The sequence below is a fragment of the Aeromicrobium sp. Leaf245 genome, from assembly GCF_942548115.1.
GTDB lineage: Bacteria > Actinomycetota > Actinomycetes > Propionibacteriales > Nocardioidaceae > Aeromicrobium.
This window is the reverse complement of the sequence record NZ_OW824151.1, coordinates 2,652,286-2,874,019: the sequence shown is the minus strand read 5'-3', so window position 1 is coordinate 2,874,019 and position 221,734 is coordinate 2,652,286. Positions and strand designations below refer to the sequence as shown.

Annotated in this window: 227 protein-coding genes and 3 tRNA genes (2 of these 230 running past the window's edge); 127 read left to right on the top strand and 103 right to left on the bottom strand. The window is 72.0% G+C overall.

Going from position 1 to position 221,734, the window contains the following annotated elements; translation table 11 throughout:
* Positions 1-149 carry the 5' portion of a hypothetical protein gene (locus NBW76_RS14065; RefSeq protein WP_056579135.1) on the bottom strand. It extends 58 nt beyond the left edge of the window, so the window shows 149 of its 207 coding nt (coding positions 1-149); it begins with the start codon at positions 147-149; the stop codon falls past the left edge of the window.
* Positions 150-322: 173 nt separating this feature from the next.
* Here NBW76_RS14065 and NBW76_RS14060 point away from each other — a divergent pair, with 173 nt between their 5' ends.
* Complete coding sequence (locus NBW76_RS14060; RefSeq protein ID WP_250246801.1) at positions 323-685, top strand: DUF192 domain-containing protein; 363 nt, start codon at positions 323-325, stop codon at positions 683-685.
* A 134-nt stretch (positions 686-819) separates the two neighbouring features.
* Here the strand turns inward: NBW76_RS14060 and NBW76_RS14055 are convergent, their stop codons facing one another.
* From NBW76_RS14055 to NBW76_RS14000, 12 genes are all read right to left on the bottom strand, one after another.
* On the bottom strand, positions 820-1,026 hold the full coding sequence (locus tag NBW76_RS14055) for a hypothetical protein (protein WP_056579135.1): 207 nt from the start codon (positions 1,024-1,026) through the stop codon (positions 820-822).
* 165 nt (positions 1,027-1,191) lie between these two features.
* Positions 1,192-2,583, bottom strand: coding sequence for a hypothetical protein (locus tag NBW76_RS14050; RefSeq protein ID WP_156364735.1), 1,392 nt, complete (start codon positions 2,581-2,583; stop codon positions 1,192-1,194).
* Positions 2,584-2,588: 5 nt separating this feature from the next.
* Positions 2,589-3,404 (bottom strand): hypothetical protein, encoded by an 816-nt coding sequence (locus NBW76_RS14045; protein ID WP_156364736.1) that lies wholly within the window; start codon positions 3,402-3,404, stop codon positions 2,589-2,591.
* A 53-nt stretch (positions 3,405-3,457) separates the two neighbouring features.
* Complete coding sequence (locus NBW76_RS14040) at positions 3,458-4,111, bottom strand: response regulator transcription factor (protein ID WP_055966545.1); 654 nt, start codon at positions 4,109-4,111, stop codon at positions 3,458-3,460.
* A 76-nt stretch (positions 4,112-4,187) separates the two neighbouring features.
* Positions 4,188-5,327: a sensor histidine kinase gene (locus tag NBW76_RS14035; protein WP_156364737.1), complete on the bottom strand. Its 1,140-nt coding sequence runs from the start codon at positions 5,325-5,327 to the stop codon at positions 4,188-4,190.
* Between the two features lie 25 nt (positions 5,328-5,352).
* Positions 5,353-6,246 (bottom strand): DUF5936 domain-containing protein, encoded by an 894-nt coding sequence (locus NBW76_RS14030; RefSeq protein WP_055966552.1) that lies wholly within the window; start codon positions 6,244-6,246, stop codon positions 5,353-5,355.
* Positions 6,246-7,166 carry a type II secretion system F family protein gene (locus tag NBW76_RS14025; RefSeq protein ID WP_055966555.1) on the bottom strand — a complete coding sequence of 307 codons (921 nt, stop codon included), beginning with the start codon at positions 7,164-7,166 and terminating at the stop codon, positions 6,246-6,248. Before NBW76_RS14025 ends, NBW76_RS14030 begins: the two co-directional genes overlap by 1 nt.
* A 2-nt stretch (positions 7,167-7,168) precedes the next feature.
* Entirely contained in the window at positions 7,169-8,512 is a 1,344-nt protein-coding gene (locus NBW76_RS14020; protein ID WP_235492920.1) for a CpaF family protein, read from the bottom strand.
* On the bottom strand, positions 8,509-8,865 hold the full coding sequence (locus NBW76_RS14015; protein WP_056553692.1) for a TadE/TadG family type IV pilus assembly protein: 357 nt from the start codon (positions 8,863-8,865) through the stop codon (positions 8,509-8,511). Before NBW76_RS14015 ends, NBW76_RS14020 begins: the two co-directional genes overlap by 4 nt.
* Entirely contained in the window at positions 8,865-10,448 is a 1,584-nt protein-coding gene (locus tag NBW76_RS14010; RefSeq protein WP_056553695.1) for an AAA family ATPase, read from the bottom strand. The genes NBW76_RS14015 and NBW76_RS14010 overlap by 1 nt, the downstream gene beginning before the upstream one ends.
* Positions 10,448-11,170, bottom strand: coding sequence for a Flp pilus assembly protein CpaB (cpaB, locus tag NBW76_RS14005; RefSeq protein ID WP_055966565.1), 723 nt, complete (start codon positions 11,168-11,170; stop codon positions 10,448-10,450). Before cpaB ends, NBW76_RS14010 begins: the two co-directional genes overlap by 1 nt.
* Positions 11,167-12,069 (bottom strand): hypothetical protein, encoded by a 903-nt coding sequence (locus NBW76_RS14000; RefSeq protein ID WP_156364738.1) that lies wholly within the window; start codon positions 12,067-12,069, stop codon positions 11,167-11,169. Before NBW76_RS14000 ends, cpaB begins: the two co-directional genes overlap by 4 nt.
* A gap of 185 nt (positions 12,070-12,254) precedes the next feature.
* On the opposite strand from NBW76_RS14000, the gene NBW76_RS13995 reads away from it, so the two are divergent.
* The 12 genes from NBW76_RS13995 to NBW76_RS13940 all read left to right on the top strand — a co-directional run bounded on the left by NBW76_RS13995 (position 12,255) and on the right by NBW76_RS13940 (position 25,716).
* A complete protein-coding gene (locus NBW76_RS13995; RefSeq protein ID WP_056553698.1) occupies positions 12,255-14,126 on the top strand; it encodes a VWA domain-containing protein in 1,872 nt (623 codons plus the stop codon).
* An 18-nt stretch (positions 14,127-14,144) separates the two neighbouring features.
* On the top strand, positions 14,145-15,011 hold the full coding sequence (locus NBW76_RS13990) for a DMT family transporter (RefSeq protein WP_200931753.1): 867 nt from the start codon (positions 14,145-14,147) through the stop codon (positions 15,009-15,011).
* A 107-nt stretch (positions 15,012-15,118) separates the two neighbouring features.
* Positions 15,119-16,312 (top strand): acyl-CoA dehydrogenase family protein, encoded by a 1,194-nt coding sequence (locus NBW76_RS13985; protein WP_055966574.1) that lies wholly within the window; start codon positions 15,119-15,121, stop codon positions 16,310-16,312.
* Between the two features lie 16 nt (positions 16,313-16,328).
* Positions 16,329-17,219 carry an alpha/beta hydrolase gene (locus tag NBW76_RS13980; protein WP_055966577.1) on the top strand — a complete coding sequence of 297 codons (891 nt, stop codon included), beginning with the start codon at positions 16,329-16,331 and terminating at the stop codon, positions 17,217-17,219.
* A gap of 74 nt (positions 17,220-17,293) precedes the next feature.
* Positions 17,294-19,882 (top strand): DEAD/DEAH box helicase family protein, encoded by a 2,589-nt coding sequence (locus NBW76_RS13975; RefSeq protein ID WP_056553701.1) that lies wholly within the window; start codon positions 17,294-17,296, stop codon positions 19,880-19,882.
* 53 nt (positions 19,883-19,935) lie between these two features.
* The gene (locus NBW76_RS13970) at positions 19,936-20,430 is read left to right on the top strand and encodes a general stress protein (protein WP_055966582.1); all 495 of its coding nucleotides are present in this window, start codon (positions 19,936-19,938) and stop codon (positions 20,428-20,430) included.
* Between the two features lie 70 nt (positions 20,431-20,500).
* Positions 20,501-21,544 carry a MaoC family dehydratase gene (locus NBW76_RS13965; RefSeq protein WP_056553704.1) on the top strand — a complete coding sequence of 348 codons (1,044 nt, stop codon included), beginning with the start codon at positions 20,501-20,503 and terminating at the stop codon, positions 21,542-21,544.
* Positions 21,544-22,116 carry a histidine phosphatase family protein gene (locus tag NBW76_RS13960; RefSeq protein WP_055966587.1) on the top strand — a complete coding sequence of 191 codons (573 nt, stop codon included), beginning with the start codon at positions 21,544-21,546 and terminating at the stop codon, positions 22,114-22,116. The genes NBW76_RS13965 and NBW76_RS13960 overlap by 1 nt, the downstream gene beginning before the upstream one ends.
* 10 nt (positions 22,117-22,126) lie before the next feature.
* The gene (locus tag NBW76_RS13955; protein ID WP_056553707.1) at positions 22,127-22,954 is read left to right on the top strand and encodes a PHP domain-containing protein; all 828 of its coding nucleotides are present in this window, start codon (positions 22,127-22,129) and stop codon (positions 22,952-22,954) included.
* A 609-nt stretch (positions 22,955-23,563) separates the two neighbouring features.
* A complete protein-coding gene (locus tag NBW76_RS13950; RefSeq protein ID WP_156364739.1) occupies positions 23,564-24,259 on the top strand; it encodes a hypothetical protein in 696 nt (231 codons plus the stop codon).
* A complete protein-coding gene (locus NBW76_RS13945) occupies positions 24,256-25,014 on the top strand; it encodes a DUF4166 domain-containing protein (RefSeq protein WP_082481928.1) in 759 nt (252 codons plus the stop codon). Before NBW76_RS13950 ends, NBW76_RS13945 begins: the two co-directional genes overlap by 4 nt.
* A 63-nt stretch (positions 25,015-25,077) precedes the next feature.
* Complete coding sequence (locus tag NBW76_RS13940; protein WP_082481854.1) at positions 25,078-25,716, top strand: TetR/AcrR family transcriptional regulator; 639 nt, start codon at positions 25,078-25,080, stop codon at positions 25,714-25,716.
* A gap of 7 nt (positions 25,717-25,723) precedes the next feature.
* On the opposite strand, the gene NBW76_RS13935 is transcribed toward NBW76_RS13940, so the two are convergent.
* From NBW76_RS13935 to NBW76_RS13920, 4 genes are read right to left on the bottom strand one after another with little or no spacing between them, the layout of a single operon-like run.
* A complete protein-coding gene (locus tag NBW76_RS13935) occupies positions 25,724-26,440 on the bottom strand; it encodes an FAD-binding oxidoreductase (RefSeq protein ID WP_235492922.1) in 717 nt (238 codons plus the stop codon).
* Positions 26,437-27,057, bottom strand: coding sequence for a sulfite oxidase-like oxidoreductase (locus NBW76_RS13930; protein ID WP_056553713.1), 621 nt, complete (start codon positions 27,055-27,057; stop codon positions 26,437-26,439). Before NBW76_RS13930 ends, NBW76_RS13935 begins: the two co-directional genes overlap by 4 nt.
* Positions 27,054-27,899: an alpha/beta fold hydrolase gene (locus NBW76_RS13925; RefSeq protein WP_056553716.1), complete on the bottom strand. Its 846-nt coding sequence runs from the start codon at positions 27,897-27,899 to the stop codon at positions 27,054-27,056. Before NBW76_RS13925 ends, NBW76_RS13930 begins: the two co-directional genes overlap by 4 nt.
* Complete coding sequence (locus NBW76_RS13920; RefSeq protein WP_055966602.1) at positions 27,896-28,651, bottom strand: SDR family oxidoreductase; 756 nt, start codon at positions 28,649-28,651, stop codon at positions 27,896-27,898. Before NBW76_RS13920 ends, NBW76_RS13925 begins: the two co-directional genes overlap by 4 nt.
* Before the next feature lie 74 nt (positions 28,652-28,725).
* Here NBW76_RS13920 and NBW76_RS13915 point away from each other — a divergent pair, with 74 nt between their 5' ends.
* Positions 28,726-29,475: a ParA family protein gene (locus NBW76_RS13915; RefSeq protein ID WP_056553719.1), complete on the top strand. Its 750-nt coding sequence runs from the start codon at positions 28,726-28,728 to the stop codon at positions 29,473-29,475.
* A gap of 63 nt (positions 29,476-29,538) precedes the next feature.
* On the opposite strand, the gene NBW76_RS13910 is transcribed toward NBW76_RS13915, so the two are convergent.
* Positions 29,539-31,086, bottom strand: a complete 1,548-nt coding sequence (locus NBW76_RS13910; RefSeq protein WP_369814976.1) for a DEAD/DEAH box helicase — start codon at positions 31,084-31,086, stop codon at positions 29,539-29,541.
* A gap of 182 nt (positions 31,087-31,268) precedes the next feature.
* Between NBW76_RS13910 and NBW76_RS13905 the strand changes: the two genes are divergently transcribed.
* The gene (locus NBW76_RS13905; protein ID WP_055966608.1) at positions 31,269-31,997 is read left to right on the top strand and encodes a ferritin-like fold-containing protein; all 729 of its coding nucleotides are present in this window, start codon (positions 31,269-31,271) and stop codon (positions 31,995-31,997) included.
* An 87-nt stretch (positions 31,998-32,084) separates the two neighbouring features.
* Here the strand turns inward: NBW76_RS13905 and NBW76_RS13900 are convergent, their stop codons facing one another.
* From NBW76_RS13900 to NBW76_RS13890, 3 genes are all read right to left on the bottom strand, one after another.
* A complete protein-coding gene (locus tag NBW76_RS13900) occupies positions 32,085-32,729 on the bottom strand; it encodes a DUF2461 domain-containing protein (protein WP_056553722.1) in 645 nt (214 codons plus the stop codon).
* Between the two features lie 16 nt (positions 32,730-32,745).
* Positions 32,746-32,985: a DUF3107 domain-containing protein gene (locus NBW76_RS13895; RefSeq protein ID WP_055966615.1), complete on the bottom strand. Its 240-nt coding sequence runs from the start codon at positions 32,983-32,985 to the stop codon at positions 32,746-32,748.
* 77 nt (positions 32,986-33,062) lie between these two features.
* Positions 33,063-33,695 (bottom strand): TetR/AcrR family transcriptional regulator, encoded by a 633-nt coding sequence (locus NBW76_RS13890; RefSeq protein ID WP_056553726.1) that lies wholly within the window; start codon positions 33,693-33,695, stop codon positions 33,063-33,065.
* A 181-nt stretch (positions 33,696-33,876) separates the two neighbouring features.
* On the opposite strand from NBW76_RS13890, the gene moeZ reads away from it, so the two are divergent.
* The 5 genes from moeZ to nudC all read left to right on the top strand — a co-directional run bounded on the left by moeZ (position 33,877) and on the right by nudC (position 43,518).
* The gene (gene moeZ / locus NBW76_RS13885; protein ID WP_055966622.1) at positions 33,877-35,049 is read left to right on the top strand and encodes an adenylyltransferase/sulfurtransferase MoeZ; all 1,173 of its coding nucleotides are present in this window, start codon (positions 33,877-33,879) and stop codon (positions 35,047-35,049) included.
* An 808-nt stretch (positions 35,050-35,857) separates the two neighbouring features.
* Entirely contained in the window at positions 35,858-36,169 is a 312-nt protein-coding gene (locus NBW76_RS13880; protein ID WP_056553730.1) for an MGMT family protein, read from the top strand.
* A gap of 31 nt (positions 36,170-36,200) precedes the next feature.
* Positions 36,201-39,488 (top strand): ATP-dependent DNA helicase, encoded by a 3,288-nt coding sequence (locus NBW76_RS13875; RefSeq protein ID WP_056553733.1) that lies wholly within the window; start codon positions 36,201-36,203, stop codon positions 39,486-39,488.
* Positions 39,489-39,490: 2 nt separating this feature from the next.
* Positions 39,491-42,610: an ATP-dependent DNA helicase gene (locus NBW76_RS13870; protein ID WP_056554803.1), complete on the top strand. Its 3,120-nt coding sequence runs from the start codon at positions 39,491-39,493 to the stop codon at positions 42,608-42,610.
* 32 nt (positions 42,611-42,642) lie between these two features.
* A complete protein-coding gene (nudC, locus tag NBW76_RS13865; RefSeq protein ID WP_055966635.1) occupies positions 42,643-43,518 on the top strand; it encodes an NAD(+) diphosphatase in 876 nt (291 codons plus the stop codon).
* A gap of 179 nt (positions 43,519-43,697) precedes the next feature.
* Here nudC and NBW76_RS13860 read toward each other — a convergent pair whose 3' ends face one another.
* Positions 43,698-43,943 carry a mycoredoxin gene (locus NBW76_RS13860; protein ID WP_055966639.1) on the bottom strand — a complete coding sequence of 82 codons (246 nt, stop codon included), beginning with the start codon at positions 43,941-43,943 and terminating at the stop codon, positions 43,698-43,700.
* A 173-nt stretch (positions 43,944-44,116) separates the two neighbouring features.
* On the opposite strand from NBW76_RS13860, the gene NBW76_RS13855 reads away from it, so the two are divergent.
* A complete protein-coding gene (locus NBW76_RS13855) occupies positions 44,117-46,159 on the top strand; it encodes an ATP-dependent DNA helicase UvrD2 (protein ID WP_056553736.1) in 2,043 nt (680 codons plus the stop codon).
* Here NBW76_RS13855 and NBW76_RS13850 read toward each other — a convergent pair.
* Positions 46,156-47,034 (bottom strand): LysR family transcriptional regulator ArgP, encoded by an 879-nt coding sequence (locus NBW76_RS13850; protein ID WP_056553739.1) that lies wholly within the window; start codon positions 47,032-47,034, stop codon positions 46,156-46,158. The genes NBW76_RS13855 and NBW76_RS13850 overlap by 4 nt on opposite strands.
* Positions 47,035-47,104: 70 nt before the next feature.
* Between NBW76_RS13850 and NBW76_RS13845 the strand changes: the two genes are divergently transcribed.
* The gene (locus NBW76_RS13845) at positions 47,105-47,752 is read left to right on the top strand and encodes a LysE/ArgO family amino acid transporter (RefSeq protein WP_056554805.1); all 648 of its coding nucleotides are present in this window, start codon (positions 47,105-47,107) and stop codon (positions 47,750-47,752) included.
* A gap of 55 nt (positions 47,753-47,807) precedes the next feature.
* Here NBW76_RS13845 and NBW76_RS13840 read toward each other — a convergent pair whose 3' ends face one another.
* The 3 genes from NBW76_RS13840 to NBW76_RS13830 form a co-directional block, all read right to left on the bottom strand.
* Positions 47,808-49,196, bottom strand: a complete 1,389-nt coding sequence (locus NBW76_RS13840; protein ID WP_082480753.1) for an AarF/ABC1/UbiB kinase family protein — start codon at positions 49,194-49,196, stop codon at positions 47,808-47,810.
* Between the two features lie 24 nt (positions 49,197-49,220).
* Positions 49,221-50,021 carry a hypothetical protein gene (locus NBW76_RS13835; RefSeq protein WP_055966649.1) on the bottom strand — a complete coding sequence of 267 codons (801 nt, stop codon included), beginning with the start codon at positions 50,019-50,021 and terminating at the stop codon, positions 49,221-49,223.
* Between the two features lie 81 nt (positions 50,022-50,102).
* Positions 50,103-50,261: a DUF5679 domain-containing protein gene (locus NBW76_RS13830; protein WP_164468777.1), complete on the bottom strand. Its 159-nt coding sequence runs from the start codon at positions 50,259-50,261 to the stop codon at positions 50,103-50,105.
* Between the two features lie 484 nt (positions 50,262-50,745).
* Here NBW76_RS13830 and NBW76_RS13825 point away from each other — a divergent pair, with 484 nt between their 5' ends.
* Positions 50,746-51,237 carry a YgjP-like metallopeptidase domain-containing protein gene (locus tag NBW76_RS13825; protein ID WP_235492923.1) on the top strand — a complete coding sequence of 164 codons (492 nt, stop codon included), beginning with the start codon at positions 50,746-50,748 and terminating at the stop codon, positions 51,235-51,237.
* Here NBW76_RS13825 and NBW76_RS13820 read toward each other — a convergent pair.
* Together NBW76_RS13820 and NBW76_RS13815 are read right to left on the bottom strand one after the other, a co-directional pair.
* Positions 51,191-51,745 (bottom strand): NUDIX hydrolase, encoded by a 555-nt coding sequence (locus tag NBW76_RS13820; protein ID WP_055966662.1) that lies wholly within the window; start codon positions 51,743-51,745, stop codon positions 51,191-51,193. The two genes, NBW76_RS13825 and NBW76_RS13820, sit on opposite strands and share 47 nt — an antisense overlap.
* The gene (locus tag NBW76_RS13815) at positions 51,742-53,211 is read right to left on the bottom strand and encodes a zinc-dependent metalloprotease (RefSeq protein ID WP_056553745.1); all 1,470 of its coding nucleotides are present in this window, start codon (positions 53,209-53,211) and stop codon (positions 51,742-51,744) included. The genes NBW76_RS13820 and NBW76_RS13815 overlap by 4 nt, the downstream gene beginning before the upstream one ends.
* Positions 53,212-53,319: 108 nt before the next feature.
* Between NBW76_RS13815 and NBW76_RS13810 the strand changes: the two genes are divergently transcribed.
* From NBW76_RS13810 to NBW76_RS13785, 6 genes are all read left to right on the top strand, one after another.
* Positions 53,320-53,742, top strand: coding sequence for a molybdenum cofactor biosynthesis protein MoaE (locus NBW76_RS13810; RefSeq protein WP_055966669.1), 423 nt, complete (start codon positions 53,320-53,322; stop codon positions 53,740-53,742).
* Between the two features lie 55 nt (positions 53,743-53,797).
* Positions 53,798-54,919 carry a PDZ domain-containing protein gene (locus NBW76_RS13805; protein ID WP_055966672.1) on the top strand — a complete coding sequence of 374 codons (1,122 nt, stop codon included), beginning with the start codon at positions 53,798-53,800 and terminating at the stop codon, positions 54,917-54,919.
* Positions 54,910-55,473: a PPA1309 family protein gene (locus NBW76_RS13800; RefSeq protein ID WP_200914528.1), complete on the top strand. Its 564-nt coding sequence runs from the start codon at positions 54,910-54,912 to the stop codon at positions 55,471-55,473. Before NBW76_RS13805 ends, NBW76_RS13800 begins: the two co-directional genes overlap by 10 nt.
* A gap of 63 nt (positions 55,474-55,536) precedes the next feature.
* Complete coding sequence (locus NBW76_RS13795; protein WP_055966677.1) at positions 55,537-58,464, top strand: UPF0182 family protein; 2,928 nt, start codon at positions 55,537-55,539, stop codon at positions 58,462-58,464.
* A gap of 139 nt (positions 58,465-58,603) precedes the next feature.
* Complete coding sequence (locus tag NBW76_RS13790) at positions 58,604-59,359, top strand: cyclase family protein (RefSeq protein WP_055966680.1); 756 nt, start codon at positions 58,604-58,606, stop codon at positions 59,357-59,359.
* Positions 59,356-59,760, top strand: coding sequence for a hypothetical protein (locus NBW76_RS13785; protein WP_055966682.1), 405 nt, complete (start codon positions 59,356-59,358; stop codon positions 59,758-59,760). The genes NBW76_RS13790 and NBW76_RS13785 overlap by 4 nt, the downstream gene beginning before the upstream one ends.
* Positions 59,761-59,763: 3 nt before the next feature.
* Here NBW76_RS13785 and NBW76_RS13780 read toward each other — a convergent pair whose 3' ends face one another.
* Positions 59,764-63,159 carry a S8 family serine peptidase gene (locus NBW76_RS13780; RefSeq protein ID WP_082481856.1) on the bottom strand — a complete coding sequence of 1,132 codons (3,396 nt, stop codon included), beginning with the start codon at positions 63,157-63,159 and terminating at the stop codon, positions 59,764-59,766.
* A gap of 233 nt (positions 63,160-63,392) precedes the next feature.
* Positions 63,393-64,214 (bottom strand): alpha/beta fold hydrolase, encoded by an 822-nt coding sequence (locus tag NBW76_RS13775; protein ID WP_055966684.1) that lies wholly within the window; start codon positions 64,212-64,214, stop codon positions 63,393-63,395.
* Positions 64,215-64,462: 248 nt separating this feature from the next.
* Between NBW76_RS13775 and NBW76_RS13770 the strand changes: the two genes are divergently transcribed.
* Genes NBW76_RS13770 through NBW76_RS13760 form a run of 3 tightly spaced genes read left to right on the top strand, consistent with a single transcriptional unit; the run spans position 64,463 to position 67,159 of the window.
* The gene (locus NBW76_RS13770; RefSeq protein ID WP_156364740.1) at positions 64,463-65,548 is read left to right on the top strand and encodes a ferredoxin reductase; all 1,086 of its coding nucleotides are present in this window, start codon (positions 64,463-64,465) and stop codon (positions 65,546-65,548) included.
* Positions 65,549-65,558: 10 nt separating this feature from the next.
* A complete protein-coding gene (locus NBW76_RS13765; protein WP_056553748.1) occupies positions 65,559-66,746 on the top strand; it encodes a fatty acid desaturase in 1,188 nt (395 codons plus the stop codon).
* A 17-nt stretch (positions 66,747-66,763) separates the two neighbouring features.
* On the top strand, positions 66,764-67,159 hold the full coding sequence (locus NBW76_RS13760) for a hypothetical protein (protein ID WP_156364741.1): 396 nt from the start codon (positions 66,764-66,766) through the stop codon (positions 67,157-67,159).
* 16 nt (positions 67,160-67,175) lie between these two features.
* Here NBW76_RS13760 and NBW76_RS13755 read toward each other — a convergent pair whose 3' ends face one another.
* Entirely contained in the window at positions 67,176-68,672 is a 1,497-nt protein-coding gene (locus tag NBW76_RS13755) for a serine/threonine-protein kinase (protein ID WP_056553751.1), read from the bottom strand.
* A gap of 110 nt (positions 68,673-68,782) precedes the next feature.
* On the opposite strand from NBW76_RS13755, the gene NBW76_RS13750 reads away from it, so the two are divergent.
* Positions 68,783-68,859 (top strand) — tRNA-Met (locus tag NBW76_RS13750).
* Positions 68,860-69,029: 170 nt separating this feature from the next.
* Here the strand turns inward: NBW76_RS13750 and NBW76_RS13745 are convergent.
* Positions 69,030-70,076, bottom strand: a complete 1,047-nt coding sequence (locus NBW76_RS13745; RefSeq protein ID WP_056553754.1) for a helix-turn-helix domain-containing protein — start codon at positions 70,074-70,076, stop codon at positions 69,030-69,032.
* A gap of 28 nt (positions 70,077-70,104) precedes the next feature.
* Positions 70,105-71,001: an alpha/beta hydrolase gene (locus tag NBW76_RS13740; RefSeq protein WP_055968469.1), complete on the bottom strand. Its 897-nt coding sequence runs from the start codon at positions 70,999-71,001 to the stop codon at positions 70,105-70,107.
* On the opposite strand from NBW76_RS13740, the gene NBW76_RS13735 reads away from it, so the two are divergent.
* The gene (locus NBW76_RS13735) at positions 70,961-72,466 is read left to right on the top strand and encodes a serine hydrolase (protein ID WP_200914529.1); all 1,506 of its coding nucleotides are present in this window, start codon (positions 70,961-70,963) and stop codon (positions 72,464-72,466) included. The genes NBW76_RS13740 and NBW76_RS13735 overlap by 41 nt on opposite strands.
* Positions 72,467-72,823: 357 nt before the next feature.
* On the opposite strand, the gene NBW76_RS13730 is transcribed toward NBW76_RS13735, so the two are convergent.
* The 4 genes from NBW76_RS13730 to NBW76_RS13715 are packed head-to-tail and all read right to left on the bottom strand — an operon-like array spanning position 72,824 to position 75,726.
* Entirely contained in the window at positions 72,824-73,699 is an 876-nt protein-coding gene (locus tag NBW76_RS13730; RefSeq protein ID WP_056553757.1) for a helix-turn-helix transcriptional regulator, read from the bottom strand.
* Between the two features lie 44 nt (positions 73,700-73,743).
* Complete coding sequence (locus NBW76_RS13725; RefSeq protein ID WP_056553760.1) at positions 73,744-74,256, bottom strand: cyclophilin-like fold protein; 513 nt, start codon at positions 74,254-74,256, stop codon at positions 73,744-73,746.
* Positions 74,253-74,666, bottom strand: a complete 414-nt coding sequence (locus NBW76_RS13720; RefSeq protein WP_056553763.1) for a cupin domain-containing protein — start codon at positions 74,664-74,666, stop codon at positions 74,253-74,255. The genes NBW76_RS13725 and NBW76_RS13720 overlap by 4 nt, the downstream gene beginning before the upstream one ends.
* 22 nt (positions 74,667-74,688) lie before the next feature.
* Positions 74,689-75,726: a zinc-binding dehydrogenase gene (locus NBW76_RS13715; RefSeq protein WP_056553766.1), complete on the bottom strand. Its 1,038-nt coding sequence runs from the start codon at positions 75,724-75,726 to the stop codon at positions 74,689-74,691.
* 143 nt (positions 75,727-75,869) lie between these two features.
* Here NBW76_RS13715 and NBW76_RS13710 point away from each other — a divergent pair, with 143 nt between their 5' ends.
* The gene (locus NBW76_RS13710; protein ID WP_056553769.1) at positions 75,870-76,445 is read left to right on the top strand and encodes a DapH/DapD/GlmU-related protein; all 576 of its coding nucleotides are present in this window, start codon (positions 75,870-75,872) and stop codon (positions 76,443-76,445) included.
* A 122-nt stretch (positions 76,446-76,567) separates the two neighbouring features.
* Here NBW76_RS13710 and NBW76_RS13705 read toward each other — a convergent pair whose 3' ends face one another.
* The gene (locus NBW76_RS13705; RefSeq protein ID WP_056553772.1) at positions 76,568-77,560 is read right to left on the bottom strand and encodes a PQQ-binding-like beta-propeller repeat protein; all 993 of its coding nucleotides are present in this window, start codon (positions 77,558-77,560) and stop codon (positions 76,568-76,570) included.
* 137 nt (positions 77,561-77,697) lie between these two features.
* Here NBW76_RS13705 and NBW76_RS13700 point away from each other — a divergent pair, with 137 nt between their 5' ends.
* Entirely contained in the window at positions 77,698-78,843 is a 1,146-nt protein-coding gene (locus NBW76_RS13700; protein ID WP_056553776.1) for a sensor histidine kinase, read from the top strand.
* A complete protein-coding gene (locus NBW76_RS13695) occupies positions 78,840-79,496 on the top strand; it encodes a response regulator transcription factor (RefSeq protein WP_055968473.1) in 657 nt (218 codons plus the stop codon). Before NBW76_RS13700 ends, NBW76_RS13695 begins: the two co-directional genes overlap by 4 nt.
* An 89-nt stretch (positions 79,497-79,585) precedes the next feature.
* Here the strand turns inward: NBW76_RS13695 and NBW76_RS13690 are convergent, their stop codons facing one another.
* Both NBW76_RS13690 and NBW76_RS13685 read right to left on the bottom strand, forming a co-directional pair.
* Positions 79,586-80,389 (bottom strand): ABC transporter permease subunit, encoded by an 804-nt coding sequence (locus tag NBW76_RS13690; protein WP_056553778.1) that lies wholly within the window; start codon positions 80,387-80,389, stop codon positions 79,586-79,588.
* Positions 80,386-81,285 (bottom strand): ABC transporter ATP-binding protein, encoded by a 900-nt coding sequence (locus NBW76_RS13685; protein ID WP_056553781.1) that lies wholly within the window; start codon positions 81,283-81,285, stop codon positions 80,386-80,388. Before NBW76_RS13685 ends, NBW76_RS13690 begins: the two co-directional genes overlap by 4 nt.
* A gap of 167 nt (positions 81,286-81,452) precedes the next feature.
* Here NBW76_RS13685 and NBW76_RS13680 point away from each other — a divergent pair, with 167 nt between their 5' ends.
* A complete protein-coding gene (locus NBW76_RS13680; protein ID WP_056553784.1) occupies positions 81,453-82,298 on the top strand; it encodes an alpha/beta fold hydrolase in 846 nt (281 codons plus the stop codon).
* Between the two features lie 20 nt (positions 82,299-82,318).
* On the opposite strand, the gene NBW76_RS13675 is transcribed toward NBW76_RS13680, so the two are convergent.
* Together NBW76_RS13675 and NBW76_RS13670 are read right to left on the bottom strand one after the other, a co-directional pair.
* Positions 82,319-82,561, bottom strand: a complete 243-nt coding sequence (locus NBW76_RS13675) for a hypothetical protein (RefSeq protein ID WP_056553787.1) — start codon at positions 82,559-82,561, stop codon at positions 82,319-82,321.
* A 43-nt stretch (positions 82,562-82,604) separates the two neighbouring features.
* Positions 82,605-83,504, bottom strand: a complete 900-nt coding sequence (locus tag NBW76_RS13670) for a bestrophin family protein (protein ID WP_082481858.1) — start codon at positions 83,502-83,504, stop codon at positions 82,605-82,607.
* A 145-nt stretch (positions 83,505-83,649) separates the two neighbouring features.
* On the opposite strand from NBW76_RS13670, the gene NBW76_RS13665 reads away from it, so the two are divergent.
* The 5 genes from NBW76_RS13665 (at position 83,650) to NBW76_RS13645 (ending at position 89,296) form a co-directional block, all read left to right on the top strand.
* Positions 83,650-84,300: an NTP transferase domain-containing protein gene (locus tag NBW76_RS13665; protein WP_082481859.1), complete on the top strand. Its 651-nt coding sequence runs from the start codon at positions 83,650-83,652 to the stop codon at positions 84,298-84,300.
* A gap of 106 nt (positions 84,301-84,406) precedes the next feature.
* On the top strand, positions 84,407-86,806 hold the full coding sequence (locus NBW76_RS13660; protein ID WP_235492924.1) for a molybdopterin cofactor-binding domain-containing protein: 2,400 nt from the start codon (positions 84,407-84,409) through the stop codon (positions 86,804-86,806).
* A 10-nt stretch (positions 86,807-86,816) separates the two neighbouring features.
* The gene (locus NBW76_RS13655; RefSeq protein ID WP_056553790.1) at positions 86,817-87,299 is read left to right on the top strand and encodes a (2Fe-2S)-binding protein; all 483 of its coding nucleotides are present in this window, start codon (positions 86,817-86,819) and stop codon (positions 87,297-87,299) included.
* A gap of 2 nt (positions 87,300-87,301) precedes the next feature.
* Positions 87,302-88,468 carry an XdhC family protein gene (locus tag NBW76_RS13650; protein ID WP_235492925.1) on the top strand — a complete coding sequence of 389 codons (1,167 nt, stop codon included), beginning with the start codon at positions 87,302-87,304 and terminating at the stop codon, positions 88,466-88,468.
* 48 nt (positions 88,469-88,516) lie between these two features.
* On the top strand, positions 88,517-89,296 hold the full coding sequence (locus tag NBW76_RS13645; protein WP_056553793.1) for a hypothetical protein: 780 nt from the start codon (positions 88,517-88,519) through the stop codon (positions 89,294-89,296).
* A 10-nt stretch (positions 89,297-89,306) separates the two neighbouring features.
* Here NBW76_RS13645 and NBW76_RS13640 read toward each other — a convergent pair whose 3' ends face one another.
* A complete protein-coding gene (locus tag NBW76_RS13640; protein ID WP_200932658.1) occupies positions 89,307-90,203 on the bottom strand; it encodes a nuclease-related domain-containing protein in 897 nt (298 codons plus the stop codon).
* 158 nt (positions 90,204-90,361) lie between these two features.
* On the opposite strand from NBW76_RS13640, the gene NBW76_RS13635 reads away from it, so the two are divergent.
* Entirely contained in the window at positions 90,362-91,483 is a 1,122-nt protein-coding gene (locus tag NBW76_RS13635; RefSeq protein ID WP_082481861.1) for an LLM class flavin-dependent oxidoreductase, read from the top strand.
* The gene (locus NBW76_RS13630) at positions 91,480-92,151 is read left to right on the top strand and encodes an NADPH-dependent F420 reductase (protein WP_056553797.1); all 672 of its coding nucleotides are present in this window, start codon (positions 91,480-91,482) and stop codon (positions 92,149-92,151) included. The genes NBW76_RS13635 and NBW76_RS13630 overlap by 4 nt, the downstream gene beginning before the upstream one ends.
* 13 nt (positions 92,152-92,164) lie before the next feature.
* On the opposite strand, the gene NBW76_RS13625 is transcribed toward NBW76_RS13630, so the two are convergent.
* Complete coding sequence (locus tag NBW76_RS13625; RefSeq protein WP_055966737.1) at positions 92,165-92,407, bottom strand: hypothetical protein; 243 nt, start codon at positions 92,405-92,407, stop codon at positions 92,165-92,167.
* A 110-nt stretch (positions 92,408-92,517) separates the two neighbouring features.
* On the opposite strand from NBW76_RS13625, the gene NBW76_RS13620 reads away from it, so the two are divergent.
* Both NBW76_RS13620 and NBW76_RS13615 read left to right on the top strand, forming a co-directional pair.
* Positions 92,518-93,363, top strand: a complete 846-nt coding sequence (locus NBW76_RS13620) for a sigma factor (RefSeq protein ID WP_235492928.1) — start codon at positions 92,518-92,520, stop codon at positions 93,361-93,363.
* A gap of 87 nt (positions 93,364-93,450) precedes the next feature.
* Entirely contained in the window at positions 93,451-95,190 is a 1,740-nt protein-coding gene (locus NBW76_RS13615; protein ID WP_056553800.1) for a CocE/NonD family hydrolase, read from the top strand.
* Positions 95,191-95,360: 170 nt separating this feature from the next.
* Here the strand turns inward: NBW76_RS13615 and NBW76_RS13610 are convergent, their stop codons facing one another.
* From NBW76_RS13610 to NBW76_RS13600, 3 genes are all read right to left on the bottom strand, one after another.
* Positions 95,361-95,708 carry a DUF2200 domain-containing protein gene (locus tag NBW76_RS13610; protein WP_056553804.1) on the bottom strand — a complete coding sequence of 116 codons (348 nt, stop codon included), beginning with the start codon at positions 95,706-95,708 and terminating at the stop codon, positions 95,361-95,363.
* Between the two features lie 89 nt (positions 95,709-95,797).
* Positions 95,798-96,949, bottom strand: coding sequence for an acyl-CoA desaturase (locus NBW76_RS13605; protein WP_082481862.1), 1,152 nt, complete (start codon positions 96,947-96,949; stop codon positions 95,798-95,800).
* 41 nt (positions 96,950-96,990) lie between these two features.
* The gene (locus tag NBW76_RS13600; protein ID WP_056553808.1) at positions 96,991-98,103 is read right to left on the bottom strand and encodes a ferredoxin reductase; all 1,113 of its coding nucleotides are present in this window, start codon (positions 98,101-98,103) and stop codon (positions 96,991-96,993) included.
* Between the two features lie 157 nt (positions 98,104-98,260).
* Between NBW76_RS13600 and NBW76_RS13595 the strand changes: the two genes are divergently transcribed.
* A complete protein-coding gene (locus tag NBW76_RS13595; RefSeq protein ID WP_250246800.1) occupies positions 98,261-98,989 on the top strand; it encodes a TetR family transcriptional regulator in 729 nt (242 codons plus the stop codon).
* On the opposite strand, the gene NBW76_RS13590 is transcribed toward NBW76_RS13595, so the two are convergent.
* A complete protein-coding gene (locus tag NBW76_RS13590; RefSeq protein ID WP_056553810.1) occupies positions 98,947-100,914 on the bottom strand; it encodes a hypothetical protein in 1,968 nt (655 codons plus the stop codon). The genes NBW76_RS13595 and NBW76_RS13590 overlap by 43 nt on opposite strands.
* Before the next feature lie 213 nt (positions 100,915-101,127).
* Here NBW76_RS13590 and NBW76_RS13585 point away from each other — a divergent pair, with 213 nt between their 5' ends.
* Positions 101,128-103,065, top strand: a complete 1,938-nt coding sequence (locus NBW76_RS13585) for a primary-amine oxidase (protein ID WP_056553813.1) — start codon at positions 101,128-101,130, stop codon at positions 103,063-103,065.
* Positions 103,066-103,087: 22 nt separating this feature from the next.
* On the opposite strand, the gene NBW76_RS13580 is transcribed toward NBW76_RS13585, so the two are convergent.
* Entirely contained in the window at positions 103,088-103,774 is a 687-nt protein-coding gene (locus tag NBW76_RS13580; protein ID WP_056553816.1) for an SDR family oxidoreductase, read from the bottom strand.
* Between the two features lie 130 nt (positions 103,775-103,904).
* Here NBW76_RS13580 and NBW76_RS13575 point away from each other — a divergent pair, with 130 nt between their 5' ends.
* Positions 103,905-104,267 carry a VOC family protein gene (locus NBW76_RS13575; RefSeq protein WP_056553820.1) on the top strand — a complete coding sequence of 121 codons (363 nt, stop codon included), beginning with the start codon at positions 103,905-103,907 and terminating at the stop codon, positions 104,265-104,267.
* 4 nt (positions 104,268-104,271) lie between these two features.
* Here NBW76_RS13575 and NBW76_RS13570 read toward each other — a convergent pair whose 3' ends face one another.
* The 4 genes from NBW76_RS13570 to NBW76_RS13555 are packed head-to-tail and all read right to left on the bottom strand — an operon-like array spanning position 104,272 to position 107,280.
* The gene (locus NBW76_RS13570; RefSeq protein ID WP_156366926.1) at positions 104,272-105,087 is read right to left on the bottom strand and encodes an SDR family NAD(P)-dependent oxidoreductase; all 816 of its coding nucleotides are present in this window, start codon (positions 105,085-105,087) and stop codon (positions 104,272-104,274) included.
* Between the two features lie 12 nt (positions 105,088-105,099).
* Positions 105,100-105,906, bottom strand: a complete 807-nt coding sequence (locus tag NBW76_RS13565) for an SCO1664 family protein (protein WP_255353962.1) — start codon at positions 105,904-105,906, stop codon at positions 105,100-105,102.
* Complete coding sequence (locus NBW76_RS13560; RefSeq protein WP_055966760.1) at positions 105,903-106,463, bottom strand: DUF3090 domain-containing protein; 561 nt, start codon at positions 106,461-106,463, stop codon at positions 105,903-105,905. The genes NBW76_RS13565 and NBW76_RS13560 overlap by 4 nt, the downstream gene beginning before the upstream one ends.
* A gap of 49 nt (positions 106,464-106,512) precedes the next feature.
* Entirely contained in the window at positions 106,513-107,280 is a 768-nt protein-coding gene (locus NBW76_RS13555) for a histidine phosphatase family protein (RefSeq protein ID WP_055966762.1), read from the bottom strand.
* Between the two features lie 166 nt (positions 107,281-107,446).
* On the opposite strand from NBW76_RS13555, the gene NBW76_RS13550 reads away from it, so the two are divergent.
* From NBW76_RS13550 to NBW76_RS13535, 4 genes are all read left to right on the top strand, one after another.
* Positions 107,447-107,587: a hypothetical protein gene (locus NBW76_RS13550; protein WP_156364742.1), complete on the top strand. Its 141-nt coding sequence runs from the start codon at positions 107,447-107,449 to the stop codon at positions 107,585-107,587.
* A 161-nt stretch (positions 107,588-107,748) separates the two neighbouring features.
* Entirely contained in the window at positions 107,749-108,108 is a 360-nt protein-coding gene (locus NBW76_RS13545; RefSeq protein WP_056553823.1) for a WhiB family transcriptional regulator, read from the top strand.
* 38 nt (positions 108,109-108,146) lie between these two features.
* A tRNA-Arg gene (locus NBW76_RS13540) sits at positions 108,147-108,223 on the top strand.
* Between the two features lie 56 nt (positions 108,224-108,279).
* The gene (locus NBW76_RS13535; protein WP_082480761.1) at positions 108,280-109,542 is read left to right on the top strand and encodes an RtcB family protein; all 1,263 of its coding nucleotides are present in this window, start codon (positions 108,280-108,282) and stop codon (positions 109,540-109,542) included.
* A 94-nt stretch (positions 109,543-109,636) separates the two neighbouring features.
* Here NBW76_RS13535 and NBW76_RS13530 read toward each other — a convergent pair whose 3' ends face one another.
* The 4 genes from NBW76_RS13530 to NBW76_RS13515 are packed head-to-tail and all read right to left on the bottom strand — an operon-like array spanning position 109,637 to position 113,037.
* A complete protein-coding gene (locus NBW76_RS13530; RefSeq protein ID WP_200914531.1) occupies positions 109,637-111,172 on the bottom strand; it encodes an acyl-CoA carboxylase subunit beta in 1,536 nt (511 codons plus the stop codon).
* Between the two features lie 24 nt (positions 111,173-111,196).
* Positions 111,197-111,481 (bottom strand): DUF2470 domain-containing protein, encoded by a 285-nt coding sequence (locus NBW76_RS13525; RefSeq protein WP_056553826.1) that lies wholly within the window; start codon positions 111,479-111,481, stop codon positions 111,197-111,199.
* On the bottom strand, positions 111,478-112,425 hold the full coding sequence (locus tag NBW76_RS13520) for a hypothetical protein (protein WP_056553829.1): 948 nt from the start codon (positions 112,423-112,425) through the stop codon (positions 111,478-111,480). Before NBW76_RS13520 ends, NBW76_RS13525 begins: the two co-directional genes overlap by 4 nt.
* 21 nt (positions 112,426-112,446) lie before the next feature.
* Complete coding sequence (locus NBW76_RS13515) at positions 112,447-113,037, bottom strand: TetR/AcrR family transcriptional regulator (protein WP_055966776.1); 591 nt, start codon at positions 113,035-113,037, stop codon at positions 112,447-112,449.
* Positions 113,038-113,128: 91 nt separating this feature from the next.
* Between NBW76_RS13515 and NBW76_RS13510 the strand changes: the two genes are divergently transcribed.
* The gene (locus tag NBW76_RS13510) at positions 113,129-115,363 is read left to right on the top strand and encodes an MMPL family transporter (RefSeq protein WP_056553835.1); all 2,235 of its coding nucleotides are present in this window, start codon (positions 113,129-113,131) and stop codon (positions 115,361-115,363) included.
* Here NBW76_RS13510 and NBW76_RS13505 read toward each other — a convergent pair.
* Entirely contained in the window at positions 115,360-115,755 is a 396-nt protein-coding gene (locus tag NBW76_RS13505; protein ID WP_056553838.1) for a nuclear transport factor 2 family protein, read from the bottom strand. The genes NBW76_RS13510 and NBW76_RS13505 overlap by 4 nt on opposite strands.
* A 162-nt stretch (positions 115,756-115,917) precedes the next feature.
* Here NBW76_RS13505 and NBW76_RS13500 point away from each other — a divergent pair, with 162 nt between their 5' ends.
* Positions 115,918-116,922 (top strand): nitronate monooxygenase family protein, encoded by a 1,005-nt coding sequence (locus NBW76_RS13500; RefSeq protein WP_055966782.1) that lies wholly within the window; start codon positions 115,918-115,920, stop codon positions 116,920-116,922.
* Positions 116,923-116,960: 38 nt separating this feature from the next.
* On the opposite strand, the gene NBW76_RS13495 is transcribed toward NBW76_RS13500, so the two are convergent.
* Together NBW76_RS13495 and NBW76_RS13490 are read right to left on the bottom strand one after the other, a co-directional pair.
* Positions 116,961-117,455, bottom strand: a complete 495-nt coding sequence (locus tag NBW76_RS13495; RefSeq protein ID WP_056553841.1) for a DoxX family protein — start codon at positions 117,453-117,455, stop codon at positions 116,961-116,963.
* A 45-nt stretch (positions 117,456-117,500) separates the two neighbouring features.
* Positions 117,501-117,800, bottom strand: coding sequence for a hypothetical protein (locus tag NBW76_RS13490; RefSeq protein WP_055966787.1), 300 nt, complete (start codon positions 117,798-117,800; stop codon positions 117,501-117,503).
* A 158-nt stretch (positions 117,801-117,958) separates the two neighbouring features.
* On the opposite strand from NBW76_RS13490, the gene NBW76_RS13485 reads away from it, so the two are divergent.
* Positions 117,959-119,197: a Fic family protein gene (locus NBW76_RS13485; protein WP_235492929.1), complete on the top strand. Its 1,239-nt coding sequence runs from the start codon at positions 117,959-117,961 to the stop codon at positions 119,195-119,197.
* 115 nt (positions 119,198-119,312) lie between these two features.
* A complete protein-coding gene (locus NBW76_RS13480; RefSeq protein WP_055966789.1) occupies positions 119,313-119,600 on the top strand; it encodes a hypothetical protein in 288 nt (95 codons plus the stop codon).
* Between the two features lie 26 nt (positions 119,601-119,626).
* On the opposite strand, the gene arfB is transcribed toward NBW76_RS13480, so the two are convergent.
* The 4 genes from arfB to NBW76_RS13460 all read right to left on the bottom strand — a co-directional run bounded on the left by arfB (position 119,627) and on the right by NBW76_RS13460 (position 122,350).
* Positions 119,627-120,061, bottom strand: coding sequence for an alternative ribosome rescue aminoacyl-tRNA hydrolase ArfB (gene arfB / locus NBW76_RS13475; protein WP_056553844.1), 435 nt, complete (start codon positions 120,059-120,061; stop codon positions 119,627-119,629).
* Complete coding sequence (locus NBW76_RS13470) at positions 120,054-120,659, bottom strand: PadR family transcriptional regulator (RefSeq protein WP_056576641.1); 606 nt, start codon at positions 120,657-120,659, stop codon at positions 120,054-120,056. Before NBW76_RS13470 ends, arfB begins: the two co-directional genes overlap by 8 nt.
* Before the next feature lie 198 nt (positions 120,660-120,857).
* Complete coding sequence (locus NBW76_RS13465; protein ID WP_056553851.1) at positions 120,858-121,289, bottom strand: CBS domain-containing protein; 432 nt, start codon at positions 121,287-121,289, stop codon at positions 120,858-120,860.
* 119 nt (positions 121,290-121,408) lie between these two features.
* Complete coding sequence (locus NBW76_RS13460) at positions 121,409-122,350, bottom strand: inositol monophosphatase family protein (RefSeq protein ID WP_056553854.1); 942 nt, start codon at positions 122,348-122,350, stop codon at positions 121,409-121,411.
* 114 nt (positions 122,351-122,464) lie between these two features.
* Here NBW76_RS13460 and NBW76_RS13455 point away from each other — a divergent pair, with 114 nt between their 5' ends.
* Positions 122,465-122,791, top strand: coding sequence for a hypothetical protein (locus tag NBW76_RS13455; RefSeq protein WP_056553857.1), 327 nt, complete (start codon positions 122,465-122,467; stop codon positions 122,789-122,791).
* A gap of 6 nt (positions 122,792-122,797) precedes the next feature.
* On the opposite strand, the gene rsgA is transcribed toward NBW76_RS13455, so the two are convergent.
* The 4 genes from rsgA to NBW76_RS13435 all read right to left on the bottom strand — a co-directional run bounded on the left by rsgA (position 122,798) and on the right by NBW76_RS13435 (position 127,494).
* Positions 122,798-123,850: a ribosome small subunit-dependent GTPase A gene (rsgA, locus tag NBW76_RS13450; protein WP_055968499.1), complete on the bottom strand. Its 1,053-nt coding sequence runs from the start codon at positions 123,848-123,850 to the stop codon at positions 122,798-122,800.
* Positions 123,847-125,124: a 3-phosphoshikimate 1-carboxyvinyltransferase gene (gene aroA / locus NBW76_RS13445; protein WP_056554836.1), complete on the bottom strand. Its 1,278-nt coding sequence runs from the start codon at positions 125,122-125,124 to the stop codon at positions 123,847-123,849. The genes rsgA and aroA overlap by 4 nt, the downstream gene beginning before the upstream one ends.
* Positions 125,125-125,185: 61 nt before the next feature.
* Complete coding sequence (locus tag NBW76_RS13440; RefSeq protein ID WP_055966807.1) at positions 125,186-125,671, bottom strand: DoxX family protein; 486 nt, start codon at positions 125,669-125,671, stop codon at positions 125,186-125,188.
* Positions 125,672-125,757: 86 nt separating this feature from the next.
* Positions 125,758-127,494: a sigma-70 family RNA polymerase sigma factor gene (locus NBW76_RS13435; protein ID WP_056553860.1), complete on the bottom strand. Its 1,737-nt coding sequence runs from the start codon at positions 127,492-127,494 to the stop codon at positions 125,758-125,760.
* Positions 127,495-127,665: 171 nt separating this feature from the next.
* Between NBW76_RS13435 and NBW76_RS13430 the strand changes: the two genes are divergently transcribed.
* The 4 genes from NBW76_RS13430 to rsrA all read left to right on the top strand — a co-directional run bounded on the left by NBW76_RS13430 (position 127,666) and on the right by rsrA (position 130,439).
* Positions 127,666-128,316, top strand: coding sequence for a hypothetical protein (locus NBW76_RS13430; RefSeq protein WP_056553863.1), 651 nt, complete (start codon positions 127,666-127,668; stop codon positions 128,314-128,316).
* Positions 128,317-128,525: 209 nt separating this feature from the next.
* Positions 128,526-129,257 carry an SOS response-associated peptidase gene (locus tag NBW76_RS13425; protein ID WP_056553865.1) on the top strand — a complete coding sequence of 244 codons (732 nt, stop codon included), beginning with the start codon at positions 128,526-128,528 and terminating at the stop codon, positions 129,255-129,257.
* Between the two features lie 289 nt (positions 129,258-129,546).
* Positions 129,547-130,155, top strand: a complete 609-nt coding sequence (locus NBW76_RS13420) for a sigma-70 family RNA polymerase sigma factor (RefSeq protein WP_056554839.1) — start codon at positions 129,547-129,549, stop codon at positions 130,153-130,155.
* Positions 130,152-130,439 carry a mycothiol system anti-sigma-R factor gene (gene rsrA, locus NBW76_RS13415; RefSeq protein ID WP_055966818.1) on the top strand — a complete coding sequence of 96 codons (288 nt, stop codon included), beginning with the start codon at positions 130,152-130,154 and terminating at the stop codon, positions 130,437-130,439. Before NBW76_RS13420 ends, rsrA begins: the two co-directional genes overlap by 4 nt.
* A 102-nt stretch (positions 130,440-130,541) precedes the next feature.
* On the opposite strand, the gene NBW76_RS16940 is transcribed toward rsrA, so the two are convergent.
* From NBW76_RS16940 to NBW76_RS13390, 6 genes are all read right to left on the bottom strand, one after another.
* Complete coding sequence (locus tag NBW76_RS16940) at positions 130,542-130,616, bottom strand: 50S ribosomal protein bL37 (RefSeq protein WP_369797015.1); 75 nt, start codon at positions 130,614-130,616, stop codon at positions 130,542-130,544.
* A 102-nt stretch (positions 130,617-130,718) separates the two neighbouring features.
* On the bottom strand, positions 130,719-131,087 hold the full coding sequence (locus tag NBW76_RS13410) for a thioesterase family protein (protein ID WP_055966823.1): 369 nt from the start codon (positions 131,085-131,087) through the stop codon (positions 130,719-130,721).
* Positions 131,084-132,901 (bottom strand): ABC transporter ATP-binding protein, encoded by a 1,818-nt coding sequence (locus NBW76_RS13405; RefSeq protein WP_056553867.1) that lies wholly within the window; start codon positions 132,899-132,901, stop codon positions 131,084-131,086. The genes NBW76_RS13410 and NBW76_RS13405 overlap by 4 nt, the downstream gene beginning before the upstream one ends.
* Positions 132,898-134,634 carry an ABC transporter ATP-binding protein gene (locus NBW76_RS13400; RefSeq protein ID WP_055966830.1) on the bottom strand — a complete coding sequence of 579 codons (1,737 nt, stop codon included), beginning with the start codon at positions 134,632-134,634 and terminating at the stop codon, positions 132,898-132,900. The genes NBW76_RS13405 and NBW76_RS13400 overlap by 4 nt, the downstream gene beginning before the upstream one ends.
* 60 nt (positions 134,635-134,694) lie before the next feature.
* Entirely contained in the window at positions 134,695-136,410 is a 1,716-nt protein-coding gene (locus NBW76_RS13395; protein WP_082481931.1) for an acetolactate synthase, read from the bottom strand.
* A gap of 10 nt (positions 136,411-136,420) precedes the next feature.
* On the bottom strand, positions 136,421-137,374 hold the full coding sequence (locus NBW76_RS13390) for a DUF2785 domain-containing protein (RefSeq protein WP_235492933.1): 954 nt from the start codon (positions 137,372-137,374) through the stop codon (positions 136,421-136,423).
* A 68-nt stretch (positions 137,375-137,442) separates the two neighbouring features.
* On the opposite strand from NBW76_RS13390, the gene NBW76_RS13385 reads away from it, so the two are divergent.
* Entirely contained in the window at positions 137,443-138,876 is a 1,434-nt protein-coding gene (locus NBW76_RS13385) for a sensor histidine kinase (protein WP_056553870.1), read from the top strand.
* A gap of 142 nt (positions 138,877-139,018) precedes the next feature.
* Here the strand turns inward: NBW76_RS13385 and NBW76_RS13380 are convergent, their stop codons facing one another.
* Positions 139,019-139,270, bottom strand: a complete 252-nt coding sequence (locus NBW76_RS13380) for a WhiB family transcriptional regulator (protein ID WP_055966837.1) — start codon at positions 139,268-139,270, stop codon at positions 139,019-139,021.
* A gap of 197 nt (positions 139,271-139,467) precedes the next feature.
* On the opposite strand from NBW76_RS13380, the gene NBW76_RS13375 reads away from it, so the two are divergent.
* From NBW76_RS13375 to NBW76_RS13365, 3 genes are all read left to right on the top strand, one after another.
* Positions 139,468-139,917 (top strand): hypothetical protein, encoded by a 450-nt coding sequence (locus NBW76_RS13375; RefSeq protein WP_056553872.1) that lies wholly within the window; start codon positions 139,468-139,470, stop codon positions 139,915-139,917.
* 129 nt (positions 139,918-140,046) lie between these two features.
* Entirely contained in the window at positions 140,047-141,246 is a 1,200-nt protein-coding gene (locus tag NBW76_RS13370; protein ID WP_055966842.1) for an NADP-dependent malic enzyme, read from the top strand.
* 21 nt (positions 141,247-141,267) lie between these two features.
* The gene (locus NBW76_RS13365; RefSeq protein ID WP_056553875.1) at positions 141,268-142,236 is read left to right on the top strand and encodes a zinc-binding dehydrogenase; all 969 of its coding nucleotides are present in this window, start codon (positions 141,268-141,270) and stop codon (positions 142,234-142,236) included.
* An 18-nt stretch (positions 142,237-142,254) separates the two neighbouring features.
* Here the strand turns inward: NBW76_RS13365 and NBW76_RS13360 are convergent, their stop codons facing one another.
* The 6 genes from NBW76_RS13360 to NBW76_RS13335 all read right to left on the bottom strand — a co-directional run bounded on the left by NBW76_RS13360 (position 142,255) and on the right by NBW76_RS13335 (position 149,740).
* A complete protein-coding gene (locus NBW76_RS13360) occupies positions 142,255-143,388 on the bottom strand; it encodes an SLC13 family permease (RefSeq protein WP_056553878.1) in 1,134 nt (377 codons plus the stop codon).
* Entirely contained in the window at positions 143,381-144,109 is a 729-nt protein-coding gene (locus NBW76_RS13355; protein ID WP_056553881.1) for an AAA family ATPase, read from the bottom strand. Before NBW76_RS13355 ends, NBW76_RS13360 begins: the two co-directional genes overlap by 8 nt.
* Before the next feature lie 36 nt (positions 144,110-144,145).
* Positions 144,146-144,322 carry a DUF6104 family protein gene (locus NBW76_RS13350; protein WP_156364744.1) on the bottom strand — a complete coding sequence of 59 codons (177 nt, stop codon included), beginning with the start codon at positions 144,320-144,322 and terminating at the stop codon, positions 144,146-144,148.
* A gap of 3 nt (positions 144,323-144,325) precedes the next feature.
* Positions 144,326-148,108 (bottom strand): multifunctional oxoglutarate decarboxylase/oxoglutarate dehydrogenase thiamine pyrophosphate-binding subunit/dihydrolipoyllysine-residue succinyltransferase subunit, encoded by a 3,783-nt coding sequence (locus NBW76_RS13345; RefSeq protein WP_056553884.1) that lies wholly within the window; start codon positions 148,106-148,108, stop codon positions 144,326-144,328.
* Between the two features lie 181 nt (positions 148,109-148,289).
* Positions 148,290-149,351: a winged helix DNA-binding domain-containing protein gene (locus NBW76_RS13340; protein ID WP_162239208.1), complete on the bottom strand. Its 1,062-nt coding sequence runs from the start codon at positions 149,349-149,351 to the stop codon at positions 148,290-148,292.
* Positions 149,352-149,413: 62 nt separating this feature from the next.
* On the bottom strand, positions 149,414-149,740 hold the full coding sequence (locus NBW76_RS13335) for a hypothetical protein (protein ID WP_056553890.1): 327 nt from the start codon (positions 149,738-149,740) through the stop codon (positions 149,414-149,416).
* A 120-nt stretch (positions 149,741-149,860) separates the two neighbouring features.
* On the opposite strand from NBW76_RS13335, the gene NBW76_RS13330 reads away from it, so the two are divergent.
* Entirely contained in the window at positions 149,861-151,144 is a 1,284-nt protein-coding gene (locus NBW76_RS13330; protein ID WP_056553895.1) for a glutaminase, read from the top strand.
* A 10-nt stretch (positions 151,145-151,154) separates the two neighbouring features.
* Here the strand turns inward: NBW76_RS13330 and NBW76_RS13325 are convergent, their stop codons facing one another.
* The 4 genes from NBW76_RS13325 to NBW76_RS13310 all read right to left on the bottom strand — a co-directional run bounded on the left by NBW76_RS13325 (position 151,155) and on the right by NBW76_RS13310 (position 155,050).
* The gene (locus tag NBW76_RS13325) at positions 151,155-151,601 is read right to left on the bottom strand and encodes an OsmC family peroxiredoxin (RefSeq protein ID WP_056553898.1); all 447 of its coding nucleotides are present in this window, start codon (positions 151,599-151,601) and stop codon (positions 151,155-151,157) included.
* 91 nt (positions 151,602-151,692) lie between these two features.
* Positions 151,693-152,832 carry a N(5)-(carboxyethyl)ornithine synthase gene (locus NBW76_RS13320; RefSeq protein WP_056554845.1) on the bottom strand — a complete coding sequence of 380 codons (1,140 nt, stop codon included), beginning with the start codon at positions 152,830-152,832 and terminating at the stop codon, positions 151,693-151,695.
* Between the two features lie 73 nt (positions 152,833-152,905).
* Positions 152,906-153,952 (bottom strand): N-acetyltransferase, encoded by a 1,047-nt coding sequence (locus NBW76_RS13315; protein WP_056553899.1) that lies wholly within the window; start codon positions 153,950-153,952, stop codon positions 152,906-152,908.
* 81 nt (positions 153,953-154,033) lie between these two features.
* Entirely contained in the window at positions 154,034-155,050 is a 1,017-nt protein-coding gene (locus NBW76_RS13310; protein ID WP_055966875.1) for an LLM class flavin-dependent oxidoreductase, read from the bottom strand.
* Between the two features lie 67 nt (positions 155,051-155,117).
* Between NBW76_RS13310 and NBW76_RS13305 the strand changes: the two genes are divergently transcribed.
* Positions 155,118-155,555, top strand: coding sequence for a DUF952 domain-containing protein (locus NBW76_RS13305; protein WP_055966878.1), 438 nt, complete (start codon positions 155,118-155,120; stop codon positions 155,553-155,555).
* Complete coding sequence (locus NBW76_RS13300) at positions 155,552-156,679, top strand: EAL domain-containing protein (RefSeq protein ID WP_255353920.1); 1,128 nt, start codon at positions 155,552-155,554, stop codon at positions 156,677-156,679. The genes NBW76_RS13305 and NBW76_RS13300 overlap by 4 nt, the downstream gene beginning before the upstream one ends.
* Positions 156,680-156,944: 265 nt before the next feature.
* Here the strand turns inward: NBW76_RS13300 and NBW76_RS13295 are convergent, their stop codons facing one another.
* Positions 156,945-157,472 (bottom strand): MarR family winged helix-turn-helix transcriptional regulator, encoded by a 528-nt coding sequence (locus NBW76_RS13295; protein WP_056553902.1) that lies wholly within the window; start codon positions 157,470-157,472, stop codon positions 156,945-156,947.
* Between the two features lie 76 nt (positions 157,473-157,548).
* Here NBW76_RS13295 and NBW76_RS13290 point away from each other — a divergent pair, with 76 nt between their 5' ends.
* Positions 157,549-157,887, top strand: coding sequence for a hypothetical protein (locus tag NBW76_RS13290; protein WP_055966889.1), 339 nt, complete (start codon positions 157,549-157,551; stop codon positions 157,885-157,887).
* 90 nt (positions 157,888-157,977) lie between these two features.
* The gene (locus NBW76_RS13285; protein WP_056553904.1) at positions 157,978-159,300 is read left to right on the top strand and encodes a cytochrome P450; all 1,323 of its coding nucleotides are present in this window, start codon (positions 157,978-157,980) and stop codon (positions 159,298-159,300) included.
* Positions 159,301-159,331: 31 nt separating this feature from the next.
* On the opposite strand, the gene NBW76_RS13280 is transcribed toward NBW76_RS13285, so the two are convergent.
* Positions 159,332-159,403, bottom strand: a tRNA-Arg gene (locus NBW76_RS13280).
* Between the two features lie 81 nt (positions 159,404-159,484).
* Between NBW76_RS13280 and NBW76_RS13275 the strand changes: the two genes are divergently transcribed.
* The 3 genes from NBW76_RS13275 to lysA all read left to right on the top strand — a co-directional run bounded on the left by NBW76_RS13275 (position 159,485) and on the right by lysA (position 163,016).
* Positions 159,485-159,877: a response regulator transcription factor gene (locus NBW76_RS13275; protein ID WP_156364746.1), complete on the top strand. Its 393-nt coding sequence runs from the start codon at positions 159,485-159,487 to the stop codon at positions 159,875-159,877.
* Between the two features lie 65 nt (positions 159,878-159,942).
* Complete coding sequence (gene argS / locus NBW76_RS13270; RefSeq protein WP_056553909.1) at positions 159,943-161,607, top strand: arginine--tRNA ligase; 1,665 nt, start codon at positions 159,943-159,945, stop codon at positions 161,605-161,607.
* Positions 161,604-163,016, top strand: coding sequence for a diaminopimelate decarboxylase (gene lysA / locus NBW76_RS13265; protein ID WP_369814984.1), 1,413 nt, complete (start codon positions 161,604-161,606; stop codon positions 163,014-163,016). Before argS ends, lysA begins: the two co-directional genes overlap by 4 nt.
* A 4-nt stretch (positions 163,017-163,020) precedes the next feature.
* On the opposite strand, the gene NBW76_RS13260 is transcribed toward lysA, so the two are convergent.
* From NBW76_RS13260 to soxR, 4 genes are all read right to left on the bottom strand, one after another.
* Positions 163,021-163,335 carry an AzlD domain-containing protein gene (locus NBW76_RS13260; protein ID WP_055966904.1) on the bottom strand — a complete coding sequence of 105 codons (315 nt, stop codon included), beginning with the start codon at positions 163,333-163,335 and terminating at the stop codon, positions 163,021-163,023.
* The gene (locus tag NBW76_RS13255; protein WP_235492936.1) at positions 163,332-164,111 is read right to left on the bottom strand and encodes an AzlC family ABC transporter permease; all 780 of its coding nucleotides are present in this window, start codon (positions 164,109-164,111) and stop codon (positions 163,332-163,334) included. Before NBW76_RS13255 ends, NBW76_RS13260 begins: the two co-directional genes overlap by 4 nt.
* Before the next feature lie 33 nt (positions 164,112-164,144).
* Positions 164,145-164,612: a hypothetical protein gene (locus NBW76_RS13250; RefSeq protein ID WP_156364747.1), complete on the bottom strand. Its 468-nt coding sequence runs from the start codon at positions 164,610-164,612 to the stop codon at positions 164,145-164,147.
* Positions 164,613-164,800: 188 nt separating this feature from the next.
* Positions 164,801-165,241 (bottom strand): redox-sensitive transcriptional activator SoxR, encoded by a 441-nt coding sequence (gene soxR / locus NBW76_RS13245; protein WP_056553915.1) that lies wholly within the window; start codon positions 165,239-165,241, stop codon positions 164,801-164,803.
* 55 nt (positions 165,242-165,296) lie between these two features.
* Here soxR and NBW76_RS13240 point away from each other — a divergent pair, with 55 nt between their 5' ends.
* The 5 genes from NBW76_RS13240 (at position 165,297) to rho (ending at position 172,183) form a co-directional block, all read left to right on the top strand.
* Positions 165,297-166,697: an MFS transporter gene (locus NBW76_RS13240; protein WP_082481870.1), complete on the top strand. Its 1,401-nt coding sequence runs from the start codon at positions 165,297-165,299 to the stop codon at positions 166,695-166,697.
* An 81-nt stretch (positions 166,698-166,778) separates the two neighbouring features.
* On the top strand, positions 166,779-168,098 hold the full coding sequence (locus NBW76_RS13235; RefSeq protein WP_055966917.1) for a homoserine dehydrogenase: 1,320 nt from the start codon (positions 166,779-166,781) through the stop codon (positions 168,096-168,098).
* 13 nt (positions 168,099-168,111) lie between these two features.
* Positions 168,112-169,176, top strand: a complete 1,065-nt coding sequence (gene thrC, locus NBW76_RS13230) for a threonine synthase (RefSeq protein ID WP_056553921.1) — start codon at positions 168,112-168,114, stop codon at positions 169,174-169,176.
* Positions 169,177-169,183: 7 nt separating this feature from the next.
* A complete protein-coding gene (gene thrB / locus NBW76_RS13225) occupies positions 169,184-170,074 on the top strand; it encodes a homoserine kinase (protein WP_055966921.1) in 891 nt (296 codons plus the stop codon).
* Between the two features lie 186 nt (positions 170,075-170,260).
* Complete coding sequence (gene rho / locus NBW76_RS13220; RefSeq protein WP_056553924.1) at positions 170,261-172,183, top strand: transcription termination factor Rho; 1,923 nt, start codon at positions 170,261-170,263, stop codon at positions 172,181-172,183.
* A 48-nt stretch (positions 172,184-172,231) separates the two neighbouring features.
* Here the strand turns inward: rho and NBW76_RS13215 are convergent, their stop codons facing one another.
* On the bottom strand, positions 172,232-173,305 hold the full coding sequence (locus NBW76_RS13215; RefSeq protein ID WP_055966927.1) for an EAL domain-containing protein: 1,074 nt from the start codon (positions 173,303-173,305) through the stop codon (positions 172,232-172,234).
* Positions 173,305-173,490, bottom strand: coding sequence for a DUF1059 domain-containing protein (locus tag NBW76_RS13210; RefSeq protein ID WP_055966930.1), 186 nt, complete (start codon positions 173,488-173,490; stop codon positions 173,305-173,307). Before NBW76_RS13210 ends, NBW76_RS13215 begins: the two co-directional genes overlap by 1 nt.
* Positions 173,491-173,655: 165 nt before the next feature.
* On the opposite strand from NBW76_RS13210, the gene NBW76_RS13205 reads away from it, so the two are divergent.
* The 27 genes from NBW76_RS13205 to NBW76_RS13075 all read left to right on the top strand — a co-directional run bounded on the left by NBW76_RS13205 (position 173,656) and on the right by NBW76_RS13075 (position 196,235).
* Positions 173,656-174,138, top strand: coding sequence for a glutathione peroxidase (locus NBW76_RS13205; protein WP_055966935.1), 483 nt, complete (start codon positions 173,656-173,658; stop codon positions 174,136-174,138).
* A gap of 172 nt (positions 174,139-174,310) precedes the next feature.
* Complete coding sequence (gene rpmE / locus NBW76_RS13200) at positions 174,311-174,517, top strand: 50S ribosomal protein L31 (protein WP_055966938.1); 207 nt, start codon at positions 174,311-174,313, stop codon at positions 174,515-174,517.
* A gap of 115 nt (positions 174,518-174,632) precedes the next feature.
* Positions 174,633-175,700 carry a peptide chain release factor 1 gene (gene prfA, locus NBW76_RS13195; protein ID WP_055966941.1) on the top strand — a complete coding sequence of 356 codons (1,068 nt, stop codon included), beginning with the start codon at positions 174,633-174,635 and terminating at the stop codon, positions 175,698-175,700.
* The gene (gene prmC, locus NBW76_RS13190; protein WP_369797012.1) at positions 175,697-176,554 is read left to right on the top strand and encodes a peptide chain release factor N(5)-glutamine methyltransferase; all 858 of its coding nucleotides are present in this window, start codon (positions 175,697-175,699) and stop codon (positions 176,552-176,554) included. Before prfA ends, prmC begins: the two co-directional genes overlap by 4 nt.
* A gap of 198 nt (positions 176,555-176,752) precedes the next feature.
* A complete protein-coding gene (locus NBW76_RS13185) occupies positions 176,753-177,604 on the top strand; it encodes an ABC transporter permease (RefSeq protein WP_082481872.1) in 852 nt (283 codons plus the stop codon).
* Entirely contained in the window at positions 177,601-178,440 is an 840-nt protein-coding gene (locus NBW76_RS13180; protein ID WP_056553928.1) for an ABC transporter permease, read from the top strand. Before NBW76_RS13185 ends, NBW76_RS13180 begins: the two co-directional genes overlap by 4 nt.
* Positions 178,441-178,447: 7 nt before the next feature.
* On the top strand, positions 178,448-179,677 hold the full coding sequence (locus NBW76_RS13175; protein ID WP_056553931.1) for an MCE family protein: 1,230 nt from the start codon (positions 178,448-178,450) through the stop codon (positions 179,675-179,677).
* Positions 179,674-180,678 carry an MCE family protein gene (locus tag NBW76_RS13170; protein ID WP_056553934.1) on the top strand — a complete coding sequence of 335 codons (1,005 nt, stop codon included), beginning with the start codon at positions 179,674-179,676 and terminating at the stop codon, positions 180,676-180,678. The genes NBW76_RS13175 and NBW76_RS13170 overlap by 4 nt, the downstream gene beginning before the upstream one ends.
* Positions 180,675-181,649 carry an MCE family protein gene (locus NBW76_RS13165; RefSeq protein WP_056553936.1) on the top strand — a complete coding sequence of 325 codons (975 nt, stop codon included), beginning with the start codon at positions 180,675-180,677 and terminating at the stop codon, positions 181,647-181,649. Before NBW76_RS13170 ends, NBW76_RS13165 begins: the two co-directional genes overlap by 4 nt.
* A complete protein-coding gene (locus NBW76_RS13160; RefSeq protein ID WP_056553939.1) occupies positions 181,646-182,710 on the top strand; it encodes an MCE family protein in 1,065 nt (354 codons plus the stop codon). Before NBW76_RS13165 ends, NBW76_RS13160 begins: the two co-directional genes overlap by 4 nt.
* Positions 182,707-183,912 (top strand): MCE family protein, encoded by a 1,206-nt coding sequence (locus NBW76_RS13155; protein WP_056553942.1) that lies wholly within the window; start codon positions 182,707-182,709, stop codon positions 183,910-183,912. The genes NBW76_RS13160 and NBW76_RS13155 overlap by 4 nt, the downstream gene beginning before the upstream one ends.
* Positions 183,909-185,000: an MCE family protein gene (locus NBW76_RS13150; protein WP_082480768.1), complete on the top strand. Its 1,092-nt coding sequence runs from the start codon at positions 183,909-183,911 to the stop codon at positions 184,998-185,000. The genes NBW76_RS13155 and NBW76_RS13150 overlap by 4 nt, the downstream gene beginning before the upstream one ends.
* Positions 184,997-185,524, top strand: coding sequence for a hypothetical protein (locus tag NBW76_RS13145; RefSeq protein ID WP_055966969.1), 528 nt, complete (start codon positions 184,997-184,999; stop codon positions 185,522-185,524). The genes NBW76_RS13150 and NBW76_RS13145 overlap by 4 nt, the downstream gene beginning before the upstream one ends.
* A 72-nt stretch (positions 185,525-185,596) precedes the next feature.
* The gene (locus NBW76_RS13140) at positions 185,597-186,082 is read left to right on the top strand and encodes a VTT domain-containing protein (protein WP_055966973.1); all 486 of its coding nucleotides are present in this window, start codon (positions 185,597-185,599) and stop codon (positions 186,080-186,082) included.
* Positions 186,083-186,167: 85 nt separating this feature from the next.
* Positions 186,168-186,812, top strand: coding sequence for an L-threonylcarbamoyladenylate synthase (locus NBW76_RS13135; RefSeq protein WP_055966975.1), 645 nt, complete (start codon positions 186,168-186,170; stop codon positions 186,810-186,812).
* Positions 186,805-187,932 (top strand): glycosyltransferase family 4 protein, encoded by a 1,128-nt coding sequence (locus NBW76_RS13130; protein ID WP_056553945.1) that lies wholly within the window; start codon positions 186,805-186,807, stop codon positions 187,930-187,932. The genes NBW76_RS13135 and NBW76_RS13130 overlap by 8 nt, the downstream gene beginning before the upstream one ends.
* A gap of 38 nt (positions 187,933-187,970) precedes the next feature.
* A complete protein-coding gene (locus tag NBW76_RS13125; RefSeq protein ID WP_156364748.1) occupies positions 187,971-188,366 on the top strand; it encodes a hypothetical protein in 396 nt (131 codons plus the stop codon).
* A 137-nt stretch (positions 188,367-188,503) separates the two neighbouring features.
* On the top strand, positions 188,504-189,310 hold the full coding sequence (gene atpB / locus NBW76_RS13120) for a F0F1 ATP synthase subunit A (RefSeq protein WP_082481874.1): 807 nt from the start codon (positions 188,504-188,506) through the stop codon (positions 189,308-189,310).
* A 77-nt stretch (positions 189,311-189,387) separates the two neighbouring features.
* Positions 189,388-189,600 (top strand): ATP synthase F0 subunit C, encoded by a 213-nt coding sequence (locus tag NBW76_RS13115; RefSeq protein WP_055966982.1) that lies wholly within the window; start codon positions 189,388-189,390, stop codon positions 189,598-189,600.
* Between the two features lie 22 nt (positions 189,601-189,622).
* Positions 189,623-190,162 (top strand): F0F1 ATP synthase subunit B, encoded by a 540-nt coding sequence (locus tag NBW76_RS13110; protein ID WP_055966985.1) that lies wholly within the window; start codon positions 189,623-189,625, stop codon positions 190,160-190,162.
* Positions 190,162-190,962: a F0F1 ATP synthase subunit delta gene (locus NBW76_RS13105; RefSeq protein ID WP_055966988.1), complete on the top strand. Its 801-nt coding sequence runs from the start codon at positions 190,162-190,164 to the stop codon at positions 190,960-190,962. Before NBW76_RS13110 ends, NBW76_RS13105 begins: the two co-directional genes overlap by 1 nt.
* Before the next feature lie 59 nt (positions 190,963-191,021).
* Complete coding sequence (gene atpA / locus NBW76_RS13100; protein ID WP_055966991.1) at positions 191,022-192,662, top strand: F0F1 ATP synthase subunit alpha; 1,641 nt, start codon at positions 191,022-191,024, stop codon at positions 192,660-192,662.
* 5 nt (positions 192,663-192,667) lie between these two features.
* Entirely contained in the window at positions 192,668-193,600 is a 933-nt protein-coding gene (locus NBW76_RS13095; protein ID WP_056553950.1) for a F0F1 ATP synthase subunit gamma, read from the top strand.
* Between the two features lie 7 nt (positions 193,601-193,607).
* Positions 193,608-195,050 carry a F0F1 ATP synthase subunit beta gene (gene atpD, locus NBW76_RS13090; protein ID WP_055966996.1) on the top strand — a complete coding sequence of 481 codons (1,443 nt, stop codon included), beginning with the start codon at positions 193,608-193,610 and terminating at the stop codon, positions 195,048-195,050.
* On the top strand, positions 195,050-195,424 hold the full coding sequence (locus tag NBW76_RS13085; protein WP_055966999.1) for a F0F1 ATP synthase subunit epsilon: 375 nt from the start codon (positions 195,050-195,052) through the stop codon (positions 195,422-195,424). Before atpD ends, NBW76_RS13085 begins: the two co-directional genes overlap by 1 nt.
* Before the next feature lie 35 nt (positions 195,425-195,459).
* Positions 195,460-195,906: a DUF2550 domain-containing protein gene (locus tag NBW76_RS13080; protein ID WP_055967002.1), complete on the top strand. Its 447-nt coding sequence runs from the start codon at positions 195,460-195,462 to the stop codon at positions 195,904-195,906.
* A 164-nt stretch (positions 195,907-196,070) separates the two neighbouring features.
* Positions 196,071-196,235 (top strand): hypothetical protein, encoded by a 165-nt coding sequence (locus NBW76_RS13075; protein WP_156364749.1) that lies wholly within the window; start codon positions 196,071-196,073, stop codon positions 196,233-196,235.
* 207 nt (positions 196,236-196,442) lie between these two features.
* On the opposite strand, the gene NBW76_RS13070 is transcribed toward NBW76_RS13075, so the two are convergent.
* Positions 196,443-197,015 (bottom strand): cob(I)yrinic acid a,c-diamide adenosyltransferase, encoded by a 573-nt coding sequence (locus NBW76_RS13070; protein WP_055967005.1) that lies wholly within the window; start codon positions 197,013-197,015, stop codon positions 196,443-196,445.
* 106 nt (positions 197,016-197,121) lie between these two features.
* On the opposite strand from NBW76_RS13070, the gene NBW76_RS13065 reads away from it, so the two are divergent.
* Complete coding sequence (locus NBW76_RS13065; RefSeq protein ID WP_056553953.1) at positions 197,122-199,113, top strand: protein meaA; 1,992 nt, start codon at positions 197,122-197,124, stop codon at positions 199,111-199,113.
* 54 nt (positions 199,114-199,167) lie between these two features.
* Here the strand turns inward: NBW76_RS13065 and NBW76_RS13060 are convergent, their stop codons facing one another.
* Together NBW76_RS13060 and NBW76_RS13055 are read right to left on the bottom strand one after the other, a co-directional pair.
* The gene (locus NBW76_RS13060) at positions 199,168-199,941 is read right to left on the bottom strand and encodes an isocitrate lyase/phosphoenolpyruvate mutase family protein (RefSeq protein ID WP_056553954.1); all 774 of its coding nucleotides are present in this window, start codon (positions 199,939-199,941) and stop codon (positions 199,168-199,170) included.
* A 60-nt stretch (positions 199,942-200,001) separates the two neighbouring features.
* Positions 200,002-200,301, bottom strand: a complete 300-nt coding sequence (locus tag NBW76_RS13055; RefSeq protein ID WP_056553957.1) for a hypothetical protein — start codon at positions 200,299-200,301, stop codon at positions 200,002-200,004.
* A gap of 55 nt (positions 200,302-200,356) precedes the next feature.
* On the opposite strand from NBW76_RS13055, the gene NBW76_RS13050 reads away from it, so the two are divergent.
* Both NBW76_RS13050 and NBW76_RS13045 read left to right on the top strand, forming a co-directional pair.
* A complete protein-coding gene (locus tag NBW76_RS13050) occupies positions 200,357-200,881 on the top strand; it encodes a ferritin (RefSeq protein ID WP_055967017.1) in 525 nt (174 codons plus the stop codon).
* The gene (locus NBW76_RS13045) at positions 200,874-201,308 is read left to right on the top strand and encodes an SSI family serine proteinase inhibitor (RefSeq protein ID WP_200914533.1); all 435 of its coding nucleotides are present in this window, start codon (positions 200,874-200,876) and stop codon (positions 201,306-201,308) included. The genes NBW76_RS13050 and NBW76_RS13045 overlap by 8 nt, the downstream gene beginning before the upstream one ends.
* A 139-nt stretch (positions 201,309-201,447) precedes the next feature.
* Here NBW76_RS13045 and nucS read toward each other — a convergent pair whose 3' ends face one another.
* Entirely contained in the window at positions 201,448-202,125 is a 678-nt protein-coding gene (nucS, locus tag NBW76_RS13040; protein WP_055967019.1) for an endonuclease NucS, read from the bottom strand.
* Positions 202,125-202,520, bottom strand: a complete 396-nt coding sequence (locus NBW76_RS13035) for a lipocalin family protein (protein ID WP_056553962.1) — start codon at positions 202,518-202,520, stop codon at positions 202,125-202,127. Before NBW76_RS13035 ends, nucS begins: the two co-directional genes overlap by 1 nt.
* Positions 202,521-202,602: 82 nt before the next feature.
* On the opposite strand from NBW76_RS13035, the gene NBW76_RS13030 reads away from it, so the two are divergent.
* The 4 genes from NBW76_RS13030 (at position 202,603) to NBW76_RS13015 (ending at position 204,982) form a co-directional block, all read left to right on the top strand.
* The gene (locus NBW76_RS13030; protein WP_056553965.1) at positions 202,603-203,796 is read left to right on the top strand and encodes a 3-hydroxyacyl-CoA dehydrogenase NAD-binding domain-containing protein; all 1,194 of its coding nucleotides are present in this window, start codon (positions 202,603-202,605) and stop codon (positions 203,794-203,796) included.
* 84 nt (positions 203,797-203,880) lie between these two features.
* Positions 203,881-204,228, top strand: a complete 348-nt coding sequence (locus NBW76_RS13025; protein ID WP_056553968.1) for a hypothetical protein — start codon at positions 203,881-203,883, stop codon at positions 204,226-204,228.
* An 87-nt stretch (positions 204,229-204,315) separates the two neighbouring features.
* A complete protein-coding gene (locus NBW76_RS13020; RefSeq protein WP_055967032.1) occupies positions 204,316-204,699 on the top strand; it encodes a hypothetical protein in 384 nt (127 codons plus the stop codon).
* Positions 204,700-204,709: 10 nt separating this feature from the next.
* A complete protein-coding gene (locus NBW76_RS13015; RefSeq protein WP_082481876.1) occupies positions 204,710-204,982 on the top strand; it encodes a hypothetical protein in 273 nt (90 codons plus the stop codon).
* Between the two features lie 53 nt (positions 204,983-205,035).
* Here the strand turns inward: NBW76_RS13015 and NBW76_RS13010 are convergent, their stop codons facing one another.
* The 3 genes from NBW76_RS13010 to mce all read right to left on the bottom strand — a co-directional run bounded on the left by NBW76_RS13010 (position 205,036) and on the right by mce (position 208,426).
* Positions 205,036-206,199 (bottom strand): DivIVA domain-containing protein, encoded by a 1,164-nt coding sequence (locus NBW76_RS13010; protein ID WP_056553974.1) that lies wholly within the window; start codon positions 206,197-206,199, stop codon positions 205,036-205,038.
* A 273-nt stretch (positions 206,200-206,472) separates the two neighbouring features.
* Positions 206,473-207,813, bottom strand: coding sequence for a crotonyl-CoA carboxylase/reductase (gene ccrA, locus NBW76_RS13005; RefSeq protein WP_055967040.1), 1,341 nt, complete (start codon positions 207,811-207,813; stop codon positions 206,473-206,475).
* 136 nt (positions 207,814-207,949) lie between these two features.
* Positions 207,950-208,426, bottom strand: a complete 477-nt coding sequence (gene mce, locus NBW76_RS13000) for a methylmalonyl-CoA epimerase (RefSeq protein ID WP_055967042.1) — start codon at positions 208,424-208,426, stop codon at positions 207,950-207,952.
* Between the two features lie 90 nt (positions 208,427-208,516).
* On the opposite strand from mce, the gene NBW76_RS12995 reads away from it, so the two are divergent.
* The 11 genes from NBW76_RS12995 to NBW76_RS12945 all read left to right on the top strand — a co-directional run bounded on the left by NBW76_RS12995 (position 208,517) and on the right by NBW76_RS12945 (position 216,376).
* The gene (locus tag NBW76_RS12995; protein WP_055967045.1) at positions 208,517-208,855 is read left to right on the top strand and encodes a LysR family transcriptional regulator; all 339 of its coding nucleotides are present in this window, start codon (positions 208,517-208,519) and stop codon (positions 208,853-208,855) included.
* A gap of 107 nt (positions 208,856-208,962) precedes the next feature.
* Positions 208,963-209,271: a LysR family transcriptional regulator gene (locus tag NBW76_RS12990; RefSeq protein ID WP_055967048.1), complete on the top strand. Its 309-nt coding sequence runs from the start codon at positions 208,963-208,965 to the stop codon at positions 209,269-209,271.
* Between the two features lie 193 nt (positions 209,272-209,464).
* Complete coding sequence (locus NBW76_RS12985) at positions 209,465-210,106, top strand: hypothetical protein (RefSeq protein WP_082506350.1); 642 nt, start codon at positions 209,465-209,467, stop codon at positions 210,104-210,106.
* On the top strand, positions 210,103-210,282 hold the full coding sequence (locus tag NBW76_RS12980; RefSeq protein WP_055967052.1) for a hypothetical protein: 180 nt from the start codon (positions 210,103-210,105) through the stop codon (positions 210,280-210,282). Before NBW76_RS12985 ends, NBW76_RS12980 begins: the two co-directional genes overlap by 4 nt.
* Positions 210,283-210,365: 83 nt before the next feature.
* Positions 210,366-211,556: an acetyl-CoA C-acetyltransferase gene (locus NBW76_RS12975; protein WP_055967055.1), complete on the top strand. Its 1,191-nt coding sequence runs from the start codon at positions 210,366-210,368 to the stop codon at positions 211,554-211,556.
* A 31-nt stretch (positions 211,557-211,587) separates the two neighbouring features.
* Positions 211,588-212,547 (top strand): methylmalonyl Co-A mutase-associated GTPase MeaB, encoded by a 960-nt coding sequence (meaB, locus tag NBW76_RS12970; RefSeq protein WP_055967057.1) that lies wholly within the window; start codon positions 211,588-211,590, stop codon positions 212,545-212,547.
* A gap of 76 nt (positions 212,548-212,623) precedes the next feature.
* Positions 212,624-212,782 carry a hypothetical protein gene (locus NBW76_RS12965; protein WP_164468778.1) on the top strand — a complete coding sequence of 53 codons (159 nt, stop codon included), beginning with the start codon at positions 212,624-212,626 and terminating at the stop codon, positions 212,780-212,782.
* Positions 212,783-212,787: 5 nt separating this feature from the next.
* Positions 212,788-213,342 carry a PH domain-containing protein gene (locus NBW76_RS12960; protein ID WP_055967061.1) on the top strand — a complete coding sequence of 185 codons (555 nt, stop codon included), beginning with the start codon at positions 212,788-212,790 and terminating at the stop codon, positions 213,340-213,342.
* Positions 213,343-213,411: 69 nt separating this feature from the next.
* Positions 213,412-214,317, top strand: coding sequence for a tetratricopeptide repeat protein (locus tag NBW76_RS12955; protein WP_055967064.1), 906 nt, complete (start codon positions 213,412-213,414; stop codon positions 214,315-214,317).
* A 74-nt stretch (positions 214,318-214,391) separates the two neighbouring features.
* The gene (locus tag NBW76_RS12950; RefSeq protein ID WP_056553980.1) at positions 214,392-215,417 is read left to right on the top strand and encodes a hypothetical protein; all 1,026 of its coding nucleotides are present in this window, start codon (positions 214,392-214,394) and stop codon (positions 215,415-215,417) included.
* Positions 215,414-216,376 (top strand): hypothetical protein, encoded by a 963-nt coding sequence (locus NBW76_RS12945; protein WP_055967071.1) that lies wholly within the window; start codon positions 215,414-215,416, stop codon positions 216,374-216,376. Before NBW76_RS12950 ends, NBW76_RS12945 begins: the two co-directional genes overlap by 4 nt.
* A 4-nt stretch (positions 216,377-216,380) precedes the next feature.
* Here the strand turns inward: NBW76_RS12945 and NBW76_RS12940 are convergent, their stop codons facing one another.
* Positions 216,381-217,259 (bottom strand): NUDIX hydrolase, encoded by an 879-nt coding sequence (locus NBW76_RS12940; protein ID WP_056553983.1) that lies wholly within the window; start codon positions 217,257-217,259, stop codon positions 216,381-216,383.
* A 63-nt stretch (positions 217,260-217,322) separates the two neighbouring features.
* On the bottom strand, positions 217,323-219,002 hold the full coding sequence (locus NBW76_RS12935; protein WP_082481878.1) for a maltotransferase domain-containing protein: 1,680 nt from the start codon (positions 219,000-219,002) through the stop codon (positions 217,323-217,325).
* Between the two features lie 135 nt (positions 219,003-219,137).
* Between NBW76_RS12935 and NBW76_RS12930 the strand changes: the two genes are divergently transcribed.
* Positions 219,138-219,917 carry an enoyl-CoA hydratase/isomerase family protein gene (locus NBW76_RS12930; protein WP_082481880.1) on the top strand — a complete coding sequence of 260 codons (780 nt, stop codon included), beginning with the start codon at positions 219,138-219,140 and terminating at the stop codon, positions 219,915-219,917.
* A 119-nt stretch (positions 219,918-220,036) separates the two neighbouring features.
* Positions 220,037-221,734: the 5' portion of a hypothetical protein gene (locus NBW76_RS12925; protein WP_156364753.1), read on the top strand. The gene runs 1,182 nt beyond the window's last position; only the first 1,698 of its 2,880 coding nucleotides appear in the window; it begins with the start codon at positions 220,037-220,039; the stop codon falls past the right edge of the window.

Here is a 221,734-nt window from a genome sequence, read left to right as displayed (position 1 = left end):
GGGTTGATGGCGGCGACGATGGCGCCGACGAGCAGGGCGGCGATCACGACGATGCCGACGTACTCCAGGGTGCCCTGGCCCTTCTCCTCGCGGGGAGCGTGGACGGTGGCGAGGACGGTGCTGTAGAGAGCGAGGGCCTTGGTGTACATGGTGTCTCCTGAGGGATGAGGGGGAGTGGTGGTCGTGGTGTCGGCGGGTGCTGCGTCCTGCTGACACCAGAAACGTATGCCGCCCGACCGACCCGGTTCATGGGCCCGAAGACCCGGACCGGACCCAGATCCGCCCGAACCGCCACCCGTCCCGGGTGGCCTAGGGTCGTGGCATGACCAAAGGTGGAGAGAGCCCGCAGGTGCGCCTGCTCGTCGACGGCCGTGACGTGGCCCCGCTCGAGCGCGCCACGTCCACCCGGGCCCGCAGCAAGGGTTTGCTGGGTCGCGACGCGGTGGCGGGGGCGTTCTGGCTCGATCCCTGCCGGCACGTGCACACCATGCGGATGCGTTTCGCCATCGACGTGGCCCTCGTCGATCGCGACCGTCGGGTGCTCCACGTCCAGACGATGCCGCCCGGACGGTTCAGTGCGGTGCGGCTCCGGTGCCGCTCGGTGATCGAGGCCGAGGCCGGTGCGTTCGAGCAGTGGGGTCTCGTCGCAGGCAGCTCGGTCCAGGTCGGCTCGTCCGACGACTGAGATTCGTCCCGGGCCGGCGGGTCCCCCCTCGGTGCCGGCACCTGGAGCTCGGTGTCGCGGTCGCGAGAGGGTCCGGACATGCCGAACGGGGAGGAAGCGCGGTGCGCTTCCTCCCCGTTCGGGGGTGGCTGGACTCAGCCGGCGTTGAGGATCTCGGAGATCTTCTCCTGGATCTTGCCGGTGATCTCGCCGGGGTTGATGGCGGCGACGATGGCGCCGACGAGCAGGGCGGCGATCACGACGATGCCGACGTACTCCAGGGTGCCCTGGCCCTTCTCCTCGCGGGGAGCGTGGACGGTGGCGAGGACGGTGCTGTAGAGAGCGAGGGCCTTGGTGTACATGGTGTCTCCTGAGGGATGAGGGGGAGTGGTGGTCGTGGTGTCGGCGGGTGCTGCGTCCTGCTGACACCAGAAACGTATGCCGCCCGACAGACCCGGTTCATGGGCCCGAAGACCCGGACCGGACCCAGATCCGCCCGAACCGTGACCCGGGAGGTGACAGGTGCGTCAGCAGCCGCGGTCGACGAACCCGCTGCCGTCCCAGTAGCTGGAGGACACCATCGTGGAGTTCGTGAGGTCGCCGTTGACGCCCAGGCCACCCTCGGCGCCCGGGATGTCGATGGAGACGTTGGCGCCGTAGGTGTTCGGGTCGACCTCGTACTGGTCGAGGCTGACGGTGCCGGTCTCCATGGCGGACTGCAGGAACTGGGGCGCCTGGTACATGTTGGCGGCCGACAGGTAGATGCCCGCGTCGGTCGCGACGTCACCGGTGAAGGGGACGTAGGCCGTAGCGACGTAGCTGTCCTGGGTGTCGGTCGCAGGCCCGACGTCGCCGGACTGTGCGTTGGCGCCGCCGGTGAGGGTCATGGTGATGCCGAGTGGCGTGCCGTCGGGTCCGAGGTGGATCTCCCGCACGAGAGTGCCGCCGGCCATGGCCTGGGCCTCGCCGCCGAAGGCCGACGCCCACGCGGATCCGTTGGCCTCCACCACCGACGTGAGGACGTAGCCCTCCGGGGTCGTGCGGGCGCCGGCGAAGACGCCCATGTCGAGCTCGGCGCCCGTGCTGTAGACGATTCCGGCGAGCGCCGCGCTCGCGTCGCCTTCCAGTCCGAGCTGCACGTACTGCTCGTCGGGCTCCGGCGGCGGACCGGCCAGCTGGTCGACCGCCCACCGCACGGGGTTGTCGAGGGCCTCCAGCTCTCCGATCACGGGGATGTCCTGGACGAACGGGATGTCGGCCGGGCCCGGGATGCGCGGCGCGACCTGGTCGAGGGCCTGCTCGCCCGCGACGCGCACGAGGAGGTCCTGCAGCTCCTGCTCGCTGCCGGCGTAGTAGGTCTGGCTGGCGAGGCCGGCGAGCGCGATGTCGGCCCCGGCGTAGGCGGTGGAACCCTGCTGCACGCCGTCGACGACCACGTTGCCGTCGACCCCGATGCCGACGCCGTACCCGAGCGAGCCGGCGTCGTGCACCGAGACCCGGTAGGTGCCGTCGGACAGCGTCTCGATGGTCATGCCCTGCTCGCCGGTGGCCGAGACCACGAAGGAGCCGGTCGCCGAGATGGACCCGCTGGTCGAGGAGACGACGCACGGCTCGTCGGGCAGCCGTGACTCGTCCACCGCCGGCTTGCCGTCCGGGCGGGCGTTCTCGTTGCCCCAGGGGGAGTCGGGGTCGGCACCGTCCTCGCCGGGGATCTCGTCGCCCGGGTCCTCGCAGCCGCCTCCGCCCAGGGAGGTGATCTGGCACACGCGGTAGCCGACCTCGGACCGGAGCGCGGGGCTGGACTGAACGACGACGCCGGTCGTGGCGGCGACGAGGATGGAGGCCAGGACGACGACGCCGACCGTCTCCAGGGAGCCCTGCCCTCGTTCGGACCGCCGGTGCGTCGCGAGCAAGAACATCGGGATCACTCGATGAGGCGGGCGTTCGACCGGTCGATGAGGTCGATCAGCGGGTTGAGGCCGCCGGAGCCGAGGTCGCCGAGGTCGGTCACGTCCTTGAAGATCGTGACGCCGTCGCACTCGAGGGAGAAGCTCGGCTTCGGCTCCTCCTCCTCTTCTTCCTCGTCCTCGTCGTCACCGTCGTCGGCGCGCGCGACCGAGGGGGTCACCTCGTAGGACGAGAGCTCGATGTCGGGCAGGGACTCGGTGAGGTCGCAACCGGGGAGGTCGAGCTTGGCGCGAGCCTCGCTGTAGTTCTGCTCACCGTCGATGGAGCGGCCTCGGACCTTGGCGAAGGTCTCGAAGGAGAGCAGGCCCGACACCGCCGGCCGCGGGATGTAGGTGACCAGGGTGCCGTCGTTGCGCTGGGCGTACTCGATGGCGGCGCTCTGGCCACCTCCGAGGTCGACGCTCTGCACGACCGCGAGGAGACCACCGGCCGGGAAGGCCTGCAGGTTCCTGAGCGCCTCGACGAGGTCCTCCTTGAAGGCCTCGACCCCGGCCAGGGCAGCGGCATCGGCGGCGCTGCGGCTCTTGGCCTTCGCGTCGGAGGCGTTGGTGAGGGGAAGCGCCATCGCGGTGAAGATCGCCAGACCGAGCAGCATCGCCACCACGAGCAGGGACAGCGCGGCCGCACCACGCTCGTCGCGAGCACGGGCCGGACGTCGGCGGGCGTGGTCGAGCACGGTGACTCCTGCAGGGTCGTCAGGACGGAGGGGGGAGCTGTCGGCGCGGGGGCGCAGCGACTCGTCCAGCATAGGTGCGGCGGCGTCGTCGGACATGGGTCCCCGGACCCATCCTGGTCCCACCGGTGCAGGTCCCCTCGACTCCTGGTTCACACCGCGCCGCCCGGTCCGTCCGAGGCGCCGAGCCAGAGGCTGATCGCCTCGGCCCTGGTCGTCACCCCGAGCTTGGGGAAGATGTTGTTGAGGTGGTTCTTCACCGTCTTCTCGGCGAGGAAGCAGGACCGCGCGATCTCGCGGTTCGACAGGCCGCGTGCCACGTGCTCCATGATCTCGGTCTCGCGGCCGGTCAGGTGCCACTGGCTCGTGTCGCGCGGGGGCGGCGCCTGGCCGGCGGCGCTCAGCAGCGCCTCGGTGGCGGCTGGTCCGAGGACGGACGAGCCACGGGAGGCGCTGACCACGGCGGCCACGATCTCGTCGGGCTGGTGGGCGCCGTGGACCAGGTAGCCGCGGGCCCCGGCGGCCATCGCACTGCGGATCACGTCGAGGTCGTCGGCGTACGTGAGCATCACGACGTGGCTCGTCGGTGACATGGCGGCGGCGGCGCCGACGCCGTCGAGGCCCGGCATCCGGACGTCGCACAGCACGACGTCGGGGTCGAGTCGTTCGTTGAGCGTGACGCCCTCGTTGCCGTCGGCCGCCTCGCCCACGACCGCGATGCCGTCCTGGGCCTCCAGGACGTTGCGCAGACCCATCCGCACGACGGCGTTGTCGTCGACGATGAGGACCTTGATGTCGGTGCTCATGGAGCCACCCCCCTTGTAGGAGCACGGTAGGGCAGAGGTGCCCCGGCGTGCTCGGTGTTCACTCGCTGACGGTCGTTCATCCCGGTCCCTTCGCGGCACGTGGCGTGCGCACGGTGACCGTGGTGCCTCGCCCTGGTGCCGTGACGAGGTCGAGGGTGCCGCCGACGTGCTCGGCGCGCTCCCGCATGCCGACGAGGCCGTAGTGGCCGGTCGGCGTGAGGTCGGGGTCGAAGCCACGACCGTCGTCGCGGATGGAGATGACGATCGAGTCCGGATCGCCCGAGCAGGTGATCGCGACGTTCTCGGCCCCCGAGTGACGATGGATGTTCTCGACGGACTCGCCGGCGATCGCCACGAGCTCGCGCTTGACGCTGTGGTCGCAGTCGGCGACGCCACCCACGGTGAGGATGGTCTGCACGCCGCCCTGCGTGAGGCTGTCGGCCATGGTCCGCAGCTGCTGGGCGAGGGTGCGGTCGTCGGTCTCGGTGCGCAGGTCCACGAGGATCGAGCGCGCGTCCTGGGCGGCCGACTCCGCGGCCTGCTGCAGCTGGGTGGCCTTCTCCGTGAGCTGGTCCGGACCCTTGGCGGCCCACGCCGGGAGGGCGGCGGCCGCGAGGGCGATCCCGTGCAGGGCCTTGGCCACCGAGTCGTGCATGTCGCGGGCCAGGCGGGCGCGCTCCCGCTCGATCGCGGCGTCGGCCGACAGGCGGCGCGCGTTCACCTGCTCGCGCTCGGCCGACTGCAGCAGGAAGCGGGTCAGGATGCCCATCGCGCCCAGGGTGGCCGAGCAGATCGGGACGATCAGGATGCCGATGAACTCGGTCTGGGTGTCCTGCTCGATCGCGATCAGCACGATGGAGCTCACCTGGATGGCGAGCACGAGCGTGGCCATGCGCCGGGGGAGCAGGATGCCGATGAGCACCGACGTGGAGAACGTGTAGACCAGCAGAGGACTCTGCGCACCCAGCAGCAGGGCGAGCGCGGTGGCCACGAGGACGTCGAGGACGAGCAGGATCGGGTGCGCCATGACCTTGCGCGTGAGCAGGTCGGTCGCGTACAGGCCTGCGGTGCTGCTGAGGGTGATGAAGCCGATGGCCGTCAGGCCGACGGTGCTGGTCACTGCGTCGCCCGGGGTGATCACCACGATGAGCAGCGACGTCAGGCGGAGGAGGAAGGCGAACTGCACGACCTTGGCGACGAGGTGCGCCTCGGGCACCGACGCACGAGGGCGTCGGGGGCCGTCACCCACCGAGCACACCGCCGAGGTCGACGTCGGCACCCAGGTACATGCCGACCGCGATGATGACGATCGTCGGCGGCACCATCGCCATGGAGACGAGCAGCGTCACCCGCGGAACCGTCTTGGCGGCCTTCTGGCGGGACCGCTGGGCGGCGTCGCGGCGGCTGTCGCGCGCGATGCCGTTGAGCGACTCGGCCAGGGGCGCACCGAGCTCCTCGGCCTGCAGGAAAGCCGACACGAACGACGACATCGACTCGGAGTCGCAGCGGTCGCGCAGGTTGGAGAACGCCTGCCGACGCGGCACGCCGACGTCGAGCTGGTGGAGCGTGAAGGCCATCTCGTCGCGCAGGGGACCGGTGAACCGCGCACTGACCCGGTCGAGCGCCGAGCGGAAGGCGATGCCGGCGCCGACGGTGACCGCGAGGACGTCGAGGAAGTCGGGGAGACCGTCGTCGATCGCCTCTCGACGTTGACGCTGGTGGCGCGACAGCCGTCCGAAGGGGAGCAGCGGGATCGCGAAGAGCGCGATGATCGCCTGGACGAAGCTGCCCAGCATCACGAAGACGAGCGAGACCGCGCCGAGGAACATCGCGTACTTGGTGAGCAGCTGGAGGAACGTGTCGACGGTCATGCCGTCTGGTCGCCCCGCCAGGTCGATGCGACGGCGAATGGAGGCCACGGTGCGAGGTCCGAGCAGCAGGGCCAGCTGGGGCGCGAGCCGTCGGGCGAACCGGTCGAGGGGGCTCACCTGGCGCTTGCGACGGTTGGCGTCGCGCAGCAGGGCGATGTCCGCGACGTCCCACGCCTCGAGGGCGTCGGCGCGCGCCATGCGCCACCCGAGCGCGAAGACGACGAAGCAGCCGGTGATCAGCAGTCCGAACAGCAGCGGCGACATCAGAGATCCACCCTCGTCATCTTGCGGACCGCCCAGATGCAGCCGGAGTACACGGCCACGGCGAAGATGATCGCGCCCTGCCCGAGCGGGTTGGTGATCATCTCGTCGACGGTGCCGGGGTTGATGCCCTCGAGCAGGAAGACGGCGAGCCCGCTCACGCCGAGGACGGCGTAGGCCGTGGCGATCGTCTGGGTGTAGAGCGTCTTGATCTCGCGCCGGACCTCCTTGCGGGTGTCCAGCGTCTCGGCGATGTCGCGCAGGGCGGTCACCAGACCACCACCGGAGCGGGCGCCGACGACGAGCGAGCTCACGAGGATCCCCAGCTCACGGGAGGGCAGGCGGCCCTCCAGGTTCGACAGGGCGGTGTCGAGCGGGACGCCGAGCTGGATCTCGTCGGAGACCGTCTTGAGCTCGGAGTGCGCCGGCTCGGCGAGCTCGTCGGCGGCGAGGGCCACGGCGGTCCGGATGGAGAGCCCGGCCGAGGCGGCGTTGGAGAGGGTGCGGGCCAGCTCGGGCATCTGGGCGATGAAGTCCTCGGTGTGCTTCTCGCGCAGCTTGCGCACGCGTCCGCGCACCAGGAGCGCCCCGACGACCACCCCGACGGGGGCGAGCAGCCAGGACAGCGTGACGCCGAGGGCCACGACGATCGTGGCGCAGAGCGCGGCGATGATGAGCAGCAGGTGCCGAGGCTTGACGTTCCAGCCCAGCAGGTTGATGGCCTCCTGCGTCCAGGGCCCGATCCGCGTGCGCAGGATGAGCTTGTCGACCCTCGATCGCCGCGCCAGGGTCATGTCCTCCACGACCCGGGGGTTGACGGCGAGGGCCAGGCTCGCCTGGGCCCGGACGTCCAGCCAGAACTGGTAGAGGGCCCCGATGACGAGGCAGGTGGTCGCGAAGGCGAGCAGGATCGTCAGCGCCATGGTCAGTCCAGGGCGGGTGACGTCGCGCCGTCGGGCACTGCTTCGCCGGCGAGCTGGAGCCGACGCACGAACGCCAGCGGGAGGGGACGGAACACGTGCTCGCCGCGGGAGACCTTGCCGGCCTCGATCGGCTCGGGCACGTACTCGCTCAGGGTGTGGAGCTTGTACGGCTCGCGACCCTTCGAGGAGAGCAGGGCGACGCGGGTGATGCGACGGGTGCCGTCGGCGGCGCGGTCGAGCTGGATGATGAGGTCGAGCGCGTTGTTGACCTGCTCCTGGACGGCCTGGAACGGCAGGTCCAGGTCGCTCATGCTGGCGAGCGTCTCGGCGCGGCTCAGGGCCTCGTCCGGGCTGTTGGAGTGGATCGTGGTGAGCGAGCCCTCGTGGCCGGTGTTCATGGCCGAGAGCATGTCCATGGTCTCGCCGCCACGGACCTCGCCGACGATGATGCGGTCGGGCCGCATGCGCAGGGCGTTGCGCACCAGGTCGCGGATCGTGACCGAGCCCTTGCCCTCGACGTTGGCGGGGCGCGACTCCAGGCGGATGACGTGGGTCTGCTGGAGGGAGAGCTCGGCGGCGTCCTCGATCGTGACGATGCGCTCCCGCTCGGGGATGAACGACGACAGCGAGTTCAGCAGCGTCGTCTTGCCCGAGCCGGTGCCGCCCGAGACGAGCACGTTGAGCTTGGCCCGCACGCACGCGGCCAGGAGGTCGGCGGTGCGCTCGTCGAGCGTGCCGATGGAGACGAGCTGGTCCATCGAGAACGGCCGCGGGAACTTGCGGATCGTGACCACGGGACCGTCGAGGGCCAGCGGGGGCAGGATCACGTTGACGCGCTCGCCGGTGCGCAGACGCGCGTCGACCATCGGGCTCGACTCGTCGACGCGACGGTTGACCGTGGACACGATGCGGTCGATCGTCTGGAGCAGCTGCTCGTTGCTGACGAAGCGTTCCTTCGCGAGCTCGATCCGACCCAGGCGCTCGATGAAGATCTGGTCGGGGCCGTTGACCATGATCTCGGTGACGGCGTCGTCGGCCAGGAGGGGCTCCAGCACGCCGAGCCCGAGGGCCTCGGCGACGACGCGTCGGATGAGCGAGGTCCGCTCGCGGCTCGAGAGAAGGGGGCCGCGGGAGGCGACGAGGTGCGTCATGACCCGCTCGAGGCGGGCGCGTCGCTGGGGCAGGTCGAGCTTGGAGAGCTCGTTGAGGTCGATCTCGTCGAGCAGCTTCTCGCGGAAGTCGGCCACGAGCACGTCGTCGGCCTCGTCCGTCATCGCCGTGATGGTGCGGTCGACGTCCGCGCCGGACGACGCCACGGAGCTGGTGCCGAAGGTCTGACGCTTCACGGCATGACGCTCTCTCGGGTGAAGGAGAGGTCGAAGAAGGGCACGAGGTCGGGCACGTCGAAGCGGGCTCGGACGCCGTGGCCGGGGCCGAAGGTCTGCACGTCACCGGGGCCGACCTCGAGCCAGCCGGGCAGGGACTCGTTGAGGACCGTGGTCGCGGTGCCGGATCCCTGGGACTCGGCGCGCGCCGCCTGGCGGACGGCCGTCTGGGCCGTGGTGATGGCGTAGAGCGAGAGCGCCACCTGGGCCAGCAGCATGATGACGATGACGACGAGGGGCACGACGCCCACGACCTCGAGGGTCGAGGTGCCGCGCTCCGAGCGTCGCTGGGGGCGGTTGCGATGGCCGAACATCAGTTGTCCTCCCTGACCACGGGTGTCTCCGACGTGAAGACCAGCTTGTTCACGGTGACGCCGGGCAGCAGGAGCGGCATCTTCGATCGGACCTGCACCGCGCTGCTGCTGTCGAGGAGACGCACCGTCATGTTGTCGCGGAACCAACCCGGGACGTTGTCGAGGGCCTTGTCCTCGATCTGGCTGAGGCTCGCGCCGATGCCGGCCTCGCGCGCGGCCTCGTCCGAGGCGTGGCTCGTGTACGCCGCGGAGATGCCCCAGAGCCCGATCTGCCAGATGAGCAGCATGAGGAAGAGCACGATGAAGATCACGCCGGCGAACTCGACGGTGGCCTGACCCGCCTCGGCGGTGGGCGCCGGCGCGGCGTCCTCGCCCTTGCGCTTGAACAGCGTCCGGCGCTGGGTCGTGGCGGCGGAGGTGGTCGAGGAGGGCACCGTGCCGATGTCGTCGGCGAGGTCCTCGATGCGCTTCCACCACACCTTGGACTGGATCTCCGCCGGGTCCTGGTGGTTGAGGCCGCGCTGGAGGACGGTGAACGCCTCGGGCAGCGTGGTGGACAACGGGGGTGCGGGAAGCAGACGGGACGCCGCCTCGGGCTGGATGTCGCTGTCCTTGCTCGTCCGGTTGAGGACGATCTTGACACGGTCGACGTCGCGAGCGCCGACCCGGCTCCACTTCTCGACCGTGCGGTGGACGCCGCGCAGGGCCAGCAGGTCCGGGGTGGTGACCAGCAGGGCCGTGTCGGCGAGCTCGACGGCGGCGGCGCTGGCCGGGTTGACGGCGGCACCGCAGTCGACGACGACGAGGTCGAACTGGCGACGCAGGGCGGCCAGGATCAGCACCGTCTCGCGGTCGCCGACGAGTCCGATGTCCTCGATCTGGGCCGGACCGAGCACCGTGGCCAGACCCGACGGCTTGCGGTGGACCGCCGAGCCGATGGTCTGCGCCGAGAGGTCGTCGGCGACCTTCGCGAGGTCGGAGACGTCGAGCCGGTGCTCGATGCCGAGGAAGTCACCCACGTCGCCGGTGTCGAGGTTGAGGTCGACCAGGCAGACGCTGCGGCCGGGGACCCGGGTGACGGAGTCGTGGGCGAGGTGCACGGCGAGCGTGGTGGTGCCGACGCCGCCCTTGGAGCCGTGGACGGTCACGAGCCGACCGCGGGAGCCGAGGTCGGAGTCGTTGGAGTCGCTCACGAGGTGCCGGCGCATCTGCTGCACCCACTCGCCCGCCGACGTCAGCCGGCTCTCGAGCTCCTCGTGGGAGACCGGGTAGCGCAGCACGCCGCGTGCTCCGGCGTCCATGGCGGCCGAGAACACCTCGGGCGTGAACTCCTCGCTGAGCAGCAGGAGCGCGGTGCCGGGGCGACGCGCCGCGATCTCGCGGAACACCTGGAGGACCGGGACGGGACCGACCTGCTCGTGGATGAGGACGATCTCGGGGTCCCGCTGGGTGACCAGCTCCTGGAGCCGGACGGTCGACTCGGCCACGTCGACGATCGTGAACCCGTCGAGCTCCTCGACCTGGGCGCGCAGCTCGTACCCGGCCGTCTGGTCGGGTGCCGCGATGAGGACGGTGCGAGCCATCAGTTCTCTCCCTTGGGGATGTCGAGATCGTCGGCGTCGACCTTCTCGCGCTCGTCGGAGCGGTTGCTGGTGTTCGTGCCCGGTGGCAGACCCACCAGTCGCACGACCTGCGCGAAGGAGTCCGCGTACGTCACGGAGAGGGCGGCCGTCGGCTCCAGGGCCAGCGTGACCGGGATGACCTGCTGCTCGGTGAGCTCGTCACGGTCGGTGGTCTGGGTCCGCGTCTCCGCACCCCGCACGGACACGACCCGCACGTTGCGCACGAGCACGCGCGAGGTGCCGGTGCCGGCGTCCTCGCCGAACACGGCGTAGACGTCGACGAAGTCGCCGGCCCGGACGCGACCGGCGACGCCGGTCTTCGCGTCGACGGTGAGGGCGATCTCTCGCTCGTTCTCGTTGAGCGCCGACGTCGGCAGGATCATGTCGTCACCGATGTAGGTGCCCTGGGCGAGGTTGAACGCGACCCGGCGACCGACGACGTCCTCGGGGTTGCGGGTGGCCTGCTCGGAGACCCACTTCTCCGGCACCTCGACGGACTCGAGGTCGTCCTCCTCGATCACGGCGTAGGCGGACAGGTCGTCCGCCGCCCGGTAGACGGTGATCTTCGGCGCGACCTGCGAGTTCACGGAGCCGATGTACTGGATCGCCACGAAGAACAGCGCGACGGCGGCCAGTGCGGCGGCGAGCATGATCAGCACGCCACGGCGTTGACGGGGGTTCACTCACGGTCTCCTTCGGGGGCGGACGATCCGCTCGGGGCCGGGACGGGGGTCTCCGGGTCGAACTCGGGCAGGGGAGTGGGAGCCGGGTCGTTCAGCTCGGGGGCGTCGGTGCTCATCCCGCACACGGGACAGGTCGGTCGCGCGTGGCGCAGACCGCACCCGAGGCAGTCGACGACGTCGACGGGGCGGGAGTCGGAGTGGTAGGCGAGCGGGATCGCGACGAGCTCGACGGCGCGCTCGGTGCCGTGGGCGTCGACCTGGTCGCGGACCGAGCTCATCTCGCTCGTGCTCTGGGGCTGCAGAGCCTGGCGGACCGCGTCCACGACCCAGGTGTCCTGGGTGGCCCTGGAGTGCAGGAGTGCGGTCTCGGGGAGGGGGTCCAGCCCGGAGATCGGCGCCTTGGGGGCCCGCACGATCCTGGGTGTCGGGTGGTGCACGGTCAGGAAGCCCGAGCCGGGGAGCCAGGACATCGCGTGGTGCCACAGCGAGGGGTTGGGGTTGCGGCTCTTGGCCACCGACGGCAGCCAGGTGGCCGACCACGCCTGGGCACGCAGCAGGTCGATGGCGTTCAGCTGCCAGGCCAGACCGTCCTCGGCGTCGTCGATGTCGTCGACCAGCGAGGAGAGCACGCCCACCGCGAGCGGTCCGCCGGGGAGCGGCTCGATGCAGGTCCGCAGCCCCGGGTACCGCACCGAGGCGTAGGAGACGAGGGTCCGCACCTCCTCGTAGTCGGCGACGGCGCAGGTGACGATCGGCAGCTCGCCAGCTCGGTGGACTCCGGCGATGGTCGTCTCGACGGCATCGGGATGACGGATGTCGGCGACGGTCAGGCCGTCGTGCTCACCCGACAGACCCAGGGACGAACCCAGCCGGGTCACCAGCACGACGCGACTTCTCATTGGCTCCCCCACCATGGTCTTGTCGTCCCTCGGGCCACATGGCCTGAAGGACGAACGTACGGTATCCGGATACGTCCCCGTTGCGAAATCCAACGGTGCAGCGGGTCAAGTGTCACGCTTTTCCAAGAAGTCGTCACCTGTCTCACAGTGCGGCCGGTCCTGGACCTTGCTCTAGACTCCTGGCCATGCTGCGGGGGATCTCCACGACACTGTCCATCGGTGCGAGCGTCACGCTCGGTGCCACCTTCCTCCTGGGGGTCGCACCCACCGCCTCGGCGGCCGACGACGAGTCGGTGCTCGGCCAGGGCGGAGGCTCGCTGATCCTCGTCCTCGACGGCTCGGGATCCATGAAGGAGGCCGGCGGCAGCGGAAGCACCCGCATGGAGGAGGCCAAGAAGGGCCTCAACGGCGTGATCGACGACCTTCCCGACGACGCGAACGTCGGCCTTCGCGTCTACGGCTCGGAGATCAGCGACGGTCCCGGCTCCTGCGAGGACAGCGAGCTGCTCGTCCCCGTGGAGCCGGTCGACAAGGATGCCCTGCGCGCAGGCGTCGAGAAGCTCAAGCCGCTCGGCAACACCCCGATCGCGTACTCGCTCGAGAAGGCCTACGCCGACCTGCCGAAGGAGGGCCCGCGCAGCATCGTCCTCGTCTCGGACGGCGAGGAGAACTGCCAGGGTGATCCGTGCAAGGTGGCGGCCGACCTCAAGAAGAAGGGCGCCGACTTCTACGTCGACGTCGTGGGCCTGCAGGTCGACGCCAAGTCGCGCGAGCAGCTCACCTGCGTCGCGTCGGCCGGTGGAGGCACCTACTACGACGTGAAGGACCTGTCCGAGCTCCAGGAGACGCTGACGCGCACGTCCATCCGCGCGGCTCGCGGCTACGAGGCGGCCGGCCTCCCGGTCGAGGGTGGCACGTCCCCCGAGGACGCCGCCGAGATCGAGGACGGCCAGTGGCTCGACACGATCGGCGACTCCGGCGTCGAGAACTACGCCCTTCCCGACCCGGGCAAGGGGACGATCCACGTGAGTGCGGCCACCCTGCCGACCAAGGGCTTCTCCGGTGTCTCCCAGGTCGACCTCAAGATCGTGGGCGCCGATGGCCAGGCGTGCGGGCGAGGGGTGCGCGAGGCCTCGCAGGGCGCGGGCAACGGTGGCGCACCCATCGTGGCCGCCTACTCGCTGTCCGCCGCCGACCGGCAGGACTGCAGCGAGGGACCGTACGTCGCGCAGGTGGGCTCGAACAACGACGAGGTCCAGGGGCTGGAGATCCTGCTGCGCACCGAGCCCGGTGTCGAGGACCCCGACGCACTGCCGGCCCCGTTCGGCAAGGCGAGCGGATTCTCCGACGCCATCGAGGGTGACGCCCCGAGCGGCAGCCCGGTGTCCGTGATCGGCGGGCCGAACTTCTCGTCGGCGCCCCCGACCGCGCCTGGCACGTACGAGGACTCGGTCCTGGCCGGGGAGACGCTGTTCTACCGCGTCCCCGACGTGGGCTGGGGTCAGTCGGCGGTGTGCGACGCGACGCTCGGTACGTCCACCCAGGCGGCCGACGCCTTCGGACGTGGTGTCGGCGTGAACACCCAGGTGCGGGTGTACGGACCTCTCAAGACCGTCGCGGACGACTTCTCGTCGCAGACCGGTCGCAAGCAGTGGCGCGGCGACGAGGCCGTGGCCCTGCACGCGGCGTCGCCGCCCGTCGTGTACCGCAACCGCGAGTCGACGAGCGAGGCTCCCAAGGCGACGCAGGTCGACGGCGACTTCTACTGCTCGATCACCGTCCTGCCGATGTCCGCCGCCTCGACCGAGGAGATTGGCGAGATCGCGGTGACCCTCACGACGAGCGTCGTGGGTGAGGAGTCGGGCGAGCCGACCTACCTCGAGGACCCGAAGGAGACCGCCAACGACAAGGCGGCCGAGGAGTCGTCCGACGGCGGACCCGCGTGGTGGATCATCGCCGCCGGCGTCGCGGCCCTCGTCGTGGTCGCCCTCGCCCTGCTCGCCGCACTGCGTCGCCGCAGCGGCGCGGGCGACTCCGAGGTCCCTCCTGGCGAGTGACCGGTCACGGGTCCGCCCGTGACCTGGTTCCTCGCGGTCGTCGCCCTGCTGGGCGTCAGCGCCTCCGGACCGCTGATGGCAGCGACGGCTGCACCCGCCCTGGTCATCGCCTTCTGGCGCAACGCCGCGGCGACGGCCGTGCTCGCGCCGTTCGCGGTGCGTCGGCGCGCCGACCTGGCGGGCCTGCGGTGGCGTGACCTGCGCGGGACGGTCTTCGCCGGCCTGATGCTCGCGGTGCACTTCGCCGCCTGGGTGGGTGCGCTCAAGCTCACGACGGTGGCGGCCGCGACGGCGCTGACGTGCACCCAGCTGGTGTGGGTGGTGGCCATCGACCGGCTGCGGGGGGTGCGGCCCGGGCGCCGGGTCGTCGTCGGCTGCACGGTGGCCTCGGTCGGAGTGCTCGTCGTCTCGGGCGTCGACTTCACCGTGTCGTCGCGAGCCCTGCTGGGCGACCTGCTCGCGATCGTGGGCGGACTCGGTGCCGCGCTCTACCTCGTGGCGGGGGAGGGCGCCCGGCGGCGCCTGACCACGACCCACTACACGACGCTCTGCTACGGGGTGTGCGCACTCGTCCTGGCCGTCGGCTGCGTCGCCACCGGCGCCTCCTTCGTCGGCTACGACGCCCGCGTGTGGGTGCTGCTCGCCTCCGTCACCGTGTGCGCCCAGCTGCTGGGGCACTCGGTGCTGAACCACCTGCTCGTCGTCATGAGCCCGACCGTCATCTCCCTGCTCCTGCTGCTCGAGGTCCCCGCGGCGGCGCTCCTCGCCGCAGCCTTCCTCGGGCAGGCGCCTCCGGCCGGGGTGTACCTCGGGCTGGGGCTCGTCGTGGTGGGTCTGGTGGTCGTGGTGCGCTCCCGACGCACCCCCGTCGAACCGGTCGCCTGAGCGGGACTCGCAGCGGCGACGTGCCGTGGGTCACCCGAGGTCGGGCGGTGCGCGACGTTACCGATCGGTATGGTCAGGACGTCACCCCACCAGACTCAGGAGCACGCATGGGACGTCTTGCCAGCACCGAGGGCCTCACCGAGGAGCAGACCGCGATCCTCTCGACGATCCGCGAGTTCGTCGACGAGAAGATCATCCCCGTCGCCCAGGAGCTCGAGCACGCCGACGAGTACCCGACCGAGATCATCGAGGGACTCAAGGAGCTCGGCGTCTTCGGCCTGACGATCCCCGAGGAGTACGACGGGCTGGGGGAGTCGCTGCTGACGTACGCGCTCGTGGTCGAGGAGATCGCCCGCGGCTGGATGAGCGTCTCGGGCGTCATCAACACCCACTTCATCGTCGCCTACCTGCTGATCCAGCACGGCACGGAGGAGCAGAAGAAGAAGTACCTGCCGAAGATGGCCACCGGCGAGGTCCGCGGCGCGTTCAGCATGTCCGAGCCGGGCCTGGGGTCCGACGTCTCGGCGATCTCGACCAAGGCCACGAAGGCCGACGACGGCTCGTACTCGATCACCGGCCAGAAGATGTGGCTGACCAACGGCGGCACGTCCACGCTCGTGGCGACGTTGTGCAAGACCGACGAGGGTGCGGACTCGGTCTACAAGAACATGACCACGTTCCTGGTCGAGAAGGAGCCGGGCTTCGGCGAGACGGCCCAGGGCGTCACGGTGCCCGGCAAGATCGCGAAGATGGGCTACAAGGGCGTCGAGACGACCGAGCTGATCCTCGAGGACCACAAGATCTCGGCCGACCAGATCCTCGGCGGCGAGCCCGGCAAGGGCTTCTTCCAGATGATGGACGGTGTCGAGGTCGGGCGCGTCAACGTCGCCGCCCGCGCCTGCGGCCTCGCGATCCGGGGCTTCGAGCTCGCGATCGCCTACGCCCAGCAGCGCAAGACCTTCGGCAAGCAGATCGCCGACCACCAGGCCGTGCTGTTCCGCCTGGCCGAGATGGCCACCAAGGTCGAGACGATCCACGCCATGATGGTCCGCTCGGCCCGCCTGAAGGACACCGGCAAGCGCATGGACGTCGAGGCCGGCATGGCCAAGATGCTTGCCAGCGAGTACGCCAACGAGGTCGTCGAGGACTCCTTCCGCATCCACGGCGGCTACGGCTACTCCAAGGAGTACGAGATCGAGCGCCTCATGCGCGAGGTCAAGTTCATGCTGATCGGCGAGGGCACGTCCGACATCCAGAAGATGATCATCGGCCGGGCGCTCCTCAAGGACTACAAGCTCTGACCGGGGCGACGGACCGATGACGCAGCGCGAGGACGTCACGTTCACGTCGCACGGGACGTCCTGCGCGGCCTGGGTGTACCGACCCGCCGGCGACCCCGGCCGTCCGGTGGTCGTCATGGCCCACGGCCTGGGCGGCGTGCGGGAGATGCGGCTCGACGCGTTCGCCGAGCGCTTCGCCGAGGCGGGATACGTGTGCCTGGTGTTCGACTACCGGCACTTCGGTGCGAGCGGCGGCGAGCCGCGCCAGCTGCTCTCGGTCCGGCGTCAACGCCAGGACTGGGCGGCGGCGGTCGCGTTCGCGCGGACGCTGCCGGGCGTCGACCCCGACCGGGTCGTGCTGTGGGGGTCCTCGTTCTCCGGTGGGCACGTCATCGCCGTGGGCGCGCAGGATCCGCGCCTGGCTGCCGTGGTGTCGCAGTGCCCGTACACCGACGGCCTGGCGTCGAGCCTCGCCGTGCGCCCGCTGACGTCCCTGCGGGTCACGGCCAGGGCGCTTCGCGACCTGGTCGGCTCGTGGTTCCGTCGTCCCCCTCGGACCATCCCCCTCGCGGGGGAGCCGGGCACCGTCGCCCTCATGACCGCGCCGGACGCCGTTCCCGGCTACCTCGCGCTGGTCGAGGACGGCTCGACCTTCCGCAACGAGGTCGCGGCGCGCGTGGCCCTCTCGATCGCCACCGGGCGCCCCGGGGCCCGTGCCCGCCGTCTTGGCTGTCCGGCCCTCTTCGTGGTCTGCGAGCGCGACACGGTGGCGCCGGCGAGGGCCACGCTGCGGCACGTCGCACGCGCGCCGCACGGCGAGGTGGTGCGCCGCGACACCGGCCACTTCGACATCTACGTGGGCGAGGAGTTCGAGACGACGGTGCGCGACGAGCTGGCGTTCCTGGGTCGTCACGTGCCCGTGGCCTGAGCGGTCGGGCGAGGGGGCGGCCCGGCTCCTACGCTGGCAGATCGCGACCACCTTCCCGACCCGCAGAGGACGCCATGCCCGACCCCTTCGTCCTGCGGCGCTTCCAGGCCGAGGCCCTGGCCGCGGTGGAGCGGGCGCGGGCGGCCGGTCGACGTCGGTACTGGGTGTCGCTCCCGCCCGGGGCCGGCAAGACGGTCCTCGGCACCGAGCTGGTGGCCGCACGCCTCGCCGAGGAGGGCCGGCGCGCCGTCGTCCTCGTCCCCAACACCGCCATCCAGGCACAGTGGATCGCCACCTGGGAGCGGTACGGACGAGGGCCCGCGAGTGCCGAGCGGGACCTCACGGCCGACGTCACGGTGCTCACCTACCAGTCGCTCGCCTCGTTCTCGCCCGACGAGGGCGAGGACGGGGACGAGGGCAGTCTCGTCGACCGCCTGCACGACAACGGACGGGCGCTCGTCGCCGCGCTGCGGGACGCCGGACCCCTCGCGGTGCTGCTCGACGAGTGCCACCACCTGCTCGAGGTCTGGGGAGCCCTGCTCCGCGAGGTGCTCGACCCCCTGGAGGACGTGCTCGTGCTCGGCCTCACGGCCACCCCGCCCGGCGTCCTGAGCCGTCGCCAGGCCGAGCAGGTCGACGAGCTGTTCGGTGACGTGGTCTACCAGGCGTCGATCCCTGCGGCCGTTCGCGAGGGTGTCCTCGCACCGTTCGCGGAGCTGGCCTGGCTGACCCGCCCCTCGGACGAGGAGGAGGCGTGGCTCGCGTCCTCGGCGACGAGGTTCGCCGAGCTGACCACCGAGCTGCTGAGCCCCGGGTACGGGTCCGTGCCTCTGCTGGTCTGGTTCGACCGGAGGATCGGGGAGCTCCCCGTCCCGTGGGCCCTTCTCGAGCGCGACGAGCCCGAGCTGGCGACCTCGGTGCTGCGACTCGTCGCCGCCGGGCTGCTCGACCTGCCCGAGGGTGCGGTGCTGCGCGAGCAGCACCGCACCGACCTGACGGCCGACGACTGGGCGCGGCTCGTCGACGACTGGGTGCGTGGCTGCCTGGCCCGCAGCGAGCTCGACCAGGACCGCTCCGTCATCGAGGACCTGCGCAAGGCGATGCCGGGGATCGGGTTCCGGGTCACCCGCCGCGGGGTGAGCGGGGCCGGGTCCGCGGTGGACCGCGTGCTGTCGCGCAGTGCCAACAAGATGCGCGCCGCGGCCGAGGTGCTGCTGGCCGAGCGGTCCGCCCTCGGCGACCGGTTGCGGGCCGTGGTGGTGTGCGACCACGAGCGCGCCTCACCGACGTCGTCGCTCGTGCTGCGCGACGCGCCGGCCGAGCACGGTTCGGCGCTGGAGGTCATGGACGCCCTGCTCGACGCGGGCTTCGAGCCGGTGCTGCTCACCGGGCGCACCGTCGCGGCCGGCGCGGAGCACGCTGGCCGGCTGGTCGAGGTGCTCCGTGGGCTGGACCCGGGCCTCGACCTGGCCACGGAGCCGCTGCCCGGCCTCGAGGGCCGGTTCCACCGGCTGGTGGGCGCGTGGTCGAGCCGACGGTGGGTGCCGCTCGTGACCCGTGCCTTCCAGGCGGGGCACTGCGACGTGCTCGTGGGCACCCGAGCGTTGCTCGGCGAGGGGTGGGACGCACCCCGGGTCTCGACCCTCGTCGACCTGTCGACGGCGTCGACCACGTCGGCCGTGACGCAGACCCGGGGCCGCGCCCTGCGCGTCGACCCGACGTGGCCCGACAAGGTCGCCACGACGTGGAGCGTGGTCTGCGTGGCACCCGACCACCCCGGTGGTGACTCCGACTGGCGCCGCTTCGTCCGCAAGCACGACGGCTACTTCGGCGTGGACGACGACGGCCAGGTCGTCTCCGGGGTCGCCCACGTGGACGCACGGTTCTCGCCGTTCGCGCCGCCGGAGACCGACCTCTTCCCGGTGGTCACCTTGGACATGGCCCAGCGGACGGCCGAGCGCGACGTGATCCGCGCACGCTGGCGGGTGGGGGAGGCGTACCGCGACGAGGTGCGGCGAGCCATCCGGGTCCGGGAGGAGGGGCCGTCGAGGGAGACCGAGCCACCGCGGACCGTGGACGCCCCCACGCCGCCCTGGGCGCGGATGGGCGAGGCAGGTGTCGTCGGGACCGGTCGGTCAGCGCGGTGGTCGCCGTGGGACGCGGCGCGGGAGGCGTCGCGTGACCCCGGGCTCGCCGCGCATGCGTGGGTGGTGGCCGACGCCATGGCGTCCGCCGGGCTCGGCGGCCCCGGTGCGGTCGGGGTGCGGGCCGTGGTCGACGCCACGGGCACCTACCGGTTCGAGCTCGACGCGGACGCGTCGACGTCGTCGCTGTTCGTCGACCTGGTCGAGGAGCTCCTGGGTCCGGTCGTCGCCCCACGGTGGCTCATTGCGCGGCACCAGGCACCCTCGCCGACCGCCGGGGCCGGCTGGCGGGTGCTGCTCGGCCGCGCCCGTCCCGTCGCCCGGACCTGGTTCGGGGTCCCCGCCGAGCTCGGCCGCAACGCCGGACGTCGGCGAGCGTTCGAGCAGGCCTGGGCGCGGTGGTTCGGCCCGTCGACCGTGGTCGCGGCCGGCTCGGACGTCGGGACGGCCGCCCTGGTCTCGGCGTACGGCACCACGCCGCTCGACGTGGTGACGTTGCTGCGCTCGAGCTGGTCGTGACCACCAGACGGCGACCACGGGGCGCGCGGTGGGCCGCGGCCTAGACTGACCGCATGCCTCCCGTGAACCAGGGACTCTTCTCGCTCGAGTTCCCCCAGTCGCTCGGTGTCTACGACGACTACGCCACCGCCCAGAAGGTCGTCGACCACCTCTCCGACAAGGAGTTCCCGGTCCAGAACCTGCTCGTGGTCGGCACCGACCTCAAGCAGGTCGAGCGGGTGACCGGGCGGTTGACGACCAGCCGCGTCGCCGGCGCCGGAGCGGCCTCCGGCGGTTGGCTGGGTGTGCTCGTGGGCCTCCTGCTCGGCATCTTCAGCGAGGAGAGCACGTGGCTGCAGACGGTCGTCGGCGGTCTCGGCATCGGGATCGTCTTTGGCGTCGTGTGGGCCCTGCTCGGCTACGCGGCCACCCGGGGCCGGAGGGACTTCAGCTCGGTCAGCAGCGTCGTCGCCACCAAGTACGAGGTGATGGTCGAGCACAAGCACCGGGCCAAGGCGCAGGAGCTCATCGCCGACCTCCCGGGTGCCCGCCCCAACCCGTTCGTCTGACCCACCGCGGCACGAGCGCCGCGACGTCCCACGTCTCGTCGAGGCCGACGGGACGCGAACCAGGAGAGCCATGACCAAGACCAACCCCGGCAACTTCTTCGAGGACTTCAGCGTCGGGCAGGTGATCGAGCACGCCACCCCGCGGACGATCACCGACGGCGACCGCGCCCTCTACGGTGCGATCTACCCGACGCGGTTCGCGATCCCGTCGTCGGCGGAGTTCGCCGCCTCGGTCGGCCTGGCTCCGCACCCGGTCGAGGACCTCGTCGCCTTCCACGTGGCCTTCGGCAAGACGGTCCCCGACGTCTCGCTCAACGCCGTGGCGAACCTCGGGTACGCCGAGTGCCGGTTCCATCGGCCCGTGGTCACCGGCGACACGCTGCGGACCAGCTCGGAGGTCATCGGCCTCAAGCAGAACTCCAACGGTCGCACCGGTGTCGTCTACGTGCGGTCCACGGCCACCAACCAGCGGGGCGAGGTCGCGCTCGACTGGGTGCGCTGGGTCATGGTGCACAAGCGGGACGCTGACGCGCCGGCCCCCGAGACGGTCGTCCCGGCAGTGGCCGACGCCGTCGCCCCCGACGACCTGGTGCTCCCGGCCGGGCTCGACCTCACCCACTACGACACGTCGGCCGCCGGCGAGCCGCACCGCTTCGACGACTACACGGTGGGCGAGACGATCGACCACGTCGACGGCGTGACCCTGAGCGAGGCCGAGCACATGATGGCCACGCGCCTGTGGCAGAACACCGCCAAGGTCCACTTCAACACCGAGGCCCGCCCCGACGGCAAGCAGCTCGTCTACGGCGGGCACGTGATCTCGATGGCCCGTGCGCTCTCGTTCAACGGGCTCGCCAACGCGCAGCTGGTGGCGGCGATCAACGCCGGCTCCCACGTGGCCCCGGCGTTCGCGGGTGACACCGTGTACGCGTGGTCGGAGGTGCTCGACAAGGCCACGCCCGCCGCCTGGGAGGGGACGGGTGTCGGAGCCCTCCGCCTGCGCCTGGTGGCGACGAAGGGCCGCGACGAGAGCACCACCCTGCACGGCGAGGACGGGAAGTACGCCGACGGCGTGCTGCTCGACCTCGACCTGTGGGTCCTGGTCCCGCGCTGATGGGCGCCACGCTCTTCCTCGTCCGGCACGGGGAGACCGAGTGGAGCGCCGTCGGCAAGCACACGGGCACGACGGACCTGCCGCTCACTCCTGCAGGCGAGGCCACGGCACGAGCCCTGGCCCCGGTCCTGGCGGACGAGCACTTCGACCTCGTGCTCACGAGCCCTCGTCTGCGGGCGCGCCGCACGGCAGCGCTCGCCGGGTTCGGCGAGGCCACGGTCGAGGGTGACCTGGCGGAGTGGGACTACGGCGACTACGAGGGGCTGACCACGCCGCAGATCCGCGAGCAGGTGCCGGGCTGGACCATCTGGAGCCACCCCGTGCCGGGCGGGGAGAGCGCCGATGACGTGGCTGGACGTCTCGACCGCGTGGTGGCGCGGGTGCGGGCCACCGAGGGGCGTGCCCTGGTCTTCGCCCACGGGCACAGCCTGCGGGTGCTCGCCGCACGCTGGCTGGGCCTGCCGGTGCCGGACGGTCGGATCTTCGACCTCGACACCGCCACCTACTCCGTGCTGGGCGACGACCGGGGCCAGCCGGTGGTCCAGCGCTGGAACGTCACGGCCACGCCCTAGTCTGGCCATCGTGAGGATCGATCTCCACACCCACTCCCACCGCTCGGACGGCACGGACTCGCCCACGGAGCTGGTGCGGAACGCCGCGCAGGCCGGGCTCGACGTCGTCGCGCTGACCGACCACGACGCGACCACCGGATGGCAGGAGGCGCTCGCGGCCGCCGACGGTCTCGACGTCGTCGTGGTCCCCGGCATCGAGATCTCGACGACGTTCCAGGGCGAGAGCGTGCACCTGCTGGGCTACGGCTTCGACCCGGACCACCTCCCGCTGGTGGAGGAGCTGCACCGGGTGCTCGACGGCCGCGACCAGAGGCTCCCGCGGATCCTGGCCAGGCTGGCCGAGCACGGCATCGAGATCACCGAGGCCGACGTCGCGCTGCAGTCGGGGTCGGCTGCGGCCTCGGGGCGTCCCCACGTGGCCGACGCGATGGTCGCCAAGGGCTACATCGGCCACCGTGACGAGGCGTTCCAGGGGTGGCTGAACAGTCGCGGGAAGGCGTACGTCGGGCGCTACGCCGCGCCGCTGCTCGAGACGATCAGGCTGCTGAAGGCGGCCGGCGGCAGCGCCGTCGTGGCGCACCCGTGGTCGCGGGGGAGCGACCGCGTGCTCACGTCGGCCGCGTTCGAGGAGCTCGCAGCGGCGGGCCTGGACGGCATCGAGGCCGACCACGTCGACCACGACGAGTGGTCGCGTCGCGGTCTGCGCGACATCGCCAGGGGTCTGGACCTCGTGGTCACCGGCTCCAGCGACTACCACGGCACGGGCAAGAGCTCGGCCTTCCACCTCGGCGCCAACCTCACCGACCCCGCGGAGTACGAGCGCCTGCTGGGTCACTGACGTCCCGTGCCGGACGCCCGGCGCCCGTCTGGGCCGTCAGAGGTAGGTCTCGCACCTTCTTCGCCGTCCGGCGGTAGGTGTCGTACCTGATGGCGGCCGGATTCGGTGCGCTGCCTACCTCCGACCCATCGCCGGGGTGCGGCGCCCGCCTCGAGCACGTCGCGCCTCGCTGCTGCGTCGGCGCGGCAGGGTCTCGACCTGCGCTCCGAAAGGGCCTCGACCGGCGGGTGGGGCCAGGGTCGGTCGGGCACGCGGGGCCGGCCTGCCCGCCGGACGCAAGATTCTGCGTTCGTGTGCAGAAGTGCGAAGGATGCTGCGTTCGAGTCGGGAATCGGACACGAATGCAGCATCGTTCGGCCTTGCGCTCACGAAGGCAGAATCCTGCGTCACCCGCGGCCCGCGAGCTTGGCCGAGCCCGGCGGCCCGCTCCGGTCGAGGCCCTTTCGGGGGCCGGCTCCGCTCGGGGTCGCGGCAACGCAGCAGCGAGCACGCGCACCCGCCGCCGAGCCTGCACAGCGCACGGTCGGGCGCAGCATCACGGCCACTTGAGCATTTGCTCAAAATGTGTCATCGTTCCCTTGAGCGACTGTTCAAGACCCAGGAGGAACGATGACCCCACCCCGCACTCCACGCCACGGCATCCACGTGGCCGTGGTGACCCGCTCCGACGTCGATCGCCTGTGGGCGCTCACGCAGGACCCGGCGCAGCACTCGCGGTGGGACGTGCGCTTCGGCCGCATCGAGCCGACGGTGCCGGGGGAGTTCACCTATCGGCGGTTCGGGGTCCGTGGCACCGGGACGCACGCGGGGGAGCGACGCTCCGCCGACGGTGGCGCGACGTCGGCCCTCACCTTCGCGTGCCCGAACCCGCTGTCGCCGATCGTGGTCGGGTCCGGCTACTGGCGGTACCGCCCGCTGCTCGGGGACCACGGACCCGCCGGCACGTCGTTCGAGACCGGCTACGACTACCGGGCGCGCGGCGGCAGCGTCGACCGCGTCTTCCGCCCCCTCATGGCCTGGGGCACGGCATGGTCCTTCGACAGGCTGCAGCTCTGGGCCGATCGCGGGATCGCACCCGAGGTCTCGGCGGCCGTCGCGCTGCTCGACATCGGCGCCCGCCTCGCCCTGGTGACGCTCGTCGGCCTCCTGGGCCTGTCCTTGGGAGCCGTGCCCGCCCTCGTCGCCACCCTGGTCGGCGGTGCGCTCGCCTGGACCGCTCCGCCGCTGCCGTGGCGACCGTCCGCCCGCCGCACGACCTGGTCCTGGCACCCGGCCGCGACCCGGACCGAGGAGGTCCTCGCATGACCGTCACGCAGCTCCGGCCCGTCGCCGGCACCCCGGCGCCGGCGACCAGCCCGGACGTCTCGATCTTCGCCCGCGCCATGAGGTCGGACTTCCACCGGCTGCACCCGCGCATGCAGGAGCGGTTCGGCGTGAACGCGAGCGACCGACGGGCGTGCGTGGGGCGCGGCGTCATGGACGAGGTGTGGCGCGGACGGCCGGTCGTGGCCCCGTTCCTGCGCCTCGGAGCCCGCCGGAACCTGCTCTTCCCCGAGACCGGCCGCGGCATCCCCTTCGCGATCGAGAACTACCCCTACCTCGACGACCACGGTCGCGAGACGGTCACGTTCGTCCGCACGTTCGAGGTGGCACCGGGACGGCGTCGACGCTTCGACGCCACGATGGTGCTCGACTCCTCGCGGGGCCCAGGGCGCGACGTCGTCGTCGACTACCTCGGGACCCACCAGCACGTCGCGGCCGACCTCGCCCTCGCGGTGGACGACGCCGTGCCGGGTGGGGGCGGTCTGCGCATCGAGAGCTCGGTGATGCGGCTGCACGAGGGCCCGGTGAGCCTGCGGATGCACCCGCTCGTGTGCGGCCGCGCGGTGGTGCGTGAGCACTGGGACGAGAGCGAGCAGTGCTACCGCATCCGGGTGGAGGTGCACCACGACGTGGTCGGTCCGGTGTTCGGCTACCACGGCCGCTTCACGACCACGTTCGTCGACGCCTCGACCGTCCCGGCTGCCGTGCGCCCGTACCGCGAGCAGACCCGGGTGTGAACCGTCGTCGGGGGCGCGCGGCGCGGCGCCGACCCGGGCGTCGCTCGCCGATAGGCTCGTGACGTGAGCGACGACCCCCGCACGCTGCAGACGCGTCGACGCCTCGTCGACGCCACGATGCAGACGATCCGTGAGCAGGGGATCGCGAAGCTGTCGGCGCGCACGATCGCGACGACCGGCGGGGTCAACCAGGCGCTGGTGTTCTACCACTTCGGCACCGTCGACGGGCTCGTCGCCGAGGCGTGCCGGGTCACGACCGCCGAGCGGGTCGACCGCTACCGCGACGCGTTGGCCACCGTGACCAGCTTCGGCGCGCTCCTCGACGTCGCCGACCGGGTCCGGGCCGACGAGCGTGAGGCGGGCAACGTCGCGGTGCTGGCGCAGGTGCTCGCCGCCTCGCACGGGAACCCGGCGCTCGCGGCAGCGGCCGGCGAGGCCATCGGACTGTGGTCGGCTGCCGTTCGCCCCGCGCTGCAGCGCCTGCTGGAGACGTCGCCCGTCGGCGAGCTCTTCGACGCCGACGTGCTCACGGACCTCGCGTCGTCGGCGTTCGTCGGCATCGAGCTGATGGAGCCGACGCGGACCCACGACGCCGCGGCGGTCGAGGACCCCCTCGCGCGCCTGCGTCCCGTGGCCGAGCTGCTCGACGGGCTCGGACCGATCGCCCGACGCGCCGTCCGCAGCGTGCTGCGCGGTCGCTAGGGACGGTCTAGCCCGTCTCGCCGAACTGCTCGACGCGGATCGCGTCGGCGGGGAAGGCCTGCTCCTGCAGCAGGCGGGTCGCATAGCCGACGAAGCCGACGGACCCGCACACGTATGCCGCCTCGACGCCGTCGAGCAGCGGCGCCACCTCGTCCGGGTACGGGGGAGCAGCCACGCGCGACCCCAGGTTCTCGCGCGTGAGCGCCACGAACGCCCCCGAGGCGCGCAGCTCGTCGGCGTAGGGCAGCGCGGCGAGGGACTTCGCCACCACGACGACCCGCAGCGCCTCCGCAGCACCGGTGCCGATCGCGTGGCGCAGCATCGAGACCATCGGCACCACCCCGGAGCCGCCCGCGAACGCCAGGGCCGGCGTGGAGCCGTCCCACGTGAACCAGCGGCCGATCGGTCCCCGCACCTCGAACGTGTCGCCCACGCGCACGTCGTCGTGCAGGAAGCCCGAGACCTCGCCGTCGTCCATCCGCTCGACCATGAGCTCCACGAGCGGGTCACCCGGCGCCGAGGCCGTCGAGTAGCTCCGCTGCGCGGTGTAGCCGTCCTCGGCGCGCAGGCGCACGACGTAGTGCTGCCCGGCGCGATGAGAGGCCGGCTCCGGCAGCTCCAGGCGCAGCCGGACGAAGCCCTGGGTCGGATGGTCCACCGTGCGCACGGTCGCCAGCTGCCAGCCGGTCACGTCGCCCGACACCGAGGGTGTCTCGGCCGTCACGGATCGCCCTGGTAGCGCTGCTCGCGCCACGGGTCGCCACGGTCGTGGTAGCCGCCGCGCTCCCAGAAGCCCGGTTCGTCGTGGTCGAGCAGCTCGAGGCGGGTCAGCCACTTGGCGGACTTCCAGAAGTACAGGTGCGGGACGAGCAGCCGCACCGGTCCGCCGTGCTCCGGGGTGAGAGGAGAGCCGTCTGCGTCCCAGACCACCCAGGCGCGGTCCGCGCGCACGTCGTCGAGCGGGAGGTTCGTCGTGTAGCCGGTGCGCGAGTGCGCCACCACGTGCGTGGCGCCGGTGGCGACCCCGCACACGTCGAGGAGGGTCTCGACGCTCACCCCGGTGAACGGGGTGTCGAACCGCGACCAGGTCGTCACGCAGTGGATGTCGACCGTCGTCGTCGCGTGCGGCAGGGCCCGTAGTGCGGCCCAGTCCCACGTGTGCGACTCCAGCACGGCTCCGTCGACCGTGAGCTCCCAGCGGTCCCGGTCGACGGTGGGGGTCGGCTCGGCCGACAGCACCGGCCACAGCCGCCCGGTGTCGTACTGCCCGGGAGGGAGGCGGTCGGACTGCGCGGGGCGCCGGCGTCCCACGAATCCACGCGTGACGGGCTCGTCGGTCATGACGTCTCCTCCAGGAAGGGCAGCCACGCGGCCGCCAGGCCGACGGGGTTCTCGACGGCAGGGGAGTGGTCGGCACCGGCCACCACGTGGACGGTGGTGCCGAGCCGGGCTGCCATGTCGTCCTGCACAGCATGCGGCCACGCGTCGTCACCCGCACCACGACCCACCCACACCGGCAGGCCGGTGGCGGCCACGTCGGCGACGCGGTCCGGGGCGTCGACCAGGTGCTGGGTGAACGCCCGCAGGCCCGCTCGGGAGTTCCGCTCGAAGCGGTCGAGGAGGAACGCCTCGACGGCCGGCGGGTTCACGCCCAGCGCGGGGCCCTTCAGCGCACGGAACACCTCGGCCATCGTGGCCGAGCCGTCCAGCTCGGCCACGAGACGCTCGAGGGGACGTCCGGGCGTGGATCCCAGCGCGGCGGGTCCGGTGCACAGCAGGCTCAGGCTCGTCCAGGCGCGCACGTGGTCCGCCGCGGCGGTCTGCGCCACCAGGCCGCCGAAGGAGTGGCCCAGCAGGTGCGACGGGCCGGACGAGACCTCGGCAGCGAGCGCCGCTGCGTCGGCGGCCAGGCCCGCGAGGCTGAAGTCGTCCGCCTCGTCGGCCACGGACTCGTACTGGCCTCGCTGGTCGTACGCCGTCGCGTCGAACCCGGCGTCGGCCAGCAGCGGCAGCATCGGCGTGAAGTCCTCCTTGCTGCCGGTCCACCCCGGGACCATCAGCACGTGCCCCCGCGTGCCGCTGCCGTCGGCTCGGACCCGGTGCACGGCGACCTCCCCGCGTGCGGTGCGGACGACGGACGCCTCGACCCCCGGCGGGAGCTCCAGCGTGCGGGGCGTGCTCATCGACCGCGCTTGGCGATCCGGGCGACGATCGAGGTGGGGGCGTACCGCGAGATCGTGGCGAGCACCTTGTAGCGCAGGCTCGGGACCGACAGCGACTTGCCCTTGTCGAGGTCCGACAGCGCCGCCTTCACGAGCTTGTCGGCGTTGAGCCACATCCACCGCGGGACGCCCGAGACGTCCATGTCCGCCCGCTGGTGGAACTCGGTGCGCACGAAGCCCGGGCACAGGGCCATGACGCGGACCCCGGCGTCGGCGTACTGCCAGTCGGCCCAGCGCGACAGGTTGACCAGCCAGACCTTGTGGGCCGAGTAGGTTCCGCGTGGCGTGAACGCGGCCACGCTCGAGACGTTGACGATCCTGCCCTGCCCCCGCCCCGCCATGGCCTTGATGGCCACGTCCATGAGGTGCATGGGGGCGCGCACGAGCAGGTCGAGCTGACGGTCCTCGTCGGCGATGTCGGTGGTGCCGAACCAGCCGGGCAGCGAGGCGCCGGCGTTGTTGACCAGCAGGTCCACGGGCGAGGTGCTGCTGGCGAGCGCGTCCTCGGCCGCGGAGAGGCCCTCGGGCGTGGTCAGGTCGGCCACGACGACGTCGGCCCGGACCCCGTGCTTCGTGCGGACCTCGGCGGCCACCTGCTCGAGCCGGTCGCCGTCGCGGGCGAGCAGCACGACGTCGTGGCCGCGAGCGGCGAGGGCACGGGTGAAGGCGAGGCCGATGCCTGCGGTGGCACCGGTGACGAGGGCTCGGGTCATACCGTCAGCATGCCACGTGACCACGGGTCAGGACGCTGGGGTCGCAGGGCCCCGACGGGTGGCATGATGACCCCGTGACGACGACGATCTCCGTGGTGAACCAGAAGGGTGGCGTCGGCAAGACGACCACCGTGGCATCGCTGGGCGCGGCGTTCGCCGAGCTCGGCAAACGAGTCCTCCTCGTCGACCTCGACCCGCAGGGCGGACTCACGTTCTCCCTCGGCATCGACCCCGAGGACCTCGACGTGACCGTCGGCGAGGTGCTCCTGGGCAAGGCCAAGCCGGCCGACGCCATCGTGGTCACCGAGGACGGCATGCACCTGCTTCCCAGCAACGTCACGGTGACGCATGCCGAGGAGGCCCTGGTGAGCCGGACCGGCCGCGAGCAGCGGCTGCGGGTGGCGCTCGACAAGGTCGCCGACGACTACGACCTCGTCGTCATCGACTGCCCGCCCACTCTCGGCGTGCTCACGGTGGGCGCGCTGTCGGCGTCGCAGAAGGTCGTCATCCCGCTGCAGGCCGAGACCCTCTCGCACCGCGGCGTGCTGCAGCTGCTCGACACCGTCCACGACGTCAAGCAGTTCATCAACTCCGAGCTCGAGGTCGCCGGCGTGCTGCCCACGATGTTCGACGGCCGCACCAACCACGCCCGTGCCGTGCTCGCCTCCATCGAGGAGCAGTTCGAGCTGCCGGTGCTGAGCCCGCCGATCCCGAAGTCGATCCGGTTCGCCGAGGCTCCGGCCATCGGGCGGTCGATCCTCAGCGTGCACACGAACCACAAGGGGGCCGAGGCCTACCGCGAGGTGGCCAAGAGCCTGCTCTGACCGCTCGAGAACGCCGAAGGGGCCCCACGCCGTGCGTGGGGCCCCTTCGCGTCGGGTCGTGCGTCAGTCGGACGAGCGCGGCGCGGAGGCCGCCGCCTCGGTGCCGCCCTGGGCGCCGGAGCCCTGACCCTCGACGCGCTGGCCGCTGCGGGTGCGACGACGGCGACGGTTGCGGCTCGCGCCGCCCTCCTTGCCCTCGCCACCCTGGCCGGGGTCGCCGGACGCCGGGGCGTTCCGGCCCGGTCGGTCCTGGCCGGAACCGTTCTGCTGGCGATCGTCGGAGCGTCGGCGGTCCGAGCCGCGGCTGCGGTCCCCGCCCTGGCTGCGTCCACCCTGGCCCCGACCGCCCTGGCCGCCGCGACCACGGTCGCCGTCCTTGCGGGGCTCCTTGGGCGACGGCGGCTTGAGCCGGCCCTTGACCGAGCGGTCGATGCCCAGGTCGTGGAACAGGTGGTCCGACGTGGAGTACGTCTCCTGCGGCTCGGCGAACGGCAGGTCCAGCTCGGCGTTGATCAGCTTCCAGCGCGACAGGTCGGCCCAGTCGACGAAGGTGACGGCGATGCCCGAGGCGCCGGCGCGACCCGTGCGCCCGATGCGGTGCACGTACGTCTTGTGGTCCTCGGGGCAGTTGTAGTTGATGACGTGGCTGATGTTCGCCACGTCGATGCCGCGTGCGGCGACGTCGGTGGCCACGAGCACGTCGACCTTGTGGTCGCGGAAGCCCTGCAGCGCCTTCTCCCGGGCGCCCTGGGCCATGTCGCCGTGCAGGGGCGACGCCGGGAAGCCGCGATCGATGAGGTCGTCGGCCACACGCTGGGCGGTGCGCTTGGTGCGGGTGAAGATGATGACGCGCTGGACGTCCTCGGCCTGCAGGATCCGGGCGATGACCTCGGCCTTGTCGAGCTCGTGCGCCTGCCACACGAACTGCGCGGTGGCGGGAACGGTGTCGTTCTCCTCCGGGGACTCCGCCCTGATGTTCATGGGGTGGCGCATGTGCTTGCGCGCGAGCGACACGATGGCGCCCGGCATGGTCGCCGAGAACAGCATCGTCTGGCGGGTCTCGGGCGTCTTGGCCAGGATCGACTCGACGTCGGGCAGGAAGCCGAGGTCGAGCATCTCGTCGGCCTCGTCGAGCACGAGCGACTTGACGTGCGAGAGGTCGAGCGCGCCGCGGTTGGCGAGGTCGAGGATGCGGCCGGGCGTGCCGACGACGATGTCGACGCCCTTCTCGAGCGCGTCGAGCTGGCCCTCGTAGGGGACGCCACCGTAGATGGTGATGTTGCGGGTACCGCGCTTGGCCGACGCCGTCTTGAAGTCGTTGGCGACCTGGAGCGCGAGCTCTCGCGTCGGGGCCACGACCAGTGCCTGGGGCTTGCCGGGGGCTGCCAGCTGGTCGTAGTCGGCGTCGTGCGGCGCGACGGTGCGCTGGATGACCGGGATGGCGAACGCCAACGTCTTGCCGGTGCCGGTACGGGCCTGACCGATGAGGTCGGTGCCCATGAGGGCCACGGAGAGGGTCATCTCCTGGATGGGGAACGGGCTGCTGATGCCGACCGCGTCGAGCGCGTCGGCGATCTCGGGCATGACGCCCAGATCGGTGAACGTGGTCACAGGTACTCGTCTTCGTGAGGGAACAGAGAGGGATCTCGATACGTGTCGTGTGTCGGCGACGACGGTGCGTCCGAGACCTCACGACGGAGATACGGCCCCAAGGGCAAGGCCAGTCTACCCGTCTCGGCCCCTGCGGCGGCACACAGGCGGCGGCGGGTCCCCAGCGCGCTACGCTGCGGCGCATGGCGAAGAACGCGAAGTCAGGCCGCTCGGGCCCCCCTCCGGAGGCCCCCGCGCCCTCGGCCCTGGACGATCCGGACTACCGCCGCGGCGTCGTGGAGCTGCTCGGCGTGCTCGCCTTCGGCGAGCTGAGCGCGTGCGAGCGACTCGTCGCCGACGCCCAGATGGCGCCCGACCTGAGCAGCAAGGTCGAGGTGGCCACGATGGCCGCGGCGGAGTTCGACCACTTCGAGGTCCTGCGCGACCGCCTCGTCGAGATGGGCGAGGACCCGTTCGCCGCGATGGAGCCGTTCGAGGCCACGTTCGGTGACTTCCACCGCAAGACGCGTCCGGCCGACTTCGTCGAGGGCCTCGTGAAGGCCTACGTCGGCGACGGGCTCGCCGCCGACTTCTACCGCGAGATCGCTGCCTACCTCGACCCGGTGACGCGCGAGATCGTGGTCGACACGCTCAGCGGCACCGGGCACTCGGAGTTCGTCGTCGACCAGGTGCGCGCCGCGATCGAGGCCGACCCCCGGGTCGGCGGCCGCCTCGCGCTCTGGGGACGTCGGCTCATGGGGGAGGCCCTGCGCCAGGCCCAGACGCTCGTCGCCGAGCGCGACGCGCTGAGCGCCGTGCTCGTCGGCGGCATCGAGACGCCCGGGCTGGACCTCACCGCGATCTCGCGCATGTTCACCCGGATCACCGAGGCGCACACCGAACGCATGGCGCGCCTCGGCCTGGCCGCCTGAGCGGGTCCGGGTCGTCGGGGTTCGGGGTCGACCGAGCGCGCGGGACGCATGGCGCGCGTCGGCCTGGCCGCCTGAGCGGACGACCGCTCAGCCGCGGACGTGGGTGAGGATCCAGTCGAGGAACGTCCGTCCGGCGCACCAGTCCTCGCGCACGTGCTCGAGCAGCTCGGCGGTGTGCACGTACGGCTCGAAGCCGTGGTCGCGCCCGAGGGTGAGCGTGCGGTGGCGCAGCAGGTCGATGCGCGGGTGGTCGGCCGACCAGCCGCGCGGCGCGGTCTTGACGGCGTCGCCGCCGACCGTCCAGCCCCGGCCCTCCAGTCGCGCGACGATGTGCTGGAGCCCGGTCCCGAAGGTCTCGTGGTCGACGGCCTCGCGGAACGAGGCGAGCCGGGCGGGCGTGGCGTGGTAGAACCCGACTCCGGTGCGCACACCGGGCGCGCCGACCTGGACGTAGTACCCGGTCGCGGGCGCCACGGGCACGAACGCACCCTGGTGCGTCTTGTAGGGAGTCTTGTCGTTCGAGAACCGCACGTCGCGGAACGGGCGGAAGATCTTCGCGCTCTCGCCGTCAGGGACGAACTCGTCGGCCAGCTCGGCCATGAGCGCGGTCATGGGCTGCTTGACCGCCGCGTCGTAGACGTGGCGGTGCTCCTCCCAGAACGCCTTCGTGTTGTCGACCTCGAGGTCGTCGTAGAAGTCGAGCGCCGCGACGGGGAAGCCTTCGAAGCTCATGCGCGCCCCCGGTCCGTCAGGTGGTCTCCTGCGTGACCGCACCGAAGCCGACCTTGCGGCCGGTGTCGGCGGTGAAGTACAGGTAGGCGACCTTGTCGGCCGGGACCGCGACGGTGCGGTCCTTCTCGTCGGTGAGGCTGAAGACCGTCTCGTCCTTCAGGGCGGTGTCGAGCTTGGCGAGCACCGACTCGGGCGCCTCGTCGGTCTCGACGGACAGCTCGCGGGCGGCGTTCTGCACGCCGATCTTGACCTCCATGGTCGGTCCTCTCGTGATGTCTGGTGTGGTGCGGGTGTGGTGCCGGACGAGGTGGGGCCCGGTCGGGCCGTGCCGCGTCAGGCGGGGTCGTTGGTCTCGCGGGGGAAGCCGCCGATGCCGCGCCAGGCGAGCCCGGCGACGAGCCGCACGGCGTCATCCTGCGACAGCGCCGACGACTCCGAGAGCCAGTTGCGCGCGCCGACGTGGCCCATGCCCACGAGGCTGACGGCCAGCAGGTACGCGGCCTCCTGCGGCAGGCCGGTGTCCTCGCGGATCACCTCGGCGATCGCGACGGCCGACTCGCGCACGACCCGGTCGACCTGCTCCCGGACGTCGGGGTCGTTGGTGAGGTCGGACTCGAACACGAGGCGGAACGCGGCGCCCTGGTCGGCGACGTACTGGTACCAGAGCTCCATCGTGGCCTCGACGCGACGACGGTTGTCCTGCGTGGAGGCGAGCGCCTGCTTGACCTCGTCGACGACCTCGTCGCACGAGCTCTCGAGCAGGGCCAGGTAGAGGTCGAGCTTGCCGGGGAAGTGCTGGTACACGACCGGCTTGGACACTCCGGCACGCTCGGCGATCTCGTCCATCGACGCGGCGTGGTACCCCTGCTCGACGAAGACCTCGAGGGCGACCTCCAGGAGCTGGGCGCGTCGGGCGCGTCGCGGCAGTCGGCCGGCGCGCGGACGCAGGGTGGGGGTCTCGCTCACCCGGTCAGCCTAGTGCCCCGTGCCACGCGGGCCCTTCGGGGCGCTCCGCGCGTCGCCGCGACGACGGCGCGTCCCAGGGGGCGGACGGCACCCTGCGGTCGACGTCGGCGGGGGAACAATGGAGGACACGCCCGGCGTTGAGCCGGGAGTACCCCCATCACCGTCCCTGCGAGGAGCAGCCGTGGTCGCCCCCATCGTGGAACCCGCCGACGAACTCACCATCGACGAGGTCCGCCGCTACAGCCGGCACCTGATCATCCCCGACGTCGGGATGGACGGGCAGAAGCGGCTCAAGAACGCCAAGGTGCTGGTCATCGGAGCCGGCGGTCTCGGCAGCCCTGCCCTGCTCTACCTGGCCGCTGCCGGCGTCGGCACGCTCGGCATCATCGACGACGACGTGGTCGACGAGTCGAACCTGCAGCGTCAGGTGATCCACGGCCAGTCCGACATCGACCGGCCCAAGGCCGTGAGTGCCGCGGAGTCGGTGGCCGAGGTCAACCCGTACGTGAAGACCGTCGTGCACCAGGAGCGGCTCGACACCGACAACGTGCTCGACATCTTCGCCCAGTACGACCTGATCGTCGACGGCACCGACAACTTCGCCACGCGCTACCTGGTCAACGACGCCGCGGTCATCCTCGGCAAGCCCTACGTGTGGGGGTCGATCTACCGCTTCGAGGGCCAGGTGTCGGTGTTCTGGGCCCAGGAGGGTCCGCAGTACCGCGACCTCTACCCCGAGCCGCCGCCGCCGGGCATGGTCCCGTCGTGCGCCGAGGGCGGAGTGCTCGGAGTCCTGTGCGCGTCGATCGGCTCGATCATGGTCACCGAGGCCATCAAGCTGATCACCGGCATCGGCGACCCGCTCATCGGTCGCCTCATGGTCTACGACGCGCTCGAGATGCGGTACACGACGCTCAAGGTCCAGCGCGACCCGAACGGCGTGCTGCCCACCGAGCTGCTGAGCGACTACGAGGCGTTCTGCGGTGCGATCAGCGACGAGGCGGCCGATGCGGCAGCGGACTCGACGATCTCCGTGGGCACGCTCGACGGCTGGCTGAAGGAGCGCGCCGACGGTGGCCGCGACTTCGTGCTCGTCGACGTGCGCGAGCCGGTCGAGCGGGACATCAACCACATCCCGGGCTCGGTCCTCATCCCGAAGGGCGACTTCCTCAACGGCAAGGCGTTCTCCGAGCTGCCCGACGACAAGCAGGTCGTGCTCCACTGCAAGTCGGGCGTGCGGTCGGCCGAGGCGCTCGCCGTGCTGAAGGGTGCCGGCTACAAGGACGCGGTGCACGTCGGCGGCGGCGTCGTGGCCTGGGTCAACCAGATCGACCCGAGCCAGCCGACCTACTGACCTGCTGGACCCGTGGCGAAGCCGCGGGGCGGGCGCCTTCGGGTGCTCGCCTCGCGGCTTCGTCGCGTCGGGGGGCCCGACGCCGGCGTCGGGTAGGTGCGGGCGGCTTCGAGCGGGTCCGGTGCTGCGCTGCTGGGGCTTCCAGTGGCGTCGGTGCTGCGCCTCTACGGCTTCGAGTGGAGTCGGTCTCCGAGAGGGCCTCGACCGCAGCGGTGGGTCTCGACCCGGTTGGGTCTGCGGGGCGCGGCCACGATTCTTCATCTGTGCGGGATCCGCGCACGATTCGTCCTTCGCGTGGACCGTGCCACGCGAAGGAAGCATCGTGGCGACGACTTGGGCCCCGTAGGGGCAGGGATTCTCCCTTCTCGTGGACCGTTACGCGCAAAGGGAGAATCCCTGCCCACCCGCCTCGCCGTAGCCCCCGCCGGACGCAGGATTCTGCGTTCGCGCGCAGAACCCCGAACGATGCTGCGTTCACGACGGGATCCGACCACGAACGCAGCATCCTTCGACCCCTCACGCACGAACGCAGAACCTTGCGTCCCCCCGAGCCGCGCTCCGAGAACCCAACCCGAGCCCGGACCCATCCGCCGGTCGAGGCCCTTTCGGAGCGCACGTCGACTCGCAGCCACAGCGACGCAGCCGCAAGGCACGACCCAGCTGGAGCAACGCAGCAACCGAAGTCCCACCTCGAGCGACGCAGCAGCAGCCGAAGACCCACCTCGAGCGACGCAGCAGCAGGTCGAGCCCCAGCCGCACCGACGAAGCCGCAGGCCGATCGTGACCCGACGTCGGCGATGATCGACCCATGGACGAGGCCTACGTCGAGCGCGTGCTGAGCCTGGTGGAGCTGATCCCGCCGGGTCGCGTGCTGCCGTACGGGCGCGTCGCGGAGCTGCTCGCGGGCGGCTACGGGCCGCGCTACGTCGGGCGGATCATGTCGGCGCACGGCCATGCCGTCTGCTGGTGGCGGGTCCCGCGCGCCGACGGCACCATGGTGCCGCCGCTCATGATCGAGGCGCAGGCGCACTGGGCCGACGAGGGGACGCCCGTGCGCAACGGCCGGGTGCACATGGCCGAGGCGCTGTGGACCGACGTCGATCCGGAGGGCACGGTCTGAGCGTGTCGGTGGTCTCTGCTCAGATGGTGGTGTGACCACGACCGAGTACCGCCTGCAGCGCGCCGGGGGCCCGGCGTCGGCAGGTCCCGCCGTGGTGCTCGACCCCAGCCAGCAGGCCGTGCTCGACCACGTCGCCACGACCGGCGGGCCGCTCCAGGTGCTCGCCGGCCCCGGCAGCGGCAAGACCACGACGCTGGTCGAGCTCGTGGCCCAGCGCGTGGAGTCCGGTGCGGTCCGCGCCGACGAGGTGCTCGTCCTCACCTTCAGCCGCGCCGCCGCGCAGGAGATCCGGGCCCGCATCGGGCGCCGGCTGGCCCGCACCACCTCCGCCACCTCGGCCATGACCTTCCACGCGTTCTGCTACGCCCTCGTGCGGGCCGAGCAGGACCTCGAGGAGTTCCGTCGGCCGGTCACCCTGCTCAGCGCACCCGAGCACGACGCCCGGCTGGCCGAGCTGCTCGACGGCACCGACCCCGAGAGCTGGCCGGTCCCGCTGCGCCAGGCGCTGCGCACGCGCGGCATGAGCACCGAGCTCCAGCGCCTGTTCGCCGCGGCGCGGGCGCAGGGACTCGACGCGGTCGACCTGCACGACGTCGGCAGTGCGGCGGGCCGACCCGACTGGGTGGCCGCGTCGCTGTTCTTCGACGAGGTCACGGGTGTGGCCGCTCTCGAGGGCACCATCGACCACACCGACCTCGTGCACCACGCGGTCCGTCTGCTGGGCGACCCGGAGTGCCGCGACCGCTGGCGGCGTCGGCTCCGGCTCGTGGTGGTCGACGAGTTCCAGGACACCGACCCCCTGCAGGTCGAGCTGCTCCGGCGCCTCGCCGGCGACGGCCGCGACCTCGTGGTGGTCGGTGACCCCTACCAGTCCATCTACGGCTTCCGTGGGGCCGACGTGCGCGGCACGCTCGACTTCGGGGAGCGGTTCGCCACCGTCCGCGGGCCGGCCCCGGCGCTCACCCTGGCCCGCACCAACCGCTACGGCGCGGCGATCGCCGATGCCGTCAGGTCGGTCGTCGAGAACCGTGGGGTGTTCGGAGCGCTCGACGCCGACCGCTTCGAGGCCCTGCGGTCGCCGGCCACCGACCCGTCGCGCACGGGCGAGGTGCAGGTGCGCACCTTCACGTCGGCCACGGCCGAGGCCGAGCACGTGGCACTGCTGCTGCGCGAGGCCCACCTGGCGGCCGAGCCGCCGGTGCCGTGGGAGCGCATGGCCGTCCTGGTGCGGTCGGCCCCGCACCTCGACCGGCTGCACCGGGCGCTCAGCGCCGCAGGCGTCCCCGTCGACGTGGCGGGCGACGAGCTCCCGCTGGCCGTGGAGCCGGCGGTGCGTGCCCTGCTGGCCGGCCTGCACGCCGCCCAGGCCCTCATCGACCACGACGCCCTCGACCCCGAGGCCGCCACGGCGCTGCTCACCGGACCTCTCGGCGGTCTCGACGCCGCCGCGCTGCGTCGGCTCGGTCGGGTGCTGCGCACCGACGACACCGCCCGCAACGGCTCGCCCCGTGCGTCGCGAGTGCTGCTCGCCGAGGCGCTGGCCGACCCCCACCTGCTCGACACCCTGGTGGTCGAGGGCCCGGCGGCGTCGGCCGTCGAAGCCGCCCGTCGCGTGGCCCGACTGCTGTCCTCTGCCGTCGCCCTCGTGCGCGGCGGCGCCTCGGCCGAGGAGGTGCTGTGGGAGCTGTGGGACGGCACGTCGTGGCCGGCCCGCCTACGCGCCGAGGCCGAGGGCGGCGGCGACGGTGCGGCGCGTGCGCACCACGACCTCGACGCGCTGTGCGCCCTGTTCGCCGAGGCGGCCCGGGCCGAGGAGCGCCAGGCGCACCGCGGCGTCCGCGAGGTCGTGCGCGCCCTCGAGGCCCAGCAGATCCCCGCCGGGACGCTCACCGGGGCGACCGACCTCGTGTCGGGGGTCCAGCTCATGACCGCGCACCGTTCCAAGGGCCTGGAGTGGGACCTCGTGGTCGTCGCCGGGGTGCAGGACGGCGAGTGGCCCGACACCCGGTTGCGCAGCAGCCTGCTGCAGCCCGACCGCCTGACCCGCGATGGCCTCGGACCCTACCCGTCGGTGCGCGAGGCGGTGGCCGAGGAGCGCCGCCTGTTCTACGTGGCGTGCAGTCGCGCGCGCGAGCACCTCGTGGTCACGGCGGTCGCCAGCGGCTCCGACGAGGGCGACCAGCCCTCGCGCTTCGTCGGCGAGCTGCACGCGCACCTGTCGGCAGCCGACGACCCGAGCGCCCGCCCGGCCCCGCGGACCCTTCCGCCGGCCGAGCACCGGCCGCGCCGAGCACTGTCGCTGCGGTCGGCCGTGGCCGAGCTGCGCCGCATCGGCGAGCACACCCGTGACCCCGACGAGCGTCGACGCGTGGCCGAGCAGCTGGCTCGGTTGTCCACCCACCCGGCCGGTCGTTCGGCGCACCCGTCCGCCTGGTGGGGCCTGGCCGAGCGCACCGAGTCCGACGCTCCGTGGCGTCCCGACGACCAACCCCTGCGGCTCTCGGGCAGCCAGGTCTCGGCCCTCATGCAGTGCCCGCTGCGGTGGTTCCTCGACCACGAGGCCCACGGCGCGCAGGCCACCACGAGTGCGCAGGGCTTCGGCTCCATCGTGCACGCCATCGCCGCCGACGTCGTGCGTTCGGGCCGCGAGCCCGATGCCGACGAGCTCGCCACGCACCTCGACGACGTCTGGGCCCAGCTCGACCTCCCGCCGTGGATCAGCGAGCGCGAACGCGGCGAGGCGGTGCAGGCGCTCGGCCGCTTCGTCCAGTGGCACCGCGACAACCCGCGCGACGTGCTGGCGGCGGAGCACCCGTTCGAGGTCGAGATCGAGGTCGAGGGGCGCGCCGTGGCGCTCAAGGGCTCGATGGACCGCGTCGAGAGGTCCGCCGACGGGGTCCACGTCGTCGACCTCAAGACCGGCAAGGGCTCGCCGTCGCGCGACGAGCTCGCCGAGCACCCCCAGCTGGGCCTGTACCAGCTGGTCGTCCAGCACGGCGCCACCCGGGACCTGGCCGGCGACGCGCCACCCGCCGGGGCCGAGCTGGTCCAGCTGCGCCAGGAGAGCCGGGGCGCCACCAAGGTCCAGCAGCAGGTTCCCCCACCCGCTGACGCGCCGTCCGACGCGCCGTTCTTCGCGGTCGAGCAGCTGCGTCGCAGCGTCCACACGCTCGTCCACGAGGAGGTCGCCGCCACCGAGGCCACCGGCGGCTGCGGGTACTGCCAGTTCACCCGGGTCTGTCCCGCCCACGACGCCGGGGCGTCGATCCTGGTCCGCGAGCACCGGCACGCTGCCGCCGAGGAGGGGGAGTCGTCGTGACCATGCTCGTCCGCGACATCGACCACCTGCGCGAGCTCACCGGCATCCCGTTCTCGCAGCCCCAGGCCGACGCCATCACCGCCGGGCTCGACCGCCCGGGCGCGATCATCGCCGGCGCCGGCTCGGGCAAGACCACCGTCATGGCGGCGCGCGTGCTGTGGCTCGTGGGTCACGTCGGCATCGCGCCCGAGCGGATCCTCGGGCTCACCTTCACCAACAAGGCGGCCGCAGAGCTGGGGCAGCGCATCCGGGCCGACCTGGAGCACCTGCCGCACGACCCGCAGCAGCCCTGGGCCGACGCCACCGCGTCGACCTACCACGCCTTCGCCGGCTCCCTCATCGCCGAGCACGGCCTCCGCCTGGGCGTCGAGCCCGACCTGCGGGTCGTCACCGACGCCTCGCGCTTCCAGCGGGCGGCACGCGTGGTCAGCACCTACGACCGACCGCTCCAGAGGGTGAGCACGCACCTGCCCACGCTCGTCCAGGACGTCATGTCCCTCGACGCCCAGCTCTCGGAGCACCTCGTGGATCCGGCCGAGCTGCGCGACCACGACGCGTCCGTCATCGCCGAGTACGACGCCGTCGGCAAGCCGGCCCTGCTCCGCGACGCGGCCGTGGCGGCGCAGAAGCGCACCGAGCTGAGCCTCCTGGTCGAGGCGTACCGGTCCGCCAAGGCCGACGACGGGGTCATGGACTTCTCCGACCAGATGGCCTGGGGCGCGCAGCTGGCCGCGCTGCCCGAGGTGGGCCAGGCGCTGCGCGAGCGCTACGACGTCGTGCTGCTCGACGAGTACCAGGACACCTCGGTCGCGCAGCGCGACCTGCTCACGGCGCTCTTCGCGGGCCTGCCCGTCACCGCCGTGGGCGATCCCGCGCAGGGCATCTACGGCTGGCGGGGTGCTGCGGCCGGCAACCTCGAGGAGTTCCTCGACGACTTCCCGGCGGCCGACGGGTCGCGAGGACGGCAGTTCTCCCTCGTCGAGACCCGACGCTGCCCGCCGGAGGTGATCGACGCGGCGAACCACCTCGCCGCCCCCTTCTACGCCACGTCGTCGGTCGTCCAGCCGCTCACGTCGGCCGCGACGACGACCGGTCGGGTCGACGTCGCGCTGCACCGCACCGTCGACGACGAGATCGCCGCCATGGTCACCGAGATCGTCGCCGAGCACGAGGGTGGCCGGGCCTGGAGCGACATCGCGGTCCTGGTCCGCGTCGGCCGCGAGAACGGCGAGATCGTCAAGGCGCTGCGCGACGCGCACGTCCCGTTCGAGATCGTGGGCCTCTCCGGCCTGCTGGCCCAGCCCGAGGTGCTCGACGTGCTGTCGCTGCTGGAGGTCGTCGACGACGTCACCGCCAACCCGGCCCTGCTGCGCCTGCTCACCGGGCCGCGCTGGAACATCGGCCCGCGCGACCTCGCGCTGCTCGGCCGTCGTGCCGCCTCGCTGAGCGGGCGCACCCTGGGTCGCGACGACGACAGCACCCTCGCGCAGGAGCTCGCCCGGGCGGTCGAGGGCACCGACCCCACCGAGGTGGTCGCGCTGGCCGAGGCCCTCGACGACCCGGGCGACCTGCCGTACGACCCGCGTGCGCGCCACCGGTTCGCCGACCTCGCGCGCGTGGTCCACCGGGTCAGGTCCCACGTCGGGGAGCCGCTGCTCGACCTGGCACGCCGAGCCGTGCGTGCCCTCGACCTCGACATCGAGCTCGAGGCGGGAGAGGTCGAGGGTGCCTCCGACAACCTGGCCACCTTCCTCGACGCGGTGGCCGACTACGCCGCGAGCGACCGCTACGCGTCGCTGACCGGACTCGTGGCCTACCTCCAGGCCGAGAACGAGTTCAACGAGGGCATGGACGTCACGACCCCCTCGGAGTCCGACTCCGTCAAGCTGCTCACGATCCACCGGGCGAAGGGCCTGGAGTGGGGTGCGGTGTTCGTGCCGCTCGTGAGCGACGGGGTGTTCCCCTCGGGACGGGGTCGGTCCAGCTGGCTGACCAACGGCTCGGTCCTGCCGTACCCGCTGCGCGGCGACGCAGGCTCGCTCGCTCCGCTGGCGGAGTGGACCCCGGCCGCGGGCAAGGAGTTCGATGCGCGACGCAAGGCCGACTCCCTCGGGGAGGAGCTCCGGCTGGGCTACGTGGCGTACACGCGCGCCAAGCAGCGGGTCGTCGTGAGCGGTCACTGGTGGGGGCGCACGCAGAAGAAGCCGCGCGGACCGTCGGACTTCCTGGTGCGCACCCGCGACCACCTGGCCGGCCTCGGGGTCGAGCCGCTGGTCTGGGCCGATCCGCCCCCCGACGACGAGACCAACCCCCACCTCGTGCTGTCCGACGGCATCGCCTGGCCGGTGGAGCCGCCACCGGTCGACGGCCGTCGCGCGCTGGCCCGCGAGGTGGAGGTGGTGCTGGCCTCGTCCGCCGAGCCGACGGCCGAGCTCCCCGTCCCGGGCGATCGGGTGGCCGAGCTGTCCCAGGAGATCGACCTGCTCCTGGCCGAGGCCGACGCGGCCGCGTCGGCGGAGCGGCCGGTGCCACTGCCGCCCACGCTCTCGGCCACCGCCGTGCTGGCCCTGGCCGACGACGAGTCGGCGTTCGCGCGCTCGCTCGCACGGCCCATGCCTCGACGGCCTTCGGCCGCCGCACGCTTCGGCACCCGGTTCCACGCGTGGATCGAGGCCCACTACGGCCAGCAGCCGCTGCTCGACCCCGCCGACCTGCCCGGACAGGGCGACGTCGAGATCAGCGACGACGCCGAGCTCGACGAGGTCATCGCGTTGTTCGAGGCCGGACCGTTCGGCCAGCGCACGCCGCACACGGTCGAGGCGCCCTTCTCGTTGCTGCTCGGCGGTCAGCAGGTGGTGGGGCGGATCGACGCGGTGTTCTCGACGTCGACCCCCGAGGGCCCCGGCTTCGAGGTCGTGGACTGGAAGACCAACCGGCGGGCCGACGCCGACCCGCTCCAGCTCAGCCTCTACCGGTTGGCGTGGGCCGAGCTGCACGACGTCGACCCGGCGCGCGTGTCCGGGGCGTTCTACTACGTGCGACTCGGTGAGGTCGTGCGGTTCGCGCCCGAGGAGCTGCTCGACCGCGCTGCGCTCGAGACGCTCCTCGCGCCTGGCGTGTGAGCCGCCGAGCCGACCCCACCTAGGCTGTCGGGGTGAGTGATCCCGCACCGTTCGCCTTCGACCGCGCCCGCCACGACCGTGCCGGCCACCTACGTGCCCACGACGCGTGGGACGGCCCCGACGTCGAGGTCCTGGTGCTCGGCGGCGAGCACGTGGCCACCGTCGACGGGCCCGCACTGCGGTGGCTCCCGCGCGACGAGGCGCCCGACGGCACGTGGATCTTCCTGGGTGAGCAGGACGGCGTCCGCCGCGCAGCCGTCGTGGTCGACCGGGTCCCCGCCGACCTGGTGCCGGTCAGCGTCCGGGTGCTGGCGCCGCTGCTGGGCGCCGACGAGCTGTCGGTGGCCGTGCACGCGGTGGGCATGGCCCGGTGGCTGGCGGCCACCCCCTTCTGCCCCCGTTGTGGCGGGGCCACGCAGGTCCAGGCCGCGGGCCACCTGCGGCACTGCACCCAGTGCGGGACGAACCACTTCCCGCGCACGGATCCCGCCGTGATCATGCTGGTGACCGACGACCGGGACCGGGCCCTCCTCGGCCACCAGGCGACGTGGCCCGAGGGGCGATGGTCCACGCTGGCGGGCTTCGTGGAGCCGGGGGAGAGCCTCGAGGACGCCGTGCGGCGCGAGGTCCACGAGGAGGCCGGCGTGGTCGTCGGCGAGGTCGCCTACGGCGGGAGCCAGCCGTGGCCGTTCCCCGCGAGCCTGATGCTCGGGTTCTTCGCCAAGGCCGTCACCACGGACATCGAGGTCGACGGTGTGGAGCTCGGCGCGGCGCAGTGGGTCACGCGCGAGGAGCTGCGCGCCCAGGGTGAGGCCGGCACGCTGCTGCTGCCTCCGAGCGGCGTCTCGATCTCGAGCTGGCTCATCGAGACGTGGTACCAGGGGCCGTTGCCGGCTGCCTGGTTCTGACCGGCCGACACCCCACGCGGCCGGCAACGGCACGCGACGGTCGCGACTCCGCTCGCAGGGCTCGCGGGTGTCGCCACCATCGCTCCCCGCGCTGACGCGCGGCCCTGCTCGTCGCGCTGCCGCGCACCGTGGGGTCCGTTCGTGGCCCGCTCGAGCTTCGAGGAGCAGTCAGGGGTGGTTCAGACGCCGAGCTGGGCCTTGACCTGGGCGACGGAGGGGTTGGTCAGGGCGGTGCCGTCGGCGAAGACCAGCGTGGGCACGGTCTGGTTGCCGTTGTTGGCCTTCTCGACCACCGCTGCGGCCTCGGGCTGGGCCTCGATGTCGACCTCGGCGAAGTTGGTGATGCCCTCGCGCTGCAGCTGCGACTTGAGGCGGTGGCAGTAGCCGCACCACGGGGTCGAGTAGAGGGTGAAGTCGCCGGTCATCGTTGTCTCCTGTGACGTCTAGGGTGGTCCTGTCGAGTCAACGATCTCGCGCCCCGCGACATTCCACCTCCCCACTGTGGCGAGCGCGGTCGCCGGCTCCCGCGAGCGACCCGCTCGACGTCACCAGCTCGACCACACCGAACCGACCATCGACCGACCCGCAGGAGCGTGCGTTGCCCACCCCCGAGGACCTCCTGGAGAACCTCGACCCCGAGCAGCGGGCCGCCGCCACCGCGCTGCGGGGGCCGGTCTGCATCGTGGCCGGTGCCGGCACGGGCAAGACCCGGGCCATCACCCACCGCATCGCCTACGGCGTGGCCACGGGCCTGTACGTGCCCACCGAGGTGCTGGCCCTGACCTTCACGACCCGCGCCGCCGGCGAGATGCGGGGTCGCCTCGCGCAGCTTCAGGCGCCGGGGGTGCAGGCGCGCACCTTCCACTCGGCCGCGCTGCGCCAGGCGCGCTACTTCTGGCCGCAGGTCTACGGCACCGAGCTCCCCGAGATCGTCGCCTCCAAGTTCGGTCTGGTCGCCGAGGCCGCCAACCGCGAAGGCATCCGGCGCCCCGACAACGCCGTCATCCGCGACCTCGCCGCCGAGGTGGAGTGGGCCAAGGTCAGCAACGTCCGTGGCACCGACTACCCCGACGTCGCACGACGCCGGGGTCGCGAGGTCGCCGACCTCGACCCCACCCGCGTCGCGGCCGTCATGAGCGCCTACGAGGACGTCAAGCGCGAGCGGGGGCGCATCGACTTCGAGGACATCCTGCTCATCACCGCGGCGATCCTCGCCGACGACGAGCGCATCGCCGCCCAGGTCCGACGGCAGTACCGCTGGTTCGTGGTCGACGAGTACCAGGACGTCAACCCGCTGCAGTCCACGCTGCTCGACCTGTGGCTCGGTGGCCGCGACGACGTGTGCGTCGTGGGTGACCCGCGGCAGACGATCTACACGTTCGCCGGCGCCTCGCCGCGCATCCTCGGGGACTTCGCGCAGCGCTACCCCGACGCCGAGCGGATCCAGCTGGTGCGCAACTACCGCTCCACGCCGCAGGTGGTGGCCGTCGCGAACGCGGTGTTCCAGGGGGCCGCGGGCGAGGCGCACGGCCGACCGCTGCAGTCGCAGGCCGCGCCAGCGGAGCCCGTCCGCTACCTCGGCCACAACGACGAGCCGAGCGAGGCCGCGTCGGTGGCCGACGAGATCGTGCGTCTTCACCGCTCGGGCGTGCCGTACCGCGAGATGGCGGTGCTGTTCCGCATCAACGCGCAGTCCGAGGCGTTCGAGGAGGCCTTCGGCGAGCGCGACATCCCCGTCACCCTGCGCGGGGTCGAGGGGTACTTCCAGCGTGCCGAGGTCCGTCAGGCGGTCACGCTGCTGCGCGGTGCGGCGCGAGCCGGCGACGACGGCACCGACGCCACCACCGATGCCGGGTCACCGGACCACGGACGTCTCGGCCACGAGGTGCGCGCGGTGCTGGCGAGCATGGGCCACACCGAGACGGCTCCGTCCGGCAGCGGCGCCACCCGCGACCGGTGGGAGTCGCTGCATGCGCTCGTCACCATGGCCGACGACCTCGCCGAGGCCCGCGGTGACGCCACGTTGGCCGATCTCCTGGCCGACCTCGAACGACGTGCCCAGGCGTCGCACGCACCCACGGCCGAGGGCGTCACGCTGGCCACCCTCCACGCCGCGAAGGGCCTGGAGTGGGATGCCGTGTTCTGCGTCGGCATGCACGAGGGCATGCTCCCGATCGTCCACGCCGACACGCCCGAGGGGGTGGCCGAGGAGCGCCGACTGTTCTACGTCGGCGTCACCCGCGCACGCCGCCACCTGACGATCTCCTGGTCGCGGGCCCGCAAGCCCGGCGGACGTCAGGGCCGCAAGCCCACCCGCTTCCTCGATCCTCTGCTGCCGCCGGACCACCCGTCCCGCGGCGGCACGGTGGGCCCACGCCCCAAGAAGCGCACCAACACCGAGCTCGAGGCGCTCGACCCGGCCGACCGCGCCCTGTTCGACCGGCTCAAGCAGTGGCGGAGCGAGCAGGCGGCCGAGGCCAAGGTGCCGGCCTACGTCGTGTTCACCGACGCCACGCTGCTCGCGCTGGTGGAGCTGCGCCCGCGCGACGAGCGCGGACTCGTGGGCATCCCCGGCATCGGCCAGACCAAGCGCGAGCGCTACGGCGAGGGCGTGCTGGCGGTGCTCAGCGCGTCGGACTAGCCGCGCGCGAGGGTCGAGCGAGCGGTCCCCACCACGGCGTCGGTGAGCCCGTCGAGCAGTGCCGAGGGTGTGCGCCACCGTTGCCACCACAGGACGGTGCGCATCGTCGGACCGCCCAGGTCCACCAGGAGAGGGTGCTCCCGCGCGTGCTGTCGCGGTACCAGGCCCCAGCCGAGGCCGAGCGCGACCGCGCGGGTGAAGTCGTGCGACGAGGGGACCAGGTGGCGCGGCGTGGCATCGGCATCGACGTCACGCGTGGTGAGCCAGTCCCGCTGGAGCGTGTCGGTGCGGTCGTAGTCGACGCGCGGGGCCTGCCGGAGGGCCGCGGTGTCGACGCCGTCCGGCGCCCAGCGTCGGACCCACGACGGCGCGGCCATGGCGCGGTACTCGATCGCACCGAGCGGTTCGACGCGGCACCCGGGAACGGGGTCGCTCTGCGCGGTGATCGCCGCGACGACCGTGCCGTCCTCGAGCATCCCGGCGGTCCGGCTCTGGTCCTCGCGGTGCAGCTCGACCTCCACGTCGTGCGAGGCGGTGAACGCGGCCAGGGCGTCGAGGAACCAGGTGGCCAGCGAGTCGGCGTTGACGGCCACCGCCAGGTGCGGTCGACGTGGGCCGGTCAGACCGAGCTCGGTCGCGACGTCCTGGTCCAGCAGGGCGACACGACGGGCGTACCGCAGGACGGCCTCGCCGGCATCGGTCGCCCTGACGGGAGTGCTACGGACGAGCAGCCTCTGCCCGAGCGCCTGCTCGAGCGCCTTGACCCGCTGGCTCACCGCCGACGGGGTCACGTGCAGCTGACGCGCCGCGGCGTCGAAGGTCCCGGCGTCGACGACCGCCGCCACGGTCCGGGCGGCCACGGGGTCGGTCCACATGAAGCAAGTCTAATGACACTGCAGGATTCTTCGCTGTACCTGAGGATCGATCCTCCCTAGCGTGGACGTCATGACCAGCCTTCTCGCGGGACTCGGCACCGGGCTCGCGCTCATCGTGGCCATCGGCGCACAGAACGCGTTCGTGCTGCGCCAGGGCCTGCGCCGCGAGCACGTGGGCCTCGTGGTGGCCGTGTGCGCGCTCTCCGACCTCGTGCTCATCGGCGTCGGCGTGACCGGCCTCGGTCGCGTGGTCGACGCCGTGCCGTGGTTCGTCGACGCAGCGCGGTGGGGTGGCGCGGCCTTCCTGGCGGGGTACGCGGTCCTCGCGGCACGGCGGGCCCTGTCCTCGAGCGGCGAGGCGCTCGAGGTCGGCGCGGGAGCGGCGTCCTCGGACGCCGACCGGGCCCCCGGGGTGCTGAAGGTCCGCTCCTCCGCCGCCCGCGTGGCGGCGACCGCCCTCGCGCTGACGTGGCTGAACCCGCACGTCTACCTCGACACGGTGGTGCTCCTCGGCTCGGTGGCCGCCTCCCACGGGGGGAGCCGCCTCTGGTTCGCGGTCGGCGCGATGACGGCGAGCGTGCTCTGGTTCGGTGGCCTCGGGTACGGGGCGCGGCACCTCGGCCGATGGCTGCGGGACGCGAGGGCCTGGCGGATCCTCGACGGGGTGATCGCCTGCCTGATGCTCGTGCTGGCCGTCACGCTGGTCGTCGGAGGCTGAGGGGTCGAACGGATCCCTCAGGGCGGTGGGGCCGAGCCGGGTCGACCGGGCCCGGTCACTCGGGCGGTGCCCACGAGGAGGGGACGAACCCCGGGACGGACTCCTCCAGGATCGAGCGGAACGGGGCGGTGGCACCGAGCTGGCAGAGCACGCCGACGCCGCCGATCCACACCCGGTGGATCAGCAGGTACTCCGGCGGCAGGTTGATCTTCAGCGACGTCGACATGCCCTCGCCGCCGAGACCCACCCGGGTGGCCTGGTCGCGCAGCCAGGCCCGCGAGAAGGTGAACTCCTCGGCCACGGCGGGCTCGACGAACGGCGCGACGTAGGCGGCCATCACCTCGGGGTCGATCTTCGTGCCGGGCCGCAGGAATCCCTCGCCGCGCAGACCGTCGGTCACCGCCTCGGCATCACCGGAGACGGCGGCCGTGAGCAGCGGTCCCAGGGCGCGGGGGAGCCCGTCGGGGAGGTGGGCGACCGCACCGAAGTCGACGATCCCCAGGCGCCCGTCGGGCAGGATCCGGAAGTTGCCGGGGTGCGGATCGGCGTGCAGCATGCCCACGCGATCGGGGCTCGCGAGCAGGAACCGCACGTACCGCGAACCGTAGAGGTCGCGGTCGGCCTGGCTGCCGGAGCGGATCAGCTCGGCGAGCGAGCTCGTGCTCTCCATCCACTCGCTCACGAGCACGCGCTCGGTGCCGTCGACGACGGCCGGGACCATGAGGTCGGGGTCGTCGCGGTACTCCTCGTGGAAGCGCTGCTGCGCCGTGGCCTCGAGCCGGTAGTCGAGCTCCTCGACCACCCGCTCCTCCAGCTCGGCGAGGAGGGCCTTGACGTCGATGCCCGGTGCGAGGACACCGAGGAGCCGCGAGATCCTCGAGAGCTGGCGCAGGTCCGACCGCAGTGCCTTCGCCGCACCCGGGTACTGGATCTTGACGGCGACCTCGCGGCCGTCGTGCCAGCGCCCGCGGTGCACCTGGCCGATGGACGCGGCCGCGGCCGGCTGGTCACCGATCTCCACGAGCCGCTCCCGCCAGTCCTCGCCCAGCTCGGCGACGAGCTGGCGGTGCACGACGGCCACGGGCATCGGCGGCGCGGCGTCCTGGAGCTTGGTGAGGGTCTCGCGGTAGGGCGCGGCGATCTCCTCGGGGAGGGCGGCCTCGAAGATGCTCATGGCCTGGCCGACCTTCATCGCCCCGCCCTTGAGCTGACCGAGCACGGTGAACACCTGCTCAGCGGTGCGGCGCTGCACCTCGGTGACCACGGCGTCGGCGGGAGCACCGCCGATGCGACGTCCGACGCCGAGGGCCGTCCGCCCCGCGAAGCCCACGGGGAGGGCCGCGAGCCTGGCCCCACGCGTGAAGGCACCGACAGGCAGTGACGAGCGCGAGCGTCGGCTCGAACCACCGTCGGTGGGCTCGACCTCGTCCTCGTCATGGGTCACGACCTCAGGATAGGTCGATCGTCCTCACTCGGCCCGGTGCAGGAGGCTCGTGCAGCCCTCGTGGACGAGGACGGCTTCGTGCTCGAGCCGCCTGCCACCGAGGTGCAGCACCGCTCCCACCGTCTCGGGCCGGCGGCGCTCGGCCCACGCGAGGGTCTGCTCGGCCGCGAGTGCGGCGGCCCGGAGCACCAGGCTCGTGGCCGGACGAGGTGGTGGAGCCGGGACGAGGGGCCGGCCGAGCTGGGGGAGCGTGGCACGCCACGCCGGGTCCCACGCGGCACGCGCCGCGTCGTGGCAGCCGAGGCACGGTGTGCGACCGGCGAGCGTGAGCGGACCCAGGCGCCCCCAGTCGTCACCGAGCACGAGCGGGAGGACCGGCACGCCGGTCTCGACGGCGCGCGCCACCCAGCCGCGCGGCGGCTCGCCCGCCGCCACCAGCACGAGGAGCGCCGACGCGTCGGACGGGTCGGGGCGCAGTCCGAGGTCGTCGAGGGCGGTCCGGACGAGAGCCGCCGCCCTCTGGCTGCCGCCCCAGGCCTGCACGCGCAGCGTGAGTGCCGGGGGAGCAGTGGGCGGGTGCGGGTCGAGTGCTCCTCGCGCCACGAGCTCGTTGACCACGGCGGTCACGTCGTCGACGAGCTCGGGCACCCGTTCCGACGCCAGGCGGGCGAGCGCGTCGAGCCCGCGCCCGTCGAGCAGGCGCAGCAGCTGCACGAGTCCGGGCCGGTCGGGAACCAGGACACCCGGCCGCCCACCGACCACGAGGGTGCGGGCGTCCCGACGGACGACGTCGCCACCGGGAGGCAGGACGGGCCGCAGCTGCATGGCCCCAGCCTGCCGAGCGCACCCGGACCTGACGAGGCCGACGTCCACAGCGGACGCGGCCGAGCCGGCGCAGGGTTCGGCTCAGGCCTTGCCGAGGATGCGGTTCAGCTTGGTGCCGCACTCCGGGCAGGTGCCCTTCGCCATCCGGGTGCCCTTCTCGCTGACGACGACGTCGCCCGTGGCCTCGCGCTTGTCCTTGCACTTGACGCAGTAGAACTCGCCGCTCCAGGTCTCCGACATGGCTGCCTCCCGTGGGTGTGGTGCTCGTCACACGCACTCTAGCGGCCACTAGGTCCGGGAGCCTCGGGTCGCAGCCAGGGCGAGTCCCCGGCGGGCCTGGACGGTGGCGCCGGGGCGGGTTTCGAACCGGGCTCGCGGGGGGCGGAGGCGGACATGGAGCAGCCGGGCTCCCGAGGGGGTCTGCCTTCCCCTGCGGACCGTGTTCGGGAGCCCGGCTGAGGGACAACGTAGGGGTCGGGGGAGTCGGCGTCAACCGATCTGCGGAACTGGTTGTCCACTCCTGTGGACAAGGTTGTGGGGAACGTGTGGGGATCGCCGGAGAGGGGTGTGGACGGCCGGTGGACAGACCGCCGTCGGACGGTGCACGTACCGGTGGCGAGCCGCCGGCCCAGCCCTCTGACCTGCGCGGAGTCCCACGCGAGCGGCCGGGGTCCTGTGGACGGAAAGATCCTCGTCCGTGGAGTCGTGCCCTACCGTGCTCGACGTGGGCGAGGTGGAGATCAGGCGCAGTGCGCGACGTCGGCGGACCATCCAGGCGTACCGCGACGGCGACCGGACGATCGTGCTCGTGCCGGCGCACCTCACCCCCGAGCAGGAGCGCGAGGAGGTGGCCCGTCTCGTCGCGCGCCTCGACGCCCGAGCCGAGCGGTCACCGCGCAGCGACGCCGCCCTCATGGCGCGGGCGCTCGAGCTCTCCGAGCGGTACCTGGAGGGCCGTGCCCGACCCACGTCGGTGCGGTGGGTCACGAACCAGAGCACGCGCTGGGGCTCGTGCACTGCGTCCACCGGGGCCATCCGCATCTCCCACCGGGTCCGGGACATGCCCGACTACGTCGTCGACCACGTGGTCCTGCACGAGCTCGCGCACCTCGTGGAGGCCAACCACTCACGGCGGTTCTGGGCGCTCCTCGAGGGCTACCCCCACGCGGTCAAGGCCGAGGGGTTCCTCGAAGGCGTGTCCTGGCAGCAGCGATGAGGGCGAGCGTGTCGGCGTCGGTCGGCTCCACGGCCTCGTCCACGCCGAACCAGCGCACCGGGTCCTCGCCCTCGGCCACCACGGGCTCGGCCCCGACCGGCGCCACGGCGAGCAGCTGCACGTCGAGGTGGTGTCCGCCGGGGGAGCAGAACGGCACGGCGTGGCGCGACAGCCTGAGCGGGACGGGATCCAGCCGCAGCCCCTCGATGCCGGTCTCCTCGAGTGCCTCACGAGCGCCGGCACCGACGACGTCGACGTCCTCCGGCTCGCAGTGACCGCCGGTCTGCAGCCACAACCCGGCCTTGGCGTGCCGCACGAGCAGCACGCGCTCGGCGTCGGCCGTGATCACCAGGGCGCTCACGGTCACATGGTCGGGGCGGCACGAGCGCAGCATGCCGTCGGGTGCTGTCGCCAGGTGCTCCAGGTACCGCAGGCGGAGCGCCTCCTGGTCGCCGTCGGGCGCCGTCCACGCCTCGAGGGTGTGGACGGCACTGGTGTGCAGGCTCACCGCTCGTCGTCGGGCGAGGAGTCGGGCTCCTGCGACAGCAGCTCGTCGAGCGCCGCGTCGAAGCCGTCGTCGGCCGTCTCGCCGCTGGCGAAGCCCAGCGGGTCGTCGAGGTCGGCCGCCGTGGGCATGAGGTCGGGGTGGGTCCAGGCCGCGTCGCGAGCCGCCGGTCCCTGACGGTCGCGGACGGCGGCCCAGAGGTTGGCCGCGTCGCGCAGTCGCCGGGGGCGGAGCTCGAGCCCCACCAGGGAGGCGAAGGTCTGCTCGGCCGGCCCGCCGGTGGCGCGACGACGTCGGACGGCCTCGGCGAGGGCCGGGGCCGACGGCATGTCGGCGGCGGCCTGCGCGACGACCTCGTCGACCCAGCCCTCGACGAAGGCCAGCAAGGTCTCGAGCCGATCGACGGCGTGCTGCTGGCCGGGCGTGCGCTTGGGCTCGAACAGCCCACCCTGCATGGCCTCGGCGATCGCCTCGGGCCGGGTGGGATCGATCTCGCGCACCTGAGCCTCGATGGCCTCGACGTCGATCCGGGTGCCGCTGCCGAACTCGTCGATCGCGCCGACCAGGGCCTGCTCGAGCCACGGTGCGTGGGCGAACAGACGGTGGTGCGCGCACTCACGGAGGGTGACGTGGAGCAGCACGTCGGCCGGGGAGTGCTCCAGGCCCTCGCCGAAGGCCGCCACGTTGTGCGGCAGCACGGCCGCCACGCCGCGGGGGCCCATCGGCAGACCGATGTCGGTGGACGACAGGACCTCGGTGGCGAGTCCGGCGAGCCCCTGGCCGATCTGCTGGGCGAACATGGCGCTGCCGGCCTGGTTGAGGATGCCGATGAGGGGTCCGGCCATCGCGCGGGCCTCCTCGGGGATGGCCTGACCGATCGCGCCGACGACGTTGTCGGCGATCGGCTCGACGAGGCGACGCCACGACGTGCCGGTGGCCTCGATCCACTCCGCGCGGCTCCAGGCGGCGGACGAGGTGGCGGCGGCGGGGACGTCGGTGACGCGGTCGAGCCAGGACTCGGCCAGGCGCACCGCGTCGGCGACGGCGCCCACCTGGCCCCCGTGCGGGGCCGGGTCGGGGCCGGCGGCGGCCACGGCCTTGCGCGCCACGTCGCGGGCGGTGCCGAAGTCGACGGACCCGTCCGATCCCGCTCCGCTGAACATCTGCTGCATCTGGCCGAAGAGCGCGCTCAGGTCCGGGGTCTGGCCGCCGAAGCCGGCCGCCGGGCCGCCCGCACCCGGAGCACCGCCCATCGATCCGCCGAGGGCACCGAAGATCTGCTCGAGCGGGGTTCCGGCGAAGGGGTTCTGGCCGGCAGGACCGGGATCAGGAGAGCCGGAGCCGGTGGGCTCCGGGCCGAAGCGGGGCTGCCTGGACGCCCCGCCAGGCGTGCCGTCGGGCGTGCTGTCGGGCTGGGGGTCCCGCGGGTCCTCGTCGGCGTCGTCGCGGTCGTCAGGATGGTCGGCCATGACGCCAGGGTATCGAGAGGGCCCACGTCCTCGACGTCTCGCGCAGCGGTGTGGTCTCGAGGTCCGGGGCCGTCGGCGTGCTCGGGCGGACCGCACTACCGTGGGTCCATGAGCTCGGTCCGCCTCGTCGACGTCCGCGACACCGCCTTGAGCCTCGACGAGGTGTTCGAGGCGGTGCGCGATCCCGCCGCGGGCGGGGTGGCGCTGTTCGTGGGCACGGTCCGCGACCACGACGACGGTCGCGACGTGGCAGCCCTCCAGTACTCCGCGCACCCGAGCGCCGTGCAGCAGCTGCGCGAGGTCGCGGAGCGCGTCGCGCACGAGGAGGACGTCGTCGCGGTGGCCGCCGTGCACCGGGTGGGCGACCTCGCCATCGGGGACCTGGCCGTCGTGGTGGCGGTCTCGGCCGGGCACCGGGCAGAGGCGTTCGCCGCCGGGCGCCGACTCATCGACGAGCTCAAGGCCGAGGTCCCGGTGTGGAAGCACCAGACCTTCGGCGCGGGCGACGCCACGTGGGTCGGGGCCTGTTGATCGTCGCGGCCCGTCTCGATCTGCTGCGCTTGCCGCTGAACCCTAGGGTGGGGCCGTGGCCGAGGACGTGAGACCCGACGACGCGGCGCCCGGCGCCGACCCCGAGCAGGATGCCGCGCACCGCCTCGGCCGTCGCTACGCGACGATGCTGGTCGCCGGCGTCAGCCTCGTGGCGCTCACCTGCGTGGCCTTCCTGTTGCCGGCCCCCTACGTGACGCTGCGTCCCGGTCCCGCCTTCGACACGTTCGGCGAGATCGGCGGGGAGAAGATGTTCACCTTCGGCAAGGGCGTCAAGACCTATCCCGTCGACGGGTCGCTCGACTTCACCACCGTCTCGGTCACCCGCGCCGACAGCCGGCTCACGCTCGGCGACGTCGTCAGCGCGTACGTCAAGCCCGACATCGCGGTCGTCCCGCGCGACGTGGTCTACCCCGACGGTGAGTCGGACGAGGCCTCCCGCAGCGAGGGCCAGGCCCAGCTGACGAGCTCGAAGGACAGCTCGCTCGTGGTCGCCCTGCGCGCCGCCGGCTACACCGTGGGCGAGGAGCCTGCGGTCGTCGACGTCGCCGACGACGGCGCGGCCGCCGGTGTCCTCGAGAGCGAGGACGAGATCACGGCCGTCGACGGCCGCGAGACGCCGACGTCCACGGCCGTCGTGGAGGCCGTCGGTCGGGTCGAGCCCGGCGAGACGGTGCGTCTGGACGTGGTCAGGGACGGCAAGGAGCGGACCCTCGACCTCGCCACGCGCCCCGACCCGAAGGATCCCGCGATCCCGCGCATCGGCGTCAGCCTCGGCACGCGCTACGACTTCCCGATCGACGTCTCGAACAACGTCGGCGACGAGGTGGGCGGCCCGAGCGCCGGCACGATGTTCGCGCTCGCCATCTACGACCAGCTCACCCCCGGCTCCCTCACCGGCGGGCGCACGATCGCCGGGACCGGGACCCTCAGCCCGGACGGCACGGTCGGGCCGATCGGGGGAGTGCAGCAGAAGATCGCCGGAGCGGCCGCGGCCGGCGCCACGATCTTCCTGGTGCCGAAGAGCAACTGCGAGGAGGCGACGCGCGGGTCCGACCACGGCCTGCGCCTGGTCTCGGTCTCGTCGTTCAAGGAGGCCGTCGCCGACCTGGAGGCCCTCGCCGAGGATCCCGATGCGAAGGTGGCCTCATGTCGATGACCCCACCGCCGGAGTCGTCCGGTGAGCCCCTGCCCTCGACCCCGCTGCGCCTCGTGGCCCTCGAGGTCGAGGCACACGTGGCCGTGGACGGCTGGGACCAGCCCGCGCGCATGTACGCCCTCGTGCGCACGGCGGCCCTCGTCGAGGCCGAGCCGGGTCTGGCCGAGCAGCTCGCCGTGTCACTGCGCGACGCGCCCGACGGCTTCACGACCATCGAGCAGGAGCTCCCGCAGGACGGTCGTCCCCTCGAGGACGTGCTCGAGGGCATCGAGTGGCCCGACGCCGTCGACGGCTGTGCCGTCGTCGTCGAACGGATCATGCTGCCCCCGGAGGCCGAGGCCGACCTGCCCGACGACCCCGACGCCCTGGTCGAGGCGGTGGCGCAGCATCCCGAGCGCAAGGACGTCCGGCTCGTGGCGGCCGTCGACCGTGAGGGAGGTGGGCACAGCGCGGTGCGTGCTCGCACCCCCGACGACGCCCCGCTGCTCGAGGGGCCCGACCTCGTGCCGGGCCTGGTGCACGCACTGCGCCGGACCCTGGATGCGAGTGCCTGACGTAGGCTCTGAGCCCACCCCCGAACCGCCTTCCCCACCCCCGGACCCCAGACCTGGAGCCCCGTGAGCGACATCTTCGGAACACCCCGCCCGAGACCCGAGCCGACGCCCGGCGGCGTGGACCGACGCCGCAAGGTCCTGGTGCCGACCCTGGTCACCCTGGCCGCGCTGCTCTTCCTCGGCTCGATCTTCACCACGGTCTGGACCGACCGGCTCTGGTTCGCGTCCGTCGACTACTCGCGGGTATTCACCACGATCATCCTCAACCGCGTCGGCCTCTTCGCGGTGTTCGGCCTGTTCTTCGGGCTCGTCGTCGCGGCCAACGCCTGGCTGGCGTACCGGCTGCGCCCGGACTCGGTCCCGATGCGCCGTGACGACCCGGCCTTCCGGTACCAGCAGACCCTCAACCCGGTGAAGCGCGCCGCCCTCGTGGTGCTGGCGCTCGTGCTCACCGTGTTCGCCGGGTCGGTGGCCTCGTCGCGGTGGGAGACGTTCCAGATGTGGCGGCACGGGACGGCCTTCGGCGAGAAGGACGCGCACTTCGGCAAGGACATCGGCTTCTTCGTCTTCGACCTGCCGTGGTTCAACTTCCTGTCCTCCTTCCTGTTCGCGCTCGTGGTCGTGGCCGTGCTCGTCACGGTGTTCGTGCACTACGTCTTCGGCGGGATCCGGTTCGCCGGTCGTGGTCCGAAGTTCAGCCGTGCCGCGCAGGTCCACGTGGCGGTGCTCGTCGGCTTCGGCGTGCTGCTGCGCGCGTTCGGCTACTGGCTCGGCCGCTACAACCTCGCGGTCGGCGACTCCGGGTTGTTCAGCGGCATCGGCTTCACCGACGCGAACGCGCGAATCCCGGCGGCCAACATCCTCATCGGCGTCGCGATCGTGTGCGCGCTGCTGTTCTTCGCCGCGGCCTTCGTCAAGTCCTGGGTGCTGCCGGGCGTCGGTCTGGGTCTGCTGCTGCTCACGTCGGTGCTCATCGGCGGCGTGTGGCCCTACGTCATGCAGTCCTTCCAGGTCCGCCCGTCCGAGCCGGACAAGGAGGGCCCGTACATCGCCCGCAACATCGAGGCGACCCGCGAGGCCTACGACATCGCCGACGTGGAGACCGAGGACTACACGGCCACCACGACGCTCACCCCGCAGGAGCTGAACGCCTCGGCCGAGTCGCGGGTGAGCACGCGACTGCTCGACCCGACGCTCATCTCGCCGGCGTTCGAGCAGCTGCAGCAGGTGCGCGGCTACTACACCGTCCCCGAGACGCTCGACGTCGACCGCTACAAGCTGGGTGACGACGAAACGCCGCAGGACGTCATCATCGCGGCCCGCGAGCTGTTCCTGAACGGTCTGCAGGACTCCCAGCGCAACTGGGCCAACGACCACACGGTCTACACCCACGGCTACGGCATCATCGCCGCGCGCGGCAACCAGCGTGGCGCGCAGGGCGAGCCCGTGTGGGTGCAGAAGGACATCCCGCCGGTCGGCGAGATCGAGACCGAGGTGCCGCCGCGCATCTACTTCGGCGAGAACTCGCCGTCGTACTCCATCGTCGGACGACCTGACGGTGCCGACCCGATCGAGGTCGACATCCCGCGCGGCGGTGGGGCCGGCGAGGACGACGGAGCCGAGAACGCCACGCAGAACACGTACGACGGCGAGGGTGGCGTGCCGGTCGGCAACCTGTTCCGCAAGGCGCTGTACGCGTTCAAGTTCGCCGAGCCGAACATCGTGCTGTCGAACCGCGTCAACGAGAACTCCAAGATCCTCTACGACCGTCACCCGCGTGACCGGGTCGAGAAGGTCGCGCCGTGGCTGACGGTCGACGGCGACACCTACCCGGCCGTCGTCGACGGCCGCGTGGTGTGGATCGTCGACGCCTACACGACGAGCAACAGCTACCCCTACAGCGAGCGGCGCTCGCTGCGGACGGCCACCGACGACACCCTCACGCAGGGGTCGGCGCAGGCGGCGCTGCCGACGGACAACGTGAACTACATGCGCAACTCCGTGAAGGCCGTCGTCGACGCCTACGACGGCTCCGTGAAGCTGTACCAGTGGGACGCGAAGGACCCGGTGCTCAAGACCTGGATGAAGGTCTTCCCCGGTGTCGTGGAGCCGAAGTCCGAGATCAGCGAGGGCCTGCTGGAGCACCTGCGCTACCCGGTGGACCTGTTCAAGGTCCAGCGCAACGTGCTCGAGCGCTACCACGTGACCGACGCGCAGACCTTCTACGAGGACGGCGAGCGCTGGCGCGTGCCGGAGGACCCGGCCACGCCGTCGGGCCAGACGCGCGCGCAGCAGCCGCCGTACTTCCTCACCACGACGCGCCCCGGCACGGAGGACCCCGCGTTCTCGTTGACGAGCGTCTACCTGCCCAACAGCAGGCAGAACCTGGCGGCGTTCATGTCGGTCAACTCCGAGGCGACCAGCGACGACTACGGCACGATGCAGATCCTGCAGCTACCGTCCGACACGCAGGTGCCGGGCCCGAGCCAGATCGCCAACCAGTTCAGCTCCGACCGTGGCGTGACGCAGGCGCTGCTGCAGTTCCGCCAGTCCGACGCGACGGTCCTGAACGGCAACCTGCTCACGCTGCCGGTCGGCGACGCGATGCTCTACGTCCAGCCGGTCTACATCCGGCGCCAGGCGAGCGAGGGCACCTACCCGGTGCTGCAGTTCGTGGCGGCGTCCTTCGGCGAGGAGGTCGGCTTCGGCCAGAACCTCGACGAGGCGCTCAGGGTGGCCCTCGGTCTCGAGGCGGGCTCGGTGCCCGACCCGGACGAGGAGGAGGCCGGCGGTGGCGCCGGTGGCGGGGGCGGCGACGCCCCGGCCACGGAGGGCAAGACCACGCAGGAGTACCTCGAGGACGCCTCGGCCGCCTACTCGGCCGCCCAGACGGCTCTGGAGGAGGGCGACCTCGCCGAGTACCAGCGCCGCATCGACCAGATGAACGCTGCGGTGCAGGACGCGCAGGACGCGCTCGGCAACCAGGAGTGACGACGAGACGACCCCGGGCCCGCCGTGCGGGGCCCGGGGTCGTCCCGTGCGTGGGGGGTGCGTCGGTGTGGTCGACGGCAGCCCGAGCCGACCGCCCTCGCGCCTGGCACCGAGGGAACTGTCGTGCGAGGCTGGACCGATGAGTCGGTATCCGTGGTGGGACCTGCACGCCCGGCTGCGCGAGGAGTGCGCGTCCGTCGACCTGACCCACGCCTTCCATCCTGGCCAGCCGCACTTCCCGGTCTTCCCCGACGAGCAGCGGAGCCAGGTCTTCGAGGTCGAGCGGGACGGGTTCGCCGTGCACCGCTACGAGCTGGTGGGGCAGTGGGGCACCCACGTGGACCCGCCCTCGCACTTTGTCGACGGTGCGCGGACGCTGGACCTCATCGGCGTCGAGCAGATGATCCTGCCGCTCGTCGTCATCGACGTCTCCGAGCGGGTCGTGGACGACCCCGACACCGTCGTGAGGCTCGAGGACGTCGAGGCCTGGGAGGACGCGCACGGCCCGGTCCCGGAGGGCTCGTTCGTGGCCCTGCGGACCGACTGGCACCGCCGGTGGCCCGACGACGACGCGATGGCCAACCGCGACGAGGAGGGCGTGGCGCACTACCCGGGATGGTCGCGCGAGGTGCTCGAGCACCTGGTCGAACGGGTGGGGGTGGCCGCCGTCGGCCACGAGACCACCGACACCGACCCGGGCAGCTCCACGTCGGCCGGTGACTACGGCCTCGAGCTGTACCTGCTGCAGCAGGACCGCTGGCAGATCGAGCTCATGGCGCACCTCGACCAGGTTCCGCCGGCCGGTGCGCTCGTCGTGGCGGCGTGGCCCAAGCCGCAGGGCGGCTCGGGCTTCCCGGCTCGAGTCTTCGCGCTGGTGCCGAGAGCGAGACCGTGACGATCGACGGGTGGCTCGCCCGCGCCGGGCTGGCGGTCGGCGTGCTCGGGATCGTCCTCGTCCCGGCGGGATGCTCCATGACCGATCCCGACCCCGACGACCCGGTCCCCGAGGAGACGACTCCCGGGAAGAGGGGTCCCACCACGCCGATCCCCGAGGACCCGACGCTCACGGCGAAGCCGCCGGGTGGCAGCCAGCGCGTCACCGGCGTCGTCGAGCGGTCCCCCGAGGACCGGTGCCTCACGCTGGCCGCTCCCGGACGGACCTGGGTGCTCACGGGTGCGGTCGCCGGCCTGGAGGCCGGCGACCGCGTCACCGTGAAGGGCCGGCCCGACCCCGACGCGACCACCACCTGCCAGCAGGGACCGGTGCTCGTCGTCGTCGAGGTCGAGCGGGGCTGAGCGCTACTCCTGCTCGGCCGTGCCCGGGCTGGGCTTCAGCGGCTGCGCCGTCGCCGGTGCCGCCGGAGCGGTCGAGCCCGTGGCGGACGGCGTCGGTGACGGTGTCGGCTCGGGCTCCGAGCCGGTGACCCGCACCGACCCGCTGCCGAGCACCGCGCCCTCGGACGAGACGACCTGCATCTCGCCGAACAGGACACGCCCGTTCGTGGGCTCCGCGGTCGCGGTCAGCGACCCCGTCACCTCCGCGGTGGCACCGCGAGCCAGCTGGAGCTCGCCACCGTCGACGTCGAGCGTGCCGAGGCCGCCGGAGTAGAACACGTCGAGGTAGTCGTACTCCGTGGTGCCGGTCGGCACCGCGTAGCCGTCGACCACGACGGTGTAGGTGCCGGCGTCGGGCGCCTCGAGGGTCACCGACTCCTCGGAGTCGCCGTCGGCGGACTGACCGGCCTGCGAGCCGTCGGGTCCGAGGACCGTCAGGTCGAGGTCGGCACCGGCGTCGGACGTGCTGCCGATCGTCGCCGTCAGGCTCGAGGCACCCTCGGGCACCTCGACCTCGTACGACTGCTGGTCACCGTCGTCGATGCTCTTGCGCTCCGACAGGGCGCTGCCCAGGTCGCCGCCGCGCGGGGTGACCGCCACGGCGCCGAACTCGTTCTTCAGCGTCCAGGCCAGGTCGATCGGGCCACCGTCGGCCGCCGGAGCGACGTCCTGGGTTGCCGGCTCGACCGTGATGCCCTGGGCCGCGGCCGTCAGGGTGAACGGGTTCTCGAGCAGCGGCGACGTGCGGCGCGACTCCACCTCGATCTCCCACACACCCGGCAGCGGGTCGGCGTAGCTTCGCGACGTCGGCTTGCAGGCCTTGGCGTCGCTGAAGTTGGTGTAGCAGGCGGTGGACGCCGTCGAGTCGACCGGCACGCCGTACGGGTTGATCGCGATGAACCGCGTCTGGCTGCGGGTCGCGATGCCCGACAGGTTCACCTGCAGGGCCTTCGAGCCCTCGGGGACCGTCACGAAGTACGACGTGGAACGGTTCCGCTCGACCGTGCCGCGGCTCTCCTGGGAGAACGCAGGCTTGGCCAGGGCCGACGACTGGACGACCGTGACCATCACGCGGTGGTCGACCACCGGGGTGGCCGGGTCGTCGATCTCGACGATGGCCGCGTGGGCACCCTGCTTCTTCGTGGTGGCCGTGACCTTGAGCGTGGCGGCCTTGCCCTTGGCGAGCGAGATCGTCTTGGGCGCCTTGAAGGTGCCGTCGTTGCCGACGACCCTCACCCGGTGCTTGACCGACTTGGCCGTGCCCGACGTGCGGGTGACCTTCACGTTGTAGGCCTTGGCCTTCTTCAGCACCTGTCCGCCCTCACCCGCGGCGCAGCGGTTGTAGACGCCCGTGCCACGTCCCGGCTTGGCCAGGAAGTCCGACAGCGGGGTGCAGACCGGTGCGTCGGTCGTGTAGTCGGCCGTGGTCGCCTTCTTCTGCAGCAGCTTCCAGGCACCCGCGACGTCGAGCTGGCCGGTGCCCTGACCGGCGACGGACTCACCCTTGAAGGGCTTGGCCGCGCTGTACAGGGCGTCGCGCAGACGCTTCGGGGTCACGGGGATCTCCTTGGCGAAGGTCCCCGACAGGAGCACGGCTGCGGCGCCGGCGGCCTGGGGCGACGCCATCGAGGTGCCGTTGAACATCGCGTACCCGACGGGCAGCGTGTAGCCGGCCTCGGCGAGGTCGGGCTGCTTGAGCCACTGCGGCACCGTCGAGATCGCCGAGCCAGGTGCGGAGATGTTCGGCTTGAAGCCGCCGGACTCCGTCGGTCCCCGCGACGAGAACGGGTGCAGGGCCAGCGGCGCCGAGACGACCGAGCCGTAGTTGGACTTCCAGGTCTCCTTGGAGATCGAGGAGGCGACGCTCACGACCTTGCCGGCGACCGACGGGTCACCGATCGTGTTGAGGCCCGGGCCGCTGTTGCCGGCCGAGATGAACAGCTGCACGCCGTAGTCGTCGATGAGCCGGTCGTAGACCGTCGCGCGGGCGTTGTTGGCGTCGTTGAGCGCCGGCAGCCCGCCGATGGACATGTTGACCACGTCGACGCCGCGGTTGGTGACGAGGTCGACCATGCCGTCGAGCAGGGCCGCGGACGTGCAGCCGCCACCCCACGTGCAGGCACGGGACGACACGATCTTCGCGCCGGGGGCCTGACCGTCCATGTCGCCGCCGAACATCGAGTTCGCGGCGGCGATGCCGGCCACGTGGCTGCCGTGGGCGTCCTCGACGATGCCGATGTTGACGAAGTCGGCCGTGCCGGGCAGGCCGTACGGCGCGAGGCTCACGTCCTCGCGGAACTCGACGACGAACGGCATGGACTCGACGACGTCGGTGCCCTTCGTGTCCGTGCCGAAGTGGCCGACCTGGAACGCCTCCTTGTAGGGGCGCATCTTCTCGGCGTCGGTGAAGGTGCGGTCCTGGTTCGCATCGACCCAGATGTCGTTGGTCGAGGTGTCGTAGAGCACGCCGAACTGGTCGGTCGTGTCGCCGTCGCGGTTCACGTCGCCGCCCGGCTCGCTGCCGGCGGTGATGCTCTCGCTGAACCGGCTGACGCGGAAGTCGCCGGAGCGCGGCGCGGTCCAGGTGGCCGACGCGTAGGAGAACGTCGGAGCGGCGCTGACCTCGGTGACCATGGGGCGCCAGGTGCCGTCGCTGTCGAGCACCGGGTCGGTGCCGGTGACCCAGTCGACGATCTTGCGGTCGCCGGTGCTCGTCTTCTGCAGGGCCGGGTGGTCGAGGTCTACGCCGGAGTCGATGATGCCGATCGTGACGCCGCGGCCGTCGTACCTCGGGTTCTTCTTCTTGAAGTCGACTGTGCCGGTCTCACGGGTGGGCATGTAGGGGTTGGCGTCGGGGGTGCCCTTGCCGGGCGCCGTGGACGGCGCGGAGCCGGCGGTGGAGGTCTTGCCGGGCTGCGGGTCGTCGATCGGGATGGTCTCGTCGAGGTCGACGGCGTCGACCTTGGAGAGCGCGGCGACCTTCTCGACGCGGGAGGTGGGGACGCTGGCCCGGACGTAGCCGAGCTTGTCGTCGACCCGGCCGACCCAGGCGCCGGCGGACTCCAACGAGTCGACCACGGCCTTGGTGGCCTTGCGCTCGGTGGCGATCATGACGGTCACGCGCTTCGCGCCGTCGCTGCGGGCGTCGGCGAGGAGCTCGCGATCGGCCTGGCCGAGCTTGTCGGACGCGGGAGCGTCCTTCACCTCGTCGGTCTGGACGGTCCGCTCGGGAGCCTTGTCGAGCTTGGCCCGTGGATCGTCGGTGGCGGCGCCCGCCGTGCTCGCCGAGGTGACGGCGAGGGCGAGGGCGATGGTGGATGCTGCTCCTGCTCGGAGCAGAGGTGTGCGACGTGTGCGCAAGGTGGTGCGTCCTCTCTACATCCGGGCCGAGGCCCGGCGTCCCCCCGTGGGACGAGGCACGTCTGCCCGTGGGGCGCGACGTGCCTGCCCAGTCTCACCCCGGACGGCCGGGTGCGCCAGAGGCACTTGGCGCTCGCAACGCCACTTCACCGGATCGTCACCATGGTCCGCAGGCGGCACGAAGCCCCTCCCGTGTGGACGGAAGGGGCTTCGGATGCGGGGTCCTGCGGGTCTCAGCGCTGCAGGAACTCCAGGAGCACGCGGTTGAGCTCGTCGGCGTGGCTGACGTTGAACCCGTGCGGGCCGTCGGCCACGACGTGGACGGTGGCGTCCTTGACCGTCTCGCCGGTGCGCTTGCCGGAGACCTCGAAGGGGACGATGCCGTCGGCATCGCCGTGGACCACCAGGACCGGGACGTCGATCTTCTCCAGGTCGGCCCGGAAGTCGGTGGTGCCGAAGGCGTCGATGCAGCCGAGCATCGCCGTGGTGCTGGCGGGCTCGACGAGGGCGATCGCCTCCTGGCGCTGCTCCTCGGTGACCTTGAGCTCACCGTTCGCGCTGAAGAAGTCGGTCGTGAACCCGTCGAGGAACCCCTCGCGGCCGGACTCGACGCCCTGCTTCATGCCGTCGACGTCCTCCTGGGCGAGGCCGCCGTCGGGGTTGTCGTCGGTCTTGAGCAGGAACGGCGGGACGGCAGCGGCGAACACGGCCGAGCGGATGCGCTCGGACCCGCGGGCGCCGAGGTAGCGGGCGACCTCGCCACCGCCCATCGAGAAGCCGACGAGCGTGGCGTCGGTGACCTCGAGCTGCTCGAGCAGCCCGGCCAGGTCCTCGGCGAAGGTGTCGTAGTCGTAGCCGGTCTCGGGCTTGTCGCTGGCGCCGAACCCACGACGGTCGTAGGTGATGACGCGGTAGCCGGAGGCGGTCAGGGCGGGTACCTGCTCGGACCAGGATGCGCCGCTCAGGGGCCAGCCGTGGATCAGGACGACCGGTCGACCGTCGCCGCCGTGGTCGGTGTACTCGATCTGGATGCCGTTGGACTCGAGCGTGCTCATGCTGGTGCCTCCGTGGGTGTCGGGGATCGTGCGCTCTGAACGTGCTCAATTCTTGCTCGTGCGTTCATCGTCGCAACTCGAACGTGCACATTCTCATCGTGCACGTGGTAACTCGTGTTCTCACTCTGTGGGACGGGTCGGCGACGAAGACGCGCACGTCGGCCGGAACGGACGTACGCTCGCCGTGACGCACACCACAGTGCGTCGATCGACTGGCGTCCGCGAGGTGCGGGGGAGGCAGGTCCGAGGTGGCTGACTCACTGATCGAGAAGTCGCCGGTGCTGCGGCGGGTGCGCAGCGTCGGCAAGGCGCTCACGACGCCCCTGCACCCCGACGACTACCTCAAGCTCATCAACCCGTTGTGGTCCGCACGTCAGCTCCGCGGCCGGGTGGAGCGGGTGGAGCAGGTGACGGAGCGGTCGGCGACCCTGGTCATCAAGCCCGGGTGGGGCTGGTCCTTCGACTTCCACCCCGGTCAGTACATCGGCATCGGCGTCGAGATCGACGGCCGCTTCCACTGGCGCTCGTACTCGCTGTCGTCGGCCCCGGTCCGCTCCGAGGGCACGGTGGCCATCACGGTCAAGGCGATGCCCGAGGGCTTCTTGTCCGAGCACCTCGTGAGCGGGCTCGAGCCGGGCACCATCGTGCGGCTCGAGTCGCCGCAGGGGGACTTCGTCCTCCCGGACCCGCCGCCGGAGCGCGTGCTGTTCGTGGTGGGCGGCAGCGGCATCACCCCGGTGATGTCGATCCTGCGCACCCTCGACCGCCGCGACTCCATGCCCGACGTCTTCCTCGCCTACTCCGCGGTCGACGAGGACGACATGATGTTCCTCGACGAGCTGCGCGAGCTGGCCCAGAAGCGGGAGTCGTTCACGTTCTACGAGCGGTTCACCGACACCGACGGCTTCCTGACCCCCGACCAGCTCGGCGACATCTGCTCGGACTGGGCGGAGCGCGAGACGTGGGCGTGTGGTCCGCAGCCCATGCTCGACGCGATCGTCGAGCACTACGAGAAGCTCGGCCGCGAGGACGAGCTGCACGTCGAGCGCTTCACGCTCGGCGCCACCGAGACCGACGCCGAGGGCGGCACCATCACCTTCGGCGACACCGGCAAGAGCATCGAGGCCGATGGGGCCACGACGTTGCTCGAGGCGGGCGAGAAGGCCGGCGTCAACATGCTGTTCGGCTGCCGCATGGGGATCTGCCACACCTGCGACGTCCCGCTGCTGTCCGGTCGCGTGAAGGACCTGCGCAGCGGTGACGAGCACACCGAGGGCGAGTACGTGCAGACCTGCATCAGCGTCGCCGCCACCGACTGCACGCTCAAGATCTGAGGAGAGACACATGGCCTACGCCGACGTCCGCGAGTACACCCACCTGACCGACGAGGAGGTGGAGGCGATCGGGCGCGAGCTCGACGAGATCCGCGCCCAGGTCGAGGCCGATCGCGGTCAGGCCGACCGCGACTACGTGATGCGCATCATCACGCTGCAGCGTCGCCTCGCCGCGGCCGGGCGCATCACCCTGTTCGCCAGCATGTTCCCGCCGGCCTGGCTGCTCGGCACGGCACTGCTGTCGTCGGCCAAGATCCTGGAGAACATGGAGATCGGCCACAACACGATGCACGGCCAGTGGGACTGGATGAACGACCCAGAGGTGCACTCCAGCAGCTGGGAGTGGGACACCACCCAGCCCGCGGAGCAGTGGAAGCACTCGCACAACTACATCCACCACCAGTTCACGAACGTGCTCGGCCACGACAACGACGTGGGCTACGGCATCCTGCGCATGAGCCGCGACCAGAAGTGGACGCCCTACAACCTGGGGCAGCCGATCTACAACGCGCTCCTGGCGATGTTCTTCGAGTGGGGCGTGGCCCTGCACGACCTCGACATCGAGGCGATCCGCAAGGGCGAGAAGGACCCGAAGCTGCTCAAGCGTCAGCTCAAGCAGATCGGCGACAAGGTCGGCAAGCAGGCGCTCAAGGACTACGTCGTGTACCCGGCCCTGACCGGCCCGGCGTTCATGAGCACCCTCACGGCGAACTTCACGTCCAACATCATCCGCAACGTGTGGGCGTACATGATCATCTTCTGCGGGCACTTCCCCGACGGGGCCGTGCACTTCACGGAGGAGGAGCTCGAGGACGAGACGCGCGCGGAGTGGTACCTGCGCCAGATGCTCGGCTCGGCGAACTTCCAGGGCGGCAAGCTGCTGCACATCATGAGCGGGCAGCTGGGCTACCAGATCGAGCACCACCTGTTCCCCGACCTGCCGAGCAACCGCTACGCGCAGATCTCCGAGAAGGTGCAGGACATCTGCGGGCGCTACGGCATCCCGTACACGACCGGTCCGCTGCACCGTCAGTACGGACAGGTGCTGCGCACGATCATGAAGCTGTCGCTGCCCAACCGCCGCACCAAGGACGACGCCACGCCGCCCCCGGTCCCGCGTGGGCGTCGCCGCGACGACGAGCGTCCGGGCCGTCGCCACGAGCTGGGGCGGTGGACGAGCACCGCCGCTGCCCAGTGAGCGGTCCGACGGTCGTCGTGAGGGGCCCCGTGGTCGACGGCGCGGCACTGCCGTTCGCCTGCGTCGACGACGAGGGCGTCGGCTCGCACGACCAGGTGGTCAAGAAGCGGGCCATCCGGTGCGCCCTGAGCCGCATCTGCGGGGTGTGCGGGTCGACGCTGGCTCGACCGATCGCACTCGTCGGCTCGTCCGACGAGGCGCTCGACGGTGAGTTCGCGTTCCCGCCCTGCCACGAGGCGTGTGCCCGGGAGGTGGCGGGCGAGGTCCGTCAGCGACTCGGCCGCCCGGAGCGTCCGCGACGCTGGGTGCTCGTGACGACGGCGGGATTCGACCTGGTCAGGCCCGCGCGGCGGGGGGAGCCGGTGTCGTTCCGGCCCAACTCGGTGCTGGCCCGCGAGACGCTCGAGCCCTGAGGGTGCCCGGCGGGCCTCAGATCGACTCGGCGCCGTCGATGAGGTAGCTGGAGCCGTCCTTGGTGAGCTGGAGCGTCACGGTCTCGGTGCGCCGGCTGCCCTCGTAGAGGTAGGAGTAGATGTAGGTGACGCGCATGGCCTCGGGATCGGGCGAGACGCGCTCGACGCGCACGTCCTCGACCTTGCTCCAGAAGCTCTCGTAGCCGGAGAGCCCACCGCTGGCCTGCTGGTACTCGGTGGTGAGCAGCTCGAAGCCCTTGCGCGGGTCGCCGGCGGCGGTCGTGACGTAGGTGTTGGCGAACTTCTCGAGCCGCTCGGCCAGCGACGTCGACTCCCCACCGGAGCCCTCGCCTCCATCGGCCGAGGCGACGGTGCTGGAGCCGTCGTCACCGCCGGAGCTGAGGGCCACGCCGGTGACCGCCGAGGCCAGGACCGCGACGGCGGCTGCTGCCGCGAGGGCGAAGCGGCGGTCGCGCCACATCGGCGGGGGAGCGGCGTGCGAGCCCCGGCTCGGCTGCTCGGGCGCCGGGAGTGGCGTGACCCGGGTGGCGTGGGGGTCGCGCCGGACGGTCGAGTCGGGCGGCGCCGTGAGCTCCGTGGCAGCCGTGGATCGCACCGGCGCGATGCTCGCGGGCGCGGGTCGCGGCGGCTGGTCGTCGGCGAAGTCGTCGCGGGAGACGTGGTCGATCAGCAGGTCGGCCAGCGCCGACCGGCGCGGTGCGCCGGGGTGGACGATGTCGTGCAGCAGGCCGGCCACCTCGCGCATCGAGGCCCGCTCGTCGGGCTCCTGCTGCATGGTGGCCGCGACGACCGGAGCCAGCGGGTGGTCGGCCGGGAGGATCGGCGTGGCCGAGTCCAGGATCTTCTGCACGGCCGTGATCGGGTCGTCGTCGGCGACGTCGAACGGCGGGGACCCGGTGGCGGCGTGGAACGCGGTGATCCCGAAGGCCCACACGTCGCTCGCCGTGGTGGCGGTGCGCCCGCGGGCGATCTCGGGGGAGAGGAAGGCCGGGGAGCCGGTGATCAGGCCGGTGCGCGTGAGCGCCTCGTCGATCTCGCGGCGCGCGATGCCGAAGTCGCCCAGCTTGGCCACGTCGCCGTCGGCGACGAAGACGTTGGAGGGCTTGACGTCGCGGTGGATCATGCCGGCGTCGTGCGCGGCGGCGAGCGCATCGGCAACCTGGGCGAGCAGGCGGGCGGCGCGGTCGGCCTCCAGCGGCATGCCGTCGCACAGGTCGGCGAGAGTCGGTCCGTCGACGTACTCCATGACGAGCCAGGTGTGCTCGTCGTCGTCGGCGATGTCGTAGACGGCCACGATGTTCGGGTGGTGCACGCGCGCGGCGAGGTGCGCCTCGCGCTCGGCACGGGCGGCATCGATCTCGGAGGAGCCGGGCGCGTGACCGAGGCGCTTGAGCGCGACGGTACGACCGAGCACGGTGTCGTGCGCGACCCACACGCTCGTGGCACCGCCCCGACCGATCTCACGGTCGAGCTCGTAGCGATCTGCGATCACGTCGCCTCCTTCCGCACCCCACGGTACGAGGCGATCATGAGAGTGGCGACCCGAGACCGCACCCCCCGATTTGGATCGGCGTTCACCGTGCCGTAAAGTACTGAGTGCGACGCGGGGTGGAGCAGTTCGGTAGCTCGCTGGGCTCATAACCCAGAGGTCACAGGTTCAAATCCTGTCCCCGCTACCACGAGAAGGCCCCTTGACCGGAGACGGTGAGGGGGCCTTCGCCATGCGCAGCCGATCTCTCGCCGGGTGGACGCGACATCGAGCCGTAGCCCTGACGTTCGACGACACCAGGGGCGGTGCTCTCCCCTCGGCGAGGCAGTGCCGATGCCGTCCGCGGCTGGAGGACCGGGGTCAGTGAGGGGGCGGCAGCTCGAGCACGTGGGAGGTGCGCAGGCGCCACATGAGATGCGCGGTGCCCAGCCGCGTCCGGCCGAAGCCGTCGAGGGGGTCGAAGTCGAGCGTCTGCTCCATGGTGTCGATGCGGTCCTGCATGGTGCTGTGATGGACGCCCGCCGCGCGCGCGGCCTGGCGGACGGTGCCGGTGCTGATGATGGCTTGGACGGTGGGCAGTCCCCAGGGGTGGGTCAGGACGGTGGCGAGGCGCTCGACGTCTGGGCTGGTCGTGGTGTCACCAGTGTCCGCCAGCAGGCCGACGAGGCCGCCGAGGTCGTCGGCGTGCACCAGGCCCGTGGTCGGTGGCTCGCACAGCCGAAGGGCCACGAGGGCGGTGCGGAACGAGCGGTGCAGGTCGACGGGTCGGGTAGCGGACCCGACGCCGCAGGGGCTGGCCGCCACGGAGCCGGCGTCTGCCGGGACGACCACTGCGTGGATGGGTCCGAAACGGGTCGGGACGACGTCCTCGGGTCCGGAGGGATGAGCGTCCCAGACGGCGAACAGAGGTGCGGCCGCGACGCGGTAGTCACGGTCGATGTTCAAGCCGAGGGCGGTGGCCGAGACGCAGCGCTGGTTCTCCGTGACCGACTCGTCGACGAGCAGCCCGAAGTGCCGACGGTTGTCGAACTCGCGGCGCCCGTGCCCGTGACGGATGCGCACCGCCAAGGCCAGGCGCTCCAGGATGATGGCGTCGTTCGGCTGTGCCGCCCCCTCCCGCTCGAGCCAGACCTCCAGGTCGCCCGCCGGTGCGGAGACCATCTCCGGACGAGGTGAGGGAGGGGGCGCCCCCGATGGCACGTGGTGTCCGTCGGGGGTGATGCGGATGGTCCGCGCGGGGGAACGCTGGCGGAAGCCGGCCGGGCAAGCGGCGAGGGAAGCGGCGGCGGCAAGGAGCGCTCGGGTGTTGACGTTGCCCACGACGAGCTCGTCGAAGCAGGCGATGACGCGCAGGCCGAGGCTCGCACTCGGGTCGAGCCGCGCGATGCGCCCGAGGAGCTCCTGCACCTAGCTCGCCTCCGCCGGTCGGGAGTGGTCAGTCGGCAAGGATCTTCTCCACCCACGAGTTCCGGGCTGCGATCATGCTGCGGCCCACGGTCGTGTGAGGAGCGAAGATGTCGCAGGCATGGAAGGCGCCTGACCAGACGTGCAGCTCGGCGTCGCCCCCTGCGCGCCAGATGCCGTTGGCGTAGTCGATCGCCTCGTCGCGGAAGATCTCCGCCGCGCCCACGTCGATGAACGCGGGGGGGAGGTCGGCGAGGTTCGTGGCGCGGGACGGGGCAGCGTAGTGCGAGACCGTCGTCGACCCTCGGGCATCCCCCAGCAGCGCGTCCCAACCGGTGATGTTGCTGATCCGGTCCCACACCCCGACTCCATCGAACTGTGAGGTCGAGGGCGTGCTGCACCGGTCGTCCAGCATCGGGTAGTCGAGCACCTGCCCGCAGAGGCTGGGTCCGCTCCGGTCGCGAGCGGCCAGGGCAAGACCCGCAGCCAAGCCGCCGCCGGCACTTGCCCCCGCCACCATGATGCGGTCGGTGCGAACCTGCAGCTGTTCGGCGTGGTCCGCGAGCCACAGCAACGCCTGATACATGTCCTCCCGGCCGTAGGGGTCAGGGCATTCCGGCGCGAGGCGGTACTCGACGGTCATGAGCGCTGCGCCCAGCTCGTCGACCCAGTCCAGCACGAGGTCGATGCCGCTGAAACGGTCTCCGAACATCAGTCCACCCGAATGTGCATAGACCACGACGGGCACGCGGCCGGTCGCGGCACGGTGCCGTAGGACCGAGAGTTCCAGGGGGTCCCCCTGGTGGCCGCGGCACGTGTGGTCTTGGCGCTCGATGCCGCGGTCGCGGAGAAGGTCCCCCAGCGGTGGGGACGCATAGGACGTACGCATGAAGTCGATCAAGTCCGGGGTGATCGTCGGCGGGAACATGCCACCCACCACCGAGAGCCCCGCCTTCAGCTCGGGATCGAAGGCCGGTCGTGCCAAGCCAGAGGTTGGCATCACCGTCTCCTTCCTGGTCGTGTTGCACGGAGGCTACCCCCGACGCGAGGTCGCTGGCCATGGTTCGGCGGATGACGAGGGGCTGGCCCGCCACCTGGCGGGCCCGGGGTGCCGATCTGCGTCGCGCTGTCGGTTCCGATCGCGCCGCCGACCGGCAAGTGTGACGGGGGACACCGTCCTCGACGCCATCGTGGACCCGAACCAACTGGAGGTCATCATGACCAGAAACATCGACGGCAGCGGCATCGACCGGGTGCTGCAGGACGCCGTCCAGGGGGGTGCCGTGCCGCACGTCGCGGCCATCGCCGCGGACGCCGACGGCGTCTTCTACGAGGGCGGTGCGGGTGTCCGGATCGCCGGCGAGTCCGACGACCCGGTGACGACGTCGACGCACTTCCGCATCATGTCGATGACCAAGATGGTCGCGACGACTGCCGCCCTGCAGCAGGTGGAGCGCGGCCAGCTCGACCTGAGCGCTCCCGTCGAGCAGTACGTGCCGGAGTTCGCCGACGTCAAGGTGCTCGATGGCTTCGACGGCGACGAGCCGATCCTCCGTGATCCCGCCAGCAAGGCCACCGTCCACCAGTTGGTGACCCACACCTCGGGTCTCGGCTACTGGTTCTGGAACGACCAGCTCGTCACGTACGAGGCGGCCACTGGCGTGCCGAACGTCGTGCCCGGCACGATGGAGGCGTTCAACGCCCCGCTCGTGGCTGACCCGGGCACGCAGTACGTCTACGGCATCAACACTGACTGGCTCGGACGCGTCGTGGAGGCTGTCGCGGGGACGCCGCTGGACGTGGTGATCCGCGAGAACATCACCGGCCCACTCGGCATGGCGGACACCGCGTTCATCCTCGACGAGGCCCGCTACGCCAACGCGGTGACGGTGCATGTGCGGGGGGAGGACGGCGGATGGGTCTCAGCCGGCGAGATCCTCAACCAGTCGCCTGAGTGGTATGCCGGGGGACACGGGCTGTACTCCACCCCGCGCGACTACATCCGCTTCGAGCGAGCCCTCCTGCGCGGCGGTGAGCTCGACGGCGCCCGCATCCTCAGCCAGGCGACGGTCGACGCCGCCTTCAGCAACCAGATCGGGGAGATCGACTTCCCGGCCGAGATCCCGACTGCGGACCCTGCCATCACCGACACGATGTACGCCGGCCGGGGTTACAAGTGGGGCTACGGTCTGCTGCTGAACACCGAGGACGTTCCCGGACGGCGCAGAGCCGGCACCGGTGCCTGGGCGGGGCTGTTCAACACTCACTTCTTCATCGACCGCGCTACCGGCATCGCCGCCTCGATCTACACGAACTCGTTGCCGTTCATCGCCCAAGACGACGCGTGGAAGATGTACGTGGATTTCGAGGAGGCGCTCTACGCTGCTCTCTGAGCCTTCGAGTCCGACGTTCTCGGTGACGAACGAGGGTGTCGACGCCTGGTGCGCCGATCGACCGGTCTCGGTCGTCAGTTCACGTTGTGCGTCTTCACGGAGCCGGTGGTGCCCTCGGTGGCGTGCAGGATCCACGGCGGTGACTCGTGGCGGGAAGGCGCCGTCACGCACCCTTTCCCCGGTGCCGCGACAAGGTCCCCTGACCGAGACGGTGACGGGGCCTTCGTCACGCGCGGCCGTCCCTCGTCAGTAGGACGCGTGCCGGTGGCTACGGGCGCTGGCTCGAGGCCGTCGACCATGTCGAGACGTGCTGCGCGGACCCCTTTGGGTCGCGCTGCGCTTTGCTGTCAGACGCCCTCAGGGCCGCGTCGACGAAGGAGCGGTCGTGCTGGCGCCCCAGCTCGCGAGGAGCCTGAGTCGCTCCTCCGACGGGCTCCCCGGTTCGGCGGTGTAGACGGTCATGACCTGCAGTCGCGCGCCCTCGGTGGACAGGTTCATGGAGTGGTAGGCCACGTCGATGACACCCGTCGCGGGATGGTTGAACTGCTTGCGGCCGGCGACGTGCAGCCTGACGTCGTGGGAGGCCCATCGCGTGCGGAACTCCTCGCTGACGGTCGACAGCTCACCGACCAGCTCGCGCATCGTCTTACTCTCGGGGTCGCGACCCGCCTCGGTGCGCAGGAGGGCGACCGTGACGTTCGCGGCGCCGTTCCAGTCGGGGAAGAGCTCGGTGGCCGACGGATCCAGGAACTGGTACCGCGCGATGTTCGGCCGTGCGGGGTCGTGCTCGAAGACGGGTGAGTAGAGCGCTCGCGCCAGTGGGTTGGAGGCGATGATGTCCAGCCGCCCGTCGGCGACGAACGCAGCGGATCCTGACATCGAGTCCAGCATCCACTGCACCTCGGTCGACACCTCATGGCGTGCCTTGGGCCGCGGCGCGCTCGTACGGGCGCGTGCGACGCGGGCGAGGTCGAAGAGGTAGGTCCGCTCGGCCGCGTCGAGCCGCAGTGCTCGCGCCACGGCATCGAGCACGTCCTCGGAGACGCCCTTGATGTGACCCTTCTCCAGCCGCGTGTACCAGTCGGTGCTCACTCCAGCGAGGACGGCGACCTCTTCTCGGCGCAGACCTGGGACCCGGCGACGCCGGCCGGCGTCAGGCAGGCCCACCTCGGGCGGCGTGAGCCGGGCGCGGCGGGTCGCGAGGAACTCCCTGATGTCGGAACGGTTGTCCACCAGCCCACCGTACGCCGACGCGGGAGGGCGTTCCCCGCATCCGGTCACGGCTGGTCCAGGGCCTCGACACGCACGCTGACGTTTCCGTCGATGCGGCCGAGCGCGTCGAATCCCTTCCCCATCCTGCCCAGGACCACGATGCCGTCGAAGTACGACTGGTCGCCGTAGTAGAGGACGAGGTCGCCGTACGGGGCGTAGTAGCCGAGTGCGCCCACGTCCGGGTCGGCGCCGGTGGGTTCCCCGTCGGTCGAGAGCTCCCGCGGCAGGGGACCGGTCTTCTCGACGCCGCCGCGGTCGCTCATGTCGAGCTCCAGCGGCAGCTGCGCGACGAGGTCGCGGCCGACCGGCGTGTCCAGCACTGTCGCCTCGACCTGGTCACCGGCGAACTCGATACGGATCCGGGTCCCGCTTTCCTCGGCTTCCGACGTCGCCCCCGACGGCGCGCCGGAGGGTGCCCTCGTGGACGGGGCCGGGGTGGACGACGGGGAGGCCGGGCCCTCCGCGCTCGAGCACGCAGTCAGGACCCCGGCGACCAGCAGCACGAGCGACAGCCTCATCGCTGCTGCTCCGGCGCTGCGAGGTACTCGACGTCGGTGACCGGGTCCAGCCAGTGCACGACGTCGTGGTCGTCGTCGGCCTCGTTGATGGCCAGGTGCACCATCAGCCGGCTCGGCGCGGCACCGTGCCAGTGCTCCTCGTCGGCGTCGAACAGCACGCGGTCGCCGGGACGGATGACCTCGACCGGTCCCCCACGGCGCTGGCAGAGGCCGACTCCCTCGGTCACGAAGACCGTCTGGCCGAGCTGGTGGCGGTGCCAGTGCGTGCGGGCACCAGGCGTGAAGTGCACGAGGTTCGCCGAGACGCGGGACGGCGGGGGTGCCGCCGCCACGGGATCGATGTAGACGTCGCCGGTGAACCAGTCGGCGGGTCCCTTGGCGGTGGCGAGGCTGCTGCGCGTGATCTGCATGATGTTCCTTGCGTCGGGAGGGTCAGGGGTTGACGAGGACCTTGAGGCTGCGACGGTCGGCCATGGCGCGGTAGCCGTCGGGGACGCCGTCGAGGTCCGTGGTGGTGTCGAAGACCCTGCCGGGCTCGATGGTGCCGTCGAGGATGTCGGGCATGAGCTCCTCGATGTAGGCGCGCACCGGAGCGGGGCCACCGGTCAGGCGGACGTTTCCTCCGAAGAGGCTCGCGAAGCCGACCGGGGCGGCCTCGTACTGCGGCACCCCGACGCGGCTGATGGTGCCGCCGGGCCGGACGACGCCGACCGCCTGCTCGTAGGCAGGCATGTGGCCGACCGCCTCGAGCACGACGTGGGTGCCGTGGCCGTGGGTGAGGTCGCGCACGGCCGCGATGCCTTCCTCTCCGCGGGTCGCGACGACGTCGGTGGCTCCGAACTCGCGGCCCAGGTCGGTGCGCGTCTCGTGACGACCCATCAGGATGATCTGCTCAGCGCCGAGGCGCTTGGCCGACAGGACCGCGAGCAGCCCGACGGCGCCATCGCCGATGACGGCCACGCTGGTGCGCTGGGTGACACCGCCGGCGACGGCCGCGTGGTGGCCCGTGCCGAGCACGTCCGACAGCGTCAGCAGCGACGGCATGAGTGCGGAGTCGGGCGCGACGGGAAGCTTGACCAGGGTGCCGTCGGCGTACGGCACTCGCGCGGCCTCGGCCTGCCCGCCCTCGTCGGGGAGGGTGTCCCAGAACGAGCCGTGGATGCAGGAGGTGTGCAGACCCTCGCGGCAGAACTCACAGGTCCCGTCGGAGATGGCGAAGGGGGCGACGACGAGGTCGCCCTTCGTGACGGTGGTGACCGCCGACCCGACGTCCTCGACGACGCCGATGAACTCGTGGCCCATGCGTGCAGGGCTGCCGTTGGCCGGCATGGAGCCGTAGGGGTGCAGGTCGCTGCCGCAGATGCAGGAGGTCGTGATGCGGACCAGCGCGTCGGTCGACGCCTTGATGGTCGCGTCCGGCACGTCCTCGATCCGCACGTCGCCGGCGCCGTGCATGAGTGTCGCCTTCATCGGATGTCCTTCTCTGGTCGGTGGGGGTTCCATCCCAGTGGAGCGCGGACCTGGTGCGTGGGGAAGGTCCACCTTGTCGGGGGTACAGACAGCACCCCCCTGAGGCGTTCTCCGACACGGCCGCACGGGGCAGGCTCGAGGTCATGGACCTGAAGCAGTTCCTCGACCACGTCGACAGCGGAGCCGAGATCGTCGGCGGCTCCGAGCACCACCAGTTCATGCACGGCGCCTCGCAGGAGGCCTTGGCCGTCATCGCGGAGCTGAACGGCGCCTACCGCACGCCGGAGCAGGTCCGGGACCTGCTTGCCCGGCTCACGGGCCGCCCGGTCGAGGAGTCGGTCGTCGTGTTCCCGCCGTTCTACAGCGAGTTCGGCAAGAACCTGACGCTCGGCAAGGACGTCTTCATCAACATCGGCTGCCGCTTCCAGGACACCGGCGGCATCACCATCGGGGACGGCTCGCTCATCGGCCACGGCTGCACCCTGACGACGCTGGACCACGGCATGGACCCGGCGCTCCGAGCCTCGATGGTGCCGGCACCCGTCGTGATCGGGCGCAAGGTCTGGCTCGGGGCCGGCGTGACGGTCGTGCCCGGTGTCACGATCGGCGACGGGGCGGTGGTGGGCGCCGGCGCCGTGGTCACCCGCGACGTGCCCGCCGACACGATCGTGGCCGGCGTCCCGGCACGGGTGGTCAGGCCGACGGGCTACCGGAGCTGACCTGAGGTTCATCGGTCCCGTTGGTCTCCTCGGGCCCGAGAACGTCGACGGCCCCGGATGGTCTGCCGGGGCCGTCGACGATCAGGCGGTGCCCCGCGACGTCCGGGGTCGCGTGCTGCCGGTCAGCGACCGCGGGGAGCGTCGACCCGCGTGATCCAGTGCTCCGTGGTGGGGGTCGGCGGCGTGCTGAACCGCGCGTTCGGCAGGTAGAGCGAGCGGCCCGCGCGTGCGACGGTGGTCGGGACGTCGAAGTCATCGTTCGTGATGGTGCTCCGGAGGGTGCCGGAGCGGCCATCGCGTGACAGCTGCACCACGGCGACCTGGTTCAGCCGGTTCTGCACCGCGTAGAGGGTGCGTCCCTCGCGCAGCAGACCGTCGCCGTTGGTCAGTGTTGCGCCACCGAGGTCGACCCTCGTCGTCGCACCGGTGCGCGGGTCGACCCGGTAGAGGCCGCCGTCGGAGCTGTTGACCACGAGCAAGGCCGAGCCGTCAGGGGTGTCGCTGATGCCGTTGGCCGCGTTGGTGCCGGGCGGCGCCTGGACCCAGTCGCCGGTCAGGGGCAGCGCGGTGGCTGCAGCGGGTAGCGCGCCACCTCGGCCGAGGTCGAGGCGGAACAGGGTCGCGCGGCGTGAGTCGGTCACCCACACCGTGTCGCCCGAGATCAGCACGTCGTTGACGAACGACTCACCCGTGGCCAGCTGGTAGGTGCGCAGCAGCGCGCCGGAGCGCGAGTCGACCACCCGCAGGGTGCCGGAAGGACCGCCGGCCACGAACAGGCGGCCGCGCTGGTCGATCTTCAGGCCGACCGACGCGGTGCCAGGGCCCTGGCTGATCGTCGTGGTGCGGCCCGTGCGCAGGTCGGCGCGCAGGATGTCGCCGTCCAGGCGCGAGCCCAGGTAGGCCTGGTCTCGGGGACCGATGGTGATGCCCTCGGGCTGGAAGTTGTCAGGCAGCTCGATGCGGTCGGGGAACGCCTGGCGGGCGCCGTGCTGGCCCGGCTCGCTGGCCACCGCAGCGGGAGCGGCGAGCGCGGGCGTGGCAGCCAGCGCGATCGCGCCGATGCCCACCGCGACGCGGGAGCGGAGGGAACGGGAGGAACGGGGACGAGGTGACACGTGATCTCCGGTCGTCGAGGTCTGCCGAGGGACTCCTTTCCCATCCCAGCACGAGCGGACCGATCCCGCAGACCTGATGACGTCGGCTCAACCTTTCGGACGGTCCGCTGCCGCCCCCGGATCCCTACGCTGAGTCTGTGAGCCACCCACTGCAGTCCGTCCTGGCCGAGTCCCGACCCGCGGCGCCCCCGGCGCGGGTGTGGCGCGACTGGGCGCTGCTGGGCTCCATCGCGTTCTTCGGGGTGCTGGAGGGCCTGCTGCGCGAGGACCTCACGCTGCCCGTGCTGTCGATGGTGGTGACGCTCGGACTGGCCCCGCTGCTGCTGTGGCGTCGTACTCACCCGCTGGCCGTGGTCGGGACGGTCTTCGGGGTGGTCGCGGTGCTCCAGGTCGGGCTGTTCGTCACCGACGCACCGACGCTCGACGTCTACACGATGCTCTACGTCCTGCTGCTGCCCTACTCGCTCTTCCGGTGGGGCTCGGGGCGGGAGGCGGTCGCGGGGCTGGCGGTCATCCTGGGCGCGGCCACGACGGCGGTCCTGACCAGCTGGACCGGGATGGCCGACGCGGTCGGCGGGATCGGCGTCCTCGTCGCCTCCTTCGCCCTGGGGTGGGCCGTCCGCACCCAGCACGGCGCACGGGAGCGGAGGGTGGAGCAGGTGAAGTCGCAGGAGCGCGTCCTGCTGGCGCGGGAGCTGCACGACACGGTGGCGCACCACGTCTCGGCCATCGCCGTCCAGGCCCAGGCAGGGCGTGCTCTAGCGGCGACCAGCCCGTCGGCGCCGCTCGAGGCGTTGGAGGTCATCGAGGAAGAGGCCTCGCGCACGCTCGCGGAGATGCGGACGATGGTCCGCGTGCTGCGCAACGAGGCTCCGGTCGACTACGCCCCGCAGCCCGGCGTCGCCGACCTCCACCGGCTCTCCGGGGCCTCGCCCGCGGGACCGAGGGTCGAGGTCGGGGTGTCCGGTGACGTCGCGGCGCTGCCGTCGGCCATCGACGCCGCCGTCTTCCGCATCGCGCAGGAGGCGGTCACCAACGCGCTCCGGCACGCCCGGAACGCCACCGTCGTCGACGTGCGCGTCGCCGGCGACCGTTCGACCATCAGCCTCGTCGTCCGCGACGACGGCGACCCGGGTACGGCCGAGCTCGGTCCTGAGACGGGGTTCGGGCTCACCGGGATGAAGGAGCGCGCCCTGCTCCTGGGCGGCACGTGCGAGGCGGGCCCCTGCCCCGATCGCGGGTGGGCCGTCAGCGCCACGCTGCCGCGGCAGGGGTCGGCATGAGCATCAGGGTGCTGGTCGCCGACGACCAGGACCTCGTGCGGACCGGACTGTGCCTGATCCTCGGCACGCTGGAGGGCATCGAGGTCGTGGGGGAGGCGCGCGACGGCCAGGAGGCGGTACGACTGGCGCGCGAGCTCCGTCCCGACGTGTGCCTGATGGACATCCGTATGCCCGTCCTCGACGGCGTCGAGGCGACCCGCCTGCTGGCCGGGCCGGGCGTCCAGCACCCGGTCGCCGTCGTCGTGATCACCACCTTCGACCTCGACGAGTACGTGCACGGGGCGCTGTCGGCCGGTGCCACCGGCTTCCTGCTGAAGGACGCCGGCCCCGAGCTGCTCGGCGAGGCGATCCGTGCAGCCACCCGCGGTGACTCGCTCATCTCGCCCAGCATCACCCGCCGGCTGCTGTCGACGTTCGCGGGCACCGGTCGGGCCATCCCTCCCGCACAGCCCATCGACCCGCTCACCGAACGCGAGGAGCAGGTGCTGCTCACCATCGCGCGAGGTCGCACCAACGCTGAGATCGCGGGCGAGCTGCACATCAGCCTCAGCACGGTGAAGACCCACATCGGCAGCCTCATGGCCAAGCTCGGTGCCCGGAACCGGGTGGAGGTCGCGATGTGGGCGTACGAGACCGGCCGGGTCCGGGACTAGCGAACGGTCGTCCGCCTCGACGAAGGGGCGGGCACGCGAAGGCCCCCGCCAGGTCTGGCGGGGGCCTTCGCACGAGTCCGTGCCCTGCCCTACTTCACCTCGGAGCGACGCAGGGTGAGCAGTCCGACCAGGAGCGGGAGGACGATCCAGATCGTCGTCGTCGAGGCGAGCATGGCCCACTCCTCGCCGGTGTCCATGGCGCCCTCCAGGAGCGCCACCTGCGTGTCGTTCCAGTCGACCCACGGCTGCAGGTCCGCGAACCACGGGCGCACCTGGGCGAGGAGCAGCAGGACGCCCGGCAGGACGAAGGACACCACGAAGTAGCCCACGATCGCGGCCGCGGAGCTGCGCAGCACGACACCCAGGGTGAAGCCGACGGCCATGCCGATCAGGTTGAAGAGCAGCATCTGGGAGGCCATGACCCACGAGACGTTCCACGCGGTGTCGACCCCGGCGAGAGCCGAGCCGCCCACGGTGGCGAGTGCTCCCACCGCGAAGGCGATGGCCACGGAACCGACGCCCACCAGGAGGGTCGCGACCGCCTTGGCGCCGATCACGCGGCCGCGGTGCGGCACCAGCGTGAACGTGGTGAGCCCGCTGCGCTGGCTCCACTCGCTCGTCACGGCCAGGATCGCGATCATCGGCAGGATCACCGACATCGGGAATCCACTCGCCCGCGTGAAGCTCTCGTAGGTGACGTCGCTGTCCGGCGCCACGACGACGACCGACCCGGCCGAGACCACCGACAGGATGCCGATGCTGACGAGCAACCAGAATCCCGAGCGTGTCGTGAACATCTTGCGCAGCTCGACCGTGACGAGTCGGTGTGCGGGGATGGGGCGGGCGCTCCGGCGGGCCGGGGTGGCGGCCGGGGGGACGATCGTGGCGGTCATGCTGCAGCTCCTTCGCGCTGGGTGTCGGCCGTGAGTGAGAGGAACATGTCCTCGAGCCCGGCGCCCTCGGCGGACCGGAGCTCGGTGAGGGCGACGCCGGCGGCCGCGGCCACGGCCCCGACGCGGGCGGCGTCGGCATCGGTGCGCACCGAGCCGTCACCGGCGAGGGTGCTGGGGATCCCGGCCTGCTCGAGCGCGCGGACGAGATCGCGTGGCGACGGCGACCGCACGAGCGTCCCGGCCGCGGCCAGCAGCTTCTCCTTGGGGCCGGCGGCGACGATCCTGCCGTGGCCGATCACGACGAGGTCGTCGGCGACGACCTCGATCTCGTGGAGCAGGTGCGAGGACAGCAGCACGGTGCCGCCGCGGCCGGAGAAGTCCGTCAGCAGGTCGCGCATCCAGCGGATCCCGGCGGGGTCGAGCCCGTTGGCGGGCTCGTCGAGGACCAGCACCGAGGGGTCGCCGAGCAGGGCCGTGGCGATGCCGAGCCGCTGGCGCATGCCGAGCGAGTAGTGGCGCACCCGGCGCTCGGCCTCGACGGAGCTCAGGCTCACCAGGTCGAGCATCTCGTCGACGCGAGCACGGGGCAGGCCCATGGTGGCTGCGGCGATCGTGAGGATGTCGCGACCGGTGCGGCCGGCGTGCTGGGCGGAGGCGTCGAGGAGGACGCCCACCTCCAGGCCGGGGTTGGGCAGGTCGGCGAACCGGACTCCGTGGATGGTGGCGGAGCCGGACGTGGGGGCGGTCAGACCGACCATGACGCGCATGGTCGTGGACTTGCCCGCGCCGTTCGGACCGAGGAAGCCGGTCACGCGGCCGGGCCGGGCGGTGAAGGAGACGTCGTCGACGGCGGTGAAGCCGGCATACCTCCGGGTCAGGGACTCAACGGTGATCATGCCGTCAACACTCGCCGCCCCGCGCCCTGCGCGGATCGGTTCGACGGCCAGTCCTGACCTGACCGAAAGTACGAGTCGGTGACCGTGCCCGAGGTTCGGTGCGCACGACCGTCGGGGTGCGCCTACCGTGGGTCCGTCCCGTCCGACGACCCGATCGTGGTGGACCCATGGCACGCATGAAGCCGCAGACCGTCCGGCTGCACGGCCACGACCTCTCCTACGTCGACACCGGTTCCGGCCCGGTGGTCCTGTTCATCCACGGGATCCTGGGATCGCAGCGGCAGTGGGAGCACCTGGTGGACCGGATGGACGACGACCACCGCGTGGTGCTCCCCGACCTGTTCGGCCACGGTGACTCCGCCAAGCCGCTGGGCGACTACTCGCTCAGTGCGCACGCCGCGGCCTTGCGCGACCTGTTGGACCATCTCGGCGTCGACCGGGTCACGCTCGTGGGTCACTCGCTCGGGGGCGGCATCGCGATGCAGTTCTTCTACCTCTTCCCCGAGCGGGTCGAGCGTCTGGTGCTGGTCTCCAGCGGCGGCCTGGGACGCGAGGTCAACGTGCTGCTGCGCTCCGCGACCCTGCCGGGCGCCGCGCAGGTGCTGAGCGTGGTCGCGTCCGCGCCGGTGCTGTCCCGTGTCGAGGCGCTGGGCCGGGGAGCGTCGAAGATCGGGTGGAAGCCCGGCGCCGACGTCAGCGCCGTCTGGCGCGGCTTCAGCTCGCTGCAGGACGCGGAGAGCCGACGCGCGTTCCTGTCCACCACGCGCGCCGTCATCGACATCGGGGGGCAGAGCATCAGCGCCCACGACCACCTCGACGGCGCGCTGCCCGTGCCGACGATGGTCGTGTGGGGGTCGAAGGACCGGATGATTCCCGCGTCGCACGCACGGAGCGTGGAGGCGCAGCTGCCGGACTGCCGCGTCGAGATGTTCGAGGGGGCGGGACACTTCCCGCACCTGGAGGACCCGGACCGCTTCGCACGCGTGCTGCGGGAGTTCATCGACGCCCACTGAGGCGATGCTCGGCCGTCGGTCTACCGGTCTGCTGAGCCCTCGTCCTCGTCGTCGTCGCCCGAGCGACCCATCGCTACGCCGAACAGCAGGCCCAGGGCGATGCCGATGCCGAGCAGGCCCCAGTTGTCGGTGACGAGAGCGATGGCGACGCCCAGCGGCGCGCCGAGGGCGAGCCCGATCGCGATGTTGTTGTCGGACTCCTCGTCCTGATCGACGTCCGGGTCGCGGTCGGGACCCGGATCGGGATCGTCCTCGGAGGTCATGGCCCCAGTCTGGCAGGAGTCGAGGCCTCGGCCGACGCCTCGCTCACCAGAGCACCTGCCCGACCGGCGTGACGGCGGCGGGCGGATCCTCGCCGATCATCTCGAGCAGGTCGATCTCGATGCCACGGCAGATGGCGGTCATCGGGACGTCGTGGACGCGGTCGACGAAGGGGTCGGCGAGGTCGCGACCGACCTGCACCGCGAGCAGGAACATCATGCCGACGAGACCGGACCCGATCGGCGTCCACCACTGCAGGTCCTTGTAGATCGCGAACGGCAGGATGACGCAGAAGGCGCGGGCGAAGAACGACGGCAGGAACCGGTACTGCACCGGCAGCGGGGTCTTCTTGATGCGTTCGAGGCCGCCCTGGGCGTCGGTGAGGGTGCTCAGGGTCGTCTCGACCTGCACCCGGGCGATGTCGTCGACCATGCCCCGACGCCGTGCGTCGGCCACGAGCCGGCCGATGTGCGACAGGGTGGCCGTCGGGGAGCTGCTGGCGCTCTTCACCCGCACCGCGACGTCGGGAGCGAGGTAGGCGTCGATCTCGGCCGGGGCGTCCTGCTGGCGCAGCGAGGTCCGCAGGGAGTGCACGTAGGCGATCTGCGCCCGGACGATCTCGTCGACGAGCTCGGGTCGTGCGCCGGGGACCAGGGGGTCGAGCAGCGTGGTGGCCTCGCGGGCGAGGTTCCGCGAGTGGTTCACGATGCTGCCCCACAGGGTCCGCGCCTCCCACCAGCGGGCGTAGGCCGCGTTCACCATGAACCCCAGGAACAGGGCGATGGCCGTGCCGTAGAGCGTGTACTGGATGGTGATGCCACGGAACTCGATCCAGCCCGCCTGGAAGGCGATCGTGACGCCGACGTCCCACGTCAGCAGGACCACCATGGGGACGAGGAGCGGCCGCCAGACGGACGCCGACCGCGGCAGGCGCGACGTGATCATGACGCCAGCGTGACCGACGGATCCCCACGACGCACGGCTGCGACGACGTGAGAGACATGACACCGCAGAACGGGAACTCGCGTCCGCTCGTTGCTCTTGCCGATCGCCGTGCGCGCCCGTACCGTCGGCCCGCACCAGGGCGGCCATGACCGGGCACGCTCGCACGCAGCAGGAGGAGCGCGTGGACCACGACGAGCCGGACGGACCTCACGGTCTCGTGCTCGCGGCCGGCGCCGGCAGCCGGATGGGACGTCCGAAGGCCCTCGTCCGCGGGGACGACGGCGTGCCGTGGGTCGAGCGCGCGGTCAGGGTGCTTCGGGACGGCGGATGCGGCAAGGTCACCGTGGTCCTCGGGGCCGCGGCCGAGGAGGCGCGAGCCCTGGTGCCCGACGACGCCGACGTCGTCGTCGCCCGCCGCTGGGACGAGGGCATGTCGGCCTCGCTGCGTGCAGGGCTGCGGTCGGTGGAGGACTCGACGGCGACGGCGGTCCTGATCCACCTGGTCGACCTGCCCGACGTCGGACCCGACGTGGTCAGGCGGCTCGCGGCGACGGGGGTCTGGACAGGGGCTCTCGCGCGGGCGAGCTACTCGTCCCGTCCCGGCCACCCGGTGCTCGTCGGTCGAGACCACTGGGCCGGGATCGTCGCGTCCGCGGGCGGCGACGCGGGCGCGCGCGAGTACCTGCGGTCCCGGGGTGCCGCGGAGGTGGAGTGCGGCGACCTCGCCGGTGGCCGTGACGTCGACACGGCATCGGGCCTCGACGCGCAGAACCGGTCCGATCGGTCCGATTCGTGAGATCCGGCCGCAGGTTGATCTGCGCGGTGCGGTGACCTGTGTCACGGTGATGCTTCCCCCGCCTTCGTTCAAAGCCCCCCCAGAGCCCCGACGAAAGTGTGAACCCGTGACTGTCCCGCACGAGCTGTCCCCGTCCGCCCACGACCGCACCCCGCAGTCCCCGGAACCGCACGCTCAGGAACCGGATGCAGCGGCACGACCGGCGCCGCCCGGTCGGACCACCCGTCGACGCTTCCTCGGCTACGTCCTCGGCAGCGCCGGACTGGTGGTCGCCGCCGACCTCGGCCTCGGCGCGTCGCCGGCAGCCGCCCTGCCGTTGCCGTCGGTGCCGCAGATCCCCGAGATCTACGACCTCAACGACTTCCTGACGCACTGTGCGCTCCCGACGTCGAACCTGATCGCCATCGAGATCGACGAGAAGGGCGACGCCACCTTCGCGCTGCCGCGCATGGAGGTCGGCCAGGGCATCACCACCTCGACGGCCATGATCATCGCCGAGGAGCTCGACCTGCCGCTCGAGCGGGTCAACGTCACCCTCGCCCCCGCCCGACCCGAGCTGCTGTTCAACCAGCTCACCGGCGGCTCGAACACCACGATCTCGACCTACACGCCCATCCGGGTGGCCGCGGCGGTGGCCCGCAAGTCCCTGCTCGACGCCGCGGCGATCCTGCTCGGTGCCCAGGTCAGCAGCCTCACCACCAAGGGCGGCGCGATCTTCGACTCGCTCGGCTCGTCCGTCACGTACGGCCAGGCCGCGGCGAAGGCCGCCTCTCCGACCACGAAGGAGGTGGAGGTCGACCTCGACGACGCCCCCAAGCGGTCCGTCGTCGGCACGCCGCAGCGCCGCATCGACGCCGTCGACGCCGTGACCGGGCGCAAGAAGTTCGCGATGGACCTCGACGTCCCCGACGCCCTGCCCGCCATGGTGTGCCGGGCACCCGACCTGAACGGCAAGCCCAAGAGCGTGCGCAACGCCGCGGAGGTGAAGGCCATGCCCGGCGTCACCCACGTGGGCGTGGTGCCGACGGGTGTGGCCGTCCGCGCCAGGACCTTCGGCCAGTGCATCGACGCCGTCCGCGCCCTCGACGTCGAGTGGAGCGAGGGCACGGTGCCGGGCAAGAAGGCCGACGACATCCTGGCCGAGCTCAAGGCGGCCGAGCTGCCGCTCGCCGTGCCGGCCCTCGGGGCGACGACGGTCGAGGGCAGCTTCACGTTCCACTTCCGCAGCGGGTCCGCGCTCGAGCCGAACTGCGCGATCGCCGACGTCCGCAAGGACTCCGCCGAGATCTGGAGCGGCCTCAAGTCGCCCATCGACGCGCAGTCCAAGATCGCCAAGGTCCTCGGTCTGCCGCAGGGCAAGGTGAAGGTCAACGTCGTCACCGGCGGTGGCTCGTTCGGCCGCAAGCTGTTCAGCGACGGAGCCATCGAGGCCGCGGAGATCTCCAAGGCCTTCGGCGTGCCGGTCAAGCTCATGTGGCACCGCGCCGACGAGCCGCGTCAGGGTCGGGTGCACCCGATGTCGACGTCGCGCGTGCGGGCGACGGTGCTGGGCGAGAGCATCGCCACCTTCGAGCAGCGCCACACGTCGGTCACCTGCGACTTCACCCACGGCCTCGGTGAACGCCTCACCGCGGAGGTCGCGGCCCTGCCGACCGGCCTGGCGAACCTGGGGTTCTCGGAGACGATCTTCCTGCTCACGCAGGAGATCCCCTACAACTTCGGCGTCACCACGCAGCTGCTGAACGAGACCAACTACGACTTCACCCGGTTCAACACCAGCTCCGTGCGCAACATCTACTCGCCCGACGTGCGGGTGGCGAACGAGCTGATCGTCGACCAGCTGGCGAAGCGGCTGAAGAAGGACCCGGTCGCGTTCCGGCGTCAGTACACCAAGAGCGGCGTCGTCCGACGGGTGCTCGACCGTGCCGCCGAGCTGGGGGAGTGGGGCAAGTCGATGCCCGCCGGAACGGCCCAGGGTGTCGCGATCCACAAGGAGTACAAGGGCGCCACCGCCGTGGTGGTCGAGCTCGACTGTCGGCCGGAGACGGTGAACCGGAAGGTGCGCGACGCGGTCACCGGACCCCGGGTCACCAAGGCGACGATCGTCGTCGACTGCGGCCTGGCCATCAACCCGCTCGGCATCGAGGCCCAGATGATGGGTGGCTTCAGCGACGGCATGTCGCAGGTCCTCACCTACGGCAACCACCTCGTCGACGGACACTTCCTGGAGGCCAGCTGGGACAACTCGGCCTACACCCGCCAGTGGAACACCCCGCTCGAGTTCGTCTGCGAGGTCATGGAGTCCGACAGCACCGAGCCGGGTGGCATCGGGGAGGCCGGCGTCGCAGCGTCGGCGGCTGCGGTGGCGTGCGCGTACGCCCGGGCCACCGGGGAGATGCCCACCGAGTTCCCGATCAACTTCCGCGACCCGCTCCACTTCGAGCCCAAGTCCTTCGTCCCACCCGTCCCCGCGTCGCCGACCAACGGCCTCGACTTCGTCTCCTGAGGAGCCCTTCATGCCCAGCTACAGCTTTCAGCTCAACGGCGAGAAGGTCACCGTCGAGGTCGAGAAGGGCGTGCGCCTGCTCTGGGTGCTGCGCGACGTCCTCGGCGTCACGGGACCGAAGTACGGCTGCGGGATCAACGTCTGCAAGGCCTGCACCTCGCACCTCAACGGCAAGGCGTTCAACCCCTGCGCCGTGCCGGTCGACAAGCTCTCGGCCTCCGACGAGGTGACCACGATCGAGGGACTCGCCGACACGACGCCCGGTGACGACCTGCACCCGATGCAGCAGGCGTGGATCGAGCGCGACGTCGCGCAGTGCGGCTACTGCCAGCCCGGTCAGATCATGGCGGCCGTCGCCCTGGTCGAGAAGGTCCGTCGCGAGGGCCGCGCCGTCACCGACGACGACCTCGACGCGATCCGCAACGTCTGCCGCTGCGGCACGTACACGCGCATCCGTGAGGCCGTGCGCGCCGGCGAGAAGCTGATGCGGTAGCCGTGGCCGTCGCGGACGACGTCCTCGCGAGCGCGGCTCGCTGGGCGCAGGAGTCACCCGTGGCCCTCGCCACGGTGGTGGGCACGTCGGGGTCGGCTCCCCGACTCCCCGGTGCGGCCATGGTGGTCTCGGCCGGCGGGGAGGTCGCCGGGTCGGTCTCCAGCGGCTGCGTGGAGGCCGCCGTGTTCGACCTCGCCGAGAACACCCTGGCCACGGGTGCGCCCAGCCTGCGCACCTTCGGCTTCGCCGCCGACGAGGTGTTCGACGTCGGGCTCACGTGCGGCGGACGGATCGAGGTGTTCGTGCAGCGGCTCGACGAGGCCGCCGACCTCGAGACGCTCGCGGAGCGTGCCGCCGCCGGGGCCGCCTCGGCCTCGGTGACCGTGCTGGAGCATCCGGAGCCCGAAGTCGTTGGCACGCGGATCACGGTGCTCCCCGACGCGGTCCCCGACGGCACCACGCTGGCTCCCGACCTCGAGCGGACGCTCACGGGCCGGGCCCGGGCGATGCTGTCCGCCGGAACCACCGGCCAGGTGCACTGCGGTGCGGACGGCTCGTTGCTCGGGACTGGTGTCCGAGCGTTCGTGCAGGTGTGGGCTCCCGCGCCCCGGCTGCTGATCTTCGGCGCCGTCGACTTCGCCGGTGCCCTCGCGGGCGCCGGCCGCTTCCTGGGCTACGACGTCACGGTGTGTGACGCGCGCCCCGTCTTCACCACGGCCGAGCGCTTCCCGCAGGCACACCGGGTGGTCGTGGACTGGCCCCACCGCTACCTCGAGCAAGAGGCGGCGGCGGGTCGCGTCGATGCGCGGACGGCGGTCTGCGTGCTGACTCATGACGCGCGGTTCGACGTGCCCGTCCTGCAGCAGGCACTGCGCCTGCCCCGCGTCGGGTACGTGGGGGCGATGGGCTCGCGACGCACGCACCACGAGCGGATGGGGCGGCTGCGCGAAGAAGGCGTCACGGAGACGGAGCTGGCGCGACTGCGCTCGCCCCTCGGACTCGACCTCGGTGCCCAGACGCCTGAGGAGACGGCGCTCAGCATCGCAGCGGAGCTGGTGGCCGTGCGTCGGGGCGGCAGCGGTCGCCGGCTCGGCCAGATGGACGGGCCGATCCACGCCGATGCCAGCGTTCCAAGCCCGTCCGGACCGGTATCGGTAGGTCGGCCCTGAGCGTGCGCACGACGCGCTGAACCCTCGATTCGTCCGTACTGTCGAGACATGGTGACGACGAATGACACGAGGTCGGTGACGACTCACGGCGGGGAGCGCTGGCTGGCGTTCACGGTCCTGGCGGCGGCGATCCTCGAGGTGGTGGCACCCGTGGTCACGATCAACGGGCCGGGCAGCTCGCCCGGAGCCGGGTCGGGCCCGGAGCTGCTGATCACCCCGGTCGGCTGGGCGTTCTCGATCTGGGGCGTGATCTACACCCTCGCGATCGCACAGTCCGTCGCCGTGCTGGTGAGAGGTGCGCACGCGGTTCCGCGACGTCTGCAGGTCGATCTCATGGTGCTGTACCTCGGTGGAGCGGTGTGGATCGTGCTGGCGGGACTCGACAGCAGCCTGGCGACCGCCGGTGCGCTGCTCGTGATGTTCGTGGCCGCGATCGATGCCGTGCTCACCACCGCGCGCTCGACGTTCGAGCCGGGGTGGTTCTCCGTGCTCACGCGTGCGTCCGTGGGTCTCTACGCCGGCTGGGTCACCGCCGCGTTCTTCCTCAACGTCTCGACGGCGATGGTCGACGCCGGGCTCGTCGAGGCGGACGAGCTGCCCTGGCAGCTGGCCGTGCTGGCCGTCGCCGCCGTGGTGCTGCTCGCCGTGCTCGTGCGGACCGGTGGCATCGTGGCGTACGCCGCGGCCGGTACCTGGGCCATGGTCGGGATCGCCGTCACCGGCAACGCCGACGGCACCACGGGAGTGCTCGTGGCCGCGTTGGTCGCGGCCGCAGTGATCGTCGTCGTGACGGCCGCGCTGGTCGCTCGACGGCCCGCTGACGCCTGAGTCCAGGAGGTCAGGCCGGGAGGAAGACCTCCGCGAGCCGTCGCTGCACGTCGTGCTGGTCGATCGGGGCACCGGCGTCGCTCGTCAGCGCCGCGGAGAGCCGCCTCGGCCACGCCACCCGTACGTCGCGCGTGACGAAGTCGCCCCCGATCAGGGGCCAGTCGGCGTCGACGAAGCACAGGGCCGCGTGGACGGGTACCTGGTCGCCGACGACATCGCGGACGAGGCCGGCCTGCTTCAGCACGCTGTCGACCAGGCGGGTGCAGTGGCGGCTCCCCACGTACAGCTTCTCGACGCGAGGACGGATCACGCCCCCTTCCACGCTGAGCCGGGGTCGCCCGGTGTAGCGCTTCGCGTCGATCACCCAGACCCCCGCTGCGGTGACGGCGAGGTGGTCGATGTTCGCGCGGGACCCGGGGACCTGGCGATCGTGGAGCGCGAGCACGCCGCGGTCGACGAGGTCGTCGAGCATCCTGCCCACCCGCTCCTCGCCCACGGCGCCCTTGGACCGGGCCGCGGTGCTCTGGGGCTCGCTCGACAGTGCGACCGCCAGGCCACCGAGCCGGCCCCACCGCTCGCGCAGTCGCTTCTCGTCGTTGGACCGGCGGCGTTCGTGCTCACGGCGTGCGGACGCACCGGCCGACCCGGGTGCGACGTCGGACGGTTCGACGTCCTGAGCAGCTGGTGGGGCCGCAGCCGCCGCCGCGGCCGGCGGCTGCGCCGGTCCGGACGCCGAGCAGTCGATGCAGCGCACGGTCCTGCTGGACCGTTCGTAGATCGCTGGTTCGCGCGCCGGCAGGTGTGCGTCGCACAGTCTGCAGGTCCCTGCGTAGCGCAGGCGCATGCGCTTGTCGGTGTCGCTGGTCGACGCACGGTGCCTGCCCGCGACGATGTCACCTGATGCCATGAGCCACTCCCATCGCTCGGCATGGACGAGCACGGTACGACGGGTCGCGGTCGGGCCGCAGGCGTTCGCACGATGCGACCGGGAATAGTGGGGGAGGGTCGAACCTTGAAGTAGATGAACGTTGAACTACATTGGCCTCGAACCGGAAGGCGGCCGCCATGACGACCCACTCCCACGACGCGAGCACGGCGTCGAGCACCTCCTCGAGCACCGGGGCGACGAATGACGTCGTCTTCGGGCTCGACACCTTCGGCGACATCCCCCAGGGGGCGGACGGCGAGCTGCTCTCGCACGCCGACGCGATCCGTCAGGTGGTCGACGAGGCGGTGCTGGCCGACCAGGTGGGCGTCGACGTGATCGCGCTCGGTGAGCACCATCGGTCCGACTTCGCGATCTCCAGCCCGGAGACCGTGCTGGCCGGCATCGCCACGCGAACGGAGCGCATCAAGCTCGCCTCGGGCGTCACCGTGCTGTCGTCGGACGACCCGGTTCGGGTGTTCCAGCGCTTCGCCACCCTCGACGCACTGTCGAACGGTCGGGCACAGGTCATCCTCGGTCGAGGCTCGTTCACCGAGTCGTTCCCGCTGTTCGGCTACGACCTGGCCGACTACGACACGCTCTTCGAGGAGAAGATCGAGCTCTTCGCCGAGCTGCTGAAGGAAGAGCCCGTCACCTGGAGCGGCAGCACGCGCGCCGCCCTCGCGGACGCCGACGTCTACCCCAAGACCGACTCCGGACGTCTCGACACCTGGGTCGGGGTCGGTGGGTCGCCGCAGTCCGTGGTCCGCACCGCGAAGTACGGCCTACCGCTCATGATCGCGATCATCGGCGGACCGGCCGACCGCTTCGCCCCCTACCTGGACCTGTACCGCCGGGCTGCCGAGAAGTTCGGAACCACGGCGCACCCGGTCGGGATGCACTCGCCGGGCTTCGTGGCCGACACGGACGCGGCCGCCGCGAAGATCGCCTGGCCGCACTTCAAGGCGTCGCGCGACCGCATCGGCCGCGACCGCGGCTGGCCGCCGGTCACACCGCGCGACTACGAGCGCGAGATCGAGCACGGCTCCCTCTACCTGGGCTCCCCGGAGACGGTCGCGACCAAGATGGCGGCCGCGATCAGGACGCTGGGGGTCGGTCGCTTCGACATGATCTACACGACCGGCTCCACGCCGGCGGCCGACCGGCTGCGCTCGGTCGAGCTCTACGGCACCGAGGTCATCCCGCGTGTCCGCGAGCTGCTCGCCGCCGACGCCGTGGTTCCGGCGGGGGTGCAGGCGTGACCACCGTCGGCATCCTGGGCGCCGGCAAGGTCGGCACGGTGCTGGCAAGGCTCGCCGTCGCGGCCGGTCACGACGTCCTCGTCGCGGGGTCGGGTCCTGCCGAGGACATCGAGCTGACGGTCGACGTGCTCGCGCCCGGCGCCGTGGCCACGACCGCCGCCGACGCCGCGGCCAGGGCCGACCTCGTGGTCCTCGCCCTGCCGCTCGGCAAGTACCGGTCCATCCCGGTGGCCGCGCTCGTCGGCAAGGTCGTGGTCGACGCCATGAACTACTGGTGGGAGGTCGACGGCGTGCGCGACGACCTGACCGACCCCCGCACGTCCACGAGCGAGATCGTGCAGGCGTTCCTCGCCGGTGCCGACGTCGTCAAGGCGTTCAACCACATGGGCTACCACGACCTCGAGGACGGCGCCCTGCCCGCAGGTGCGCCCGGACGTCGAGCCATCGCGGTCGCCGGCGACTCCGCCGACGCCGTCTCCCGTGTGGCCGCACTGGTCGACGACCTGGGCTTCGAACCTGTCGTCATCGGCGGACTGGCCGACGGAGTCCGGCTGGAGCCGGGCACCGAGCCGTTCGGCGCGAACGTCGGGGCCGACGAGCTGCGGACGATGGTGGCGCGCTTCGCGGAGTCCACCCGCGGCCGCGAGGTCGTGGCCGCCCGCACCTGACGTTCGGGTCGGTTCAGGCGGGGTCGTCGGGCAGCTCGGCGTACCGCTTCTTCACGTCGTTGTACCAGCCGAGCGACTTGCGGGGCCGGCGCCAGCGACCCTTCATGTCGTCACGGGCGGGCTGGTGGGCGGCGTCCCCCGCCTTCTCGCGCTCCTTCAGGTGCGCGTCCTGGGCGACGATCACCTCGTCGGCGGTCTCCCCTGAGTGCACGAGGTCGCACGGTCCGCCGAGGTCCTGGCACGTCATGCTCTTCATGGGTCCATCCTTTCGCAGCACCTCCCGCCGGGGAAGTGGGTCGTCGTGTCACACGCTCGGTCCGGCGTGCGTCATGGTGGTGACGATCCGGACGACGAAAGTGTGACGACGTGCCCTCCGACGACATCCTCACCGCCGCCTTCGAGGCCGAACGCCCGCGGCTGCTGCGGCTGGCTGCGCGCATCCTCTCCGACCACGACGCCGCGCAGGACGTGGTCCAGCACGCGTGGCTGCGTCTGCACGGCACGGAGCAGCCGATCGACAACCTGCCGGGATGGCTGACCACGGTCACGTCGCGGCTCTGCCTCGACCGGCTCCGAGCGCGCACGCCGATCCCCGTGGAGGACATTGATCCGGGCGGCACGGTGGCCGACCCGGTCGACGAGGTGGTGCTCGCCGACACCGTCGGGATCGCGCTGCAGGTGGTGCTCGACCGGCTCACCCCGGCCGAGCGGGTGTCGTTCGTGCTGCACGACAGCTTCGCCTTCGACTTCGCGACGATCGCTGCCATGCTCGACACGACCCCGGCCGCGGCGCGCAAGCTCGCCTCGCGGGCACGGGCGAAGGTGAGCGCGCCCGTGCCCGAGGACCGGCTCGCCGCCTGGGAGGTGGTCGACGCGTTCATGGCGGCGGCGAAGGAGGGAGACCTCGAGCGGCTGCTCGAGCTGCTCGCCCCGGGCGTGGTCGTGGAGGGCGACGCCGCGGCCGTGGCCCTGGGCACGCCGAGCCGGCTCGACGGCGCCGGCGACGTCGCGGGCTTCTTCCGGGGTGGGGCGCACGCCGCCTTCCCGGTCTTCGTCGGAGACCGTCCCGGCGCTGCATGGATCCACCGCGGCGAGGCGAAGGTCGCCTTCGACTTCACGATCGAGGACGGACGAGTGCGCGGCATCGTGTTCCGGGCTGACGCCGGGGTCCTGGCGATGGTGCGACGACGTGCCGCGGGGGACCCGATCTGAACGAAGGTCTTGGCAGGACGGCCGAGAACTGGTACACACGTACTGGTCTGTTACTGGTACGGACGCACCAGTTATCCGGAGGTCCCCATGGTCACTCGTTCCCGGTCACTGCTCGTCGCCGCCACCACCGCGCTCGTGCTGGGAGCGCTCGGCGCGCCGGCGAACGCCGCGGAGGCAGAGCCCGAGACCACGAAGGTGCGTGTGACCACGAGCACCGGCGCGTCGCTCGCGGCGGCGGTCAGCGGCGCTGCGCCCCTGCAGGCGCGACCGACGGTCGTCGAGTTCACGCCCTACGGCGAGCGCGGGGCCAGCTTCAGCGTGGGGGAGGAGTACAACTTCCTCACCGTCCAGATCCGCGGCACGGGTGACAGCGGTGGTGGGTTCGACGTCCTCGGGCCGAAGACGCAGCGCGACGTGCGCGACACCCTCGCGTGGGCATGCTCCCAGCCCTGGAGCGACGGCCGCCTTGCCGTGGTCGGGTTCTCGGCCAGCGCGATCACCTACTTCAACTCCCAGCACCAGGAGCTGCCGTGCGTGAAGGCCGCCGTCATGCGGTCGGGCACGTTCGAGCTGTACCGCGACCTGCTGGTCCCCGGCGGCGTCCCCAACTCGGTCCCCGGGCTCGCCGTGCTCTCGGCCATCGGCGGCCTCGCGCTCGTGCAGGCCGACCAGCGTCTCTCCCGCGACCCGCTGTCCGGCACCGAGACCGTGCTCGGCCTGCTCGGCTCCGGGCTCAGTGCGGGACTGCTCAACCCCACCCTGAACACCTACTGGAAGGAGCGTGGGTTCCGCGGCGACGCGAACGAGGTGCCCACGCTCCTCATCGACGGCGTCTTCGACGTCGAGCCACGCGGGGACTACCAGGCGTTCCAGCAGCTGCAGGCGCAGGGCACACCGGCGCAGCTGCTCGTGGTCGGTGCCCATGACGGAGCCCCACGCGGGACCGACCACGGTGCCGCGCAGATCGACAAGTGGCTCGACCGATGGGTGCTCGGCGTCCAGAACGGCGTGGAGGACGAGCCGGCGGTGCAGATGCTCGTGGCCGACGGCGGTCGTGAGCAGTTCCTGGACGGACAGTTCCTCCGCTACGACGGGTCGTCGTGGCCGCTGCCAGGAACGTCGTGGACGCCGCTCTCCCTGTCCGCGAAGCGAGCCGGGACGAGCGCCTCGCCCAAGGACGGCAGCCTGACGATCGAGCCCGACGCGACGACGAGTCGGCAGTCGTACGCCGCCTTCACGTCGCTCCCGACGCAGGTCGATCCGCACACCATCTCCACGCTGGGCGCACCGCTCAACCAGCTCACCACGTGGATCCCGTTCCTGACCGACATGAAGCTGACGAACCTGACCGGGCTCACCTTCACGTCGGCCCCGCTGAAGGAGTCGGTGACGGCCATCGGTCCGGGCACGCTCGACGTCCGACTCTCCACCAGCGGCGTCTCCACGCCGATCTGGGCCGTGGTCTCCGACGTCTGGCCCGACGGCACGACCCACCCCATGACCGTCGGACGGCTCAACTCGGCGTTCCCGGGCGTCGTCGAGGAGAAGTCGCTCTACTCCGACGGGAACCTGGTGCAGCCCTACGGCGACTACAGCAACCCGAAGCTCGCGCTCCCCGGCGCCGCCCGCGACTACCACGTGGAGCTGTGGCCGATCGCCAACCGCTTCAAGGCAGGGCACCGCATCCAGGTCTCCCTCGTGGGGCAGTCGGCGCTGTCGCTCCCATCGATCCCCGCCCTCAACACCGTCACGATCGGGAAGGGGTCGGGCTCTCGACTCATGCTGCCGACCGTGCCGGAGTCGGACCTGGCGGCCGCCCTGCGGTAGCGGGTCGCCCGCGCCACGACACAGGATTCTGCGTTCCCGCGCGAAGGCCGGTTCGATGCTGCGTTCGCGACGGGATCCCGTCACGAACGCAGCATCGTTCGGCGTCTCGCGCGCGAAGGCAGAATCGTGCGTCCGGTGGGTGGGACGGGGGCGCCACCCCCCGTGCGGCGTCAGGGGGTGCGCAGCACCTTCTCCATCGGGCGGCCCTTGGCCAGCTCGTCCACGAGCTTGTCGAGGTAGCGCACCCGCAGCATGAGCGGGTCCTCGATCTCGGCGATCTTCACGCCGCAGATCGAGCCCGTGATCAGCGAGGCGTTCGGGTGCAGCGAAGCCTGGTCGAAGAACTCCTTGAACGTCGTCCCCGACGCGAGGTGCTGGGCGATCGCGTCGTCGTCGAAGCCGGTGAGCCACGTGACGACCTCGTGGAGCTCGGCCACGGTGCGGCCCTTCTTCTCCACCTTCGTCACGTAGTGCGGGTACACCGAGCCGAACGGCATCGACGCGATCTTGTGTGCCATGCCCGCAGGGTAGACCGCGGTGGGGACGGGTGAGCCGACACGACGACGCCGCCGCCCACGTGGGGCGACGGCGTCGTGTGGGGGAACGGTCAGGCGGCCGCGGGCACGTCCACGCGCTCGGGCTCGGTCGCCTTCGGCTTGCGGTCCGGCAGGGCGAAGTGGCAGATCTTCTTCGCGACGCTGAACAGCTGCTTGTGCAGCGGCCCGGTGTTGTACTCGATGCCGTAGCGCTCGCAGATCTCCTGGACCTCGACCGAGATGGCGCGGTAGCGGCGCGCCGGGATGTCGGGGAACAGGTGGTGCTCGATCTGGTGCGACAGGTTGCCCGACAGCATGTGGAGCAGGTCGCCGCCGCTGATGTTGGCCGAGCCGAGCAGCTGACGGTAGTACCAGTGCCCGCGCGACTCGTCCTCGCACTCCTCCTCGGTGAAGGTGGCGACGCCGGCCGGGAAGTGACCGCAGAAGATGATGTTGAAGGCCCACACGTTGCGGATGAGGTTGGCGGTGACGTTGCCGGCGAAGGTCAGCGGGAACAGCGGACCGGTGAGCGCGGGGAAGACCAGGTAGTCCTTCAGGGCCTGCTTCTTCACCTTCTTCATGATCGCGGAGTGCATGTGCGCGTTCTCCTCGATCTTGCGCTTGCCCTTGACGATGTTCTCGACCTCGAGGTCGTGCATCGCCACGCCCCACTCGAAGAACAGCATGAGCAGCACGGCGTAGACCGGGTTGCCGAGGTAGTACGGGTGCCACGGCTGGTCCTCGTCCATGCGCAGGATGCCGTAGCCGATGTCACGGTCCTTGCCGAGGATGTTGGTGAACGTGTGGTGGATGTAGTTGTGGCTGTACTTCCACTGCTCGCCGGGGCACACGTTGTCCCAGTCGTAGATGCGCGAGCTGAGGTTCGGGTCGCCCATCCAGTCGTACTGGCCGTGCATGACGTTGTGGCCGATCTCCATGTTCTCGAGGATCTTGGAGAGGCTCAGCGCGGCGACGGCGAGCGGCCAGGCCGGGGGCACGTAGAAGAGGGCGCGACCGGCGACCTCCAGCTGCTGCTGGCGCTTGACGACGTTGCGGATGTAGGTCGCGTCCTCCTCGCCGAGGTCAGCGAGGATGCGCTGGCGCAGGGCGTCCATCTCGTTGCCGAAGTCCTCGAGCTGCTCGGGGGTGAGGTTCGGGACCTTGGGGGCGGAGGCGCGGGTGCTGGACTTCTTCAGACGGGGGACGAACGGGATCGTGGTCATGGCGGTTCCTTTCGACGAGGTCGTGGAGGCGGGTCGTGAGGTCAGAGGTCGACGGCGCAGCTGCCGACGGGCGCGGACACGCAGATGCGGACGTCCTCGTCGGGCAGCGACGACGTCTCGCCGGTGAGGATGTTGCGGACGGTGCCCTCGGTCTTGCGCGAGACGCACGAGAAGCAGATGCCCATGCGGCAGCCGAACTCCGGCGTCAGGCCGGCGGCCTCCGCCTGCTCGAGCAGGCTCGAGCCGTCGTTCGCGGCGGTGGAGCCGGCGACGTTGAACGCCACGGTGCCCTCGGCGTCCTCCTCGCGGGCGAACGCCGGCGGCTTGAAGAACTCCAGTCGCAGGCGCGGCGAGTCGCCGTAGGCCTCCTGGACGAGCTCGACGAGCCCGGCCGGGCCGCAGACCCACGTGTCGAGGTCGGTGAAGTCGCCGACCATGAGCCGCAGCTCCTCGGGGTCGAACAGGTGGGGCCCGTAGCGCAGGTGCACCGTGACGCCGTTGTCGTTGGCGGCGATCTCGGCGAGCTCCTCCGCGAAGATCTGGTCCTCGGGGGAGCGGGCGTAGTGCACGAACGTGACCTTGCGCTGCGCGTGGTGGTCGTACCCGTCGCGCAGGAGCGTCCGCACGTGCGACATGACCGGCGTGATGCCGGAGCCGCCCGAGATCATCACGAGGTGGTTGTTGGTCGGCGTCGCGGCGCTCTCGTGCATCGTGAAGTCGCCCTCGGCCTGGCTGAGGTGGAGGATCAGGCCGGGCTGGGCCTCGCGCACGAGGTGCTTGGAGACGACGCCCTCCTCGTGGGCGCGCACGGTGATCGTGAACTGCTCGCCGGGGAGCGACGCGGCCGAGGAGATGGAGAAGCAGCGGGTGGTGCGGCGGCCGTCGATCTCGAGTCCGACCTGGACGTACTGGCCGGAGCGGTGACCGCGCCACGTGCTCGTCGGCTCGAGCGTGAGCGTGGCGACCGGGTGCTCGCCGTCCGTCTCGCGCTTCACGTCCACGACCTGGGCGCGCACGTCGGTCGCGGCCCACATGGGGTTGACCTGGCGCAGGTAGTGGTCGACGCCGTGCGGAGACGTCAGGGACGCGAGCAGGCGCGAGCCGAGCACGCGCTGGGCGAGCGGAGGGAGGCCGGTCGTGGCGGTCGCCGTCATGGTCGGTCCTTCGCAGTTCGGGGTCGGGTCGAGGTGCGTTAGTGGACACCTGTCCACCAACTGTCGGTATGTGACACTCCGAATGTCAACGTGTTGCCCCTGTGACGGCAGGCACGTCGCGTGTTTGCGCAGGTCAGGCGGGGGCAACGGTGGTCACGTGTCCACCGACACAGGTACGCTCGGCCGCATGGAGGACCAGCCCGACGCCCTGCCCACGCGCACCGAGCGCAAGGAGCGCACCCGTCGCGCCATCCTCGACGCGGCCCTCGTGCTCACCGAGCAGAGCTCTCTCTCGGCCCTGTCGTTGCGGCACGTGGCCCGCGAGGTGGGCATCGCCCCCACGGCGTTCTACCGGCACTTCGTCTCGGCCGAGGACCTCGGCCTGGCCCTCGTCGACGAGTCGTTCTCGTCGTTGCGGCGCATGATCCGCGACGTGCGCAGCGCGGCGCCGTCGGTCGGGGGCGTGATCGGCCAGTCCGTCGACGTCCTCGTCGAGCGTGTCCGGTCCGACCCGGCGCACTTCGGCTTCATCAGCCGTGAACGAGTGGGGGGCGTGCCCGGGGTGCGCGCCGCCATCCGGCACGAGCTCGACCTGTTCGAGGCCGAGATCGCCACCGACTTCGCCAGGTTGCCCGGCGCCGTGCACTGGTCGAACGACGACCTGCGCACCTCGGCGGACCTCATCGTCACGGCGATGGTCGCGGCGGCCGAACGGCTCCTGCAGGGTCCACGGACCGCCGCCTTCGACCGCGAGGTCGCCCGGATGACGACCACGCAGCTGCGGATGCTGTCGATCGGCGCCATCCACTGGCGTTCCCGCCCCGAGGACCGGGGCGGAAGCGCTCAGATCCGGGCGACGGGCGGGTCGGAGAACTCGCCGGTGTAGTAGTCGTCGGGCTGGGTGAACGGCAGCGCCTTGCACTTGGGGGCCGGGCTGACCGTCTGCCGCGTGCCCGTGACGTCGGTGATCTCGAACGACGACCCCGTGAGGTCCTTCTGGGACTCGACGTGGCTCCACGAGGCCTTGAACAGGTCGATGCCCACGAAGTCCACCCCGACGGAGCCGGTCTCCTCGGTCTCGGCCACGTCGTACTCCAGGTCTCGCACGTTCGCCTTCTCGTCGAGCACGTCCTGCACGGGGTCGCCGCCGTCGGTCTGCTCGACCTCGTCGTCGAACTCGACGTCGACGTCGCCCTTCTCGAGGTTCCCGTCCTTGTCGCGGGGGAACATCTCGTCGATCCGGGGGCCCAGCTCGTCACGCAGCTCCGGGTGCTGGTCGAAGTCGAGGATCATCTCGGTGACGGTGGCCTTGCCCTCCTTGCTCTTCGTCTCGTAGGCGCCGCTGAGCCCGAACCCGTAGGGCAGGGCGACGGACAGGTCGATGCCGGCGCGGTTGATGCTGTCGAGGGCCTGGTCGTCGAGGGTGACGATGAGCTTGCCGAGCTTGCCGTCCGGCCCCCAGGTGACCGACGTCGAGGAGCTGCCCGCCCACTCGGCCCCGAGGGCGTCGCCGCCCTTCGCCCCGCCGCGGTCCTCCTGCTCGCCGTCCTTGCCGCCCTTCTTGTCCTTCGTCGCCTTGCCGCCCGCCTTCACGCCGATGAGGAAGCCGCCGAGGTCGGTGGACTTGTACGACGCCGTGAAGCTGCCGTCGGCCCAGTCGCGCTGCTCGACCTGGACCTCGCCGGTGTAGTCACCGGAGATGCCGGGCGTGATGCCTCCCGAGCCCTTGCCCTTGGACGTGGAGATGGGGAAGCTGACGCCGCCGGAGACCTTCACCTTGGATGACCGCACCGACGACGTCGCGAGGTCGTGGTGCTCCGGCTCGGTCTCCTGCAGCTCCTTCTTGCGCTCCATGAGCTTCTGCGCCTGCTGCACGTGGTACGGGTTCGGTGGGCACTGCCCGGGTCGGGGACAGATGGTGCTGGTCTGCATCAGGCCCTGGACGTTCGCGTCGATGGTCCGGTACTGCTGGTACCAGTCGAGCCACTCCTGGGCCTTCTCCATGTCGTGGAACTCGTAGGTCTGTCCCTTCTCGTACCCGGTGACACCGCCGACGCTGAAGTCGATGCCCTTGCCGCTGCCGGAGACCTCGCCGCCGACCTCGGTGCCCTCCAGGAGGTGCACCCGGACCCTTCCGTCGCCGAGGTCCTCGACGAGCATGCCGTCCGAGCTGCCGAACTTCACGAACAGGATGCGGACCTCGGAGCGGTCGACCTCGCTGTTGGAGGACGTCACGCACGGCGGCTCGATCCGGTCGTACGTGTCTCCCACGCAGGTGCCGAGTGCTCCGGCGGTCTTGGCGCGTGCCGCGCCCTCCGTCGCCGTGCGGTAGGCGTCCCACTCGGTCTGGCAGTCCTCGGGCACGTAGAGGTTGCGGCAGCCGACCTGCACGAGTGTGGGGTGCTCGCCGTCGATGGGTCCGCTCGACGGCTGCGCGTCCTTGCAGCGCGGGTCGGAGGGGTCCTCCGGGTTGAGGATCGGGGTGTCGGGATCGACCGGGTCGTCACCACCCGGCTGGTCGCCGCCCTCGCCCGGCTGCTCACCGTCCCCGCCCGGCTGCTCGCCGTCGGCGCAGGCCGCGCCGCCCCCGGCCGCCGCGAGGACCTTCGCGATGGCGCACCGGACCGTGGTGGTCACCTGGGGTGCCTTGGCGTGCACCGCGGTGACGCCCGCACCCACCAGCACCGCGGCGAGCACGACGACGCCGACGACCTCGAGGGTCCCCTGCCCGCGCGGTGCGCGCGGGGGAGGTGCGGTGGCCCGCTGGAGGAAGGCTGGCAGGACATGGCGGCGAGGGCCCGAGATCGACACACCTGGAACCTAGGTCCCGTCCCGGCCCGTCACGGAGGGCCCGCGGTCCCGCATCGGTCCTGGATCCACCCGGGCTCCGCGTCGTGTCGAGGGCCCAGGGGCCCGGCCGTCGGCGTCGCGCAGCCCCCTCGGCGAGCACGGGATCCGTGACGATCCGGTGACATCGCCACGAGATCCTGGTCAGGTGCCCCCCGAGAGGGAGATGATCAGCAGGTGACCCATCCGCTTGATCCCCTCACGTCCGACGAGTTCCGCGCGACCACGGCCCTGCTCTCCGCCGAGCACGGCGTGGGGGAGGGATGGCGCTACTGCTCGATCGAAGGACTCCAGCCGGCCAAGGCCGACCTTGACATCTACGCCGCCGACGGCACCGTCCCCGCCCGGGTCGTGGAGGTGCTCTGCCTCGAGCAGGCCACCAACCGGACCTTCCGCGGCCGGGTCGACCTCTCCGCCGACGCCGTGCTGAGCTTCGAGCACGTGCCGGGTGTGCAGGCCAACTTCACCGTGGACGAGTGGGAGGAGGCCGACGCCGCCCTGCGCGCCCACCCCGACGTGATCGCGGCGCTGGCGAAGCGGGGCATCACCGACCTCTCGCTGGTCTTCATGGACACCTGGACCTACGGCGACGCCGTGATGCCCGAGCAGTGGAAGGACCGGCGCATCGGCTGGTCCGACACCTGGGTGAGGGCCGCCGAGGGCGCCAACCCCTACGCCGGTCCCGTGAACGGCCTGCACTGCGTGATCGACATCAACACGATGGAGCTCCTGGCGATCGAGGACACGCACACCGTGTCGCGGCCCGACGTGATGGGCGAGTACGTGCCTCGCCACGTGCCCGACCGGCTGAAGGGCCGCCGGCCGCCGCGCAAGCCGCTCGAGATCACCCAGCCCGAGGGCATCGGCTTCGAGGTCGACGGGCACGAGCTGCGGTGGCAGAACTGGACCATGCGGGTCGGGTTCAACCACCGCGAGGGCATGACCATCAACGCCGTCACCTACGACGACGCCGGCCGCACGCGCCAGGTGGCCCACCAGCTGAGCTTCGCCGAGATGGTCGTCCCCTACCGCGACCCGAGCGTCGACCACTACCGGCGCACCGCCTTCGACATCGGCGAGTGGGGACTGGGCTTCATGACCCAGTCGCTCGAGCTCGGCTGCGACTGCCTGGGCGAGATCCGCTACCTCGACGCCGTCATGCACGACAGCGCGGGCGAGCCGTACACGATCACGAACGCGATCTGCCTGCACGAGGAGGACAGTGCGATCGGCTGGAAGCACGTCGACCACGACTCCGGCGCCGAGGTCCGCCGCCAGCGCCGGTTCGTGGTCTCGTTCCACGTGACCGTCGCCAACTACGAGTACATCGTCTACTGGCGGTTCTACGAGGACGGCAACATCGAGTGCGAGGTGCGCGCCACCGGCATCATGGTCGTCACGCACGTGGAGGAGGGTCAGGCCCACCCGCACGGCACCCTGGTCGACGAGCGGACGTACGCGCCGTACCACCAGCACTTCCTCGTCGCGCGGCTCGACCTCGAGCCCGACGGCCGCACCAACACGGTGCAGCGCAGCGAGACGGTGATCGACCCCATCGGACCCGAGAACCCGCTGGGTCTCGGCATCCGGCAGGTCAGCACGCCGATCGACGTCGAGGGTCACGACGACTTCAGGTGGGAGAGCCAGCGGGCCTGGAAGGTCGTCAACGAGCGGTCGCTCAACGGCCTGGGCACCCCGGTCGCCTACAAGCTGGTGCCCGGCGGCGCGATCCCGTCGTTCTTCCACCCGGAGTCGCCGGTGTTCCAACGGGCCCAGGTGATCGGCCACACGGTGTGGGTGACCCCGCACGACGCCGACGAGCGCTGGCCCGCGGGCGAGTTCGTCAACCAGAGCAAGGACGACCACGGGCTGCCCGAGTGGGTGCAGCAGGGCCGCTCGACCACCGACACCGACGTGGTGCTCTGGTACGTCTTCGGCATCCACCACATCACGCGCCCCGAGGACTGGCCCGTGATGCCGGCCGACATCGTCTCCTTCTGGCTCAAGCCCGTCGGCTTCTTCGACCGCAACCCCTCGCTCGACGTGGAGCCGGCCTCGTCGAGCTCCTGCCACACCGAGGGCGACGCGTCCTCACAGGGCTCGCACTGCCACTAGTCGGCGGCTCGTCGAGGCGGGATCAGGTGGCGGTCTCCTTGACCTCGTCGTCCATCTCGGTGGCGAAGACGCGGAACTCGTCGCGGCGGGTGTGCATCGACCAGAGGGTCTCGGCGAGGACCTCCGGGTCCTTCTGCGGGTGACCCTCCTCGATCGCTCCGGGGATCACCAGCTGGGCGACGTGGATGTCCTCGGGTGCGAGCGTGTCGTGCAGCATCTGCGCGTACGCCGACTGCGCGGCGAACGAGAGCGAGGTGCCGGCGAACTTCGGCGCGGGACGCACGGCGGTGCCGCCGTTGACGAACAGCACCGTGCCCTTCCCGACGAACCGCATGTTCTGCAGCACCGAGTGCACCGCGGCCAGCGGGCCGTAGACGGAGAACTCGATCGCGCCGCGCGCGTCGTCCACGGTGGTCTCCAGCAGCGGCCGCAGGAACGACTTCTGGGGGAGTGGGCTGTACTGCAGCACCTCGATGGGGCCCTGCGTCTCGTTGGCCTGCTCCAGGGCGCGGGCGAGGGAGTCGGGGTCGCGGACGTCGGTGACCCAGCCGCGGGCGTCGATGCCCTCGGCCCGGAGGTCGGCGGCGAGCGCGTCGACGCGTTCGGCGTTGCGGGCCAGCAGCGCGACGGCGTGGCCCTCCCGGCCGAAGCGACGGGCGACCGCCGCTCCCAGTCCGCGTCCTGCTCCGACGATGGCGATGGTGGTCACGTGAGGCTCCTCGAGCGTGGGGATGGGTACCCCTCCACGCTAGGACGGGTCACGTGGCACGGCAGGTCGAGCGCCGCCGGACCGTCGGGCAGGATGGTGGCGGCGAAGCGGTGGACCATCGGGAGGGCGCATGACGATCATCGGACTCGACCACGTGCAGGTCGCGATCCCCACCGGGGGCGAGGACGCGGCCCGGGGGTTCTACGGCGTGCTCCTCGGCATGACGGAGGAGACGAAGCCGCCCGTGCTCGCCGCCCGGGGCGGGTGCTGGTTCACGTCGGGCTCGGCGGTCCTGCACCTGGGGGTGGAGGAACCGTTCGCGCCGGCCCGCAAGGCGCACCCGGCCTTCCTCGTCGACGACCTCGACGCGGTCGAGGCCGTCCTGGAGGCCGCAGGTCACGCGTGCGTGCGCTCGGACGGCGAGATCCCGGGTGTCGAGCGGTTCCACTCCTTCGACCCGTTCGGCAACCGCGTCGAGCTCCAGCAAGCCTGACGACTCAGGCGGTGTAGCCCTCTCGGAAGGTCGGGTACCGCGGGATCCAGCCCGTGGCACGCAACCGCGCGTTGGAGATGCGCTTGCCGTGACCCCTAGCCGGGTCGACCGCGGCGGGCGGGTCCACGCCGAGCAGACCGGCGAGGTGGGCGGCGACGTCGCCGCGCAGGGCGGGCTCGTCGTCGGTGCCGAGGTACACCGGCGCCGGGTCGTCGACGCGGGTGAGCAGGTGCACCACGGCAGTGGCGGCGTCGTGGCGGTGGATGCGGTTGGTCCACCGGTGGAGGTCGCCGACCTCCCCGGCGAGCACCTGGTCGGCCATGCGGGCGCGCCCGGGCCCGTAGAGCCCGGAGAGACGCAGCACCGTGCCGGTGGGCAGACGCTCGGCGAAGCGCCGCTCGGCCTCGAGGAGCATCCTGCTGGGTCCGTCGCCCGGATCGGGTGGGGTGTCCTCGGTGACGACCTCGTCGGCGTCGGCGTGCACCCCGGTGGAGGACACCAGCACGGCGCGACGCGGCAGCGCCCCCTGGGCCTCCACGGCGTCGAGCGCCCGCAGCATCCCATCGACGTAGGTGGCGCGGTACGCCTCCTCGGTGCGGGGTCGGGCGGTCAGGACGACCACGAGCTGCGCGAGGTCGAGCGGAGGGAGGTCCGGCGTCCCCTGCGCCAGGTCGGCGGCGACGCCGACGATCGGTGCCGGGACCAGGTCGGCGTTGCGACGGATGCCGGCCACCCGGTGGCCGAGGGCGGCGAGCCGCAGGCCGACGTCGGCGCCGAGCCGGCCGCAGCCCACGAGCAGGGTGTCAGGGCGAGGTTCCACGGGAGCCACCTCCTAGAAGGGGGGCCAGGGGACGGCGGGCATGGGACCCGACGGGGCGGGCAGGGTGCCCTCGGACAGCAGGAGGTCGCAGCGTGCGGCGAGCGCCTCGACCTCGGCCACCTTCAGCAGGTCGTACAGGACCGCGCCGAGGCCGTCGGTCTCGTCGTCGAGCGACGCGCGCACGCGCCGGACGCCGTCGAGCTCCTGCTTGCCGAGCGGCTCCCCGAGCCAGCCCCAGAGGACCGTCCGGAGCTTGTGGTCGGCGTGGAGGGTGAGCCCGTGGTCGATCCCGTGCCGGTGTCCGTCGGCCATCTCCAGCACGTGCCCGCCCTTGCGGTCGGCATTGTTGAGCACGACGTCGAGGACGGCCATGCGCCGCAGGGCGGGGGTGTCCTCGTGGACGAGCGAGACACGCCTGTCGCGTCCGTCGTACCCGTCGAACACGTGCAGCATGCCCGGGGGCAGCGTGCCGGCCGGGACGATCGTGACCGCCTCCTGCGCGGGGTCCACGGTCTGCCAGAGCTGCACCATGCCCGGGCCGTGCGGTCCGTCGCGCAGCCAGGTGAGCGGGACGACCTGCCATCCCGTGACCTCCGAGACCAGGTGGGCGGCGACCTCGCGCTCCGCGAGCGTGCCGTCGGGGAAGTCCCACAGCGGCTGCTCGCCGGAGACCGGCTTGTAGACGACGTCGACGTCGCCGATGGTGCCCACGAAGGTGGCGTTGGACGCCGGCATCACGCGGCCGGTGAGCACCAGCTCACCGGTGAGGAGGTCGGACTCCTCGGCCCAGGGCTCGTCCACGGAGGTGGCGTCGCTCACCGGAACTCGTCGGGCAGCTCGCAGACGTGGTCGGCGGACGGGTCCATCGGCGTCTGGCACAAGGGGCACAGCGGCCGCCCGGCCGACACGACCTCGCGGGTGCGCTTGGCGAACGCCCGCGCACTGCCGACGGGGATGCGCACGACGAGGGCCTCGGGCGGATCGATCTCGACCACGCCGTCCTCGTCGGCCTCGGCCTCGACGTCGAGCACCGGGAAGGCCTCGACCACGATCTGGGCCGTGGACGGGTCCCAGCCCAGCCCCATCGCACCGGCACGGAACTGCTCCGCCACCGGCTCGTCGAGCGGCTCGTGGTCGGCCAGCCCGTCGGGCGCCACGGTCGGGACGGAGAACGGGTTGCCGTCCTCGGCCATCAGCTCGTCGAGCACCTCGTCGATGCGGTCGGCGAGGGCAGCGGACTGCTCCTTCTCGACCGCCACGCTGACGAGGTCGGCCCCGGAGCGGGCCTGGAGGAAGAACGTGCGGGAGCCGGGGGTGCCGACGGTCCCGACGACGAAGCGGTCGGGCCAGTCGAATCCGTGGACGATGGTGGCCATGCCACCACTCTAGGGTCCGACCCCAGACGTCGCTGGGTGCGGCACGACGTCAGGACCGGCCGGGCCCGGCCAGCTCGGCGGGACCGTCGTCGAGGTCCTCGGGAGCGGCGGCCGCGCTCTGCCCGCTGCCGGGCCCGGCACCCCCGCCGGGCACCGCGTCGGTCGACGTCTCCTGCTTCTTCGGGACGAGCCATCCCAGGTCACCGGCGTGCGTGTTCTGCGCCAGCACGTAGGGCCGCGACGTGGTGTAGCGCACGATCGAGATCGAGGCGGGGTCCACCTGGATGCGCTGGAACAGGTCCAGGTGCATGCCGAGCGCGTCGGCCAGCAGTGCCTTGATGAGGTCTCCGTGGCTCACGGCGGCCCACACCGCGGACGCGCCGTGCTCGGCCTCCACCTCGGCGTCGATCCGCCGCACGGCTTCGACCGCACGCGCCTGCATGGCCGGGAGGGACTCACCGCCGGGAAAGACGGCGGCGGACGGGTGGGACTGGACCGTGGACCACAACGGCTCCTTGGCCAGCTCCTTCAGCGGTCGCCCCTGCCAGTCGCCGTAGTCGCACTCGCTGATGGCGTCCTCGACGGGCGCGGCGGGGAAGCCGGACTGCCGCTCGAGGATCGCCGCACTCGTCTGACGGCACCGCTCCATGGGGCTGGAGACGACGGACGCGAGCGGGACGACGGCGAGCCTCTCGCCGGTGCGCGCCACCTGCTCGCGGCCCGTGTCGTCGAGGAGCACGCCGGGCGTGCGGCCGGCGAGCACCCCCGAGGCGTTGGCGGTGGTGCGACCGTGCCGGACGAGGACGAGGGTGGCCATGCCTCGAGCCTAGGCGCGGGGGCGCGACCCGGCCCGACGGACCGGTCGTCGGACGGTGTCGTCGGTAGGGGGCGTTAATCGCTTGGCGGCTGTGCACGCCGACCTCTACCGTGGTCCTGCACGCTCACCCGGGCGTCGCACCGACCACCTCGCACCAGGACCCTCCATGACCACGTACCGCAGCAGCCACGGCTCGTTCGGCCCCTCGGCCGTCCGGGTGCTCGGTGCTGCCGTCGTGGTGAAGGGCATGCCGTCCATCCAGCGACCCGAGAACGACGAGCTGCTCCAGGAGCGACCCGTGACCTAGGTGCCACCCGCACCCGGCACAGGGCCGCTCCACGAGTCGCACGGACTCGCCGGGGCGGCCCTTCTGCATGTCCGGACCGCTCCGTCCCCACACCCCATCCCCCTTCCATCCCCATTCCCACAGTTGAACGACACCCGAGACCACCGAGGAGGTGGCAGCACATGGCGACACAGAACCGCAGGACACGGGCCAGGACCGTGTCGCTGCGCACCGAGTCCGCAGCGACGTCGGTCCTGACCACGCACGGCGTGGTCGCGGCCTTCGCGCACCCGACGCCCCGCCACGGGGTCACGGGGTGGGCGTGCGAGGACGAGGACCCCGACCTCTTCTTCCCGACCGACGACGCCCGGCTCGCCGCGGCGCAGGCGGTCTGCGCGCCGTGTGCGCTCAGGGACACCTGCCTGGGCCTCGGGACCGCACGCGCCGAGAGCGGCGTGTGGGGCGGTGTCCTCCTCGCCGAGGGGACCCCCCTGGACGCGGTCCCCACCAGGGGCAGGCCCAGGAAGACGGCCGCGGCCTGACGACGTCTGCACCACGTCGTCGGGTCGCGGCCCGCCACCTCCCCGTACCTCAGCTGGAGAGAGGGCCCGGTCGCGAGCCGGGACGTCGGACGTTCGAGTCGTCCCGGGGAGACCAGCACCACCGGCAGGACACCAGCACCTCACCACCACCGCCGAAGGAGGCGAACCACCATGACCACCACGACGAGCACCCCCGGAGCCGACGCCTCCGGATTCCCGACGACGCTCCCCGGCGCCGTCGCCGACACCCTCATGTGGGCCGACCCGCAGGACGTCGAGCCCGCAGCGCTCGAGCAGCTCCGCACGATCTCGCGGCTGCCCTGGGTGCACGGTCTGCGCGTCATGCCCGACGTGCACCTCGGCAAGGGCGCCACGGTCGGCTCCGTCGTCGCGATGCGTGACGCGGTGTCGCCGGCGGCCGTCGGCGTCGACATCGGCTGCGGCATGACCGCCGTCCGCACCGACCTGACCACCGAGGACCTCCCCGAGGACCTCCGGTCGCTCCGCCACGCGGTGGAGCGCGCGGTCCCGGTCGGGTTCCACGCCCACGACGTCGCCCCCGACGTCGACCGCCTCGGCCTCGGCCGGGGACGCACGGACGGGCGCGGGACGGCCTGGGACTGGCGCGGCTTCTGGGCGGGGTTCCGCGGGCTCCACGACGCGGTGCAGGACCGTGAGGCCAAGGCCATGAAGCAGATGGGCACGCTCGGCGGTGGCAACCACTTCATCGAGGTGACGTCCGACGACACCGGGCGCGTCTGGCTCATGCTGCACTCCGGGTCGCGCAACATCGGCAAGGAGCTGGCGGAGCGCCACATCGCGGCCGCGAAGGGTCTGGACCACAACCTGGACCTGCCCGACCGCGACCTCGCGGTGTTCCTCGCCGGCACCCCGCAGATGGACGCGTACCTGCGCGACCTGTACTGGGCGCAGGACTACGCGGCCCGCAACCGCGCGGTCATGATGGCGCTCGTCCGCGAGGTCGTCTCGACCTGGTTCGGTCGCGCCGGCCGCGAGGTCGGGTACGACCGCGAGATCTCCTGCCACCACAACTACGTGGCGCAGGAGCGGTACGACGACGTGGACCTGGTCGTCACCCGCAAGGGAGCGATCCGGGCAGGCCGCGGCGACCTGGGGCTCATCCCCGGGTCGATGGGGACGGGGTCGTACGTCGTGCGGGGGCTCGGCGACGAGCGCAGCTACTGCTCGGCCTCGCACGGGGCGGGACGCACGATGTCGCGCACCCGGGCCCGCAAGACCTTCACCATCGACGACCTGGCCCGCCAGACGTCGGGGGTGGAGTGTCGCAAGGACGCGGGGGTGCTCGACGAGATCCCCGCGGCCTACAAGGACCTCGAGTCCGTCATCGCGGCGCAGACCGACCTCGTGTCGGTCGAGGCGCGGCTCACCACGCTGCTGTGCGTGAAGGGCTGAGCCACGCCGCCGGCGGACGCGAGCGCAGGGGGCCGGCCGGCATCGGACCGGTCGGCCCCGGGGTCTCGACCCGAGCTCGCCGCGACGACCGCCGTCACCAGGTGTCGACGGTGCGTCCGGACCCGACGAGCCGTCCGTCGCGCACAGCCGCGTCGACCAGCCGCACCAGCAACCCCCGCGTCTCGGCAGGGTCGATCACGTCGTCGAGCTCGGCGTGCCGTGCGACGTTCAGGGCTCCGGAGTGGGCCTGCGCCAGCGCGGTCAGCTCGCGCACGGTGCGCTCACGCTCCGCCTCGTCCTCGATGGCCTCGAGCTCCTTGCGCATCGACAGCCGCACGGCTCCCTCGAGCCCCATGGCGCCGAGGTGGGCTCCGGGCCAGGCCACGGTCATGAGCGGCTCGTGCAGTCCTCCGCCGAGCATGGCCTGCGCGCCGAGGCCGTAGGCCCGGCGCAGGACCACGCCGATCATCGGCACCTGCAGCGACGCCCCGGCCACCAGGAGCCGCGACGTGTGGCGCACCAGACCGGTGCGCTCGGCCTCGGGGCCGACCATCATCCCGGGGGTGTCGACGAACGAGACGACCGGGAACCCGTGCGCGTCGCACAGCTGGAGGAAGCGGGCCGCCTTGTCGCCGGCGTCGGCGGTGACGGCCCCGGCGACGTGCCGCGTGTCGTTGGCCAGGACGCCGACCGTGCGCCCCTCCAGGCGGGCCAGCGCCGTGCACAGCTCGGGGGCGAAGCCCGGCCGCAGCGGCAGGACGCTGTCGTCGTCGAAGATCGTCTCGAGGATCGGCGCCAGGTCGTAGGCACGTCGCTCGCCCTCGGGCACCGCGTCCCGCAGCGGGGTCTGGTCTGCGGCGGACCAGTCCTCGCGGGGACCCAGGAAGTAGCCCAGGAGGTCGCGAGCCACCTCGGCCGCCTCGTCGTCGTCGGCCACGACGTCGACCACCCCGTTCGCCGTCATCACGTCGAGGGGGCCGACGTCGGCCGCGGCCACCTCGCCGAGGCCACCGCCGGAGATCATCGCCGGACCGCCCATCCCCAGGGATGCGCGGGACGTGGCGACCACCAGGTCGGCGCAGCCCGCCACCACGGCGTTGCCGGCGAAGCAGTTGTCGTCGACCACGGCGACGCGGGGGACCCGGCCCGACAACCTGGCCCACGCGGCGAAGGTGGTCACGTCGAGCGCGGAGACCAGGGGGATGTCGGTGTCGCCCGGCCGGCCCCCGCCGCCCGAGGCGAAGAAGACCGTCGGCAGGCCGAGCCGGGCGACGACGTCGAGGAGCCGGTCCGTCTTGGCGTGGCCGCGCATCCCCTGGGTGCCGGCCATCACGAGGTAGTCGTAGGACAGCACGGCGCAGGCTCGGCCGTCAATCGTGGCGAGACCGCCGACGATCCCGTCGGCGACGGTGCGGTCGAGCAGGTCGTCGTCGCTGCGGCGGTCGCTCTGCGCCGCCGTGACGAAGCGGCCGTACTCCACGAAGCTGCCGGGGTCGACGAGGGCGGCCACGTTCTCGCGGGCCGTGCGCCCGCCGCGCGCGTGCAGCCGCTCCACCGCCTCGGGGCGTGCCGCGTCCTCGGTGAGGGCGCGTCGGGCCAGCAGCTCCAGCAGCTCGGGTCGGATGTCCACGGCCCGATCCTGCCCCACCACGGCTCAGCCGGCGTCGAGCCGCTCGCGTGCTGCGTCGTGCAGACGCACGATCTCGCGTCGCAGGTCCGCACGCTCGACCGCGCGCTCGGTCCAGGGGACCCTCACCGGAACGGGCACGCCGTCGACCACCGCGCTCCAGTCGCCTCCGTCGGCGTCGAGCCCGGTCATGGTCGCCGACGTCGCGCGCCGGACGGCGTGGCCCTGCACGATGGTGAGGCTGTCGTCGCGGTGGTCGGCGTTCATGTGCTCGAGCACCGCTGCCACGACCTCGGGTCCGAAGGCGGTCATGGGTGTTCTCCTGTTCTCGTCCCGGCAGCAGCCGCGACCCTGTCGTGGACGACGCGCAGGGCGGAGGCGTCGGCCGTGTCCGCGCGGTCCTCGTGGGTCAGCCAGTCCATCAGGGGAGCGGAGCTGGGGGCGACGCCGGACCGGACGTCGGCCACGGCCGCCGCGACCAGCCGCCCGGTCGGTGCCGTCGGCGGTGCGACCACGGTCTCCCGGACCCAGGTCTCCGCCTGCTCCAGCAGGTCGTCGTCCACCGCGGCTCGTCGACGGGCCGCGAGCACGGTGAGCGCGTGGGGGAGGGCGCCGACCGCGAGCCCCGCCCCGCCGAGCTGGTCGACCATCGTCGCGAGGTGGCGCTCCATGAGCCAGGTCGGCATGCCGCGGTGGGTCAGCATGGTGCTGAGCCAGGTCACCTGGTGCGCCGCCGTCTCGCGCGGCGCATCGGCCAGGTGGGCGATCCAGGCGGAGTCCGAGACCGAGAACTGCGCGCCGCGGCGACCGTAGCGGTCCCGGTAGTAGGGAGCTGCTCCGTACGACAGCGTCGCGGCCCGGGTCGCGGTGCGGAGCACGTCCAGGTCGGTGGCGACGTGATGGCCGCCCGTGGCGGGATTGAGCACCGTCGCGTCCGCCTTCCAGTCGGGGCCGGGCCTGGAGAGTGCCAGGGCGATCGACTGTCGGAGCTGGACCAGGAGCGCACCGAGGTCGGAGTCCCGCGGCCCCGCCAGACCGTCCGTCACGGCGGCACGCAGCGTCTGCGTGTCGCGGGACCCGACGAGGTCCGCCACTCGCTCGACGCCCACGACGGCGGCCACGAGCGCGGGATCGGTGTGTCGTCCTGCCGACGTCCGTGCGCACTGGTCGAGCAGCAGCGCGACGGCGTCCTGCGCCGGGCCGGGCGCGGCGTCCTCGGGGAGGCTGGGCTCTCCACCGGTCTGGGGCGTGGTCACGGATCGATCGTGCCAAACCGGTCAGGCGTCGGGGGCGAGCGGTGCGCGAAGGGGTCCTGCGGCCAGACGCCGCATCACGTCGCGTCCGACCTCGCTCGCGGTCCGTCCGTCCCCGGGTTGCTCGTCGGTCTTGAGGAGCACGTAGATCGCGAGCCAGGCCGTGGCGCCCACGGCGAGGTCGTCGGGTTCGACCCCGTGACGTGCGGCCAGCGCCTCGCACAGTCGCTCCTGGGACTCCGCGAGCCACTCCATGACACGCCCGCGGACCCGTGCGTTGGTGGCGACGAGCTCCTGGAACCGGTCGGCGTGTCGGTTGGCACGTCGAGTGTGCTCGAGGAAGGCCGTGAGGGCGTGGCCGAGCGAGAGCTCCGGGTCCTCGTCGTCCGGACGGGCGGCCAACGCGTCGGCCATGAGACCGGGGTCGCCGAGGAACGCCGTGGCGAGCTGCTCCTTCGAGGGGAAGTAGCGGTACACGGTCGAGATGCCGACCTCGGCCTCGTGCGCGACGTCCTCCATGGTCGTGGCGTCGTAGCCGCGGTCGACGAACAGGGCCATCGCGGTCTCGGCGAGCAGTTCTCGCGTCCGTGTGGCATTCATCTCACGCAGCCCCATGGCAGGAGAATAGCCCGAACCGGGTGTTCGTGCGAAGATGGGAGAAACTTTCAGTACGAGGTTTCGGGCCCCGCCCGAGAGAGGGGCGCTCATGGCCTGGCACCTGTACCGGCTCGGTCGGTGGAGCTTCCGGCGACGGTTCCGGGTGATCGGCGTGTGGGTCACGCTGCTCGCGCTCGGCGGCGTGGGGGCCCTCACCCTCTCGGGGCCGACGTCGAACTCCTTCGAGCTGCCCAACACCGAGTCCAGTCGTGCGTTCGACCTGATCAAGGACCGCAGCCCCGACGCCTCGACCGACGGCGCGATCGCGCGGATCGTGGCGCAGGCTCCCTCGGGCGGATCGATGACCGACGCGGACGCGAAGCAGGCGTTCGCCTCCGCGCTCGAGGTCGCCCAGACCGACCACGTGGCCGCGGTGGCCGAGCCCTACACGTCGGGAACGGTCTCCCAGGACGGTCGTACCGCGTACGCCACGGTGACCTACGACCGCCAGGCCGGTGAGCTCACCGACGCCGACCGCGGTGCGCTGCAGAAGGCCGCCGAGGCGCTGGAGGGCGCCGGGTACTCGACCGTGGTGGGTGGCGACGCGACCGGCGTGACCACCAGCGGCGGGCACCTCGCCGAGGCGGTCGGCATCGTGATCGCGTTCGTCGTCCTGCTCATCACCTTCGGCTCGCTCGTGGCCGCCGGCATGCCGCTGCTCACCGCGGTCGTCGGTGTGGGGATCGGACTCCTGGGCGTGACGACGCTGTCCGGCTTCGTCGAGCTGTCCTCCGTCACCCCCGCACTGGCGAGCATGCTCGGCCTGGCCGTGGGGATCGACTACGCGTTGTTCATCATGTCGCGGTTCAAGCACGAGGTGCAGGCCGGTCGCAGTCACGAGGAGGCGGCCGCGATCGCCACCGGGACTGCCGGCTCCGCGGTGGTCTTCGCCGGCCTCACCGTCGTGATCGCGCTGACCGGTCTGTCCATCACCGGCATCTCCTTCCTCACGCAGATGGGTCTGGCGGCTGCCGTCACGGTGGCCCTCGCGGTGCTCATCGCCCTGACCCTCCTCCCGGCCCTGCTCTCGTTCGCGGGACGTCGGGTCACCTCGGGGCGGATCCCCGGTCTGAAGCAGCGCGACACCGAGAGCGACGGCGTCCGCACCAACGGCCGCCGCTGGGTCGAGCTCGTGACCCGCTTCCGCTGGCCGGCCCTCGTGCTCGGTCTGGCCGCCGCCGTCGTGCTCTCGGTGCCGGTCGCCTCCATGCAGCTGGCCCTGCCCGACGACGGCACGAAGCCGCGCAGCACCGAGGCGCGCCAGGCCTACGACCGGATCTCCGAGAGCTTCGGTGCCGGGGCGAACGGGCCGCTCACGGTCGTCGTCGACACCCAGTGGGCGTCCGACCCGACCGCCGCGGTCGACACGGCGCTCGCGGCCGTCGGCTCGGTGGAGAAGGACGTCGCCGCCGTGGTGCCTCCGCTGACGGACCCGGACGACCCGGAGGCCGTGGCGCGGTACCAGGGCATGCTCAAGCAGCTCAAGTTCGCCGTGATCACCGTCGTCCCCGAGAGCGGGCCCTCGGACCAGGCCACCAAGGACCTGGTGACCGACCTGCGCGAGAGGCTCACCGACCTGGGCGACTCCGGTGCGAAGGCCTACGTGACGGGCCAGACCGCCGCGGGCGTCGACATCGCCGACACCCTCGCCGATGCGTTCCCCACCTACCTCCTGGTGGTGGTCGGTCTCGCGTTCCTGCTGCTGGTGCTCGTGTTCCGGTCCCTGCTCGTGCCGCTCAAGGCCACGGTGGGCTTCCTCGCATCGGTCGGCATCTCGCTCGGCGTGACCGTCGCGGTCTTCCAGTGGGGCTGGCTCCAGGGCCTCATCGGCCTGGACACCGAGGCGCCCGTCGTCTTCATCCTCCCGCTGCTGCTGACGGGCATCCTGTTCGGCCTGGCGATGGACTACGAGGTCTTCCTCGTCTCCCGGATGCGCGAGGAGTACGTGCACGGACGCGAGGCGCGCGAGGCGGTCGTGGTCGGCTTCCAGCACAGTGCTCGCGTGGTGACGGCAGCGGCCCTGATCATGATCGGCGTGTTCGCCGGCTTCGTCGGCGGGTCGGACCCGATCATCAAGACCATCGGCTTCGCGCTCGCGATCGGGGTGCTCGCGGACGCGTTCCTGGTGCGGATGCTGCTGGTGCCGGCCCTCATGTCGATCGTCGGTCGGCGGATGTGGTGGCTCCCTCGCTGGTTGGACCGCAGCCTGCCGAACCTCGACATCGAGGGGGAGGGCCTCACGGCTCGGCTGCGTGCCGAGCGGGAGTCGGCGCCCCAGCGCTAGGAACGACGCTGCAGGGCCTCGCCCATCGCCTCCACCAGGGCGGTGAGGCCCTGCAGGGGACGCACCATCACGGTGAACTCGACGAGTCGCCCCTCGCCGTCCCAACGCATCAGGTCGATGCCGTGCACCTGCTTGCCGCCGACCACGGTGGTGAACTCGAGCATCGCGGAGTCCTCGCCGACGAGCTCGCGGTGGTAGGTGAGGCCCGGGCCGAGGACGAGGAGTGCCGCGGTCAGGTAGGCGGTGGTGAGCGCCTTTCCCTCCTGGGGCGTGTGCACGGCGGGGGAGCGGAACACCACGTGGTCGGCGAGCAGGTCGTCGAGCCGGTCGAGGTCCTGGGTGCGCACGATGTCGTGCCAGGCCCGGACCGGGGCGGGACGGGGGTCGGTCATGGTTCCTCCTGTGGTCGAGGTGCCGCTGTGGTCTGCCTCACCTCGGCATGACGAGGCTCGGGAGCCACGCTAGGCTGTGGCCCAGACTATGCAATGAGTTGCATAGTACGCGGGACGATCACCCGATCGATGCTCGCTCCGGACGAAACGAGGAGACCCGCCGTGGCCCTGCCCGAGATCCTGCGCCGACCCCTGGCCCTTCCTGTCGTGGCCTCCCCGATGTTCATCGTGTCGGGCCCGGAGATGGTGGTCGCCCAGTGCACCTCCGGCGTGATCGGCTCGTTCCCCGCGCTCAACGCGCGCCCGGCGTCGCTGCTGACCGACTGGCTCAGCCAGATCAACGAGCAGAACGACGCGTTCGCGGCCGCGCACCCCGACCGGCCGGTCGCGCCGTTCGCCGTGAACCAGATCGTGCACCGGTCGAACGACCGGCTCGACCACGACCTGCAGCAGTGCGTGGACCACCAGGTGCCGATCGTCATCACCTCGCTCGGCGCTCGTGAGGACGTCAACGAGGCGATCCACTCCTACGGCGGCATCGTGCTGCACGACGTCATCAACGACCGCTTCGCGCACAAGGCGATCGAGAAGGGGGCGGACGGCCTCATCGCCGTGGCCGCGGGGGCCGGTGGCCACGCCGGGACGCAGTCGCCCTTCGCGCTCGTCCGCGAGATCCGGCAGTGGTTCGACGGACCCGTGCTGCTGTCCGGCGCGATCGCCCACGGACGCTCGATCCTGGCGGCCCAGGTCGCCGGCGCCGACCTCGCCTACGTGGGCAGTGCGTTCCTGTCCACCGACGAGGCGAACGCGGCCCAGGAGTATAAGGACATGATCGTGGGCTCCTCGGCGGCCGACATCGTCTACAGCAACCTCTTCACCGGAGTCCACGGCAACTACCTGCGCGGCAGCATCGTCGCGGCGGGGCTCGACCCCGACGCGCTCCCGGAGTCCGACCCGTCGGCGATGGACTTCGGGACCGGGGGCGACGACAGCCAGCCCAAGGCCAAGGCCTGGCGCGACATCTGGGGCTCGGGCCAGGGCATCGGCGCCATCGGTCGGCGCCAGTCGGTGTCCGCGCTCGTGGAGCAGCTGCGGGCCGAGTACGACGAGGCGCTGGCGGCCCCGGTGTGGGACGGCCGGCGCGAGCTCAGCCTCACGCCCGCCTGATACGGCTCCGGGTCCGACCCGGCACCCGAGACCACCCGTCAGCCGGCGGCGGGTGGTCGCCAGCACACCGCGAGCATCGCGGCGCTGCCGGCGATCCCCACGCCGAGGACGGCCAGCCCGATCGGCCAGCCGTCGGCCACGGTGCCGACGGCGTGGTCGACCGACCACCGGCCCGGCCCGAGCGTGGCGAGCGCCGTGAGCGCCACGGCGACGAGCAGCACGTACTCGTACCCCTCCTTGATGATGAAGAAGCCGTTCCGGCGGTGCACCGTGACGAACGCCGTCGTCATGATCCCGACGCCGGCGGCCGCCGCGAAGGGGGTGGCCAGGCCGGCGAGCAGGGCGAGCCCGACGGCGATCTCCAGGTAGCTCGACACGGCGGCCTGCACGCGCGGCGGACGCAGGCCGATGCTGTCGAACCAGCCGGCGGTGCCGTCCAGCCCGCCGGGTCCGAAGCCGTGGTTCCAGCCGTGCGCGACGAAGACGGCGCCGAGGGTGGCGCGGAGCAGGGCGGAGGCGACGTCGAGGTCCATGTCCCGATGATGCCGCCCGCGAGGCTCGCTCGGCGAGTAGGGAGGTCAGCCGGCGAGGCCGGCGGCGATGGGCGCGGCGCCGCGCCCGTCCAGGACCTCGGGCTGGGCGTGGTCGAGCCGTCGGGACCGGGGATCGACGAGCCGGACGATGCCGCGGCCACGGATGGCGTCGGCCAGGTTGTCGGACTCGATCGCGACGACGTGGCCGTGCCCCGTCGTGCTGCCGAGCGCCCGCAGGCCCGGTCGGTCGAGTGCGCCGATCGCCTCGACGACGGCGCGCAGGGCGGCGGCGTCTCGGACGAGGTGGAAGGTGACGGTGGCGGTGAGGGCGTCCGCGCTCGACATGATCGTGTGCTCCTGGGGTCTGATCGGGAAGGGACTCCCAAAGTAGGACAGAACTTGTTCAGTCGCACGCCGAGATGAACAAGTTCAGGACCTGTGCGTGGTGCGGCGTCATCGACCCGATGGACCCCGGTGGGAGGCGGCCTTGGGAGACTGGGGGTGTGGACGAGGCCGAGCCGGACTGGGAGCCGCACGCACGGGTGGTGGTGCCGTGGCGCCAGCAGGTCGAGCGTGGGCCACGGGCGGACCGCCTCCTGCGCGAGATCGAGGTGCGTGAGCCCCCGCGGATCGCTGGGGCGGACTACGACGCGGACCGGCCGCTCGCCTCGTCGATGGCCAACGCCCTGGCGGGCCTGCGCCAGCTCGACGGCAGCCACGGGCGTCGCCTGAGGGCGCTCAACCGGCTGCTGCTGCGCACGGAGTCGGTCGCGTCCTCCAAGATCGAGAACATCGAGGCCAGCCTGGCCGACTACGGCAAGGCCGTGCTCGGCGCGCGCTCCAGCGCCTCCGCCGTGTCGATGGCGGCTGCCACCGACGCCCTCACCGGCATCATCACGCAGGCCGAGGTGAGCGGCGTGCTGGGACAGCGGTCCATGCAGGACGCCCACGCCGTCCTGTTCCGGCGCAGCATCGACCAGCAGCACAACGCCGGTCGCTTCCGCACGGTGCAGAACTGGATCGGCGGCAGCGACTACACGCCGCGCAACGCGCTCTACGTGCCTCCACCCCCTGCACTCGTGCCGGAGCTGCTGGAGGACCTGTTCGCGTTCGCCAATCGCGACGACGTCCCCGTGCTCGTGCAGGCCGCCGTCGCGCACGCCCAGTTCGAGTCGATCCACCCGTTCGTGGACGGCAACGGACGCATCGGTCGCACCCTGATCCACGCTGTGCTGCGCCGCCGACGCGTCACGACGCACCTCACCGTGCCGATCGCGTCGGCGCTCGTCGCCCATCGCGAGAAGTACTTCGACGCGCTCGGCGACTACCGCGAGGGGCAGGCGCGCCCGATCATCGCGATGCTCACCGGTGCCGTCATCGTGGCGACCCACGAGAGCCGGCGCACGGCGACCGCGCTCCACGAGATCCGCCAGGACTGGGACCAGCGGCTCGGTCCGGTGCGCCGCGGCTCGCCCGTGCACCGGGTCCTCGTCTCGCTGCCGGAGTTCCCCACCGTCACCGTGACCGAGCTGGCCGAGCGGCTCGACCTCGACCTCGAGGAGAGCGCCGCCGCCGTGGACGTGCTGCGCGCCGCCGACGTCCTGGTGCCTGCGAGCAGAGGGGTGACGGACCGCGTCTCGGGCCGCGGTGCGGACCGGGTGTGGTCGGCTCGGGACATCCTCGACGAGCTCACCGACCTCAACGACCGGATCGTGGCCGTCAGCCGTCTGCGCGACCGCTGAGCCTCCGGTCGCGTGCGGCGCGCTGAGCGGTCAGGATGGACGGACGGGTGCCGCCCGGCCTCGACGGCCGGGTCCGTGGCGCATCCGGACGCACGACCCGACGACGGAGGTACGCATGAGCGAGCACCAGCCAGGCCGTGAGGTCGACGCCGACGACCCCGGAGTGCCGAACGACCCGCCCGGTCCCGACGTCCCGGAGCCCTCGGAGGGGTCGCTGGCCCCCGACGTGCCCTCCCCGCCGGAGGTCGACCAGCCCGAGGGGGTCAAGGGTGTCGACGGTGCCGATCCCGATCGGGAGGGCGACGCGGACGAGTCGGCGGACAGCGGCGACGAGGACGGCGAGACCGAGACGCCCCCGGGCGCGGGTGCCACGCACGAGGCCGACGTCGAGAAGCCGGACTGACGGACGCCCCGCCGGGGCGGGACGCCTCAGCCGTCGCTCGGCCCGGGGCGACGGCGTGCGCGCTTGACGTCGCCCCGGCGCTTCTTCGCGTCGATGCGGCGTTGCTGCGAGCCGCGGGTCGGCCGCGTGGCGCGGCGGGGGCGTGGAGGGACGATCGCGGCGGCCACGACCTGCTCCAGCCGTACGCGAGCGGCTTCGCGGTTGCGGTGCTGCGAGCGGTACTGCGACGAGGCGATCGTCAGCGTGCCGTCGACGAGGCGCGTGCGCAGCCGCTCGAGCGCCTGGGCGCGTTGGGTGGCCGACAGCGCCGAGCTGGAGGCGAGGTCCCAGCTGACCTCGACACGGGTGTCGCTGGTGTTGACGTGCTGACCACCGGGTCCCGACGAACGGCTGAACCTCCAGCGCAGCTCGTCGTCGGGTACCCGGAACCGGTCGTGACGGCCCGGGGCGTGCTCAGGCATCGTCGTCGGCGAGGACGCGGTAGAGCGCCTTGCGGGCGTCGTCGACGACCGCGATCGTCCTCTGGTGCTGTGCGGCGTCGCCCGTGCGGACGACCTGCTGCCACGCGGCCATGAAGCTGCCGAGCGACTCGCGCAGCTCGCGCGCTGCCTGCGGGCGTCCTCCTCGGACCTCCCAGGGAGTGCCGAGCCGAGTGCGGTGCTCCTCGACGTGGGCCCGTCCGGTCTCGGTCAGGCTCGCGGTCTTGCGACCGTCGACCTTCTCGATCTCGATGAGACCCTCGTCCTCCAGCTGCTGGAGCACCGGGTAGACGGAGCCGGGGCTGGGTGTCCAGCTCCCGTCGCTCCTGGCGCCGATCTCGGTGATGAGGTCGTAGCCGTGGCGTGGCTGCTCGTCCAGGAGCAGCAGCACGGCGGCGCGGACGTCGCCGCCTCGCTGGCGTCGGCCCCGGCGTCCGGGCCCGTCCGTGGACGGGTCGGCGCCGAAGGGTGGCGGGCCGCCCAGGCTCCAGTCGGGTCCGGGGCCGCGGCGACCCCGACGCCGGTCCCGCGGATCTTCACGGCGGCGGTCGGGGCTGTGGTGGTGATCGTGGTTCCTCATGGGAAGCCTCCTCGGTCGTTCGATCGACGCCGGATCACGGGCCGATCGGTTGGTGATAGGTCAACGATATATCGATAACGTATCGACGTCAACCCACACCTGTCCAGCCGGACGCCGGCCGGGCACGGTCCGTCAGGGCGGGGGCGTGACGACGGAGCCGGGCTCGGGGCTCGGCGGCCGCGTGACGGCAGGGGTCGGTCAGCCGCCCGCGACGTAGGAGCTCAGCTGGTCGCGCTCGAACTCCAGCTGCTCCATCCGGTGCTTCACGGCGTCGCCGATGCTCAGGACGCCCGCCAGCCGGTCGTCGACCACCACCGGCACGTGGCGCACGCGGTGCTCGGTCATGGTGGCCATGAGGGAGCCGAACGAGTCCTCGGGCGAGCACACGAGCACCTCGGTGGTCATGATCGAGGCCACGGTCGCCGACCGCGCGTCGGGCACGTGGCGCAGCTTGCGCACCACGTCGCGCTCGGAGACGATCCCGACCATCGTGGAGCCGTCCTCGCTCACCACCAGGGCGCCGACGTCGTGCGTCGCGAACGCCTCGAGCAGGTCCGAGACCGTGGCCTCGGGCGCGATCGTGTGGACGGTGGCGCTGCCCTTGGAGGACAGGACGTCGCTGACTCGCATGGTGCCTCCTGGAGACTCCACGCCAGTGTAACGCGGGTCACACGGCAGGCCGCCACCCTCGACGGCGTGCGCCGGGACCGGGCCGCCGAAGGGCGCCGGACCTCCACCGGCCGCGGAGGTCAGGGTGCGTCGGGCGAGCCCCAGGGACGCGAGAAGTCCAGGCGGCGCACGGTGCCGGCAGTGCCGCCGCCGGCGTCCTCGGCGTCATCGTCCTCGGCGTCATCGTCCTCGACGCCGTCGAGGTCGGTGTCCTCGGCGTCGGGGAAGTGGCCGAGGTAGGCCATGGCGGCGTCGTGCAGGCGGCCGTTCGTCGAGATCGCGTTCGCGCCCCACGGGCCGTCGGAGCCGTCCAGCGACGTGAACCGTCCACCGGCCTCGCGCACGATGACGTCGAGGGCGGCCATGTCCCACAGCTTCAGCTCGGGCTCGGCCGCGATGTCGACGGCTCCCTCGGCGACCAGCATGTGCGACCAGAAGTCGCCGTAGCCGCGGGTCCGCCAGCACCGGCGCGCGAGCGCCCAGAACGCCTCGCCCTTGCCGATGTCCTCCCACGAGGGGGCCGAGCTGAACGACAGCGACGCCGACGACAGGTCGGAGACCTGCGAGCAGCGGATCTCGCGGGCGTGCATGAACGACTTGCCGGTGTAGGCGCCGGCGCCCTTCGAGGCCCACCAGCGTCGGCCCAGCGCCGGCGCCGAGACGAGGCCCACCACGATCTCGCCGTCCTCCTCCAGGGCGATGAGGGTGGCCCACACCGGGACCCCGCGCACGAAGTTGGACGTGCCGTCGATCGGGTCGATGATCCACCGGCGCTCCTGGGACCCGGTCGAGCCCAGCTGCTCGCCCTGCTCCTCGCCGAGCACCACGTCACGGGTGCGGGAGGACTTCAGCATGCGACGGATGGTCTCCTCGACCGCCTGGTCGGACTCGGTCACGTAGCTCATGTCCGGCTTCGTCGACACCTCGAGGTCGATCGCGCCGAACCGGTCCATCGACAGGTTGTCGGCGGAGTCGGCCAGCACGTGCGCCAGCCGCACGTCGTCGTTCCAGGAGTGCGTCATGGTCGCAGGGTAACGGCGTGGTTCGCCGGGGTGGGGGAGGCAGGGGGTGCTGCCGCACGTCGTGCCTGCGCGCGGCGAGGTGTCGAGCGGACGCGCGGCACGTACGGTGGCCCGATGGACCCCTCGACGTCCCGGGCCGCGTCGCCCGGTCGCGCCGGCCTCGCCGTCTCCGTCGTCCTGCTGCTCCTGTGGCCGTTCGGACCGTGGCTCGGCTTCTTCGGCTTCGTCACCGGACTCAGCCTGTTCGGGGAGTCGCCGAGCCCTGAGGAGCAGAGCCAGGGAGCGTTGCTCATGCTCGCCGGTGCGGCGATCTCGTGGGGCTTCCCCGCCCTCGTCCTCGTGCTCTCCGGTGGACGCCGCTGGATGCGGCGCGTCGCCGTGCTGGAGCTCGTGGCCGCCACCGTCGGCGTGGTCATCGCGCTCTGGCTCGGGAGCTTCTGAGCCCGTTCACCAGGCCGTGGTGTCCTTGGCCGCGACGATGCGGCGGAAGGACTCGACCCGGGCCGTGGGCAGCGTCCCGGCGGCCACCGCCAGGTCGAGCGCGCACTCGGGCTCCGTGGCCGCGTGCGTGCAGCCGCGAGGACAGTCGCGGGTCGCGTCGTCGAGGTCGGGGAACGCGCGCAGGACGTCGTCGACCTGAACGTGCGCGAGACCGAACGAGCGGAAGCCGGGGGTGTCGATGATCCAGCCACCGTCGCCGCCGTCGGTGGGCTCCAGCTCGATGGCCAGCGCCGACGTCGACGTGTGACGACCGCGGCCGGTGACCTCGTTGACGTGGCTGGTGATGCGGCCGGTCCCGGGGACGAGGGCGTTGACCAGGGTCGACTTGCCCACCCCGCTGTGACCGATGAACACGCTCACGCGGCCGGCCAGGGCCTCGCGCAGCTCGTCGAGGCTCTCCATGCCGTCGCCCCGCTCGTCGTCGCCCGGGCCCGTGCCGCTGCGCCGCGTGACGACCGTGCGGACGTCGAGGGGCTCCAGGAGCGCCAGCATCTCGTCGGGCGACCCGAGGTCGGACTTGGTGAGGCAGACGAGCGGCTCCATGCCGGCCTCGAACGCCGCCACCAGGCAGCGGTCGATGAGGCCGGGTCGCGGCGGAGGGTCCGCCAGGGCGGTGACCACCACGAGCTGGTCGGCGTTGGCGACCACCACCCGCTCGATCGGGTCGTCGTCGTCGGCGGTGCGGCGCAGCACGGTGCGGCGGGGCAGCACCTCGACGATGCGGGCCAGCGTCCCGTCGGCGCCGCTCACGTCGCCGACGACCTTGACCTCGTCGCCGACCACCACGCCCTGCCGTCCGATGGGGCGTGACTTCATGGCGGTGACGAGACCGGCGGTCGGCGGGAGGTCGGGATCGAGCAGACGCAACGTGAAGCGGCCACGATCGATCGTGACCACACGGGCCAGGGGCGCGTCGTCGTAGTTGGGTCGGTCCTTCGTGCGAGGGCGCGTGCGGCGACGCGGTCGTTCGAACGCGGCGTGCTCGTCGTCCTGCCTCACGCGACCAGGCGCTCCCACACCGGCGCGAAGTTGGGGTAGGTCTTCACGGTCGTCGAGACGTTCTCCACGAACAGCTCCGGGACCTTGAGGGCCAGGACCACGGCGGCGTGCGCCATGCGGTGGTCGTCGTACGTCTCGAAGATCTCGCCGTGGAGGGGGCGCGGACGGATCTCGAGCCCGTCGTCGGTCTCGGAGACGTCGCCACCGAGCCGGTTCAGCTCCGTGGCCAGCGCGGCGAGCCGGTCCGTCTCGTGGCCGCGCAGGTGCGCGACCCCCCGCAGTCGCGACGGGCCGTCGGCGAGAGCGGCGAGCGCAGCCACCACGGGGGTGAGCTCGCCGACGTCGTGCAGGTCGAGGTCGACCCCGCTGATCGAGGGACCGCCGCGGAAGACCATGTCGGCGCCGTCGCGCTCGGCGGTGCCGCCGAAGGCCACGACCAGCTCGCGCCACGCGTCGCCGGCCTGCTGGGTCTGCTCGGGCCAGCCGCGGACCCGCATGGAGCCGCCGGTGGCGACCGCCGCCGCCACGAAGACCCCTGCGTTCGAGAGGTCGGGCTCGATCTCGACGTCGAGCGCGCGCACCGGACCGGGGCTCACGACCCACCGGTCGGGGGAGGAGTCGTCGATCTCGACGCCGCGTCGGCGCAGCTCCGTGACGGTCATCTCCACGTGGGGGAGCGAGGGCAGGGCAGCGCCCCGGTGTTGCAGGTCGAGGCCCTGGGTGAAGGCGGGCGCGGCCAGCAGCAGCGCGGAGACGAACTGGCTCGAGGCCGACGCGTCGACCACGAGAGGCCCACCGGCCACGGCGCCGGTGCCGTGGACGACGAAGGGCAGCGAGCCGCGGTCGCCGTCGTCCACCCGGACACCCAGGTCGCGCAGCGTGGCGATCGTCTGACCCATCGGTCGCCGTCGCGCGTGCGGATCACCGTCGAACGTGACGGCGGACGAGCCGAGGGCCGCGAGCGGTGGGACGAACCGCATGACCGTCCCGGCCAGACCGCAGTCGACGGCCGTCGAGCCGGTCCGGGTGCGGTCGACCGGCGTGACGCGCCACGTCATGCCGTCCTTCTCGACGCCGGCTCCGAGGGCGCCGAGGGCCGCCGCCATGAGCTGCGTGTCGCGGGAGCCGAGCGGACGGGTGATGACCGAGGGGCCGTCGGCCAGCGCGGCCAGCACGAGCGCACGGTTGGTCAGGGACTTGGAGCCGGGGACGAGCACCTGCGCGTCGACAGGACTCTCACGGGTGGGGGCGAGCCAGGGCAGCGGGGCGTTCATCACGCCCCACTGTAGTGAACCGGCGCGCCGGACCGGACGTCTCGGGCCAGACGTCTCGGGCTCAGGGACGCAGGTCGTCGATGCGCTCGACGACGACGCCCTTCGCGTCGACGACCCGGTTCTTGGCGCGGGTGCCGATGAACTTCTTGTGCGGGTCGGGGTCGAGCGTGCTCATGAGCAGTCCGCCGATGAGCGAGAGGTTCTTGAGGAAGTGCACCGTCTGGTTCTGGCGCGACGCCGGGTCGGTCTCGTTCCAGAAGGGGTGCCCGACGGCCGTCGTGGGTGCCAGGGTGGAGGCCAGCACGAACGCCGACAGCCGGGGGAAGCGACCCGTGGCCAGCGCGGTGCCCGCGACCACGTGGACGGCGCCGTTGACCCGCACCAGGTTCGTGGGCGACGTCGCGAGCTGCGGCGCGGCCTTGCCGAGCGCGTCGGCCACGGGCTCGGCCTTCGGGCCCATGGCGGGGGCGTTGCGCAGCGCGTTGACACCTCCGTACACGAACATCGACGCGAGCAGGGGACGGGCGATGGTGCGCAGGACGGTCATGGCTCCCATCATGCCAACGTCGGCGAGTTCCACAACGTCAGCGCGCGAGCGGGCCCGAGCGCGCTCGAGGCGACGGACCGGTTCGATCAGATCGGCAGGAGCCAGCCCGTGGACCGGAACGTGGTGGTGTCGTTGTCGGAGCGGGGATCGTCGGGCGCGGTGACGGTGACGGTGGCGGCGGGGCGGGCGCCGATGACCTTGAAGGGGAACGAGCCGCCTTGTCCGGCGGGCAGCGTGGCGCTGCAGCGGAGCGTGCGGAGCCGCTGGTTGCGGGTGGCGTCGCACGCCCACCCGTCGCCGGGGATCCCACGGAACTTCACGGTCCGGTCGAACGACACGGTCATGGTCACGGTGCGCGCCACGGGGTTGCTGCCGCCGTCGGCGGCGATCGGGACGACCACGCGGCGCTGCAGGAGGGTGGAGTCGTTCGTGACCGTGGCGGCGCCGAGGGAGAAGTCGGTGGGCGTGACCGGCGGCGGCGCGGGCGTGACGACCGGCTGCTCGGAGACGGGCTGGTCGGGAGAGGCGGAGGCGTCCGCGGTGGCCGGGGTCGGTGCGGGCGGCGTCGTCTCGACCGGCGTCTCCGGGGTGGGCTCCGCGGAGGGCTCCGGCGTCGGCTCGGTGGTGGGCTCCGGCGTCGGCTCGGTGGTGGGCGCCGCGGTCGACTCCGGCGCCAGGGGGCTGGACGGGCTCGGCGAGGCGACCACCGCGGGCGGCGCCGAGGTGAGCAGGTCCGTCCCGCCGACGACCATGCCGGTCGTCAAGGCCCCGGTGACCACGGTGGTCGCGACCACGGCGGGCGTCCCGGCGCTGACGGCCGTCGCGGCGGCGGCCTGGGCCGGCACGAGAGCCACCCGGGCGACCTGCGAGACGATCGCCGACGTCAGCATGGTCGCCCCGGCGTAGCCGCTCGCGGCGGCGAACCCGCCGCCGGCCGCGGTGGTGCCGACGGCGAGCGACCCCCCGGCCGCCGTGCCGGCCGTCGCCCAGACTCCTCCCGCCGCGATCCCCCCGGCCCCCAGGGCGGCGGCGGCCGTCCCGGTCGCCCCGAGGTAGCCCGCGGCGGCGGGTCCGAGCAGGGCGGGCGCGAGAAGACCGCGCAGGTTCTGGTTGACCTCCACGAGCTCGAGGTGGACGCCGGTGCAGCGTCGGCACCCGTCGAGGTGCCGGTCGACCTTCGCGGTGTCGCGGGCCGACAGCGTCTGGCGCACGAAGCCGCCGAGCAGAGGTGTCACGGCGCGGCAGGCCTCGTCGGTGGTGGCCGCCGCGTGGCTCTCGAGGTACGCGGCCCGCAGACCCTCCCGTGCGCGGTAGGCCAGGGCGGAGACGCTGTTGGGGCTCATGCCGAGCAGCGGTGCGACGGCCGCGGGCTTCTGCCCCTCGACCTCGAGGTGCCACAGCACCAGCTGCCACCGCTCGGGCAGCGACGCGAAGGCGCGCGCGGCGGCGTCGTTCTCGAAGGCGGCGCTCACGGCGTCGTCGAAGGGCACACCCCGGTCGAGCACGTGCTCGTCGTCGGTGGGACGGGTGCGGGTCGTGGCCCTGATGCGGTCCACGTGCAGGCGCCGGACCGCGGTGAGCAGGTACGCGCGGAAGGCCTCGTCGGGACCCTTGCCGTCCTGCAGGAGGCTCAGCACCTTCAGGAAGGCCTCCGACACCAGGTCGTCGGCCTCGCCGGTGCTCAGGAGCTGGCGGGAGAGGCGGGTCGCGGCGGCCGCGTGCCGCTGGAACAGCAGACCGTAGGCCGCGGTGTCGCCGGCACGCACGGCAGCGATCAGCTGCGCGTCGCTGCGCTGCTGCGTCGTCTCGATCAGGTCGTCCATCGGTTCGGCTCCCTCGTCTGCACTCCCACGGGGTCCAACGAGGAACGTTCCTGCACGTCACGCCCGGCCGGTCGGGGGCCATCGGACCCGAGTCGAGAAAGTTCCGCCGATCGCGTCACGATCACCGCCCCCGGCCGTCCCATGGTCACCGCACACGAGAGGAGGACCGTCATGGACGACACCCAGCACGCAGCGACGTCGCTGGTCGAGGCCGTTCGCGACGGTCGGACCGACGTCGATGCCGTTGCACACGTGGTGGGAGCGAGTGCAGCGGCGGACGGGTCCCCGCTCCACGAGGTCATCGATCTCGTGGAGCGTGCCTTCGACGGAGCCCCCCGACACGCGTCGGTGCGGGCTGCGTGCCTCGCCTGGGCGGAGCGCGCACTCGGGCGCGTGCACGACGCAGGGTGCGAGGACCCGTTGACCTCGCTGTCGACGGTGCCCCACCTGCACAGCAGGTTGGGTGACGTGTACCGCGCCGCCGCTGTCGAGGAGCAGCGCGCCGGCGACGGTCACGTCCTCGTCGTGGTCGAGCCGTCCGACGACCGACGACGCTCGCCCCTGGAGGCCTCGTTGAGGGCCGTCGAGGTCGGGCAGGTCCTGCGATCGGTCTTCCCGGGCGACGAGACCGTGGCCCGGGTCGGGTCGAGCCGCTTCGTGGTGCTGACGGCGCGCGAGCGCGCCCACGCCACGACCCTCGCGCTGGTCGGTGTGCTTCTCGGGCGCACGCCGGACGGCGGGGGTGCGCCCCGGCTGTGGGTGGAGGAGCTTCCGCCCACGGCCGGGGACCTGCCGGGCCTCCTGCAGGCCCTGGCGCGCTGACACCCGTCCGGACCCGACGCACCAGGGCTGCGTCGGGCCCGGCGGGGGTGCCGGGCCGTCACTCCGTTTCGGACACCTCCGGGGCATGGATCGGGCTCCACGTGACCCGCAACTGTCCAGAACGCGTGTCACAACGCAGAACGGGGGCCGGGAGGCTCGATCGATCCCGGTCCCACCGCACCGTCGGTGCGGCGTGGAAGGCTGGCCCCATGTGCGGCAGGTATGCGACCACCCGGACCTCGAGCGACCTCGACGACGCCTTCGCGGCCCGTCTGGCCGACGGTGCGGAGCTGCCGCCGCCCGACTGGAACGTGGCACCCACCAAGCAGGCGCCGGTGGTGGTCGGCCGGGCCCGGGAGGACGCCGAGGAGTCGGCGCCACCGCGGCGTGAGCTCCTGGCGGCCACCTGGGGTCTCGTGCCGAGCTGGGCCAAGGACCGCTCCATCGGCAGCCGGATGATCAACGCCCGGTCCGAGACCGTGGCCGAGAAGCCGTCGTTCCGGCGTGCCTTCGCGCGGCGGCGTGCCATCGTCCCGGCCGACGGCTACTACGAGTGGTACGCGGGCCAGGGCCCGAAGGCGCCCAAGCAGCCGTTCTACATCACCTCCGGCGAGCAGGACGGCCGCCGTGAGGTGCTGGGCCTGGCCGGGCTCTACGAGTTCTGGCGGTCCTCGGCGGAGGAGCCGTGGCTCGTGACGTTCACCATCCTCACCACGAGCGCCGAGGGCGGCGACGGCATGCTCCACGACCGCGCACCGCTCCTGGTGGCGCCGGAGGTCCGCGATACGTGGCTGAGCCCGGTGGAGCGGCCGGCGGCCGAGCTGCTCGACCTGCTGGTGCCGGCCACGCCGGGACGTCTCGACGCGTGGCCCGTCACGACCCAGGTCAACAACGTCCGCAACAACGGCCCCGAGCTCGTCGAGCCCCTTCCCGCCGAGTAGGCCCTGCGCGGCGCACGGTTCGGAATACAGCCCACGGCCACGTCGTTCCACCTCACGAAGGAGGTCGACATGCTCGCGTGCCCTGAACGCACCCTCGCCAGCCCCACCACCACGGGTCCGGTCGCTCGCGGCCCCCGCTCGGACGACGGACGTCGTACGTCGGGAGTAGGCTGGAGCACGATGACGAACACCCCCGAGACCACCCCCGCCCACGTCGGACGCGTCCGACGCCGGGTCCGTCGACGCCACCTCGACCGTCGAGGACGGCAGCCACGACGGAGCCGTCGCCATCGACTACAGCGACGTCGACGTCGCCACGGAGACGCCGGAGCAGCGACAGGCTCGCTTCGAGGCCGAGGCCCTGCCGTTCCTGAACCAGCTCTACTCCGCTGGTCTGCGCATGACGCGCAGCCCCCAGGACGCCGAGGACCTGGTGCAGGAGACGTACGCCAAGGCGTTCAGCGCCTTCCACCAGTACAAGCCCGGCACCAACCTGAAGGCCTGGCTCTACCGGATCCTCACCAACACCTACATCAACTCGTACCGCAAGAAGCAGCGTCAGCCGCAGCAGGTCACCGACGAGATCGAGGACTGGCAGATCGTTGCCGCCGAGGCGCACTCGTCCTCGGGCCTCAAGTCGGCCGAGATGGAGGCGCTGGAGCGGCTGCCCGACAGCGACGTCAAGGATGCGCTGCAGGCGCTGCCGGAGGACTTCCGCTACGCGGTCTACCTGGCCGACGTCGAGGGGTTCCCCTACAAGGAGATCGCCGAGATCATGGGCACGCCCATCGGCACCGTCATGTCCCGTCTGCATCGCGGACGCCGTCAGCTGCGTGAGCTGCTGGCCGACTACGCCCGCGACCGCGGCATGGCCGTGAGCGGGGTGAGCGACTCATGAGCGACGACCTCACCGCCGACGGCTGCGACGGCCCTGACTGCGAGACCGCACTCGAGAGCCTCTACCTGTTCCTCGACCGCGAGATCGACAGCGCCAGCTGCGCGGAGATCCAGGCCCACATCGACGACTGCAGCGAGTGCCTCACCGAGTACGACCTCGAGCGGCTCGTGAAGTCGCTGGTGTCGCGCTCGTGCAGCGAGGTCGCGCCCGAGCCGCTGCGCGACAAGGTGCTGTTCTCGATCCGCACCGTGCAGGTGCAGATCTCCGAGTACCGCCAGACCTGACCGGTCCACCGACCGCGGCGTCGGTCCCGGCGACGTCGAAGCCCCCGTCCGGTCACCGGACGGGGGCTTCGATCGTCTGTGCGCTCCGCGAGGAGCGTCAGGTCACGCGTTGGGGCGCTTGCCGTGGTTCGCGCCCTTCTTGCGACGCGCGCGGCGCTTGCGGCCGGTCTTGCCCATGATGGTCCTCCTCAGACGTTCAGCGTCCATCGTCCCACATCGTCCCGCTCGCCTGCGAACGTGGTCCGCGGCCCGGGACCGAGGGCGACGGGTCAGGGTCGCTCAGGGTCGGGGCACTCGTTCCAGGAAGCGCGCGCGGTCCACGACGACGCGACGGACCTCGCCGTGCGCCACGAGCGTCCCGTGCCCGTCGTGGGCGGCGACCCGGAAGCGCAGGAGTCGGCCGTCCTCGTGCACCAGGTCCGCCGTGGCGGTGATCGTCGCCCCCACGGGGCTGGCGGCGATGTGCTCGACCTCGACCCTCGTGCCCACGCTCGTGCGGCCGTCGTCGAGGTCCAGGGCCGCGCACGTCGCTGCCTCCAGCCAGGCCAGGACGCGCGGCGTCGCCAGCACCGGCAGGTCACCGCTGCCGAGGGCGGCGGCCGTGTCGGCGTCGCCGACGGTGTGGGTCACGGATGCACTGCGGGTCATCGGTCCTCCAGGTCACGGGCGGGGGACGACCCAGCCTGCCCGACGTCCCCGGTTCCTGCGTCCGACCACGCCGACCAGAGGGCCGCGTAGCGCCCGCCGGCCCGCACGAGGTCGTCGTGGGGCCCCTCCTCGACCACCGCGCCGTGCTCCATCACGATCACCCGGTCGGCCGTGCGGGCCTGGCTCAACCGGTGGGCGATGACGAGCGCGGCGCGTCCGCGGGTGACGGCCTCGCCGGCCTGCTCGAGCTCACGGGCCCCGGACGACCCTGCCTCCGCCGTGGCCTCGTCGAGCACGACCACCTGCGGGTCGAGCAGCAGCACCCGGGTGAGGGCGAGCTGCTGGGCCTGGGCCGGGGTGAGGGGGTGGCCGAGGTCGCCCACCACGGTGTCCAGGCCGTGGGGGAGCGTCCGTGCCCAGGCCGCTGCCTCGGTGGCGGTGAGCGCCGCCCAGAGCGTGTCGTCGTCGGCGTGCGGGTCGGCCAGGACGAGGTTGTCGCGCAGCGTGCCGGCGAAGACGTGGACCTCCTGCGAGACGAGCGCCACGTGCCGGCGCACGACGGTCTCGGCGGCGGTGGTGATGTCGAGGGCGCCGAGTCGGACGCTGCCGCCGCTCGGGGAGAGGGTCCCGGCGGCGATCCCCCCGAGAGTGGTCTTCCCGGCGCCGGTGGCCCCGACGACGGACACGCGCTCCCCGGGGCGCACCTCCAGGTCGATCGGTGCGAGCACCGGACGGCCCACCTCGTAGGCGTGGTGCACACCCGTGAGCCGCAACGTCGGGTCGGGACCGACGTCCACGGGGGCGTGGTCGCGCGGCGCGATGAGGACGACGCCGGCCAGCCGGGCCAGCGCCGCTCCGCTCGCCTGCACGGCGTCGAAGACGAACAGCACCGCCCCGATGGGGTTGAACAGGCGATGGAAGAACAGCGCAGCGGCGGTGGCGTCGCCGACGCTCGCGGCACCGCTCGACACGAGGAGGTACCCGGTGCCCAGCACCAGGACCAGGCCCACGCACTCCGACCCGTTCATCCGGGCGCCGAAGCGGGTGAAGAGCCTGAACACGTCGACGGTGATCTCGACGGCGGCGGCGGAGCGGCGCTCGATCCGCTCGAGCGCGATGCGCTCCACGCCGAACGTCCGCAGCGTCGCGGCGTCGCGCACCCCGGTGATGAGCGCCTCGGCCCGCGCACCCTCGGCGGTTCGCTCGGCGCGGTAGTAGGGGATCGAGCGGGGCAGGTACCAGCGGAGCGCGAGCACGTAGCAGGGCGCGGCGGCGAGACCGGCCAGGCCGAGGCGCCAGTCGAGCGTGAACAGTCCGCCGACCGTGAAGCCGATGGCCGACAGCGAGCCGAGCAGGAGGGGGATGGCCTCGTCGAGCGCCTCGGTGAGCTTGCGGACGTCGTCACCCACACGGCTCAGCACGTCGCCGATGCCTGCCTGCTCGATCCGCTGTGACTCCAGGTGCAGGGCACGGTCCAGCACGTCCTCGCGCAGCTCGGCCAAGGCCGGCGCCACGGCCTGCGCCAGTGCCGCGGACGACAGCGTCGAGAACAGTCCGGCGACGAGACCGGCGAGCACCATCACCGTGGCGGCGACGACGATCTCGCGCAGGGTCCCGTCCTCGCGCACGGCGTCGACGATCCGGCCGATCATCAGCACGGGCACGACCCCGGCGAAGCCGGTGAGCAGGAACGAGGCGATCGTCAGCGCCAGGCTCGCCCGACGGGCGCGCACGAGCCGCCACGCGACGGCCGTCGTGCTTCGTGGGTCGGCGACCGGCAGCAGGTGGGCGTTCGTCGCCTCGTCCGTGCTCATCGGTCCACCGCCGCGCGATAGGTGGGATCGCGCACGAGGTCGGCGTGGGTGCCCTCGGCCACGACGCGTCCGTCGCGCACCACCACGACGCGGTCGGCGTGCTGGAGCAGCGCGGGACTGGAGGTGATGACGAGGGTGGTGCGTCCCCGACGCAGCCGGCGCACGCCGCGGGCGATGTTCTGCTCGGTCACGGCATCCACCGCGCTCGTCGGGTCCTGCAGCACGAGGACCGGACGGTCCGTCGCGAGGGCCCGGGCCAGGGTGAGGCGCTGCCGCTGACCGCCGGACAGGCTCGAGCCGGCGGCACGCACGGCGCGGTCGAGTCCGTCGGGGTGCAGGCGGACGACGTCGTCGGCCGCCGACGCAGCCAGGGCGGGCGCGAGGTCCGCGTCGGTGCGCTCGCCGCCGGGGTCGACCGTGCTGCGCAGCGTCCCCTCGAAGACGCCGGAGTGGTGCGAGGCGACGAGCAGGTGCAAGCGTCGACCCTCGACGGACAGCTCGTGCAGGTCGACGTCGCCGAGTCGCGCCCGGCCCGACGTGAGCGTGACCTCGCCCGTGAGCACGGCCATGAGCGTGTCGGAGACGGCGGGGTCGTCGATGCTCACGGCGACCAGCTCGTCGGCCGAGGTCCGCAGGTCCACCCCCCGCAGGGGTCCCACGACGGCCGACTCGAGCACGAGGCCGGGACGGTCCTCGGACGGTCCGCGACCGCCGGGGGCGAGCACACGGGGGGTGTTCAGGAACTCCACGATGCGTCCGGCCGAGGCGCGCGACGCCGCGAACTGCGCGCTCACGTCGCCCAGGCCGCGGATCGGCTCCGCGAGGAACTGGGTCAGGCCCACGAGCGCGATGAGCTGACCGAGACCGATGGTGCCGTCGAGGGCGCGCTCGCCGGCCACGACCGCGACGACGGCCAGCAGGATCCCGCTGAGTGCGGTGGTGAGTCCGGCCAGGTAGCCCCAGGAGCGCGCGACGGCGATGGTGTCGCTGCTCGCCTGCCGGCTGGCGGACCGGTACCGGCCGAGAGCGACGTCCTCACCGCCGATGCCCTTGAGCGGGCGCAGTCCCGTCAGCACGTCGGCGGCCACGCCCGAGGCGGACGCGGTGCTCTCCTGCTGGCGGCGGGTGCGCCTGGCCACGAGGGGGGCGAGCGCCTGGATGACCAGCAGGACGCCGGGCACGCCGAGCAGGATCACCAGACCGAGCACGACGTCGACGGACAGGACGTAGACGGCCGTCGCGACGACGGCGACGAGCGACGCGAGCGCGTAGCCGAGCTGGTGCAGCACGGAGGGGACGAGCTCGGCGTCCGACGTCGCGATCGAGAGCGTCTCGCCGGCGAGCCGGTCGGTGCGCGCTCCGCGCGGGTGCAGCACGTGGGCGGAGACCTCCCCGCGCAGCAGGTGCGCCTCGGTCTGGATGCCGCGCACGATGAACCGGGCGCCGTAGCGGTAGCCGTTGCTCAGGACGAGGAAGAGTGCCACCAGGACGCCGAGCGTCCAGGCCAGGTCGCCCAGGGTGCCGCCGTCCACGGCCTGGTCGACGACCAGGCCGATGACGACCGGCACGAGGGTCTCGCAGAGCTGCCAGACGACGAGCAGGGAGTAGCCGGGAACGAGCTGGCGGGCCTGGCGTCGCACGCTCCGACGCAGCAGTGCGCCGGCCCCGTCGGGCGGGGTGCGGTCGTCCGGACCCGTCCCAGGGGCCTCGACCTGCGTCCTCGTGCTCGCCACGAGGTGAGGCTACCCTCACCCGCGCGGGACGCGGCGGTCCGGTCGGGTCCCGCGCCGACCTCAGACGCCGTGGGTGGTGCGGGGGTACTGCGCCGACACGTCGGTCATGACGTTGACGAGGTAGGGCACGCCCGACGCGAACGCCCGGTCGATCGCCGGACCGATCTCGGCGGGGTCGGTGACCATCTCGCCGCCACCGCCGAGCGCCGTGACGACCTGGTCGTAGCGCGTGTTCGGAGCGAGGTCCGCGGCGACGTCGTAGCCGTAGAGCATCTGCATGGGGCTCTTCTCCAGCCCCCAGGCGGAGTTGTTGCCCACGACCATGACGACCGGCAGGTCGTGACGGACGAGGGTGTCGACGTCCATGAGCGACATGCCGGCAGCGCCGTCGCCGAACAGCACGACGACCTGGCTGGAGGGCCGCGTGATGCGGGCGGCCATGGCCGCACCCATGCCCGCGCCGAGGCACCCGTACGGCCCTGGGTCGAGCCAGCCACCGGGGCGCTGCGGCTCCACGAACTTCCCGGCGAAGGACACGAAGTCACCGCCGTCGCCGATGACCACGGCGTCGTCGGCCAGGCGGGGGAGCAGCTCGCCGTAGATGCGCGCGGGGTGGATGGGGTCGCTCTGCGAGCCGAGGAGGTCGACGTCGCGTGCGGCGGCAGCGGCCACGACGTCCTGCAGCTCGGTCAGCCACGGCGTCCAGTCCGGGCGCGCACCGGGGGCGGACTGCAGGGCCGAGAGGATGCCGTCGAGGACGACGGTGAGGTCGCCCGAGGCGGAGGCGGCCAGCGTGGCGTGCGTGGACAGCTGGGCGGGGGAGTCGGCGAGGTGGACCACGCGCGCCGGGGTGGCGCCGTCCTTGCCACCGAACACGCCGTAGCCGAGGCGGAAGTCGAGCGGGGTCCCGGCGACGACCACGAGGTCGGCGCCGCTGAAGGCCGCCGACCGGGCCTTCGTGACGAGCTGGCCGTGCCCGCCGGGCAGGATGCCGCGACCCATGCCGTTGGCGATGACGGGGATGCCGGTCTCGGCGGCGAAGCGCTGAGCGGCCTCCTCGGCACCGTCGGCCCAGACGTCGGTGCCGAGCACGAGGACCGGGCGACGCGCCTCCTGCAGGAGGCGACCGGCGCGGGCGAGGTCGTCGGGGTCCGGCTCGATCCGGGCCCGCTGGAGTCCTGGCTGTGCCGTGACGGGGCCGGAGTTGAAGAACTCGTCCATGGGCACGTCCACGAAGGTGGGGCCGCGGTGCGAGGACCCGGCGCGGGTGAAGGCCTCGTGGACGGTGGGGGCGATGTCGCCGACGGTCCGGGCGGTGGAGGCCCAGGTGGAGACCGTCTCGAAGATCGGCGGGTGGTCCAGCTCCTGGAGCGTGCCCATGCCCCAACGGGCCTCCGGCGCACGACCGCCGATCACGACCAGGGGCGAGCCGGCGAAGTGGGCCTGGGCGACCGGGCTGACGCCGTTGGTGACCCCGGGTCCAGCCGTGAGGACGGCCAGGCCCGGGGTGCGGGTGAGCTTGCCGACGGCCTCGGCGGCGAACACGGCGGTGGGCTCGTGCCGGACGTCGATGATGGGCATCGGGTCGGCGGCGGTGACCGCGGCGTCGTACATCGGGAACACGTGGGCGCCGGAGAGGGTGAACATGGCCTGGACGCCGTGGGCGCGGGCGACCTCGAGCGCGTGCACGCCCCCGTGCGCGGAGCGCACCTCGTCGGCGCTCTGGTCGTTCCCGGTCTCGGTCGGGGTCCCTGCGGTGCCGTCGTTCTGTGACATGCGGCGCACGCTACTGCACGGGGGTGTCGCCCGCCGGGCCGTCGACGGGCCGGGCCCGGGTGGTGGGTCGGTAGAGCCAGGGGCTCTCGCCGCGGATCTGGTCGAGCACGGCCAGCAGGAGGTCGGCCCGATGGGCCGGCTGCTCGGCGAACAGCTCGGCGTCGCCGCGCAGGTCGGCGCGTCCCTGCACGCCGAGGGCCAGCTGGAGGTGGAGGGCGCGCAGGAACGACGACGCGTTCTTGGCCGTCGGGGAGGGCCACTCGTCGTCGAGGTGACCGCGGGTCCGTGGTGCCTTGATGCCGGCGCCGAGCCGGGCGAGCCACGGCTCGACGATGCCGGGGTCGAGCGCGTTGCGGTGCAGGAGGGTCATGACGGCGTAGGCGAGCCGGTCGTCCTCGCCGTGGCGCCAGCCGTAGGCGGTGGGGGTCAGCACGCGGTCGGCGATGACGTCGAGCAGGACGGTCAGCTCGAGACGGCCGAAGTGGCGGGAACGGGCGAGGGCCGCCAGCAGGTCGGCGCCGTGGGCGACCGCGTGGGCCCACCCCTGCTCGGGGATCCAGCCGCGGTGGTCGAGCTCGCGCACGTACCAGCTGGTGGCGAGGTCGCCCCACCCGAGGACGGTCGTGGCGGGGAGCAGGTGCTCGTCGTTGTCCCGCCCGATGATCTCGGCGAGCATGAGGGCGCTGTAGGACCGGCGGATGACGGAGACGTCGCCGTCGTGGCCGAGGCCGTACCGCAGCCCGGGCGCGACCCCGTCGCCCAGGCCGGCGAGCAGGCCGTCGTACACGCCGTTGGCGATCCAGGTCGTGAGGAGCGGGTAGGCGAGGTCCTCACGCAGCCGCGGATTGGGGTGACCGAGCATCTCGACGAGCTCCACCGTGGACTCGTCCAGGGAGCGGTCGAGCGGCACCTGCATGCCGGTCTTCATGACGGACTGCCAGTAGGCCTCGGACATCTCGTTCATCGTGCCAGACGTCCTGGAGCGACCGGCGGAAGGGACGGTCGGCCCGCTGCCGTCGATAGGCTGGGCGCGTGCCGACCCTCGACGACATCATCCGGTCGCAGACGACCCTGGGTCCGGACGACGTCGCGTGGATCCAGGCTCTCGTGGCGGACTGGCAGATCCTGGCCGACCTCTCCTTCGGCGACCTCGTGCTGTGGGTGCCGGACGCGGAGTCCAAGGGTCTGTGGGCGGTGGCCCAGATCCGTCCCACGACGGTGGCGACGACGCTCCTGGAGGACGTCACGGGGACGTTCGTGCCGGGGGAGCGGTCGCCGGCCGCGGCGCGGGTGCTGGCCGGGGAGGGCGCGCAGGACGACGACGACGCCGCGGTGGCCGACGGTGTGCACGTGCGCGTGGTCCCGGTCCGGCGCGAGGAGCGCACGATCGCGGTCCTGGCGCTGCGCAGCGGCGGTGACGCGCGGGCCACGAGCCAGCTGGAGGTCACCTACCGGGCCGCGGCCGACACCGTCGTCTCGATGATCGGGCGGGGGGAGTTCCCGACGCCCGGGGCCCGGTCGGAGCTGGCCGACGCGTGGCGGGTGGGCGACGGGTTCATCCGCACGACGGCGGACGGCACGGTGCAGTACGCGAGCCCCAACGCGCACTCGGCGTACCGTCGGCTCGGTCTGACGGGGGCCCTCCAGGGTGCGGACCTGGCGGAGGTCACGGCAGCGTGCGTGGGGCGCACGCCCACGGACCTGAGCACCGCCGCGGCCCTGGGGGGATCGTCGCCGGCCGAGGCCGAGGTCTCGGGCGCGGAGGCCACGCTCCTCCTCCGCGTGATCCCGTTGACCGCGCCCGGGACCGGTCGTGACGGCGCCGTGGTCCTGCTGCGCGACGTCACCGAGCTGCGGCTGCGGGAGAAGCAGCTCGTCTCCAAGGAGGCGACGATCCGCGAGATCCACCACCGGGTGAAGAACAACCTCCAGACGGTCGCGGCGCTGCTGCGCCTGCAGGCCCGACGCATGGACGTGCCCGAGGCGCGGGCGGCGCTCGACGAGGCCGTCCGCCGGGTGGGGTCGATCGCGTTGGTGCACGAGACGCTGAGCCAGGGCTTCGAGGAGACGGTGGCCTTCGACGACATCGCCGACCGTCTGCTGCGCTCGGTGCTCGACGTCGGCGGGCCCCAGGTCCGGGCGGAGCGCATCGGGAGCTTCGGCCTGCTGCCGGCGGAGGTCGCGACCCCGTTGGCGATGGTGCTGACCGAGCTGGTGCAGAACGCGGCGGAGCACGCCTTCCCGGGCGGCGCGGGTCGGGTGACGGTGGCGGTCAACCGGATCCGGGAACGGGTGCGGATGCGGGTGAGTGACGACGGGACCGGTCTGCCGGCCGACTTCGACCCGACGCGCAGCCTCGGCCTGTCGATCGTGTCGACGCTGGTCGAGTCCGAGCTGGGCGGCACGCTGGGCTTCGAGACACGGCCTGGCCGCGGCGCCACGGTGACCATCAGCATCTCGCTCTGACCGACGGCCACGGGCGACGGGCGGACAGGGATGGGCCGGACCGTCCCGCGTCGGCCCCGGGAACCAGGCCAGGGGCCCGGACGCCGAGAACCCCGTACCCGACGCGGGTACGGGGTTCGGACGCGTGCTGCGTGGAACGACTTCAGGCGGTGCGGATGCGTGCCCTCGCGTTGCGACGCTTGAGGGCACGACGCTCGTCCTCGCTCATGCCTCCCCAGACGCCGTGGTCCTGACCGGACTCCAGTGCCCACTGCAGGCACTGCTCACGGACGTCGCAGCGGCGACAGACGACCTTCGCCTCCTCGATCTGCAGGATCGCGGGGCCGGTGTTGCCGATGGGGAAGAAGAGCTCGGGGTCTTCATCGAGACATGCGCTGTGGTGGCGCCAGTCCATGACGACAGCTCCTTCCCTTGTGTGAGTGCGAACGCACGAAAAAAAGCCGGCGAGACCGGCGTGCGCGTTCACTTCATCGTTTCAACAAAATCCTCTGGGCACAAGGGATTGCGCGGCGGGTCCGTGTCGGGTCAGTCACACAGGTCATACCAGTTGCCTCGCGGGCTGGACCGGGGTGCCGGACCTACCCTGGTGCCGTGACCTCGAACCCCGATCCCTCACCTGCGGACGAGCCGTCGGCGTCCTCGCCCGGCCAGCCCTCCGTCGCGCCGCGCGGCAGGGCCAGGACGCTGCTGGCCGTGGCCGGTGCCGTCGTGTCCGCGCAGGCGCTCGGCCTGCTGACGATCGCCGCGCTCGAGCTGCGGTCCGTCGAGGCCGACCGGGTCGGTCTGGGTGTGAGCACGGCCGGGTTCCTGGGGGCCTTCGGCGCGCTCCTCCTGGTCGCGGTGGTGCGGATCCTGGCCGGGCAGACCTGGCCGCGGGGCTTCCTGGTCTTCTCCCAGCTGCTGTGCCTCGTGCTCTCCTTCAACTTCCGGGGGGACGCGGCGTGGATCACCCCGACCATGGCCGTCGGCGCCCTGGTCGCGCTCGGCTGCCTCGTGTCCCCACCGGTCACCCAGGCTCTCGGAGGCCACGACCCCGTGTGAGAGACTCGTCGGCGGGCATCACCTGCCGTCTCCCCGCGTCCGCGGGCCCGCCGTGCACCTACCGGTCGCGGGCCGCGTCGACGCTCGTTCCGCGAGATCCTGCCCCCTTCGAAAGAGAAGACAACCGCCATGGTCGCCCCCGACACCAGCACGCCGTTCGAGGCGTTCGATCCCGACGACCCGGTCTTCGCGCTGCACCGCGGCGGCAAGATGCAGGTGGCGTCGACCGTGCCGCTGCGCGACGCCGACGACCTGTCGTTGTCCTACACGCCCGGCGTCGCCCGGGTGTGCGAGGCGATCGCGGCCGACCCCGACATGGCCCACGACTACACCTGGGTCTCGAACACGGTGGCCGTGGTCACCGACGGCACGGCGGTGCTCGGGCTCGGTGACATCGGGCCGGCGGCGTCCATGCCCGTCATGGAGGGCAAGGCCGTGCTCTTCAAGCAGTTCGGCGGCGTCGACGCGATCCCCGTGGCGCTGGCGACCACCGACGTCGACGAGATCGTCGAGACGGTCGTGCGCCTGGCCCCGACGTTCGGCGGCATCAACCTCGAGGACATCTCGAGCCCGCGATGCTTCGAGATCGAGCGTCGCCTGATCGAGCAGCTGGACATCCCGGTCTTCCACGACGACCAGCACGGCACCGCGGTCGTGACCCTGGCCGCGCTCATCAACGCGGTCCGCCTCACCGACCGGGACATGCAGGACGTGAAGGTCGTCATCTCCGGTGCGGGAGCCGCGGGTGTGGCCATCACGCAGATCCTGCGGTCGGCCGGGGTGCACCGGATCAGCGTCGTCGACCGCCAGGGTGTCATCCACCCGGGCCGCGACGACCTGAACAGCGTCAAGCAGATGCTGGCCGAGCAGACGGCCGACTGGGCCCGCCCCGGCACGGTGGGCGACGCGCTCGAGAAGGCCGACGTGTTCATCGGCGTCTCGGGCGGCACGGTCCCCGAGGAGGACGTCGCCCGGATGGCGCCGGACGCCATCGTGTTCGCGATGGCGAACCCCAACCCCGAGGTCCACCCCGACGTCGCCCACCGGCACGCCCGGGTCGTGGCGACGGGGCGGTCGGACTTCCCGAACCAGATCAACAACGTGCTCGTCTTCCCGGGCATCTTCCGGGGCGCCCTGGCCGTCCGTGCCACGGCGATCTCCGAGGGCATGAAGCTCGCGGCCGCCCACGCCATCGCCGACCTCGTCGGTGACGACCTGAGCGAGTCCTACGTGATCCCGTCGCCGTTCGACCCGCGCGTCGCCGACGTGGTGACCCGAGCGGTCACCGAGACGGCCCGTCGCGAGGGCCTCGCCCGCCGTCCCTACTGATCCGTCCACCCGAGGAGTCGCATGTTCGCCGTCTACGCAGGTCAGATCAACCCCGAGAACCCGCTCGACGGGCTCGTGGTGGGGGAGCGTCCCGACCCCGAGGTCCCCGAGGGCTGGACGACCGTCACGGTCAAGGCCGCGTCGATCAACCACCACGACGTGTGGAGCCTGCGGGGCGTCGGCCTGCGCGAGGAGTCGCTGCCGATGATCCTCGGCTGCGACGCCGCGGGACTCGACGAGGAGGGCAACGAGGTCCTCGTGCACGCCGTCATCAGTGACCCCTCCTGGCGGGGCGACGAGACGCTCGACCCCAAGCGGTCGTTGCTGTCCGAGCGCCACCAGGGCACCTTCGCCGCGAAGGTGGCCGTGCCCGCGCGCAACGTGGTGCCGAAGCCCGCGGGTCTGTCCTTCGCCGAGGCCGCGTGCCTGCCGACGGCGTGGCTGACGGCCTACCGGATGCTGTTCACGCAGTCCGGTCTCAAGCAGGGCGACACCGTGCTCGTCCAGGGTGCCGGCGGAGGCGTGGCCACCGCCGTGATCACGCTGGCCCGCGCGGCCGGGTTCCGGGTGTTCGCCACCAGCCGTGACGAGGACAAGCGCGCCAGGGCGCTCGAGATCGGTGCGCACGAGGTGTTCGAGTCCGGTGCCCGTCTGCCCGCCAAGGTCGACGCGGTCATGGAGACGGTCGGTGCCGCCACGTGGTCGCACTCGATCAAGTCGATGCGTCCGGGCGGCACGATCGTCATCTCCGGAGCCACGTCGGGCGACGCGCCGAAGGCGGCCGAGCTGACCCGCATCTTCTTCCAGCAGATGCGCGTGCACGGCTCGACCATGGGGACGCGCGACGAGCTGCACGCCCTGGCCCAGTTCATGGACGTGACCGGCACCCGGCCGCTCATCGACAGCGAGATCCCGATGGCGGACGCGGCCCAGGGGCTGCAGCGCGTGGTCGACGGCGACGTGTTCGGCAAGATCGTCCTGACGCTCTGACCGTGGCGCCGGGTCGGCTCAGAGCACCTCGGCGGCGAGCAGCAGGCCCGTGGCTCCCAGGAGCAGCACGAGGAACAGCACGTTGACCACGGTGAACAGGCCGAGGAAGGCGCGCGTGCCGTCGGGCCGGAGCTGCTGGTAGCGGCGCAGCGTGATCAGGCTCGCCAGCGACGCCACGATCGTGCCGACGCCGCCGATGTTCACGCCCAGCAGCAGGGCGCGCCAGTCGTCGGTGAACGGTGCGAACAGCAGGGCCGTGGGGACGTTGGAGACGAGCTGGCTGCCGGCCACGCCCCAGAGCAGGACGTGCTCCTGGAGCAGGTCCTGCAGGAAGCCGCTGGCCTGGGGCACCCGTTCGAGGTTGCCGGCGAAGACGAAGAACAGCACGAACGTGGCCAGCAGTCCGTAGTCGACCGAGCGCAGAGCCCGTGCGTCGAGGACCGCGACGACCGCCACCACGACGACGCCCGCCCAGACGGGGAGTGCCCGGACGACGATCGCGACCGCCACGACGAAGAGGACGAGGTGCACGGTGGCGGGGCGCCAGCGGACCGACGTGCGGTCGGTGACCGGGGAGATCGGGGCGTTCGGCACCAGCAGGCAGGCGATCACCACGAGGACCAGGGACACCACGAACGGCCAGACCATCACGCCGACCAGCTCGCCGACGGACAGGTGGAAGTACTGGTAGAGGAAGAGGTTCTGCGGGCTGCCGAACGGCGTGATCATCCCACCGAGGTTCGCGGCGACCGTCTGCAGGACGAACACGTAGGCCAGGTGACGATCGTCGCCGGTGGCGCGCAGGGCCAGCTGGCTGAGCGGCAGGAGGGTCAGCAGTGCCATGTCGTTCGTGATCAGCATCGAGGCGACCATCGTGAGCAGCACCAGTCCGAGGACCAGCGCGCGTCGGGTACGCAGGACGGCGACCACGCCCTGGGCCGCGGCCGTGACCAGGTGGGTGCGGTCGAGGGCACCGATGACGGTGAGGAAGCACCACAGGCAGACCAGGGTGCGGTACTCCGGGTAGTCCAGGTACTCCCGGCTCGGCGGGACGAGCACGCACGTGAGCAGCGCGAGGGCGGCCGTCGCGGTGAGGAACGGGTTGGCGGTCAGCAGCCGCCGCGTGCGCGAGGTCGCCGGCGACTCACTCATCGTCGTCGGCCAGGACGTGGCGCAGGTATCGCCCGGGCGCGGCGAGGTAGGCGCGCCAGTGGTGCACCAGGTCGAGGTCGTCCCACGTGGTCTCGCGCAGTCCCCACGGACCGACCTCGAGCACCCGGGCGCCGGGCAGCGAGGCGACGATCGGCGAGTGGGTCGCGCACAGCACCTGGCCCCCGCCCTCGGCGATGTCGTGGAGGGTGCGCAGCAGCGTGAGGCTGGAGGAGAACGACAACGCGGCCTCGGGCTCGTCGAGGCAGTAGAAGCCGGGGGAGTCGAAGCGCCGGCGCAGCACCGCGAGGAACGACTCGCCGTGGCTCATCGCGTGCAGGTCGTGTCCGCCCACGCCCTCCTGGTACGTGTACCAGCCGTGCATGGTCTCGGCGCGCAGGAAGAACCCCCAGCTGCCGGTGCCGACGCCGCGCTGGAGCGTCAGCTCGTTGTGCAGCGCGGACTCGCTCGGTCGGGTGCGGTGCCAGCCCTGCGTGCTCCCGCCCTCGGGGGACAAGCCGTAGGCCATGGCGACGGCCTCGACGAGCGTGGACTTGCCGGCCCCGTTCTCGCCCACGAGGAACGTGACGCCGGGCGCGAGGTCGAGCCCGTCGCGCAGCACCTGCTGCACCGCGGGGACGTCGAGGAGCCAGGGCTCGAGGGGAGGACCGTCGCCGTGACGCTCCGGCTTCACGCGCACCACGGGTGGCTGGTCGAACCTCACTGGTTCAGTCTGGCAGCCCGCACCGACACGTCGCGCTCAGTCCTCGTCGTCGTCGAGGCGGGCCAGCCAGGTCGCCAGCCGCTCGACCGGCACCTCGAAGTCGGGGTGCTGGTCGACGAACTCGACGAGCCGGTCGGCCAGCCACGCGAAGGACACGTCCTCCTCGCCGCGGCGGGCCGCCAGCTCCTCGATGCCTCGATCGGTGAAGTACACGGGTCAGGCGAACGCGGCGTCCATGAGCTCGCGCTGCTCGACGTCGTGCCGCGCCTTCGAGCCGACCGCCGTCGTGGACGACGCCGGACGCGAGACGACCGTGAGCGAGCCGGACGCGACGGCCTCGGGGTAGTGCAGCGCCGCGTCGGGCCACGGACCCTGGTTGGCCGGCTCGTCCTGCACCCAGCGCACGGCCTTGAGGCCGCTGAACCGGGCGAGCTCGGACTTGATCTGCTCCACCGGACGCGGGTACAGCTGCTCGAGCCGCACGATCGCCGTGGTCGGGTTGTCGCCCTCGCGCTTGGCGCGCTCCTCGAACAGGTCGTGCGAGATCCGGCCCGAGCACAGCAGCACGGTGTCGACCTTCTCGGCGTCGACCGCGTCGTCGCCGATGACCGGGCGCCACTGGCCCGACGTGAACTCGTCCGGCTGCGAGGCCGCGGACTTGCGGCGCAGCAGCTGCTTGGGCGTGAACACGATGAGCGGGCGGTGCTGGCCCTCGAGCGTGTGACGGCGCAGCAGGTGGAAGTACGACGCCGACGTGGACGGCTGGGCGATCGTCATCTCGTCGTTCGCGGCGAGCTGCAGGAAGCGCTCGATGCGTGCCGACGAGTGGTCGGGGCCCTGGCCCTCGTAGCCGTGCGGCAGCAGCAGCACGACACCGGACTTCTGGCCCCACTTCGTCTCGCCCGAGGAGATGTACTCGTCGATGACGGACTGCGCGCCGTTGACGAAGTCGCCGAACTGCGCCTCCCACATGGTGAGCGCCTCGGGGCGGGCCACCGAGTAGCCGTACTCGAAGCCGAGCGCGGCGTACTCGCTGAGCAGCGAGTCGTAGATGTAGAACGTCGCCTGCTCGTCGCCGACGTGGGCCAGCGGGGTCCACTCGCTCGCGTCGTTGCGGTCGATGATCGTGGCGAAGCGTGACGAGAAGGTGCCGCGGCGCGAGTCCTGGCCGGCGAGGCGCACGGGGCGTCCGTCGAGCAGCAGCGAGCCCATGGCGAGGATCTCGCCGGTGCCCCAGTCGATCGGGCCGGTCTCGATGGACTGCGCGCGTCGCTGGAGCTGGGGCAGCACCTTCGGGTGCACCGTGAAGCCGTCGGGGACCGACGTGTAGGCCGACGAGATGGCCTTCATGGTCTCCGGCGTGATCGCGGTCTCGAGCGCACCCGCCTGCTCGGGCTTCTCGGGGTAGTCGGGGGTCCGCGTGTACTCCAGCTCGCCCGAGGACGCCTCCTTGACGTCGGCGAAGTTGCGCTCCAGCTGCGACTGGTAGTCGGCCAGGGCCGCCTCGGCCTCCTCGATCGTGATGTCGCCACGACCGACCAGCGCCTCGGTGTAGAGCTTGCGCACCGACTTCTTGGCGTTGATCGTGTCGTACATCAGCGGCTGGGTGAACGAGGGGTCGTCGCCCTCGTTGTGACCGCGACGGCGGTAGCAGACGAGGTCGATCACGACGTCCTTGTTGAACGTCTTGCGGTACTCGTAGGCGAGGTCGGCGACGCGGATGCACGCCTCCGGGTCGTCGCCGTTGACGTGGAAGATCGGCGCCTGCACCATGCGGGCGACGTCGGTGCAGTACGTGGAGGACCGCGACGACGACGGGCTGGTGGTGAAGCCGACCTGGTTGTTGACGATCAGGTGGATCGTGCCGCCGGTGCGGTAGCCGCGCAGCTGCGAGAGGTTGAGCGTCTCGGCCACGACGCCCTGGCCGGCGAACGCGGCGTCGCCGTGCACGAGCACCGGCAGCACCGGGAACTCGGCGCCACGGTTCAGGCGGTCCTGCTTGGCGCGCGTGATGCCCTCCAGCACGGGGTCGACGACCTCGAGGTGCGACGGGTTGGCTGCGACGGAGACCTTGATCGTGTCGCCGTGCTCGGAGCGGAACTCACCCTCGACGCCCAGGTGGTACTTGACGTCGCCGGAGCCCTGCACGGTGCGCGGGTCGATGTTGCCCTCGAACTCGCGGAAGACGGTGCCGGGGCTCTTGCCCGCGATGTTCACGAGGACGTTGAGGCGACCGCGGTGGGCCATGCCGATGCAGACCTCCTCGAGGCCGTCGCCGGCTGCCTCCTCGCAGATCTCGTCGAGCAGCGGGATCGTGGTCTCGCCACCCTCGAGGCTGAAGCGCTTCTGCCCGACGAACTTCGTCTGCAGGAACGTCTCGAAGGCCTCGGCCTGGTTGAGCTTGAGCAGGATGCGCAGCTGCTCCTCGCGCGGGGGCTTGGTGTGCCCGACCTCGATGCGGTCCTGGAGCCACTGGCGCTCGCCCGGGTCCTGGATGTGCATGTACTCCAGGCCGATGGAACGGCAGTAGGAGTCGCGCAGCACGCCGAGGATCTCGCGCAGCTTCATGAACCGCTTGCCGCTGCCGCTCGCGAAGGAGCCGGTGGCGAACTCGCGGTCGAGGTCCCACAACGTGAGGCCGTGCGACGCGGTGTCGAGGTCCGGGTGGCTGCGCTGGCGGTACTCCAGCGGGTTGGTGTCGGCCATGAGGTGGCCGCGCACGCGGAAGGCGTGGATGAGCTCGAGCACGCGGGCCTGGCGGTGGACCTCGTCGTCGTGGCTGACGGCGATGTCCTGGGCCCAGCGGATGGGCTCGTACGGGATGCGCAGCGCGCGGAAGATCTCGTCGTAGAAGCCCTCCTCGCCCAGCAGCATCTGGTGGAGACGGCGCAGGAACTCACCGGACTGCGCGCCCTGGATGACGCGGTGGTCGTAGGTGGACGTGAGCGTCATCATCTTGCTGACGGCCAGGTTGGCGATCGTGTGCTCGGACGCGCCCTGGAACTCCGGCGGGTAGTCCATGGAGCCGACGCCGACGATGACGCCCTGGCCCTTCATGAGCCGGGGGACGGAGTGGTTGGTGCCGATGCCGCCGGGGTTGGTGAGGCTGACGGTGGTGCCGAGGAAGTCGGAGACCTCGAGCTTGCCGTCGCGCGCCTTCTTGACCATGGCCTCGTAGGCCTGCCAGAACTGCGCGAAGGTCATGGTCTCCGCGGCCTTGATCGACGGCACGAGCAGCTGACGCTCGCCCTTGGCGTTCTTGGTGTCGATCGCCAGGCCGAAGTTGACGTGCTCGGGCTTGAGCTGGACCGGCTTGCCCTTCTCGTCGACGTCGTAGCCGGTGTTCATCTCCGGCATGGACGCGATGGCCTTGACCACGGCGTAGCCGATGAGGTGGGTGAACGAGACCTTGCCGCCGCGGGCACGCGCCAGGTGGTTGTTGATCACGACGCGGTTGTCGAAGAGCAGCTTGACGGGGACGGCCCGCACGCTCGTGGCGGTAGGGACCTCGAGGCTCGCGTCCATGTTGGCCGCGGTGCGCGCGGGCGCACCCTTGAGCGGGACGCGCTGCACCTCGCCCGGACCGGACGGGGTGGGCGCCGCGGACGCCGCAGCCTTCGGCTCGGCCTTCCTGGCGGCGGGCTGTGCCTTCTTCGCCGGCTCGGCGCTCTTGGCGGACTCAGGCTTCTCCGCGGCGGGCTCGGCCTTCTTGGCAGCGGGCTGCGCCTTGGGGGCCGGCTCGGGCTTCTCGGCGGCGGGCTGCGCCTTCGGGGCCGGCTCGGCCTTCGCGGCGGGAGACTTCGTGGCCGTGCTGCCGTTGGCCGACGGGGCGCTGCCGTTGCTCGCGGCCAGCGCTGCTCCGTCGCCCTCCTCGAAGAACGTCACCCAGGTCTGGTCGACGGAGGAGGGGTCGGCCCGGTACTGGTCGAACATCTCCTCGACGAGCCACTGGTTCGTCCCGAAATCGGGGGTTGACGGGTCATGTGAGGACTCGGCCACGGCCTCGATCGCCTCTTCCGGTTGGTTCCCTGCGCACTGGACACGGTGCGGCTCCAGGGTAGCGCGGAGGGTCCGACGCCGAACGCCCGGTTCGACCACCGCGGAGCCGTGCTCTCACCGTGCCACGGCGTCGTCGACGGCGCAGCGTTTCGCGAGCCTCGAGACGGTGCTCGGGGCAGGCTCAGGACACCGCGACGCGGGCCTCGGCGTGCCCGTGGAAGGTGGCGAGGGCCTGCGCCTCCTCGTCGAGGGCCGAGCGGTGTCGCGGCGACAGCGACGCGTCGGTCCGCACCGTGACCTCGAGCCGACCCGCGCTCACCGAGCGGTTCCAGCTCCCGGCGAGGCGACCGTCGAGGACCAGGATCCCGACCCCACCCAGGACGTCGTCGTAGCGGGGACCCACCTCGGCCCGCAGGTCGCCGTCGCGCGCGTGGGAGATCAGCTCGTCGAAGTTCGCGAGCAGCAGCACCGGCGGGACGTCGACGCGCTCGGACTCGAGGGCGCCGGCATCGACGTCGGTCCACAGCGAGCGACCCGCGACCTGCACCTCGTGCAGGCCCGCGTCGACGAGGGCGCGCCGCGCCTGCGTGAGCGTGAGGCTGGACCACCAGGCGAGGTCGGCGGCACCGGCCGGCCCGTGTCCGCGCACGTAGGTGGCGGCCAGCCACGCCCGGGCTGCCTGGGCGTCGAGGGGGGACGGGGTGAGGACGACGGGGTGGTAGCGGTGCTGGGTGCCGGGGTCGCGCCGACCCGCGATCTCCCCCCGCAGCTCCGCCGCCATCACGACGTGGGCCAGGACGTCGCCCCGGGCGGGCAGACCTGCGGCGGCGAGGCGGTCGGCGATGACGTCGCGGGTGCACCCCGGCGTCTCCCGGACCGCGGCGGAGACCACCTCGCTCGAGGCCACGAGGGTCGCCTCGTCGACACCCTGACGACGGACGTGCGGGACGACCTGGGCCATCACGCGGTCGCCCGCGGCGGCCACGACGAGCGGGAGGTCGTCGAGGTGCACGTGGTGCCAGGTCGTGCGCAGGGCGTGGGTCCGCACGACCCGGCCGACGTCGAGGGCGTCCAGCACCTGGGTCAGCGTGGCGCCGCACCGCCGCCCGATGCTCCACGGCGCCGTGGTGTGCTCCTGCGACTGCACGGCGCCGAGGTGGCGCACGACCGCGACGGGATCGGGCAGGCCGGGTCCCACGAGTCGTTGCGACCGCAGGCGGTAGGGAGCGAGGGACTGGCGCACGGGGCCATGGTGACACCGCGCGCGGACATCACTGCCCCTCGAAGAGGCTCCGACGTCCCGCGTCAGTCGCCGAGCACGACCTTCACGGCCTCGACGACCTTGGCCCCCGCCTTCACGTTCTTGCGGCCGTCGAGGAGGGCCTTGGGCTTGTCGTCGAGGCCACCGGCGACGACCTCGAGGTTCGCGCCGCTGGCGGCCGGGGTCACGGTGGCCAGGTACTCGTGGCCCCAGGAGAAGGCGGTCTTGCCGCTCGTGAACGCGATGGTGCGCGACGCGTCGTCGCGCGTGGTGAGGGTGTAGGAGCCGGACTCGACGGTCTCGACGAGTGCACCGAAGGTGCGGTCCGCGTCGTGCGACGTCGTCACGGCGGTGGTCTTGGGTGCGTGCATGGGGCTGCCTCCCGATCGTGCCGGGGCTCGTCCCCGACGCCTCCGACGCTAGAGGCGCGCGGCGACGGGCGGCTGCACCGGGGTGGCAGCCGGCGTTCGTGTCCGTGGCAGCATCGCGCCATGAGGACACCCGTTCCCGACTACCTCGACCAGGTTCTAGCCGAGTGCGACGCCGACGACGGTGCCGTGGCCGACTACATCCCCGAGCTCGCGCAGGCCGACCCCGACCGTCTGGCCATCGCGGTGTCCACGCTCGACGGGACGGTGTGGACCGCCGGTGACGCCGGGTCGTCGTTCTCCATCCAGTCGATCTCCAAGCCGTTCACGTACGCGCTCGCGATCGCGGACCAGGGTCTCGACGGGGTGCTGCGAACGATCGACGTGGAGCCCTCCGGCGACGCGTTCAACGAGATCTCGCTCGAGCCGTCCACGGGGCGGCCGCGCAACCCGATGATCAACGCCGGCGCGATCGCGGCGCACGCCCTCGTGAAGGGTGACGACGCAGAGGCGCGCTTCGCGCGGATCCTCGCGCTCTACTCCCGCCTCGCCGGGCGCGACCTCGACGTGGACGAGGCGGTCTTCACCTCCGAGCTCGACACGGCCGACCGCAACCTGGCGATCGCGTACATGCTGCGCACGGTCGGGACGCTGGAGGCGGACGCGCCCGACGTGGTCCGCGGCTACACCCGTCAGTGCTCGGTCTCGGTGACGGTCTCCGACCTCGCTCGCATGGCCGCGGTGCTCGCGGCGCAGGGGCGTGGACCGGACGGGACGCAGCTGCTCGAGCCCCACGTGAGCCGTCAGGTGCTGAGCGTCATGGCGACCTGCGGCATGTACGACGCCGCTGGGGACTGGCTGACCACGGTCGGGATCCCGGCCAAGAGCGGCGTGGCTGGCGGTCTCATCGGCGTGCTGCCCGGACAGGTGGGCATCGCCGTCTTCTCGCCGCGGCTCGACCGCCACGGCAACAGCGCCCGTGGGGTCAGGGTGTTCGAGCGGCTCTCGCGCGACATGGGTCTGCACCTGATGGAGGTCTCCGAGGCGGCGCGCTCGGTCGTGCGTCGGTACGTCGCGGACTCCGGCTCGGCGGTGCACGAGGTGTCCGGCGACCTGCGGTTCGTCGAGGCCGAGCGGGTGCTGCGCAGCCTCACCGAGGAGCCCGAGGGCGCCGGGGTCGTCGTGCTCGACCTCGAGCGCGTGCACCGGGTCAACGACGTGGCCCGGCGGATGCTGCTGGAGGGGATCCGGCGACTGCACCTCGACGGCCACGAGGTCCGGCTGGTCGACCCGTCGGAGGCACTCGGAGGGGGACACGGCGAGGCCGGTCGTGGCGCGGGACCGGACAGCGGCGACGGCTACGCCCCCGAACACTTCGAGGACGCGGCCGCCGCCGTGCGCGGCTGACGTCTGCCGGTCAGCTCTCCAGGGCGGCGTCGAGGGTGATGTCCTCGACCGACGCGAGGGCCTTGCTGATGGGGCAGCCGACCTTCGCGGCCTCGGCGGCCTCCAGGAAGCCGGCCTCGTCGACACCGTCGACCTCGCCGCGGACGGTGAGGGCGATCTTCGTGATCTTGAAGCCGCCGTCGGCCTCGTCCTTGCCGAGCGAGACGTCGGCCTTCGTCTCGATGGTGTGGACGGTCGCGCCCTTCTGGCCCAGCAGCGCGGTCAGCTGCATGGTGTAGCAGGACGAGTGCGCCGCCCCGAGCAGCTCCTCGGGGTTGGTGGCGCCGCCGCCGTCCTCGGACGAGCGCTTCGGGAACGACATCTCGAACGTCCCGAGGCCCGAGCTGGTCAGCTCGACCTGGCCGGAGCCGTCCTCGAAGCCGCCGTCCCAGGCGGTGCGTGCGGTGCGTGTGGGCATGACGTGCTCCCTGTGTGTCGATGAGTGGGTCACCCCGACGCTACGGTCCCGCGCGACGACCGCAACCCGGTTCCCACGGCTCGTTCCGGGTTCAGACCCGTGCGTGGGGATGCTCGGCGCGGCGGCCCTGGAACGACAGGATGGCGGGGTTCTGCACCACGCCGTCGCGGACCTCGATGGCGCGGCGCACCGTCTCGTCGGCCTCCCACGACTCCGGCCCCTCGAGCACCGTCTCGACGAAGGGCAGCAGCGCCTGGCTGACCTCCCACGTGGCCGAGCTCCACAGGTAGGACGGGCTGTGGTCCACCGCGTAGTGGGTCACGTGCTCGCCGACGGTGAACGTGGGCACGTCGAAGCTGGTGGGTCGGGCCCAGCTGAAACCCATCGCCTCGTCGCACGAGACGTCGACCACCAGGGTCCCGTCGCCCGCGTCCAGCAGGGGGAGGTCCTGTTCGGTCAGGAAGGTCATCGGCGACGTCGGGTCCTGCAGCACGCAGTTGACGATGACGTCGTGGCCCGCCAGGAGCGCGGGCATCGGCAGCCACTCCCCGTCGACGTGGGCGCGGCTCTCGGCCGGCGAGGCGGCGGGGTCGAAGTGGACGATGCGGGCGGAGTGGATGGGCGCGCTGACGGCCGCCACGCCACGCTGGGTGAAGATGTCGACGTCGTGCACGCCGTGGGCGCCGAGAGCCGTGACCGCGCCGCGGGCCGTGGCTCCGAAGCCGATCACCGCTGCGGTGAGGCGCCGGCCGTAGGTGCCGGTCAGGCCGCTGAGGGCCAGGGCGTGCAGGACCGAGGCGTACCCCGCCAGCTCGTTGTTCTTGTGGAAGACGTGCAGCAGGAAGGCGCCGTCGCCGCTCCAGTGGTTCATCGACTCCCACGCCACGACCGTCAGGCGGCGGTCGATGGCGGCCTGGGTCAGCTCGGGGTCCTGCACGCAGTGCGGCCAGCCCCACAGCACCTGACCTTCGCGCATCTGGAGCAGGTCGGCCGGCTGCGGCTTGGTGAGCAGGATGACGTCGCACCGTGCGATGAGCTCTGCGCGCGTCAGCAGGCCGCCCACGTGAGGGCGCAGGTCGTCGTCGGAGAAGCCGAAGTCGTGCCCGTAGCCCTCCTCGAGGAAGACGTGCGGTCGCACCTCGGAGGACAGCCGGTCGAGGTGCCGCGGGTGGAGTGGCAGGCGCCGCTCGTTCTCCTTGCCGGTGCGTCCGATGACGCCGAGGTCGAGCATGCTCACGTGGGCTCCGTCGTGGATGTTTCCACAGAACCGCTGCTCGGCGACGAGAAGCCCGTCGCCCTCGACACTACGCCTCCAGGGTGAGGTCCTTGAACCACGAGTCGGTCACGTAGTCCGTCTTCCACCCGAGCGACAGGTAGAGCTGGTCGGCCGACGTGGGGGAGTCGTCGTCGACCTCGAGGCCGACCCTGTTCCGTCCGCGGCGCGCGGCGTCGGCGATGACGACGGCGAGCAGGGACTTGGCGACGCCACGTCCGCGTGCGTGCCGGTTGACGCCGATGTACTCGACGTACGAGCCCTCGGGTCCGCCGTCCTTGCCGGGCAGCACGGAGCAGACCACGGTGCCGGCCGGAACGTGCTCGCCGTCCTCGTCGGTGACGTAGGCCAACCACCACTGGTCCCAGCGGTGTCCGGGCTCCTCGCGCATGCGCTGGACGAACTCCGGGAACGACTCGCGGTAGTTGTTGAAGTGGTCCTCGAACGACGTCTCGAGCATGTGGTGCACGGTCTGCAGGTCCGCGGCGACCGGGAACCCGTTCTCGTGCTTCTCGACGGTGCGCACGAGCACGCCCTCGCGTGGCTCGAGCTCGGCGTCCTCCGGCGTGACCGGGCGCTCCATGTGCAGCCAGGTGCGGCGCTTGGCGTATCCCGCGTCGCGCAGCCAGCCCGCCTGCCGGGTGTCGCCGCCGAACGGGCTCTCGTCGAGCCGGGTCTCGGTGATGCCGCGGATCCGTGCCATGAGGGTCGCGACGTCCTCGGCCCAGGCGTAGAAGATGCGGGCGATCTCGTCGACCTCGGCGACGTCGCGGTCGAAGTAGCCCCACACGAGCGCACGCCCCGCGGCTCGGTCGTGCACCGTGATCCAGGCCCGCGGCACGTCGTCGTCACCCACCGCGACGAGCTGACGTCGGGTCCACGACGCCTGTCCGGCGACCTCGTTCTCGATGCCCGCCGGGTCGACGTGCGCCTCGCCCGTGCCCTGGAGCTCGTCGAGGTGGCGCAGCGCCACGAGGGCCTCCACGTCCCCGTAGGTGGGGACGCGGGCGACCCACGGCACGGGCAGCTCCGGGACGTCGGGCTCGGTGGACGGCACGTTCTCGTCGGCTGGGCTCATCGAGACACGAGTCTCCCACTTCCGCCGCCCGGCGCGCACGGACCCTCGTGTGCGCCCCCAGGACGAGGGCCCCGGGCCGACTCAGCGCCAGCCGAGCTCGGGCGCGACGTGCTTCAGGATGCTCTCCACCACGTGGGCGTTGTACTCGACGCCCAGCTGGTTGGGCACGGTGAGCAGCAGGGTGTCGGCGGCCTCGACGGCGGAGTCCTCGCGCAGTTGCTCCACGAGCTGGTCCGGCTCGGCTGCGTAGGTCTTGCCGAATCGTGCGCGGCCACCGTCGATGTAGCCGACCTGGTCGTCCCCGCCCGAGCCGCCGAAGTACGCACGGTCACGGTCGTCGACGAGGGCGAAGATGCTGCGGCTCACCGACACGCGCGGCTCGCGGTCGTGCCCCGCCTCCTTCCACGCGTCGCGGAACCGCTGGATCTGCTCGGCCTGCAGCTCGTGGAACGGCACCCCGGTGTCCTCGGTGAGGAGCGTGGAGCTCATGAGGTTCATGCCCTGCTGCGCGGTCCACTCGGCGGTCGCTCGGCTGCCGGCGCCCCACCAGATGCGGTCGCGCAGGCCGGGGGAGTGCGGCTCGGGGCGCAGGAGGCCGGGAGGGTTGGGGAACATCGGACGCGGATTCGGCTCGGCGAAGCCCTCGCCCTCCAGCACGTGGAGGAGCACCTGCGTGTGCTGGCGTGCCAGGTCGGCGTCGCTCTGGCCCTCGCTCGGCACGTAGCCGAAGTAGCGGTAGCCGTCGATCACCTGCTCCGGTGATCCGCGGCTGATGCCGAGCTGGAGCCGACCGTCGCTGATGAGGTCGGCCGCCCCCGCGGTCTCCGCCATGTACAGGGGGTTCTCGTACCGCATGTCGATGACGCCGGTGCCGATCTCGATCCGACTCGTCCGCGCGCCGACGGCGGCCAGCAGAGGGAAGGGCGACGCGAGCTGCTGGGCGAAGTGGTGCACCCGGTAGTAGGCCCCGTCGCCACCCAGGTCCTCCACGGCCTCGGCCAGCTCGATCGACTGGTGGAGCACGTCGGAGGCGCTGCGCGTGGCCGAGTGCGGCGAGTCCGACCAGTGCCCGAAGGAGAGGAAGCCGATGTTCTTCATGCCCACGTCAAGCATCGGGACCGGCCCGACATTCCCTCGTGACCGATGGTCATGGTCCGATGTCCTCGTGACCGCAGCCGACGACACCGCTCCCACCGGCCTCCTGCACCTGGTTCCCGCCTCCGACTGGACGGCCGAGCCCGACCGCCCCTACGCGCCGGCGTCGCTGGAGGCCGAGGGCTTCGTGCACTGCTCGCCCGACGTGGCCACCACGCTGGCGGTCGCCACGGCGTTCTACTCCGATGCGCCGCGTCCGCTGCTGGTGCTCCACCTGGACGAGTCCCGACTGCGGGCTCCCGTCGTGCGCGAGGCGGCCGTCCCGGTGCCGCCGCCGGGCGTGGGGGACGACGTGCTCTTCCCCCACGTGCGCGGGCCGCTCGACCGCGACGCCGTGGTGCGGGTGCAGCAGGTCGTGTGGAGCGGTTCGTCCGCGGTTGACCTCGTGGAGTCCGCACCTGCGATGATGGGCGTCACGGTTCGGGGCACGGATGGGCGTGGTGTGTGAGCGAGACACGATCGGATGCACGGACGGCGGCGACGTCCATGGTCGAGCTGGTGCGCCGCGAGCTGGGTCTCAACGTCGCCTTCATCAGCGAGATCGAGGGTGACCGGCGCACGTTCCGGGCGCTCGTCTCCGACGTCGACCTGCCCATCGAGATCGGCTTCAACGAGCCGTACGAGGGCACGTACTGCGAGATGATCACGAGCGGGAAGCTCGAGGAGGTCGTCCCCGACACGTCGCGTGACCCGCTCACCGTCGATGCGTTCCACACCTCCTACCTGGGCATCGGCGCCTACGTGGGCGTGCCGATGATGCGCCGCAGCGGGGAGCTGTTCGGGACGCTCTGCGCGTTCTCGCGGAAGCCACGCCCCGACCTGTCGCCCGCCCAGGCGGAGGTCCTGCGAGCCACGGCCGTGCTCATCATGCGGCTGATCGAGGTGGAGGAGGAGGTCGACGGCAGGCTGCGCGACCTCGCCGCCACGGTCGACGAGGCGCTCGAGGCCGGGACGACGATCGACCTGCTGCCCGTCGTCGAGGTCGCCACCGGGGCGGTCGTCGGCCACGAGGCGGTCGCCCGGTTCGGCGACGGGGTGCCGTTCCGCCGTCGGCTCGCCGAGGCCCGCGAGCTGGGTCGAGGGGTCGAGCTGGAGCTGTCGGTCCTGACCCAGACCCTTGCGGCGGTGGAGGACTCCACCGTCCCGGTGGTCAGCACCTCGCTGTCGGCCGAGGCGCTCCGCGATCCGGCGTTCCAGGCCCTGATCTCGGCCATGCCGCCCTCGCGGCTCATGCTCCGCTTCGACGTCGACGAGAAGATCGACGACTACGAGGAGCTCACCCACCTGCTGCAGCCGCTCCGTCTGCTCGGAGCCCGGGTCGCGGTCGACCGCGTCGGCGACGGGTCGGCCGACCTGCGCCACATCCTGCTGCTCTCGCCCGACGTCATCCGCATCGATGCCTCCCTCGTCCAGGGCCTCTCCGAGGACCCGAGCCGACGGGTGCTGGTGGAGTCGATCGCGACGCTGGCCGCGAAGATCGAGGCCGACGCCGTCGCGCTCGGGGTGTCGTCGGACCAGGACCTGGCCTGGATGGAGGAGCTCGGCATCACCCACGTGGTGCGCGAGCTCTAGCGCTGGGCTCCGGCCGTCGCCGACGAGCGGAGAAGTTGGACGTCCGTATCCTCGAAGCGGGCTCGCACCCACGTGAGCCCGGGGCGCCCCTGCTCTCCTTGTACGAGAGCAGGGGCGCTGCCACCGCTTCGCTACCAGGGGATGACGCGAGCGGCGCGGGGCTGACACTAGGGCCTCGGGACCCCTCTGAGTGCTTCTGTCGCGAGAATGTCACCGAGAGTTACATTTCTCACGTGCCTGGCCAACCTGGTCTCGGCGAGGCCGGTCAGCGTGGCGGGGAGGACAACCCCGCGCGCCCCGCCCGTCCAGCCAGGGTCTGCGCCAGCATCACGCGGTCAGGGTCGAGCGAGACGAGGAGCAGGCGGCACAGCTCGGAGAGTCGGGCCATCTGGTCGGGATCGAGGGCATCGGCGAACAGGCGTCGCACCGTGCGCAGATGACCGGGTGCCGCCTCGGCGAGCGCGCGGACCCCGGCCGCGGTGAGGCGGGCGTGTCGAGCGCGTCCGTCGCTCTCGTCGCGGACCCGTTCGACGAGTCCGTCGGTCTCGAGGCGGCCGACCACGCGCGACAGGCGAGCCGCGGTGGCGTTCGTCTGCGCGGCGAGGTCGGACATGCGCAACGAGCGGCCGGGCGCCTCGGCCAGCTGCGCGAGTGTGAAGTAGTCGAAGAAGGTGAGCCCGGAGTCGCGGGACAGCTGGGCGTCGAGGGCAGCGGGGAGCAGCTCGGCCAGGGCGACGAGGTCGAGCCACGCGTCGGCCTCCGACTCGGAGAGCCACGCTTCGCGGGAGGGCATGGTCCGACCCTACCGGCATGGTTGTAGGTACAAGTACCATGGAGATAGTTGTACCTACAAATATCTAGGAGTCTCCATGACCGTCCACGACCTCATGCCGGTGCGCCACCGACAGCGAGCACGCGGCACGCCTGCCGTCGACGCGCCGATCGATCGCGTCCCCGCGGACTCCGCCGGGCGCACACGTCGCCTCACCGCCACCCTGTGGGCGATGCTCGCCCTGTCCTACGGGGCGGGGCTGTGGCGGCTTGCCGCCCTGCGGGACGCCGGCGTGCCCTCGACGTCGCCGGGCGCCGCGATGCTCGGCGCCCTCCTCGCCCTCATGGCGATCGGCCTGTACGTCCTCACCTTCAGCAGGGCCCACGCCGCGTCGACGACCGCTCGGGAGTCCGAGGCGGACCAGGGGCGCCCCTGAGTCTGCGGCGTGTGGGTCGGCAGATCGCCGTGCGCCTGGGACTTTGCGATACTCGCGGTATCCGACGCTGACGGCACGACAGGAGACGGCATGTCGATCCAGCACCAGATCAGGTCGCAGGCGGGGGCCCGCGCGGCCAGCACCCTGCGGTGGGGCCTCGGGCACGCCCTGCCCAGGGCTGCCATCCGTGGCTCGTCCAAGCGGGGCGACCTGCACGGTCGTCTGATCGAGGCGTCCGACGAGGCCGAGACCTTCGCGCTGTTCGACCAGATCCGCGCCGGGGGACCGCTGCACCGCGCGAGGTTCGCCTACGTCACGGCCACGCAGCCGGTGGTCAAGGAGGTGCTGACGAGTCCCGACATGCGGACCGGCATCGACTTCGGGCCGGGCGGACCGCTGGCCAAGGTCAGTGGCTGGGCCTTCCGGTCGGCGCCGCTCGGCCCGCTGACCCCGCCGTCGCTCCTGGTCACCGAGCCGCCGGACCACACCCGGTACCGCAAGCTCGTCACCCGCGTCTTCTCGGTGAAGGCCGTGCAGGGTCTGCGGGAGCGCACCCAGCAGATCGCCGACGAGCTGCTCGACGGCCTCGACCCGACCCGGCCCGTGGACCTGGTCGAGGCCTACTGCTCGCAGCTGCCGGTCACGGTGATCGCCGAGATCCTCGGTGTGCCGAGGGAGGACCAGCACCGGGTCCTGCGCTTCGGCACCGGCGCGGCGCCCTCGCTCGACCTCGGGCTGTCGTGGTCGGTCTTCCGTCGGGTCGAGTCGTCGTTGACCGAGTTCGACCGGTGGCTCGAGCAGCACATCGAGAAGGTGCGCCGAGAGCCCGGGGACGACCTGCTGAGCCAGCTGGTGACCGCGCACGACGACGGGGAGGTGCTGAGCGACGCCGAGCTCAAGTCCACCGCAGGGCTGGTGCTGGCGGCCGGCTTCGAGACGACGGTGAACCTGCTGGGGAACGGGATCCGGCTGCTGCACGACCACCCCGACCAGCTCGCCGTGCTGCGCGAGGACCCCACCGTGTGGCCGAACGCCGTCGACGAGGCCCTGCGCCACGACCCGCCGGTGCTCCTCACCGGACGCATGGCGGCGCGTGACACCGAGATCGCCGGCGAGCGAGTGCCGCGCGGCTCGATGATCACCACCCTGCTGGCCGGTGCCAACCGCGATCCCGAGGTCTTCGCCGACCCGGCGCGCTTCGACGTGACCCGTGCCAACGCGGGCGACCACGTGTCGTTCTCCTCGGGACGGCACTACTGCCTCGGAGCGGCGCTGGCCCGCATGGAGGGCGAGGTCGGCCTGCGCACGATCTTCGAGCGGTTCCCGGACCTGCGGCTCGAGCCGGGCGCCACTCGCCGACCCACCCGCATCCTGCGGGGCCACGCGACGCTCCCGGCCACGCTCGCACCGTGAGTGCGCCGAGGCTGCGGCCACGACGCACGAGTGCCCCCGGGAGGATTCGAACCTCCGCTTCCGCCTCCGGAGGGCGGCGCTCTATCCCCTGAGCTACGGGGGCCTGATGGGTACCGCGCGAGGGCGGAACCCGATCTGGCCGAGTGCGGTGTGAGCCTACCGCACGGCCGATACCGTGGGACCCGTGCCCACCGTCCTGGTTGCCGACGACACGCCGTCGATCCGGTTCCTCATCCGGACGAACCTGGAGCTCGCCGGGTTCGACGTCGAGGAGGCGGTCGACGGTCTGGACTGCCTGGAGAAGCTTCGCGAGTCGGCCGACCGAGGGAGCCTCCCCGACGTGATCACGGTCGACGTGATGATGCCGCGGCAGGACGGTGTCAGCACGGTGCACGCCATCCGGTCGGACCCCCGGCTGCGGCACCTCGGCGTGGTGATGGTGACCACCCAGAACCACCCGGCCGACGTCCAGCGGGGTGTCAAGGCCGGCGTCGACGCCTACGTGACGAAGCCCTTCGACCCCGACTTCCTCGTGGCCACGGTCCGCGACGTCATCCGCCAGCGCGCGCAGGGCTGACCGGGCAGCACCTACGGGTCGTTCCCGCGGCGCGGCGGGGCGTCGCTGCTCGATAGGCTGGCCGGGTGACTCCCGAGCAGCTCAGCGACGTGATCGTGTCCGCCCTCTCCCGGCTCGCCGACGAGGGTCGTCTGAGCCTGCCCGACGGCGTGCCGACGCAGGTGCACGTCGAGCGTCCGAAGGTCAAGGAGCACGGCGACTACGCCACCAACATCGCGCTGCAGCTGGGCAAGAAGGCCGGGCTGAACCCGCGCGACCTGGCCACCGACCTGGCCGCCGTCCTTGCCGAGCACGACGGCGTCAGCGCGGCCGAGGTCGCCGGGCCCGGGTTCCTCAACCTGCGGGTCGCCGCCTCCGCCCAGGGACAGGTCGCCGAGAAGGTGCTGCAGGGCGGAGCCGACTACGGCCGCAGCGACCTCTACGCCGGCCAGAAGGTGAACCTCGAGTTCGTCAGCGCCAACCCCACCGGGCCGATCCACATCGGCGGCGTGCGCTGGGCCGCCGTGGGCGACTCGCTCGGCCGACTCCTCTCCTTCGCCGGCGCCGACGTCACCCGCGAGTACTACTTCAACGACCACGGGGCACAGATCGACCGGTTCGCCCGGTCCCTCCTGGCGTCCGCCCGCGGACAGGACGCACCGGAGGACGGCTACGGCGGCCAGTACATCCACGACATCGCCGCCGACGTCGTCGCCAAGCACCCCGACGCCGCCTCGCTCCCCGACGCCGAGGCCGTCGAGCTGTTCCGCGCCGAGGGCGTCGACCAGATGTTCGCGGAGATCAAGGCGTCGCTGCACGACTTCGGCGTCGACTTCGACGTCTACTTCCACGAGAACGACCTGCACGAGTCCGGTGCCGTGGATCGCGCCATCGCTCGCCTCGACGAGCTGGGCAAGATGTACGAGCGCGACGGCGCTCGCTGGCTGCGCACGTCCGACTACGGCGACGACAAGGACCGTGTGGTCGTCAAGTCCGACGGGCAGGCCGCGTACATCTCCGGCGACCTCGCCTACTACCTCGACAAGCGCGAGCGCGGTTTCGACCGGTGCCTGATCATGCTCGGCGCCGACCACCACGGGTACGTCTCCCGGATGCTGGCCATGTGCGCGGCCTTCGGTGACGAGCCGGGCGTCAACCTCGAGCTGCTCATCGGGCAGATGGTCAACCTGCTGCGCGACGGCCAGCCGCTGCGGATGAGCAAGCGGGCCGGCACGGTGATCTCGCTCGAGGACCTGGTCGAGGCCATCGGTGTCGACGCCGCCCGGTACGCGCTGGCGCGGTACTCCACCGACTCCCAGATCGACCTCGACCTGGACCTGTGGGCGAGCACCACGAACGACAACCCCGTCTACTACGTCCAGTACGCGCACGCCCGCCTGTCGAGCATCCTGCGCAACGCCACCGACCTCGGCATCGAGCACGGGCTCGACCGGTTCGACCCGGGACTGCTCGAGCACGAGAAGGAGGGTGACCTCCTGCGGGCGCTCGCCAGCTTCCCCGAGGTCGCGGCACGCGCCGCCGAGCTGCGGGAGCCGCACCGGGTGGCTCGCTACCTCGAGCGGACCGCGGCGGCGTTCCACGCCTTCTACGCCGTCTGTCGGGTGCTGCCCCAGGGCGACGAGGACGTGAGCGACGTCCACCGCGCGCGCCTCGTCCTCGTCGACGCCACGCGCCAGGTGGTCGCCAACGGTCTGGCGCTGCTGGGCGTCTCGGCCCCGGAGCGCATGTGATGAGGTCCCACGAGGCGGGCGCCCTGCACGGACAGGCCGGCGACCGCGGACCCGCCTGGCTGCGCAAGCCCGACGACGCCGACGCGCTGGTCCCGCACCTGTGGGCCCAGAACGTGTCGAAGGTCGACGGCGTGGTCACCGTCGCGGGGGAGCCCGTCACCGACCTCGCCGAGGAGTTCGGGACCCCGCTCTACGTCATCGACGAGGACGACTTCCGGGCCCGGGCCCGGGCGTTCCGCGACGCGTTCCCCGACGCCGACGTCTACTACGCCGGCAAGGCGTTCCTCTGCGTCGCGACCGCCCGATGGGTGAACGAGGAGGGCCTCAACCTCGACGTCTGCACCGGGGGTGAGCTCGCGGTCGCGCTGCGCGCCGGCTTCCCTCCGGCCCGCATCGGCCTGCACGGCAACAACAAGTCGGTCGCCGAGCTGCGCCGTGCGCTCGAGGTGGGGGTCGGGCGGATCATCGTCGACTCGCTCGAGGAGATCGACCGTCTCCAGGCGCTGACCGCCGAGACCGGGCGCGAGGCCGCCGTCATGGTCCGCGTCACCGCCGGCGTGGAGGCCCACACCCACGAGTACATCTCCACGTCGCACGAGGACCAGAAGTTCGGCTTCTCGATCGCCGACGGTGCCGCGCTCGCCGCGGTCCGTCGTGTGCTCTCGGCGCAGCGTCCTGAGGGTGGGGGCCTGCGGCTGCTCGGCCTGCACTCGCACATCGGGTCGCAGATCTTCGTCACCGACGGCTTCGAGGTGGCCACGCGGCGCGTGCTGCGGCTGCACGCCCAGATCGCCACCGAGCTCGGCGTCACGCCGCCCGAGCTCGACCTCGGCGGGGGGTTCGGCATCGCCTACACCACCCAGGACGACCCGCGCTCGCCCGAGGACCTCGCCGGCGGCCTGCTCAAGATCGTCGACGACGAGTGCGCGGCGATGGGTCTGGAGGTCCCGCGCATCTCGATCGAGCCCGGCCGGGCCATCGCCGGCCCGTCCACGTTCACGCTCTACGAGGTCGGCACCACCAAGGAGGTCGGTCTCGACGGCGGCGCCTCGCGTCGCTACGTGGCCGTCGACGGCGGGATGAGCGACAACATCCGTCCCGCGCTGTACAGCGCCGACTACTCCTGCACCCTCGCGTCGCGTCGGTCCACGTCGCACCCGGTGCTGAGCCGCGTCGTCGGCAAGCACTGCGAGAGCGGCGACATCGTGGTCAAGGACGAGTACCTCCCGGCCGACGTCGCTGCGGGCGACCTGCTGGCGGTGCCCGGGACCGGCGCCTACTGCCGATCGCTGGCCAGCAACTACAACCACGTGCCGCGGGCGGCCGTCGTCGCCGTCCGCGACGGCGAGGCTCGCCTCGTGCTGCGCCGCGAGACCGAGGACGACCTCTTCACGCTCGACGTCGGCTGAGCGGCTACGGCAGCCCCGCGAGCCTGAGCAGGGCGGTGAGGACCACGGCGATGCCGATGGTCGTGATCACCGACGCGCCGCGCCAGGCCGCCACGCCGGCCGTCGCGACCCCGACGGTGTCGGCGCCGGCGTGCCACCGGTCGCCGTCGGCGAGCACGCTGGTGACCACCAGGGCGGTGAGCAGGGCGGGTGCCATGAGCACGATGACCCCCGTGAACCGCTCCGGCAGGTCCCTCCCGCCCAGCAGCACGGGTCCGACGCCCTTCACCGCGGCCGTGGCCAGGGCGAGACCGAGGATCGTCCACCACACCGTGCTCATGCCGGGTCCTGCAGGTCCGGGCCAGGGGGGCCCTGCTCCCGAGGGCCTTGATCCCGAGGGCCTTGATCCCGAGGGCCCTGATCCCGACGGCCCTGATCCCGACGGCCCTGATCCCGACGGCGCAGCCCCCACAGGGCCGCGAGCCCGGCCGCCAGCACGGGCACCCCGGGCGGGGCGAAGGGCACGAGGGCGAGGGCAAGCAGCCCGCCGACGACGGCCACGCCGAGCCGGTTCCGGTCACGCAGCTCCGGCAGCAGGATGCTGAGGAAGAACGCGGGGTAGATCGCGTCGAGCCCGAACCGCTCGAGGTCGCCGATGAGGTCGCCGCCGAACGCGCCGACCACCGTGCCGAGCTGCCAGGCCACCAGCTGGGGTGCCGTCGTCCCGAACAGCCGCCAGCGGTCGAACGTCCCGTCCCCGCGGGCGGCGACCGCCCACGACGAGTCGACGACGGCCTGGCCCTGCAGCCCGCGCCACCAGGCGCGGCCAGGCAGTGACGGTGCGAGCGCCACCCCCATGGGCAGGAACCGCGAGTTCATGAGCGTGCCTGCGGCGACCGCCGCGCCGGCCCCGCCACCGGTCGCGATCACGGCGACGGCCGCGAACTGGGCGGACCCGGCGAACACCACCAGCGACATCACGACGGCCGCAGCCAGGCTGAAGCCGGCCTCTCGGGCCACCACGCCGAACGACATCGACAGCAGGAACGAGGCGAGTCCGAACGGCACGCCGAGTCTCAGGCCCTCTCGGAAGGAGGACCGTTCGGCCGGGGTCACCGCGTCAGTCTGTCATCGGGTCGCGGCGAGCCGTCAGTCGGCGCAGATGGTCTGGGCGTAGAGCCCGGACTCCTCGTTCGACGACGCCTTGCGGCCGTCGACGTCGATGCGGCAGCGGATCGTGGCGTCGGCCGAGGTCTGGGCGCTCGCGAACACGTACGGTCCCGTTCCCTCGTAGACGCGGGTGAACACGACGTCCTCGCCGGCGGAGGTGAACGTCCGCTCCTTCTTCGCGGCGTCCACGACCGTGGCGGTGAACGGTCCGTCCGACGAGAACGTCACCCGGACGGCGACCTGGACCGCGGTGGTGGCCTCCCGGGTCCCCGTCGTGTCCTGCGCCGGAGCGGCCACGGTGGCCGGGCGGTCGGCCAGGAGTGACCGCACGTCGAGCACCGCCCAGACCAGGATCACGGCGACCACCACGATGGTCACGAGACCCACCAGGGGAATCGCCCCGAGCCCACGAAGTCGACGCTTCAGGCGGCTGGATCGAGAGGACACGCGCACAGAGTAGGCGACCGCGGGACGGCGTCGGGCCCGATCGTGGCCCTGAGTCATCGGTGGATCCGCAACATCAGGGCCCGCATCGGTGGATCCTCAACCGCAGACGGCGGTCTGCGGTTGAGGATCCACCGATGGGGGAGGAATGTGAGTGGAGGACTCGATCGGCGACGGAGGGGCCGCGTCGGTCACACGAGACCGCGGTGCGGTCCGGACCCCAGCCCGGCGAGCTCGTCGTCGTGGTTGTAGACGGCGCAGCTGCGCAGGGACAGGCAGCCGCAGCCGATGCAGCCGTCGAGGTCGTCGCGCAGGCGCTGGAGGCGCTCGATCCGTCGGTCGATGTCCTCGCGCCACCGGGCCGTGAGGCGCGCCCAGTCCCGCTTGGTGGGCGTGCGGTCGGCCGGGAGGGTCTCGAGCGCCGCACCCACCTCCGCGAGGGGGATGCCCAGTCGCTGGGAGAACTGGACGAAGGCGAGGCGACGCAGGACCTCGCGCCGGTAGCGCCGTTGGTTGCCGCTCGTCCGCGTGGCGCTGATGAGTCCACGTGACTCGTAGAAGTGCAGCGCCGACACGGCCACGCCGGAGCGCTGCGACACCTCCTGGGGCGTGAGCTGGTCGGTCGGGCGCATGAGGTCTCCTCGCTCGGCTTGACCTCAACCATACTCGAGGTTGTTGCATCAGGGCATGGCGATCGGAGCAGGGGTGGGGAGAGCGCCGACGGGGAAGCCCGTCGCGCTGTGGACGGGGCCCTTGGGCCGGACGACGGTCGGGCTCTTCGCCCTGGCGTTCCTGGTGGCCTTCGAGTCGCTGGCGGTCATCACGGTGATGCCCGAGGTGGCGCGGGACCTGGACGGGCTCGGCGCGTACGCGGTCGCCTTCGCCGCGCCGATCGCCGTGAGCATCCTGTCGCGCACCGTCGCGGTGCCGTGGATCGACCGCTCCGGCCCCGGCCCGGCCCTCGCCGGGGGCGTGGCGGTCTTCGCCCTCGGGCTCCTCGCGTGCGGGACGGCGTCGACCATGACCTGGTTCCTCGTCGGGCGCGCCGTCCAGGGCTTGGGAATGGGGGCGATCGGCGTCGGTCTGTACGTCGTGGTCGCGCGGGCCTACCCGGTCGACCTGCGGCCTCGGGCGCTCGCCGTCATGACCAGCGCATGGACGCTGCCGGCCGTGGTCGGACCAGCCATCGCGGGAGGGCTCGCCCACCTGCTCGGCTGGCGTGCCGTCTTCCTGATGGCCCCGGCCCTCGCGGTCGTGAGCCTCGCCGTCGCCTGGCGGCCCGTCCGGGACCTCGGTGGAGCCGTCGAGACCCCCGACCGGGCCGGTCCGGCCGCACGACGTGTCCCGGTGGCGGCCGCCGCGACGGCCGGCGGTGCGGTGCTCCTGCTCTCCGTCGCCGGCCAGCGCGCGGTCGCGTGGTGGCCCTACCTGCTCGTGGGCTCGGCGGTGCTGCTCGCGGGGGCGGTCCGGCAGCTCGTCCTGCCACGGACCTGGACCGGCGGACGGGGCCTGCCGTCGCTCATGGGTGCCAGGTCCCTGCTCGCCTCGGCCTACTTCGCCGCCGAGGTCTACGTGCCGCTCGCCCTCGTGGACCTGCACGACGTGCCGGTGGGCCTGGCAGGCGCCGTGCTGTCCGTGGCCGCCTTCACCTGGTTCGCCGGCGCGTGGGCCGTCTCGCGTCCTGAGCGCCTCGGTCCCTTCCTGGCGACCACGCAGCGTCGGGCCGCTCTCGGCGCCGGCGCCATCTGCCTGGGCATCCTGGCGGTGCCCCTCGTGCTGCTGCCGCAGGTCCCGGTCGTGCTCGTGGTCGCGGCCTGGGCCGTGGGCGGGTTCGGCATGGGTGCGGCGATGACGTCGTTCGTCACCGAGGTCCTGTCGCGGTCGGCGCCGGGGGAGCAGGCATCGAGCAGCGCGTCGCTGCAGACCAGCGACTCCGTTGCGGAGTCCACCGCGCTGGCGCTGGGGTCGGCGGTGTTCGAGTCCGTCGTGGTCCACGGCGTGGGCGCCGCCGTGCTCGCGGCCTTCGTGGTCCCGGTGGGCTGTGCGGTCGCCGCCCTCGTGGTCCTGCGTCGCGGCTTCACCTCCTGACGGGGGCCGTCCGTGCGGGGTCGGGTCTCACGGCGACCCACTGCGGCCCGGGGCGCGGTGCGGCGCCGATAGGCTGTCCGCGTGACTACCGCACCCGCCGCCGTCCGACCCCTCAAGGTCGCCCTGCTGGGCTGCGGCGTCGTCGGCTCCGAGGTCGCACGCCTGCTGACCCGCGACGGTGACGAGCTGGCCCGGCGGATCGGTGCGCCGATCGAGCTCGTCGGCATCGCCGTCCGGCGGCTCGGGCGCGACCGCGACCTCGACCTCCCGACCGACCTCTTCACGACCGACGCCCTCGCGCTCGTGTCCCGGGGCGACCTCGACGTCGTGATCGAGGTGATCGGGGGCATCGAGCCGGCCCGCGAGCTCATCCTCGCCGCACTCGAGCACGGAGCCTCCGTGGTCACGGCCAACAAGGCCCTGCTGGCCGAGGACGGGGCCCACCTGTTCGAGTCCGCCGAGAAGGCCGAGCGCGACATCGCCTTCGAGGCCGCCGTCGCCGGCGCCATCCCGATCGTCCGCCCCCTGCAGGAGTCCCTGGCCGGTGACGCCGTGGAGCGGGTGCTCGGGATCGTGAACGGCACGACCAACTTCATCCTCGACGCCATGACCACCACCGGGGCCGGCTTCTCCGAGGCGCTCGACGAGGCTCAGCGGCTCGGCTACGCCGAGGCCGACCCGACCGCCGACATCGAGGGCTTCGACGCCGCGGCGAAGGCCGCGATCATCGCCTCGCTGGCCTTCCACACCCGCGTCACCATCGGCGACGTGCACCGCGAGGGCATCACCGACGTGACCGCCGGCGACGTCCGCTCCGCCGACGAGATGGGCTGCGTGGTCAAGCTCCTGGCCATCTGCGAGAAGATCCAGACCCCCGACGGCCCGGCCGTCTCGGCGCGTGTCCACCCCGCGATGATCGCGAAGAGCCACCCGCTCGCCAGCGTGCGCGGCGCGTACAACGCCGTGTTCGTGGAGAGCGAGTCGGCCGGACGTCTGATGTTCTACGGCCCGGGGGCCGGGGGAGCGCCCACCGCGAGCGCGGTCCTGGGCGACGTCGTCTCGGTGGCGCGCAACCGCCGCCAGGGCGTGCACGGCCCGGGCGAGACCTCCCACGCCGACCTCGAGGTGCTCGACGTCGGCCGGGCGCGCACCCGCTACCACGTGTCGATCGACGTGGACGACCGCGCGGGCGTGCTCGCGTCCGTCGCCGACGCGTTCGCCGGCTTCGACGTCTCCATCAAGACGGTCCGCCAGGAGGGCCACGGGTCCGACGCACAGCTCGTCATCGTGACCCACGAGGCCGACGACGCCGCCCTGGCCGCCACGGTCGAGGCCGTGCGCGCGCTCGACATGGTGCGCGACGTCACCTCGGTCATGCGCGTGGAGGGTCTCGACCAGTGAAGGGAACACACTGATGGCACAGCCGTGGCGCGGAGTCGTCGAGGAGTACCGAGAGTGGCTCCCGGTCGACGAGCACACCCCTGTGATCACGCTGGGTGAGGGCGGGACACCGCTCGTGCACTCCACCTGGCTGTCGGCGCTCGTCAAGGGCGACGTCTGGCTCAAGGTCGAGGGGGACAACCCCACGGGGTCCTTCAAGGACCGTGGCATGACCGCCGCGATCTCGGTCGCGGTCGGTGAGGGCGCCAAGGCCGTGGTGTGCGCCTCGACCGGCAACACGTCGGCCTCCATGACGGCCTACGCCGCACGGGCGGGCCTGACCCCGATCGTGCTCGTCCCGCACGGCAAGATCGCCACCGGCAAGATGGCGCAGGCGGTGATGCACGGCGCCGAGGTCATCCAGGTCCGTGGGGGCTTCGACGAGTGCCTCCAGCTCTCGCGCGGGCTCGCCGAGGAGTACCCGGTCGCCCTCGTGAACTCGGTCAACCCGGTGCGTCTGCAGGGGCAGAAGACGGCGTCGTTCGAGATCGTCGACGTGCTCGGCGACGCCCCCGACCTGCACGTGCTCCCCGTCGGCAACGCCGGCAACATCTCCGCCTACTGGATGGGCTTCACCGAGTACGCCGACGCCGGCCTCGCCACGCGGCGCCCCCGCATGTGGGGCTTCCAGGCGGAGGGCGCCGCACCGATCGTGCGCGGTGCGGTGGTGCCCCGCCCCGAGACCGTCGCCACGGCCATCCGGATCGGCAACCCCGCGTCGTGGCACCTCGCGGAGGCGGCTCGGGACTCCTCCGGGGGTCGCATCGACGCCGTGAACGACGAGCAGATCCTCGACGCGCAGCGCAGGCTCGGCTCGCAGGACGGCGTGTTCGTCGAGCCGGCGTCGGCCGCGGGCGTCGCCGGTCTCCTCGCCGCCGCCGAGGCGGGCGAGGTCGAGCCGGGTCTCACCATCACGGTCACGGTGACGGGCCACGGCCTGAAGGACGTCGAGACGGCGCTGTCCGGCGTCGGCTCGGTGGTCGACTCCGTGATCGACGCCGACGTGCACGACGCCGCCGCCGCTGCCGGCCTGGCCTGAGGGCGCGATGACCTCACCCTTCGTCGACCGCCCGGTGACCGTGCGCACCCCGGCGAGCAGCGCCAACCTGGGGCCGGGCTTCGACGCCCTGGGCCTGGCCCTCGACGTGCACGACGAGCTGACCGCCGAGGTGCTGCCCGGCGACGCCCTCGAGATCGTGGTCGAGGGTGAGGGTGCCGACGAGGTGAGCCGCGACGCGGGACACCTGGTCGTCCGGTCGTTCGACGCCGCGCTCGACCTCATGGGGCTGAGGCGTCCCGGCCTTCGACTCACCTGCCGGAACGTGGTCCCCCACGGACGCGGGATGGGCTCGTCGTCCGCCGCGATCGTGGGCGGCATCGTGTTGGCGAAGGCCCTCGTCGAGGGGGTCGAGGTGCTCGACGACCGGGCCACGCTGCAGCTCGCCCACGACCTCGAGGGTCACCCCGACAACGTGGCGGCCGCGCTGCTGGGCGGCCTGACGATCGCCTGGACGGAGGGGTTCGCCGCCGAGGCGCTCCGCCTCGACGTCGCGGTCCCCGTCACCCTCTTCGTGCCGGACAGCCCGGTGTCCACCGAGGCGGCTCGCGGCCTGCTGCCCGACGCCGTGCCCCACGCCGACGCCGCCGCGAACGCGGGGCGTGCGGCCCTGCTGGTGGCGGCGCTCACCCAGGCCCCGGAGCGGCTCGCGGCGGCCACCGAGGACCTCCTGCACCAGCAGTACCGGGCGTCCGCGATGCCCGACTCCTACCAGCTCGTGCGGAGCCTGCGCGTCGACGGTGTGCCGGCGGTCATCTCGGGTGCCGGGCCCACCGTGCTCGCCTTCGCGCGTGGTGTCGCCCAGGCCTGCCCCGACGGCTGGCGCGTGCTCGAGGTCGAGGTCGCGGACCGAGGTGCGCACGTCGTCGACGCCCCCTGACCCGCACGGGAGCGCGTGATCGGGGCAGGACGCCGGGGACCGGCAGCGCTGCTAGAGTGACGATCGTCGGTGTGGAGTCCGCTCCCCGACACCGTTGTTCGATCACCCGCCGTCGGCGGGTGGCCGTGGTGCCCCGGTCTTCGCCGGGAGAGTGCCCGGCGCCCCTCCCACCCAGGAAGCTCTCACGTGACCGACTCCCCGAACGACCAGGCTGCGCCCGACACCTCCGGTGCCGCGGCTGAACCGACCACCAAGCCCGCCCGCCGTGCGGGCGGCGCGCTCGGCGGCAAGGTGCTCGCCGAGCTGCGCGAGATCGCGTCCGGTCTCGGCATCGCCGACGCCGCCAAGCTGCGCAAGGGCGAGCTGATCGACGCCATCAAGCAGGCCCGTGGCGAGACGGCCACCAGCGCGGTCCAGGCCGCACCGGTCGAGGCTCCCGCAGTCGAGGCGAAGGACGAGCGCGGACCGCGGACCCGGGCCGGTGCGCGCCGTGAGCCCGCGACGGAGCAGACGCCGACCGAGGAGCAGGACCGCCGTGGCCAGGACGACGCCCCTCAGGGCGGTGCCCCCCACGAACAGGGCGCTCCCCAGGACCAGGACGGCAGGAAGCGTGACGGCCAGCGGGCCCAGGGCGCCCCGAAGAAGCAGGACGCCCCGAAGAACCAGGACGGGCAGAAGAACGACGGCCAGAAGAACCAGGACGGCCCGAAGCAGGGCGGCCGCGGGCAGGGCCAGGACGATGCCCAGCGCTCCGGCGGACCGAAGAACCAGGGCGCGAAGAACCAGAACGACAAGAACCAGAACGACAAGAACCAGAACGACAAGAACCAGAGCGACAAGGGCCAGAACGACCGGGGCCAGAACGACAAGAACCAGAACGACCGGGGCCAGAACGACGTCGACGACGAGAACGGTGGTCGCCGCCGCAACCGACGCGGCCGCAACCGTGGCGGCCGAGGCGCCGACGGCGAGCCCACCTACGCCGACGACGACGTGCTGGTCCCCGCGGCCGGCATCCTCGACATCCTCGACAACTACGCCTTCGTGCGCACCACGGGCTACCTGCCCAGCGAGAACGACGTGTACGTGTCCCTGTCGATGGTGCGCAAGTGGGGTCTTCGCAAGGGCGACGCCGTCACCGGTCAGGTGCGCCAGCCCCGTGAGGGGGAGCGCAAGGAGAAGTTCAACCCCATGGTGCGGGTCGACACGGTCAACGGGATGCCCCTGGAGGACGCTCGTGGCCGGGTCGAGTTCGCCGGTCTGACCCCGGTGCACCCCGACGAACGTCTGCGCCTGGAGACCGACCCGACGCTGGTCACGACGCGGCTGGTCGACCTCTTCGCGCCGATCGGCAAGGGTCAGCGCAGCCTCGTCGTCGCGCCGCCGCGGGCCGGCCGCACCACCCTCGTGCGCGCGGCCGCCGAGGCCGTCACGACGAACAACCCCGAGTGCCACCTCATGGTGGTGCTCGTCGACGAGCGGCCCGAGGAGGTCACGCAGCTGCAGCGTGCGGTGAAGGGCGAGGTCATCGCCTCCACCTTCGACCGGCCGGCCACCGACCACACGATCGTCGCCGAGCTCGCCGTCGAGCGGGCCAAGCGTCTGGTCGAGCTCGGTCACGACGTCGTGGTGCTGCTGGACTCCATCACGCGGCTCGGTCGCGCCTACCACCAGGCGACGCCGGCTTCCGGACGGGTGACCGCGGGCGTCGACGCGTCGGCCCTGCACCCGGTCAAGGCGCTCTTCGGGGCCGCCCGCAACGCCGAGGACGGTGGATCGCTCACCATCGTCGCCACCGCCCTCGTCGAGACCGGCTCGGCCGTGGACGAGACGGTGCTCGAGGAGCTCGACGGTGCGGCCAACAGCACGCTGCGGCTCGTCGTCGACGACCGCGGGACGGTCTTCCCGGCCGTCGACGTCATCGCCTCGCGGACCCACCACGAGGAGCTGCTCCTCGACCCGCAGGAGCTCGAGATCGTCGCCGGGCTGCGTCGCGCCCTGGCCGGTCGCGAGCCGCGCGAGGCCCTCGACGCCGTGGCCGAGCGGCTCGGTGCGACCGGGAGCAACGGGGAGCTGCTGCTCCAGCTCTCGCGCACGCCGCTGGCTTGAGCACCGGTCGTCGGTCGGGCGGGCTCGCGGATGCGTCCGCGAGCCCGCTCAGGCCCGGCCGGCCAGGTGGGTCATGAGGTCCTCCAGGTGGAGGACGCCGAGGAACCCGCCCGCGGAGTCGGTGCACGCCAGCGGCCCGAACCGGGTGCTGCGCGGGCGTGCCATCGCCCGGGCGACGGCGTCGCCGAGCGGGGTGTCCACGTGCACGGCCAGCACGTCGCTGGACTGCCACCGCCCGTGGTCGTCCTTGATCAGGACCGCGTGCGGACGCCGGTGCTCGTCGACGGCGACGACGACCTCGAAGCCGACCGTCTCCGCCAGCACCGATCGGGCCGAGCCGACGTCGTCGGTCGTGTAGGCACGGCGGACCAGGTCGCGAAGGACGCCGTCCCCGGCCGGTGCCCGGTCCCGGGGCAGGGCTCGATGAGCCTGGGGCGCGGCGCTCTGCCACACCCGTCGGGCCGGGCCGACGAGCGGTCCCTGAGCCAGCGGGACGCCGAGCTCGGAGAGGGTGCGGAGCTCCGCGGCCGTGCTGACCCCCTCGGCGAGCAGCCAGGCGTCCAGCTGGGCGGCCATGGTGCCCGTCACCTCGATGGCGTCCCGCTTCTCCGCGCTGTGCTCGATCCCCTCGACCCAGGCGCGGCCGAGCCGGACGATCGAGGGACGCAAGCGGATGACGCTGCGCAGCGTGGGCTGGGCCGCCTGCTCGCCCCCGAGCGCCACGCTGGCGCCCGCCTCGCGCAGACCCTCGAGGCGGGCTGTCGGTGCGGCGCCCACGTCCTCGGGGACGGCGCGCAGGTCCAGCACCACGCCGGACAGGTCGCCGCGTGACGTCAGGACCGACATGAGCGCCGGGTCGTCGAGGTCGCCGGGGCCCCCGTCGCCCAGCCCCAGGGGGACGGTCAGGAACGTGTCGGGGGGCAACGTCGCCGCGGCCGCGAGAGCGGCGGTCATGATCGAGCACGGGTCGTCGACGACGTCCTGCGACCGGCGTGCGCCCACCGGGGAGGCCACCGTCTGGTAGCCGGCCACCACGCCGCGCGCGAGGTCGAGGATCGGACTGAAGGCGACGTCGGCATCGATCCGCTGGGGCGTCGAGACGACCCAGGGTGCGACGGACATCAGACGGGTGCGGGTGTGGTGCGGATCGAGGCCCGGACCGCCGCGACCAGCTCGGCCGGGACCTCCACCAGGCCGTGGACCGCCGCAGCGTGGTCGGCCACGCGCGCGAGGACGGCCTCGTCGGACGGCTCCTCCCACCGGGCGGTGCACCCGGGGACGACGTCCCCACAGGCGAACGACTTCATGACGACTCCCTCGTCCCGGCGTCCCTGCTGGATGGCTCCCCATCCACCGCCGTGCCGACATCGTAGGGCGGGGTGCGCCGCCTCGTCGGGCTTTCGCGGGATCAGGAGGTGTGTGCAGGATCGAGGACTCCTGCGGCGCTCGGGCCGTGAACCTAGGATGAGCGCGTGACCACTGCATACGACTTCACCGCGAACGCGATCGACGGAACCCCGCGCGAGCTCGCCGACTACCGGGGCAAGGTGCTGCTCGTCGTGAACACGGCGACCCAGTGCGGCTTCACACCACAGCTGGCCGGCCTGGAGGAGCTCTACGCGAGCTACGCCGACCGCGGCCTCGTGGTGCTGGGCTTCCCGTGCGACCAGTTCGGCGGGCAGAACCCCGACTCCGACGACGACACCGCCGCCTTCTGCGAGCGGAACTACGGGGTCAGCTTCCCGATGTTCTCGCAGGTCGAGGTCAACGGCGACGACGCGCACCCGCTCTACCAGTGGCTGCGCAGCGAGAAGAGCGGGTTCGCCGGGAACAAGATCAAGTGGAACTTCACCAAGTTCCTCATCGACACCGAGGGCAACGTGGTCAAGCGGTACGGCTCGACCACCAAGCCCGAGAAGATCGCCTCCGACATCGAGGCCCTGCTCGCCTCCTGAGCGGGTCCTCCACCCCACGCACCGGCGGGCGCGGCGCGCCGGTCACGGGCATCGGGGTGGGGAACAGACGGGGCACGATTTGGGTTGACCAGGGTGCCCCTGGCAGAATCCAGCCTTGGTCCTGGTTCACGGCCCGCGCCGCGGTCCGACCCAGTACCGACGAGAGGACATCATGAAGCGCGACATCCACCCCACGTACGTCGAGACTCAGGTCACCTGCACCTGCGGCAACTCGTTCACCACCCGCAGCACCGCCACCGAGGGATCCCTCCGTGCCGACGTGTGCTCGGCCTGCCACCCGTTCTACACGGGCAAGCAGAAGATCCTCGACACCGGCGGCCGCGTGGCCCGGTTCGAGAAGCGCTACGGCAAGAAGTAGCTCCTCCGACACGCCGACCCGATCCCTCGAGGGACGGGTCGGCGTCGTCGTCCCAGGGCCGCCGGCCCAGGGACCGGACGCGTCGTCGAGACGCCGAGGGCACGAGAGGATCGCCATGTTCGAGGCTGTCGAGGGCCTGGTCGCCGAGCACGCCGAGCTCGAGCGGCAGATGGCCGATCCCGCCCTGCACGCCGATGCCGGCCGTGCCAAGCGCGTCGGCCGGCGGTATGCCGAGCTCGGCGCCGTGGTGGGCACCTACCGCGAGTGGCAGCAGGCGGTCGAGGACCTGCAGGCCGCGCGTGAGCTCGAGCTCGACGACGAGGCGGCCGAGCTCGAGGCGACGCGTGCAGCCCTCGCCGAGCGGCTCCAGCGCCTGCTCGTCCCGCGGGATCCCGCCGACGGCAAGGACGTGATCCTGGAGGTCAAGGGCGGGGAGGGTGGCGAGGAGTCGGCACTCTTCGCCGCCGACCTGCTGCGCATGTACACCAGGTTCGCCGAGCGCAAGGGCTGGCGGGTCGAGATCATCGACGCCACGGAGTCCGCTCTCGGTGGCTACAAGTCGGTCACCGCCTCGGTCGCGGCGAAGGGCACGCCGGAGCCCGGTCAGGCACCGTACGCGCTGCTCAAGTTCGAGGGCGGGGTGCACCGCGTGCAGCGCGTCCCCGTCACCGAGTCGCAGGGACGGATCCACACGTCGGCGGCCGGCGTCCTGGTGCTGCCCGAGGCCGAGGACGTCGACGTCGAGATCCACGACGCCGACCTGCGCATCGACGTCTTCCGGTCCTCCGGCCCGGGTGGTCAGAGCGTGAACACGACCGACTCGGCGGTGCGCATCACCCACCTGCCGTCGGGCCTCGTGGTGAGCTGCCAGAACGAGAAGAGCCAGCTGCAGAACAAGGAGCAGGCCCTGCGGATCCTCCGGGCGCGGCTGCTCGAGGCGGCCCAGGCCGCAGCGGACGCCGAGGCCTCGGACGCCCGCAGGTCCCAGATCCGCACCATGGACCGCTCGGAGCGGGTGCGCACCTACACCTTCCCCGAGAACCGGATCTCCGACCATCGCACCGGGTACAAGGCCTACAACCTCGATGCCGTGATGGACGGCGCGCTCGACGACGTGATCGGCTCCCTCGTGGACTCCGACCTCGCCGAACGACTCGAGTCGGTCGACGGGACGAGAGCGTGAGCCGAGTGCGCAGCCAGGCCGAGCGGCTCCTGGACGAGGCCACGGACACGCTGACGGCCGGAGGCGTCGCGTCGCCGCGGGTCGACGCCGAGATCCTGCTCGCCCACGTGACCGGGACGCCACGCGGCCTGCTCCTGACCGCACGGCCGCAGGGTCCCCAGGCGCAGGTGTACCGCGACATGGTCCAGGCGCGGGCCCGGCGGGTCCCGCTGCAGCACCTCACCGGCTCGGCCGGGTTCCGCTACGTCGACCTCGAGGTCGGCCCGGGGGTCTTCGTCCCCCGTCCCGAGACCGAGCTGCTCGCGGGGTGGGCCGTCGAGCAGGCGGCCGCCGTCGTCGCCGCACGCGAGGAGCCGCCGGTGGTCGTGGACCTCTGCACCGGCTCGGGCGCCATCGCGTTGTCGATCGTGCACGAGGTGCCGCGGGCCCGGGTGCACGCCGTCGAGCTCGACGAGGCCGCCTACGGCTGGGCCGAGCGCAACCTGGGCGACACCGGCATCGACCTTCGACTCGGGGACGCCTTCGAGGCGTTCGCGGACCTCGACGGCACCGTCGACGTGGTCGTCTGCAACCCGCCGTACATCCCGCTCGAGGCCTGGGAGAGCGTCGCCCCCGAGGCGCGCGACCACGACCCGTCGCTCGCGCTGTGGTCGGGCGACGACGGTCTCGACGCCATGCGTGCGCTCGAGCAGGCCGCGTGGCGGCTGCTGCGCCCGGGTGGCTCGGTCGGGGCCGAGCACGCCGACGCGCAGGGCGAGTCCGCCCCCGGTGTGTTCGCCGGACGTTGGTCCGACGTGCGTGACCACGTGGACCTCGCGGACCGGCCCCGCTTCCTCACCGCCCGTCGCCCCTGAGGCTCGCCCCGCCGACGGCGCTCCCGCCGTCGCCGCGGGTCCCGTGCGCTGCCGTGGGGGCCGTCCGCGACCGTCCGAACGGTCCGCTGCGCCGGGCCGTGTGACGTGACCCACGCCTTCCTGGCTCGTTCTCTTCCCCGAGAGGCCCTGAACTAGTACCTTCGTACAGGTATCATCTGCGGCGGTGAGGGAGGTCGGATGAGCGCGGACACGTCGGTGCCCCCAGGCGCGGCCTCCGGACGCCTGGCGCGCACCGCCACGGGCCTGCGTGCCTCCGGCAACGCCGGCCTCGAGACCTTCGGCGAGATGATCCTCCTCGGCCTCGGGTCCCTGCGCTTCGCCGTCGTCGACATCCTGCGCGGCCGGTTCGCCTGGCGCGAGTACGTCGAGCAGGCCTGGTTCATGACGCGCGTGGCCCTGCTGCCGACGATCCTCGTCGCGATCCCGTTCGGCGTGATCGTGGCGGTGCAGGTCGGTGCGGTCGCGTCGCAGATCGGTGCGGTCTCGTTCTCCGGGGCGGTCAACGGCATCGGCGTGCTCCGCCAGGGCGCGCCGCTCGTCACCTCGCTCCTCATGGCCGGAGCCGTCGGCTCGGCCATCTGTGCCCAGATCGGCTCGCAGACCGTGCGCGAGGAGATCGACGCCATGCGGGTCATGGGACTCAACCCGACGCAGCGCATCGTGGCACCGCGCATGGTCGCAGCGGTCACGGTCGGCCTGCTCCTCAACGTGGTGGTGGCCGCCACCGCCATGACCACCGGCTACGCGCTCAACGTCGGGTCCGGCGACGTCAGCTCGGGCACCTACATCGGGTCCTTCACGAGCTTCGCCCAGCCCTCCGACCTGCTGCTCGCCGAGGCCAAGGCCGCGATCTTCGGCTTCATCGCCACGATCGTGGCGTGCCACAAGGGTCTGTCGGCGCAGGGCGGCCCCAAGGGCGTCGCCGACGCCGTCAACGCCAGCGTGGTGATCAGCGTCATCGCCCTGGCCGTCGTCAACGTCGTGATCACCCAGGGCTACGTCATGCTCGTGCCGCAGAGGATGGCATGAGCGGCCTGGAACGCGCCGGCCGGCGCGCCATGGCGGCGCCGGGGAACGCGCTGGAGCTGATGGGGGCCCAGCTGACCTTCGTCGCGAAGGTGGTGGGGGCGATCCCCGCGACGCTGCGCACCTACCGGCTCGAGACGTTCAGGATCCTCTCCGACATCAGCTGGGGGACCGGTGCGCTGCTGGTGGGGGGCGGGACGGTCGGCGTCATGGTGCTGCTGTCCCTGTCGGCCGGGACCTCCCTGGGCATCGAGGGCTTCAACGGGCTGGAGACCATCGGCCTGGCACCTCTGACCGGCTTCGTGTCCGCGGTCGTGAACACGCGCGAGCTCGCCCCGCTCATCGCGGCGCTCGCCCTGGCCGCCCAGGTCGGCTGTCGCTTCACCGCACAGCTCGGATCGATGCGGGTGCACGAGGAGATCGACGCCCTCGCGGTCATGTCGGTCCCGCCCCTGCACTTCCTGGTCACCACCCGGCTCGTCGCGGCGATGGCGGCGATCCTTCCGCTCTACCTGATCGGGCTGGCGGGCTCGTACCTGGCGACCCAGCTCTCCGTCACGTTCATCTTCGGACAACCGCCGGGCACGTTCGAGCACTACTTCACCTCGTTCGTCGCCCTGCGCGACGTGCTGCTGTCGGTCGTGAAGATCCTGGTGTTCGCCGCTGCCGTGACGCTCATCCACTGCTGGTTCGGGTTCACCGCGAGCGGTGGGGCGCAGGGTGTCGGCGAGGCGACGGGCCGGGCGATCCGGGCCAGCATCGTCGTCGTGGTCCTGCTCGACATGGTGCTCACCCTGCTCTTCTGGGGCGGCGACCCCGGCGTCCGGATCGCGGGGTGATGCGGCGATGGACCTGACGACGATCGATCCCGACGACCCCGGCCGCGCGGTCCTCGTGCGCCGCGGCCTCGTGCTCGTGGTGCTCCTGGTGCTCGTGGGCGCGGCCCTGGCCGCGGTGTCGCGAGGTGCCCTGGCGGACGACACGACGGCGCACGCCCTCGTCGACGACGCCGGCGGGTCGCTCGTCCCGGGCTCGGACGTCAAGCTCGACGGCGTGATCGTCGGACGCGTCACCTCGATCACCCAGGAGCCGGGCACGACGGCCGACGGTGCCGACCCCTCGGTGCGGATCGACCTGCGCATCGACGAGCGGCACGCACGTGAGGTCCCGGCGCAGGTGACGGCGCGCGTGCTGCCCGCCACGGTGTTCGGCACGACCTACGTCGACCTGGTCCGACCCCGGAGCGAGCGCGGCACCCTGCGAGCCGGTGCCGCCATCGAGCAGGCCCGGGACGCCGAGACGCTCGAGCTGCAGGACACGCTCGACAGCTCCTACCGCATCCTCACCGCCGTGGAGCCGGCCGAGCTGTCGGCCACCCTGGGTGCGCTCGCGACGGCGCTCGACGGCCGCGGCGACCAGCTCGGCGGCACGATCGAGACGGTCTCCGGCTACCTCGGCCGCCTGGAGCCCCGGCTGCCGCTGCTGCGCGAGGACCTCGAGCTGTTCGCGCAGAACATGACGACGCTGGCCGAGACGTCGCCGCAGCTGCTCGACGCCACGCGCAACGCGCTCGTGACGAGCCGCACGATCGTGCAGAAGCGGGCGCAGCTCACCACGCTCCTCGCCGGGAGCAACGCCCTCGTGGGCGAGGGGCGTCGGGCGCTCGACGCCGTCGGGGACCCGTTCGTCGAGGCGCTCGACGGTGCCGCGGTCGTGGTCGACGCCATGTACGACGAGCGCGCCGGTCTGCCCGACAGCTTCACCTCGTTCGTCGACTTCGCCGCCAAGCAGGCCAAGACGTTCTCGCAGGGCTCCTACATGTCGACGAACGTCTTCATCAAGACCGGCGACGACGCGCCGTACACCGCGTCGGACTGCCCCACCTACGGGACGGCCCGCGGCCCGCGGTGCGGTGGCACGCCGGGCTCGACCGGCAGCGGCACGAACACCGCGACGCCCGCCGACGACGCCCTGGTCGCCGAGCTCCGCGACATGCTCGACGAGCTGGAGGCCGCCCCCCAGGGTGGTGTCGCCGAGCTCCTCGGGCGCCCCTACCTGGAGGGCGGCGACCGATGAGGGCCACCGTCGTCAAGCTCGTCACCTTCGCCACCGTGTGCGTGCTCGTCCTCGTGGTGCTCGCGAACACGATGCTGAACAGGACGGAGGGGACCACCCGGACCTACGTGGCGGACTTCACCTCGGTCAGCGGGCTGCGCGTCGGCGACGACGTGCGCGCCGCCGGTGTCCGGGTCGGTCGCGTCGACGGCATCGAGCTCGTCGGTGGTGACACCGCCCGCGTGCGGGTGTCCGTGGGGGAGGGGCAGCGTCTGACCGACACCACGGGCATGGTGATCCGCTACCAGAACCTGCTCGGCCAGCGGTACCTGGCGCTGCTGCCCGGCCGTGAGCGGGGCACGGCCCTGGAGCCGGGCAGCGTCGTCCCGACGTCGCGCACGAGCGCCGGCTTCGACCTCACCGCGCTGCTCAACGGCTTCGAGCCGCTCTTCGAGACGCTCCGGCCCGAGGACGTGAACCAGCTCGCGGAGTCGGTGGTCAAGGTGCTCCAGGGGGAGGGCGGCACGGTGGAGAGCCTGCTCGACGAGACGGCGACGCTCACGCGCAACCTTGCCGACAAGGACGCGGTCGTCACCGACGTCCTCACCCACCTCACCCCGGTGCTCGAGAACCTCGTCGACCGCGAGGACGACCTCACCGCCACGGTCGGGGAGCTGCGGGCGCTGATGACCGGCCTGGCCGAGCAGCGCACCACGATCGGTGAGTCCATCGACGGCATCTCCGAGCTCTCCCGGGTCACGGCCGACCTCGTCGAGGACACCCGCCCCGACGTCGCCCGGGTGACGACGGCGCTGCGCACCACCGCGGCGCTGTTCGCCGACAACATGGGCGAGCTGCAGACCATGCTGGCCGCCGTGCCGACCGCCACCGGCGCGTTCGCCCGACCGATGTCCTACGGCACCTGGCTCAACATGTACATCTGCAACCTCGGGGTGGAGGTCGGTGGTGAGCTGATCAACCTCGGCTCCACCGACGGCCCCTACTCGGAGGTCTGCCGATGAGCGATCGACGGACGCACGCACGCCGCGTCGGCATGGTCGGGGTCGTCGGACTGGGGGTCCTCGGCCTGCTCGTCCTGGCGCTCAGCGTCATCCCGTTCGGCCAGCGCACGTACACCGCCGAGCTCGAGCACACGGCCGGCCTGCGGGTCGGCGAGGAGGTCCAGGTCGCCGGCGTCGGCGTGGGGGAGGTGACCGGGATCCGACTGGCGAAGGATCGCGTGGTCGTGACCTTCACCGCCGACCGCGACGTGCGGCTCGGTCGGTCCACGGGGGTCGCCGTCAAGGTCGCGACGCTGCTCGGGAGCCACTTCCTCGAGGTGGCACCGCGCGGCACCGGTGACCTCGCCGACGCCAGGATCCCGCTCGCGCGGACCTCGGTGCCCTACAACCTGCAGGACGTCGTCGACGCCTCGACCGACGCGCTGCAGACGCTCGACGCCGAGGGTCTGGCCCGCTCCATGAACGTCATGGCCGACGTGCTCGGTCGCACCCCCGACGAGACGAGGGCCGCGGTCGAGGGCGTGGCCGACCTCGCGCGCGTCGCGTCGCGGCGCAGCGACCAGCTGTCCCGTCTCCTGGCGGCCAGCAACGACGTGACGGGCACGCTCAACCGCAACGCCGACGCCGTGCTCGACCTGCTGGAGCAGTCGACGCTCGTGCTCGGCGAGCTGACCTCCCGTCGTGAGGTGATCGACCAGATGCTGTCCGACGCGCTGCGCATGGCCGTGCAGGTGCGCGGTCTGCTCGACGACACCGAGGAGGACCTCGACCCGATGCTGCGCGACCTCACCACCGCTCTCGACGGTCTCGAGGACGCCCGCGACGACGTGACGAAGGCCCTGTCGTCGTTGGCCACGATGACGAAGTACGTCGCCAACGCCTCGGGCAACGGACCCTGGCTCGACCTGCACGTGCCGGTCGCCATCAACGACAACCTCGCGTGCCTCGCGAGCCCGGACGAGTGCTCATGAGGACCCGACGGTGGTGGCGGGCCCTCCTGCCCGTGCTCGTGGTGGCGCTCGTGGCCCCGCTGCTCTCGAGCTGCGTCGGCTCCGGTGGCCGGACCGTGACCGTGCAGCTGCGCGACGCCGCAGGACTCTTCGAGGGCAACGACGTCGGCGTGCTGGGGGTGCGGGTCGGTGAGGTCGTCGAGGTGCGCCCCCGCGGCGGGCACGTCGACGTCACCCTGCGTCTGGACGACGGGATCGACGTCCCGGCCGACGCCGCCGCGGTGGTGGTGTCGCGGTCGGTCGCCACGGATCGCTACGTCGAGCTCACACCGGTCTACCGCGACGGAGCGACGCTGGGCGACGGCGACGTGATCCCCCTGGAACGGACGCGGACACCGGTCGAGTTCGACGAGCTGCTCTCGACGCTGGAGTCCACGTCGTCGGCCCTGGGCGCGGACGGTGGGGACGCGCTCAACGGCCTGCTGACGTCGTCGGCGGCCAACCTCGACGGGAACGGTGGCGCGATCCGCGACGGGCTGGCCGGGATGGCCGACGTGCTGGGCACCATCGACGCCCAGCTGGGCGACGTCGAGGGCACGATCACCGGGCTCGACCAGCTGACGACGGCGGTGGCGAACGACGACCAGGTGGTCCGGCAGTTCGTGGACCAGGTCGCCGAGGCCACCACGATGCTCGATGAGCAGCACGAGTCGATCGAGGCGACGTTCGACGCCGTCACGGCCATGGTGCGCGAGGTCGGCATCGTGGTGCGCGACCAGCGCGGGCGGATCAGCTCGCAGATGGACGACTTCGTGGCGCTCGCCCAGGACCTCGCCGACCACCAGGCCGAGTACGAGCAGCTCCTCGACACCGGCCCGCTCATGCTGCAGAACCTGGTCCGGGCGATCGACGAGAACGACCGGCTCAGCTTCCGCACCCGTCCGCTCGACCTCGTGCCCGGCAGGACGGTGGTCGCCGACCTCTGCGAGCGCGCGCCGCAGGACGCGTGCGAGCGACTGGGCCTGCTCGACCTCCCGCTGTGGACCGTCCTGCTGACGCTGGCGGGGGTGAGCGAGGGATGACCTCCTCGACGCGCCGCCTGGGCCGTGCCGTGGTGGGCGTGCTGCTGGCCGTGGCCCTGGCCGGGTGCAGCACCACGGCCTCGGACCTGCCGCTCCCCGGGAGCCGACTGGGCGGCGACTCCTACCCGTTGTCGGCGGAGTTCGACGACGCGCTCAACCTCGCGGTCGGCGCGCCGGTCAAGAGCGGCGGTGTGCTGGTCGGGCGCGTGCGGGAGATCTCGGTCCGTGACTTCCGGGCCCGCGTCACGATGGACGTGCTCGCGGACCGTCGGCTCCGTCAGGGCACCACGGTGCGGCTGCGCGCCACGACGCCGCTCGGTGAGCTCTTCGTCGACGTCGGCGAGGAGGGCGCGGACGGTCCGTTCCTGGCGCCGGGCTCCGTGCTGGCCGCGGGCGACGCGTCGAGCGCGCCCACCATCGAGGACACCATGTCGGCCGCCTCGATGCTCATCAACGGTGGTGGGCTCGGCCAGGTCCAGACCATCGTCGAGGAGGCCAACGCGGCACTCGGGGGCCGCGAACCGGCCGTGCGCACCGCGCTGCGCAGGATGGCGGGGACGGCGTCGGCCCTCAACGCCTCCGACGACGAGCTCGATTCCGCCCTCACCGCCCTGGCCGAGGTCTCGCGGGTCCTCGACGAGCGCGAGGACGTGGTCGACGCGGCCCTGACCGACCTTCGCCCGGCCGCCGAGGTCGTCCGGGAGAACACCGACGAGCTCGTGGACCTGCTCAGCGGGATCGACCGGCTCGGCGCCGACGTCGTGGACGTGGTCGGCCGCTCGCGCGACGACCTCACCACGGTGCTCGCCCAGGCGGGGCCGGTGTTCGAGTCGCTCAACACGACGGCGGACGAGTTCGAGCCGGGCCTGCGGACCCTCGTGGGCTTCTCGAGGCTCATCGACGAGGCGGTGCCGGCGGAGTACCTCAACACGTACCTGTACTTCCAGACCTCCGTGAGCGTCGGGCTGCCGTCGTTGCCAGGGGTGGGCGACCTCGACCTGCCGCGGATCGAGTCCCCCGGGACGGACGGGCTGTCCGGGGACGGGCTGGTCGACGGGATCGAGTCGTTGGTCGGGTCGCTCCCGGGCCTCGGCCGCATCGTGCCCCCGAGCGGCGCCTCCTCGGGATCGGGCGCCGACGCCTCGAGCGGCGGCGGTCTCACCGGACTGGGTCTCGACGGACTGCTGGGAGCCGCGCGATGAGCCGTCCGATGCCCATGAGGTACCGCACGAGCGCGTTCGCGCTGCTCGCCGTGCTGGTCCTGGTCTCGATGCACCTCTACACCTCCGTCCTGGGCGGGACGGTCGGTCAGCGCCAGGATCGCGTGGAGGTCGACCTCGCCACGACCGGCGGTCTGTTCGAAGGGTCGGGCGTCACCTATCGCGGGGTGCGCATCGGGAAGGTCGACACCGTCCGCGCCCAGGGGTCCGGAGCCGTCGCGACCCTGTCGCTCGACCCCGGTGCCCAGGTCCCGGCCACGGCCAGGGCGGTCGTGCGCTCGCTCTCCCCGGCCGGTGAGCAGTTCCTCGACCTGCAGCCGGAGCAGCACCGCGCACCGTGGCTGGACGACGGCGACCGCATCGCGGCGTCGGCGACCACCACGCCGACGACGGTCGCACAGACCCTGCGCTCGGTCGACGACCTCATGTCCGACGTCGACACCGCCGCCCTGCGGACCACGCTGCGGGAGCTGCGCGTGGCCTTCGAGGACCCCGACGACCTGCGCCGTGTCCTCGACTCCGGCTCGCGGATCGTCGAGACCCTCGACCGCACGTGGCCGGAGACCGAGCGGCTCCTGGTCAACGGACGCACGGTGCTGCGGACCGGGGTGGACGTGGAGGACGAGTTCCGCGAGTTCGCGCGGTCCGCCGAGTCGTTCACCGCCTGGCTCGCCGACTACGACCCGACCCTCCGCACCAGCATCGAGACCCTCCCGGCGCGGGTCCAGGACCTGAGGGAGCTCACGTCGCTCGTCGCGCTCAAGCTGCCGCGGGTGCTCGACGAGATGATCGTCTTCGCCGACATGACGATCCCGCGCGACCAGCACCTGCGCGAGCTGCTCCGGGTGTTCCCCAGCGGGTTCGACCGGTTCGCCGAGGCCGTGAAGGGCGGGCGACTCCAGACCAACATGCTGGTCTCGCCCGGTGGGGTGTGCTCCTACGGCGTCGCCGACCCGAGCCCCAAGCACGCGGAGCGCCGGCCGATCGATCCGGACCGCTCGTGCCCGACGACGTTCGGCGGCCAGCAGCGCGGGTCGTCCAACGCGCCCCTGCCGCAGGACCGACGGTGACGACCTCGCGCGGCAGTGCCGTGGAACGCCTGTCGTCGGGCGGGGACCGGCGGGTGCGTGTCGTGGCCCTCGCGCTGGCGGTGGCGCTGCTTGCCTCGGTCGTCGGTGCGGCGTGGCTCGTCCTGTCCGGTCGCTCGGCACAGCAGCGTGCGGACGCCGCGGCGGAGGCCACGGCCGTGGCGCGCGACCGCGCCGTCCAGCTCACGAGCTACACCGGCGAGACCTTCGACGCCGACACGGCGTGGGCGCGCACCGGCGCGACCCCGCAGTTCGCGCGGGAGTACGCCGAGGCGAACGAGCCCGTCGCCCAGGTGGCGCGCCGGGTCGAGGCCCGTGCGGTCGGCGACGTCGTCGAGGCGGTCGGCAGGGCCGTCTCCGCCGACGAGGTCGAGGTGCTGCTGTTCGTCGACCAGACCATCACCCGCGGCAGCGACGGCACCCAGCGCACCGAGCGGAGCCGGGTGGTCATGACCATGGTCCGCCAGGACGGTGCCTGGCTGGTCGGCGACGTCGTGCTGCGCTGACCCGGCGCGCCGGGAGGTCCTCGGCGACGGGTGTGCTCGCAGGGCGTCCGCCTGCCGATAGGCTCCCGGACCATGGCAGTCGTCCTGGTCCACGCGGCCGCCTTCGCCTTCGGCGTGGGCTCGGCGATCCTGCCGATGTTCCTCAACGCCGAGATCTACGTGCTGAGCCTCGGCGCCCTCGTCGACAGCCGGTTCGACCTCGCCCTGGTCATCCTCACGCTCGGCGTCGGCACGGTGGTCGGCAAGGCGATCGTGTTCCAGCTGGTGCGCACCGGGTCCGCCCGCTACCGCAAGCAGGCCGAGCGCCGACCGCCGCGGAACCGGGTGACCGCGTGGCTGCGCCGTACCGGCGACCTCCTGCTCACCTGGCTCGACCGCCCCGTGGCCGGTGCGGCCACGGTGTTCCTGTCGGCGCTCGCCGCCGTGCCGCCGCTCGCGGTCGTGACGCTGCTCGCCCCGCTGTCCCGCCAGCGGCTCTGGGTCTTCCTCGCCATGGTCTTCCTGGGTCGGACCATCCAGTTCCTCGCCATCGCCTTCGTCATCCACGGTGTGCTGTGAGGCCCTGGGCAGACGGCGTGTCGGACGGCGTGGGCAGACCGCGTGGGCGCTGCGTCGGCGCTGGCGCGGCCGTTAGGGTGTCCCGGTGAGGTACGACTGCGCCGACGAGGAGACACGCCAGACCGGGATCGACGCCGCCCAGGGCGTGCTCGAGTCCGGTGAGCTGGTCGTGGTGCCCACCGACACGGTGTACGGGCTCGCCGCCGACGCGTTCTCGCCCGAGGCCGTGCAGCGCCTGCTCGACGCCAAGGGCCGGACGAGGCAGATGCCTCCGCCCGTGCTCGTGGGCGCCCCCACGACCCTCGAGGCGCTCGCCACCGACGTCCCCGGATGGCTCCGGTCCATGACCACCGAGCTCTGGCCCGGGCCGCTCACGATCATCTGCCGTCAGCAGCCGTCCCTCACGTGGGACCTGGGCGAGACGCACCACACCGTGGCCGTGCGGATGCCGGACCACCCCGTCGCTCTCACGCTGCTCAAGCAGACGGGCCCGCTCGCGGTGAGCAGCGCGAACCTCACCGGCGAGCCCGCCGCCGTCACCGTCGACGACGCCGAGCGCATGCTGGGCGACGCGGTGGCCGTCTACCTCGACGCCGGGACCAGCCCCGGCGGCACCGCCTCCACGATCCTCGACGTGACCGGCAGCTCGCCACGCATCCTGCGCGAGGGACCGGTCACCCTCGACGTCCTCCACCGCTACAACAACACCGTGGAGCCGTTCGGTGCGTGAGTACCTCGTCGTCTTCGGGGTCGCCCTCGGGGTGACCTACCTCCTCGCCTCGATCGCGCGGATGCTCGCGGTGCGCTTCGGGGCCGTGGCCCGCGTGCGCGACCGCGACGTCCACGCCATCCCCACCCCGTACTTCGGCGGCCCCGCGATGCTCGGCGGGCTCGTGTCGGCCTACCTCGTGGCGACCCACCTGCCGTTCCTGTCGCGCAACGACGACGCGGTCTTCGGCGACGCCCAGGCGGTCATCGTCGGGGGAGCGGTGATCTGCGTCGTGGGCGTGATCGACGACCTGTTCGAGCTCGACGCCCTCAGCAAGTTCGCCGGCCAGGTGCTCGCCGGGGTCGTGGTGGTGGCCATGGGGGTGCAGTTCCTGTACCTGCCGCTCTACAACAACTACCTGGGTCTGGACAACGCGCAGTCGATCATCTTCACGGTGCTGCTGATCGTCACCACGGCCAACGCGGTGAACTTCGTCGACGGCCTCGACGGCCTCGCTGCCGGCATGGTCGCGATCGGCGCCGTCGCGTTCTTCTCGTACGCGTTCTCGCTCGCCGTGGTCAACGGCGAGACGCGCGCCATCGCCGCCGCCCTCCTGACCGCGGCGCTGGCCGGGGCGTGCATCGGGATCCTGCCGCACAACTTCTTCCCGGCCCGGATGTTCATCGGCGACTCCGGCTCGATGCTCATCGGCTTCATGCTCGCCTGCTCCTCGATCAGCCTCACGGGCCAGTTCCCGGCCACGAGCCTCTCCGAGGGCGTGGGCGGGGGAGCGGCGAGCTTCCTGCCCGCCCTGCTGCCGCTGTTCCTGCCGTTCGCGATCCTGCTCGTCCCCTTCCTCGACCTGGCGCTCGCCGTGGTGCGCCGCACCCGGGCCGGGCGCTCCCCGTTCAGCCCGGACAAGATGCACATCCACCACCGGCTGCTCGAGATCGGCCACTCGCACCGCCGTGCCGTGCTGCTCATGTACGCGGCGGCCGGGCTCGTGGCGTTCGGCAGCGTCGTGGTGAGCCTGTTCAGCGGGTGGCAGTCGATCGTCGGATTCGTCGTGCTCGCCCTGCTCACGGCCGCCTCGGCCTTCGTGCTGCCTCGGTTCGAGGGTCGCGTGTGGAACCGCCCGTGAGCGGCTCGGCTCCGGACCCACGGCCCACCGTCCGGCGGGTGGTCCCCGTCGCGGTCCCGATGGTGGTCGCCGTGCTGCTGTGCGCGACGGTCGCCGGCGCCACCCACGGGTGGCCGGGGGTGCTCGGCGCCATCCTCGCCGGGATCGTGGTGGTGGCCTTCCTCGGCTCCACGCCGCTGGTGATGAACCCGGTCGCGCGCTCGAGCCCGGTGCTCGCCCTGCCCGCGGCGGTGCTGTTCTTCCTCGTCAAGGCGTTCGCCGCCATGGCGGTGCTGCTGCTGCTCTTCGACGTCGGTGGGGTGGCCGAGCACGTCGACCGCCGTGCCTTCGGCCTGTCCGCCGTGGTGTGCAGCCTGGTGTGGACGGCCCTGCAGGTCCGGGCGTTCCGCCGCCGTCGAGTCCTCACGTATGACCTGGACGACACCCCGTCGTGACCTCCTGGTAGCCTCTCGAGTGCGTCGAAGCCCAGCCGGTTCCCGGTCGGTCACGACGTGAACGATGACGCTGGCCGTATGCCGGATCGCCGACTTCCCAGTCGGAATCGACCGCGCCATGAGACAAAGGTGACCGAGTGACCCTCGCCTCGACCGCCCTGGCGGCTGCCGCTGACGGCCCGCCGCAGCCCGGCCCCGGGAGCTTCCTGCTCCCGCCGACGTTCACGATCGGCGGCTGGGAGGTCAACAAGCCCGAGCTCTTCCTCGTCTTCTCCATCGTCATCGTCTTCGGCTTCGCGTATGCGACGAGCCGCAAGGCCGCGGTGGTCCCCGGCCGACTGCAGTTCGCCGGCGAGTACGTCTACGGCTTCATCCGCAACGGCATCGCCCGCGACAACATCGGCAGCCAGGACTTCATGAAGTACGTGCCGTACCTGTTCACGGTCTTCCTGTTCGTGCTGGTGAACAACTTCTACGGCGTGATCCCGGTCATCCAGTTCCCGTCGATGTCGAAGTTCGGCTTCCCGGTGGCCCTGGCCCTCGTCACCTGGCTGATCTACAACGTCGCGGGCATCGGCAAGCACGGCTTCTTCGGCTACCTCAAGCACCAGACCGTGCCGGCCGGGGCCAAGGGCCCCATCCTGCTGGCCCTGGTGCCGCTGGAGTTCCTCTCCAACATCATCGTGCGACCGTTCACGCTCGCGCTGCGACTCTTCGCGACCATGTTCGCGGGGCACCTGCTGATCCTGCTGTTCTCGCTCGGCGCCGCGTACCTGGTGACCGACTACGCGAACGCCGCCATCGGCATCCCCGCCGGGATCGTGTCCTTCCTGCTCGGCATCGGGGTCAGCTTCCTCGACATGCTGATCATGTTCCTGCAGGCCTACGTCTTCACGCTGCTGACCGCGATGTACATCGGCAGCGCGATCGCCGACGAGCACTGAGCTCGCTCGGTACCACCTGACCACCTCTCGACCCGCACCCGACGCCTCCTGCGTCACCACGAAAGGAAAGAACCGTCATGACTGGTTCCATCGCCACCGTCGGCCTCGGACTGGCCGCTGTCGGCCCGGCCATCGCCGTCGGCCTGATCTTCGCCGCCTACGTCACGGGCGTCGCCCGTCAGCCCGAGGCGCAGGGCAAGCTCCAGGGCATCGCGATCTTCGGCTTCGTCCTCGCTGAGCAGTTCTTCATCATCGCGCTGGCCCTGGCCTTCGTCTTCGGCTACAACTGATCCTCGCTAAGGGAGATTCACCATGAGCGCGATCCTGGTCGCCGCAGCAGAGGGCGAGGAGCACAACCCGCTCGTCCCCGAGCTGCCCGAGATCGTCCTGGGCCTCGTCGTCCTGGGCATCCTCTTCCTGCTGGTCCGCAAGTTCGTCGTGCCCAACTTCGAGCAGGCGTTCGCCGAGCGGACCGCCGCCATCGAGGGCGGGATCGAGGAGGCCAAGTCTGCCCAGAAGGAGGCGCAGGCCGCGCTCGAGAAGTACAACGCCCAGCTGGCCGACGCCCGGCACGAGGCCTCGCGCATCCGCGAGGAGGCCAAGGAGCAGGGCGCGCAGATCATCGCCGAGCTCCGGGCCCAGGCCCAGGACGAGGCCGCCCGCATCACGGCCACGGCGCACGCGCAGGTCGAGGCCGAGCGGTCGCAGGCCCTGGCCCAGCTGAAGGCCGAGGTGGGCTCGCTCGCCACGGACCTCGCCGGACGCATCGTCGGTGAGTCGCTCGAGGACGAGGCGCGTCAGCGTCGCACCGTCGAGCGCTTCATCACGGAGCTGGAGGGGTCGGCCAACTGATGCGAGGCATCTCCGCGAGGTCCCAGCACGAGGTCCTGTCGGCCGTCGAGTCGGCCCAGGGTTCCTCGGCGGCGCTCGGCAGCCAGCTCTTCGGGGTGGTGGCGCTGCTCGACGCCAACCCGGCGCTGCGCCGCGTGCTCACGGACCCGTCGACCGAGCCCGAGGCCAAGGCAGGCCTCGCGGCCACCGTGCTCGGCTCGCAGGTCGACGGCGCGACCCTCGACGTGGTCAAGGCCGCGGCGGCGTCGCGCTGGAACGCCGGGCGTGACCTGGCCGACGCCCTCGAGACCGCCGGTGCGGCCGCCCTGGTCGGGCGTGCCGACGCCGCCGGTGACCTCGAGCGGGTCGAGACCGAGCTGTTCGAGCTCGGCCGCACGGTCGCCGGCGACGTCGAGCTCCGTGGCGTCGTGGCCGATCGCTCGGTCCCGGCCAAGGCCAAGGCGTCCCTGCTGGCCTCGATCTTCGAGGGCAAGGTCTCGACCGAGACCCTCGAGCTCGCGCAGCAGGCGGTCGTGGCACGCACCGGGTCGTTCGAGAAGGTCCTGACCGCGTTCGGAGAGGTGGCGGCCCAGCGTCGCGACCGCCTCGTCGCGGTCGTGCGCGTGGCCTACGAGCTGTCCGACGACGAGCGTTCCCGACTCGCGGCCGCCCTGGCCGGCAAGTACGGACGCGACGTCCACCTCAACATCGTGGTCGACCCGTCGGTCGTCGGAGGCATCGCCGTCTCCGTCGAGGGCGAGGTCGTCGACGGAACCATGTCCAGCCGACTCGAGGCCGCCCGCCGGCAGCTCGCCGGCTGACGTCCCCTGATCATCCGGCACCACCCAGCCACCAGACCCACAGAAGGCAGGCAGAAGACATGACGGAACTCTCCATCCGTCCCGAGGAGATCCGCGACGCGCTGCAGCAGTTCGTGTCCGACTACTCCCCGAGCGCCAGCAAGACCGAAGAGGTCGGCATCGTCGCCGAGGCCGGCGACGGCATCGCACGGATCGAGGGCCTGCCCTCGGCCATGGCCAACGAGCTGCTCGAGTTCGAGGACGGCACGCTCGGCCTCGCGCTGAACCTCGACGTCCGCGAGATCGGTGTCGTCATCCTGGGTGACTTCTCCGGCATCGAGGAGGGCCAGAAGGTCAAGCGCACCGGCGAGGTGCTCTCCGTGCCCGTCGGCGACGGCTACCTCGGCCGCGTGGTCGACCCGCTCGGCCAGCCGATCGACGGTCTGGGCGACGTGGAGACCGACGGCCGTCGTGCCCTCGAGCTCCAGGCCCCCAACGTGGTGCAGCGTCAGTCGGTCTCCGAGCCGCTCATGACCGGCATCAAGGCCATCGACTCGCTCACGCCCATCGGTCGCGGCCAGCGCCAGCTGATCATCGGTGACCGCCAGACCGGCAAGACGGCGATCGCCATCGACACGATCATCAACCAGAAGGAGTTCTGGGAGAGCGGCGACCCGACCAAGCAGGTCCGCTGCATCTACGTCGGCATCGGTCAGAAGGGCTCGACCATCGCCGGCGTCCGCGGCGCCCTCGAGGACGCGGGTGCGCTGGAGTACACGACGATCGTCGCGGCCCCCGCCTCGGACTCGGCCGGCTTCAAGTACCTCGCCCCGTACACCGGTTCGGCCATCGGCCAGCACTGGATGTACCAGGGCAAGCACGTCCTGATCATCTTCGACGACCTCTCCAAGCAGGCCGAGGCCTACCGTGCGGTGTCGCTGCTGCTGCGTCGTCCGCCGGGCCGCGAGGCCTACCCCGGAGACGTCTTCTACCTCCACAGCCGGCTGCTCGAGCGTTGCGCCAAGCTCAACGACGAGCTGGGCGCCGGCTCGATGACGGGTCTTCCGGTCATCGAGACCAAGGCGAACGACGTCTCGGCCTACATCCCGACCAACGTCATCTCGATCACCGACGGCCAGATCTTCCTGCAGTCGGACCTGTTCAACGCCAACCAGCGCCCCGCCGTCGACGTCGGAATCTCCGTCTCGCGCGTCGGTGGTGCGGCCATGACCAAGGCGATGAAGGCGGTCACGGGCTCGCTCAAGGTCGACCTGGCGCAGTACCGCGCCATGGAGGCGTTCGCCATGTTCGCCTCGGACCTCGACGCCGCGTCCAAGGCCCAGCTCGCCCGCGGACAGCGCCTCATGGAGCTGTTCAAGCAGGGTCAGTACGCCCCGTTCCCGATGGAGCAGCAGGTCGTCTCCCTCTGGGCCGGAACCCAGGGCAAGCTCGACCCGGTCCCCGTCGAGGACATCAGCCGCTTCGAGGAGGAGTTCCTCGACTACGTGAAGCGCTCGCACGAGGGCATCTTCACCACGATCCGCGAGACGGCGAAGTTCGACGACGACACGGCGTCCTCCCTGGAGTCGGCGTACACGTCGTTCCTCGAGCAGTTCGAGACCAGCGAGGGCGGACGCATCTCCGTCGGTCGCGAGGAGTTCGACGCTCTGGACGACGAGGACGTCGAGCAGGAGCAGATCGTCAAGCAGAAGCGGGGCTGACCCACATGGCAGCGTCGGTACGAGAGCTACGAGCGAAGATCAGGTCGACCCAGGCGACCAAGAAGATCACGCGCGCCATGGAGCTCATCGCCGCCTCGCGCATCATCAAGGCGCAGCAGCACGCGGCGGCGGCGGCCCCGTACGCCCGTGAGCTGACCCGGGCGGTGTCGGCGGTGGCGACGTTCTCCAACGTCGACCACCCGCTCACCACCGAGAAGGAGAACCCCACGCGGGCGGCGGTGCTCGTCATCACGAGCGACCGCGGCCTCGCGGGGTCGTACTCCTCCAGCGTCCTCAAGGAGGCGGAGCGGCTCACCGAGAAGCTCCGGTCCGAGGGCAAGGAGGTCGACTTCTACCTCTCCGGTCGCAAGGCCGTGACGTACTTCTCCTTCCGCCAGCGCGAGTTCGTCTCGTCGTGGACCGGGTACTCCGACAAGCCGGAGTACGCCAACGCCCGCGAGATCGGCGACGCGCTCACGAGCCTGTTCGCCCAGGACGAGACGGACGAGGAGGCCATCGACCCGTCCCGCGCCGTCGACGAGCTTCACATCGTGTTCACGCGGTTCAAGTCGATGCTCACGCAGGAGCCGGACGTCATCCGTCTGCTCCCGCTCGAGGTCGTCGAGGGCACGGAGGCTCCCGAGGAGTCGGACCTGCTGCCGCTGTACGAGTTCGAGCCCTCGGCCCACGAGGTCCTCGACGCGCTGCTGCCGAAGTACGTCAACAGCCGCATCTACTACTGCCAGCTGCAGGCGGCCGCCTCCGAGCTCGCCGCCCGCCAGAAGGCCATGAAGTCCGCGACCGACAACGCGCAGGACCTCATCGAGAAGTACACCCGCATTGCCAACCAGGCCCGCCAGGCCGGCATTACCCAGGAGATCAGCGAGATCGTGGGCGGCGCCAACGCGCTCGCCGACGCCACCGCTGGTCAGGAGTGAGAGAGCTATGACTGCCACTGCCGAAGAGAAGACCACGACCACCGGTCGCGTCGCGCGGGTCATCGGCCCGGTCCTCGACATCGAGTTCCCGTCGGACTCGATGCCGGAGATCTACAACGCGCTCACCGTGGAGACCAGCATCCCCGGGAGCGAGGAGACCCTCACGCTCGAGGTCGCCCAGCACATCGGTGACGGCCTGGTGCGCGCCATCAGCCTGCGCCCGACCGACGGTGTCGTGCGCGGCAGCGTCGTCACCGACACCGGCGAGCCGATCTCGGTGCCGGTCGGCGACCAGACGCTCGGCCGGGTGTTCAACACCACCGGCGCGGTCATGAACATGCCCGAGGGCGAGACCTTCGAGGCGGCAGAGCGCTGGGGCATCCACCGCAAGGCCCCCGCGTTCGACCAGCTCGAGTCCAAGACGCAGATGTTCCAGACCGGCATCAAGGTCATCGACCTGCTGACGCCCTACGTCCTCGGCGGCAAGATCGGCCTGTTCGGCGGCGCCGGCGTCGGCAAGACGGTGCTCATCCAGGAGATGATCGCCCGTGTGGCCAAGGACCACGACGGCGTGTCGGTGTTCGCCGGAGTCGGCGAGCGCACCCGCGAGGGCAACGACCTCATCGCCGAGATGGAGGAGGCCGACGTCCTCGACAAGGTCGCCCTCGTCTTCGGCCAGATGGACGAGCCGCCCGGAGCGCGTCTGCGCGTGGCGCTGTCGGCCCTGACGATGGCGGAGTACTTCCGCGACGTCCAGAACCGCGACGTGCTGCTGTTCATCGACAACATCTTCCGGTTCACGCAGGCCGGCTCCGAGGTCTCCACGCTGCTCGGCCGCATGCCGTCCGCCGTGGGCTACCAGCCGACGCTGGCCGACGAGATGGGCGTGCTGCAGGAGCGCATCACCTCCACGCGTGGTCACTCGATCACGTCGCTGCAGGCGATCTACGTGCCGGCCGACGACTACACGGACCCGGCCCCGGCCACCACGTTCGCGCACCTGGACGCCACCACCGAGCTCAACCGTGAGATCGCCTCCATGGGCATCTACCCCGCGGTCGACCCGCTGACGTCCACCTCGCGCATCCTGGACCCGCGCTACATCGCCGACGACCACTACACGACGGCCAACCGGGTCAAGGGCATCCTGCAGCGCAACAAGGAGCTCCAGGACATCATCGCCATCCTCGGTGTCGACGAGCTGAGCGAGGAGGACAAGACGATCGTCTCGCGCGCCCGTCGCATCCAGCGCTTCCTCAGCCAGAACACCTACGTGGCCAAGCAGTTCACCGGCATCGAGGGCTCCACCGTCCCGCTCGACGAGACGATCGACGCCTTCACCAAGATCTGCGACGGTGAGTACGACCACGTGGCCGAGCAGGCCTTCTTCATGTGCGGCGGTCTCGACGACGTCGATGCGAAGTGGGCCGAGATCCAGAAGAACTCCTGATGGCGGACACGACGCTCCAGGTCGAGCTGGTCGCCGCCGACCGCGTGGTGTGGTCGGGGGAGGCCCACGAGGTCGTCGCCCGCACCGTCGAGGGTGACCTCGGTGTCCTCGTCGGGCACGCGCCGCTGCTGTCGGTGCTCGTGCCCGGCGTGGTCAAGATCAAGGCCGACGGCGAGACGGTCGTCGCGGTCGTCGAGGACGGGTTCCTGTCCGTCGCCGACGACCGCGTCTCGATCCTGAGCGAGGACACCCACCTGGTGTCCGAGCTCGACCGCGACCAGGTGCAGGCCGAGCTGGAGCAGGCGCGGTCCGACGACGACGACGCGGCCGTCCAGCGCGCCGAGGCCAAGCTCCGCGGCATCGAGCTGGCCTAGGGTTCTCGGCCGTCTGCCGGAGGAGGGAGGGCGGGGTGCCGCTGTGGCTGTGGGCCGTGGACCTCGTCCTCGCCGCGATCGCCCTCACCGTCGTCCTGCTGGCCGTCCTCGTGCTGCGCCGTCGGTACCTGGCGCGCACGCTGGGCGCCTTCGACCTCAGCATCAACAAGCGGGACGGCGCGTCGGCCCAGGGGTGGACCCTGGGCCTCGCGGTGTACCGCGGAAGCACGCTGGAGTGGTACCGGACCTTCTCGTTGAGGCTGCGTCCGGCGTACCGGTTCTCGCGGGACGCCATGGCCGTCGACGGTCGTCGTGACCCCGTGGGCGGTGAGGTGCACGCGGTCCACGACGGGCACGTGGTCGTGACCACACGCAACCCGACACCGGTGCAGCAGCTCGCCCTGACCCCGGCGGCCCTGACGGGGCTGCTGGCCTGGCTCGAGGCCTCGCCCCCCGGGCAGCGCGTCAGCACCGTCCTCTAGCTCCTCCCCGCACGCAGGGCCAGCGACCACCATGTGCGAGAACGAGGTGGATCGGTTTTCGGCGTTTCGATTGACGATCTCCCGAGGACTACGGGACCATGGTCCCGATGGACCATGCCCGGTCGACCGGGTCCCCCGATGGAACAGGTAGCCCCATGAACCGAATGACCAAGCGCATCGTCGTCGCCACCTTCGCGTCGGCCCTCGCGTTCCTGCCGCTGTCGTCGCCGGCCCAGGCTGACGTCGACTCCACGTCCTCCGTCACGAAGGTGACCAAGGTCAAGTCCGGCGGCACCGTCACCACCCAGCGAGCCATCGACTGGGAGTGACCCCCACCAGCACGTGACCGGATCGCCGTCGTCCCGCGTGGACGGCGGCGATCTGCGTCTCCGACGGGCTCGCTGGGGCTCGCTGCTGTGCGGTCGGGCGGGCTCGCTAGCGCTCGCTGCTGTGCGGTCGGGCGGGCTCGCTGGCGCTCGCCGCTGTGCGGTCGGGCGGGCTCGCTGGCGCTCGCTGCTGTGCGGTCGGGCGGCTCGCTAGCGCTCGCCGCCGGGCACCCAGAGGATGTCGCCGGCCTCGCGGTTCGCGTAGCGACCGAGGATGAACAGCAGGTCGCTCAGCCGGTTCAGGTAGCGGGCCGTCAACGGGTTCATCGTGTCGCCGTGCACCTCGATCGCGGCCCATGCGGATCGCTCGGCGCGCCGGGTCACCGTGCGCGCGACGTGCAGGGCCGATGCCGAGCGGGTGCCGCCGGGCAGGATGAACGAGCGCAGCTTCTCGAGCCGGTCGTTGTACTGGTCGCACCAGCCCTCGAGCCGGTCGACGTAGTCGGGCTCGACACGCAACGGCGGGTGCTCGGGGTTCTCCACGACCGGAGCGCCGAGGTCGGCACCGACGTCGAACAGGTCGTTCTGCACGTGCCGGATGACCGCGGTCACCTCGTCGTCCAGCTCGTCGAACGCCAGGGCGAGCCCAAGCTGGCTGTTGGCCTCGTCGACGTCGGCGTAGGCCACGAGCCGCAGGTCGTTCTTCGAGGTGCGGCTGAAGTCGACCAGGTTGGTCGTGCCGTCGTCGCCGGTCCGGGTGTAGATCCGTGTCAGGTTGACCATGACCTCACCCTAGGGCGTGTCGCTCGGGACGGCCGGGCCACCTGAGGCGGGTCGCGTGGCTCACAGAGTCTGCCGCGTCACGTTACGGCGCGGTAACCTGACCGGCATGCCTGACAAGTCTGCGCCCGACCGTCCCTGGGTGATGCGCACGTACGCCGGACACAGCTCGGCGGCCGAGTCCAACGCGCTGTACCGCAAGAACCTGGCGAAGGGCCAGACCGGGCTCTCGGTGGCCTTCGACCTGCCCACCCAGACCGGCTACGACCCCGACCACGTGCTGTCGCGCGGCGAGGTGGGCAAGGTCGGCGTCCCGATCCCGCACCTCGGGTCGATGCGACGGCTGTTCCAGGACATCCCGCTCGGCGAGATGAACACCTCCATGACGATCAACGCCACCGCCATGTGGCTGCTCGCCATGTACCAGGTGGCCGCCGAGGAGCAGGGCGTCGATCCGTCGGCGCTCGCCGGGACGACCCAGAACGACATCATCAAGGAGTACCTGTCGCGCGGGACCTACGTCTTCGGTCCCGCCCCGTCGCTGCGGCTGACGACCGACATGATCGCCTACACGGTCAACACGATCCCCAAGTGGAACCCGCTCAACATCTGCAGCTACCACCTGCAGGAGGCCGGCGCCACGCCCACGCAGGAGATCGCCTACGCGCTGAGCACCGCCATCGCGGTGCTCGACGCCGTGAAGGACTCCGGCCAGGTCGACGACGCCGACTTCGAGAAGACCGTCGGGCGCATCTCGTTCTTCGTCAACGCCGGCGTCCGCTTCATCGAGGAGACCTGCAAGATGCGTGCCTTCGGGCAGCTCTGGGAGCAGATCACCCGCGACCGCTACGGCGTCACCGACCCCAAGATGCGCCGGTTCCGCTACGGCGTGCAGGTCAACTCCCTGGGACTCACCGAGGCCCAGCCCGAGAACAACGTGCAGCGCATCGTGCTCGAGATGCTCGGCGTCACGCTCAGCAAGAACGCCCGGGCCCGGGCGGTGCAGCTGCCCGCCTGGAACGAGGCGCTCGGCCTGCCCCGCCCGTGGGACCAGCAGTGGTCGCTGCGCCTCCAGCAGGTCCTCGCCTTCGAGTCCGACCTCCTCGAGTACGACGACATCTTCGAGGGCTCGCACGTCATCGAGGCCAAGGTGGCCGAGCTCGTGGAGGGTGCGCAGGCCGAGATCGACCGCGTGCAGGCCATGGGCGGTGCCGTGGCGGCCGTCGAGTCCGGCTACATGAAGTCCGAGCTGGTCGCCTCGCACGCCGCCCGCCGCTCGAAGATCGAGTCCGGCGAGATGAAGGTCGTGGGCGTCAACAGTTACGTCGAGACCGAGCCGTCGCCCCTGACCGCGGACCTCGACGGCGCCATCATGGTGGCCGACCCGCAGGCCGAGGCCAACGCCGTCGCCGACGTGCAGGCATGGCGCGAGCAGCGCGACCAGGGCGCCGTCGACGCGGCTCTCGAGAGGCTGCAGTCCGAGGCCAAGACCGAGACGAACCTGATGGAGGCGACGCTCGCGGCCGTGCGGGCCGGTGCGACCGTGGGGGAGTGGTCGGGTGCGCTGCGCGAGGTGTTCGGCGAGTACCGGGCACCCACCGGCGTGTCCGGCGCCGTCGGCGTGGCGGAGGCCGGCGCCGAGCTGACCGCCGTGCGCGAGAAGGTCAAGCGCACGGGTGACGAGCTCGGCACCCGGCTGCGCTTCCTGGTCGGCAAGCCGGGCCTGGACGGCCACTCCAACGGGGCCGAGCAGATCGCCGTCCGCGCCCGCGACGTCGGCTTCGAGGTCGTGTACCAGGGCATCCGGCTGACTCCCGAGCAGATCGTCTCCGCCGCCGTGGCCGAGGACGTGCACGTGGTGGGTCTGTCGATCCTGTCGGGGTCGCACATGGAGCTCGTGCCCGACGTGCAGCAGCGCATGCGCGAGGCCGGCATGGACGACGTGCCCCTCATCGTCGGTGGCATCATCCCCGACTCCGACGGTCGTCGTCTCGAGGCGGACGGCGTGGCCGCGGTGTTCACCCCGAAGGACTTCGGCATGACCGACATCATGGGTCGCATCGTCGACGAGATCCGCAAGGCCAAGGGCCTCGCGGCCTGACCGCGCGCGAAGGGCCCGGGACCACACGGTCCCGGGCCCTTCGTCGTCCGTGGGTCAGTTGAGGACGCGAAAGCCCTCGGGCAGCGCGCCGCCGGACTGGATGTCACGGGTCAGGTCCTGCAGGGCCATGAGCGCGACGGACTGCGTGAACGGGCCGTACGACACGCGAGCGACGCCGAGCTCCTGCTGGCGCGCGAGGGGGATGGACCCCGGGTAGCCGATGGTGGTGAGCCGCTGCGGGCCCCAGGCGTCGACGAACGCGCTGACGTCGTCCTCCGAGAGGGGGCCCGGGACGAAGACGATCGGCGCGCCGACCTCGATGAAGGCCCTGCCGCGCTCGATCGCGTCGGCGATGACCTCGTCGTGCGGACGGTCGCCGGCCTTCGCGACGACGTCGGTGCGGGCGTTCAGCACGAACGGGATGCCCTCGGCCTCACCGGCCTTCACGACGGCCTCGACCGCGGCCACGGCCTCGGCCAGAGGCTTCACCTGGTCCTCGAGGTTGGCACCGACCGCGCCCACGCCGATCGCCTTGCGGGCGGTCTCGCCGGGGTCGCCGTAGCCGGCCTCGAGGTCGGCCGTCACCGGCAGGTGCGTGTTCGCGACGATGAGCCCGACGGCGGCGATCATCTCGTCGACCGGGATGTTCTCGCCGTCCTCGTAGCCGTGCGACGCGGCGATGGAGTGGCTCGCCGTGGCGAGGGCCTTGGTGCCCTCGACCTCGGTGACGATGCGGGCGGTGATGGCGTCCCACACGTTCACGACGGTGAGCAGCTCCGGGGCGGTGTGCAGGTCGAGCAGCGTCTGGGCGCGTGTCTTCAGGTCCATGACGCCGACGCTAGGGCACGACGTCGGGACCCACCAGACGAATCTCGCCCCGGGACGGACTCAGGCGGCGAGGGCGTGCTTCTTGGCCTTCTTGCCCGGCGTCTTCGCGTTCTTGGAGCCGGACTTCTTGCCCTGGGACTTCGTGCTCTTCGACCCGGACTTCTTGCCCTTCTTGCCCTTCTTGGACTTCTTGTCCTTCTTCTCCACCGGGACGATGGTGCCGTCGGCGCCGATACGGACGAGCCGCCTCTTCTTCACGCCGTAGCCGTCGGGAAGGGTGCCTTCCTTGAGCATCCGGATCGGGCAGCGCTTGCAGCGGTTCTTGCTGACGCAGCACTTGCGCTTCGGCTCCTTGGACACGAGCAGACCGTAGCATCGGGCCCATGAGGTTACCCGGCGACGATGGAGGACGACGATGACGTCACAGGCGTTCGTGGAGAAGCTCAACGAGCAGCTGGGGCACGAGTTCGGGGCGCACCAGCAGTACGTGGCGATCGCGGCGTTCTACGACGCCCAGACGATGCCGCGGATGGCGGCGCTCTTCTACGACCAGGCGGCCGAGGAGCGCGACCACGCCATGATGATGGTGCAGTACCTGCTGGACGCCGGCGAGACGCCGCACATCCCTGCCCTGCCCGCGCCGGTCGGAGAGTTCGGCGACGTCGTGGAGCCGGTCCGCGCTGCGCTCGAGCAGGAGAAGAAGGTCACCGAGCAGGTCAACGAGCTGACCCGGATCGCGAGGGCCGACGGCGACTTCGCGTCGGAGCAGTTCATGCAGTGGTTCATCCGCGAGCAGGTCGAGGAGGTCGCCAAGATGGGGGACCTGCTGGCCGTGGTCACGCGGGCGAAGGACGACGTCGACCGCATCGAGGACTGGGTCGCCCGCGAGGACACGGGGGAGTCCTCCGACCCGACGGCGCCCAGGATCGCCGGTGCGTAGGGCCCTGCCGCTCCTCGCCCTCGTCGGGGCACTCCTGGTCGGTTGCGGCCTGGACTCCGACGACGAGCCCGGTACGGACGCCGAGGCCGGCGGCGGCTCGGTCGCGGCCACGTCGATCACCATCGAGGTGCGCACCGAGGCCGACGCCGAGCCGAACGTCATGACCCTCGAGTGCGACCCGGTGGGTGGCGACCACCCCCAGGCCCAGGAGGCCTGCGCCGCGCTCGCGTCGGCCGGGGCGGACGTCCTCGAGCCCGTGCCGGCCGACCAGGTCTGCACGATGATCTACGGCGGCCCCCAGACCGCCACGGTCAAGGGGACGGTCGACGGCGCCGACGTCGATGCCACCTTCACCCGCGAGAACGGCTGCGAGGTCGACCGCTGGGAGACGCTCGGCACCACGTTCTTCGACGTCCCCCTTCAATGAGGCGCGCGGCTCGTTCCTCGCCGCTCCAGCCGTTCGTTCCTCACGGCTGCCGGGCTCTGCCCGGGCGCCTGCCGTCACTCGCTGGCGCTCGCTCGGCCCATGCTGGCGTCGCTGGCCGAGCCCCACACGGTGGGAGCGTTCAGAACAGGCGCAGGGAGGGGTCGTCGATGCCGCGGAGGGCGTCGTAGTCGACGACGACGCACTCGATGCCGCGGTCCTCGGCGAGCACGCGGGCCTGGGGCTTGATCTCCTGGGCGGCGAAGATGCCGCGCACGGGGCGCAGCTTCGGGTCGCGGTTCATCAGCTCGAGGTAGCGGGTGAGCTGCTCGACGCCGTCGATGTCGCCGCGCCGCTTGATCTCGACGGCCACGGCGGCGCCGGCGTCGTCGCGGCACAGCAGGTCGACCGGTCCGATCGCGGTCATGAACTCACGGCGCACGAGCGACATGCCGACGCCGAAGGTGCTCGTGTGCTCGGCCAGGAGCTCCTGCAGGTGCTTCTCGACGCCGTCCTTGCGCAGGCCGGGGTCGACGCCCAGGTCGTGGCTGGAGTCGGACACGACCTCGTCGATGAGGATGCGCAGCGTGTCGTCGGTCTTGCCGGCCTGCACGACCCACTCGAGGCGACCGTCGTCGGCGGTGCCCTCCTTGAGGCTGCAGGGCGGGCTCATCCAGTTCAACGGCTTGTAGGAGCCACCGTCGGAGTGCACGAGCACCGAGCCGTCGGCCTTGACCATGATGACCCGGGTGGCCATGGGCAGATGTGCGGTGAGCCGCCCGGCGTAGTCGACCTGGCAGCGTGCGACGACCAGACGCACTACTGACGCACCAACGTCCCGAGCTTGAACACCAGCGTGCCGTCCTTAATGGTGCCCTCGTCGTCGTTGCCGTCGCCACCCTGCAGCGTCACGACGCCGTCGGCGACCTCGTAGTCACCCGTCCGGAACTCCGGCACGCCCTGGAAGTCCTCGGAGAACGTGCCGTCGGCCTTGAAGGTCACCGTCCAGTCGGCCTCGTCGTCGCGCCACGTGCCGGCGAGGTCGGCCGCGTCGGCCGGATCGCCGGTGGGCTCGGCCGCCGTGGGGGACTCGGACGCGGAGGCGGAGGTCGACGGGGACGGCGAGGAGCCGTCGGGGGTCCCCGGTCCGTCGTCGGACCCGCAGGCGGCGAGGGTGTTCAGCGCGAGGGCGGCGACGCCCGTGGCCAGGCTCATACGACGATTCATGTGACAGCCCTCCCGTTGGTGCGGATCGGACGCTAGTGTGTCACGACCCCGAAGTTACCTAGGAGTAGGCATGCAGGAGATCGTGGACCGTCTCACGGCCGACGACCGCGGCGCCGAGATCGCCCGGACGCTGGTGTACCCGTACCTCAACCACGCCGCCACCATGTACGAGAGCGGCTACGCCACCAAGGACGACATCGACGCCTCGATGCGCTTCGGCTGCGGCTACCCGATCGGCCCGCTGGCCCTGGTCGACGCCCTCGGTGCCGCCACCGTGGTCGAGGGCCTGCGCGCCCAGCACGCCGGCACCGGTGACCCGCTCCACGAGCCGGCTCCCGTGCTGGTGAAGCTCGCCGAGTCCTCCGAGACGTTCGAGGCCGCCGCCGACGCGGGCGCCGACGCGGCCCCTCAGAAGCACCACCCGGTCGCCAAGGTCGGTGTCGTCGGCACGGGCACCATGGCCTCCGGCATCGTCGAGGTCTTCGCCAAGGCCGGGCACGACGTGGTCTTCGTCGGTCGCTCCGACGACAAGGTCGCCGCCGTCCAGGCCCGGATCGAGAAGAACCTCGACCGGGCGATCGCCAAGGGACGGCTCACCGAGGACGAGAAGTCCGACGTCATCGGTCGGCTGACCGCCGCGACGGACCGGCACGCGCTCGACGACGTCGACATCGTGGTGGAGGCCATCGCCGAGGACCTCGACGTGAAGCTCGAGCTCTTTCGCGACCTCGACCGCATCACCAAGCCCGGGGCGATCCTCGCGACCACCACGTCGTCGCTCTCCATCGCGTCGTGCGCCGAGGCCACCTCGCGTCCGCAGGACGTCGTGGGCATGCACTTCTTCAACCCCGCCCCGGTCATGAAGCTCGTCGAGGTCGTCTCCGCGGACTCGACCTCGCCCGAGGTCGCCGAGACCGTCAAGGCCCTGTGCCTCGACGTCGGCAAGCACCCGGTCTCCTGCGGTGATCGCGCCGGGTTCATCGTGAACGCGCTGCTGTTCCCCTACCTCAACGACGCCGTGACGCTGCACGAGTCCGGTGAGGCCTCGCTCGAGGAGATCGACACCGCGCTCAAGGAGACCAAGCTCCCCATGGGTCCGTTCGAGCTGCTCGACGTGGTCGGCAACGACGTCTCGCTGGCGATCCAGCAGACGCTGGTGTCCACCTTCGGTCACGAGGGCTGGACGCCCGCGCCGACCCTGGAGCGCCTGGTCGCCGAGGGCAAGCTCGGCCGCAAGACCGGCGAGGGCTTCCACACCTACTGAACCGATCCGACGAGAGGAGGGCGCCCGGGCAACCCGGGCGCCCTCCTCTCGTTGGCCTGGGCAGGGGACAGGAAGGCAGAGCACATGCGGACCAGGGGGGTTCTGCGCATCGCTGCGGCGCTGCGGCGGCTCACGCTCGTGAGCGTGGCGGCCGCCGTGCTCACGCTCGTGTCGCTGCACGCGTTCGACCGCGGGTACGGGACCACGGACGAGGACGTCTGCGCCGTCGCGGGCTGTCCCGCCATGGCGCCGGCACTCGCCGAGCTGGTCGAGTCGCAGCAGGCGCTCGGGATGCACTGCACCAGCACGCCACGACTGAGCGACGTGGTGGCCGTCGACGACGGTCGCGGCGGCGCCACCCTCAGCTCGCTCGCCGACGTCGTGGCCACGAGCGTCGGCATGACGCATCGCACGGTCGTCTACTGCCGCTGAGCGGTAACCCCGACCCCACCCGCTCGTTGAGGTGGGCGTGGCGGTCATCCGGCCGTCGCCTCGGGGGCCGACGGATCCGGAGCCCCCGTGTCGACGATGCAGACCGCCCAGCAGGCGAGTCGGGTCGTGCGCATCGCGGCGTTGTCGTTCGGGCTCTCGTTCCTGCCGGCCCTGGGCGTCGTCCAGCAGCTGGTCGACCCGCCGGCGGCCACGGAGGACGTCAGGCAGGTGATGCGCTGCGGCGCCGCTCCCTGTGACCGGGAGATGTCCTCCGCGGCCACCGCGCTCGTCGCCCGGCTCACGGAGCAGGGACTCGTGTGCAGCTCGGCGCCCCGGCTGACCGACGTCGTCGTGGTCGAGCGGATGACGGGGGAGGCCGAGGTCGTCGTGTTCGACCGAGCGCTCGAGGTCGCCGCCCACCGGGAGGGCTGGCTCCGCTCCTACTGCGTCGAGGACGTCGCCGGACGATAAGGTCACCCGGGTGTCCAGACGACGGCCGCCCCGACGACCCCGGCCGGGACCACCGTCGGCCGGCTCACCCCCTGTCGAGCCGAAGGCCGACGGCGGCTGGCACGTGCGACGCCTGACGGGGGCCGGTGCGACCAGCAGCTACGCGTGCCCCGACTGCCACCGTCCGATCCCGCCCGGGACCCCTCACGTGGTGGTCTGGCCCGTCGAGAAGCCGCTGCTCAGTGCGGCAGCCGTCGACGAGCGCCGGCACTGGCACACCGCCTGCTGGCGCCGCAAGCCCTGACCCGCGCGAACCTCGCCGGACCCGGGTGGCCCGGACCGGCGAGGGGTCGTCGATCAGCGGGCCGCAGGAGCCTCGACGGTGTCGTCCGTGTCGCCCGTGTCCTCGTCCGAGGCGTCCTGCGGTGCCGGCTCGTCGGCCCGCCCCTGCGGGGCGGACGCGGACGCCGTGCTCGCCGCCGAGTCGCCCGCGAAGGACGCGACGATGTCGCGGAGCTGACCCATCTGCGCCAGGATCCCCTCGCGTCGACGCTGCAGGTCCTCGACCTCGGTCCGCAGGGAGCGGGTCTCGCGCTCCACGTCGGTGGTCGCGGAGGCGCGCAGGTGGTCGGCCTCGGCCTTGGCGTTCGCCACCAGGGCGGCCGCCTCCTTGCGCGCGTTGTCGACGATCGACGACGCGTCCGTGCTGGCCGACTCGCGCGCCGCGTTGGCCTTGCTCATGAGGCCTCGGGCGCGCTCGTCGGCGGCCGCGGCACGCGTCTCGGCGTCCGTGACCAGCTTGGACGTCTGCTCGGTGGCGGCAGCGTGGTTCTCGGCGGCCTCGCGAGCCAGGCGCTCCTTCTCGACCGCCAGCACGCGACGGGCCTCGGTGACCTCCCGGTCGGCGGCCGCGCGAGCCTGCTCGACCTCACGGGTGGCGCCGAGACGCATGTTCTGGGCGTCCTGCTCGGCCGCGAGACGGATCTGGGCGGCCTCGCGGTCGGCCTGGGCGCGCACGTCGTCGGCGTGTGCAGCCGCGTCGGCACGGCCGGCCTCGGCCTCGGTGAGCAGCTCGCGCCGCTTCTCCTCGAGCTCGCTGACCGCGCGCGTGCGCAGGTCCTCGGCCTCCTTGGCCGCAGCGGTGCGGACGAGGGCGGCCTCCTCCTCGGCGACCTTCAGCACCTCGTCGGCCTCGCGGCGAGCACGCGAGCGCACCTCGTCGGCCTCCTGCTCGGCCAGCTGCAGCAGCTGGGCGGCGTGCCCGCCGAGCCCGGAGTACGTGGGCCGGTCGATGGCCTCGACCCGCTCGCGCAGCTGCTCGACGAGGTCGTGCAGCTCGTCGTTCTCCTCCTGCAGCGACTGGACCGCGTCGGCGGCCTTCTGCAGCTCGGCGGACTGGGTGCGGGCCCAGGCGTCGACCGCGTCGCTGTCGTAGCCGCCGCGCCGGGCCAAGGGGAACGAGACCTCGGCGGACTTGCGTGCCGCGTCGAAGATGGACAATCCGGACTGCTCCTCGGACATGCCGCGGTACTCCCTCTGGCTGGATCGACTGGTGCGCGAGCCTGCATCGGACGACGTCGCGTCGACTTCGCTCGCGGTGGGACCCACCATACCCAGGTGGGCCGACGCCCCCGCGCTGCCGCGACCGCGTGCCGGACGCTCGTCCGGCGTCCCCACGCCCCGGGCGGCGCCCGACCCCGAAGGAACCGGCACGCCAAGGACGCGGACGTGCCGAGGGACCCGGACGGATCGTCCGGGCCCCTCGGTCGAGCGGTGGTGCTGGTCGGTCCTGCGTCAGATGCCGCGGAACCGGTTGATGGCGTCGAGGTGCTTGGCGCGGAACTCCTCGTCGCGGACGCCCAGCCCCTCCTCGGGGGCGAGGGTGAGCACGCCGACCTTGCCCTGGTGGAGGTTGTGGTGGACGTCGAGCGAGGCCTGGCCCACGTCCTCGAGCGTGTACGTGCGCGAGACCGTGGGGTGGATCTTGCCCTGGGCGATGAGCCGGTTGGCCTCGTACGCCTCGCGGTAGTTGGCGAAGTGGCTCGAGACGATCCGCTTCAGGTTCATCCACAGGTAGCGGTTGTCGTACTCGTGCATGAAGCCGGTGGTCGACGCGCAGGTGGTGATGGTGCCGCCCTTGCGGGTGACGTAGACCGAGGCGCCGAAGGTCTCACGACCCGGGTGCTCGAAGACGATGTCGATGTCCTCGCCACCGGTGAGCTCGCGGATCTTCTTGCCGAGGCGCTGCCACTCCTTCGGGTTCTGCTGGGTGCCCTCCTCGTTCCAGAACTTCCAGTTCTCCTCGGACCGGTTGATGACGTGCTCGGCGCCCATGCTCCGGACGATCTTGGCCTTCTCCTCGTTGGAGACCACGCAGATCGGGTTGGCGCCACCGTTCAGGGCGTACTGCGTGGCGAAGCCGCCGAGGCCGCCGGAGGCGCCCCAGATCAGCACGTTGTCGCCCTGCTTCATGTTGCCGCCGTTCTTGGAGACCAGCTGGCGGTACGCGGTCGCGTTGACCAGTCCGGGCGAGGCGGCCTCCTCCCACGTGAGGTGGTCGGGCTTGGGCAGCAGCTGGTTGGACTTGACCAGGGCGATGTGGGCCAGTCCGCCGAAGTTGGTCTCGAAGCCCCAGATGCGCTGCTGGGGATCCATCATCGTGTCGTCGTGGCCGGCGGGGTCCTCGAGCTCCACGGAGAGGCAGTGTGCGACGACCTCCGCACCCGGCTTCCACTGGGTGACGCCCGGGCCCGTGCGCAGCACGACTCCGGCGAGGTCGGAGCCGACCACGTGGTACGGCAGGTCGTGGCGCTTGGTGAGCGGGGAGAGTCGGCCGTAGCGCTCGAGGAAGCCGAACGTGGAGACGGGCTCGAAGATCGACGTCCAGACGGTGTTGTAGTTGATGGCGCTCGCCATGACGGCCACGAGGGCCTCGCCCGGACCCAGCTCGGGGAGCGCGACGTCCTCGACGTGGATCGACTTGCGCGGGTCCTTGTCGCGGCTGGCGACGCCCTCGAACATGTCGACCTCGTCCTTGTGGACGGTGGCGGCGCGGTAGTGGTCGGGGATGTCCAGGTGGGCGAAGTCCTCGCTCGCCGTGTCTCCGGCGAGGATCGCATCGAGGATGTGCTGCACGGGGCCTCCAAGGTGGGGTGTTCCGGCGCTCGGTCCGGCGCTGGGTCGGGGTTTCGGCGATGTTACCGATCCGTAGCGTTCTGCGTCCCGGCTCGGGAGTGTGGGTCGGGTCACGCCCGAGACGCGGGCCTCGGGCTCAGTGCGACGTCGAGGACGGCTCGACCAGCTCGACGAGCACGCCGCCGGCGTCCTTGGGGTGCACGAAGTTCACCCGGCTGTCGGACGTGCCGCGCTTCGGCTGGTCGTAGAGCAGCCGGACGCCGCGCTCGCGCAGGATCGCCGAGACCGCGTCGATGTCGAGCACGCGGTAGGCGAGCTGCTGGATCCCCTGGCCGTTGCGGTCCAGGAACTTCGCGATCGTGGAGCTGTCGTTGAGCGGGGCCAGCAGCTGGATGCAGGAGCCGGAGTCGCCGACGGCGAGCATCGCCTCGCGGACACCCTGCTCCTCGTTGACCTCCTCGTGCACGGACCGGAGCCCGAAGACGGAGGAGTAGAAGGCGAGGGCGTCGTCGAGGTCGGGCACGGCGATGCCGACGTGGTCGATGGCGACGAGGAGGTGCTCGGGGACGGTGGCGTCGGCGGGGGCGTCCGACGGAGGGGTCGAGGTGGTCATGAGAAGCAGGGTAGGGGAGGTCCGTGTCGCCCGCCGAGGCCCGTCGGAGACCGCACGTATGGTCGATTTCCCCTACCCGTCGGAGGTCACGTGCACATCGAGCTGCGGATGTTGCGTGCCCTGGTGATGGTCGAGGCCAGCGGCTCCATCACCCGCGCGGCGGACGGCCTGGCCTTCTCGCCCGCCGCGGTCAGCGAGCACCTGCGTGCGCTCGAGAGGGAGTGCGGGGTGCGTCTGGTCGAGCGCACGGGGGCCGGCACGGCACTCACGGAGGAGGGGCGCAGGGCGGTGCCGATCGCCCGCCTCATGCTCGCCGCGGCCGTCGAGCTGGAGCGGCTCGGTCGGCGCGCGAGCCCGAGCCGCAGCGGTGTCATACCGCCTGGACCGTCGTCGATCAAGAGCAACCACAGAGATCGTGAGGTTCGTTGATCGGTCCACTCCCACGCCGCGAGGCTGTCGGCAGACGCGTCGTCGAGCGTCGGGCACGTACGTCGCGCCTGCGGGGGGAGCTGGTCCGGGTGCATCTCGATCTACGGATGCTGCGCGCCCTGGTGATGGTCGAGCGCAGCGGCTCGATCACCGACGCCGCCCGGGTCCTGCGGTTCTCGGCGCCGGCCGTGAGTGCTCACCTGCAGGCCCTGGAGCGCGAGTGCGGTGTCCGCCTCGTCCGGCGCGAGGGCGCCGGGGTGCGCCTCACCGAGGAGGGACGTCGGGCCGTGCCGATCGCGCGGCTCATCCTGGCGGCCGCCGAGGAGCTCGGTGGTGTCGCCGAGCGCGGGCCGGTGGCTCGCGGCGCACTACCCGGTGGCAGCGCTCCTCGTCAACACCTCCCGCACGAAGTCTGAGGAAGGGTGGTCGGCGCCGCGGCGCTCCCGAGAGTCTCGTCCCACGCGACACGAGACGGCGGCGGCCGACGAGGGGGACGACATGAGGCGAGCAGGGTCGGTCACGAGGGCGAGCTCGATGACGGGGTCGATGACGAGGACGGGGTCGATGGCGGGGTCGGGGTCGATCGCGAGGGCCAGGGGTGCGATCGCCATGGTGACGGCAACGATCCTGGGCGTGGCGGGGATGGCGTCGGCACCGGTCGCCGCGTCGGCCTCCGAGGACCCCGGTCCGGTGCCGCGTGACCTCTGGGTCGTCGACACCGCCGAGGGTGACTACGTCGTCGACGAGCTCTCGGCGCTCGACGGCACCCCGATCTCCACCGTCACCACCCCGATCACCGCCACGGCGAGCCGAGCGACGGCCCCCGACGGCCCGTCGGCCGTCAAGGGGTCGGGCAAGGGCGGGTCGAGCACCGGCTCGGGGTGTCGCAAGGTGACGATCTCGAACCGCGCGACGACGTACACGGGCAAGACGGCCTACCGCTACAACACGTGGACCCGCTGGTGCTGGACCAGGTCGACCCAGCACATCCACGCCGGTGGCAGCAACGGCTTCTTCGTCTCCGAGGCCGACGCGTTCCAGTACTGGCGCGGCCAGGTGGCGTCCAACCGGTACTTCTACGACGCAGGAGCGAACGACGGCCACCCGCGCAGCGCGTTCTACCACTACCGGCAGGGGCGCTTCGAGAACTGCGTGCTCAAGTACGGCTGCGTCCAGACCACCTATCCGACCAACGTCATCCGGTCCTACGCCAACGGCACCTACGCCTGGTCGACCTCGGGGGTCTCGTGACGGCGCGCCGCTGGGGGATCCTGCTGGCTGCCCTGGTGGTCCTGCTCCTCCCGACGGCGCTCGCCGGTGCGGGGCTGCAGCGCCAGGTCGGGCCCCTCGAGGCCGGCCTGGCCCTCGCGGTGCTGGTGGTGCTGGGCGTGCTGTTCTTCACCTGGGCGCGGCCCCGGGTGACGTGACCCACATCCGCTCCTGGGCGAAGTGACCCGCGAGTACAGTGACGGGCACCCCACCACCTGTGTCCATGCAAGGGAGCAACCCCATGACCCAGTCCGTGATCGTCGCCGGCGCCCGCACGCCGATCGGCCGTCTGCTCGGCGGCCTCAAGACGCTGTCCGGATCCGACCTCGGTGGCCTCGCCATCAAGGGCGCGCTCGAGAAGGCCGGGATCTCCGGCGACCAGGTCGACTACGTGATCATGGGCCAGGTGCTCGGCGCCGGAGCCGGCCAGGTCCCCGCGCGGCAGGCTGCCTTCAAGGGCGGCATCCCGCTCGACGTGCCGGCCCTGACGATCAACAAGGTCTGTCTGTCGGGCATCAACGCCATCGCGCTCGCCGACCAGCTGATCCGCGCCGGTGAGTACGACGTGGTCGTGGCCGGCGGTCAGGAGTCGATGACCCAGGCGCCGCACCTGCTCACGGGCTCGCGCGAGGGAACCAAGTACGGCAAGGCCACGATGCTCGACCACATGGAGTACGACGGCCTGTGGGACGCGCTGACCGACCAGGCCATGGGCTCGCTCACCGAGCAGCGCAACGCCGACGTCGATGCACTGACCCGCGAGGAGCAGGACGCGTTCGGAGCCCGCTCGCACCAGCTCGCGGCCACGGCGCAGAAGAACGGTGTCTTCGACGAGGAGATCGTCCCCGTCGAGATCCCGCAGCGCAAGGGCGACCCGGTCGTCGTCTCGGCCGACGAGGGCGTGCGGGGCGACACCACGGCCGAGTCCCTCGGCCGACTGCGCCCCGCCTTCGACAAGGAGGGGACCATCACCGCCGGCACCGCCAGCCAGATCTCCGACGGCGCCGCCGCCGTGGTGGTCATGAGCAAGGCCAAGGCCGAGGAGCTCGGCCTCACCTGGATCGCCGAGATCGGCGCGCACGGCAACGTGTCCGGCCCCGACTCCACGCTCCAGGAGCAGCCGGCCAACGCCATCGAGAAGGCGCTCGCGAAGCAGGGCAGGACCGCGGCCGACCTCGACCTCGTCGAGCTGAACGAGGCCTTCGCGGCCGTCGGCATCCAGTCGGCCCGCAAGCTCGGCATCTCCGAGGACATCGTCAACGTCAACGGCGGTGCGATCGCCCTCGGGCACCCGATCGGGATGAGCGGCGCGCGCATCGTGCTGCACCTCGCGCTCGAGCTGAAGCGACGCGGCGGTGGGCTCGGCGCTGCCGCGCTCTGTGGTGGCGGCGGCCAGGGCGACGCCCTGCTCATCACCGTGCCGTCCGCCTGACGGTCACCCTCACCAGCGCAACCGACCGCCCGTGCCTGCCCCCACTCCCGACGTCGCCGACCTCGTCGCGCGGCTCCAGGAGGGGCAGCCGCGGGCGGTCGCGCGTCTGATCTCGCTCGTCGAGGACGAGTCGCCCGCGCTGCGCGAGGTCAGTGCGGCGCTCGCCCCACTCGTGGGCCGCGCCCACGTGGTGGGCCTGACCGGGTCGCCCGGTGTGGGCAAGTCGACCTCGACCGCAGCCCTGGTCGGGGCTCTGCGTGCCCAGGGCAAGCGCGTGGGTGTCCTCGCGGTCGACCCGACGTCCCCGTTCTCCGGTGGAGCGCTGCTGGGTGATCGCATCCGCATGGGCGAGCACGCCACCGACAGCGGCGTCTACATCCGCTCCATGGCCAGCCGTGGTCACCTCGGCGGCCTGTCGTGGGCGGCGCCGCACGCGTTGCGCGTGCTCGACGCCGCCGGCTGCGACGTCGTGCTGGTCGAGACCGTGGGGGTCGGACAGTCGGAGGTGGAGGTCTCCGGGCTCGCCGACACCACCCTGGTGCTGCTCGCCCCCGGCATGGGCGACGGCATCCAGGCGGCCAAGGCCGGGATCCTGGAGGTCGGTGACATCTTCGTGGTCAACAAGGCCGATCGGGACGGTGCGCAGTCCACCCGGCGCGAGCTGCGCTCGGTCATCGCGATGTCGGAGCGTCCCGAGGGCGCCTGGAAGCCACCCATCACCCTGACGGTGGCCTCGCGTGGTGAGGGCATCGACGAGGTCGTGGCCGAGATCGAGCGGCACCGCGAGCACCAGGAGTCCTCGGGCGGGCTGCGCCGACGCCGGCTCGCCCGCACGCGCCGTGAGATCGAGGCGGTCGCCCTGCACGAGCTGCGAGAGCGGTTCGGGCACGTCGGCGCAGACGAGCGCCTCGACGACCTCGCCGCGGCCGTGCTGGCCGGCGACCAGGACCCGTTCGCCGCGGCCGACGTGCTGCTCGACGTCGTCCGCTGAGGCGTGTCGGCAGTCTCAGCGATCACCCGGGCGCGCCTGCCGCTGACGGGCGGTCGAGTGCGATAGGAATGTTCGCGTGCTGAAGAAGCTCCTGGTGCTCCTCGTCGCCGCGTTCGTGGTCTACTACCTGCTGACCGCGCCCGCCGGCGCGGCCGACGCTGTCTCCGGCGCGGTCGAGGCCGTCATGAACGCCTTCGGCCAGGTCTTCATCTTCTTCAACGAGCTGACCCGGTAGGCCCCGTGCTGGCCGCCCTGCTGGCGCGACTTCCCGAGCAGGACGTCGAGGGGCACCTGCTGCTCGACGAGGGCGAGCACGTGATCGACCTGGTCCGCAAGCACCCGGTCGTCTACCTGCGTCCCGCCGCCGAGGCCCTCGGTGCCGTGCTGCTGTGGGTGCTGGCCGTCGTCGGTCCCATCCAGATCGGGTGGCTGTTCATCCTGCTCGGCGTCGGGGTGCTGCTGCACGCCGGCTACCTGGTGCTCCAGGAGCACCGCGACGTCTTCGTCATCACCAACATGCGGGTCTTCCGCGCCTCGGGCGTGTTCTCGGTGCGCATCGCCACCATGCCCATCACCCGCATCCTCGACATCACCGTCGAGAAGCCGTTCGTGGGGCGGGTGCTCGGCTACGGGCACTTCGTCTTCGAGTCGGCCGCCCAGGCCCAGGGCCTGCGCGACATCCGCTTCATCGGCGATCCCGACGCTCGCGACCTGACGATCCAGCGGGTCGTCCAGCGCTCCGGGCTTCGCGGCCCGCGCACGGCCTTCGAGCGGCAGGCGCAGGACGGCCGCTGAGGCCCGAGGACCGAGGCCTGGGGACGTGGGGTGCGTGAGGACGCTGGCCCCACTTCCTAGGATGGGTCCATGACCTTCTCGCGTCCCGGTGCCATCGACCTGTCCGCCCTGGCGTCGCCCCCGCCGTCCCCGGCTGCAGGACCGTCGGGTGCCGCAGGCGCGTACGCGGTCGACGTGACCGAGCAGAACTTCCAGACCGTCGCCCTCGAGGCCTCGATGCAGCACGTCGTGGTCCTGGCCCTGTGGTCGCCGCGCGCACCCCAGAGCCGCGACTTCGTCGACGTCGTCGGACGCGCCGTCGACGGCCTCGAGGGTCGCGCCCTGCTGGCCAGGGTCGACGCCGATGCCAACCCCGCCATCGCGCAGGCATTGCAGGCCCAGGGCGTCCCGCTGGTCGTGGGTCTCGTCAAGGGCCAGCCCGTCCCGCTCTTCCAGGGTGCGGTCGAGGAGGCCGAGGTGCGCCAGTACCTCGACCAGCTGGTCGCGGTCGCGGTCCAGAACGGGCTGTCCGGACGCGTCGCCGCGCCGGACGCGGCGGGGGACGTCGAGGCCGAGCCCGCCGAGGACCCGCGCTTCGCCGCGGCCGACACCGCCTTCGCGGCAGGCGACACCACCACGGCCATCGCCGAGTACGAACGACTCAAGGCCCAGCACCCCGGAGACGCCGAGGTGGCCGAGCGGCTGGCCGGGGTCAAGCTCTTCGACCGGACGAAGGACGCCGACCTCCAGGCTGCTCGCGCGGCCGCGGCCGACCGGCCCGACGACCTCGACGCGCAGCTGCTGGTGGCCGACCTCGACGTCAGCGGTGGCCACGTCGAGGACGCCTTCGCCCGTCTGGTCGCGCTCGTGCGCCAGGCGCAGGGCGACGACCGCGACCGCATCCGCGAGCGTCTGCTCGAGCTGTTCGTGGTGGTGGGATCGAACGACCCACGGGTGGCCGACGCGCGACGCGCCCTCGCGTCCGCCCTCTTCTGACGGTGCGGACGCACCCGGAGGGTTAGGGTGCGGCGACGGCGACGACAGGCGTGGCCGCAGCGAGGAGAGCGACGATGGGCGGACGGCTGGCCTGGCCGGCGCTCGTCGTGGGTGTGCTCCTGTCCGTCGTCGGCCTCGCGGTCGTCGTGGTGCTCGGTCCGGACAGCCGGTTCACGACGGGTCCGCACGAGGTCGACACCGATGCCGCCGCCGTGGTGACCGCCCCCGGAGTCGTCTCCTACCGCGGGCTCCAGGTCGACGTGCTGGTGGAGGTGCCGGTGAACAAGCCGGTGTTCGTCGGCCTCGGCAACACGGTGGACGTGCAGGACTACGTGAGTCGGACGCAGCGGCTCGAGGTGACGTCGTTCCGGGTGCCGTGGACGGTCCGCACGCGGGAGGTCGAGGGAGGCCCGGCGCTGCCCGGTGCGCCCACGGCCCTCGACTGGTGGATCGCGGAGTCGGCGGGTCTCGGTGGGGCGTCGATCAGTGCGAGCCTGCCCGACGAGTCCGTGTCCGTGGCCGTGCTCGCGGTGGGGGCCTCGGACCTCTCCGGACTCACCGTCACGTTCGCCTACGGCGTGAAGGGCGGCTTCGGGCTGGGCCTCGGTGCGGTGCTCGTCGGTGCCGGACTCGTGTGGGTGGGTGTGCTGCTGCGGCGCGACACCGCACTCGCTCCCGCGCGGGTCGCGGCGCCCGGTGCCTCGGGCGGGGAGGAGGAGGTCGAGGAGGTCGAGGAGGTGGTCTACGTCTTCGTCGACGAACGGGGCGTGGAGCACGAGATCTCCGAGGACGAGGCAGAACGTCTCCAGGCCCGCCTGGACCTCGCCGAGCAGGCGGGGCGCGACGACGTGCCGACTGCGGAGGCCGCCGGGCCCGACTCCTCCACCGTGGACCGTCCGGTCGAGACGGCGTCTGGCGAGCAGACTCCTCCGGCTCCGGCTCCGGCTCCGGCTCCGGCGACGCCGATGGCCGACCCACCCGCACCGACGCCGGTCCAGGACGTCGTCTACGTGTTCGTCGACGAGGACGGCGTGGAGCACGAGGTCTCGGCCGACGAGCTGGCCGACTACGAGGTCGTCGACGAGGAGGACGAGCGATGAGGCGGTCCTCACGGCTCCTCGTGGCGCTGGTCTGTGCGCTGCTGGTCCTCGCGGCCTGTGGTCTCCCGCGCGAGCGCGGCGACGCGCCCCCGTCCACGGTCCCGGTCGACGCCGGGGAGGTCGACGCGGTGCTGGCCCGCTACGAGAAGGTGCGCGACACCGCCGCCGAGCTGCTCGACCCCAAGCCGCTGTCGACCGTGGAGAGCGGTGCCGTGCTGGCGATCGACACCGGGTCCTTCGAGGTGGCGCAGCGCCTGGCGCGAGCCGTGGGTGGCGACTCGGCCTCCAACGACGTCGTGCGCCTGGCCACGCCCCGGTTCACGGCCTACCCCCTGTGGTTCATGGTGGAGGTGCAGGACCGCGCGGCCGAGGTCAACCGGGTGCAGATCTTCGAGCGCGCCTCGGCCGTGGACCCGTGGTTCCTGGTCGCCAGCCCGGAGACGCTGCTCACGACGCAGCTGCCCGACCTGCGCGAGCGCGACGGGGTCCAGCTCGTGGTGCCGCCGGACAGCGCCACCGGCATGTCGATGTCGCCCCAGGAGGCGGCCGACCGCTACGCCGCGGTGCTCGCGGACCCGGCCTCACCCGCGGCCTCGTCGCTCGAGCAGGACGACTTCATCGAGCAGATGCGTGCGGCGGCCGAGCGCAACGCCTCGCTCGAGGACGTGTCGTTCACGCAGACGTGGTCGGCGCAGGAGGTGCGGCACGTCCTGCGGACCGCCGACGGGGGTGCGCTCGTGTTCGCGACCCTCGAGCGAGTCGACTCCTACGAGGTGGGGGAGGGCGTCCGGGTCACGTGGCCGGACGACTCGCCGCAGAAGGCCCTGCTGGAGTCGGGACTGTCCTCGTCGGGCAGCCTGCGCTACCTGCACCAGGTGCTCGTCTCGATCCCCGGCGGGTCGGGCAAGCCGAGGGTCATCGGACAGTACGGCGGCGTCGTGGAGGCCCAGGGGCCCTGACGGGTCAGACGGCAGGCGGCTCGGGAGCGAGAGGGGCCTCGCGGTAGGTCGCGAGGTCGTCGCCGGCCACCGCGTCGAGCAGCTCGATCGCGGCCGCGGTCGCCTTGTCGTGGACCGTCTCGGTGTCGCACCAGTGCACCGACACGATCTCGGTGGGCTGCAGCACCATGTCGTCCACGTACGACGTGTCGACCACGCCAAGGTCGAACAGGAAGATGCAGGCGTCGTCCCAGCCGCGCCAGGCGGGCAACCAGTTGACGGTCAGCAGGTCGCGCACCTGCACCGTGAGGCCCAGCTCCTCCTCGAGCTCGCGCACGAGGCCGTCGGCGGGGGACTCGCCGACCTCGACGACCCCTCCCGGCAGGTCCCACTCCTGCTTGTAGGTCAGTCGACACAGCAGCACGCGTCCCTGCGGGTCGCGCAGCAGGCCCTGGGAGATGACCCGCTTGGTGGGCAGACCCGCGTTGAGCAGGGCGATGAAGCCGTCGCGGCTCGTGGCCGGAGGGTCGTCGTGCAGCCGGGCGAGCAGCGCGCGGTCGGGGGCGTCGCCCGCTCCCCGAGCGATGCCCTCGCGGCGCAGGCCGCTGATCGAGGCCGCTCGTACGTCCTCGGTCCGGTCCACGGGTACCCGGGCCTCGACCCGCAGGAGCCCCCGGTCCCCGAAGGCGTGCTCGAGCACCAGGCGCAGGGCGCGGACCGCGAGACCGAGCGCACCGTCACCGGTGCCGGTGTTCCAGCGGACCGAGCCCATCCCACGGCCCTCGTCGAGGAGCGCGATCGTGCCGAGACGATCTCCGTCGATGGTCAGGGCCCAGCCGTGGAGTCCGTCGGATCCGCTCGTGGGCTCGAGGACGAGGTCGTCGTCTCGCAGGATGGTGCTCACGCCGCCACCGTACGCGGAGCCTGTGCGGCCGTCATCGCTGACGTCGGCCGTCGTGGGCGAGCGTCACCGCCGGCCCGTGAGGACCCGGACCGGGTGCTCGAGGTCCAGCAGGATCGACTCCGCGGCGTGCCAGGACCCGTCGAGCTCGTCCTGCAGCCGGCCGTCACTGCCGGTCAGCGTGGTCTGCACGCCCACGGTCTTGGAGAAGGCCGGGAAGAGGTCGATCACCACGAGCACCTCGTCGTCGGCGCAGGTCCTGCTGAAGGCCAGCACCCCGGCGTGGTGCACCGGTCGCAGCTCGAGTCCACGACGCGACCGCAGGGCGGGGTGGGACCGGCGCAGCTCGTTGAGGCGGGTGAGGAACGCGGCGACCGTCTCGTCGGCGGGGTCGTCGGTGGGGGAGAAGGTGCTGCTGACTCCCCAGGCGGGTCCGCCGAGCGCCGCGACGGCGGCCCAGGCCTGGAAGGTGGCCGCGGATCCGCCGGTGAGGGCCGACGAGCGCCGGTGGCGCGTGGACGCCAGCAGCTGCGGGCGGGTCACCGACCCGCGGCCGATCCCGGTGAGGACCTCCTCGACGTCGTGGACGCCGAGGGCCCGGTGCAGCGGCGGGGTGGTCTGGTGGAACCCGACGAGCGACAGCGCGTGCGCCTGCGCGGGCGACGGATCGCCCTCGGCCACCAGCACCACGTCGGGGGCCGCGACCCGGACGTCGTGGAGCAGCTGCTCCCACAGCGCCAGCGGCCAGCGGTGCGCGTCCTGCACCACGAAGGCGCTGATGCCCCGGCCGATCCAGGTGGTCACCATGTCGAGGACCGCGGCATAGGTGGCACCGGTGTCCCCGTCGTGGTCGAACCGCCAGGTGTCGTCTCCGGCGGGGACGAACCAGCTCGGGTGCTGCGCGAGCCACGGGTGGGACGACGAGATGGTCCAGGCGAGCTCGAGGGCGACCTCGAGGCCCACGTGGTGTGCCTGCTCGACGAGCTCCAGGACGTCGTCGACGGTGCCGAGGCGAGGATCCACCGAGGTGTGCTCCCCGGTGGCCGGTCCGGCATCCCAGGGGTTGGCGGACGCGGACGGGTGCAGCGGAGGGAGCCGGACCACGTCGAAGCCCAGGGCGGCGACCCGTGCGAGCTCCTCCGTGACGGTGGCCAGGTCGGACGTGGACGCGGGGGACAGCTCGTACCAGGCGCCGACGAGGGCTCGTTCCGGATCGACGCGCAACGGCAGTGGATCCGTGCTGTCGACGTGCAGCCGACCGATCTCGTCGGGCAGGGACGCGACGTAGGCGAGCGCCTCGGCCAGCCGCTCGTGGGCCGGCGCGGCGTCGTCGAGGAGGTCCTCGGCCACCTGCAGCGCGGCGGGATCGCGGTCGCCGATGCCGAGCACGAGCGCGCTGCCGTGGGCGAGGACGTTCTCGGCGTCGGCGCCGCCGTCGATGTCGGAGACGACGCGAGCCGCCCAGCTGCGCAGCGGCTCCTGCCAGCTCTCGACGTGGTAGGTCCAGTCCCCGACGACGTCGGTGGTGACGGTCGCCGACCACAGGTGGTCGCCGAGGTGGCGAAGGGCGATGGGGGCGCGCGCCTTCCCCTCGGGGTCGGTGAGGACCACGGCGGCGCCGACCTCGAGGTCGTCGGGCAGCACGATCGCCTCGATGCGCAACGGTTCGCCGGGGACGACCTTGGCCGGGAACCGGCCGCGGTCCAGGCACGGACGGACCTCCAGCACCGGAACCCGAGCGACCATGGACCCACGCTAGTGCGTGCGTGCGGCTTTCGGGCGTGTTCCCCCGATGCCGCCCCGGGTCGCGACGACTCCTATGCTCGCGGCCACGGACCAGCGGCCCCTTCCTCGGGTGGTCGCCCGACGGAAGGAAGCAGCGTGACGCAGCTCGTCCAGCTCGACGTGACCGACGGAGTCGGCGTGATCCGACTCGATCGTCCGCCCATGAACGCCCTCGACGCCCAGCTGCAGCGCGAGCTGGTGGAGGTGGCCCGTGAGGCCGACACCCGCGACGACGTCGCCGCGGTGGTGCTGCACGGAGGCCCCAAGGTGTTCGCCGCGGGCGCCGACGTCAAGGAGATGGCGGCGATGACCTACCAGCAGATGGTCGCCCACGGCCACCTGCTGCAGGAGTTCACGCGGGCCGTGGCGAGCATCGGCAAGCCGACGGTCTCGGTCGTCACGGGCTTCGCGCTCGGCGGAGGCTGCGAGCTCGCCCTCTCCACCGACCTGCGGTTCGCCGCGGAGAACGCCAAGCTCGGCCAGCCCGAGATCCTGCTCGGCATCATCCCGGGTGCGGGTGGGACGCAGCGGCTGGCGCGCCTCGTCGGTCCCTCGATCGCGAAGGACCTCGTCTACACCGGACGGTTCGTGGGTGCCGAGGAGGCGTTGCGCATCGGTCTGGTCGACCGCGTCCTCCCGGCCGACGAGGTGCTCGAGGCCGCGCTCGCGTGGGCCCGCGGATTCGTCGGAGGCCCGGCGCTGGCCCTGCGGGCGGCCAAGAGCGCGATCGACCGCGGCCTGGAGACGGACCTGCAGACGGGGCTGGAGATCGAGCGGATCGAGTTCACCGGCCTCTTCGCCACCGACGACCGGAGCGCCGGCATGGACTCGTTCGTCGAGAACGGTCCCGGCAAGGCCACGTTCAGCGGTTCCTGACCCGGACGGGACGGTCCGAGGTCTCACGCCTCGACATCGCCGCGAAACGTCCGTGGCTCGAGAGGCGCATGGGGCATACTGTGCTGCGACGTGCCGCCGTGTCGCCAAGAAGGGGAGTCATGACCGACTCAGGGTCGAACCAGCCACAGGATCGTCGGCGTGCCGACCCCTTGAAGGTCGCGGCGGACATGCTCGCGCAGTCCGACGGCGACGACGCCGCCGACACGAGCGACGCGGGCGGTTCCGGGTCCGCGGACGACCGACGACGCAAGCGGGCAGCGCAGCGCGCCGCGCGTCAGGTGGCTGCCGAGAAGCGGCGCAGCGAGCGCAACGCGGCACGGGCGTTCAGCGCCTCCCGTCGCGGACGCCGCTCCGAGGACGGTTCGGTCGAGCCGGCGTTGCGCACGGCCGAGGAGGCGCTCGACGCCGAGCAGCCGGCCGAGGCGGCGCAGCAGGAGCCCAAGCCCACCGCTCCGGAGTCCGTCGAGGCCCAAGCCGTCGAGACTCCGCCCGTCGAGACTCCGCCCGTCGAGACCGGCGCTGTCGAGGCCGGGTCGGCGAGCCAGGTGCCCGAGGCCGAGAAGACCGCCGAGATGCCGCAGGTCCCCGCGGCGCCGGCGGAGCCCGAGGCCCGGCCCACGGTCGCGGACGCCCTGACCGGTCGGGTCCCGAACGACGACGAGCACATCGATGCGGCGCTGCTGGACGACACGGACGATCCGGCCGCCGTCGAGCCCGAGGCTCCCGCCTCCGCCGCTCCCGAGGCCGAAGCGGTCGAGCAGCCGCAGACGAGGCGGTGGATGCCGCCCACCGCGGCGAGCCTCGCCGAGCCGGAGACGCCCGCCGCGACCGACCGACCGGCCGACGCCGACCCGGTCGAGGCCTCCGGCACGAAGGAGTCCGTGACGGCGTCGCAGGCCGAGGGCGTCGCGGTCTCCGAGCGCGCCGAGCCCGAGCGCGCTCAGGCCGACGAGTCCGCGCCCGACGAGCAGCCACCTGCCGAGACCGCGACGGACGGGGCGACGAGCCCCGACGTCGAGACCGAGTCCGCTGCGGAGGCGGAGGAGAGCGAGTCGGTCGCGGCCCAGCCGCACGAGGGCACGCAGCCCGAGAGCACACAGCCCGAGAGCACGCCGGACGAGACCGTCGTGGAGCACGCCGAGCCGACGTCCGAGGTCCCGACCGACGACCACGTCGACGCGCTCTCGGAGCCGGTCGAGCCGCCGCAGGACCGCCCCGTGGCCGCCGACGAGCCCGAGGAGGCTCCTGCCGCCGCGACGGAGAGCCTCGAGTCGCCCGCTCCCGAGGACCCCGCGCCGACCACGTCCGCACCGGAGGCTGCTGCGGTGGCGAGCCCGGCCCCGCCCGCGGTTCCGAGCACGTTCGCCGAGAAGCTGGCTGCCGCCAGCGCCGCGGCCCAGGAGCGGGTCAGCGCCGCGCGCGCCGAGGCCGCTCGCCTCATGGAGGAGGCGGCCAGGGAGCGCGCCGAGGTGGCCGCTCGCATCCGCGCCGACGAGGCCGAGCAGCGTGAGGTGCTGCAGGGTCGACTGCGCGCAGCCGAGCAGGCGGCGGAGGAGCGGGTCCGCGCCGCACGCGAGGAGGCCGATCGCGTCACGGCGGAGATCGAGCGCGAGCGCCAGGCGGCGTCGGCGAAGATCGAGCAGCTGCAGAAGGAGGCCGACGAGCGCGTCGAGGTCGCCCGTACCGAGGCCGAGCGGGCCGCGCAGGAGCGGCTCGACGAGGCCAAGGCCGAGGCCGAGCGGCGCATCGCCGCCGCCGAGGAGGAGGCGTCGCGCAAGGCGGCCGAACGACTCGCC

What these genes read in the sequence shown, in the direction of transcription:
- NBW76_RS13315 (WP_056553899.1), bottom strand. Translation starts at nt 153,952, where the DNA reads ATGAGCCCAGCCGACGAGAACGTGCCGTCCACCGAGCCCGACGTCCCG.
- NBW76_RS13370 (WP_055966842.1), top strand. Translation starts at nt 140,047, where the DNA reads ATGGTCGCCCCCGACACCAGCACGCCGTTCGAGGCGTTCGATCCCGAC.
- NBW76_RS13085 (WP_055966999.1), top strand. Translation starts at nt 195,050, where the DNA reads ATGGCGGACACGACGCTCCAGGTCGAGCTGGTCGCCGCCGACCGCGTG.
- NBW76_RS13260 (WP_055966904.1), bottom strand. Translation starts at nt 163,335, where the DNA reads ATGAGCACGGTGTGGTGGACGATCCTCGGTCTCGCCCTGGCCACGGCC.
- aroA (WP_056554836.1), bottom strand. Translation starts at nt 125,124, where the DNA reads ATGAACGCCCCGCTGCCCTGGCTCGCCCCCACCCGTGAGAGTCCTGTC.
- NBW76_RS13025 (WP_056553968.1), top strand. Translation starts at nt 203,881, where the DNA reads ATGCGGACCAGGGGGGTTCTGCGCATCGCTGCGGCGCTGCGGCGGCTC.
- NBW76_RS13455 (WP_056553857.1), top strand. Translation starts at nt 122,465, where the DNA reads ATGGACCCCTCGACGTCCCGGGCCGCGTCGCCCGGTCGCGCCGGCCTC.
- atpA (WP_055966991.1), top strand. Translation starts at nt 191,022, where the DNA reads ATGACGGAACTCTCCATCCGTCCCGAGGAGATCCGCGACGCGCTGCAG.
- NBW76_RS13655 (WP_056553790.1), top strand. Translation starts at nt 86,817, where the DNA reads ATGCCCAGCTACAGCTTTCAGCTCAACGGCGAGAAGGTCACCGTCGAG.
- NBW76_RS13555 (WP_055966762.1), bottom strand. Translation starts at nt 107,280, where the DNA reads ATGGCCACCCTCGTCCTCGTCCGGCACGGTCGCACCACCGCCAACGCC.
- NBW76_RS13510 (WP_056553835.1), top strand. Translation starts at nt 113,129, where the DNA reads ATGGCCTGGCACCTGTACCGGCTCGGTCGGTGGAGCTTCCGGCGACGG.
- NBW76_RS13480 (WP_055966789.1), top strand. Translation starts at nt 119,313, where the DNA reads ATGAGCGAGCACCAGCCAGGCCGTGAGGTCGACGCCGACGACCCCGGA.
- NBW76_RS13975 (WP_056553701.1), top strand. Translation starts at nt 17,294, where the DNA reads ATGCCCGACCCCTTCGTCCTGCGGCGCTTCCAGGCCGAGGCCCTGGCC.
- NBW76_RS13285 (WP_056553904.1), top strand. Translation starts at nt 157,978, where the DNA reads ATGTCGATCCAGCACCAGATCAGGTCGCAGGCGGGGGCCCGCGCGGCC.
- NBW76_RS13115 (WP_055966982.1), top strand. Translation starts at nt 189,388, where the DNA reads ATGACTGGTTCCATCGCCACCGTCGGCCTCGGACTGGCCGCTGTCGGC.
- NBW76_RS12950 (WP_056553980.1), top strand. Translation starts at nt 214,392, where the DNA reads ATGGGCGGACGGCTGGCCTGGCCGGCGCTCGTCGTGGGTGTGCTCCTG.
- NBW76_RS13725 (WP_056553760.1), bottom strand. Translation starts at nt 74,256, where the DNA reads ATGAGGCTGTCGCTCGTGCTGCTGGTCGCCGGGGTCCTGACTGCGTGC.
- NBW76_RS13425 (WP_056553865.1), top strand. Translation starts at nt 128,526, where the DNA reads ATGTGCGGCAGGTATGCGACCACCCGGACCTCGAGCGACCTCGACGAC.
- NBW76_RS13900 (WP_056553722.1), bottom strand. Translation starts at nt 32,729, where the DNA reads ATGAGCTTCGAAGGCTTCCCCGTCGCGGCGCTCGACTTCTACGACGAC.
- NBW76_RS13600 (WP_056553808.1), bottom strand. Translation starts at nt 98,103, where the DNA reads ATGACGGCGACCGCCACGACCGGCCTCCCTCCGCTCGCCCAGCGCGTG.
- NBW76_RS13640 (WP_200932658.1), bottom strand. Translation starts at nt 90,203, where the DNA reads ATGGCATCAGGTGACATCGTCGCGGGCAGGCACCGTGCGTCGACCAGC.
- NBW76_RS13605 (WP_082481862.1), bottom strand. Translation starts at nt 96,949, where the DNA reads ATGACCACGATCCCGTTCGTCCCCCGTCTGAAGAAGTCCAGCACCCGC.
- NBW76_RS13210 (WP_055966930.1), bottom strand. Translation starts at nt 173,490, where the DNA reads ATGAAGTCGTTCGCCTGTGGGGACGTCGTCCCCGGGTGCACCGCCCGG.
- NBW76_RS13850 (WP_056553739.1), bottom strand. Translation starts at nt 47,034, where the DNA reads ATGTGGACCGACCCCGTGGCCGCCCGGACCGTGGCGGCGGTCGTCGAC.
- NBW76_RS13765 (WP_056553748.1), top strand. Translation starts at nt 65,559, where the DNA reads ATGGCCTACGCCGACGTCCGCGAGTACACCCACCTGACCGACGAGGAG.
- NBW76_RS13430 (WP_056553863.1), top strand. Translation starts at nt 127,666, where the DNA reads ATGGACGACACCCAGCACGCAGCGACGTCGCTGGTCGAGGCCGTTCGC.
- NBW76_RS13960 (WP_055966587.1), top strand. Translation starts at nt 21,544, where the DNA reads ATGGGCGCCACGCTCTTCCTCGTCCGGCACGGGGAGACCGAGTGGAGC.
- NBW76_RS13050 (WP_055967017.1), top strand. Translation starts at nt 200,357, where the DNA reads ATGACGTCACAGGCGTTCGTGGAGAAGCTCAACGAGCAGCTGGGGCAC.
- NBW76_RS13995 (WP_056553698.1), top strand. Translation starts at nt 12,255, where the DNA reads ATGCTGCGGGGGATCTCCACGACACTGTCCATCGGTGCGAGCGTCACG.
- NBW76_RS13180 (WP_056553928.1), top strand. Translation starts at nt 177,601, where the DNA reads ATGAGCGGCCTGGAACGCGCCGGCCGGCGCGCCATGGCGGCGCCGGGG.
- NBW76_RS13325 (WP_056553898.1), bottom strand. Translation starts at nt 151,601, where the DNA reads ATGCCCACACGCACCGCACGCACCGCCTGGGACGGCGGCTTCGAGGAC.
- NBW76_RS13720 (WP_056553763.1), bottom strand. Translation starts at nt 74,666, where the DNA reads ATGCAGATCACGCGCAGCAGCCTCGCCACCGCCAAGGGACCCGCCGAC.
- NBW76_RS13685 (WP_056553781.1), bottom strand. Translation starts at nt 81,285, where the DNA reads ATGATCACCGTTGAGTCCCTGACCCGGAGGTATGCCGGCTTCACCGCC.
- NBW76_RS13690 (WP_056553778.1), bottom strand. Translation starts at nt 80,389, where the DNA reads ATGACCGCCACGATCGTCCCCCCGGCCGCCACCCCGGCCCGCCGGAGC.
- NBW76_RS14030 (WP_055966552.1), bottom strand. Translation starts at nt 6,246, where the DNA reads ATGTCGCCGCTGCTGTTCGGACTGCTGATCACCGGCTGCTTCGTCGTC.
- NBW76_RS13470 (WP_056576641.1), bottom strand. Translation starts at nt 120,659, where the DNA reads ATGAGGAACCACGATCACCACCACAGCCCCGACCGCCGCCGTGAAGAT.
- NBW76_RS13560 (WP_055966760.1), bottom strand. Translation starts at nt 106,463, where the DNA reads ATGGCCACCATCGTCCACGGATTCGACTGGCCCGACCGCTTCGTCGTC.
- NBW76_RS13695 (WP_055968473.1), top strand. Translation starts at nt 78,840, where the DNA reads ATGAGCATCAGGGTGCTGGTCGCCGACGACCAGGACCTCGTGCGGACC.
- NBW76_RS14040 (WP_055966545.1), bottom strand. Translation starts at nt 4,111, where the DNA reads ATGAGCACCGACATCAAGGTCCTCATCGTCGACGACAACGCCGTCGTG.
- NBW76_RS13930 (WP_056553713.1), bottom strand. Translation starts at nt 27,057, where the DNA reads ATGACCGACGAGCCCGTCACGCGTGGATTCGTGGGACGCCGGCGCCCC.
- NBW76_RS13970 (WP_055966582.1), top strand. Translation starts at nt 19,936, where the DNA reads ATGCCTCCCGTGAACCAGGGACTCTTCTCGCTCGAGTTCCCCCAGTCG.
- NBW76_RS13575 (WP_056553820.1), top strand. Translation starts at nt 103,905, where the DNA reads ATGACGATCATCGGACTCGACCACGTGCAGGTCGCGATCCCCACCGGG.
- NBW76_RS13075 (WP_156364749.1), top strand. Translation starts at nt 196,071, where the DNA reads ATGACCAAGCGCATCGTCGTCGCCACCTTCGCGTCGGCCCTCGCGTTC.
- NBW76_RS13405 (WP_056553867.1), bottom strand. Translation starts at nt 132,901, where the DNA reads ATGAGCACGGACGAGGCGACGAACGCCCACCTGCTGCCGGTCGCCGAC.
- NBW76_RS13170 (WP_056553934.1), top strand. Translation starts at nt 179,674, where the DNA reads ATGAGGGCCACCGTCGTCAAGCTCGTCACCTTCGCCACCGTGTGCGTG.
- NBW76_RS14050 (WP_156364735.1), bottom strand. Translation starts at nt 2,583, where the DNA reads ATGTTCTTGCTCGCGACGCACCGGCGGTCCGAACGAGGGCAGGGCTCC.
- NBW76_RS13895 (WP_055966615.1), bottom strand. Translation starts at nt 32,985, where the DNA reads ATGGAGGTCAAGATCGGCGTGCAGAACGCCGCCCGCGAGCTGTCCGTC.
- NBW76_RS13410 (WP_055966823.1), bottom strand. Translation starts at nt 131,087, where the DNA reads ATGACCCGCAGTGCATCCGTGACCCACACCGTCGGCGACGCCGACACG.
- NBW76_RS13715 (WP_056553766.1), bottom strand. Translation starts at nt 75,726, where the DNA reads ATGAAGGCGACACTCATGCACGGCGCCGGCGACGTGCGGATCGAGGAC.
- NBW76_RS12935 (WP_082481878.1), bottom strand. Translation starts at nt 219,002, where the DNA reads ATGGTCGCTCGGGTTCCGGTGCTGGAGGTCCGTCCGTGCCTGGACCGC.
- NBW76_RS13395 (WP_082481931.1), bottom strand. Translation starts at nt 136,410, where the DNA reads ATGTCACAGAACGACGGCACCGCAGGGACCCCGACCGAGACCGGGAAC.
- NBW76_RS13860 (WP_055966639.1), bottom strand. Translation starts at nt 43,943, where the DNA reads ATGACCGGCGACTTCACCCTCTACTCGACCCCGTGGTGCGGCTACTGC.
- NBW76_RS13835 (WP_055966649.1), bottom strand. Translation starts at nt 50,021, where the DNA reads ATGCAGCTGCGGCCCGTCCTGCCTCCCGGTGGCGACGTCGTCCGTCGG.
- NBW76_RS13060 (WP_056553954.1), bottom strand. Translation starts at nt 199,941, where the DNA reads ATGGACCTGAAGACACGCGCCCAGACGCTGCTCGACCTGCACACCGCC.
- NBW76_RS13830 (WP_164468777.1), bottom strand. Translation starts at nt 50,261, where the DNA reads ATGTCGGAGACCTGGAGCGGCGAGTTCTACTGCGTCAAGTGCAAGGAC.
- NBW76_RS13610 (WP_056553804.1), bottom strand. Translation starts at nt 95,708, where the DNA reads ATGGCACACAAGATCGCGTCGATGCCGTTCGGCTCGGTGTACCCGCAC.
- NBW76_RS13160 (WP_056553939.1), top strand. Translation starts at nt 181,646, where the DNA reads ATGAGGACCCGACGGTGGTGGCGGGCCCTCCTGCCCGTGCTCGTGGTG.
- NBW76_RS13310 (WP_055966875.1), bottom strand. Translation starts at nt 155,050, where the DNA reads ATGAAGAACATCGGCTTCCTCTCCTTCGGGCACTGGTCGGACTCGCCG.
- NBW76_RS13295 (WP_056553902.1), bottom strand. Translation starts at nt 157,472, where the DNA reads ATGCCCTCCCGCGAAGCGTGGCTCTCCGAGTCGGAGGCCGACGCGTGG.
- NBW76_RS12975 (WP_055967055.1), top strand. Translation starts at nt 210,366, where the DNA reads ATGACCCAGTCCGTGATCGTCGCCGGCGCCCGCACGCCGATCGGCCGT.
- NBW76_RS13505 (WP_056553838.1), bottom strand. Translation starts at nt 115,755, where the DNA reads ATGACCGACCCCCGTCCCGCCCCGGTCCGGGCCTGGCACGACATCGTG.
- NBW76_RS13980 (WP_055966577.1), top strand. Translation starts at nt 16,329, where the DNA reads ATGACGCAGCGCGAGGACGTCACGTTCACGTCGCACGGGACGTCCTGC.
- NBW76_RS13810 (WP_055966669.1), top strand. Translation starts at nt 53,320, where the DNA reads ATGAGCTCGGTCCGCCTCGTCGACGTCCGCGACACCGCCTTGAGCCTC.
- NBW76_RS13155 (WP_056553942.1), top strand. Translation starts at nt 182,707, where the DNA reads ATGACCTCCTCGACGCGCCGCCTGGGCCGTGCCGTGGTGGGCGTGCTG.
- NBW76_RS13665 (WP_082481859.1), top strand. Translation starts at nt 83,650, where the DNA reads ATGACCGGGCACGCTCGCACGCAGCAGGAGGAGCGCGTGGACCACGAC.
- NBW76_RS13070 (WP_055967005.1), bottom strand. Translation starts at nt 197,015, where the DNA reads ATGGTCAACCTGACACGGATCTACACCCGGACCGGCGACGACGGCACG.
- NBW76_RS12985 (WP_082506350.1), top strand. Translation starts at nt 209,465, where the DNA reads ATGGTGACGGCAACGATCCTGGGCGTGGCGGGGATGGCGTCGGCACCG.
- NBW76_RS13625 (WP_055966737.1), bottom strand. Translation starts at nt 92,407, where the DNA reads ATGAAGAGCATGACGTGCCAGGACCTCGGCGGACCGTGCGACCTCGTG.
- NBW76_RS13815 (WP_056553745.1), bottom strand. Translation starts at nt 53,211, where the DNA reads ATGGCCGACCATCCTGACGACCGCGACGACGCCGACGAGGACCCGCGG.
- NBW76_RS13710 (WP_056553769.1), top strand. Translation starts at nt 75,870, where the DNA reads ATGGACCTGAAGCAGTTCCTCGACCACGTCGACAGCGGAGCCGAGATC.
- NBW76_RS13215 (WP_055966927.1), bottom strand. Translation starts at nt 173,305, where the DNA reads ATGTCCGTCGCACCCTGGGTCGTCTCGACGCCCCAGCGGATCGATGCC.
- NBW76_RS12955 (WP_055967064.1), top strand. Translation starts at nt 213,412, where the DNA reads ATGACCTTCTCGCGTCCCGGTGCCATCGACCTGTCCGCCCTGGCGTCG.
- NBW76_RS13740 (WP_055968469.1), bottom strand. Translation starts at nt 71,001, where the DNA reads ATGTTCCCGCCGACGATCACCCCGGACTTGATCGACTTCATGCGTACG.
- NBW76_RS13645 (WP_056553793.1), top strand. Translation starts at nt 88,517, where the DNA reads ATGGTGACGACGAATGACACGAGGTCGGTGACGACTCACGGCGGGGAG.
- NBW76_RS13290 (WP_055966889.1), top strand. Translation starts at nt 157,549, where the DNA reads ATGACCGTCCACGACCTCATGCCGGTGCGCCACCGACAGCGAGCACGC.
- NBW76_RS14000 (WP_156364738.1), bottom strand. Translation starts at nt 12,069, where the DNA reads ATGAGAAGTCGCGTCGTGCTGGTGACCCGGCTGGGTTCGTCCCTGGGT.
- NBW76_RS14060 (WP_250246801.1), top strand. Translation starts at nt 323, where the DNA reads ATGACCAAAGGTGGAGAGAGCCCGCAGGTGCGCCTGCTCGTCGACGGC.
- NBW76_RS13035 (WP_056553962.1), bottom strand. Translation starts at nt 202,520, where the DNA reads ATGAGCCTGGCCACGGGCGTCGCCGCCCTCGCGCTGAACACCCTCGCC.
- arfB (WP_056553844.1), bottom strand. Translation starts at nt 120,061, where the DNA reads ATGCCTGAGCACGCCCCGGGCCGTCACGACCGGTTCCGGGTACCCGAC.
- NBW76_RS13945 (WP_082481928.1), top strand. Translation starts at nt 24,256, where the DNA reads ATGACCGTCACGCAGCTCCGGCCCGTCGCCGGCACCCCGGCGCCGGCG.
- NBW76_RS13320 (WP_056554845.1), bottom strand. Translation starts at nt 152,832, where the DNA reads ATGCTCGACCTCGGCGTCATCGGACGCACCGGCAAGGAGAACGAGCGG.
- NBW76_RS13335 (WP_056553890.1), bottom strand. Translation starts at nt 149,740, where the DNA reads ATGCACGCACCCAAGACCACCGCCGTGACGACGTCGCACGACGCGGAC.
- NBW76_RS13680 (WP_056553784.1), top strand. Translation starts at nt 81,453, where the DNA reads ATGGCACGCATGAAGCCGCAGACCGTCCGGCTGCACGGCCACGACCTC.
- NBW76_RS13920 (WP_055966602.1), bottom strand. Translation starts at nt 28,651, where the DNA reads ATGACCCGAGCCCTCGTCACCGGTGCCACCGCAGGCATCGGCCTCGCC.
- atpD (WP_055966996.1), top strand. Translation starts at nt 193,608, where the DNA reads ATGACTGCCACTGCCGAAGAGAAGACCACGACCACCGGTCGCGTCGCG.
- prfA (WP_055966941.1), top strand. Translation starts at nt 174,633, where the DNA reads ATGTTCGAGGCTGTCGAGGGCCTGGTCGCCGAGCACGCCGAGCTCGAG.
- NBW76_RS13735 (WP_200914529.1), top strand. Translation starts at nt 70,961, where the DNA reads ATGAAGTCGATCAAGTCCGGGGTGATCGTCGGCGGGAACATGCCACCC.
- NBW76_RS14010 (WP_056553695.1), bottom strand. Translation starts at nt 10,448, where the DNA reads ATGGCTCGCACCGTCCTCATCGCGGCACCCGACCAGACGGCCGGGTAC.
- NBW76_RS13490 (WP_055966787.1), bottom strand. Translation starts at nt 117,800, where the DNA reads ATGTCGAGCGCGGACGCCCTCACCGCCACCGTCACCTTCCACCTCGTC.
- NBW76_RS13515 (WP_055966776.1), bottom strand. Translation starts at nt 113,037, where the DNA reads ATGGGGCTGCGTGAGATGAATGCCACACGGACGCGAGAACTGCTCGCC.
- NBW76_RS13550 (WP_156364742.1), top strand. Translation starts at nt 107,447, where the DNA reads ATGACCACGTACCGCAGCAGCCACGGCTCGTTCGGCCCCTCGGCCGTC.
- NBW76_RS13615 (WP_056553800.1), top strand. Translation starts at nt 93,451, where the DNA reads ATGGTCACTCGTTCCCGGTCACTGCTCGTCGCCGCCACCACCGCGCTC.
- thrB (WP_055966921.1), top strand. Translation starts at nt 169,184, where the DNA reads ATGACCTCACCCTTCGTCGACCGCCCGGTGACCGTGCGCACCCCGGCG.
- NBW76_RS14045 (WP_156364736.1), bottom strand. Translation starts at nt 3,404, where the DNA reads ATGTCCGACGACGCCGCCGCACCTATGCTGGACGAGTCGCTGCGCCCC.
- thrC (WP_056553921.1), top strand. Translation starts at nt 168,112, where the DNA reads ATGGCACAGCCGTGGCGCGGAGTCGTCGAGGAGTACCGAGAGTGGCTC.
- NBW76_RS13790 (WP_055966680.1), top strand. Translation starts at nt 58,604, where the DNA reads ATGAGTCGGTATCCGTGGTGGGACCTGCACGCCCGGCTGCGCGAGGAG.
- NBW76_RS13985 (WP_055966574.1), top strand. Translation starts at nt 15,119, where the DNA reads ATGGGACGTCTTGCCAGCACCGAGGGCCTCACCGAGGAGCAGACCGCG.
- NBW76_RS13675 (WP_056553787.1), bottom strand. Translation starts at nt 82,561, where the DNA reads ATGACCTCCGAGGACGATCCCGATCCGGGTCCCGACCGCGACCCGGAC.
- NBW76_RS13435 (WP_056553860.1), bottom strand. Translation starts at nt 127,494, where the DNA reads ATGGACGACCTGATCGAGACGACGCAGCAGCGCAGCGACGCGCAGCTG.
- NBW76_RS13925 (WP_056553716.1), bottom strand. Translation starts at nt 27,899, where the DNA reads ATGAGCACGCCCCGCACGCTGGAGCTCCCGCCGGGGGTCGAGGCGTCC.
- NBW76_RS13870 (WP_056554803.1), top strand. Translation starts at nt 39,491, where the DNA reads ATGCTCGTCCGCGACATCGACCACCTGCGCGAGCTCACCGGCATCCCG.
- soxR (WP_056553915.1), bottom strand. Translation starts at nt 165,241, where the DNA reads ATGCGCCCGACCGACCAGCTCACGCCCCAGGAGGTGTCGCAGCGCTCC.
- NBW76_RS13110 (WP_055966985.1), top strand. Translation starts at nt 189,623, where the DNA reads ATGAGCGCGATCCTGGTCGCCGCAGCAGAGGGCGAGGAGCACAACCCG.
- NBW76_RS14025 (WP_055966555.1), bottom strand. Translation starts at nt 7,166, where the DNA reads ATGGCGCTGACGATCCTGCTCGCCTTCGCGACCACCTGCCTCGTCATC.
- NBW76_RS13670 (WP_082481858.1), bottom strand. Translation starts at nt 83,504, where the DNA reads ATGATCACGTCGCGCCTGCCGCGGTCGGCGTCCGTCTGGCGGCCGCTC.
- NBW76_RS12945 (WP_055967071.1), top strand. Translation starts at nt 215,414, where the DNA reads ATGAGGCGGTCCTCACGGCTCCTCGTGGCGCTGGTCTGTGCGCTGCTG.
- rpmE (WP_055966938.1), top strand. Translation starts at nt 174,311, where the DNA reads ATGAAGCGCGACATCCACCCCACGTACGTCGAGACTCAGGTCACCTGC.
- NBW76_RS13535 (WP_082480761.1), top strand. Translation starts at nt 108,280, where the DNA reads ATGACCACCACGACGAGCACCCCCGGAGCCGACGCCTCCGGATTCCCG.
- NBW76_RS13175 (WP_056553931.1), top strand. Translation starts at nt 178,448, where the DNA reads ATGGACCTGACGACGATCGATCCCGACGACCCCGGCCGCGCGGTCCTC.
- NBW76_RS13360 (WP_056553878.1), bottom strand. Translation starts at nt 143,388, where the DNA reads ATGAGTGAGTCGCCGGCGACCTCGCGCACGCGGCGGCTGCTGACCGCC.
- NBW76_RS13150 (WP_082480768.1), top strand. Translation starts at nt 183,909, where the DNA reads ATGAGCCGTCCGATGCCCATGAGGTACCGCACGAGCGCGTTCGCGCTG.
- NBW76_RS14055 (WP_056579135.1), bottom strand. Translation starts at nt 1,026, where the DNA reads ATGTACACCAAGGCCCTCGCTCTCTACAGCACCGTCCTCGCCACCGTC.
- NBW76_RS14015 (WP_056553692.1), bottom strand. Translation starts at nt 8,865, where the DNA reads ATGTTCGGCCATCGCAACCGCCCCCAGCGACGCTCGGAGCGCGGCACC.
- NBW76_RS13065 (WP_056553953.1), top strand. Translation starts at nt 197,122, where the DNA reads ATGCCTGACAAGTCTGCGCCCGACCGTCCCTGGGTGATGCGCACGTAC.
- NBW76_RS13545 (WP_056553823.1), top strand. Translation starts at nt 107,749, where the DNA reads ATGGCGACACAGAACCGCAGGACACGGGCCAGGACCGTGTCGCTGCGC.
- NBW76_RS13460 (WP_056553854.1), bottom strand. Translation starts at nt 122,350, where the DNA reads ATGACGCACTCCTGGAACGACGACGTGCGGCTGGCGCACGTGCTGGCC.
- NBW76_RS13365 (WP_056553875.1), top strand. Translation starts at nt 141,268, where the DNA reads ATGTTCGCCGTCTACGCAGGTCAGATCAACCCCGAGAACCCGCTCGAC.
- NBW76_RS13905 (WP_055966608.1), top strand. Translation starts at nt 31,269, where the DNA reads ATGGCGAAGAACGCGAAGTCAGGCCGCTCGGGCCCCCCTCCGGAGGCC.
- rsrA (WP_055966818.1), top strand. Translation starts at nt 130,152, where the DNA reads ATGAGCGACGACCTCACCGCCGACGGCTGCGACGGCCCTGACTGCGAG.
- NBW76_RS13965 (WP_056553704.1), top strand. Translation starts at nt 20,501, where the DNA reads ATGACCAAGACCAACCCCGGCAACTTCTTCGAGGACTTCAGCGTCGGG.
- NBW76_RS13380 (WP_055966837.1), bottom strand. Translation starts at nt 139,270, where the DNA reads ATGGACTGGCGCCACCACAGCGCATGTCTCGATGAAGACCCCGAGCTC.
- NBW76_RS13105 (WP_055966988.1), top strand. Translation starts at nt 190,162, where the DNA reads ATGCGAGGCATCTCCGCGAGGTCCCAGCACGAGGTCCTGTCGGCCGTC.
- NBW76_RS13010 (WP_056553974.1), bottom strand. Translation starts at nt 206,199, where the DNA reads ATGTCCGAGGAGCAGTCCGGATTGTCCATCTTCGACGCGGCACGCAAG.
- NBW76_RS13800 (WP_200914528.1), top strand. Translation starts at nt 54,910, where the DNA reads ATGTCGATGACCCCACCGCCGGAGTCGTCCGGTGAGCCCCTGCCCTCG.
- NBW76_RS13635 (WP_082481861.1), top strand. Translation starts at nt 90,362, where the DNA reads ATGACGACCCACTCCCACGACGCGAGCACGGCGTCGAGCACCTCCTCG.
- NBW76_RS13330 (WP_056553895.1), top strand. Translation starts at nt 149,861, where the DNA reads ATGAGGACACCCGTTCCCGACTACCTCGACCAGGTTCTAGCCGAGTGC.
- NBW76_RS13185 (WP_082481872.1), top strand. Translation starts at nt 176,753, where the DNA reads ATGAGCGCGGACACGTCGGTGCCCCCAGGCGCGGCCTCCGGACGCCTG.
- NBW76_RS13775 (WP_055966684.1), bottom strand. Translation starts at nt 64,214, where the DNA reads ATGAGCACGCTCGAGTCCAACGGCATCCAGATCGAGTACACCGACCAC.
- NBW76_RS13495 (WP_056553841.1), bottom strand. Translation starts at nt 117,455, where the DNA reads ATGGACCTCGACGTCGCCTCCGCCCTGCTCCGCGCCACCCTCGGCGCC.
- NBW76_RS13880 (WP_056553730.1), top strand. Translation starts at nt 35,858, where the DNA reads ATGGACGAGGCCTACGTCGAGCGCGTGCTGAGCCTGGTGGAGCTGATC.
- NBW76_RS13240 (WP_082481870.1), top strand. Translation starts at nt 165,297, where the DNA reads ATGGCGATCGGAGCAGGGGTGGGGAGAGCGCCGACGGGGAAGCCCGTC.
- NBW76_RS13390 (WP_235492933.1), bottom strand. Translation starts at nt 137,374, where the DNA reads ATGAACGAGATGTCCGAGGCCTACTGGCAGTCCGTCATGAAGACCGGC.
- NBW76_RS13525 (WP_056553826.1), bottom strand. Translation starts at nt 111,481, where the DNA reads ATGACCGCCTTCGGACCCGAGGTCGTGGCAGCGGTGCTCGAGCACATG.
- NBW76_RS13465 (WP_056553851.1), bottom strand. Translation starts at nt 121,289, where the DNA reads ATGCGAGTCAGCGACGTCCTGTCCTCCAAGGGCAGCGCCACCGTCCAC.
- NBW76_RS13140 (WP_055966973.1), top strand. Translation starts at nt 185,597, where the DNA reads ATGGCAGTCGTCCTGGTCCACGCGGCCGCCTTCGCCTTCGGCGTGGGC.
- NBW76_RS13095 (WP_056553950.1), top strand. Translation starts at nt 192,668, where the DNA reads ATGGCAGCGTCGGTACGAGAGCTACGAGCGAAGATCAGGTCGACCCAG.
- NBW76_RS13030 (WP_056553965.1), top strand. Translation starts at nt 202,603, where the DNA reads ATGCAGGAGATCGTGGACCGTCTCACGGCCGACGACCGCGGCGCCGAG.
- NBW76_RS13845 (WP_056554805.1), top strand. Translation starts at nt 47,105, where the DNA reads ATGACCAGCCTTCTCGCGGGACTCGGCACCGGGCTCGCGCTCATCGTG.
- NBW76_RS13440 (WP_055966807.1), bottom strand. Translation starts at nt 125,671, where the DNA reads ATGACCGTCCTGCGCACCATCGCCCGTCCCCTGCTCGCGTCGATGTTC.
- mce (WP_055967042.1), bottom strand. Translation starts at nt 208,426, where the DNA reads ATGACCACCTCGACCCCTCCGTCGGACGCCCCCGCCGACGCCACCGTC.
- NBW76_RS13165 (WP_056553936.1), top strand. Translation starts at nt 180,675, where the DNA reads ATGAGCGATCGACGGACGCACGCACGCCGCGTCGGCATGGTCGGGGTC.
- NBW76_RS12990 (WP_055967048.1), top strand. Translation starts at nt 208,963, where the DNA reads ATGCTGCGCGCCCTGGTGATGGTCGAGCGCAGCGGCTCGATCACCGAC.
- NBW76_RS13950 (WP_156364739.1), top strand. Translation starts at nt 23,564, where the DNA reads ATGACCCCACCCCGCACTCCACGCCACGGCATCCACGTGGCCGTGGTG.